This is a genomic window from Methanolobus sp. WCC1, from assembly GCF_045690315.1.
In the GTDB taxonomy this organism is placed as follows: domain Archaea; phylum Halobacteriota; class Methanosarcinia; order Methanosarcinales; family Methanosarcinaceae; genus Methanolobus; species Methanolobus tindarius.
On sequence record NZ_CP146979.1, the window covers coordinates 457921 to 688606 of the forward strand.

Sequence of the window (230686 nt, forward strand, 5' to 3'; positions counted from 1 at the left end):
ATATACTCTGAGTGAATATTATTTCAAATGAACTGCTGAAGAAATTACTTTCTCTAGACCACACTCAATGTAGAGAACACCAAACAGTGCTTCAATTATAGTTCCTTTTGCATGTTCCATTTTTTCCTTGTTGGGGGATTTTGTATTTTTTGTAGACCCGAGTTTAAAGTCAAACAAATTCCATTTATCGCATAGTTTCGACATATTTTTGTTAGATACGAATTCTGAACGTTTTATTGTCAATTCCTTTGTACTTGAAATATTGGGTTGCCAAAGAATATGAGCCATCGCCAGTCCAATTGCAGAATCTCCTATAAAAGCCAGTACCTTTGCAGCTTCATCCAAATTTAAGTAGGAATCAAAATCAAATTCTTTCTCTTTCGGAAATTGGTGGTTCTTTAGTTGGGTAAAGAGTGTTTTAGTTTCTGGTTGAAAAAATGCTAAAACTATAAGGTTTGGTTCGGTGAATTTGTGATCCAGATTTTCTTCTATCTCAGTGATTTTATTGTTTTTTAGATTCTGGATGGTTTCCTCCATTTCTTTGATTTGGGAAATTAATTTCAGCAACTTTTTTCGCTTGCGTATGTTATTATCTGGTAGAGATTCAAGCTGCCCTTCCAACTCATTTCTAATAACTGAAAAATTGTCGAATAATCCTTGTACGTTCCATCTTAATTTAGAGTAAGATTCATTCATCATTTTACTGGTCATTTTATCATCTCATTAAAAAAATGAGTCATGTGTAACTCCTTTTGAATAATACTATTTCCTAGTAATCCATTCAATTACGTTGTTAATTTCTGAAATGGTTCCACTGTGAGGGTCATATGTCCAATTTTGGTTGAAAATGCCTTCATCAACACGTTGTGTCCCAAAGCTGCCAATAGACAAAGCAAAAAAACGATTATCCTCATGTTTTTGTTTTTGGCATAGAGAAACGATTTCAGGGGATAAACCATTGAGTACAAAATCTGAAATAACCAATAAATCGGCTTTTTTGTAATCCTCTCCCGCCATCATTCTTATTCCTTCGTACAAAGCGGGTGCCACATCGGTACCTCCATGAAAACTCATTTTGAGGAAATCGATAAGATCAAGAATTCCTTTTGGAGGGGTCAGATCAAGGGTATCTATTGAAGTGCTAAAATTGATCAAGTAGCAATTTCTCTTTTGAGAAAATGCTTGAGATGATAAACTAAGTGTTAATGCTTTAGCAATATTCTCTGGTGCTCCTGACATTGATCCACTTGTATCAACGCAGACAACAATTGGTCCCATTTTATCATCGTCGGCAACGGTTACGGTCTTCTCAATATTTTTATCATACATCTCTGATTTGTATCCCTGTTTTGAAAAACACATCAATCTGTTTTCAACATACTTTAAATCAAAAAGCAATGCAACATCGGGATCACTTAAAAGGGATAATTCCTGCGGTATGACATTTTCCAAATCTCTTCCGAGCTCAATACCAATGATCTCTTCATTAGAATGAATATCTGGTTCCGTGACACAATATTGAACAGTTGAATTAATAACATCTGTGCGATGAGATTGTTGCTCTTTCCTTAACCTTCCCATCAATTCGCATAACTCACGGACATTTTCATCACTTTTCAGATATTCTGCCCATTGCTTCAAAAAAGAGATGTCTTGTGCACTTAATTTTCCAGCACTTAAATCCCAAAGAACTCCTGTTTCAATTCCCAGTTCATCAAATACCTCTTTCATTTGATTAATAATTTCGAACCAGTCTTCTAACTCTTTTAGTAATTTATTTCGCAGGATTTGGATTTCCTGAAGTTGCCATTCAAGTAGTTGCTTATCGTACTCTTTCTCCCATGCTTCTTGTTCGTTTCTACGAATGGCATTTAAATCCTCTTCAGTGGTATCTTTTTTATCTGCCCCTTTTTTTTTAGTAGCCTCTAAAGTTTTTCCTTTCCAAAACCTAACATCAACAGATGATTGGAGTAGTTTATAATCTTCTAAATCATTGAAAATTGCTTTTTTAGAACTACCGTGTGCCTTGAAATCCCATTTTGCATGGACTAACTTCGACCTATGCTCTTCAAAGGGGTTTGTACCATTTAAATAAGAAAGAGTTGATTTCTCCCATTCACTAATTTTTCTGCTATATTCATTTTCAAATTCCTCATCATCTAACCCAGGAAAGTTCTCAGAATAAAGAGCATCTGCCAAGTCTTTCGTTTTGGCAATTTCATTTTTTGGAGACTGCATGAGATTGCACCTTTTCCAACAAATGCTCAGCGTTCAATTTGTGATTTTCCAGTTCTTTAAGAAAAGAGTTGAATGCATCCAGTACCAGTTCTCTGTTTTCTGATGGTACAAATGGTGTTTCATTCAGTTTTCTTTGGGCACCCACATAAGATTTGGTATCATTGATGATTTTCTTGATAGAATCCAATGAATCTTCACAGGCTTTGACAAAAGTGACTTTAATCCTTGAATCTACATTCTTTTGGGTCCCTTTCTTAATTTTAATTGAAGGATTTGCATCAAACCATTTGACAAACGAATCGCTGGTATAGCCTGAATACCATCCATAATCAATCATCTTTTTGTCAACTGTTATTTCACATGACTTTGTGCCATTAAAATTACATTTAATACGAGTTTCAATGTTCCCCTCTTCATCCAAAGGACTAAATGATTGTGTTGTATCCAAATATTCTTTTGGTAGATAAAAACGGACACAAATTGTCTCCCCATTGTAAGAGTTTCTATTTTTTTTAATTTGTGGGGAAGTTATAGGGAAACAATGTTTGCCAGCAATTTCTTCGGTATCATAAATATCCTCTGTATAAAAGAACGTATCAGAAACACCATTTTCAATATCTTTATAATTTACTTCCCAGTTATTCAATTTCTCAGTATTAGCACAACCGCACTCTTTAATGCATTTCTCAATAATTTCATGAATTGCCTGTCTATTTTCTTCAAGTGTCCACAAACAGTGCCTTAATATCAGTGTATCTACAGGAATTACTTCTTTACGATCACATAAGAATGCAGATGCCTTCAAAACAAGTGCAATTTTCTGCCACCTACGATCAGAAACATAAACTGAAATATCTGGATTATTTTTGTTGAATTCTTCAAGGGAAACTCTTATTGAATTAACAATGGAAAATACTTCTTTTGAGGTTTTCACTTTCTCGATTTCGCTAGTAAGCTGTTCCCATTCATCATGAGAAAACTGCAAATTATCTGGAATATCAATATCGAATGAGACTGAGCCACCATCAAAAAGTTTTTCAAAATTTTCTCGTTCTTGCATGGGGTTTACTATTATTCGCATTACAAAACGGTCATAAAGGGCTTCCAAGCCTTGATTTGGTGGTGGTGTTTCATTGCTTGCAGCAACCAATGCTTTTAGTGGAACTTTTTCATCTTTTCCGTTGTTACGAAAAATCCTCTCATTAATAATAGTTAAAAGTGTGTTTAGAATAGCAGGGCTGCTTTTCCATATCTCATCAAGAAATGCAAAATCTGCAGTAGGTAAGTAACCTTCTGTTTTTCTAATGTAATTATCCTGTTTTAACTCTTGAATACTTACTGGTCCAAAAACATCTTCAGGCGTGCTAAACCTTTGCATGAGATATTCAAAATGAGTTGCATCCTTAAACACCTTAGATAAACGCCGTGCAATCAAACTTTTGGCAGTTCCTGGCAATCCATACAAAAAAATGGATTGTCCAGAAAGAGTAGATAGAAGGGAGATAGCAACGATTTCCTCTCGTTCATATAATCCGTCAGAACAAATCTCAATTAGATCTGTAACTCTCTTTTTCATAGAAATATTTGCTTGTTGACCAGTCATAAATGATTTCGCCCCTTATGTTTTATTTTGCTTGACAGTTTATTATAATAGCAAAATTACGTTACCAGAATCATTCACAATGCTGGCAACAATTTGTGAACTTTCTTATAATTATATTTATGTACATAAATAAGTTAATAATACTGTAATATAAAAATACATATAAAAGTTAATTGGTAGATTCAAAAATTATTGTTTTTGCTGTAATCTGCATTCTCACATTAAACTGAAATATGCAAGTCAATTTTCTAGCAATTTCTTCTATGAAATTAAAAAGGAGGGATGCATATGCACCCCCTACAAAGTTATTTTCTAGATTTATCAGCTGCAGATTGGGCACGAGATTTAAATCCCTGGTTAGTACCTGTTTTATCTGCATGGATCTCAATATTGAGCAAATCACTTATAATAATATGAATATATTATATATAATAACTATAGAAAATATTTTATTAAAAGGTTAAAAAATGAATATATTTGTTACATCAATGGGTCAAATGGTAGTATTGGAAAACATTTCATATATTTCGGAGAATGGAACAATCAGAAAAGGAAAGCAAATAAAAGTTCACATGAACAATGGTGATGTTCTATCACTCGACAATTCAATTAAAGAGGAAGAAGTAGAAAGTTTTAAAAAATGTATCGAAAAGACATTTAAATTTGTCAATTAATTTTTTTTTAATTTATTATTTTTGGAAGTGCTAATTTCTGTATCGACAATAGTAATGGAATTCCTTTGAAGAACAAAAATTATTTTTGAACCAGTTAAGCAAGCAAGTTGATTCTCAAACCCTACTCATGGTAGAACAGGACCTGGATTTGTAATTGCCAAACATTACATAGAAATCCATTCAGTAAAGATTCAGGTTGAAACCATCTCTTCCACAATTTCCTCCAAATAAGTGAAACTCTGCGAGTTAGTCCCTATATTGTAGATCTCAACAACTACCTGATAGCAGAAGACAATATTAAATCTGTGGAAGGGATTTCGACCTGCAATATAAAGCCACAAATTGATTAATTTTATCGTTTCTCTTTACATCGTGTGGGTGATTAGTCTTCCAGACGACCGCTCTATTTTTCTTTCCCACAATCCCAATTTCTCATACAATTCATGAAAATAGCATGATGCAAAGGATAAATTTACCAGTGTGCAAAATTGAATAAACCTTTAGGTACTTTCCATTGTACAGGTTCGATTACATCCCGAAGAACATGCATGACCTTCGGAATATGAACTATCGAGCAGTTCCACTGCACTAAAGCAATCAAACAGAATAACACAAAGGAAATGATAGTGTCGTATTGCTAATTTGTTGTATGGGCTTGGACATTAAATACTTTGTGTTGACAATCATTCTTGTTAGAATATTCTCTGTAGTAATCTTATCAACTGGTTGATATGAAATACAACATCTCTTTTACATTTTCAATCGTCTCCTATACTGAAGTGCATTTCTCCCAACAAGCAGAAATTGTTTTTTTATTAGTTTCACATCACTTGCCTTTTTGTTATATCTCTTGCTAGAAGAAATATCATTATCTGAAAATAGGATTGTGTGAAATGCCAGGAGTAGATATTATGAATGAAATGATCAAACAAAACATTACTTTCAAACACATAAAGGATAAGGATTCAATCAATGATGGTATATGTTCTGTGGTTAATTGCAATGGATGGGGCACACATGATGCTCTTGTTAAGGTAAATGGGACAAATCTATTCATTTCTTTTTGTAAAAAACATGCAGATGAAGTTGAAAACACACTTGTCACCAGTATGTGTCAGCATCCATATTTTGATGGGGTTTGTGCAGAAGAAAGTTGTGAGAAGCCAATAACCAGAGTAGGTATGATTGAGATAAATAACCTTTTCATATCAATCAATGTCTGTGAAAACCATGCAAAGCATATTGGTAATATAATACTGAATGGGGAAGAAGTAATCAAAATTCCAACATTCAAATGTATTCCAAGAATTGATTTCGAAGGTGGAATGATGTTTTTTTGTCCACACTGCCAGGAATGGCACAAGCATAGTCAGAAGAATGGACATCGTGTTGCCCATTGTAGCAGGGACGAGTCACCACTGAAAAAAACAGGTTATATCATAGAAATGATGCCTTATGATGAATTAATTGAAGTGAAAGAAGCTATTGACCTTTATCTCGAATTCGAAGGTTGAGTTATTTGCAAGAACATTACATTTCAATATTTTCTATCTTTCAAATATATATAGATAAATGCAATAAAAGTAGATGAATACGACAGTTGTCCCTTTTGAGAGGAGGTGATATTAGTATTGTAATGACATATTGATGTATAATGTTCCATGCGGCGACTTCAATTTGCGGGTCTGTATAAATATTTTCTATCAATGTTTTTTGCTCAGTTTGGAAAATACATCAGTATAGGCTGAAACATAACAATCAACAATTGACTCTTGTCCATTCATAATTTCTAAAATATGTATAGAGTTAAAACTCTATGTTTAGTTGTCAAATAGATTCTCTTATGATTCTTAAATTGCATTCCTCAAGTCCATAATTAATCTGTTATATTAATCGGTCCGTATTTTTTCTATATTATATTACATTTACAATGCCTTTGGTTCTGCAAAAAATTATATTACACTACTTGAATAATATGGCAGTTATATATCCGTATATAAACAGTTCGTTAATTGTGTATAAGCACATAGTCAGTCACTCTATATGATGGCATAAATTTACAGCACTATATAAATCATTTATTTTTTTCCAATTTGGAAAATTCGTCAGTATAAGCTGAAACATAACAATCAATAATTGACTCTTGTCCATTTACAATTTCCAAAATTTGAATAGAGTTAGTACTCTATGTTTAGATGTTAAATAGATTTTTTATTGTTTTTGATTTGCATTTTGCAAACCCTATAATAATCTGTTATAATTAATCTGTCCTTATTTTTGACAAATTATATTATTCTCAAAGTACATAAATCCTATATGATTTCATATAACAATATTTTTATAATATGTGTCCTCCTATTTAATTTTTTTTACAAAATATTATATGATAGGAATTGTAGACTTTAGTAAAGTTTATAATGTATGCCAGTACAGCTAAAAATATGTCGCAACGAAGTCATACATCAATGGAATGGTGTCAACAATGATGGCCATATGTCACAACTCAAAGTTAGGGATATCAGAATCTGATTTTTACCTGCTCAACTTTTTAAATGCAGTGTTTCGAGCTGAGTTTAAAGAACCATCTTATGAGATTTATACCAGAATATATTATTTTCCTGATTCTGATCTATATGTCAAACTTTTTACATCTGATCGCAAGTCAGCTATTGAAAAGAAGGATAGGTGGCTAGCCTGGGGTACAGTAGAGATTTTTGCGGATGATAGAAGTGTATATGATTATTTGTTGGAGGTTGGACATCCTGAACTAGCCCCTGCTGTACTTCAGAACATGTTTAAACACTCTGAAAAAGAGGAATGATGATGATAGGGGATCATATTAAATTGGAAAACTGTGAGGAAATATATTCAACTAATGACTGGGGCTTATATCGTACGATATCAGGGCATCATTATGTTCAAGTGTCTATGCGTGATCATACTCCTTTCGTATCTTTTATGCATCGATCAAACCCTAAGCAAATTATCGCTATTCTGAACAGATATGGATTATATGACTGCATCATTGAAGATTTCCAAGATGTTATCAAGGTTCTTTGAAAAATTCCAAATAATCTCTATTTATTAGGATTTTTTTGCTTTGAAAGTGCAACATAATTCAGGAGCAACTCAATGACAATTCATAGTAATCGAAGGCACATGATGCATCAAATTAAAAATAATTTAAAGGCATATGATTATATCTCAGACAAAGCAAATGAAATTCTACAACACTATGTCTGTCCTCCCGAATGCAATGCAATATGTCGCAAAGATGGTATAATTTCCTTTGAGAAAAAAGAATACTTCAAAATTATAGGTGAAATTGATTCAACATCTAAAGCCATTATAGAACAAATGTCAATAAATCCCTCATCCATGCAATCGACTAACATCAAGTTATATGGCAAAGAGATTGCACGACTTATAGAAGACAATTCAAGATATGCAGAACTATTGTCACCGTGTCCACTTTTGAACAATTCAGGGAAGTGCAACATTTATTCGAATCGGCCTGCTGTATGCAAGCGATATCCATTTGAATTTCTTCATTTTGACCTATTAGAAGACACTGATAATATTGAACTAATAATCAAAATGTGTCCCCTTAGTAAAGATGTGCTTTTAGATTATGGATGCTGGCTAATTTTGATACACAAAGATGAAATTGTAAATTTGTTACAATCAATCACATATCTTTATCGCGAAATCAAAGCTGAGAACATTTACAAAATGTTTTCAACTGCGTTAATCATTGATAAGCCCATGCAAACCTTAACTGAATGGGTAAAATATCTCCAAAATCTCTCTCCTGAAGTCAAATCACTCCAACGCGAAATATTGCTCAATTTTATACAAGAAAATGGCGATAAACCAATTAAAGAAACAGAGATTTCAGAAATTGAATTAAAACTAATTCAATGCAATGGAAGTAGCGAATGAGTGGAAGGTAAACATGTATTTCATTGTCGTGAGTGCATACACTTTGCGCTGTCCAAAATAGATAAAGTATGAGCATGCTATCAATTTTACAAATAATCCATATCATGAGGTAATTAATTTATCTAATGATGGCTATGTGATACGAAGTGTGCTTTAATAATTATCATCAAATTTGATTTATATCGTATATCGGCTCTGTAGAAATCCTTATTTTGACAATAAGTATAACCATGACATATCTGTCAAGGTTATGCACTAATAGTTTGAATTTTACTTCTTTCAGTTGATTCCAATACTTTTTTGCCCTTATTTCCTCACCATATTTCCTTTTCAGGACAGAGAACATTGTTTCAACCAGATTTCTGTTATGATACAAATCTTTATCAAATTCCCATACCATTTTTCTGCGGTACCCTCCTTTTATTCTCTTCCTCTTTCTTTGTCTCAAAGGAATCATGGCTATGGATTCAAGTTGTTCTCTTGTTAGTGAATGTATATTTTCAGAATCGTATCCTTTATCCATCACATAGTACTTTGATCTACGAGTTTTATGGCATTGCCGCAGCAATGCCATTGCATGCTTTGCATCATGAACTGGTTTACCTGATATCCTGAATCCAGTAATTATGAACTTTCCAGTATCAACAGAGATACTTGTTTTCAGGAAAGATCTTCGCTTCTTTCCCGTCCTCCAGGAATAATAATAGCTACAATGTCCACTAGTAAATCCGCTTGAATCAATAGCAGTGATCTCTATTTGTTCTCCATGGGAATAGAACAGCTTTAGTGTTTGGTGCAATAGTCCACTGAAGTAGATAGATTTTAGTCTTGTAATGAATTTGTGGAGAGTAGTAAAATGTGGAATCTGTTTTAGTCCAATTCTCTCTTTAACTTTATCCATTAATTCTACAATTTCTACGATATCCCGATAATCTTCATCAAGATACTCTTTCAACAAAACCAATGTCAAGAGCTGATGCTGAGTGTATTTTCTTTTAGAATATTTACAGCTATATATCTGGAGGTGTGAGTTTCCTGATACAGCTAACGCTGTATCAACAAACTTTAAGTACTTATTAGACAAAACACAATCATCCCCTATGTGTTTTCTGTGGTAAGTAATACTCAGGGGATTTATTATTTTTAAATTAGTATGCTAAAATAAAATCCGAAGTAGGTTTTCTACAGAGCCCGTATATCACTTTCAGTGTGCAATTGAAAAACTTGCTATCAATGTCATATTATATACTCCTCAATCCTCGTATAAGCAAACTATCATGTTGCCGCAAACTTACTCGCTCTCCATACAAAAGCCGTGAAATATGGCACAATTGGACCACAAATTGCATTATTTCTCTCATATGATTAAAAAATCGTTATTTAAGCCGAAGTGCTAACATTATCAGATATAATCCATAAATCTGCATAGATTATTAAATGCACATATAGGTGTATGTAATCCTTAAATTATCAGCAATCTGATCCAATTATGATGCCATTCTGACATATTCCAACTATGCCATTCAAAGCATTTCATCTGAATGGCAAAAAACGCTCTTCTGGGTCATATTTTTTTCACAGCCCTTGCTATCATGCTTTGAATGTACATTTTAGTATACTAATATAAATATCATTATACGAATCGAATATTGATAATGACGTCATTTATCATTTGAATACGCAAATAAAGATCGTATAGCGGTCAAAAATAAATGTGATGCCTATGAGAACACTTACAGACATAAATACTATGGAAAAAGTCTTAAAAATAAATTTCTGGCGTAGACACGCTTTTCTTTATGCAAGCAATCAAGCCAGACTTGATGTTATTTGCTCTTTTGAATGCACTAACATACGTCTTGACTTGCTCGATTCTGACATTCAGATTTGTTTCAAAGGTCATGAAAGTTGCTGCGGTGTCCTTACCACTAGCGGTGCTATCAATATGGATTTTGTGGATCGAATTGTACTGGATTTCAATACATGCGGAGTCATAGGGGCTGCTTGTTAGTTTTGAGGCTTACAAGTAAAGAAAGATACATAGAAGATATGGAAAACTTACAGAAGGTATGTAATAATGACATTGGTAAAGGATGCACCAAGAACATCTACAACGATTAAAATACGTTCCGACCCCCAGGCTCGTATCAGCCGTTCAAGAGACCCATTCTATCATCTAATGAGACGGCTTTTCAAGGACGAAACAAATGCTGTAAGAGCACAAAAATTCTTGATTATGATAGAAGAGAGGCAAACGAGTGGAAATCCAATAAGGACAACTGAATGGGAATATCTTCTCGAGGAATTCAATGTTGAACGTGCCTCATTCTATGGTATGCGCAATAAATTACTGGGTGCAGGTCTGATTACGCATAAAAAGGGTGAATATCGTCTTTCAGGACAGTTCAGCAAAGAACTAATGGACTTGAGTAGATGGTGGTGGACTGCAGTTCTCCATAACGATCCAGAAAAATTGCAACCATAGAAAAATAGTGAAAGAATGTAAAAGAAGCCAAGAGTATACAACAACTCTTGGTCAAAGTAAACCAACTGTTACCTACTGAATTATTGTTTTTATGGCTTTGTAAATAACTTACTAAATAGTAATAGAAATCAGAGCTTGGACAAATATACAATTCAAGAATGCTTGGTTTATCTTATTCTGAATTAAAAGGGATTGTAATGAATACACATTCAATAAATGAAGAAACAAAAAGTAAAGCTAAAGACATATATGACAAATATAAAGAAGTAATCGATTCTGATGCAGTGAATGCCACTGGATGGGAAAAAGCAGTAGCTTGCACCATAATTCAGCTTGCAGGATATTGTGTTGATCAAATGTCTACTGTTAATGATGCATAAGAATGATAAATGTTGCATCGAACTTGTATGTGGAACTATAAGATAAATCCATCAAAAATAATAAAACATAACTAATCTTTTTTTTGTTTAACAGAAGACTTCCTTGATGACCTTACGGTCATCAGCTCTCTTTCTTTCACTTACTGGTTGTGGTGGTAAATGCAGCTGAATAAACTTCCATTGCTTATCAGAGAGTTCTCTGAATTCCATTAATATCCTCATAATAAAATATGATTACTTCAGGATTCTGCGGGTAAATTTGCATAGGATTACATTAAATGCTTGTTCAAATTTAGGGATCATATTTTGGATATAAGTTGTATGATGTTACATGACATGGGTTCAAGTATTAACTTGTGTTTAGCATCTAGAAAATTGTTATTTCATAGAGAATTGATGAGATATTATTGTTGAAACTAGCCACAAGTCTGATAAGAGAGCTTTTGAAATGGGCTTTACTATAGACATTCTTCTCATTAAGTGTTAAATTGAAATCTACCCTCATAAATGAAAGTACTTTTTAATGAAAAATGATAACTTATTCACTCTATAATTTGATAGGAATAAACAGTAAAAATGAGATCTTTTATAACATTACTTTTCAGTAATATCTAATAAGTTTTCAATTAATTTGGATACAGACTTTTCAAGCATTCTCAATAAGATGCAAGCATTTCTTATGGGTATAATTTGAAATGTGCATTTAATTCCAACCAACATTCACCAAATAATATTGTAATAAGTTAATTTTATAATAATATATGATTGCTATTTTTGTATGTTGTAAGAAATATCGAGAATTCAAGCATATTAGGGTTTTTGATTCATTTACATATTGTGGTATTAAATGTAATATTTATATGCTATGATATCCTTGTATGTGACACTAAAAAGTTTACAATGTGCCGAAAGGTATATATAATATATTTGGAAACTACATAGAAAATCGCTATTAAGAGCTATATTTTTGTTCACTCAATCGGTCAAGACAGTATTAGAATACGTGACTTCTGACTTGTACCATACGGGTGAAGTAGAAAAAAAATATGAGAAACACATCATTACAAACAACTTTGCAAAGTTGTCGATTTTTGTTGCTAAAATGGAGATTTTGTTCACTCGATTTTGGACATATTTATTTTAGAATCGCTATCTTGCGATGTATCAGCAATATTAAGCAGCAATTTTTTGTCAAAAACTCTTTTTTTATCTTTCCCCGTGTTCATTGAACTCCTTGTTAATTGATCTTTCTGGGGAGGAAACAATCTCTCAAAAAGAATTATTCCAGATTCAAGCAAATGAGTCAATACTTATCATAAAGTTCCAAGAAGTATTCAAATTTTAATGGCAACAAAATTAGTTCGCATGCCTGCAAACAAGCGAGGGGAAAAATCTGAATACAAGAATAAGTCGTTGAGATAAAATCCACCACAAAAATATTTTACTTTTCAAGGAAGTTTGAAATCAAAACTGCCAGAGATCTGAACTTAAATCATAACTCTTTTGTATTGATTTTGCTGCCATATTCACACATACTTGTGAATGAACTCTTATCTCTAAATCATTAGTTCAATGATACACGATCATCATTAGGTCAAAATAAAAGTAGTTTTTCTATAAAGTTCTACAGAATAAAGGGGATTTTGGACTTAAGAAAAACGGCTTAACTTCATACTATTTTTACTTGATGGGAAATTCCATAAATCTTCTTTAATATAACAAAATGACTGAGGTGCTTTAAAGTTCTCAAATTCGTTAAAAGGATTGATTGGAGTTTCAAATATCTGCAAATCTTCAATTGAAATTGCAATCGCTTTATCGTTATTTTTAAAATAATCAAAAAAATCGGCTTTACTAATCCCTGCAAAATCTCGACATTCTTTCCATATTGATTCTGGAGTTCCTGAGATTATATCTCCTATTTTGAACGAGCCAATTATCTTCTTGATAGGGGAAGTTGAATATATGTATATTCGATTTAAACCATCGCGTTTTTTAAATTCAGTTTTCCTAAATTCATACTTTTTTTCTCCACTGATTATCTTGTCAACAAAATTTGGTTTAATCGATAGTAAAACGTTCATCTATCCTGCCTTGCTCTTTTACTATAAGATACTTGTCGTGTGAAATTTTCATTAAGCGTTGAGGGGGTCCTTTCAGTACTTCCCATTCTTTCAATTTGACATAGTTCAATTGATCAGGAAGGTGAAAATGGAATCTGAATAAAATAACTAAAGTCGACTTATGTGAGAGTTTTTCAATTTCGGAATCAGAATATACAGATATTTTCCCTACCAACTGAGCAATTTCATCGGGTGACTGATGCCCTTGGTATATATTTTCAACAACTCCCAAAGATGTAATTGCTTTTTCATCACCTGATCTATAAAAAAGTAATATATCTCCAGCGGTTATTTTTTTTGAGGTTGAATGGCAAATGTAGGATTTTTTGATTGTATTTCCTTCAATAACGAATTGTCCAGCAAATTCGTTCAGGGTTGTCAAACGTCCCTTTTTTGGTTCGTTTCCAACTCTTGTTCGATTATAATCTGTAAATAATTTCTCATGCCATTTTGGCCTAATAGGAATAATAAATTTATTGACATTCTCCCCATCATAAAAAGTAGGATAAAATGTTTTTGAAATTTCAATTGGATTAAGATGACTTATTGATTCATCAGAAACTTCTAGCTTCTTGATGAAGATTGCTTCTCCCGTAGAATTTAATGTAGCTTTCTTCTCGAATCCGAAATTCTTTATTAATTCTACTAAGTAATCGATATTACCGTCAATATGATGAGTAAGATAAAGCTCATTTAAATTATTGCTTCTGGCATAATTGACAGCAAGTTTTATGAAAAGCTCCCCGATTTTATTACCAACATGAGAAACTTTAAAAGTTGATAGCTTAAGCCTCTTTTTTTTAGGCATAACGGGTGTTGAATCCAAAGTTTCATCTTCGATTTTATAAATTAAAAGAGCTCCTATTTTATCTTTTTCTTCATAATGAACGTAGCATTTCCTACCACTCCGTGATATTTTGATAAACCAATCTTCAAACCCACTATATTCTTTTTTCAACGAATCAAAAAAAGGATCAGTGATGTCCAAATTGAAAACCTGCTCATTTTTTAGTGCTGGGAGGATAATTGGATATTCAATCGCCAGTTCTTTTTTAAAAAGCTCATATGCACTCTTTACATCTAAAACATGACTATTGATGCCCAGTTTTTTTGCTTTTTTGTGGATTCCTTTATCGTTTGTTATCAGGAAGTCAACACTATTCTTATAAAGAGCATATAATATCGAGTTATCAATGTCGTCATTTATTTTTGCTGGACTCCCTATAATTTCAATAAAACAAGAATCATTTTTTATTTCAGGAGCAGACTCAAGAAACGGATAGGATTTTATTTTTGACAAGATGATTGACTTTCTTTCTTCATCATTATCTCTTTCTATATCTTCAATCGACCTCGGATGTATCATTAATTCTGCATGTAGCTTATTCAGGATACAAAGCATCTTTTGCAAATCTATTGTCAGTTTTTTATAATCTTCTCTATAGACAAAAATATTAGTGTCAATCAAGATTCGCATACGGTTCCCTATATAAATGTAAATCTATTTTAAACTATTTCTTTAGATAATAAGAAGATAACTATTTATCAGAAAAAATTGTTTATTATGTGTTTGTTTTCATTATTCAATTAAGGCCCCCATCATTTTTGGAGTACCGCTGTGGAAAGTGAAGATCAATTTAGGACTTTGTACTTAAAAGAAGAGTTTGATGAGGTTAAAGACTTACTTATAGAAAATTCTGGATTTATAGGATATTATCCTGATTTTAACAGATGGCTTGAAAAAGCCTTGGAAGATGCCTCGAATGGGGATAGGCTCGTCTATGCATTGTACAAGCCAGTTTATAATGAGAGGCAGTTGAATTCAAAGATGGTTAGTGTGGCGATTGTCAAAATTGCGGGTGAATCTGCAGAGTTGAAATGTTTGTTCATTGATGAAGTAACAAAATCGAATGATTACGGTAGAATCCTTTATCAACAAGTAGAAGAACAACTTGCAAGAAAGGGGATTGGCAAAATTATAACAGATGTCCCTTATGAAAACAAAGAACTCAATTGGTTCTTGATTCAAAATGGTTTTCAAATTAATGGACTTATTGAAAGATATAAGAAAGGAAACTTTGACTATATTTTGTCGAAAGATGTACCAATGTGTTATACAGGGGACCCGTTTGATTGGCACTACCTATCAAAGTGGTTTTTGGAAAACATTTATGGATTTGAGACAAGTTACATTGAAGGAAACGCAGGGGAATCTTTTCAAAAATATCTTTTATCAATTTCAACTCAGAATAGAAATGGCTTGATGCTACCAGACATCAAAGGAAAAGCAATTGTTTATGATGGTAATCTTTCAAATGCTGACTTACAGCAGATGGTAGATGCAGATGATGCTAATAATTCATTTAAAGTTACCATCGCTCATGGTTTTGAAGACTTAAGCGTTGATACACTCTCAGAAAAAAACATATTGTGCTTTGATAAAAAAACAATATTTGAAAAATGTGGATGTGACGAGCCTCTTTTTGAAAAAGAAGATATTAATGGAATTGTTCTTGAAGTTAAAAAAGAGCATTTCGAAAATATACCATCCGATGGTGGCCATTTTACTTATATAAAAGGACCAGGGAGCGGTAGGTTTGCAAGAATAAATAATTATGTTTTATTTCTTGTAGACTCATATCAAGATTCTCCATTTGGAGCAATAATGGGGTATGGGAAAATTAAAAATATATCGTGCGCTGACTCAGAATCACAGTGGAAAGTACATAAAGACTTGAATCCTATTTTCACAGATGAGAACTATGAACAATTTACCAGGCACAAAAAAGAAGTGATAGCTATTGTTGTTGAAGGCTTTCAGGAAATAGAGCCGATTTTGTATAATGATTTCAAAGAACAATTCAATGAATATTTCCAAGAGGATTACATTGGAAATGTATATGTTAACGAGGATTTCACAACGGCTTTTTTACTATATCTGTCTCAAAGACAAAACTCCCAACAAGATATAATTGCAGTTGAAGAAGCTGGTTCAGAGGAAGAGCAATTCGAATTGCTACTTGAAAAAGTAACAAAGATTCATGATGATTTCAAAAAACATGATGCTGATGTCACTTTAATAAAAAAAGATATAGAAGAAATTAGGATTAACCAAAAAACTGGCATAAAAGAAGATGTTGTTATATCGGTTGGCCTTGAAGCTTTTGGAACAGGTGCTCAACATCAAGTAACTATTCCTTTGCAGGATATTCCTTATAAAGATCTAGAGGATGAATTGAATCGGTTTTTTTCCGATAAATCAAGTGGTAAATATCCGAAAAAAGTTGTGGACCGAATTTTTAAATCACTATTAGAGAAAAAGATGTCAAAGGAATAGAAATCGGACTAATATACATTGAGTCAGATGTTATTTATCTAAGAGATTTTTTAGAAATACCTTTAAAAAGATAATTTACTTTTATTGTTGACTCAATGTATGCATTAATTCTAAGGTTTGTATAACATTATAAAGAGCATAAGGAGCCACTCCAATAATGGAAAAGATTACTCTTTCAGAACTTGAACAATATCTATGGGATGCAGCAAACATCCTGCGAGGACCCGTAGATGCGTCTGATTTCAAGGCATACATATTCCCACTTCTGTTCTTCAAGAGAATATCAGATGTCTACGATGAAGAATATAAGCAAGCATTGGATGAATCTGATGGTGACGAGGAATATGCATCTTTTCCAGAACTACACGATTACATAATTCCTGAAGGTGCTCACTGGGATGATGTAAAGGAGAAAACTACCAATGTTGGTCAGGCACTTCAGCATGCTTTCCGTGAAATTGAAAAGGAAAATCAGGACAAGTTATACGAGATATTTGGTGATGTTAACTGGAGTAACAAGGACAGATTATCTGATGAGCTTTTGATAGACCTGATTGACCATTTTTCCAGTAAGAACCTTTCCAAGAAGTATGTTGAACCTGATATGCTGGGGCAGGCTTATGAATACCTTATCAAGAAGTTTGCAGATCTGACCAATAGAAAGGCAGGAGAGTTCTATACTCCAAGGACTGTTGTTCATTTAATGGGTAGTATTCTTAAGCCACAGGAGAAGGAATCCATATATGATCCTGCATGTGGTTCAGGTGGTATGCTGCTGGAAGCTTATCATTATGTCAAGAATAAAGGTGGAGATGAGAGGACACTGAAACTTTATGGTCAGGAGAAGAACCTGACAACCTCATCCATTGCCAGAATTAATCTGTTCTTACATGGTGTCCAGGACTTTGAGATTATCAGAGGCGACACACTGAGAAATCCTTCTTTCCATGAAGGTGATATGCTTTCTCAGTTTGATGCGGTGATAGCAAATCCTCCATTTTCTTTGAAGAACTGGGGACATGAACACTGGGGGCATGATCCCTTTGGAAGGAATAATGCAGGTACACCACCAAAGAGTAATGGAGACTATGCATGGGTTCAGCACATGATATCATCCATGGCACCAATGACAGGCAGGATGGCAATTGTGTTGCCTCATGGTGCATTGTTCAGGGGTGGAGCTGAAGGTAAGATCAGGAAGAAGCTTATCGAGAATGATCTGCTGGAAGCTGTGATTGGTCTTGGACCTAACCTGTTTTATGGTACTGGCATCAGTGCATGTATCCTTGTATACAGAAATCAGAAGGATGCAGCAAATAAGAATAAGGTTCTGTTTATTGATGCTTCTGAGCAGTATCAGAAGGGAAGGAATCAGAATTTCTTTTTAGAGGAACATGCTGAGCAGGTCCTTGAATGGTATGAGAAGTTTGAGGATATTGAAGACATCAGTAAGGTAGTAGATATTGATGAGATCAAGGAGAACGAGTTCAATCTTAATATTTCCAGATATGTCAGGAAGCAACTTGTTGTTGAAGAGATTGACCTTAAAGAGACTTTCAAGGAATTGAATGATGCATATGATGAATTCCTTGAATCCGAGGAGAAGATGAAAGCTTTACTGAAAGAGGTGGGGGTATTATGAGCAAAACAATATCTCAGCAGGAACTTGAGCAGTATCTCTGGGGAGCTGCTGTGCTTCTCAGGGGTGTTATTGATCCAGGAGAGTATAAGAGCATTATATTCCCGTTGATGTTCTTCAAGCGTATATCTGATGTCTATGATGAAGAGTACCAGGAAGCTCTTGAAGAGTCTGATGGAGACAAGGAATACGCAGAGTTTGCAGAGAACCACAGGTTCCAGGTTCCAGAAGGTGCTCACTGGAAAGATGTCAGGGATGTTTCCACAGATGTTGGTAAGGCTATCAAGGATGCTATGAGTGTGATTGAGAAAGCTAATCCTGACAGGCTTGCAGGTATTTTCGGTGATACAAACTGGACAAACAAGAACCGTCTGACCGATAAGATCCTGATAGACCTTGTTGAACATTTCTCAACTATCAACCTTTCACTCAAGAATGTACCACAAGATGAGTTTGGTACAGGCTATGAGTATCTGATCAAGAAGTTTGCTGACGATAGCGGTCATACTGCTGCCGAATTCTATACCAACCGTACAGTTGTACGTCTGATGAGCATGATAGTTGACCCAAAAACAGGTGAGAGTATCTATGACCCTACATGTGGTTCAGGTGGTATGTTACTCAATGCTGCCCTTCTTGCTAAGGAAAACGGTCAGGAGTATAGGAATATCAGCCTGTATGGGCAGGAGATCAATATCATAACCTCAGCAATCGCAAGGATGAACATGTTCCTCCACGGTTTCGAGGATTTCCACATTGTAAGAGGAGACACTCTCTCAAATCCTGCATTTGTTGAAAATGACAAAGTCAAACAGTTCGACATGGTTCTTGCCAATCCACCATATTCCATAAAGAAGTGGAACCAAAAAGCCTGGCAACATGATCCTTGGGGCAGGAACCTCTATGGAACACCTCCACAGGGATGTGCAGACTATGCTTTCTTCCAACACATAATTTCTTCTCTGAAGGAAGATACAGGAAGATGTGCGATACTCTGGCCACATGGAATTTTATTCAGGGATGCTGAATTGGATATGCGTAGCAAGCTCATTGAGGATGATCTGGTGGATTGTGTAATTGGACTTGGGCCAAACTTATTCTACAACTCTCCAATGGATTCCTGTATTGTAGTCTGTAGCAAAAATAAACCAGAGGAAAGAAAAGGAAAAGTCCTTTTTATCAGAGCATATGACAAGATTATAAAGGAAAAAACTCAGAGTTTCCTTTCAGAAGAGCATATTTCCAGTATATACAATTGTTATTCTGATTTTAAGGAAGTGCCGGGAAGGACAAAGATTGCTACATTGGATGAAATAAGAGATAATAAACATGTTATTAATGTTGCATTGTATGCCCGTCCTGAATTTTCAGAAGAGAATCAGCAAGAAGAAAAAACTATTGAAGAGGTTATTTCAGAGTGGCAGAATAGTTCGCAACAGGTAAAAGAATCCTATTGTAATTTATCAGATGTTCTCAAGGAGGTTATAAATTGAACCAGGATATTCCAGAGAACTGGATAAAAATCAAGTTCAAGGAACTTGCAAAACAAAAGTCTGTTAGAGTAGATAATCCAGGTGAGTCTGGGTATGAAAAATATGTAGGATTAGAGCATCTTGATTCAGGAGAACTAGTTGTAAAACGATATGGCAGTACAAGTGATGTCACATCTACGATGAAGCTATTTGAAAAAGATGACATTCTTTTTGCCAGAAGGAACACATATCTAAGAAGGGTATCTGTAGCTCCATTCAATGGTGTCTGCTCTGGCGATATCATTGTTTTAGAGCCAATACTGAAGCATATAGTTAAGGGATTTTTGCCTATCTTCATGCAATTTGAACCCTTCGAGAATAAAATTATAGCACTTTCAGCTGGTGCATTTTCAAAGAGAATAAAATGGAATCAACTTGCAGAAGAGGAAGTTGTAATTCCCTCTATCGAAGAGCAGAAGAAAATTGTTGAGACAATTTGGAGTATCCAAGATAACCTAAATAGAATAGAAAAACTCCTATTTGTATCACAAAAAGTAAAAGAAGAATTTCTAAATAAATTATTAACTAAAGGAATAAATCATAGTTCCTTCAAAAAAACTGATTATGGAGACATACCTGAAACTTGGAATGTTATAAAGTTATCAGAAATAGGGGAAAATAAAGACTCGATTGTTGCAGGCCCTTTTGGATCAAATCTAAAAGTTAAAGACTACAAAGAATCTGGTGTCCCAATTATTCGTTTACAGAACATTGAGAGAAATAACTTCATACTTAAAGATATCAAATATATATCAAAAGAGAAAGCTGACGAATTATCTTATCATTCATATAATGAAGGAGATATTGTGCTTGCCAAGTTAGGTGATCCTATTGGCAAGACATGTGAAGTGCCAGCTTATATGAAAAATGGCATTGTAACTTCTGATGTAGTACGAATTAGGGTTTCATCACAAAAAGCAAATAAAAAGTTTATTGAATATATGCTAAATTCTCCAATTTGCAATTATCAATTTGTTGCAAAAACAGTTGGAAGCACTAGACCGAGAGTTAATTTAGCTGATGTCAGAGATTTAATTATTTTTCTTCCACCACTATCAGAACAAAATGAAATCACAGATATTTTTTTAGAATTAGATAGAAATATTCAAAAGTATCAAGAACATAAGAATAATATTGAAAATCTAAAACTTAAAGTTACAAATAATTTGATTTCAGGAAACCTAAAAATTCCCCTAGAGGCTCTTCAAAATGTTCAATGAGGAAAATTCAGTCGAGAATTTTGTCAGAGACCTTCTGACAAATATGGGATGGAAATTTGTACCAAGAGAGCAGCTTCCAAGGAGTGAAACTGATGTACTGGTTGAGACGCATCTCATCGATTCTCTTATCAGACTGAATCCTTCCATTGCTGAAGAGCCAGGTCGTGCTGACGAGGTTCTTTACAAGCTTCGAGCTATTATCCAGAGTGCAAAGGGAATGGGACTTGTAAGGGCAAATGAGGAGTTTTCCGAGTGGATACGTAATGAGAAGACCATGCCTTTCGGAGAGAACGGAGAACACGTATCTGTCAGGCTCATAGATTATGATGATCTCAAAAACAATGATTTCATTGTAACAACCCAGTACACATTTAAGAGTGGTCAGGAAAGAAGGCCCGATATTGTTCTGCTGGTTAATGGTATTCCACTAGTAATCGGGGAGGCAAAGAGTCCTGTAAGGCCTGCGGTTTCATGGGTAGATGGAGCTGCCCAACTTGAAGAGTACCAGAATTCAGTTACTGAGATCTTTGTACCTAATGTATTCTGTTTTGCTACAGAAGGCAAGGTCTATCGTGTAGGTTCCATAAAGTTACCAATAGAGAAATGGCAACCATGGAGGGAGACTGAGGAAGATGCATTCGATCTGCTGGATGAAGTCAAAAGCTCCGTTAATAGGATGCTCAAACCTGAAGTTGTTCTTGAACTATTGAAAGATTTCACCTTATACAGCACCACAAAAGGTGGTCAGAAGATTAAGATTCTCTGTCGCTATCAGCAGTATGAAGCTGCAAAACAGATTGTACAGAGAGTTATTGAAGGCAGAATCAGAAAAGGTCTGATATGGCATTTCCAGGGTTCAGGTAAATCCTTGCTCATGGTCTACGCAGCTATGCAACTACGACGTAACCCTGAACTCAGGAGTCCTACTGTGCTTGTGGTTGTAGATAGAATAGACCTCAATTCTCAGATAAGTGCAACCTTTAACGCTTCCAACGTTCCGAATGTCGTCATGACGGATTCCAGGGAAGAACTGGAACAACTACTGAAGCAGGACACAAGAAAAATCATAATCACAACCATTCACAAATTCGGAGAAGCTGAAGGAGTCCTCAACGACAGGGAAAACATCATAGTCCTTGTTGATGAAGCCCACAGAACCCAGGAAGGAGATCTTGGTACGAAAATGAGACAAGCTCTTCCAAACGCATTCCTCTTTGGTCTCACGGGTACACCAATCAATACCAGAGACAGAAACACATTCTGGACCTTCGGAGCAGAAGAAGATGAGAATGGATATCTTAGTCGGTACTCTTTCGAACAGTCTATCATAGATAAGGCAACCCTGCCAATCTACTTTGAACCACGTCCCGTTGAATTACACATTAATAAAAAAGCCATTGATGAAGAATTTGACTGGATGGCAAAGGAAAATAACCTTAGCTACGGTGACAAAGCTGAACTTTCTGACCGTGCAGGAAAATATGGAGTCCTGGCAAAAACACCTGACAGAATAAGTAGAGTCTGTAAGGATATTGTCCAGCATTACAAGAAACATGTGGATCCTAATGATTTCAAAGGACAGGTTGTCGTATGGGACAGAGAAGCCTGTCACCTGTACAAACAGGAAATCGACAAACACATGCCACCTGAAGAATCTGCTGTTGTTATGACACTGCGACAGAAGGACCCCGACGACTGGAAGCAAAGTTATTCTCTGACAGATGATGAACAGGAAAAACTATTGGACAGGTTCAGAGATCCCAATGACCCACTGAAACTTCTTATTGTAACTTCAAAACTGCTTACTGGATTTGATGCACCAATTAACCAGGCAATGTACCTTGACAAACCAATGAAGGAACATAACCTTCTGCAGGCAATCTGTCGTGTAAACAGACCTTATCCAGACAAAGATCATGGATTGATTATAGACTACCTTGGAATATTCGATAATGTAGCATCAGCTTTGGATTTCGATGTAGAGGAAATGAAAACAGTAATCTCCAACATTGAAATGCTAAAAGCAGAGTTCCCACGCGCTTTGGAAACTTGCCTTTCACACTTTGAAGGTGTTGACAGAGCCCTTGATGGATATGAAGGTCTGCTTGCAGCGCAGGATTGTCTGAGAACAGATGAAAGCAGAGATTTCTTTGCAGCAGATTATTCGTATTTATCCCGTCACTGGGAAGCCATATCCCCTGATTCATTTTTGGATCAATATGAGAAGGATTACAAATGGCTTACACAAGTGTATGAATCCATAAGACCGCCAAGTGGAAATGGAAAACTTATCTGGCATGCCCTTGGTGCCAAAACATTGAAACTCATCCATGAGAACGTCACCGTACAAACAATCAAGGATGACCTTGAAACCCTGATAATGGATGCTAATATTCTCGATCATCTCACGGATAAAGATGCTGATGTAAAAGGAAAGAAACTTGCCTTGAAGATCGAGTGGAGATTACACGTTCATGTAGATGATCCACGATTCCAGGAGCTCGGTGAAAGGCTGGAGAAAGTAAAGGAAATGCACTACAGAAATGCAATAAGCAGTATTGATTTCCTCAAGAAACTCCTGGAGATAGCCCGTGACACTGTCAAACTGGAAAGAGAAACTGAAGCAGAGCCAGTTGATGATACTAAACAAGCATTAACAAAATTATTCCTTGAATGCAAGATTGAAACGACACCAGCAATCGTAGAAAGAATTGTTAATGATATTGATGAGGTTGTTAAATATACCCGATTTGACGGCTGGCAATGGACATCAGCAGGTGAGAGGGATGTTCAGAAGGCATTGCGTAAAACTTTGTTGCGGTATAAGTTGCATAAGGAGAATGAGTTGTTCGATAAGGCTTATGAGTATATCAGAGAGCATTATTGAGACACTGAATACGATTCAAAGTCCTCAAAACCCTTTTGCTTTAGAACTTCTTCAACCTCTTTGTCATTCTCATATTCTATATTTTTGTTTTTACGAATTTTGTCCATTAATTTGAACGTTCTGGAATGTGCTTGCCGCAATACTAAACTAAAGGAACGGGGATGAACAGTTACCTGACCCATACCCATTGGGTTAATAATTGGATCTACTTTTGTTCCTAATACATAGCATACTATCTTAGTATCAAGTTCAATTTTCCCTGATCTTATGAGTTCTGTAGCATAGTTATTCGCTTGATAGACATTTTCATTTGTAATTATAGAACCACCTCTTTTGAGTTCTATTATTAAAACTTTAGATGTACCACATACTTCGACATTTTCACCCTTTGTCTCATATCTATCACTACTGTAAATCCCAAAAGAACAATCAGGAAGAACAACAAAGTCAGGTCTTTGTCTTGGGTTTTGAAGGTATTTTATCCCATTATTATCAAAATGTGTTTTCAAAACAGTTGCTAATGACTTATTTGATGAAAACTCAACGCTTTCATACTCGGGACCAAATATCCATAAACCATATTCAAATAAAGGTTGTAACTCATGTAACTCATCTGTTTTTGGATCGTCAACTATCTTTTCTAGCTGTTCGATCAAATCTAATCTTTTCTTAAGTTCATCCAAAACTAATTTTGCATCCATGATGTCCCATTCATCCAGAATACACGATAAAGAGTCCATATCATCTGGGTTCAAACTAGAAAGCTGCTTTAATAACTTATATGCAGACTTGCTTTTCTCCATGTTTGCCAAAACTTCGACAACATTCTCTAAGTGACTTGTTTTTATGGTAGGGCACTTTTGCTGAACCTGTGTTATAAAGCTCCCAATTGCATTTCTTGAAGGAGTACTTAATTCTCCCAGTGTTTTGCGTTGGGATTTCAGGATCTCTATCTTTTCTTCCCTACGCACATCCTGCATTAAATCTCCAATTGTTTCAAGAATAAAGGCGTTAATACTTTCTTGTACTATTTTAACCCTTTCTGTTTCATTAAAGCCTGTCCAATCCTCTTTAACCTCATCAGATAGAATATCAGCTTTTACAATAATTGTATACCTTCTTGCTTCACTAGATCTACCATCAAGAAAACTACCTTTGAAATCTTTCCAAGATGGATCACCTACTAATCTACCATTTACCCACCATACAACACCATGTTGTTTAGCAGTTCTCCCAACAACTTTGCTATCAATAAGATAAATTAAAATGGTCTCATCGTCGGACAGTTCATATTTGTATTCTTTTGCATGTTCAAGGATATCAGAGTGTCTAATTAACTCATCATTGAGGTATATCTTAAAGTGAGTGGGATCAACTATGAATTTTGTACCTAGCAGCTCTTTTACTTCGTCTACTTCCAACCATTTTTTATCTTCTAACTTAGAACTAAATTTGCTTGATATTTTAGTGCCCTGTTCAATATGTTCACTTTGTTCTGTCAACTCTATTTGATATGGAGCATCGCCTGAAGACATTATTACAGTAAAAACTGATTTTGTTCCATTTTTCCAGGTTTCAACTTTGTACTTTTTTGAGAAGCAAAATAGACTATGTCTTCCTTTCCCATTTCTACCAAAAACCTCTCTTTCAATATTAGCAGAACCTACGATTTTGACTGTTGAACCCTGTGCATTTACACGATTATAATTAAATTCACTCCACCTTTTTACAAATTCTTCTTTTGTCATCCCGCTTCCATTGTCAGATATTTCGAAATGGGTATCTGGACGAACTGGCCAAATGATTCTAACTTCAGTTGCTCCTGAATCCCATGCATTAGCTACCAACTCTATTATTGCTACTTTTGGATCAGTTATCATTTTCCCTGCATAGTTTTCGAAAAAACGGGTACTAAATCTAGGATTGAATAAGTTTGATTGGGATTCACTTTCCAACATAATGGTATCCAACATTTAATTTTAAAATTAGTACTATCTACAATAAGTAAGAATTGTTAGTATATAAAAAATTCTTTTTGAGTTTGATTGACAAAAACAATAGGTTGAGGTTTATATTTTCATAAAATACCATAATAAAATATAATAGAAACAATATATACATCATATAGGGAGTTATTCGGGAGGAGAATATATTGAGATCACTTCTTGATAATTTATGGGTAATATTAACAGTTGCAATACCAGGTATTGTATTTTATTCTATATTTCGCCTACTGACAAGCATAATGGAAATTAATATCCCTTTTATGGCTAATATTGATGAATCTGAAACTCTTTTCATTGGAGTTATAATTACCCTAGGATTCGTAATACAATTCTTCGGTATCACTGCAGAAGAATACGCTTTTCGTCACAATATTTACAAATGTACAGATGGTGACTGTTATGATGACTGCTGTGATGACTGTGACGTTAACTGCAAAGCTGCCCATAAAGCTGCCTATAAAGCTGCCTTTAAAAAGAGAGATGAAATTATTGCTAAATTACCTCCTGGAAATGATTACCATATTGAGCGCATCTTGGCTCAATTTTTTATGTCGCATAATATAGCAATAGTAATGTTAATAATGTCCCTATTTTCATTCTTCTATATGCTGTATGCCAAAAGGTTTGATTCCACTATACTTGCTGTAGTATTGGGTCTATTCTTTATCACTCCATTTTCATTTTATGTGCCATATACTCGATACAAATATTCTTGTAAAGTTTTGTATGCTATCTCCAAATCTAAAAGATTGCTATAAATGAATGACTATCGTCCGAGGTAACTACATCAAAAGTTAATATAAGAATACAATTGATGGATTTTTTTTCAAAAACAAAAATTATCTATAGAGTTTACTTTTCCATCAATAAACGATAATACACAATATGAATAGGGAGTTTCGACATCTCCCTTGCAGATAAGAAGTTTGACCCTATAATATCCAAAAATATCCAAAAAAAGTGGGGTGAGTATTACCCCCACACAAAGATTTTCTTGCAACATACAATTCACATTAGGGTCAATTGAAATAAGATTTGTAATTTCAATATTCAACTCCTTTCGAATTTTCTCAAGATCCATTGTTGCCTTCAAATCCAAAGACCGTCCGCAGTGGCTGCACAGATTCGATTCAGGGCTATTCTTTGTGTCGCAATGGTAACATTGCTTAAATGTCAGCAAGGATTTTGTTTTCTTTTCTGTCAATCCATGTATGCCAGCATTGCCTGTTCAATATCCTTTGCATTTAAGTGAACATAGGCACGGGGCATATTCGAATTTGGTACCCATCCAAAATGAGCATTCATTCCTGCATCGGTGAAATGTTTGGAAAGTTCTATGCTTCTTGTTTGGCGGAATAGGTGGGGATGTACGTTCTTTGAAATGCCTGCGTTTTTGGCAGTTCGTTTGATCATCATGTAAAATGAACCATAGTTCATTTCTTGTCCATGGTTTTTTGTACCCGTATTGACCCACAGGGGAGCATTTTTGTTATGTTTCTGTGGATGAATTTCCATCCATTGGGACAAAGCAGAAACACTGTCGAGTAATCTAATCTCTCTTATGCCTCTGTTCCCATGTACTGAAATGGTTGCAGTATATTCATCAAAACAAACGTTCTTGATACAAAGGCTTCCAATTTCTCCGATTCTTGCCCCTGACTCCACAAGAACTGATATAATTGCTTTATCTCTGATACTGGTAGCTGCATCAAGCATAGCAATAATTTCATCATGTGTAAGCAAATCATCTCTCTGAACAGATGAAGTCCTTGCAGGTTGTGTCATAAGCCATTCTACAATGGCTGGTTTGTCTTCATTGTAATACCATTTGTAAAATGATTTGATGCACTGCTTGTAATCATTCTTGGTAGATACAGCATACCCTTTCCTTTCAATTTTGCATATAAGGCTTATTACATCCTTTTTCGTTGCAGCATTGAAACTCACATCCCAGTCAGACGCAATGAGATTAAGTAAACCGAGAAGTTTTACAACACGGTAAATACCTACTCCCCTAGCAAAGAGGTGGTCTTCATATTCCATGAGGATATCCTTGTCCTCTTCAGAGTAGGATGCATTTCTGATTCGATTCTCAATTGATGTTAATTGTTTTTCAATTCTGTACATATTGTTCCCTTTATATTTTACAGTATTATATTTCAAAAAACAAGTAGGTGGGGCTATTATTACCCCACACAAAGATTCTCCTGCAATATACAATTCACATTAGGATCAATTGAAATCAGATTTGTAATTTCAATACTCAACTCTTTTCGAATTTCCTCAAGATCCATTGTTGCCTTCAAATCCAACGGTGCTCCACAGTGGCTGCATAGATTCGATGATGGACTGTTTCTGGTATTGCACTTATAGCACAATTTGTCTATCAGGAATGGCTTATCCTTCTTTTTCTTATACCCGCCAATATCCAGTAGAGTTTCCCCGACATCCTTTGAGGTCAGATGGACATATCTTTGAGGCATATCTGATCCAGGTTTCCACCCCAAATGGGCTTTGAGCTGGGAGTCCGAAAGGTGGTTTGAAAGATCTGTACTTCTTGAATGACGGAATAGGTGAGGATGTACGTTCTTGGAAATGCCCGCTTTTTTGGCAGTTCGTTTGATCATCATGTAAAATGAACCGTAGTTCATTTCCAGTCCATGGTTTCTTGTACCCGTATTGACCCACAGGGGAGCATTTTTGTTATGTTTATGTGGATGAATCTCCATCCACTGGGACAGAGCAGGAACGCTGTAGAGCAATCTGATATCTCTTTTATCAGTTTTCCCATTGACTGAAATGGTTGCAGTTTCATCAAAACAAACGTTATTTATATGAAGTCCTGCAATTTCTCCAATTCTTGCCCCTGAGTCTGCAAGCACTGCTATAATTGCCTGATTCCTGATATTGGTAGCCACATCCATCATAGCAATAATTTCATCATGTGTAAGCAAATCTTCTCTCTGAACAGATGAAGTCCTTACTGGTTTTATCTCAATCCATTCAACAATGGATGGCTTTTCCTCATCGTAATGCCATTTGTAAAATGACTTGATGCACTTCTTGTAATCATTTTTGGTAGATTTAGCATACCCTTTCCTTTCAATTCTGCTGATAAGTTTTGTTACATCCTTTTTCGTTGCAGTATTGAAACTCACATCCCACTCAGAAGCAATGATATTAAGTAAACCAAGAAGTTTCACAACACGGTAAATACCTACTCCTTTAGCAAAGAGGTAGTCTTCATATTCCATGAGGATTTCCTTGTCATCTTCAGAGTAAGATGCATTTTTGATTCTGTTCTCAATTGATGTTAATTGTTTCTCAATTCTGTACATATTGTCTCCTTTATATTTGAGAGATTTATATTACAAGAAAAAAGTAAGTAGAGAAGCTTTTATACTTTTCCCAGTGGATAACTTTTCAAATCCACTATTTGATTTGAACCTCCTTTTTTGGACAAATTTAGCCTTACTGAATAATGATTTTAATAAAAAAAATGAATGGAATGGAAGAGTAAACGCTAAAATTGGCTTAAAATAATTTAAAAGATTATTCCTATTTGCGTTGCGCCTTACCTATCAAGTCCTCAAGGAAAGATTTAAACTCTGGATTATCCTTCATCCTTTCAATCAGTTCAATTGTCGATTCCTCGGATTCTTCATCCAATTTCATCGCATCTTTAATATTGAACGCAAGTCCACACTTTTTGCAGATTTTATTGGTAGCCTCATTGGTTGTACCACATCGTGGACAACGCTTAAAAGATATTTGAGGTTTTGATTCTTCAACTTCCAATCCGTACAGCTTTAATATCGCCCCATCAAGGTCTCTACCTGAAAGATGAACATATACCCCCGACATATCTGACCCAGGTACCCAGCCTACATATTTTTCCAGTTGAGCTTCAGTTAGGTTCTGGGCAAGGATTGTACATCTCGAATGTCTGAATAGGTGTGGATACATTCTTTTATTAATTCCTGCTTTTTGAGCAGTCCTCTTTAAAAGAACGTTATAACCATGGTAATTCATGGGTTTTCCATAGTTACGTGTCCCGATATTTATCCAAACATAACTTTCGGGGTCATTGCGATATGGGTGAATTGAAAGCCAGGATGCAAGATAAGGTGCACAAATAATAGTACGTACTCTTCTCATCCCAGTTTTACCAGTCAAAGTTAACTGTACGCCAAGTTCATCAAAATGGACATGCTTTATTTTGAGGTTGGCCATTTCCCCAATTCTTGCTGCAGATTCATAAAGTGTCGCAATTAAAGTCTTATCACGAAGATGGTTGGATGCCTCGATCATTTTAAAAATATCATCTTCAGTAAGTAGATCTTCAGGAACTTTTGAGTTACGGATCTTTTCTTTTATTGTCAGCCATCCCAAAATAGAAGGATACTCCTCTGGGGTCAACCACTGATAGAATTTCCGTATACATATTTTATAGTCTTTCTTTGTTGATGCAGCAAGTTTTTCATCTCTTTGGATTTTCCCAACAAGATTCTTGAGATCTCTTTCGGTTGCATCTTCAAAATCAACATTCATCATAGATCGGAGTCTGTTTAATTGACCCAAATACTTTGATATGCGTGAAAGACTCAGATCCTCTGTAAAAAGTTCGTCCTCGTAGCTAAAGAGTACTTCTTTATCTCTTTCAGAATAAGACGCATTTTTTATACGCTTTTCAGCACCTTTAAGCCGTTCATCATAGTCATGTAATGACATTTCCTCTTACCTTCCTTGAACCTTTCAAGGCAGGTGAGAGCTTTAAACAAGAAGTAGAAAGCCTCAGGCGTGATTTGAACACGCGACCTAGTGATTACAAATCACTCGCTCTGCCGGGCTGAGCCACTGAGGCAACATGATGCGCATTCCACATCTTTTTATGGAAAGCATTCCCTTACATATCATAATAGCAGATAAATTTTATGGTAGCGGACTACCGGAGATATACTCATGTGGCATGAAATTTCGAGGATTGGAAAAAAACTTGTGGCAAACGGGCTGGTAGAATCACACTTTGGAAACATCAGTGTGAGAATTGGAAACCGGATGCTCATCACACGCAGTGGTTGCGCACTGGATGAGATTACAGAAGACAACGTAGTAGAGGTGCGCATTGACAGTTCATCTCCGCTCGATATGATTGCCTCATCTGAAGCCGTAGTTCACCGTGCTATTTACAGCAAAACTCCTGCACTTGCAATTGTTCATGCACATTGCCCTTTTGCAGTGACACTCTCCCTGCTGGAGGAAGGTGACAGCATTACACCCGCTGACAGCGAAGGCCAATACTTCCTGGGAGAAGTTCCAATAGTTAAAGGTGGAATCGGTTCCGATGAGCTTGCAGAAAACCTTGCCTCATCCCTTGCGCATAATAAAACCGCAATTATTTACAGTCACGGCACCTTTGCCATAGGAAAAGTACTGGATGAAGCATACGTACTAACCACGCAGGTTGAACACTCATGCAAAATAAAATACTGGTACGACCTTGCAAAAAACACAAGAGCATGAAATTTTGCCTGACTTTGCTTATAGCTCGCCTGGAATTATACTAAAATATTATAATTTCAGGAAAACGTTAAATCATAAAAATACTCATTTGGTACAATATCCATGACATTCAATGCTCTAAGACCTGTGGCATCAAAGATACTGGAGCCAATGGCTGTTGCAATCGCAAAGCTGGGTATCTCCCCAAATGCGATTTCGATGATCTCACTCCTCTTTGCAGTGCTTTCAGGCATATTATACTACAGATCAGCCTTTGATCCTCTTCTTGTCCTGATAGCAGGTTTGCTGGTGGCATTGAACTCATTTTTAGATGCAATGGATGGTCTTGTGGCACGCTACCTGAAAGCTTCAAGCGCACGCGGTGACTTCCTGGACCATGTAATTGACCGCTATTCAGATGTCTTCATTATTTGCGGTATCTTCTTTGGCGGCTACGTAGACTGGCAGATAGGTGTCATAACCATTGTCGGTGTCCTTCTCACAAGTTACCTTGGTACACAGGCACAAGCGCTGAATCTCGGACGATACTACGGTGGCATAATAGGAAGGGCAGACCGACTTGTCCTAATAATGCTATCCTCAGTAATCTACTACTTCTATCAGGCCGAAGTCCTCGGATTCTCATCTCTTGGATGGATGATTCTTATAATCGGCGTTGGCAGTCACATAACAGCTTTCCAGCGCATAGCTCACATCTGGAAACAACTGGAATGATCCGTCTATAACTATCAGTAAAATCCCAAAAACAAGGGGCTAATTTAATTATCTCAAGGTCAATTAAGGTTCATGTCATCTGAGATGGATATTGACTATGAGTATCTGGAACACACTGCCGATGTAAGGTTTCGGGCTTACGGTAAAAGTCTTGAGCAGGCATTTGAGAATGCAGCCCTTGCCATGCTTAACGTAATGGTGGAAACCTCTTCTGTTAACAACAGCCTGTCAGTAAATATCGAACTTACATCTTTTGACCTTGACAGTCTGCTCTTTGAATGGCTTTCAGAGATACTCTTTGTATTCGAAGTAGATGAATTGGTTTTTGGCCGGATAGAAGTCAACAAGATAACCGTAGATGAAGATAATGAACAATGCTCCCTCGAAGCAACACTCTACGGAGAAAGCATTGATCTTTCAGTCCATGTCTTTGATACTGAGGTAAAAGCTGCAACCTATAACGACATGAGGATTGAGAACTCAGATGCTGGCTGGATGATTCAGGCAACAGTAGATACGTGAAAAATCAGTTTATCCATGGCCAATGATTGGGTCATTATATTTTCAATTAATTTCTTATAATCAATATATTCATACGATTAGAGCGCATAGTCTTCATTATAGACGCTTGAAGGAAGAAAAACAAGAGGAAATAACATGTCAGATGAAAATGCAACATCAATTTTCGATATTCTCACTAAAGTAAATGATAATACGTGGGAGGTATCCGGTAATTACAAACCAGGGATGAATGTTCCGGGAAGGATATTCGTATCAAAACCTCTCCTTGATATTCTGGAGCCTGAAACCATCGATCAGGTTGCAAACGTAGCTTCCCTGCCGGGAATCCAGAAATACTCCATGGCGATGCCGGATGCACATCTTGGTTATGGATTCTCCATTGGTGGGGTTGCAGCTTTCGATAAGAATGAAGGTGTGATTAGTCCGGGAGGTGTAGGTTTTGACATCAACTGCGGAGTTCGTCTTATCCGTTCCAATCTTATGGAAGATGATGTCCGTCCAAGGCTGGCTGAGCTTCTCGATTCATTATTCGAAGCAATTCCTTCAGGTGTTGGTTCCAAGAGCCGCATGAGACTTACTGATGAGGAATTGGATGAGGTATTTATCAATGGTGTAAACTGGGCTGTTAAGAATGGATATGGTATGAAAGGCGATCTAAGTCATTGTGAAAGCAATGGTCAGATGTCTGGTGCTGATCCTTCAAAGGTCAGTATAAAAGCCCGTAAAAGAGGTCGTCCACAGATAGGAACTCTTGGAAGTGGTAATCATTTCCTTGAAGTACAGTATGTGGATAAGATCTATGACGAGGAAGCTGCAAAGGCTTTCGGTCTTAAGGAAGGACAGATAACTTTCATGATTCACTGCGGTTCACGTGGTGCAGGTCATCAGATATGTACCGACCATCTCCAGAAGCTCACACAGGCTTCCAAAAAGTATAAGATTCCTCTCCCTGACAAACAGCTTGCCTGCGCTCCTGCAAGCTCGGAGGAAGCACAGGATTATTTCAAGGCCATGACATGTGCAGCAAACTATGCATGGGTGAACCGCCAGATGATAATGCACTGGGCACGTGAGGTTTTTGATGAGTTCTTCAAGGCTCAGCACGGCGATCTGGGACTTGACCTTGTGTATGATGTTGCTCACAATGTTGCAAAGCTTGAGAAACACATGATCGATGGCAAGGAAAAGGAAGTCTACGTACACAGGAAAGGTGCAACAAGAGCATTCCCTGCAGGTCATCCTGAGATTCCGGAAGACTACAAGGATATAGGACAACCGGTCATCATTCCCGGAAGTATGGGCACTGCATCTTATGTGCTTAAAGGCTGCCCTGCTGCAATGGAGCTTACCTTCGGCAGTGCCTGTCATGGTGCAGGAAGAGTTATGAGCCGAAGCAGTGCAAAGAAAGAACTGCGTGGTGAAGAGATTCAGAATGAACTGAAGTCACAGGGAATTATTGTAAGAGCAACGCAGCCATCACTCATAGCCGAGGAAGCGCCTGAGGTATACAAATCCAGTAGTGATGTTGTGGACGTTGTACACAATCTTGGCATTGCCACAAAAGTTGCACGTGTACTTCCAATGGGAGTTGTCAAAGGTTAAACTGACCTTTGGCTTAATTTTTTATTTTTTAATCGCAAAATAAATTCAGTTTTGTTTCTGATTCTTAAATAGAAATTTGTATTTTTAACTACATTCTTGAAACAAAAAATCAGAGTTTACACTGTTCAGTTAAACAACATAAAAGAAGTCTTGCTCTGTTATTGAGCAACGAGGAAACGGGGACATGTTTGAGGGGATGAATGGTTTTGCTTGGTTACAGTTACTATACCTTTGAATACAGTTACAAGCAGTAGTTCCCGTTTCCTCAACTTATAATTGGTCATTATTATATATAAATCTGTTTGACATTATTTATATAGCAAATAGTGTTCACTTCCTTAAATAAGAGATAATCTCATATCAATTTAACCGCTATCATTTTAAAACTTATACTTTATTTAGCAACTATGAGCAATGCAGATAAAAACCTCATTAGAGTCAGGACAATGGCCGACATTCAGTTCGGTAAGGGTTGTGGAGAAATCCTTTTTCCTGATGGTGTTACATTCCTGCTTTCAAGGACAAAACGCGTAAGACAGGTCCAGTTCAACGGAAAGCACATGGCAACAGTTCGTGCAAGGGACGGAATGCTCACTCTCAGTATAGACGGAGCTGCTGCACTTCATCAGGGACTTGAAAAGCCTGCATCAAGAGTTATAATTTGTGAGGATGCAGTTCCATTTGTCTCAAAAGGAAAGACTGCTTTTGCAAAACATGTACTTGCAGTTGATCCAGATCTCAGGGCAGGAGATGAGGTTATCATAGTTGATGAAAAGGACGAAATACTGGCAACAGGGCAGCTATTATTGTCACCGGCTGAGGCACTTCGCATGGACAGGGGTCCTGCAGTTGATGTAAGGCGTGGGATAGCACAATCTTAGAATAACTATTTATAAATCTATCTCTATTAAATACGATGAAAATAAAGTCATAGTAGTGCCTTTGATACAGTATATCCGAGACCGGAGAGTGAAAGCATAGAAGAGGAGATATTTAAGACATTTGTAATTCCAGACAATACAAGGATGGAAGAACGTACAATAGTCATAGATGGGGATGTTATTGCAGGCAATCACTCTGAAATAAAGTACGGTATCATTGCACATTCAGCAATACTTGGTGAAAGGGTCAACGTTACAGGTGATCTCGTCACCACTGGAGATACAAGGATTGATATCTGGTCCGAGATTGGCGGCAATGTCAAAACAGATGAGAATGCCTATATCGGGGAATTCGTTACCATCGATGGTAAACTGGTGGTAAAGGGCGATCTGGATATTGGTAACGATGTGAAGATCAACGGTGGTTTTGAAGCCAAGGGCTGGATTGTTGTAAGAAATCCTGTACCGGTCATAGTTTATCTTTTCCTTTATATCAGCGAGCTTCTGAGGCTTGGAAAGGATGAGGAAGTTGAAAAGGCATTAGAGGATCTGTTTGAGGATGACGAGGAGTCTATAGGGCTCAATTCAATGATAATTCCAAACGGTTCCAAGATATCCATGGATTCCATAAGGGTTCCTTCAAATGCTATTGTCGGAAGCAAGTGCAGACTTGTAGGGAATATACGTGCAACATCCCTCGATATGGCAAATGAGACCACACTCTATGGAAGCATACGTACTATTCAGGATGTAAAACTCGGAACAGATAATGTGATTCACGGAAATATTATTTCCAGGGGTAATGTTTACGTTGCTGCCGGAACACATATTCTGGGAGAGATCAATTCACAGTCAATAAAGATACATGAGAGTGCCCGTGTAGATGGTGTGATGCGTGCGCCGGGCGGTATCATCTTTGAGCGTGAGGAAGATGATGCTTTGAGTGATAATGAACTGATGCAACTGGATGTCTGAGTGACTTTTGTTATAGGGTTACACAAAAATATGAGGGGATGGCTATGAGTCTAAGTTCAACGTTCCATTTTCTGGATCTTGCAATACGTCTTTGTATAGTGATTCTGGCGCTACTGACATCATATCTGCTGATACGGATAGATCCCGATGTCATACGCTCGCGAATTTATGTATCGTTTAACAATCTGAAAAAATATTTTGTCTTTCTGACAGTAGGTTTTGTAGTATATCTTTTTGAGGTACTTGTAACGATAAATTCAGTGCCTGGAAGCACACGCTATGATAACGTTAAAAGTTTGATGCTGCTTGTTTTCCAGATATCAATGCTGGTTTTCCTTTATCACCTGTATGTGGCGATAAAAGTACCAGACAGACGCATTCTTTGAGATGTGATAGCCGTCTGGCTTCAGGCTGGTCATGATCACATTTATTTTTTTAGTTGTTTTTTCCCTTTGTAGCGATAGTCAGATTTAAAAACGGTTCTAGTAATTATAGTGAAAAGGTGTTAATTTGCAACAGGATTATACTTCATCATCATCTGAGTCTAAATCCATATTCGATAAAGACTCAAAATATGTAATGCAGACATACGGCCGCCAGCCAGTGGTTCTTGAAAGCGGAAAAGGTTCTCTTGTTTATGATATTGAAGGCAGGGAATATGTGGACTGTGTTGCTGGAATTGCAGTGAACAATATAGGTCACTGTCACCCACACTTAACCGAGGCAATAAAAAAGCAAGCTGAGAAACTAATTCATGTTTCCAATCTTTATTACACAGAGCCGCAGGCAGAACTTGCCGAGCAACTGGTCAATGTAACCGGAATGGACCGTGTCTTCTTCTGTAACTCCGGAACTGAAGCAGTTGAAGCTGCAATGAAACTTGCAAGGGCAACAACCAAAAAGACGGATTTCATAGCAGTGGAACACTCTTTCCACGGTCGTACAATGGGTGCGTTGAGCCTGACATACAAGGATATTTATCGTGCTCCATTCAAACCTCTTGTACAAGAAGAAAAGTTTGTCCCATTCAATGACGCACAGGCAATAGCTGACTCCATCACCCCAAACACAGCTGCTGTTATAGTTGAGCCGATACAGGGTGAAGGCGGTATAAATGTACCTTCACAGGATTATCTTAAGGAAGTCCGCAAGATTTGTGACGAGAATGAAGTGCTCCTTATCTTTGACGAGGTCCAGACAGGTTTTGGAAGAACCGGAACATGGTTCTGCAAAGAGCATTTTGGTGTTGAGCCTGACATTATGACAATGGCAAAGGCAATTGGCGGAGGTTTCCCGATGGGTGCTATAGCTGCCCGAGAAGGTGTTGCTTTCAACCGTGGAGAACACGCAGCAACATTCGGAGGCAGTCCGCTTGCATGTGCTGCTGCACTTGCATCAATTGATGTAATCCGTGAGGAGAATCTCATCCAGCGCTCAAAGGAAATGGGTGAATATTTCCGCGGTGAACTGAGTAAGCTTACTACAGACGGTTTCGTTGAGGTTCGTGGTAAAGGACTAATGATAGGTGTCCAGTTTGACCGCAAATGTGCCGACCTTGTGGAACACGGCCGTGGGAATGGTGTTCTTCTTAACTGCACTTCAGAAACAGTACTGCGTATCGCTCCTCCGCTGGTAATCACAAAAGAGCAGATCAACAGGGTGGTGTCCGTACTTGAGCAGGCCTGAGCTAATCAAAGATGTTGTCAACTCAATTGCAGAATATGTTCCGGGAAAGTCAATAGAGGAAATTGCAAAGAAATACGGCATCGACCCAATAGATATCATAAAACTGGGCTCCAATGAGAATGTACTTGGTCCTTCTCAAAAAGCAGTTGAAGCTCTCATATCTTATGCATCAAAAGTTAACATATATCCTTCAGCTGATGCTTCCGAACTCGTGGAGGCTCTTTCAGTTTACACAGGTCTTCCCGTAGAGAACATATGTGCTTCCGGTCCGGGCATGGATGGTTTGCTTGATAACCTCATGCGTGTGCTCATCGAACCCGGGGATGAAGTTGTAATACCAACTCCCACATTCTCTTACTATGAGATTGCCGCAAGAGCAAACGGGGCAACTGCGATTCATGTGGCTCCCGGTGAAGGGCTGAAATTTGATATAACTGCTATTAAGGAAGCTATTACTGAAAGGACAAAGGTTGTATTCCTATGTTCTCCTAACAACCCAACAGGACTGCTGACTTCAGAAGACGATGTCCATTCACTTCTTGAATCTACAAATGGACTTGTGTTTGTAGATGAGGCATATGTTGAGTTCTCAGATAAAAGTCTTTCAAAGCTGGTTCTTGAATATGATAACCTTGTAATAGGTAGAACCTTCTCTAAGGCATTCGGACTTGCAGGTCTAAGAATTGGATATGGTTTGATGCCTGAGTGGCTTAAAGTCCAGTATATGAAGATTGCAACTCCATTCAATGTAAGTCTACCTGCTGTAATGGCAGGAGTGGCAGCACTTTCAGATTCCGAATATCTGGAGAAAAGTATCTCAATGACTGTGGAAGGTCGCAAGTTCCTGACAGAGAACATTCCTTTTAAGGTATATGATTCCCGGGCAAATTTCATTCTTGTGGATGTCTCACCTCTAGTCGCAAAAGATGTTTCAGAATCGTTAATGAAAAAAGGTATTATTGTCAGGGATTGCAGGTCATTCAGGAATGCCGGCGAATCGCTGATTCGTGTAACAGTAGGCACAAGGGGACAGAATGAAAAAGTAGTATCAGCCTTTGAAGAAGCAAAGGCCGTTTCTAATTGAATCCAGTTAGTAATAATTAATAGATCTTTTCTATTTTCATAAGAGGATAGTCGAGTTCTGTGTCAAAAGCCAGACTGACATCCACTTTTGCATTTTTGAACACTGCTGTGATATGAACATCCAGCATGCGGCCTTCAAGTTCACAATAACCATACTTGCCGTTAAGTTTAGAGTTAATCATCTCTCGGTTGATGGAAACTCTGATTTTTTCAACGCAGGGCTGGACTGAAATACTTTCCTGTATCCCTTTTTCCAAGCTTTCAACTGTATCCAGATTAACAGGTGAACCTGTGAACTGGTGGTAAAGTGCACCAAGCTTGATACCGGCTTCAAAAAGTACGTTATCCCTGTCAGTTATTAGTTCGTTTTCCTGCATAGTGTACCTCTTTGTTTTTCTTGATAATGGGTGATATTATGTAAATTGCCATTATTCCTGAAAGAATTGATGCTAAAATGTGTGTGTATTCAATATTTACAAAGTATGAAACAATGATTGCAGCAAATATCAGAGTAAGTGGCATTAGTAGTTTTTTGTTCCTTGCTTTCATATATGTCATGTCACCTACCATGAGAAGTCCAATCACAAGGAACAACAGTGCCATTCCATAAGCATGGAACAAGTTTTCTCCCATTAGTAAGTATGATGAAATAGTTATTCCTCCGGCAGTAATTGGTAAACCGCTGAATGAATTCATTCCCAGATGCATTGTGTTAAACCTTGCAAGTCTCAAAATTCCACATATGAAATAGAACAGCATTGCAGGGAGCAGAATATACTGTGACTGTGTTCCTGTAACAAATGAATATGTAATTATAACCGGTGCAACACCAAATGAAATAACATCTGCAAGTGAGTCCAGGTTTCCTCCGATCTCACTGGAAGAGAATTTACGGGCAATATGGCCATCAGCACCGTCTGCAACTGCGGCAATAAGTATGAGCAGTGGTGCCAGATAAGTAAACCCATCAAGCACAATTATAATGGCAATGACTCCACACAATGCATTCAGTAAAGTGACAAAATCAGGTAGTTTTAATGTATGAAGTATCTGGTTCACTTCCTTTATTTAATTCTGGCAATTACCGTTTCGCCGGCAAATACACGATCTCCTTTCTTTATTAGTATTTCAAAGTTTTCAGGAATCGTAACATCAACCCTTGAACCAAAACGTATCATTCCAAAACGCTGACCTTGTTTCATGTAATCTCCTTCCTGAACATAGGAGACTATTCTACGTGTAACTGTTCCCGCTATCTGTATTACTTCTACAAGGCCATGTTCTGTTTCTATTAGTGTATGGCTCCTTTCGTTGCGGTGTGAATCTTTGCAGAAAGCGGGAATATATCCACCTTTTTTATGCTCGATGGTGTGTATCTTTCCGGTAATTGGCAACCTGTTTACATGAACATTCTGGAAGTTCATGAAAATGCAGATTTTTCTATCTCTAATATCCACAATTCTGCCATCGGCAGGTGAAAGCATATGGCTGTCGTGTTCCTTTATTTCTCTTTCAGGATCCCTGAAAAAGAATAAGAAAAATATTGTTACTGATGTTCCAAGTACAATAATCATTTCGGAATATGGTATTTTGTATAGCAGGTATGCAAAGAAGCTTACCACACTTACAGTGATGGATGTTAATATCCAGGGAAAAGAACCTTTTGCAAGCATTTACTGGTTTCCTACTACTTTATAGAATAGCTTCTGAACAAATCCGGTAACCAAAAACCAGACTCCTTCTATCAGGTCTACCAGTTCGGGCAGTATGCGCATGACAAAGTAAGCGACCACAAATAAGGCTATTCCAGATCCTATTTTTGCAATAGTATTATGGGCGATCTCAAAACTTTCAGGGCCGAACCACTGGTAACCATAGGCTACGATTACAAAAGCATCTCTTATTATATTCAATATGTATATTACGGGTACTGAAACTGCGAATGCAGCTGCCAATCTTTTAACAGGTGCGTTCACTGACGCTATCAGGCCTATGAAAAGTGCTATGCTCTCAATTGCAGTACAGGCAAGTATAATCTCTACTGTGTATCCATTTAGTGAGATTTTGTTCCATGCTACAAGTTCTGCCGGGACATTAATATATTGCAGTGTCAGAAAAACAGTATTAGTGACCTGTGATATTATCCCAATATTGAGTACTTCCATTTGTGCAAAAGGGAAATAGAATAAACAACCAAGGGCTGTTGCACTTGTAGCCATTGTTGTCACGTCCGTTAAAGGTATTTTGTTTTCCTTGTATTCTTTGAACATGGTGTATGCTATGATCAGGCAGACTATCCCTACGGCTATTACCAGGGCTACGTTGAAGTAATCTTTTATTTCCATATAATGAATTGGCTGGTAGAACCAGTGTATGGAAAAGAATACCCATCCTGCCGCAGACAACATTCTGCGGGCCTTTACCGTTTTAGGAATTATTGATCCAAGCAGCATGAAAGCCACTGCAATCCATAGAACATTCTCAATCATCTAAGCACACCTTTTATAGGTATGGCTCCTATATATTTGATGTAGCCTATTAACTTTTTGTTCCGTATCCCTGTTTAAAACCCAACCTGCTGAGTTTCAATTGTTTCTTTTTCTCTTATGCAAGGGCATTTTCTTCTCCGGAATCAAGAGCAAACAGACATGAAGAACCTGTATCTTCAACAGTTTTTCGAACGAAATCAAAGTCAACATCCGGTTCCATGCTAAAAACATTGATTGAAGCCTGAGGTGCGTTGCCTGTGCTGGATTCAATGTCTCCAAGCAATATCTTTGTACTGACATTAGGTATTCTTGCCAGCTCCGAAAGGTTCTCCAGATATTGTTCTGCTTTATAATTATTATACTGCTCCTTTACACAACTGATCATTTTAAGGGAAGCTTTCCAGTTTTTCTTAAGCTTGTAAGCGATCAGGATGGCAAGATCCTGATTTCCCAGATCCATGCTGATATCCCAGTCAGGACTACGATCGTTAATCCAGAGGTTTATTGAGTTCTGCCTTCCGTAAACTGTTTCCGGGTGCACTGCAAGCAACAGTACTCCGATGTTACGTTTTGAAGCCTTCTGGATTACATCGCGAAGTTTGGTTTCACGCCCTTCAAAACTGTTCATGTGGATAAAAAGAACTCTTGGTCTGAAAAATGATCCTGTGAGTGCTTCCATTCCGGCTATAAGGCTTTTATCAAATTCTTTAGTATCAATAAGTGTCCATGAAGAAAAAACTCCTCTTTTGCGGAAAGAATTTGTCAGATCAATAAGACGGGAGTTCAGATCACTTTCTTCCACTTCTCCGAGAAGCCCGAGTAGTTTGACAGAACCTTTCGGATATGTAATGTCTTTTATAATGTTAAAAGCACCAGTTAATATGTTAGGGTTTCTTACAGGTATCAACAGGTTTGCTTTCCAGGTTCTTTCATTGGAAGGTGCTATCCTGTTACTTTGTTTTGCAGCCCATTCGGCAACCGCTACAAAAAGGCCACTACGTACATCTCCAAAAGGCGCTTTAAGGTGTTTTTTAAGAAGATATGCATGGATTACCAAAACCACCATAAAAGCCAGGATTGTGAATGTAGGATTTACAATAACCATCACAAAGACACATCCTATGGCACCTATTATGGATACCAGCATTGGTATTTTGAAAAGAGGTCTGAAACTTATAAGTTTCAGGTTCTGCTCAATGAGTACAACAATATTGATCATTGCATAGGTTATTAAGAAAAACATTGTTATTAGAGGCGCAATAGCATTGAGATCACGTAACAATAGTGCAAGAAAAACAATTGCACCGGTAAATATCATTGCATTTCTGGGTTCCCCTGATCCTGAACTTTTCCCAAACCAGTCACTTGCTGGGAGTATCTGGTGCTTAGCAAGTGCCTGGAGGATTCGCGGGGCGCCAACAATGGAAGACAGAGCTGAGGAAAAAGTGGCTCCCAGAAGGCCCGCCACAATCAGTTGTGCCCATGCTGCCTTTTCTGCCATAATTGTATAATTGTTCAGGAGTTCATCGGTGCTTGCAGATCTTGCAAGCCAGTATGCAATTAAAAGATATATCACAAGACTCAATACTATCGCAGCAAGAGTTCCCACAGGTATACTCTTACGGGGGTTTTTAAGTTCCCCTGACATATTCGCTCCTGCCATTATGCCTGTAGCTGCCGGGAAAAATACAGCAAAAACTCCCCAGAATCCTATTCCTGCAAATCCAGATTCCGGTGATCCGGAGAATGACCCCCACCATGTAATTGGTTCCTGCATGGAACCTGATGAGGCAGCCCACAGTATGGATACAAGTGATGAGATTATAATTGCAAGGATAACATATTGTATTCTGAATGCCAGTGAAGCACTTATGTAGGCAATAATGAAGAGAAGTGCAAAAACAGCAAAGTCAACTACTATGGGTGAATGATCGGGGAACATCCAGAGCCAGCCGGCACGGAATCCAAATATATACATCGCAACGGCAAGGCTTTGTGAAATATACAGGGGTATTCCAATACTTCCTCCAACCTCCAGACCAAGGGATTGCGATATTATTGAAAAGGCTCCTCCTGCTCCGATTCTGATATTGGTTGTAATAGATGATAATGAAAGTGCTGTGGAAAGGGTAATCCCAAAGGCTATCAGTATTATCAGCCAGGCACCAAGGAGCCCTGCATTACCAATGACCCAGCCTTCTCTGAGGTACATTATAACTCCCAGAATCGTCAAGAGGGTTGGAATGAATACTCCTTCAACAGTACCAAATAATTTTTTACCAGGAACCTGACCTTTTTGTTCTTCAACTTTTTCCTGCAGGTTTTTTTCCTTCGGTTCATCAGTATTTTCAGACATCATCCACACTACTCCCACTTATTCTTTGTTTTAGAGTATTTATAATATATTGCAGGTTCCAGATAAATCTAAAATATTTGGAATTTGTTCTATATCCAAGCGCGTCTTTAATATGGATGTTTTTCATAATTTTACTAAAACAATGAATTTTGCTCCTTATGCCACCCAATACGCCAAAACTTACAGTTGATGCGGTAATCATCTTCAACGGAAAAATAGTTCTTATTCAGCGAAAAAATTCTCCCTATAAAGAAAAATTTGCACTTCCGGGAGGGTTTGTGGAAATTGGTGAGACCACAGAAGAAGCTGTTGTGCGTGAGGTTCTTGAAGAAACAGGCCTTACAATAGAAATAGTTAAGTTACTTGGGGTATATTCTGAACCTTCGCGCGATCCCCGAGGGCACACGGTAAGCGTAGTTTACCTGACCCGGGGAGAAGGTGAACCCAGAGCAGATTCAGATGCAAAGGCGGTACAACTGTTTGATTTATCGGACATACCGCAAATAGCTTTTGACCATAACTTAATAATAGATAATGCGAGAAGTGATATTTATGGAATTTTGTCCCGAATGTAAAAGTATGATGTTCCCTTCAGGTGATTCATTCAAGTGCAGAAAATGTGGTTTTGTAAAGGGAAAACAGCAAGGTTCTGAGGTACTTGTGTCAAAAGAATCCAGGGAAAAGAGGGATGTCACTGTGCTTGAAGGAAATGTAGACCAGGGTCTTCCTACAACCTCTGTAAGGTGCGAAGAATGTGGGCACAACGTTGCATATTGGTGGTTGCGCCAGCTTAGATCGGCTGATGAATCCGAGACGCGTTTCTTCAAATGCACAAAGTGTGGCTGTACCTGGCGTGAATACGACTAATGATATCTGATACTTTAGCTTTGTTTCAGATACTTAAAAGAAAACTTATATTACTTGTTAGATATAATGTCCTAAAAATTCAATTTATTGGTGGCGAATCCATATGTTCAAGGCAACTATTGATGCAGATATTTTAAAGACTGCAATTGAAACTCTTTCGGTTCTTGTTGATGAAGCACGTTTCAGGATATCTCCTGAAGGCATAGTAGTCAGGGCTGTAGATCCTGCAAATGTAGCTATGGTAAGTTTTGATCTAAGCTCAAGTGCTTTTGATGAATTCAATGCTGATGATTCCGAGATAGGCATGGACCTGTCAAAGATCAATGATATTTTCAGTGTTGCAGGCAGGGATGAAAAAGTTGTCATGGAACTTGATGAGATGTCCCAGAAAATGTCATTACATCTTGGTGGTCTCTCTTACACTCTGGCCCTGCTTGACCCTTCAACCATCAGAGCGGAACCAAGGATCCCACAGCTAGAGTTGCCTGCTGAGGTTGTTCTTAACGGAAAAGACCTCCAAAGGGCTGTAAAAGCTGCTGAGAAAATTAGTGACCATATGCTCCTTGGAATTGATGAGGATGTCTTTTACATGGAAGCTGAAGGTGACACAGACCGTGTCCGTCTTGACATGACCCGTGATAGTCTGATTGACCTGAAATCAGGTGAGGCACGTTCACTTTTCTCACTGGACTATCTTTCCGATATTGTAAAACCTGCCTCACGTTCCAATGAAGTGACCGTTGAGCTTGGAAAAGATTTCCCTGTGAAGATTGGCTTTACCATTGCAAACGGTGCAGGAAAGATCGGTTATCTTCTGGCCCCAAGGATCGAATCTGACTGATCTATGGATGAAAAAGATTTTGCACTATATCCTTATCTTTCCGGGGCATCTGCGCACGTAAAGAGCCTCGGAATATCCCTTGACCGCCTGGTCACTTCCAGAGCCATGGAATCCGCACGGATTCGTGGAAAGGAACGTGTCATGCAGGCGATTGAAGGTGAGTTGTTCAAGCCTTCTCTTTCTGCGTCAGATGAGCAGAAAATATTGCTGGAACTACTTTCCTATCCATTTTCAAGAATTCTTGTTTCATGTATCGATGATTCTTTCCTTATTCGCAGGTATTGTCTTGCAGAAGCGGTTGCTTCATATAAACTCTTAAAAACAATGGATCTTGATTTTCTAGAGAAGTTTGCATCTGATTTTTCCGTATACCCGGATAATAGTGATTCTGGCTTTAAGCTTCATTTTACCTCATATATCAGAATGGCAAGTTCTCTTAAGGCTATTGAATGGAAACTGGTTAACAGAAAGCTCCACCATGGAAGTGTGAACGTTTCAAAAGAAGAGTTCTCACGTTTGTTACAGGAACTAATAAAAGAGCGTGTTGAGCATAATCTGCCTATGCCTGTAAATGAAGAGCTTGTGCACTCCTGTGAGCCGTATCTTGCGGACATAAGAGAACTGCTTGAAGAAAGAAAGAGTACTTTCGGTGATTCTGAGTTTGAATCGGTTGAGACTGATCTGTTCCCTCCATGCATTACACAAGCCATAGCTAATACCCAGGCAGGCGTGAACCTTGCCCATTCAATGAGATTTGCCATGACTGCATTCCTGCTGACCATAGGTATGACCGTGGATGATATAATGAATCTCTTTACCGCGTCACCGGATTTTGACATCGAAAAAGCCCGCTATCAGATAGAGCATATTGCCGGTTCTTCAGGTACTCACTACAAGCCACCATCCTGTTCAACCATGCAGACCTACGGTAACTGTTATGCACCTGATGATATGTGCAAGAAAATAAGCCATCCTCTCAATTATTACAGCCGCAAGGTCTGGTTCAGGAAAAGGGATGCCCAAAAAGCTGCCGAAAATGTTGGTCCTGATATTAAATCTGCAGAGAAAAAGTAAATAACTTTTTTAAAAAGAATATTTGGGACATTATTTGTCCCTTTTACTATTATTAAATTAGTCCTTCCTGCGCTGCATGAAGAATGCAAGTCCTATTATTGCTGCCACAGGGAGTGCAATTGTTGGGAATTCCGGGATAGAGTTTTCACATTCGTTAATGGTTACTGTGAAATCACCTACAAGTGGGATTTGGCCGTCAAGTGTGCCTGTTGCGTATGTTGATGCATAGTTCTGTCCGTCACCTGTCAGATACATTGTACCATTGAAAGTGTGTCCCATTGCACATGTTCCATTAGCACTTATCTCAATAAATTCCTGGTAAAGGCTGATAAATCCAAGTTCGTCAATAGTAACTCCTGGGTTACTACTAAGGATCGTAACGTCTATGTCTTCTCCATTTTTACAAACCTGGGCATCTACCTGAATTTCATAGCCATTAGGTGCCAGCTGCACACTTGCGGGTGCAGGAACTCCATAAGAACCTTCAAGTTTCACACAATAACATCCGTCAGCAAACTCTGTAGGAGCTACTACCATGGCACTTGCTGTCTGTGCCATTGTGAGCAGCAATGCTGCACATATTAATATACTTAATTTTCTCATATTGTACCACCAAAATTATTTTGTAGTTTATATTTATTGCACTGAATACATTTGCAATAATCTTTAACTGTGTTACAATACTTATTATATATAAGTTTTTTCAAATCGCCACACACTTGCCAATTTGTATCGGTATGTGTGTAATATGAATCAAAATAAAAAAGGTGCAGGAACTCCTGCACTTGATTTCAGACCTAGTTCTTTCTGCGCTGCATGAAGAATGTAAGTCCAATAATTGCTGCTACAGGTAGTGCAATTGTTGGGAACTCCGGGACTTCAGTTTGCCCACATTTACCAATGTCCAATGAAAAATCTCCGGTGAGATCATATTGTTTGTATCCGCCTGTTGTAAGTGGAATCCTTACGTATCCTGAACTTGACAGTATGCTGAAGTCACATGCTTTAATCAGCATCTCTCCATAGAACGGGTATCCCATACTGCATGTTCCTGTTGCAGTTACTGTTATTATTCCTGTATCCTCATTCAGCATCGCTACTACATTCAGACTTCCCTCATCAATTTCCGGGTAGCTTCCTGTGGTATCTACATTTGTAATTCTTATTATTCCACTATTGAAGTCTGCCTGTATGTCTGCTTTTAATTTGAACACTCCCTGTACATCCTGTGAATAATAGGTTCCTTCTAAGGTTCCGCAGTAGGTGCCGTCAGGTAGTTCCTTGCAGCATTCTCCGATGTCCAGTGCAAAATCTCCGGTTAGATCATATTGTTTGTATCCGCCTGTTGTAAGTGGAATCCTTACGTATCCTGAACTTGACAGTATGCTGAAGTCACATGCTTTAATCAGCATCTCTCCATAGAACGGGTATCCCATACCACATGTTCCTGTTGCAGTTACTGTTATTATTCCTGTATCCTCATTCAGTATCGCAACTACATTCAGACTTTCCTCATCAATTTCCGGAGTGCTTCCTGTGGTATCTACATTTGTTATTCTTATTATTCCACTATTGAAGTCTGCCTGTATGTCTGCTTTTAATTTGAACACTCCCTGTACATCCTGTGAATAATAGGTTCCTTCTAAGGTTCCGCAGTAGGTGCCATCAGGTAGTTCCTCACAGCATTCTTCTACGTCCAGTGTGAAATCTCCTTTGAGGTCATATTTTGTTGTCTCCCCATTTAATTCTGGTACAATTACATATCCAGAATTTGATTTGATGCCAAAGTCACATGGGTCTACAATCATTTCTCCATAGAATGGATAACCCATTCCACATTTTCCTGTAGCAACTACCTTAATGAATCCATTATTCTCAAAAGTCGCAATAACATTCAAGGTATTTTCGTCAATTGCGGGATTACTGCCACTTGTATTTATATTCGTGATAGTTATCATCTTACTTTCAAGGTCAGCCTTAAAGTCAGCTTCCAGGGTAAATGTTGCCCCATATAATGGATTATCTTTTTTTACATCAGGTGTGTATGTCCCACTTAACGTCCCACAGTATGTCCCATCGTCAGGGTAACAGTGTTTAGCACTTGCATTAGCACTTGCATTAGCACTTGATATCAATAGTATCAATGCGAGTACAGTTATTACATTTAATTTCTTCACGCGTACCACCATTGGTTATTATATAGTATCTTATTATTTATAGTCTGTAATACTTTTATTATATTTTTGAAATGATCTTATTTTAATAACTATTGTATAAATATTTATCGAAAACACACATTATATTATTCAATTTATACTTATACTCGGGTGATATTTCACGCATGTAGTTCAAAAAAGTATAATAAAAATTCAATCGCGTGCTTCAATGAATTAATTTGAATACTGGGAAATTCTATTATCCAAAAATAAAAAGTGGAGGGTTAACCATAAATTATCTTTTGCTATATTCCCTGCACTTCTCAACAAAACTCTTCACAGGGAATGTCGCAGGATGTGCATGAGTATAGCTTGCAAGTGAATTGTATTCAGTGAGACCGTCCTTACCATCGACAATTCCTTTTCCTCTTTTCATCTCATAAGCAAGCTTGGCATCATTGTCACAGTAAGTTGCAGAGTAGTGGAATTCATGTCCTCGAATAGTTCCTTTGATGAAGTCGCCGTTTGCAACTCCCTCAGTGTAGCCAAGTGCCTGAAGCTTTTTAGTCTGGACGGTTTCAGCAGGTAACACATCAGCCATCCTGTATACTGTTCCATCTATCTCATATGATGTGGACATATATTGTAAGCCGCCACACTCTCCGTACATTGGCATACCTTCTGCTGAAAGGTCTTTGAGTGCTTTTGTTGTCTTTGACTTCTCAAGTTCTGAAATGTAAAGCTCAGGATAGCCTCCGCCAAAGTAGAATCCATCCACATCAGGAAGTTCTCCTTTCATGGGGCTGAAAAACTCAATTTCTGCGCCTGCATTTTTAAAAGCCTCAAACATGTCCTGATAGTAGAAACAGAAAGCACTATCATACGCAATTCCGATTTTCAGGTCTGCTTCGAGTTCTTCTTCCCTTTCAGGTGCTTCATAATCAGGTGCTGTTTTAGAAAGCTCTATTATGGCATCAAGGTCAATATTCTCTTCAATAAATGCAGCCAGGCTTTCCGTATCAAAATCCAGTTCATCTGCCATGTATAATCCAAGGTGGCGGGAAGGTACAGTAACGTCCTTGTTGCGGGGCAGTGTTCCAACAACAGGTATGTCAGGAATTGAATCTATTATCATCTGTGAATGTCTTGGACTTCCAACCTTGTTCAGGATAACTCCGGCAATTTTCACATCCGGATCAAACTGGGAAAATCCCTTGACAATAGCTGCGGCACTTCTTGACATCCCGTGTACATTCACAATAAGTATCACTGGTAGCCCAAGTGATTTAGCAACATGTGCGGAACTTGCTATCTCAGTAGTATCCATTCCGTCAAAGAGTCCCATGACACCTTCAACAATGTTGATGTCAGTACTCTTAGAATACTTTGAAAAGGTGTTTTTTACGCCATCAACCTGCATCATAAATGTATCAAGGTTTCTTGATGGCTTGCCGCAGATAGCTGTATGGTATGTTGGATCTATGTAGTCAGGTCCCACCTTGAACGGCTGAACTTCCATCTCTCTTCTTTTCAGGGCAGCCATAATGCCCATGGAAACCGTAGTTTTTCCAACGCCACTGTTGGTGCCTGCAAGCAACACTGCATTTGTCATGGGGAATATTGTGTATAGTTCGAATATATGTATTATTCCCTCAGGAGACGATTCAAAACGATTAAATAAAGAACGTATATCTAAGTACTATGTCTCTCCCGGAAGCGACAGAACTTCTCACTGATTCTTACGGACGTACAGTCAGAAGTCTGAGGATGTCTATAACTGATCGCTGTAATCTCAATTGCATCTACTGTCATAATGAAGGCCACATAGGTCACAGCAAAGAGATGTCAGTGGACACTATTGTTGATATCGTGAAAGTAGGATCTCGTTTTGGAATTAACAGGCTGAAGATTTCCGGTGGTGAACCACTTCTTAGAAAAGACCTTGAGGAAGCTCTTGTACGGCTTCCTGATATGAGGGATGTTTCCATGACAACCAATGCCGTTCTGCTAAAGGACAGGGCATCATCTCTTAAAGATGCAGGTCTTGACAGGGTTAACATCAGTCTTGACTCACTTGATCCGGGTAAGTATCACACTATTACTAATTGCGGAAAGGGAATTTTTGATAAAGTGCTTGATGGAATACATGAGGCAGTAGATGTTGGTCTCACCCCGGTTAAACTCAACATGGTCCTGTTAAAAGATCTTAATGACAATGAGATCAAAGATATGCTGGACTTCACGCGCGGATATGGCGGAGATGTAATCTTACAGTTGATAGAACTCATGGATTTCAGGGATCTTCCTCAGTACAGGATAGATGCTAACGAAGTAGAACGTTCATTAATGTCAGTTTCTTCTGATGTTAAGGTGCGTGAGCTACATAAAAGGAAAAAATATATTATCAATGGTGCAGAAGTCGAATTTGTCAGACCTGTTGACAATACTGAATTCTGTGCAAACTGCAATCGTTTAAGGGTCACAGCAGATGGAAAACTAAAACCCTGCCTTCTGGTAAGTGACAATATGGTTGATGTATCAGAAGCCAGCATTGAAGAGTTGCCTGATCTTTTCAGGCTTGCTGTCAGCAGGAGAATACCATTCTGTAAAAGTTGAAGGAGTAGTAAAAATGGAAGTCGTACTTACAGTAGATGGCAAGGATATTGAGATCAATCATTTCGTGCAGTCCATACTTGGCAGCACTGTAATTGGAGCTGTTACAACACTACATGGTGTTGAAGATAACTGCAAGGAAGTTATCATAAAAGTAAAACAGTAGTTCCTGAAACTTATGTCAGGAACACTTTTGTTGTTTTTATTCTGATATTTTTGAATATTACTCTTTTTGCCTCAGAGAAGGTGCTCTATTTCTGAAAAATCAATAGGGGATGTTGCATCAAGTGATATAGGAGTCACAGAGACATTTCCATTGTTCATGATTGCATGGACATCGGTCCCTTCTTCTTCGTCAACTATCAGCTCACCTGCAATCCAGTAATATGGTCTGCCTCTGGGATCATGTCTTTCCTCAACATCGGTCTTGAAGAATTTCCTGGCAAGGCGTGTGATCTCTATGTCTGGATTATCTTCTGCATGGTGTGGGATGTTCACGTTAAGCAGATCTACATTTTCTGGTAGTCCATGTTCAAGCACTTTCTTTGCTATTTTGTTGACAACTTTTATAGCAACATCATAGTCATGCTGGAAATTCCTGTTATCATCAAATTTGTCTCCCTCTTCCATGACCTGAATGGAAGCGGCAATTGCAGGTATTCCATAACTCGCACCTTCCAGTGCCGCACCGATTGTGCCTGATGTTGTAATCGTGTCAGTGCTGATATTTTCTCCTATATTAAACCCTGAAAGGATAAGGTCTGGCATTTCCTTCATAACTGCAAAAATTCCCAGTATTACGGAATCTGTAGGGGTTCCTGCAACTGCATTAACATCGATTCCATTAATCGTTGTCTGTGTAATCCTGAGTGGTTCAAAAATGGAGATTGATCTTCCAACACCACTTTGCTGTGTCATGGGTGCGGATACAGTCACATCCCCAAGGTCAGAAACACTTTTCCAGGCGGCATGTATTCCAGTGGAATATACGCCATCATCATTGGTAACCAGTATCTTTTTTGACATGTCTGTATCAATTGCCTGACACTGCCTTAAAACTAATGCCCTGATGCAATCCTGCATGCAATTTAACTCCGTTTAATGTTGAAACTCTTCAATTCGGAATGTCTCTCTGTAAAAAGGTGTATTAAAAAATATAAAAAAGGTAAAACTGGAGGTGATATGAACTTATGTGAATTTACACGTTTGCGTAAATTCTATCTTTTCTTTGTGATGTAGCGGCAAATCCTTCCTGCTCAGACATGTCGGCAAGTGCCTTCACTTCTTCTAGGACTTCAATTTTATCGCTCATCTCATCGAGGGTGAAGATCATTTCTTCAATGGCCTTGTTCTCTTCAGTATTCAGACAGGGACTGTCCTTTACGATTTCCAGTAATATTGAAGCGTCATCGATTACCTGGGCCAGGATTGTCCGGTCCATGTAAGATTTAGCGGCTTCTGAGTCACCGCCTGACAGGGTTGAGTTGAATTCATTGAGCTGTTCCTCAAACAATCCAATATCGTAATGTGCGCTTCTGAATATTTTTTTAACATAATCTTCTCTGTAGACTTGTTTTGAGTTTTTCAAAACTTTCAGAAGTTTTTTGTAATTCATGTTTTTCACCCTGGGGCTGCATACAGGTACCTTTTCCCTCATCCCGTGCAAATTTTGTCACGTAAGGTACACTGCTACTTATAATTGCAAGTTAATTTACTGGATTGTTGCCTCATTCCCAAGATTGTGTCTGATTGTCTCAACAGGCATTACTCTGTTAAAGCTTGCATCTGAGAACTGTCCGCCATTCACGTCATATTCCCGTTCGATATCAATTCCATAATCGTTGTCCATTTCCTCGATTATAGGATCGCACAGGTATACTTGCAGGCTGCCACTTGCATCCATAAACACGGATGGTCTGACACCTGTATTATTATATTCTTCTACAAGCCCTCTGAATACTAATGACATATAACGCATTGATTCCATCGGTCATCACCAAATACACATTTTTATGGTCATGCATTTAAACGTAATGTGTACTTTTTTTACAATATGTACAAAGTATCCTGTATTTATGTTCACAAATCGCAAAATTTAGTATTCGGGATTTGTCGATAAAGCGAATCAATAGGAATTATCCGGCATGTATATTTATATAATCATTTATATACTGCGAACCGTAGCACACAGGTTAGTAATCCTTGATAAGAAACGTTTTTAATCATTGGTGCGATAGTTGGAGAATAAATCTGACTATATTACTTAACTAAAACAATCATCCAGTTGGAATATTTATGCTTGAAGACGAATATCAGCTTGATTATTTTTCAGAGAATGGATTCGTTCGCAAACAGTGCTCTAAATGTGGAAAACATTTCTGGACCCGTGATCTTGAAAGGGTCACGTGTGGCGATGCACCATGCGATCCATACTCATTTATCGGTAATCCTGTGTTTAAGAAACAGTTCGACCTCGCGGAAATGCGTGAGTATTATCTGAATTTCTTTGAAGAAAGGGGTCACACAAGGCTTGAGAGATATCCTGTCATCGCAAGGTGGAGAGATGACATTTATTTGACCATTGCATCTATTGCGGATTTCCAGCCATTTGTGACTTCCGGGCAGGTGCCACCACCAGCGAACCCATTGACAATTTCCCAGCCATGCATCCGTCTTTCAGACCTTGATGCGGTTGGCAGGAGTGGCCGTCACCTGACAACATTTGAAATGATGGCTCACCACGCCTTCAATAAAAAAGATGAGGAAATATACTGGAAAGACCACACCGTAGAACTATGTGATGAACTTTTCAATTCTCTTGGTGTTGATCCTCTGGCAGTAACCTACAAAGAGGAACCATGGGCAGGCGGAGGAAATGCGGGTCCCTGCGTAGAGGCGCTTATTGGTGGTCTTGAAGTTGCAACTCTTGTGTTCATGGACCTCAAGCAGTCAAAAGACGGTGACATTTCCATCAAAGGTGAGAACTACAGGAAGATGGACAACTACATTGTAGACACCGGTTATGGCCTCGAGAGGTTTGTGTGGGCATCCAAAGGTTCACCTACTATATATGACGCAGTTTTCCCAAACATTGTCAATGAGCTCATGGATCTTGCCGGAATTAACCATGAACTTGATAACTCCGAGTATGCTAACATCCTTGCCCAGAATGCCCGCCTTGCGGGTCTTATGGACGTAAGCGAGAAAGCCAATCTCTTTGAACTGAGAAAACAGGTTGCTTCCAGCATTGGCACGACAGTGGACAAACTTTCATCCATTATGGAGCCAGTCGAAACTGTATACGCAATCACTGATCACACACGCTGCTTAACATTCATGCTTGCAGACGGTGTAATTCCTTCCAATGTAAAGGCAGGATATCTTGCAAGACTTGTACTGCGCAGGACACTCAGGATGATGAAGGACATGGGCATAACCGTACCACTGTCTGACATTGTGAGGATGCACATTAACAACCTGCCGGAATATCCTGAGTTTGAGGAGAAGTTCGATGTTATCAAGGATATCCTTGAACATGAAGAGCGCAAGTTCGGTGAGACGCTTGAACGTGGAAAGCGCATGATACAGAAATCCGCTAAACACTACAAGGAATCCGGGGAGAATATGCCTCTTGAAAGTATAATCGAGATGTATGACAGTCACGGAATTCCCCCTGAGATCTCAAAAGAAGCAGCATCTGAGGTTGGTGTGGCTGTAGATCTGCCTGATAACTTCTATTCACTTGTTGCCGAAGGGCACAGCAAAGCCGAGGCAAAAGAGGAAAAAGTCTTCCCTTATGCAGAAAGAGTGTCCAGGCTTCCAAAGACCAAGAAGCTGTTCTATGACGAACCTACAAGGATGAACTTTGAAGCAGTCGTTCTGGATGTATTTGACAATCATATAGTACTTGACAGCACACTGTTCTATCCTGAAGGCGGTGGACAGCCTGCAGACCACGGTACCATGTTCATAGAAGATGTATTACACAACGTAATTGACGTTCAGGGTGTCGATGGTGTTGTCGTGCACATAATCGAAGATTCTGATAATGAATTCCATATTAAGAAGGGCGATATGGTTCAGGGACACGTGGATGAGGAACGTCGTATGGCTCATGCATGCCATCACACTGCAACCCACATCGTCAATGATGCCGCACGTAAGGTGCTTGGGGACCATGTATGGCAGGCCGGTGCCCAGAAATTTGTGGACCGCGCACGTCTTGACATCTCACACTACAAACGCATCTCACAGGACGAGCTCAACCAGATAGAGCTGATAGCCAATCGTACCGTCATGGAGAACCAGCGTGTTATTGCAGAATGGATGGACAGGATCGATGCTGAGAAGAAATATGGTTTCGGACTGTATCAGGGAGGTGTCCCTCCAGGAAACACAATTCGTGTGCTGAAGGTTGCCGATGATATAGAAGCATGTGCAGGTACTCACTGTACCAGTACCGGACTTGTTGGTCCTATTAAGATACTTAAGACAGAACGTGTTCAGGACGGCGTGGAGCGTATTGAGTACGCAGCAGGTCTTGCTGCAGTCAGGTCAATGCAGGAAATGGAGTCTTATCTCAGTCAGGCAGCAGATGCACTCCGTGTCAGGCCTGAACATCTTCCATCTACAATTGATCGTTTCTTCAATGAATGGAAAGAGTTTAAGAAGGAGAACCAGAGGCTCAAGGAAGATCTTGCGCATGTCCATGTGCTCCAGATGGCCAACGAGGCTGTCAATGTTGCAGGTATGCGCCTTGTGGCAGCATGCATCTCTAACGCAGACATTGATGAGCTTGTTAAGATTGCCGGTGAGCTGACCACCAACAAAGACATGGTTGTACTTCTGGCAAGTGAATCCGGTGGTGTCAAGATTGTTGGTGCCGCAGGCGAAGATGCACTTAAAGCAGGAGCAGATGCTGGAAAGATTGTCAGGGCTATGTCCCAGACAGTTGGTGGTGGCGGTGGCGGAAAGCCAGCGATGGCCCGTGGAGGCGGTGTTGATGCCAGCAAGATTGACGAAGCACTTGCTGCAGGACAGAGTCTTCTCGAAGAGCAATTAAATAATTAGATATGTATATATATCTATAAATTGTAAATCACCAGTATGATACCTGGTGAAGTCAAAGAGTTCTTTTCATCCCAGTATGGGAAGTCCCTTCTAGTAAAGGGGCAGCCCGGTACTGGGAAAACCACTTTTGTTTTTGGAATACTTGATGAAATATGCCCCGAAGGCAATTGTGTTTATATTTCACCACGTATTGACAAATCCTCTGATTATGGAAATTATCCCTGGATTGAAGGTGATTTCAACAATAACGAAGATTTCCTGCGTATGCTGGCATCCCGTATTAAATTGATATGGGACTCCTGTGATACAAAGCCAATTATTGTTGTTGATTCAATAGATTCCCTGAGCATTGCAACAACGCGTTCTTCTGATTGGGAAAGCAATAAGTTCGAGCTGGAACGTTTGCTTTTTGATTTTTCCAGAAAGGTCAATGCAGATATTATAATGATAACTGAACAGGCTGATGTCACATCCTTAGATTATCTTGTGGATGGAGTAGTGTCCCTTGAGATAGCAGAAATATCCGGGCGTGATGTGAGAAAAATAAACCTCCTTAAAATACGTGGTGTTGAACTCTCACAATCAAGATATCCATTTACACTCGATGGCGGCCATTTCAGGAGCTTTGAGCCATTCACTGTTTCTTATCCTGAACAAACACAGGTTCCACATCCTCTTAATGATCCGGAAGAGAACAGGATATCAACCGGCATACATGACTTTGACGAGATACTTGCCGGAGGATACCAGAAAGGAAGCTTCAACCTATTTGAAATAACAAGTGGTGTAGGTGACTCTTTCTACAGTTTGCTGCTCCCGACATTTATAAATCATCTAAAACTTGGCCGTGGTCTTCTGAGCATGCCTACAGAAGGTACAAGTGTTGAAACCGAAAAGCGTATGATCTCTCCATTCACAGGCGATGATCACTTTCATGGTCAGTTTGTGGGATTTGAAATTCGCGACCTCAAAGGCAGAATCCCTGCCTATATTGAACCATTCTCAGGCAACGTCTATAAAGATATGGATATTTTTCACAAAGCCAAGAATGAGATTCTACGCCAGTACGGCTCACCTATTTTAGATTATATTGGCCTTGACAGTATGGAGTACAATTACGGATGGGAAAATATCGGTTCTATCATAGGGCAGATGGCATCCATTACAAAAACAACTGATAATGTTGTACTTGCTGTTACTAAATTTGGCCAGAGGATTACCGAATCAGTTGCACACATGGCCACAACTCACTGGAAGTTTGAAAACGTTGACAAGACCCTTGTTATGTATGGTGTGGTACCAAAAACTGGTATTTTTGCAGTACAGATGGAGTTTGTGTCTGGTTATCCGCAGGTTAGCCTCATTCCTATGAAATGAGTAATTTGGACGCCGTAAGTACATTTTCTTCCCAAACATTAATAAGAAAATAAATCTAATATTATTTACTAAACAAAATTAAAAGGTACTTGGCAATGAATGCTCAAACGCAGGAAATCCTTTCAACCCTCAGAACAGAGCTGTCCCGGAAAAATACATTATTCCTTGCTCCGGTGGATAGTTTTATTGAGAGGCTTGTCTATTTTTTTGTATCGGATATACTGAAAGAAGAGTCAGAAAGGAGCATAGTCTGGCTATGCTTAAATTCTTCCAGGGATAAAATATTGTCAAGATTCGAAGATTTTGGATTTGACATCAATTATGAAGGAAAGCTGTTCTTCATTGATATTGATGCACCGGGTAAGGAGCACCATGATGATACTTTCTACTGCAGTTCAGTTGCAGATTATACAAAGATGGCATCCCATATCTCAAATATCTTCCAGAATCACCAGAACTCAGTTCTGATCATAGACAACATGAATGTGCTTTCAAGCGACACAATGCAGGTTGTGGAAAATTTTGTCCAGTTTATAGAGAAGAAAGTAGCAGAGAATGATGGCAGCATCGTCTCCATGCTTTCGCGTAACATCCTGCCTTCTGAGACAGAGGTTCTTATCACTTCTTTCTTTGATGTTGTCATCGATATTACCAACGTAGGTGAAATCCATGCTGAAATCGGAATGAAGGATTTTGATTTCAGATATTCTGTGGAAGAAGGTTCTATTGAATTCGAACCCATGCAGAAAAAGATCAAGCGTGAGCGCCTGAAGATTCTTATTGTTGATGATGAACCGGATATTCCTGAACTTCTTAAGCTTTCTCTTATAAGCGAGCCATACGACTTCATAGTAGCCCACAATGGCCAGGATGCGATTGATCTAACACTTAAAGAGCTTCCTGATCTTATTCTATTAGACATCATGATGCCTGATATGGATGGTTATGAAGTGGTTGAAAATCTTAAAAAGAGCAAGGCAGCAAGCGATATCCCTGTAATTATGATCTCAGCTAAGACCGCTATTGAAGACAAGGTCAAAGGCATGGAACTTGGAATTGATGACTATATTTCAAAACCTTTTGACAAGAGAGAGGTCAAAGCAAGGATAAAGATGGTAATGCGCCGTCTTGGATGGGTTGAAGAGGAATAATTATATATCTCAAATGAATATTTGATTGATATATAATTATAATAAAAACGTTTTAGGAGATGTCTCAGTAATGTGTCCAAAAATCATGGTCGTGGATGATGAACCCGATACCATTGACCTTGTAAAGTTGATCCTGGAATCTGAAGATATAGAAGTTATCGGAGCAAAAAGTGGATTTGACTGTCTTGAATCAATTGAAGAGGAACACCCTGATGCGATTCTTCTTGATATCATGATGCCTGATATGAATGGATGGGAAACTTTCCATAAGATAAAAGAAAAGGAGCCCACTTTGCCTGTAGCTATGCTTACGGTAAAGAGTCAGGAATTTGACAAAATGCTCGGTCTGCATGTTCTCAAGGCAGACGACTATATCACAAAACCTTTCAGCAGAAAGGAACTTATTCAGAGAACAAAAGAATTGCTGGAAATGAAAATTCAGTAATCCAGCACTTCATTTAATATTGCTTTCTCATCTTTTACGAAAAGGTGTGCCTTTCTTTCACCATTGAGTCCGTTTTCCAGCTCATTGCGAACATTCCAGTATTTTTCAGGATCAATGGCTGCCCTGACAATTACTTTGCCGAATGAGTTTTTCCTAAGATATGAATTAACCTGTGAATAGTTGGTATCGGTAACAAGCAATCTTTTATATCTGTTTTTAAAAAGGCTGTTTTGGATTTCAGATTTTGAACAGAGGAGTGTTCTTTTGCCATCAATGTCAAAGATTGAAATATCATCTGATTCTTTTTTAAGCTCTGCAACAAGCTGTTCAAGCAGACCTGCTTTAATCACACATTCTTCAGGTTCATATGCGTAAAGAGCAGATTCTTCAACTTTCCTGACAGGTTCGATGTTTCCGGTTTTCCTGATGATATTGCTTCCTGGAAGTGCAACAGCAGAAACATCAGCTTTTTTCAGTTCTCCGAAATAGAGGTTAAGCCGGTTGAGCTTTCCTTCCAGGGACATGTATTCTCTTTCGCAGTCAAAAGGTATTTTTTCAGGAGACAACTGAGGAGGTGCTTCAAAAGCAAAATTAGATGAAATATCAGCATAAGCTTTCATCACTTCAGGGATAGATGGACTAAGATTGTCAATGCTTCTTTCCTTTTCTGTAGGAGGTCTTGCAGGATCTGAAAAGACAACATCCAATTTGGGTAGTTTTCCAATGACTTCGGAAGACAGTGCATCTCCTGCAATAAATTCTATGTTATCAACACCCATTACTTTAGCATTCTTTTTTGCAAAAGCTATTTTCTTGGGGTCAATCTCAATAGCATAGACAAAATCACAGTATCTGGCAAAAAAGAGTGCCTGTCCGCCGATTCCACAACTGATGTCGGCTATTGTCTTGCATTGCAGCCTCTTTGCCCTGTACTCAGCAACAGGTTCAGGAGTTGCAAATCTTATACCATCCTTGTCGGATATCATTTCTGTTTTGAATTGCTTTTTACGTGCCATGGACTCCTCCTACAAGTCAGGTAAATGATTTAAAATCATCTGAATTCACAATAAGCTTAACGGATGTTTTATTCATAATTTATATATATTATTAAGGGTATATTGTCCAACGTATAGATATATCTCTCATAAATTAAATAAAACCAGTGGAATTATGGCCGGATTTAGTGATAAGATCAAAAAAGTGACTTCTGTTCTTTCCAAAAAGGGCAAGAATAAAGGAGGCGACTCTCCGTTTGGTAGTGGTGATGCACCTCCTTTCATGCAGGGTGGGCCGGATCTTGGTTCAGTTCCTGATCTTGCTGCCGGTATGCCACCTGCGCCCGGTGGTCCTCCGGGCATGGCTCCAGGTGCACCTGGCGATTCTGCGTTTCCTCCTGGTATGGCTCCTCCTGCTCCCGGAGAAGCACCCGGTGGCCCCCCTGGAATGCCAGGGCAAGCTGCTCCCCAGGCTGCTCCAGTAGATAATGAGATGCTGGAGGAGAACCGTAAAAAGATCAAGGAAGTTGAGTCCAAAGTTTCAAAGGCAGATGTAACTCTTAACATGGTCCAGAGGGACAATGAGGAAATTAGAAAAACTGTGGACAAGATAGACCAGAGTGTCCTTGAACTGTTATCCCTTTACGAAATTGTATCAAACCAGGTGAATCCTTTTGTGGGTGATGGCGCTGGTTCCAGGGATACGATAGAGAGATTTGAAAAAACAGAGACCCGTCTTACTGAGATGGGTGACATGATGGTTCTTCTGAAAAATGAGTTAGATGCCACTGCCCAGAAAATGAGTATGCCAAAAGGTATCTCTGAAGAAGCAGCCTCCAGGATGCAGGATTTTGAATCCAAGATGGAGGCATTCGCAGATGCTATGGTGATGATGCATGAAAGCATTGAGCAGTTAAACTCAAAAACAGATGAATTATTCACACGTACAGATTCTATTAATCAGAATTTGCTTGATCTTGCAGAAACAACTTCCACTATAACTACCAGGCTTGAAGACCTTGAAAACCGTCCGGTTCCTGCTTCGGGCAGTTCAAAAGTTGTTGCTTCTAAGAGTGAAGAAAAAGTTCAGGCTAAAAACAGTATACAGGAACCTGAAGAAGCAGAGGAAACAGGAGTCGAAGCAGAAAATGCTCCGGCCGAAAAGAAAGCTTCGCTGCCTCTTGTAAGGCTTGAATTCATAAAAGCAGATCCTACTAGTGTTGTTGTCCTTCTTAACTGGATAGAGTTCCTCATGGAAAGAGTGGGAAGAAATAACCTGATGGATGCACTTGATTATTATGTTGATATCGGATGGATAAGCGAAGATGTCATGTCAGAGATTATGGCATATGCCCGTGGAATCGATTATTATGTTGAAAAGCCCACATGGCGTCTTTTGCCGGAAGACCACACAAAATCCCTGCTCTTCATTGAAAGGCTATCCGGCCGCAAGATTGACAGGAACATGCTCAGTTCCATTGACAGGGAAATGGCAAAGGTAAAACACGGTCTGGAGGAATTGTATGGGATTTGAACTTTCTGTTGTTGCAGTCATGTTTTTCATTACTGCTCTTGTAGTTGGTTCTTTCTCATATTCTATGCTTAACACTTCAAATGAAGTTGTCAATGATGCTTCAGAAGAACAGTACCAGATGCAGAACTCAAAACTTAAAACCAATATAGAGGTGGAGAGTGCTGTCCCTGGAAACTATTCAGGCACCTATAACCTGACAGTGACACTTTCAAACACAGGCAGTGAGACTGTTCTCTTTGATGAGCTCAATGTTCTTGTTGATGGTAATCTGGAATCCTATGTTTATAGTGATGTTGCAGCAACCTGGACGCCTGCTGAGACGCGTAATATGACAGTTACTGACCTTTCCGGCACAGGATCCCATCGTGTAAAAGTTGTTACTCGCAACGGCGTTTCTGCTTATAGTTCATATGTAGTCTGAACTAAATAATAATCTTATATACTATTAATTATATATTACTACTCTAATTCTATTTGCATCAAGCTGGCCGAAAAACATGAGAAGCATGCTAAGAACAGAGAGAAACACCTTACTGAAAGATACAGGTGCAGAAACCGCAGTAACGCACATGATATTCTTCATAGCCGCAATGGTTCTGGCTATCAGTGTAGTTGTTCTTATCTCCGGCAATGTCCAGTCCATGATTGCTTCATCCAGTGCAAGCAGCAAAATATTGTCCGAACAGATGCGGACTGACATAACCATTGTGAACGATCCTGAGATAATTCCATATGACGGCGGTTCCGGCAAATACACATTTTACGCAAAGAATACCGGTAAGACTGAACTGGCTCCCGAATATGTGACTGTACTTGTAGATGGTATATTTATAGAGCCTGTGGATGTCAATGCTGCGCTTACAGATGGGGATATTGTATGGAGGCCAGGAGAAATACTCACTTTGAACGTAACAACCACTCCTTCTCCTCTGGAAGCAGGTGACCACAGAGTGCTGGTTGCAGCTGACAATGGAAAATCCGGTGCAATGAATTTTAAAACGTAATAAGAGGCAAATAATGGCAAAGATCAATGCATTTGCAATCCCCAGGGATGATCTGAATGATAAATTAGGAGGAGGTTTTCCTGCCGGTTCACTTGTTGTAATTGAAGGTGGCAGTGGTGGCGGAAAAAGTACAATTTCCCAACGTCTTTCATTCGGGTTAAACGAAAACGATGTCAGTGTTACGTTTGTCTCCACACAAATGACAACAAAGGGCTTTATTAACCAGATGTATTCAATGGATTACCCCATAGCCCCATTTCTTTTGAATGGTTTGCTTTTATACATACCTGTTATTCCGCTTGTTCAGGCAGCAAAATCCCGTTTTGATTTTATTGAAAGATTGATGGCTGCAGAGGAACTCTTTGAAAAGGATGTAATCATAATTGATACTCTTTCCTCACTTATCAAATACAGTGCCAATACAGAGAAAACTCTTGATCTGATTTCTTTTTTCAAAAAACTGAATGGTATGGGCAAGGTTATAATTCTGACAATAGAGCCAAACCAGCTAACAGAAGATCTTGCTTCAATGTTCCGTTCTTCATGTGACGTTTACATTACTCTGAAATCTAAACCACTGGGAAGTGAAGTCAAGAGGACTATTGTCGTTAACAAGTTCACGGGTGCCAAAGGCCCTGTAGGGCAGATGATTGGTTTCAGAATAGAACCGAAGGTAGGTCTTGTAGTAGAGATCGCTTCAGTATCATAATCTTGAAGGTAGTGGTAATATGGATGCAGAATTTCAGAAAGCAGTACAAAGGAACCCTCATCTGGGTGAATATGTAAAGAAATTCATGCGTGAGACTGGTGAAGACGAACCAACTTTCATGGTAAGTCTTGGAAAAGATATTGACAGGGATAAAGTTAATATCATTCTCCCGGTTGGCGATCCTGTATTCATACACCTTTATGGTGGTGAAGAACAGGGAGAGATCAACTATTATGGAGTAGAGCCTGAACTTAATGATCTGGAAAAAAAGAAGTATAAAGCGACTCTGGACATTATTCTGGAAAAATCATCCAATGAACCTGTTCCAAATACTGAGGCAGAACTTAAGGATCTTATTACAAAACTGTTCAATGAATCTATAGACATAGGTTCAGGTGGCAGTATGGACGATGAAGAGGGAGGAGGCAAATTTGATATTCTCCAGAAACTCATGCCGGTTCAGAAAAAAGTCCCCATGACTCAGGGTGAATACAATAAAATTCTCTATCATCTTGAGAGGGATATCATAGGTTCCGGTCCGATTGAACCGATTATCAGGGACCCGTATCTTGAAGATATCAGCAGTATCGGTGTAGACAATGTATTTATTGTCCACAAGATCTTTGACACAATTAAAACCGACCTTACATTTGGTGATGAAGAAGGTCTTGACAACTGGCTGCGTAGTATGAGTGAACGTATCGGTCGTCCTGTAAGTGATGCAAGGCCGATTGCAGATGGTGCTCTCCCTGATGGTTCACGTATCAATATTATTTACAGTATAGATGTCAGTAAGCGTGGAAGTAGTTTTACCATGCGTAAATTCAGTGAGGTTCCTGTAAGTATAATCCAGCTTATAGGATGGGGCGCACTGGATGCTGAAATGGCTGCTTACATGTGGATGTGCCTTGAGAATGGTATGAGTATTTTCTTTAGTGGTGAAACCGCAAGTGGAAAAACTACAATGCTCAATGCATGCCTTGCTTTTGTTAACCCGAAAGCCAAGATTTTCTCTGCAGAGGATACAGCCGAAGTTCAGCCTCCACAGCCTGTATGGCAGCAATTGATTACCCGTGAAGAAGGTCCTCCCGAATCAAGGGTAGATACTTTTGCCCTTCTAAAAGCGGCTCTGCGGTCAAGGCCAAACTATATCATCGTAGGTGAGATTCGAGGAGCCGAAGGTAACGTTGCTTTCCAGGGTATGCAGACCGGTCACCCGGTGCTGGCAACTTTCCACGCATCTGCGGTATCCAAGATGATACAGCGTCTTACAGCTGATCCTATTAATGTTCCTGTAACTTTCATAGATAACCTGAACATTGCAATGATTCTCTCGGCTGTTTACCGAAAAGGTAAGTTCCTAAGGCGTGCCCTTGCAATTGAGGAAATAGAAGGCTACTACGAGGAAATAGGCGGTGTGGCAACAAGAGCTGTTTTCCAATGGGAACCTGATTCTGACACTCACAAGTTCCGTGGTTTGAACAACAGTTACATCCTTGAGGACAAGATAGCTACTAAACTTGGTTATGAAGATAAGAGGGCTATCTATCAGGATCTTTTCCTTCGGGCCAAAATACTGGACGAAATGAAATCAAGGGGCATTGAAGATTATTATGACGTGCTTGAAATCATAGTTAATTTCTATAAGCATGGTATAGACGGTCTTCCATTTTCAGTATGAGGTGTTTTTGTGAGCTATGAGAAAGCATTCAAGAATCTTGGAATGGAGCCAAAGGTTTATTTCAAGAAGTTTGCTTTGCCTATCGTACTTTTCGGATTTTTGTTCTCAATCCTTCTTCTTGCATTGCTCCCTACAATATTTGTGGGTTCTGCCAGGTATATACCCTATCTGCTACCGGTTGTATGTATTGTATTTGCATTCTCTTATCCTCTTTCTATTCTGGCTGCCAAAGCTTCCAGAATTGACAATAATATGCACTATTACATCACCCAGATGGGTTCAATTGCAACAGCAGAAACCCCGAGGATAGATATTGTACGTATTGTTTCTGAAAATGAGGATTATCAGGAACTTGCAGAAGAAACAAGGAAAATATACAATCTTGTAACAGTATGGCACCTGAGTCTTGCGGATGCATGCCGTTTTATTTCCAAAAGGACTCCTTCTATAATATTTGAAGATTTTCTTGACAGATTTGCACATGCTCTCCAGTCAGGAGAAGATGTAAAGACTTTCCTGTTTGCAGAGCAGAACGTTGTGATGAACGAGTACGAGGCAATGTACAATGGTGCACTCTATGTTGTTGAAATTATCAAGGAACTCTTCGTTTCCCTTGTAATGTCTTTGATTTTCATGGCTTCTTTTGCTGTAATCATGCCTGTGATTACCGGAATGAATGCGGAACTACTCATGGGTATTGTGGTTGTCATTTTCCTTGTGACTGATGTTGTAATGGTAATGTTCACAAAGAGCAAGATACCAAAAGACCCGGCATGGAGTCAGTCAACAAACATGACTGAAAACAAGTTGACATTATATCGTTCAATACCTGTATCAATTGCAGGTTGCATTGTTGTCCTTATTGCTGTGGTTCTCTATGGTAAAATCGAAACAAGTATTGCAGTAGCCATGGTGCTGACTCCTCTGGTCTACACAGGTCATGTTTCCAGAAAAATAGAGAAAAGTATCAGAAGAAAAGATGAGAACTTCCCGGCATTTATCCGTTCCCTTGGAAGTTCAGCAGGTGCAAGGGGTGGTGTCATTGATGATGCTCTTAAGGCTTTGAGGGCACACGACTTCGGACCTCTGACAACCGATGTGAATAATCTTTACAAAATGCTTGTTACAAGAATAAACAAGTTCAGTTCCTGGGAATATTTCGCCTCAAATACCGGGAGTAACCTTATCCAGCGTTTTTCAGGTATGTTTGTACAGGCAACCAATCTTGGTGGTCAGCCTGAGGTCATAGGTGACATTATTGCTACTAATTTCCACAAGATAGTCACTCTCAGAAAGAAAAGATCCCAGTCTGCCGGAAGTCTTGTGGGTGTATTGTATGGCCTGACCGGTGGTATCGGTTTTACCATGTATATTTCTCTTGGTGTTGTCGGGCTTATGCAGGATATGTTCTCATCTGTGGAAATGCCGGCAGGTATGTCCATGGGAATGGTTCTCTATACCAATGTAGGAAATATTGATACGCTATCAAATATGGTCATGGCCATTATGGTGGGTCACTCATTAATGTCCGCTATCCTGATTAGAATTGTAGACGGTGGTCACATGCTCAGTGCTACAATTGATTTTGTCATAATGGTATGGATATCCGGTGCAAGTGCTGTGGTTACAATGGCAGCAGTGTCATCACTGCTGGGTATTGCGTGACAAAAGAATTATCCTATACGAAAATAAAAATATAGTAAGTATAGTGAATGTGGAAAGTATGCTGAATATAATAAATTAGGCCAGAAAATAAGTCAGGGTCTAAGTCTGTTTTACTCTTGTTTTGATGTAATTTGCTAAGAACTCACCAACTTCGGATGTACTGCTTTTCCCTCCAAGATCCGGAGTGCAGATTCCATGATTCAGGGAAGTATCAATAGCTTCTTCCAGAATTCCCGCTTCGGCCATATCTCCATGCCATTCAAGCAACATTTTAAGACTGAGTACTGTGGCAAGAGGATTTGCGATGTTTCTTCCTGCAATATCCGGTGCGCTTCCGTGAACTGGTTCAAAGAAAGCATATTTCTCGCCGATATTGGCACTTGGCAGAAGACCAAGCCCGCCTACAAGAGCTCCTGACATATCACTAAGAATATCTCCAAACAGGTTAGTGGTAACGATTACGTCATAGTTCCAGGGATTTCTTATCAGGTTGTATGCAAAAGAATCCACCAGTTCGTCACTGGGAGTAACTCCTGCATCTGTTGCAGACTGGCGGCAAACATCAAGGAATAATTTGTCAGATTTCATTACATTGGACTTGTGAACTATTGTCAGTTTGTTAGTCCTGCTTCCTGCGAGTTTGCTTGCATAATCTGCAATTCTCTTTGATCCTTTTCTTGTAATCACTCTTTTAGTGGTGGATACATCTTCGCCAATCTCTTCAATTCCTGAATAAAGTCCTTCTGTATTTTCCCGAACTATAATGTAATTGAAATCTGTCCTGTCATGAATTCCTTTTATTGAAGGAAGGGGGCGTATTGGACGGACATTTGCGTACATATCAAGTTCCTTGCGGATTGTCAGCAGAACGCTTTTGTAATTAGGATCAGGAGGTGTTGTCACCGCACCAAAAAGTACGCAATCACATTCCTTCAGTAAGTCTATATCTTCATCTGTAATGGCAGCACCAGTTCTTTCCCACCTGCCATATCCGAGTTCCAGAGGAACTTTTTCCACGTCAAGTCCAAATGCATCAAGAACCTTCAGTGCAACAGGTATAACCTCTTTCCCTACTCCGTCACCTTCTATAACTGCAAGTTTCATATCAATTCCCCGATTATTTCCATAATATCTACAATTATAAATTGTCTTTCTTAACTGAAAGCTTTAGCTCCTGGACAAGGTTTCTTATTGCCATGGTCACGTCAAATTCCGAAGCTCCCCAGTGAACAACTGCTCCTCTTATACCTGCAATTGTGACAATTCCGGAATTTTCAGCACGGCAGCACCTTGTAATGAATACTTTTGTGGGCTTGAATATGTCAGATTTAAAAGGGCAGATATTCACAAATGAGTACTCAATTCCCGGGAATCTGGACTCAAAAAGACTCTTTGAAATCTCACAACCTACAAGAAGTGCACCGTCTTCTTCAATAACATCACAATCCAGGCATTTACCTTTAAGCCCGGAAGAAGAACAGGGAAATACTGTATTGTCTCCTTCAAATTGCCTCAGGTCTGTAAGGTTCTCTGAGAATCTTATAGAGAGATCTCCCCACACGCCGCTTTGTTCGACTCTGCGAACAACACTTGCAAGCCACGAAGGCTCAGGAGGAAAAATGTCAACAATCTCAATTTCAATAATTTCAGAAGGGTCGGGTTTGTGTACGAAAGTCAGGTGCTTGTCTATGCCAGTGAATATGACAGTGTTGACTTTTTCTTTGCTATTACAGACTTCAGTTGCCGTGTCTATGAGAAGTGCTCTGTCTTTGATATTAAGTTCTTTTTCATAGCGAACAATCTCTTCATCTGAAGCCAGTTCCTTAAGACTGGTAGCATCTCTGAGAAGTCCTTCTCCATGATGTTCCACTTCAAAAAGAGAATAGCTTCCGGTTTCACAATTTTCTACTATCATGTATCTGGTCAGGAAGTAGATACGCCTGTCTTCACCGTCAGGCATCTCTTTGCTATGCCCTACGTGTTTGTATTCATCCGGAAATATCATTTGATGCCTGTTACTATTTATTTTTCTGTGCTATTCTGTGTGCTACAAGGCCACCTTCAGTAAGCATTTCAAGCAGGAAATCAGGAAGTTTGTTTCCCTGAAACACGTTATCATTTACGGTTACTGTTCCCTGAAGCAGATCTATTTCAACTTCATCGCCTTCGTTGCACTTAACATCTGCTTCCATTAGTGGCAATCCCACATTGATTGCATTTCTGAAAAAAATCCTTCCAAATGATTTTGCAATTACGCAACCTACACCAGCATATTTGAGTGCCAGTGCAGCCTGTTCTCTGGATGAGCCGCAACCAAAGTTGTCAGCAGCGACAATGATATCGCCTGTCTGCACTTTTTTTGAAAACTCAGGATCAATTCCTTCCATAGCATGATCTGCAAAAACCTGCATATCTTTTGTGCGCAGGTATTTTCCGGGAATTATTACATCTGTATCGATATCGCTACCGTATATCCATGCTTTTCCCTTGATTATATTGTCCAATATATCACCTTATGGCTAGCTTCTGCATGATATTATTTGTAAGTGTCGGGAATGGAGCTAAAATAGTAAAAAGAGTAAAAATAAGAATGGGAAAAATCAAACTTCTATTGTATTCCCATTCAAAACATCTGTTTCGCTGACACTAACCTGCTGTGTAGTATTTCCATAGCTAATCACATAAGCTCCGGTTGGCATTGTATCGAACTGTGTTTCTCCTTCAATAGGTCCTGTTGTTGAATAAGGGACTGTGAATGAGTAGGTTCCGTCTGATTCTGCAGTTGTGGTTTGTGTGTATGTGAATGTCCTCATCTGGCTGGTTAGTATGGTGTTGCTGATGGTTACAGTCTCACTTGCTGAAGCTTTGCCTGTAACTGTAGCACCCTTGACATATTCAAAGATTTTAACATAACCACTGTTTTCTTCTGCCACATTTCCTCCAAAGAGTACATTGTAGACGTTCTTATAGCCTGTCTCCTGTGTGCTTGCTATTGGGGATTCATGTACCATACGGTATTGTTTCAGTCCGTTACCGTCAAATATGTGGAGTCTTGCTTCCATTGAATTATAGTATCTTTGTCCGGGAACTGTCATATACCCTGTATCAGCTTGCACCTGTACATAATAATCATCCGTATCCAGTGTCCAGGCACTCATGGCATAGAATTTTCCAGTTGCCATTTCAACATCTGAAACTATGTACCGTGCACCAGCTTTGTCAGGGTCAGGGTGGACTGCTTCCAGAACTTCTGTAGCTTCTTCCTCTGATGATGCAGTGAAGAATGTGGATGCTCCTGGTTGGTTTTCTTCTTCGATACTATTCCTTCGACCACCAATTCCCTGCTGGAAAGGGTTGGCATTCGGTATGCGGTGTCCAATCACCTCTATCCAATGTCCATAGTCCCACCACGACATCACTCCATATGCAGTATCTGGATACTCATAGCTTTCTCCAGTTTCTGGTCTTTCATAGCTTTCGTAGTAGTCAAGTCCCGGGTCAGGGGTATTGTATCTTAACCACTGAGTTGCTTCTATCCAGTAACCATTAGGTCCGCCTGTTCCCTGATTTTGTTGCATTGCAATGCTGTAACTTGGATATACCATTAACAATAATATTAGTATGACTGATAGTATGTGCATCGCTTTAATGTTTTTAATATTGAATGTTTTTGACCTGATACTGTCCACCAGACTCTGCCATCCAGCAAGATCTAAAATGCTAATGCCGATCCATGCACTAAGAATGGCTGCGTTTACTGAGTAATAATATGCAAAACGATTCTGCTGGAGCATAGCCCAGATAATCATAACTGTCCAGACTATCAGGAATGTTTTATCGGGTGTATTTTCTTTTGTAAATGCTTTGTAGATCAATATTGCAAGTGCAATGAATGATATGTAACCAAGTGTGCCAAAGTTGTACCATAGTGGCTGGAGTGTGAACACTCCTCCTGATGATAGAAGTGGGGATGCTTCAGCAACTGTAAGAGCACCTCCTGTACGCATAAAATAACTGAATACACTTGTTATTAGGGCGTAGGCAGATTGTGAGAATAGCTTTGCTGCAAAAATACCTATAATGGAGAGTGTAGCAATCAAAACGGGGAAATAATAATTTTTCAATCCTTTTTGATTTGAAGCAATTGATATTCCAGTTAGTATTGGAAATGCCATGATTCCTGCAATAAGTCCTTTTATGTACAGGGATTTTGTTCCTCCCAAATAGGGTGTCATAAGAACCATTAACAATGCAATAAAGAAGATTATCATTCCACTTATTGCAAGGTAATCAGTACTTTTCCCGTGCATATGATTAATAACATGCTGAATAGTAATGTAAACTCCAATTATAAATGAGAAGAATAATGCTCCTTTCCATGCAAGTGCGTAGGCTCCCAAAGCAATACCTGTTAGAATAAGATAGGGAATTGCAGGTTTAATTGCGTCAAAATTCATTTCTTTTAAATTAGAAAAGGTAATTTTATTTTGATCTGCTTTTTTGATTGCAATTATAAGAAACATTGCTACTACAGTGCTAAGCAAGGTTTCTGCTATATGGTGGTCGTTGAATCCTATTATTGATCTTGAGAGAAACTGGCCACAGGAGAGTGCAATTAAAATGGATGCAAAAAGTCCTGTCTTTTTGTTGAAAAGCCGTTTTCCAACAAAGTATACAGGAACTACTACAAGTGCACCCAATATTGAAGGATAATAAGCACTAACAGTATATATGAGATTTTGATCTGGATTTCCTGCACCAAGTATCCATATTATTGTGGAAAGAACGAGATCAAAGAGTGGTGCAAATACCTGATTAGTGCCATTTGGGAACTGTGTGTATGCATCAAACCATAGCACATGTGGGAAATTGTGGATAATTGATTCTACGTTTCTAAGGTGATACCAAGGGTCATTACCACCAAATCTCACGAAGGTATCGGAGATGAACACACTTGCTTTTGGTACCGTTCTGATATAGAATGCTACTATGAAAGATATACAAAGTCCAAAAAAATAAGGTATACTTGATTTTAATTTATCTCGTTCATTCATTATTCCAACTCTTAAGAAAATCACATTTATTTTTAGGCTTGATTATATATGAAAAAAGCAATTAAGATATATAAGATGTTGGCAGTTTAACTTTTCAATGAATATTAATTTGCTCTTTTAGTAGTACCACTTAGGCAAATCCTATAACAATTTGAAATAATACCCTGGAGTAATAACTTGAAGATTTTAATGATTGCTAACATGTATCCCAGCAAAGGTAATTGCTCTGGAAACTTCATAAGAGATCAGGTAAAAAGCCTAGAAAAAAATGGGATATATGTTAATAAAGTTGTCAAAAAAAGTCAAAATATATTATATTATATTCCTTTTCTACTTTCAAGTGTTTTAAATATATGTTTTACTGATTATGATTTAGTGCATGCTCATTTTGTGCCTCATTCAGCTTTAGTTCCTGCTATTTTAAAATTTAAACCCCTTGTAGTTCAATTTCATGGTTCAGATGCACGCATAATTCCATGGAAAAATAAAGTCAACTATTACCTCACTAAATTTGTAACAATCAGGGCCGATAGGATAATCGTAGTAAGTGAAGAGCTTAAAAATATTCTGGTTTCACGTATTGGTGTTCCTGATTATAAAGTGGATGTAATTAGCGTTGGAGTTGATACGGAACTCTTTCATCCAATGGACAAAAATAAATTAAGAAGAGATCTTGGTCTTGGTATTGAGGCAAAAATTGTTCTTTTTGTTGGCAGAATCACACAATTAAAAGGTATTGACTTAATTTATCAGTGTGCAAGCAATACCCCGGATATTCAATACATTTTCATTGGAAGAAAAAGTGATGAAAAGGGAAAAGATTTGGATAACTGCATTTTTGTTGGAGAAGTTCCTCATTCGGAAATTCCTTATTGGATGAATGCAGCAGATATTTTGATTCTCCCTAGTTATAGTGAAGGACTTCCTACTGTTGTGGCAGAAGCTCTTTCATGCGGTATTCCTGTGGTTGTATCTGATGTAGGGGGGTGTCCTGAGGTTGTACTGGATGAAGAAACTGGTTTTGTTATTAGAACTGGTGATGCAGATCAGCTGAAGAGCAGGATATTGTACCTTTTTTCAGATAAAGAAATCATTCGAAAAATGGGGTGTGCGGGTAGGTCCGATGTAGTTGAGCGCTATGATCATAAGCGTTTGATTGAAAAACTTATTGGTGTGTATTTTCTCTATTCTGATGATGTTTGATTCCAATATAGTAATAATTTGAAAAATGGATAAAATTAATTTTCTGAGGTCCGTTAGAATATACTCATAAGTATATATATATACTAGTAATGTAATTCATTATTCAATTATAGTTTTTCGGGATACAATGGCTTTTTATGTATGATTTATAGTGTTTATATTGAATACATTTATTTATGATACAATCTATTGATGTACTCGCAACGTAGGAGATGAATATGGGAATAACGGACACCAATGAATTGGAAAATATTGCTCAATCAATTCGAAAACAAATTATTTTAATGACCTCAAATGCAGGGAGTGGTCACTATAGTAGTTCTCTTTCTACAGTAGACATTCTTGTCTCTCTTTACTACAATATCTTGAACCATGATCCTCAAAATCCCCAAGACGCTCTTAGGGATCGTTTTGTATTAAGTAAAGGTCATGCTGCACCAGCTCTATATGTGACTTTATGTGAACTTGGATATTTTCCAAAAGATGAACTGAAAACCTTCCGGCAAATCAACTCTAGGTTGGAAGGGCATCCTAAGAGCCATTTACTACCAGGCGTTGATGCTTCATCAGGTTCATTATCTCAAGGTTTTTCAACAGCTGCAGGTATGGCACTAGCCAGTAAGTTGGATAATGCGGCTTATAATGTCTTTGTTCTTTTGGGAGATGGTGAATGTCAGGAAGGTCAGATATGGGAAACAGCCATGTTCTCTTCTCACTACAAACTCAATAATCTCATTGCTATTATTGATTGTAATGGTCTTCAATCGGATGGTTCAGTAGAGGAAGTAATGTCATTAAGCAATCTTGGGGAGAAGTGGTCTTCATTTGGTTGGGATGTCATTAATGTAGATGGTCATGATATCTCTGCTTTAACAGATGTTTTTAAATCATCTCTTGTGCCAAAGGGCAGGCCTACAGTAGTTTTAGCAAATACTGTAAAAGGAAAAGGTATCCCATTCATCGAGAACAAACTAAAATACCATAGTCTACCATTGAACGAGCAGGAATTAATATCTGCCCTTGAATGTTTTGGTGATCTTTAATGTCTGAAAGTTATAACTTGAACAAATGGCTGCATACGAGGGAAGCATACGGTTTAATGCTTGTAGAATTGGGAGTAGAGAATGAGGATATAGTCGTTCTTGATTCTGATCTCTCTAAATCTACAAAAACATCACTTTTTGCTGATGCTTTCCCTGAAAGATTTATAAACGTAGGTATAGCTGAACAGAATTTAATGAATGTGGCTTCAGGTCTTTCTAGATGCAATAAAGTTCCCTTTGTCAGTACATATGCTATGTTTGGTTGTGGTCGAGGATGGGAGCAGATCCGTAATGGGATTGCTATTGATGACCTCAATGTAAAAATAGTTCTGACACATGGCGGTTTAAGTTTGGGAGGAGATGGCTCATCACATCAGATGTTCGAGGACGTTGCTTTGATGCGTGTTATCCCTAATATGAATGTTATTATTCCTGCAGATTTCAATGAAACCAAGCAGGTTATAAAGCATGCCGCCCAGACAAATGGGCCATATTATATCCGCCTTTCAAGACGTGCTTCTCCAATCGTTTTTGGTGACGAATATGTATATGATCCAAATGATTATCCTGTAGTTGTTGATGGCGATGATGTAACAATATTTTCAATGGGAAGCATGATCTGTAATACTCTCAAAGCATGTGAGATGCTCCAGAAAGATGGTATAAATCCCAGAGTTGTCAATGTACATACAATAAAACCCATTGCCAAAGATTGTATATTGAAGCATGCAAAGGAAACAGGGTTAGTAGTCTCTGTTGAAGACCATAATGTACTTGCAGGTATGGGAAGTGCAATAGCAGAAGTTCTCATAGAAAATCATCCGGTACCTATGAAAATGATAGGAATTAATGATCAATTTGGTGGCTCTGGTAAAATGGACGAGTTATATTCTAAATATGGTCTTTCTCCAGATAGTATTTATAAATCCATAAAAGAATTTGTTGAGCAAAGGGGTCTTTAAATGGATATCTTTCTTGATACTGCAAATATCGATGACATTAAACGCTTTTCTCCAATATTGGATGGTGTAACTACAAATCCTTCTCTTGTAGCAAAGGAAAATCTAGACTTTAGAGAGCTTGTAGGGATAATTTCAAAACAGGTTCCTGGGCCAATAAGTGTGGAGGTTATAAGTCTTGATGTTAATGGAATGGTTGAAGAAGCGAAAAAGTTCGCCTCCATTTCTCCAAATATTGTAATTAAAATACCCATGACCTTTGATGGATTAAAAGCAACAAAGATACTTTCCGAAATGGGTATTAAGACCAATGTTACACTTATATTCTCTGTAAATCAGGCGCTTCTCGCTGCAAAAGCCGGTGCAACCTATGCAAGTATCTTTGTAGGCAGATTAGATGATCTTGGGCAGGACGGAATTGAAGTAGTGAGAACAACGGCAAAAATATACAACCAATTCGATTCGCTTCACACAAAAGTATTGGCTGCTAGTATACGGCACCCTATGCATGTAATTAATGCTGCTGAGGCAGGTTCACATGCTGCAACCATTCCCCCAAAAGTGCTAGAACAGATGATGACTCATAATTTAACACATATGGGCCTTGAACAATTCCTAAATGATTGGAACTGTTCACCTAATACAGTCTGAGTTGGTAATATGAATGATATTAAAGAACAGTTGGAATCTCATATCTCTTTGATGAATAATATTCAGGATGATGATTCTTTCCTCAGTATTGTAAATGAAGCAATGAATGCAATAATCGATTGCTATAGGGCAAACAAAAAGGTCGTGCTTTTTGGTTGTGGTGGGTCTGCAGCTGATTCACAGCACATTGCTGCAGAGTTCGTCAACAGATTCTATTTTAATCGTCCTTGTTTGCCAGCAGTAGCCCTTACCACAGATACTTCGATTATCACAGCTATTGCAAACGATTTTGATTTTAATGATGTATATAGCAGGCAGGTGGAGGGTATTGTAGCTGAAAATGATGTTGTCATCGGGATCAGCACAAGCGGAATGTCTGACTGTGTACTTAATGGATTAAGTGCAGCAAAGGCTAAAAATGCCACTACTATTGGTTTCACTGGTGGTTCAGGAGGTAAAATGGCTTCAGTTTGTGACATACTGATTAATGTCCCTTCCAGTTCAACTCCTAGAATACAAGAAGCCCATATAACCATTGCACATATCATATGTGCAGGTGTGGAGAGTGAGATATTCAATGAGCGGGTTTAACAGTCTTGCCAACATAAACATCGAGCTAACAAATAAATGTAACAAGAACTGTTGGATGTGTGGCAGAAGAAAAGTAGAAAGGGATTATCCTGAACTGGTTTTAGAATACGATGATATGGAGTTCTCCCTGCTCTCCAAAATAGCATCCCAGGTTCCTGAAAGGGTTGTAGTGCAACTCCACAATAATGGTGAACCTCTTATGTATCCACGTTTCGGTGATGCAGTTAAGTTGTTCAAGAACAATATCACTAATATTGTGACCAACGGTAAACTTTTACTCGAAAAAGCAGATGAGATCATAGATAATCTGGATACATTATCTATCTCGATATTTGAAGATGATACTGAAGCTGAGGAACAATATGAGATTATAAAAGAGTTCTTCAAAATAAAAGGGGATAGAAAACCCTTCACTACTTTAAGGCTTATTGGTAATGTTGATAGGTCAAAGTATGAGGTGTTTGATTCTTTGATAATCACGAGGACTTTACATAAACCAATGGGTAGTTTCGGTTATAGGAGGGAACCTACAATTCCTGAGATCGGTATATGCTGGGACTTTTTGAATCATCTAGCTATTAATACTAAAGGTGAAGTATCCATTTGTGTACGTTTTGATCCGGAAAGAGAAGGTGTTATCGGTAATCTTAACAGTGAAACTCTTGAAGACATTTGGAATGGATCGAAACGCTTGAAATGGCTGGAACTACATAAAAGTGGAAAAAGAGATGAGATTCCCCTGTGTTCAAAATGTCACTTCTGGGGAGTACCTACTGGAGTCTGATTATTATTCATTTGTCATAAAGGAAGGAGAGATAAATATGAATCCGTTTGTAATTGCTGAAATTGGAATTAATCACAATGGTGATATTAATATTGCTAAACAGTTGATCGATATTGCAAAAGCTGCAGGTTGTGATGCAGTAAAGTTTCAAAAGAGAACACTTGATGTAGTATATACTCAGGATTATCTGGCTTCTCCAAGAGAAAGTCCATGGGGTACTACACAGAGGGAGCAAAAGGAAGGTCTGGAATTCGGACAAAAGGAATATGATGAGATCGATGCTTACTGTAAAGATGTAGGTATTCATTGGCTTGCTTCAGCCTGGGATGTAGAAAGCCAGCATTTCCTGAGTCAATACGATCTGCAATACAACAAAGTTGCATCAGCAATGTTAACTCATTTGCCTTTACTTGAAGAGATCGCTAAAGAAGGTAAACATACTTACATTTCTACTGGAATGAGCTCTTTTGAACAGATCGATGAAGCAGTTGCTATCTTCAAAAAACATGGATGCTCTTACACTCTTCTGCATTGTGTTTCTACATATCCATGTAATGATGATGATTGTAACCTGAATGTTATTTTAAGCTTGAAGGAGCGTTATTCATGTCCTGTAGGATATAGTGGGCATGAAGCAGGAATTTTGCCTTCAGTACTGGCTGTTGCACTTGGTGCAGACACTCTTGAAAGACATATCACTCTGGATAAAACTATGTATGGCAGTGACCAGTCTGCTTCTTTGGAGAAAGACCAATTGGAAAAACTTGTGACTGATGCTCGCCGTGTTCAGCCTATTTTAGGTGACGGTATGAAAAGAATTATAGAAGGCGAGCTTAAAACCGAAAAAAGTCTGAGATACTTCAAGTAAGAATCAAATGGAGATAATATTTTGGTAATCGCCATAATACCTGCCAGGGGTGGTTCTAAGGGTGTCCCAAAGAAGAATCTGAGGGACCTTGAAGGCTATCCCTTAATTGCATATTCTATTGCAGCCTGCACTTTATCAGAAAAGATTGATCGTGTCATAGTGTCCACAGACTCTCAGGAAATAGCTGACGTTTCTAGGAGTTTTGGTGCGGAAGTACCATTCATGCGTCCTGCAGAGATATCAGGTGATAAATCTACTGATATAGAATTTATGCTTCATGCTATTTCCTGGTTTAAGGAAAATGAAGGATTTGTTCCAGAACATATTGCACATGTAAGGCCAACAACTCCTTTGAGGGATCCTGCTCTGATAGATGCTGCCATAGATAAGATTCTTTCAAGCAAAGATGCTACTTCTCTAAGATCGGTGCATGAACTAAGAGAATCTCCCTACAAATTATTTGGTATCAATGGCGATTTTCTCGAGGGTCTTTATCCAGACGATCCTCGTCCGGAATATTATAATTTACCACGGCAGACTTTCCCACCAGTCTATCAGCCAAATGGATACATAGATGTAGTAAAATCCAAAACAATATTGGAAATGAACAAACTACATGGCCATCAAATGCTTTCATTCATTACTCCTGATGTTGGAGAAGTAGATAATTTGGAAGACTTTGATTATATTGAATATATTTTGCAAACCAAAGAATATGAAATTCTTGATTTTTTGAAAAAGAACTATTGAGGAAGTTTTATGTCTGCATATAATTTATCCATGGAACCTGTTTCTGTTCCTTCAGTAAAAACCAAATATAGAAATATTGTGACAGAAATTCCCAACCCTGTCTCTTTGTCAGTATTTGAAGATCTCGAAAAATATGAGTGCAGATCCATGCACGGTCAACTTCCGGTTGTGTGGGATAAAGCAACAGGTTTTCAGGTATTCGATGCATCAGGAAACTGCTGGATCGATTTTACTTCAACTATTTTTGTAGCCAATGCAGGTCATTCACATCCTCATATCATTGAAGAACTTCAAAAATTATTAGATACAAAATTACTTCATACTTACACATTTGCTAATGAAAGCCGTTCTGGTTTTCTTAAGACATTGATCGATTTTTGCCCGGATTACCTTGAGAAAGCATTTTTGATGTCTTCTGGTACAGAAGCAACAGAATGTGCGATGAAACTTATGAGAATGAATGGTCTTAAAAGAAGTAGCACAAAAAAGATATTGATATCTTTTAAGGGTTCGATGCATGGAAGGACCATGGGTGCTGAGATGTTAAAAGGAGACCAAAAAAGTGCCTACTGGATAACGAACTTTGATCCTGATATTCATCATCTTCCATTCCCTTATCCATGGTCAGGAGAAGAGGATAATTCTAATTATGATTGGGCAGATCATTTTGAAAAGGATATTAGTTCTCTTTTATCCGAAAATGATTTGGATGCAAAAGATATTGCTGGTTTTATCATAGAATCCTATCAGGGATGGGGTGCTATATTTTATCCAAAAGAGTATATTCAGTCTCTTGTTAAGTTTGCAAAACAAAATGATGCATTAGTAGTTTTCGATGAGATACAGTCTGGAATCGGAAGAACCGGTAAGAGATTTGCATATGAATATTATGGCGTAGAGCCTGATCTTGTTTGCCTTGGAAAAGGTCTGAGTTCAAGTCTTCCTCTATCGGCTGTTGTTGGTACAAGCGAAATAATGGATCTACCCGACATTGGTTCAATGAGCAGTACTCATTCCGGTAATCCTTTATGTTGTGCAGCAGGAAAGGCAAATTTGGAGGTAATTACTTCTGAGGATCTTATTTCAGAATCTGAAAGAAAAGGTTACATACTACATGAAAAGCTCAATGAGCTTCAGAAAAAGTATCCTGATCGCGTATCGTATATCTTTGGTAATGGTCTGGTTGCAGGCATTCTTTTGGCAGATCCGGTGTCAGGTGCGCCAGATGGTGATACTGCTACAAAGATTGCAGAAAAATGTATGCAAAAAGGTCTTCTGGTAGTTCATACCGGAAGAGAATCCATAAAACTAGGTCCACCTCTTATGATTCCGGATGATGCCCTTTTGGAAGGTCTGGATGTTCTTTTTGAAGCATTCTCTGAGGTAGTTGACAAATGAAAGAAATTCGTCACACTGGAATTGTAGTAAGTGATATGGAACGATCACTGGAGTTCTATCGTGATCTTCTTGGACTTAAAGTTAGTGTGGATTTTTGTGAAAAGGGAAATTACATCGATAATGTTGTAGGTCTGCAGGATACAGAGTTAAGAATGGTAAAATTGACTACTGATGATGGCTCTATGATTGAGTTGATGCAATTCTTGTCACATCCTGTGGACTCTCCTTTGAAGAATAAAATCTATGATCTTGGTTGTTCACACGTCGCTTTTACTGTTGATGATTTGGATAAGGAGTATCAGAAATTGATGGACAATGGTATTTCTTTTAATTGTCCACCTATCATATCTCCGGATGGTTATGCAAAAGTGACTTATTGTCATGATCCTGATGGAATTAGTATTGAACTTGTAGAAGTCCTTTAATGCATTTTATGTGCGATGCGTATTGAGTTGATTTGATGAGATGTATTTTGTGTGGTAATGATAGCTCTAATGTCATAACTAAAAAAATCAGAAGTGGCGAAGAAAGAAACGTTTTTTATTGTGAGAATTGCGATCTGGGAATTCTTGATGATAGAAGATCTGAGCAGGAACTAAAGGATTTTTATGCAGAATGTTATAGAAAAGAACATACTCCTACCATTAATACAGAATCTAATCCACAGGAGCTCTTTGATCTTTACAGTAAATTTCAGGATTCTCGTTTATCCCTGATCAAAGACAAACTCGGACCTGATAAAAGTTTACTGGAAATTGGATGCTCTGCCGGTATGTTCCTTTATAACGTAAAACCTTATGTTGGAGAAGTAAATGGAATAGATTATGATGTAAACTCTGTTCAGTTTGCCGGCGAGAAATGTTCTTGTAATGTATTCAATGTTGCCATTGAAAATACGGATCTTCCTGAAAAATCATTTGATATTATCTGCATGTTCCAGATGCTTGAGCATGTTAAAGATCCAGTGGACTTCTTGCGTTCGGTTTCTAAGTACTTAAAAGATGATGGTGTTTTGTACATAGAAGTTCCTAATTTGAGGGATGCTTTGATCTATGCATATGATCTTCCACATCATTACCAATTCTATTTCCATGCATCTCACCTATTCTATTATTCCGAAAAGAGCCTAAAGAAACTGCTGGGTATGATAGGTTTTGAGGGAGAGGTGTTTTACACTCAGGATTATAATTTCTTGAACCATATGCACTGGATGATGCTTGATGCACCACAGGGAAGTTGCGATGCTGGATTATCATCTCCTGCTCTTAAATTGAGAAACTCATTGGAACCTGGTAAAAGTGATGCACTAAATGCATTTATCAAGGATGTTGACAAGCAATACAAAGAATTACTTGCGGATATTGGTCTGACATCTAATATCTCTTTTATAGGCGCAAAGAGAAAATAAAATTCAATTTCAATTATCCTAATAGTTCATGCGGTTAACATTATGGTTAATGAAAACTTGTTAAATATCATATTAATTGAAAATGAAGCTCAAGTTGTAGATTGCTTAAAATGGAGGGATAATCTTGAGGGCACAAGCAAATTTGTTGCTCTATCTCCATTTGCAATTAATGAGTTAGACAAAAAAAATGTAGAGTATACTATTATTGATGATTATTATGATTCTACAGAACTATATGAGCTGGGTAGTAATAACCATAAAAGGATTGAAGAGCTTTGCAAAATCATAGATCGAAGCATTGAAATTAATTATGGACATAATTTGATGCGCATAACTCCTGCGTTTTTTAGCCTTGCAAACCTAAAAATGCTTCATGATACATTGTTAGTAAGAGTCTTTCAAATTTGTTATTTGATTAAGCGTTTAAATCCTGATAGGATTTATGTTTATGCTGATGATCCAACATTCTTAGAAATAGTACCACAAAATATTCTCTTTAGAAATGAAGAACTAATTTATGGTTACATACTTTCGCTTCTTGAATGGGAAATTGATGTGATAGTTGTGCCGAATCCTGCAAAAAAGGTCAATTTGAAATCAGATAATCATTCTTTGCAAACATCATATAAGAGAATCAATAAACGTTTTTCTGCTATTATTGCTAAAAATCCCAAAATTTATGACTTTGCTCTTGCAAGTAAGAGAAATAGTTTATCACACATTCCTAAACTCATATCTCTTTACTTAAAGGGTGATAGAAAATCATTACCTGTCCTCCTATTGGGAAGCAGTGGTTATAATTGGGATGATTGTATCAAAGAATTAAAAGAAGCTGGAATTTCTCCTCTTCTGAGGATTGAAAATGATTTTTCTTTTTGGATAAATGCAGCAAAGTTTAATAATTTAGATACTGCTCTTTTGCTCAAAGTTTGTGATGAACTTGAGGCAAATAATGAGTTTAGGAAATATTTCATTTTTGAACATATAGATTTTTACCCTGTTATCAAAAGTAGAATTAACTATTTGATAGTTAATTGGTCAATAGCCTGCATACAAGCATATCATGATGCATGTAGTTTGATGGCAGATAATAATGTAACTGCATTGATAACTTCTACAATCTCTTCTTGTACAAGTCAATCAATAGCTCTTGCAGCCAGAGAATACAGAATTCCAGTAGTTACATGGCAACATGGTGCATTTGGATACTTCGATTGGCCTTTGGCCAAATACACTGATGCAATTCCTTCTGATTATTTTTTTGTTTTTGGTAAAGGTATTGTCGAAAAGTATGCTCATAGCTTTGGTGAATTCAATACGAAAATGTTTTCTGCAGGTTCAACATCTTTGTCTTCTCAAACATATAGAAAAAACTCCAAAAAAGTCAGGAAGGTTTTGGGCATTGAATCTAATAAAAAAATTGTTGTTTATGCAATGGCAAATTTTAATCAAAATCGTCTTTATATAAGCTGGTTTCCTCCGTTTTCTGATAATAAGCTATGGGATACGCAAAAGTCTATAGTAGATATATTCTGCAAAAACAGTGATTACATATACCTTATAAAACTACATCCTAGTTATGAGTATAGGGATTCACCTGTGGTGCAAGAAATAAAAGATAAAGGACTTAACAATTTTTACTTTATTAAAAACGAGATTAGCTTTGCAGACCTTTTATCTATAGCTAATATGGTTGTCATAGATGTTCCTTCTACAGTTTTATTACAATCTTTAACAACCAAACTACCTATATTTTGTTCTTTGGATCATATTCATATTGATGCCAAGCACTCAAATTTATTGAAAAAAAGAGTATATTGCTATGATAGTTCTTATGAATTCAATTTAGCTTTGAAGAATTATCTTTCTACTGAACATTTCAAGTCGTCTGTAGATTTAGAAGATACTGGTTTCTTAAATTTGTTTGGTACATTGGTTGGTTCTAATGATGTGGGAAAGAATGCTGCTAGTAAATTAGTGGAAATAATTCATGACTGGCAAAAATATACAAATGTATTTAAACAAAATTGAATGTAAAGGGTAGCAGTATCATATGTTTGACAATTTTTATTCTCGTATTATGGATATAAGTCCTGTTCAAAGGCAGAGCCTTATTACCGTTATCTGGCAAATAACATTTACAGCGATTGGATTTTTGAGCACTATGTATTTTGCACATGCTGTAGGTGCTTCAATAATGGGTGCATATTTTCTTTTTGTTGCTTATAATGGAGTATTTGGAACTGTTGCAGATGGGGGATTTGGAAATGCTGCTGTGAAACGAATTAGTGAAGGTGAAGAACCAAATGAGTATTTCAGCGCATATTCTGTAATTAGATTGTTATTTACAGCTATTGTTCTACTATTTTTAATTATGTTTAAACCATACTTTGTGGATTTAAATAATTCAGGCATGTTCACATGGTTATTAATTGTATTTGCTGTATCATTAATTGTTGGAATTATTTCAAGTGGTACCGCAGGCACTGGTAAGATGGGAGTTCGCACCTCATGCGTAGGAGTGGGTAATATATCTAAACTGGTGGTTCAAGTAATTGCAATATACTTAGGTTATGAGGCAGCTGGTCTTGCAGCCGGAGCGGTTGTAGGTCTTATAATTGCTGCTTTAATTGAGATACGTTTTTTAGATCTTCATTTTAAACGTTTTACTATAGAACACATTAAGAAATTGTCTACCTTTTCATTTTGGATTTTTTTGACATCAGGGGGCATGCTTGTATTTACACAAGCAGATACAATATTAATAGGATATTTCATGAGTAATTCTGATGTTGGAATTTATCGAATAGTGTTTCAGTTTACCAGCATTGCTACACTCACAACTTATGCTTTACGAAATACACTTTGGCCTCGAATAAGCCGTTGGGGGAAGCTAGAAAATACATGTTTGATAGAAGCATCGTTATCTCGTGCGATAAGTTACTCTCTAGTGCTTGCAATTCCTGTGTTTACAGGGGGTATTTTGCTAGGTGATAAACTATTATTTTTCTTTTATGGAGAAGAATTCATTGCAGGGTATGCTGCACTTGTAGTTCTCCTAGCTGTTCAAATTGTTAATGTATTCCAGTATTTTTTCACGATGTATTTAGATGCACTTGATCGGCCTAAACAATCTTTCAAAGTAACAGTGGTTGGCGTAATCGCAAATATCATTCTTAACATTTTATTAATACCACTAATAGGGATATTTGGTGCTGCAGTTGCAACTTTAGTTACTATGGTACTAAACGCATTTCTTGCACGAAATGAATTGTCAAGCCTTATGACAATCAGACTTGAAAAACACACAATTTTAGCAATATTGCAGGCATCAATATTTATGGGTGCATTTGTCGCAGGATATAGGTTATTAATTTCTTTTGAGAATATAATAGATGTATTAATTCCGGTTATCATTGGTGTAGCAATATATGGAATAATGCTGTTAAAGGTCGATAATACAATACACAAGGAAATTATGGGTATCGTTCTCAAAATAGGTCTACCCTGGCCAAGATGGCTGTAGTAACAATATTTTATTAAATTTAGTAAATTTAAATATAATCGGATACAGTCTCTCTCTAATTAACAGATGTTGCACCATCCTTATTTTATTACATTCATAACTATTATATGCTTACAAAACAAACTAGTTGCACAAAAATAGCAAATTTTGATAATGACTGTATTCACTGTATACATGTTTTGGATAATAACGAATCTCGAGTAAGTGACCAATATGTCAGTTAAAGTAAATGCAAATTTTCATACAATTGGTGGAAAAACTGTTCTAGATAATGACGATCCTATATTTTTGGAATATAGGCAGAAATGGGTGGAATGGCCTGAAAACTTCTATACAGGAAATTTTCCTCTTCATCTTGATATTGAAGTGTCCAGTGTTTGTAATCTTAGATGTGAGTTCTGTGATGCCACAATTAATAAAATAGGTACAAAATCTGGGTATATGGATTTTGATACTTTCACTAAAATAATTGATGAAGGAGCAGATGCTGGACTATATGCAATAAAATTAAATTCTGGTGCACGTGGAGAACCATTGCTTAACAAGAATATTGTTAAAATGATTGAGTACGCAAAAAAAAAAGGGATAATCGATGTATATTTGAATACCAATGCTGTGCTTCTTACTAAAGACCTTTCGTTACAACTCATTAATTCAGGTCTTGACAGGATTTCTATATCTTTTGAAGGAATGGATCCAGCTGTCTATGAGAAATATCGGGTCGGTGCAAAATTTGAGAAAGTAAAGCAAAATGTATTGGATCTGGTACATATTAAAAAATCTATGAGCTCAACTACTCCTAAAATAAGGATCCAGACTGTAGGTGTTCCTGAAATCTTAAAAAATATTAATGAATATACTGATTACTGGGGAAATATAGTTGATGAGGTTGCTTTAATCGATTCTAAGAACTACAAAGATCTTAATAAGGAACTCGTATCTGACTGGGCATGTCCATATATTTGGCAAAGAATGATGGTAACGTGGGATGGAGTTATTTCTGTTTGTGGTTTTGATTATTCCAATAATCATAAACTTGGAAATGTTAAATCTAGTTCTATACAGTCTGCATGGATAAGTAGTGAAATGGAAAGAATAAGGCAATTACATAAGGATGGTATGGCTCATGAAATTGCAATTTGCAATGGCTGTGCTTATCGAACAACTGAAATACTAAAAAAAGAGGATAATGTATGATAGCAGCACTATTGATTGGAAGGGAAGGAAGCACCGGGTTCCCTGGTAAAAATACATACTCAGTACTAGGCAAGTCATTGATGGAGTATCCTTTACTTGCTGCAATGGGCGCTGAGTTGGTAGACAAAGTCTTCATTTCTACAGATTCACAAAAGATTAAAGATATTGGATTAAAACACGGTGCAGAAATTATTGACAGGCCTCCGGAATTGTGTACATCAACTGCACTTGGGGAGGATGCCTATGTACATGGATACGAAGTCATAAGGGATTCTGTGGATGAAGATATAGAAATAATGGTTCTTCTGCATTGTAATTCTGCAACTATATTGTCTAAAACAATTGATGAGGGAATAAAGGTGCTAAAGGAGAATCCTGATTATGATTCTGCAGTTACTGTTTCAAAATATAACATGTGGAGTCCTCTTAGGGCAAGAAAAGAGGATGATAATGGACTTCTCCAACCTTTTGTACCTTTTGAGGTATTTGGCGATCCAAATACATTAAATTGTGATCGTGATTCTCAAGGGGATGTTCTATTTGCTGATATGAGTGTATCAATCGTAAGACCCAGATGTCTTGAACATATTGAAGATGGCCTTCTCCCTCAAAAATGGATGGGGCAAAAGATATATCCTCTAAAACAATGGGGTGGATGCGATGTGGATTATGAATGGCAGATCCCTCAGGTAGAATATTGGCTTAAAAAGCATGGGTTTGGGAGTGGAGAATAATCAATGAATCTGTCTGTCTCCAACATAGCATGGGAGCCATCGGAATTACCTGAGCATTTGACTTTACTAAAAGAACTGGGATGCAATGGTGTCGAGATATCTCCCAGTTCTATCTGGGATGAACCTGTACAAGCATTTCTTTCTGAGAGAAAGCAACTGTTAAAACTCATAGACGATAATGGGCTTGAGGTTTCCAGTTTGCATTCTCTTACCTATAATCATCCTGAACTAAAGATGTTCGGCCCCGATGAAAAAATTGATGAATTAAAAGACTATCTTTTCCGCCTAATAGACCTTGCACATGATTTGAAAAGTCCGGTCATGGTATATGGTTCTCCTCAAAGCAGAAGGGTCAGTGATGGGAATTATGATGAATGCTTTGACATTGCAGTCGACTTCTTTCAGGACATAGGGAAGAAAGCCTCTTCAAAGGATGTTTATTTCTGTATCGAACCTTTGGGTCCTTCAGATGGTTGTGATTTTATTACCAATGCTGATGAGGCTTATAAGCTTATAGAGATTGTTGATTCGACTCATTTTTGCCTCCATCTTGATGCAAAGGCAATGATGGATGTTAAAGAAGATTATCAAAAAGTATTCACTGATTATGGAAGCATTTTGAAACATTTTCATGTAGGTGACCCAGGTCTGAGGCCACCAGGGACTACTACCGGGGAACATCTGAAAATTGCTGAAGCCATAAAGAACAGTGTGTACGATGGTTTTGTTTCAGTAGAAATGAAAAGAGGATTTGGCCCTTCCAGGGATACCATTAAAACGGCCGTCGATTACGTGAGAAAAACCTACCTTTGAGAAGGGATTTTTATGATTTCTAAGTATTTTGAATCCTTAAAAGGAAAAAATATTCTGATAACAGGGTCAAGCAGTGATATTGGTATTATTCTGATAAAAGAACTTCTTCAGTTCGATATGAAAATAGGAGCTCACTATTTTACAAATGCTTCGATTCTTGAGCAATTCAAAGAAGACATCATACCACTTCAGGGCAATCTCTCTTCGAGAGAACAATGTAATGATGTTGTGGATTCTTTCATCGATCAGGCAGGATCAATAGATTTTTTTGTTCATCTTGCTGGAAATATAAAAAAGCCAGTTCATTGGGAACAGGTAAGTTCTGAAGACTGGTATTCGGACATAGATACAAATCTTTCCTCGGCATTTTTCTTATCCCAGAAGGTATCTGCAAGTTTGAAATCCAAAGGCGGTAAAATGATATTCATAAGTACCGCTTCTGCCTCGCATGGAGGAGGATCTATGACCCTGCCTTATGGTATTGCAAAAGCAGGAATTGAATGCATGACAAAGGGATTGGGCCGTGATCTTGCAGTCCACAATGTATTGGTAAATTGCATCTCTCCTGGTTTCATTGATACAAAGTTTCATGTGAAGGCAGGAAAATCAGAAGATGACATTAAAAGAAGGGTGGAACTTATCCCATTGAAAAGGGCCGGAACTCCTGAAGATGTAGTAGGAGCAATTATGTATCTATTGTCAGATTCAGGTAATTATATAACAGGAGAAATACTTACTATTAGTGGAGGAGACTGGTTATAATGTTTGATTTTTATTTTGGTTCTGAGGACGAGATTGAAAGGAATGAATCTGAGTTCATACTTTTCATAAAAAGAATGATGCCAAGATGGTGCAATTCTATTCCAGACAGTGAATGCATCGCACTATTGGATCTGTTGAACACGTTACCTGAAAAAGAGAGGCCGGTCCTTGTTGAGACCGGGACCGGAGCAAGCACTATTCCACTGTTGTATTATGCTGTGAAGAATAATGGAGTTTTATATACATGGGATACTAATCAGAACAAATTGGCTTTTATTAGAAACCTATGTAATGATACGATATTCAATCATTTCAGGAAAAGTATTTTTGATAATTGGAAGTATATTGGTTACGAGAGCACATCCCAATATCTGGGTATTCCCATCTTAAAAGAATTGAACGAACATGTGGATTTTTGTTTTTTCGACAGCGAACATACATCCCGGAACCTTTTAGGGGAGCTCTCCGCTGTGAACTCCGTATTGGACGACGGAGCAATAGTTGCAATTGATGATGCTAATTATAATTACATCGATACAAATTTTGCTTACATAAATATATTCAGGAAAAAACTGGGATTGCCTATAATAGATTCTCCACAAGAGAACATCGGAAAGTATTTTTATGAATCCGTGTATGATTATCTGAAACAGCACTGGAATAAAGTAGAGCATTTGAAAGATACATATAAAAGTAATTACACTGATGATATCTTTTGGTCATATTATTCTTCAGATAGAAAAGCTATTGCATCAGTAGGTATGGAAAAAACAGATGAATTAGATCATCGGTTTGATTCATGGAAGGTGTCTGAAAGACTTCAGTAGTGAGGACCTGGACTGCAATAGGAATATATGCCTGAAATCTGTATCATTTCAGTTTATCGCCATCTACCATATAACTTCCATTGCAGTTCACTAATATGTCAAATTAACAAAAAGCAAGTTAAGGGTCTGATAAATTGTGCATTATGTATTTAGACGGTCATGGTCTCTACATGAACCGTTTTTTTATTCCTTGTAACGATTATTAACATTTTTCCAGAAATCTGTCAACATTCATACCAATCTCATAACATTGTCTATTATGCCGTATTTAATATGACCAGAATTACACTTATTCATCCTAAATGCAATCCCGATAAGATTAAGTCAAAAATCCGGGGTCATCCTTCCTATTGGTTATGTTTTGGAGAAAACATTGACAAAATAGTTCATTGGGAAAAAATTTTCCGTAATCATTCAAAAAGATTGAACGTATCACGGTCAATGGAAGACATCTATAATATTGTATGTAAAAGATATTCCGGGAAAATGGCTGATCTGGGCATAAAGTACAAGAAAAAGTATCCTGAATGGTGGTTATCTCCTATTTCAGAAAAGAATGGATGGCCACCAAAGAGTGTGGTAAACGAATGCATTCTGGAATACCTAAAAAGACTTGTATCTGAATGTGATGAGGAAATAATATGCATTACTTCCAGTACTTTCAACCTTATTGAAACAAAAAAGCTATCCTCAAGGGAGAATATAAGTTGTTCTATATACGGTTATAGATATTATTTGTCTGAATTTGTCAAATTGTATTTTCATTATTCACTGGAGTTCCTGTATCTTGGCTTCAAGTTCATTAAGAACAAAATGGCATTGTATAGATATTATAATAATGAACATCATAACGCTGCAAATTCTTCTATTGTTTTATTAAGGACTTATTGTAATGAATCTTCATTTCAGGACAATGGAAAGTTTAAAGACAGGGTTTTTGGGGATTTGAAGAAAAAGCTTGAAGAACAAGGTCTTGAGGTGATTTATCATCCCAACCTATCAATGATCCAGAACAAAGAAAAGGTGTACAAATGGCTTAGTGCATCCCATGAGGATGATTTCTGGATACTTGAAAATTATTTGACATACAAAGATCTTTTCATGGCATATATGAATGTGGTAAAACAGTTTGCATTAATGCACAGATTGGGTCATTCTGTATATTTGAATCTGGAGTCTTCGCTGGTTATAACTACAGGAGAGAACTACCTGAAATCACTGGTGCCACAAAAACTTGCTCAGCAGGGAATTAAACCTCTTTATATATTGTTCGATTGGGAAAATAAAGCATATGAGAAGTATATGTGTGTCTTGTCTAAAAGCTATCTTCCCGAGTCCATAATGGTTGGGTACATAAGTGGAATACCTTTTCCTACCGGACCCCGGACCAATCTATCAAAAAAAGAAGCAATGATAGTACCTTTGCCGGATAAGATAGTCTGCTGTAGTCAATATGTCTATGATTGGATGACAGATGTGGGATTCACGGAAACAAAGTTGGTAGTGGGACCAAGTATTCGTCAGAACCATGTGTTTGATGACCACATCATGTCCAGTGACGAGTTTATTATGGTCGCCTTGCCCCTGAACTATAACCTGTCTTTTGAATTGGTGTCTGAAATGATACTCTTTGCCCGTCACAATACCAATTATGATATTCTGTTGAAGCCCCATCCATTCTTAAAAATAGAATCAATAATAGAAGCAAATGAACCTCTTCCAGCGAATGTCTTTATTTCGAATGAAGATATGAGCGCTCTTCTTCAAAAGTGCAGGTATTTCGTGTACGTGGGTCCAACAACAACTGCATGTGAAGCATTTGTACTTGGAAAATATGTATGCAGATATGTAAGTAACAGCAATTTTTCACTGGATTGTTTGCATTTCAAATTCAATGATATGATATTCAGTTTTACAGAATCTATTGAACTGGAAGAGTATATTTCCAATACAAGTAAAGCAGATAATGGTGAACCGTATAAAGGTTATATTTTCAATCAGGTAGAGGAAGGATGTGAAGAAGCATTTCTCAATTAAGACTAGGTGAGTCGAATGATTTGTTGTTTTTAATTCAAGCTTCATGATTTGGGAAGCTCGAAAACATCTACTGAAATCACGATTTTCTGAGATAATTTATTAAATGATTAAATTTGAATAAGCAATATAAAATTGAATTGACAGGTAAGGCAGCATGGACACATTACACCCAGTTCAAAAATACATACAAACAAAAGGCAGATAATATGAAAGTGCTTATATCTACGAGTTCTTTTGCAAGATATGATCAAACCCCTTTGAAGATACTAGATACTAACATCATAGATTATACTTTGAATCCGTACGGTCGGACATTAAAGTATGAAGAGATACTGGAACTTGCAAAAGATCATGATGCTATTATAGCAGGCACAGAACAGCTTACCAGGGATGTCCTGGAACAATTACCAGAATTAAAAATGATCAGCAGATGTGGAGTTGGAATGGACAACGTTGACATGGTAGCATGTATTGACCATGGAATCCAGTTAAAAAATACTCCTGATGCGGTTACTCCTGCAGTTGCTGAACTTACTCTGGGGCTCATGCTAAATATAAGCCGACATATTTGCCTGATGAATAATAACATGAAGGCTGGTGAATGGAATAAGAAAATGGGAAAACTCATCAGTGGAAAAAAAATAGGTATTATTGGACTCGGTCGTATCGGCAAGAAGCTTGCTCAACTTTTGAGACCGTTCGATGTTGATATACTTGCATACGATATATATCAGGATACTAAATGGGCAATGGAAAACGATGTCATGTATGCAGATATGGGAAGCCTTTTGGAACAAAGTGATATAATATCATTGCATGTTCCTTACTCAAAGGAGAATTATCATTTGCTTGATGCAGATAAGTTAGCAATGATGAAAAAAGGTGCTTATATAATCAACGTTGCAAGGGGAGGCTTAATTGATGAAGATGCCTTATTCTGCAAGATGAAGGATGGTTATTTTAGTGGGGCAGCACTTGACGTTTTTGAAAAAGAACCCTATAATGGGAAATTGACCGAGCTGGAGAATGTGATTTTGACACCCCATGTTGGGTCATATGCAATGGAAGCAAGGATTCAGATGGAAATTGAAGCCACAAACAATCTAATAGATATGATCGGGGAAAATATATGAAAAATGCTGTAGTGTTTGGTGGATCTGGTTTTTTAGGCAGCCATGTTGCAGATGCTCTTACAAGAAGTGGTTACGATGTTACGATATTCGATATCTATCCTTCTAAATATATCATGCCCGGACAAACCATGGTGGAGGGCAGTATTCTTGATATCGATGCGGTTAATTCTGTTGTAAAAGATGCAGATGTGGTCTATAATTTTGCAGGAATTGCAGATATTTACGATGCAAATAAAAGTCCTCTGGAAACAATAAGAATAAATGTTCTTGGCAATACGACGATTCTGGAAGCATGCCGAAGTCATAACATCAAAAGGTTTGTTTTTGCGAGTTCAGTTTATATTTATAGTGATTCTGGTTCTTTCTACAGAAGCAGTAAACAAGCATGTGAGCTCATTATTGAGAACTATCATGAACAATATGGGATACCTTATACCATTCTCCGATACGGATCGCTTTACGGGCCACGTTCAGATGACAGGAACTGGATCCATAGTGTTCTCAAACAAGCAATAACTGAAGGTAAGATAAGCCGTCATGGTGATGGAGAGGAATTAAGGGAATATATCCACGTGGAAGATGCGGCAAGATGTAGTGTGGATATATTGTCTGATGAATTTGAGAATGAATACGTTATACTTACAGGTTACCAGCAGTTAAAAGTAAAAGAAGTAATGCTAATGATAAAGGAAATTCTCAAGAACAGGATCGATCTTGAGTTCCTTCCAAGTAGATCTAATTTGAACTACAGAATAACACCATATTCGTTCAGTCCTAAGATAGCAAAGAAGATGGTCAGTAATTATTATCTTGACATGGGGCAGGGATTATTACAATGTTTGCAGGAAATGTACAATGAAGAGCATCACTGTGAATCTTTAAACGGAATATTGGTCGAAGGTGACAAATAGACCTCTGATCCAAAATAAGATGCATATTAATGTTTTCCGGGTGTTTTCACTGAATTACGGGAATATGAACCTCTGTTGATCTTGGATGAAGTGATAAGTTAGCATAAATTTGGATAAAGTGGTAAAGTGTACAAGGTAATTGTTTTCGATTTTGATGGTGTGATCCTGGAATCACTTGACATAAAAACAAAGGCATTTTTAAAGGTATATGATAACTATCCTGAATATGCGGACGAAATTTCAACCTATCATTTGCAGAATGGTGGAGTGTCACGATATAATAAATTCATCCACATAAACAATAATATATTGAATGTTCCTATAACAGATGAAAACATCAAAACTATGGCTTCTATTTTTTCAAAATCTGTAATGGAAGAAATGCTGCAGTGTCCTTTTGTAAAAGGTGCTTTTGATTTCATAAGGAAATATTCTTTAACAGCAAATCTTTACATTGCATCGGGAACTCCTGAAGAGGAGCTACGTGTGATTGTCGGAAAAAGGAGCATTGGTCAATATTTTAAAGGTGTTTATGGTACTCCTAAAACAAAAGCAGAAATTATACAGGGTATTATCTCAAGTGAAAATATTAGTAAGGATGATATCTGCTTTGTAGGTGATGCGCTTACTGATTACGAAGAATCTCAAAAAGTTGGTGTCCCTTTCATTGCACGTATAAATAACGACACCCCGGATAATCCTTTTCTTAAAATGGATCTAAATTCAGTGAATGACCTTAATGATCTTGATAAATTTCTGAAACAGGAGTTTTAAGATGAGCTATATACTTCTTTCACATCAGATTGATGAAAATACTCCTTTGTACGGGAGCACACCACATATAAAAATATCAGCACACAGTCAAATTAAAAATGGAGATTCCAGTAATTCTTCAATAATTGAGATTCACTGTCATTCCGGAACACATGTAGATGCGCCAAAACATTTTGTGGATGATGGGAAGACCATTTCTGAATTTTTGTTAGATCAACTTATTTTCAAAAAACCAGTAATTGTAGATTGTCCAATAGACAAAACGCTATTGGTTAAACAGGAAGATCTTATTAATTATGAAAATTTGCTTAGCAAAGCTGATTGTTTATTGCTGCGTACAGGATTTGAAAAATTCCGCAGCGAAGAGAAGTATCGTCTTTCCAATCCTGGAATTGGAAGTGATACTATTATGTGGATAAGAAAGTTATATCCAAATATAAGATGTATAGGACTTGATTCTATATCTATATCTTCATATCAACATAGGGAAGAAGGAAGAAAAGCACATCGTGCAGCGTTTAAATATATGGAAGAATCTGCTCCATTGTTATTAATAGAGGATATGCATCTGAGCACAATTGATTCTTCAAAGCTTGAAATGATATTTGTTCTTCCATGGCAGATTAAAGGTGTCGATAGTACGCCATGTACTGTATTGGCTAAAATGAATGAGATGGGTCTTTATTGAAATATAATGGATAGGTAGATTAAATGGATGAAAGAACAATTACATACTTCGGAGGCTTTTGGTCTACGAATGTTGGAAATAGTTTCTATGACCTTGCAATCATAAACCTGCTAAAAAAAGCAGCTCCAGATTATAATGTGATTTTTTGTGATGACCAGCCAGGCAACTATTGGCGGGAAACTGGCACAAATCCAAAAAACTCTCTGAAATATATTGGGAATGTTAACTCTGAATATGTAGCTATCTCCGGTCCTCTCTTAAATAAAAACTTTCCTTTGATCTGGGAGAAAGCTTTTGAGAAATATTCTGAAAAAGGTATAAAGATTTTGTTAATCAGCGCCGGTTGTAGTGCTTATACAGATGAAGAGGTTGAAATGTGTAGGGCCTTCCTTTCAAAATATCCACCTCACATGTTACTTTCAAGGGATGAGTTTACATATAATAATTTTAGTGATCTGGCACTTCATGCTTACAATGGTATTTGCTGCGCTTTTTTTATAGCTGACTTTTTCCCTTCTTACAATACAAGCTTAGATGCTTATATTACCTTTAATTTTGATGCTTCAAAGTTGCCCCCATTTCTATTATATGTAATCAATCTTTTAGGAATGTCCAATGAGCCCAATCTTTATTTTGATCCACAGTATGAGAAAAAAGGTTTACATTTTGAGTTCATGGGTAAAAAGTGGACAATTGATTATAGCAATAAGTCCTATAATATTTTAAATATCCTTAAAAAGACTAAATACAAGTACCCATCAAATGTCGAAGAATATATGTTGGTAAGAACTATTCATAAGGTGGTCTCGGTTTCTAAAAGGCAAGCTTTTATTAAACCGAACACTTTCTTGTCAGATATTCCTTACACTTACCTGAACATTTATGCAAATTCATCTGCAACCTTCAGTGACAGGGTTCATGCATGTGTGGCAACTTTGTCTTATGGCAATCCTGCAATGCTCTTTTCAAATACGAAAAGAGCTAGACTTTTTGAGCGTTTTACAGATCTTAATGATATTTATGAAAAACCTGTATCTATCAATAAAGCCACATTGGAAACTGAAAAGGAGATGCAACTGGAGTTCTTATCTTTTGTCTTAAGTAAGGGGGAAAAACCCTCTTTACAATAATTGCCTTATATATGTAAAACACAACGAAAAAAGATATTGGTTTATTTGTAAATTTAGATTTTTCACACATTCTTACTATATAAGTTCAGTAATATCTTGAATCAACGATAAAGTTAAATTGTTTCATCTCAATTTTATACAAAACATGGCTGAAGAACACAATATTTTTCGAAATTGTTATCGCAACAAAAATGTATTGGTTACAGGCAATACAGGTTTCAAGGGTTCCTGGCTATGTGCATGGCTTTCACTACTTGGTGTAAAAATAAGCGGAATCTCCAATGGAATTCCTACTTCTCCTTCTCATTTTTCAATTATGGAGCCCAAATTAAATATAGAATGGTATGAAGAGGATGTTCGTGACCTAAACAGTGTCAGGCAAATAATTGAGAGCTCCAATCCCGATTTTATTTTCCATCTGGCAGCGCAACCACTTGTCCGTGAATCATACGAAGATCCGGTAACCACTATCGAAACAAATGTAATAGGGACAATGAATGTCTTGGAATCCCTGCGTCAGATTAACCATAAATGCACCGCTATCATGATAACCAGCGACAAGTGTTATGATAATGTAGAATGGCTATGGGGTTACAGGGAAACTGATCATCTGGGTGGGAAGGATCCCTACAGTGCTTCCAAAGGTGCAGCTGAAATGGTCATTAAGACATATGCGGATTCTTTCTTTAAAGCAGCTGAAAGTAATGTGAAGATAGCTTCAGTTCGAGCTGGCAATGTAATAGGTGGTGGTGACTGGGCAAAGGACAGGATAGTCCCGGATTGTATACGTTCCTGGTCGGAAAATAAGCCTGTAGAAATAAGAAGTCCCAATGCTACAAGACCCTGGCAGCATGTATTGGAACCACTAAGTGGTTATCTGCTCTTAGGACAAATGCTTTCAGAAGACTCTGGTTTGAATGGTGAACCTTTCAATTTTGGTCCAAATGCTAATCAAAACTATACTGTCAAGGAGCTCGTTGACAGAATGCAGTATTATTGGCCAGGCACAAAGACGGACTATGGAGTTAATTCATCCTCTAAGAAAGAGTCCGGATTGCTAAAACTATGTTGTGATAAAGCACTTCATTTGTTAGGGTGGCAACCAACTCTTACATTTGATGAAACTGCACAGTTTACTGTGGAGTGGTATCGCGACTTCTATTCTGGGGAAAAAGACGTGTATGAGATGACATGCAAGCAGATAGCCGAATACGTTAAAAAAGCCTCAGAAAGGAAGCAGGAATGGGTGAAATGAGATGCTTGAAGGCTTAATACTTACTCCTTTGAAGGTAATTCCCGGAGAAAATGGAAATGTGCTGCATGCTATGAAATGTACGGATCCAGAATTTACAGGATTTGGTGAGGCATATTTTTCTACAGTGAATGAAGGCTCTGTGAAAGCCTGGAAACGTCACAAACAAATGACACTCAATCTTGTAGTTCCATGTGGCAGGATCAAATTTGTTCTGTGGGATGGACGTCAGGATTCTCCGACTTATTCTCATTTTTATGAGATCGAACTATCACTTGATAATTATCAAAGACTAACAGTGCCTCCTATGATATGGATGGGTTTTCAGGGTATGGGTGAAGGGTTAAACATGCTCATGAACCTGGCAGATATACCACATGATCCTGATGAGGCAGAGAGACTTGAAATCAATAATAACAAAATAAATTACAAATGGGATGATCTGTAACAATGAAAGTAGTAATTCTTGCAGGAGGATTTGGCACCAGACTTGCGGAATACACCGGTGTTATTCCAAAACCAATGGTTGAAGTTGGTGGACGGCCTATATTGTGGCATATTATGAACATCTATGCAAGCTATGGTTATAATGAGTTTATAGTGGCTCTTGGCTATAAAGGAGAAGCTATCAAAGAGTATTTCCTAAACTACTACTCTTTAAATTCCGATTTTACAGTTGATCTTAAGAACGGTGATATAGAGCACCTTCACAAAAAACCGGTAGATTGGAAAGTTTCACTTGTTGACACTGGACTTAGTACCATGACAGGTGGCAGACTGAAAAGGTTACAGGAATACATTGGTGATGAGACTTTCATGCTTACATACGGGGATGGAGTTGCCGATATAAATATCGGAGAACTTGTAAAGTATCATCGTGATCATGGTAAAATGGCAACAGTAACCGCTGTTCATCCAGCTGCAAGATTTGGTGAACTTGAAGTTTCAGATGATCAGCACGTCATGTCATTCAAGGAAAAACCACAAACCACCCAGGGATGGATTAACGGTGGTTTCTTTGTACTCGAACCTGAATTTCTTGATCTGATCTATTCTGATTCTACAGTTCTTGAAGAAACTCCTCTTGAAAAGGTTGCTGCAATGGGTGAATTGAAATGTTACTATCATGACTCTTTCTGGCAATGTATGGATACTGTAAGGGACAGGAACCTGCTTGAGGATATGTGGAAAAAGGGAAATGCACCATGGAAGGTCTGGTAAGATTGCAGAGAAAGAATATCAGACTTTCGAAGTCTGTCATTGGCGAGGAAGAAAAAAAAGCCGTTATGGATGTTCTGGATAGGGAATATCTGGGGATGGGTCAGGATGTCCAGTTATTTGAAAAGAATCTTTCATCCTTCTTTCAAAGGGAAGCAGTATGTGTCAACACTGGGACGGCAGCTCTGCACTTGGCACTGCAGTCACTGGGAGTAGGGCCCGGTGACGAGGTGCTTGTCCAGTCGCTGACATATGTTGCTTCTTTTCAGGCCATCTCTGCCACGGGGGCAAAGCCTGTACCATGTGAGATTGATCCAGCTACATTAACTCTTGATGTGGACGATGCAAAGGCCAGACTCACTGAAAATACTCGTGTTGTAATGCCTGTTCATTATGCCAGCGGGATGGGTTCTCTTGATGAGATCTATGAGTTTGCAAGAGAACATGATTTGCGTGTGGTTGAAGATGCTGCTCATGCATTTGGCTGCTATTATAAAGGTAGAAAGGTCGGAAGTTTTGGAGATATATCATGTTTCAGCTTTGATGGTATAAAGAACATAACCTCTGGTGAAGGTGGTGCTATTGTCACTAGTGATTTAGAGGTCCTCCAACGTGTAAGGGACGCTCGTCTTCTTGGAGTTGAAAAAGATACTGAAAAACGATACAGTGGCGAAAGGAGCTGGGATTTTGATGTATCAGGGCAGGGATGGCGTTATCATATGAGCAATATCATGGCAGCTATAGGTAATGAACAACTAAGCAAGTTTGATGTGTTTGCAGAAAAAAGAAAGATGCTTTTTAGGCATTATCAAAATAACTTGGATAATATAGATTCAATGGAACTGATAGATTATGGGCAGGCTTCTATAGTGCCCCACATTTTTGTGATTAAGCTTAAAGGTTCTTACAGGTCAGAATTAAGGAAAATGCTTGAAGAAGCTGGTATACAGACTGGTATTCACTACAAGCCAAACCACCATCTTAGTTTCTATTCGGATGCATCCTTGCCGGTAACGGACGATATATCATCGAAGTTGTTAACACTTCCATTGCATACTGATTTGGCATTATATGATATTGATTACATTTGTGACCAATTGAAGTGTTGTCTGGCTACTTTGCACAAAGATTGATATATGCTAATGGTATACAAAAGGTAATTTTTATGAATGTTTCTAATGACCATTGTTCTCCTACAGTCAGTGTGATTATGAACTGTTATAATTGTTCTAAATATTTGAGAGAAGCCATTGATAGTGTCTATGCTCAAACATATACTAATTGGGAGATCATTTTTTGGGACAATGTATCTATCGATGAAAGTGCTACTATAGCGCAAAGCTATGATTCAAAGTTGCGCTATTTTTGTGGTGATGAAAATGTTCCCCTAGGCAATGCAAGAAATCTTGCACTTACCAAAGCAAGGGGTGATTATATCGCTTTTCTTGATTGTGATGATATATGGTTGCCATCTAAACTGGAAAAACAGATATCTCTTTTTGAGTCCCATCCTGATGTGAAACTCGTATTTTGTGATTGCAATATTGTTAATTCGCAACATGATATCCTGTATCGAGCATTTTCGGTGCAACCTCCTTCAAGAGGATTCGTGTTCAACGATTTGTTGTTATCAAATAATTTTATTCCGCTTGTCACTGTTGTTGTTAAAAGCTCTTTATTTAATGATATGGGGGCTTTCAACAATGAATATAAAATAGCTGAGGAATATGAACTTTTTCTGCGTATAGCTTACAGATATCAGCTGGATTATGTTAATGAAGTTCTGACTGAATATAGGATTCATGAAAACAACTGGAGTCATAGACAGGATATTGGTATCAAGGAGCAACTAAATCTCATTGATTTCTGGCTCTCAAAAGATATTTCTGTGAAAAATAAGTTAAGGAAAAAAAAGCTTAAACGAAAAATGGCATTATATTTTTATTATATGGTAAAGTACATGAAATTTCCTAAAAAATGGTCTGCTTTCTATAAGACAAGATGATTGATTATGAGCACTTTACATTTTATTACGCTGGTTATTTCATTTATTCCAGTTATTGTTTATACTATCTATGTATTTGCAGTTATCTCTTCCAAATCACCTTTCTCTCAATCACTGGAATCATTCCCTTCCGTAAGCATCATCATTCCTGCCTATAATGAAGAGAAAGTGATCGAAAGCCGCCTCAAAAACCTTGCTTCATCCTATCCTCTAGAACTGATGGAAGTCATTGTTTCAAATGACGGTTCCACAGATAGTACTGAAAGGATAGCTTTGGAAGCTATAAGGAAGTCTTCTCTTCATGGAAAAGTCATCACGCATGAAAGGAGCGGTGTTAACAAAGCCATAAACCGGGGAATAGAACTATCAACCAATGATATAGTGGTTATAACCGGTGCAGACGGTCTTTTTGACAAGAATACCATTCCTGATTTAATGAGTGTGCTCACAAGTAGTGACGAGATAGGTGCTGTTTCAGGTGACATGATAACATATGCAGAAGGGGATACTTTATTCTCTAAATCAGAAAGTGCTTATCGTTCTATCTATGGGAAAATCTGTACATGGGAAAGCAATGTTCATTCCACTTACTGTTTCAATGGAGCAGTGGTAGCTTTCAAGAAAAAGGCCGCTTCCTCACTCAATGCTCGCAGAGGTGCAGATGATGCCAGTATGGCTCTCTCTGTCATACGCAATGGTTACAAATGCAAGTACGTACCATCCGCAAAATTCTATGAACTTGTTCCTCATGAGTTCAGCGAACAACGAAAACAAAAGATACGAAGGGCCACCAGGCTTCTTGAAGCAACTATCTGTAATCGTGATGTTTTTTCTCCTAAATATGGGAAATTCGGCATGATCATCTATCCATTGAGGTTATTGATGTTTGCTGTTGTCCCCGCAACATTCTTTATTTCCCTCGTCTTGTGGACTGTAGTTATTAGCTCAATAGAGTTTATTTATGGACTTGCTTTTGTAAGTTTGATAGTTCTTCTTGTACTTTTAGGGAATATCCGTGCAAATGTATTATCATCGTTCATAATCTATCAGGGATATCTCTTAATCGGGCTTTTCAACATGTTAAGGGATGTACATATCTGGGAACCGAATAAAAGAACAAAGATCTAATGTCAATCATCTTTGTTTTTTCTCTCAAAATAGAATTGATCTATTCGTATCTCAATTCTTAAGTACTATAAACCTAATCATACCCTCACATTTACCCATAATTTTCTATTCAAATTTCTAAAATGTGATCACATGTCATACCAGATTGTAGAGAAAAAAGAGATTGCATCATCAGTGCATATGATGAAGATCAAAGCACCAGATGTTGCCAAAGCCGCAAAGGCAGGCCAGTTCATCATTTTACGTATTGATGAGACCAGCGAAAGAGTTCCGTTGACAATTGCTGATTTTGATTCAAATGAAGGCACAGTTACTATAATTTACCAGGAAATGGGCAAGACAACAAAGCAACTTGCAAAGATGTCAGCTTCAGAAGAGCTTCAGGATTTTGTCGGACCTCTGGGCACTCCGGCAGATGTCAGGAAACTTGGAACTGTGATCCTTGTAGGTGGAGGAGTAGGAATTGCTCCGGTATATCCACAGGTAAAAGCATACCGTGAAGCAGGAAACAAAGTAATTTCCGTAATCGGTTCAAGGAACGAAAGCCTTCTCATTCTTGAGGATGAGATGAGAGAAGCAAGTGACGAACTTCATGTTGCAACAGACGATGGTTCAAAAGGTCATCACGGTTTTGTCACGGATGTTGTAAAGAACATTCTAGACAGCGGTGAAAAGGTTGCAAGAATTGTAGTTATCGGTCCACCTATCCTTATGAAGGTGGCAGCAGGTATGACCGAGCCATATGGCGTTGAAACCATTGTAAGTCTCAATCCAATAATGATCGATGGAACCGGCATGTGTGGCGGATGCAGGGTGTCCGTTGGCGGCGAAACAAAATTCGCATGTGTTGATGGTCCGGAATTCGATGCTCACAAGGTTGACTTCAATTTGCTAATGAGCCGTCTGGCACTTTACAGAAGTGAAGAATCAAAGTGTCAGGAAAATCATGATCACAAATGTACCTGCAGAGGTGAGCACTAATGGCAGACAGACAGGCAATGCCATTGCAGGATCCTAAAGAAAGGGCACAGAACTTCGATGAGGTTGCACTTGGTTATACTGATGAAATGGCTCTTGCAGAAGCTTCCAGATGCCTTGAGTGTAAGAGTCCAAAATGTGTTGACGGATGTCCTGTAAATATTGACATTCCAGGTTTCATAGCCCGCATAAAGTCTGAGGACTTTGATGGGGCTATTGGGACTATCAAACTTACAAATGCACTTCCGGCTGTGTGTGGACGCGTATGCCCGCAGGAAGTACAGTGCGAGGAATTGTGTGTACTGGCAAAGAAGGGAGAGCCGGTTGCAATTGGCAGACTCGAGCGTTTTTGTGCTGATTACGAAAGAAGGAAAGGTGTAACTCCTCCAGTACAGCCCGAATCAACTGGTAAGAAAGTTGCCATCATTGGTGCAGGTCCGGCAGGACTTACAGCAGCAGCAGATCTGGCAAAAAAAGGCCATGAAGTTACCATATTTGAATCACTTCACGACACCGGTGGTGTACTGACCTATGGAATTCCTGAATTCAGGCTTCCAAAAGCAATCGTAAAGGAAGAGGTTGAGTATATCAAACAGCTTGGTGTTGATGTCAAGGTGGATTATGTTATTGGCAAGATAAAGACCCTTGATGAGCTCAGAAATGAGTACGATGCTGTATTCCTTGGAACAGGTGCAGGTCTTCCAAAGTTCATGGGTATAGAGGGCGAGAACCTCAACGGTGTTTACTCTGCAAACGAGTTCCTTACAAGAGTGAACCTGATGAAAGCATACCAATTCCCTAACTATGACACTCCTATTAAGAGAGGTAAGAATGTCATTGTAGTGGGTGGCGGTAATGTTGCAATGGATGCTGCAAGAAGTGCACTCCGTCTTGGTGCAGATGAAGTAAGTATTGTCTATCGCCGTGGCGAGGATGAGCTTCCTGCAAGAAAAGAAGAAATTGAGAATGCAAAGGAAGAGGGCATTGTCTTCAGGCTTCTCACCAACCCAACAAGAATTCTTGAGGGTGAAAACATGACCGTCAATGGTGTGGAATGCATCAAGATGGAACTTGGCGAGCCTGATGAGTCCGGCCGCAGAAGCCCGGTTGCTGTAGAAGGTTCAGAGCATGTCATAAATGCTGACATTGTCATTATTGCAATTGGAACTTCTCCAAACCCAATGATATTCTCCGGTTCAGAGGGACTTGAAACCAATTCAAGAGGTACTATTGTTGTTGATGATTCTGGCAAGACCTCACTTGATAATGTCTATGCTGGCGGTGATGCTGTAACAGGTGCTGCAACAGTTATCAGTGCAATGGGTGCCGGAAAGGTTGCTGCAAAGGCAATCAATGAGTACCTCAGTAATTGAGTGAACTGAGAATCTGATTTTATAATTTTAGTTATCCGGTTTAACCGGATATCTTTTTCATTTTCAGACGTTTTTATTGATTTCAGTCATATTCCTGTAGTTTTCTTCATTTTTCAGCTTCTTTCCCGGACAGTTTTTTAAGCTGGTGTGCGCTACATGGTATCAATGAAAAAATGCAAATCCTCTTCCAGTGATTCTGGAAAAGCCAGCAGGCAAAATAGTTCTTCCGGTAAATATCATGTGAGAAGTTCAGGTTCAATGTCATCTGGATACATGAAGTCTTCCAGTCATTCACAAAAAAAGGATAGAGGAGAAAGTCGCAGTAAACCAGTTCAGAAGTATGCCAGTAATGAGAAAGATTACATCTTCTGGTGTCAGAGATGTAATGTACCACTGATTGAAAAGGAATGTGGAATTTGCGGTGTTGAAGGGGCAAAGATAGATCTGTCACAACCGGCGGATGTAAGGTTCTGTTCCCCGTACGAAAGAGAAGTTCTACATGATTTTCTTATTGCTGAATTCGGGACTGATCCTTTAGGTGACAGGATAATCCTGATGAACAAGATACCTGGGGATGACAAGACTGATGAGGTCATAGTCGATTCTTTTGTATTTGGCATTCTTCGTTTCGATATGCAAAAAATGGATTATTCATTTGAGCCTTCTGTACCGGGTGCCCACATACTTATCGGTAACACAGAAAAGAAAACTGTAGTTTTGAAAAAGAATTTCAGGCATCTTAATGGTAAAAAGGTTCGTTACGACATGGTGGATTCCATGTCTGATGATATCAGGGTAAATGATACTGTCCTGATAAAATCGGGTAATATCACAGGATTTGGTGTAGCTTTATGCGATGCAAAAGAAGCACCTGCGTTTGATGGTCCTGTACTTAGGGTCAGGAAAGTTGACTCTCAACAATTCTCATTGAATAAAAAAGTGCCAGGCATGGATGATGTGGTGGCTGCAAATGTATCTCACATACGCAAGCTTGGCAGAAATGCAATGAACACCATTAAGGGAATTGCAAATCAGAAAGAATATAAAAATCTCCCTGTAAATGTCTCATTCAGTGGAGGCAAAGACAGCCTTGTAGTACTTGATCTTACTGTGAGTGCATTGAAAAATAAAAATAATAGGGAAATCCGTGCATTTTTCCTCAATACCGGTATAGAGTTTCCTGAAACGGTAGAATTTGCTCACAACTATTGCAGGGTTAATGGAATAGAGCTACTGGAAAAAAATGCAGCTTCAGATTTCTGGGACAACGTAGAGGCATTTGGTCCCCCTGCAAAGGACTTTCGCTGGTGCTGTAAGATATGCAAACTTGCACCTGCAAACGAAGCAATAGATGAATGTCTTAAAAAATCTCCTACCTGTATAACCATTGACGGAAAACGCAGGTATGAGTCATTCTCAAGAGCACGCATTTCAACAAGTGAAAACAATCCATTTGTGCCGGGGCAACTCAATATTTTTCCAATCAAAGATTGGAAGGCAATTGAAGTCTGGCTGTATATATATTGGAGAAAGCTTGACTACAACCCTCTTTATGATTTAGGTTTTGAAAGAGTCGGATGTTATCTTTGTCCGGCAGCACTCTCAGCAGAATATCTGCGTTTGCGGGATTTGCATCCGGAATTACATGAAAAATGGAACACATTTCTCATGGGGTGGGCAAAGAAAAATGGTCTTTCAGAGTTCTTTATAGAACACGGCCTCTGGAGATGGAAAGAACTCCCTCCTAAAATGATTAAACTCTGTGAGGACATGGGAATTTCCTCATCTGCAACGGCAGAAGAATCTGAGTTCAGTGTAAGCATTACATCAGGTATATCCCCTTGCAAGGCAGGCGGCTATACCATCGAAGCTTCTGTTCACGGCTTTTCCATGAACAAAACAAGAGATGTAATGAACATACTGGGAAAAACTGTATTTTCAGAGGAACTCGGTCTTCTCATGGTTCGGGATAAAACATCTACAATTAAGATATTCTCATCAGGTAATCTTGTTGTCAATTCCGATGACAAATCTTTAGCAGACTCGGAATTTGCAGAAACTTCGCGCCAGTTATTGAAAGCTCACAGGTGTACAGGCTGTGGAATATGTATCAAAGCCTGTCCTGTGAATGCAATTTCAATAAAAGATGGTCATGTCTGCATAGATGAAAAGTGTATACATTGTGGCAAATGTACTGATTCCTGTGTGGTTTTGAGGTATGAAGACAGGCTTCGATGAAAATGTGTAAGATTTTTGATTCATGTATCTATAATTCTCTGTGAAACTATAGGATGGATAGGGATGAATGGGGATGAATTATTAATAGCTTAAATATTATATAAAAGACAAAGAAGTTAGAGGTATAAATGGTTCATAGTGAAAAGGATGGAATTTCTCGCATTATTTCAGCAAAATGGAAAATAGTTTCTTTCACAGTAGTTTCGCTTCTTTTCCTCCTCTTTTGCTACATACTTTTCCCTCTTGCAGATGGTATCGTGCTTGGGCTTGTATTTGCCTATATAGCCCGCCCCATCTTTATGAAACTCAGGCGCTTGAAAAGAATCGGGGCACTCATAGCAACATTATGTATCGTAATTCCTGTGGTATTTATTATTGGTTCAGGTATAGTAGAGATACTCCGCCAGATTGTATGGGTATTTGAGAATCAGTCTTATGTGATGAATACAAGTCTTGACCTCTTAAGATCCATCGACATACCAGCCGGATATAGTGATGATGTGCAGCAGTTGGTATGGGATATCTCAACATCTATCCTGCCGTTGCTTGGAAGGATAGGAATAATCGCTTATGCCCGCAATCTGGTAATGTTTGGAATTAACCTTTTCCTGGCTATATTCCTCTGTTATTTCCTGCTGGCTGATGGCGATAGTCTCTACAGGGCAGTATTAAAAGTGGTTCCTGTCAGTCACAAAAAGGAGTTTGAACGTTTCGTGCTGCATCTAGATGTAATATTGCAGGGAATTTTTGTGGGCAATGCATCTGCAGCTCTTATTGTAAGTGTTTTGTCCCTGATAGTTTTCTATGCATTCGGTTTCAGTCATGTTCTGGCACTTGCAGCACTTATATTTGTGGCATCTGTGATTCCGATGTTTGCCGGTTACATGGTTTTGCTCGTTCTTTCAGTTTATCGTTATCTTGATCAGGGGCTTGAAAGTGCAGCTGTGTTCTTTATAGTCTCATCCATTGTGATTTATGCACCACCGGAACTGGTACTGCGTCCTTATCTTGCAAGCATAAAATCCCAGATCCATCCATTCCTGATTCTTGTTGCATTCCTGGGTGGTGGTTTTGTAGGCGGTGTTGCAGGTTTCTTCCTGGCTCCTATAGTTCTTGGTGCTATTGTTGCAGCATACAGGGTGCACATTAATGATAATACTGCTATCTGCTCGCAGATGGACCTATCACTCTGTAATGACGATGCTGAACTCAAAAACGTAACAGAATAGGATTTACTTCCTTAGTATCTGTTTTTTTGTAATTTGAAAAAGGTTAATAAGGATTGGCCTAATTAGGTAGCAGAATCTTAAAGGTGAATTTATGCAGTTATTACTTATCCATTCTGATTATATCGAATATGAAGTGAAAAAAAGCACTCCTGTGGCTGAAAAGATTGAAGATTCCTTTAAACAGGGAAGACTTGAGGAGGCTCTTACAGCTTTTATTGCAGTTGAAAAGGTTGATGAGGCAAATGTTGAAGGTGCTATTTCCAAAGCTGTAGAAGAGATTAAGAGTGTAGCTACACAGGTGAAGGCTGAGAATATCATGGTTTATCCGTATGCCCACCTTAGTTCTGATCTCTCTTCCCCAAAAGCAGGTGTTGCGGTCTTAAAAGGTATAGAAGATGCCCTTTCAGGAGAGTTCATTGTAAAGAGAGCGCCATTTGGGTGGTACAAGGCATTCAAGATAAGCTGTAAAGGACACCCACTTTCCGAGCTGTCACGTTCAATTATCCCGGATGAATCAACTGGTGCAGAGTCTTCAACCTGCGGTGAAGTTGTGAAAGAGGAAGTTGTCTCCGAAGCACTCAAAGCAGAGAGTACTGCCAAATCTTACTGGCATGTCCTGACGCCAGACGGTGAGCTTCATGATGCTACTACTTTTGATTTCACAGGTCATGAGAATCTTGGAAAATTTGTGGATTATGAGATTTCCAAGAAGAGAGCTGTTGAAAAAGCACCACCACATGTAGAGCTTATGCGCAGGCTGGAACTTGCGGATTATGAACCCGGGTCAGATTCCGGTAACATGCGTTATTATCCAAAGGGTCGTCTTATGAAGTCACTCCTTGAAACATATGTGCTGGAGGAAACCTCAAAGGTTGATGCAATGGAGGTCGAAACACCTCTGATGTATGATATGAACCACCCAACCCTTAAGAAGTATCTTGACAGGTTCCCTGCACGTCAGTACTCCATTGAATCTGACAAGAGGCAGATGTTTTTGAGATTTGCCGCATGTTTCGGTCAGTTCCTCATGAACCACGACATGACTATTTCCTACAAGAACCTGCCACTCAAGATGGTCGAGATGACCAGGTACAGTTTCAGGAAGGAGCAGCGTGGTGAACTTGTGGGCTTAAGGAGACTTAGGGCTTTCACAATGCCGGATATGCACAGTCTCTGTGCTGACATGGAAGGTGCAATTGATCAGTTCGGCAAGCAGTACAACATGTGTATCGCTGTCCTTGACAAGATTGGCATCAAGGTGGATGACTTTGAGGTTGCTATCAGGTTTACAAGGGATTTCTATAACGAGAACAAGGACTTCATCACACAGCTTGCAAAGACTGTGGACAAACCGGTACTTGTTGAGATGTGGGATACCCGTTTCTTCTACTTCGTCCTTAAATTCGAGTTCAACTTCGTTGATGCTCTTGCAAAGGCAAGCGCACTATCAACCGTACAGATCGATGTTGAGAATGCTGAAAGGTATGACATTAATTATATAGATTCAGATGGAAGTGCCAACAGGCCGGTAATTCTCCACTGCTCACCAAGTGGTGCAATAGAGCGCTGTATATATGGTCTTCTTGAGAAAGAGGCTATGAAGGCAGAAGAAGGTGGAGTTCCAATGCTTCCGCTCTGGCTCTCTCCGACTCAGGTAAGAGTTCTTCCAATAGCTGACAAACACATGGATTATGCCATGCAGGTTGCTGACAAACTTAACTGTCGTGTTGATATAGATGACAGGGAAGATACAGTTGGTAAGAAAATACGTGAGGCAGGTCGTGAATGGATTCCATACGTTGTTGTTGTAGGTGACAGTGAAATGGAAAGTGGAACTATCAATGTGACTATCCGTGCAGAATCTGAACCAAAGAAACCTGTAAAGGTTGAAATGACTCCTGAAGATCTTAATGCAAGAATTGCTTCAGAAACCGAAGGCATGCCATACAAGGGACTTTGTCTTGCAAAGATGCTTTCACAGAGGCCAAAATTCTTATAAGCCTGTTCTGTAAACTTAATAGTATGCAGGATAAATTATCCAATGCAGAGGATATTTCCTCTGCAACAATACTTGTAACAGGAAGGGTTCAGGGAGTTTATTTCCGCAGGTTTACTGTGGATAATGCGCAAAAACTCGGTCTTGTCGGTTTTGCCAGAAACCTGCAGGATGGCAGGGTTGAGGTATTTGCAGAAGGTAAAGCTACCTCTATCCAGAGGCTCATTGATTTCCTGCATATAGGTCCGGCTCATGCAAACGTTGAGGATGTGAGTGTTGAGTGGTCAGAACCTGCAGGTGAATATACTGATTTTTCAATAAAGCGCTAGATTCCTCCTTCTTTTCTTCATTTCATCTTTTTTTCTCAAATTTTTAGATTTTCAATATTCCAAAAAATTATATTTCTAGTATGCGTATGTACCTGCATGTCAGATGAGAATCCAAACCCTGATAAGCTCTCCGCTGCAACAATACTGGTAACTCTAAGGAGCTCAAAAGGTGATTTCCATGAGTATGCATCTAAAATTGCCAGACAACGCTCTTTAAATGGTTATTATCAGGAACTTCCGGATGGCCTGTACAAAATACATGTAGAAGGGGATAAATCATCTATACAGGCGTTGATTGGGTACATGGAAATGAACAAGACATTTGATAAAGTGGATACAGTAGCAATTGATCAGGTTATGGTTTCATGGTCATCATATTCTTCAACTTATTCTGATTTCAGCATCAAAGAATAATGAAGTCCCTTTTTCATTCAATTTTTTTAAAGTTACTCTCTCCGATTACCTTTAATAGTCTAAAGTTGATTGCTAATTAATGGAAAACGTTATCATTGTAAGATATGGCGAACTTGCATTAAAGAGCACAGGCGTTCGTAACTGGTACGAGAAAATCCTTGTAAAGAACATATCTGCCATGCTGGATCATCGTGGTGTCCCTTATTCCAGTATTACTCGTGAGTGGGGCAGGATTTTCATTAAAAGTGATGATGTCAGAGCTGCAAAAGCAGCAGCCGATGTTTTTGGTGTGGTTTCCACATCCTTTGCGCAGGTCACTAGTGCAAGCATTGAAGCAGCAGGGTCTTTATGCGCAGAACTTGCGGATGGTTACATATCAGAAGGCCAGTCCTTTGCAATCCGGGCAAGGCGCACAGGCAATCATTCATTTTCATCACGCGATATTGGAATGAAATGTGGCGATGCTGTCTGGAAGATGCTTGAATCAAAAGGTTTCTCACCTTCAGTTGATCTTACAAACCCTGACAGGGAAATATTTGTTGAAATGCGTCAGAGCAAGTCCTATGTGTTTACTGAAACCGTAGAAGGCGTAGGAGGTTTGCCACTTGGAACTCAGGGCAAGATGATTTCACTGGTGTCCGGTGGAATAGATTCACCTGTTGCCACTTGGCTTATGATGAAACGTGGAATTGAGGTAATTCCTGTTTACTGTAACAATACTCCATTTAATGATGACCGTGCGCACAGGCGTACGATGGATTGTCTCAAAGCACTTCAGGACTGGTGTCCGGGGTATCCATTTAAGTTTTATGAAGTTCCACATGGTAATAATCTTCAGTCTTTTGTTGACAATTGCTCTAAGAACAAGACATGTCTTTTGTGTAAACGTACAATGTACAGGATTGCCCTGAAGATTATGAAAAAGGAAGGTGCATCAGGAATTATTACCGGTTCTTCTATTGGCCAGGTTGCCTCTCAGACAACTTTTAATATGTATGCGGAACTTTACGGCCTTTGTGTTCCACTTTATCATCCACTGATAGCTTTTGATAAGAATGAGATCATTGATATAGCCAGAAAGATCGGAACATATGATATTTCTATTCGTGAAACTGGTGGATGCGGAGCCGTACCTGTGCATCCTGAAGTGAAAGCAGCAATAGATTCAATGATTACAGAGGAAGCTAAGATTGATATAGAGGATCTGGTGGAAGCTTCTGTAGAAAATGCAAGTATCTCCAGAATTAATAACGAGTAATTATTTTTCATAAATTCTCTTCACTTCTTTTATTTTAATGTGAGCATTTTGCACAATTATATTTTCTCAAATACTATATTTTATTTTTATATTTTTCATTATTATTGATTTAATGCATAGTGATTTCATCATATACTCATAATTATGTGCATTTTTGGGAGTAATGCAAAATACTTATATACTATTATTAACAATGCACATTTAGGCGCACAAACTCACAGCAAAGTGAATTTTTAGCACAAATTTCATCCTTTATCTCTCGTCCATTCCCTCAATTATTCCCGTGCGCCTAAACTCTTTTTAATATTGATTATCCTGTAATTTCTTTTGGTATTTTTATTATCATTTATGATGGTTTGGATTCACCTGAATTTTCCTTTTGCAGTCAAGAGCAACTCTTATATAAATATCTTGCATATAATAATCTCGTAATTATAATAATATCAATACTTTTGATCAGTGGTTTTTATGAGTGAACTTCCATGGGAGAATAAAAAGGTAGCAGAGGTAATGTCTTCAGTAGAAGATGAACAATCTCCTGCAAATGCATCAGGCGAGAAAAAAGGTTCTACACCACCGATTCCCGACATATTGGCAAATGCTTTTGCCGACATACCAATGGAAGAGGCAAAAATAGAAATTCCTGAAGAAGCTCCTGTAGGGGATAATTCAGAACCGTCTCAGCCATCTTTTCCTTCGTTTGGTGACCTTCCTGATCTTTCAGCACTAGGTGGAACCCCGCCACGTGAGTCTCCTGAAGAGAAAAAAGAAATTCCTATGGAAATGCCGCCATTTATGATGCCTTCGTCAGATGAAGGGGGTTCCGGCGTAGTAGAATCCCCTTCCCCTTTTATGCAATCCAGTGATGCAGGAGTTATTCCTCCCCAGGATCAACCTCCTGTTCAATCTCCTTCTAATATGGAAACGCCTGCAAAGAAAAGGTCTCCCCTTCCACTGTTTGAACCATTTATCAATTCAGATGAAGCCCCGGATATTCCTTCTCCAGAAGGTCTTGAGCCACCAATGCCATTTGCTTCTGAACCATCTCAGTTCCCACCAATTGCTGAACAGTTAGAAACACCACAAACTCCCGGTGCTCTTTCATTTTCGGTTCCAAATGAGTCAGAAGTATCCAATACTTTTGAATCTTCTCCGGATGCTGTACCCAAAATAGATCCTTTTACAGCACCTGCCGGAGATATAACTCCATCTGATCCTTTTGCCTCTACTGTTAGTTCTGTGGAATCTAATCCTTTTGAACCACCTTCCGAAGCTATTCCTCCCACTGATCCCTTTGCTTCTACCGTTGATTCTGTGGAATCTAATCCTTTTAAACCACCTTCCGAAGCTATTCCCCCCACAGATCCCTTTGCTTCTACTGTTGATTCTGTCGACTCTAATCCTTTCGAGTCCCCTTCCGGTACTGTCCCCCCCACAGATCCTTTTGCTTCTACCGTTGATTCTGTCAATTCCAATCCTTTTGAGCCTCCTTCCAGCGCTGTTCCTCCCACTGACCCCTTTGCTTCTACCGTTGATTCTAATCCTTTTGCAGCTTCTCCGGGTGCTGGCCAGTCTGGTAATCCATTTGGAGATCCAGTTCCCCAGGAAACCGGTTCTTTTGAAAAGAACAAACCGGCACAAAAGCTTCAAGGTAAATTACCAATCGACATAGGTTCATTTAAGAAAAATCTGGAAGGAATTTCTGGTATCACAAAAGGTTTCTTTAAAAATCTGGCAAAAGGAAAAAGCCTTATTGAACGGATGGAAGACATGCGGGAAGAAGTTGATGTTGCCGGTTCTGTAAAGGAAAATGCTGTATCAGGATCAAAAACCACTTCGAATGCTTCTCCATTTGATTCCAGTCCCTTTGAATCTCAGGAGAATAAAGTTGATTCTAATCCGTTTTCTCCTCCTTTTGATGAGAATAGCCAGGCGATTGAGGAAAATACCGGCGAGTCTGTTAATCCTTTCATGGAATATGAGGATGATGGGTCTGCTGGTGACATACGTCAGGTTACGCCAATTGAGAATCCAATAATGGAAATGAAAGAAGAATACCTTCTTGATAATGATGATTTCGTAAGTGAGAATACAAATGCTGCTGCATTCCCTGATATAGAGGAGCTAACCTCTGCTATATCTGTTCCTTCAGCAGATGTAGAAGATTCAGATTCCGTGGTTAATGATGTTGTAACTGATATAGTTGCAATGACTCCATCTTCAGACATCATGCCGGGTTCAGATAAACTATTTATTCCGGGACAGGTTCAGGACTCATTGTCTGATATCAATGGACATGAAGTTGAAGATGTGATTACACATGATCTCTCAGCCGTAGAAAGTATGGACTTAAAGGAAAAGACATCTTCAACTTCAGGTATGGAGCTGTCAAAGAAAGTAATCTCTAAAGAGATTAAAGATATAAAATTCACTACTGATAAAAAATTTGAAAATATGGAAGATGATCTCGGAGGATTGAAAGATAGTCTGAAAGATATGAATCTCCAGTTCTCTTCTATGCATTCTGAAGTTGAAGAATTTTCAAACAGGCTATCAGAAATAACTGAATCTGTAGCTTCTGCTGTAAGCTCAAGTGAAAATGTTCTCTCTCAGACAAATTCCCGTTTTGATCTTGTTGACGGTAAGGTTTCACAGGTTGAAATGAAAGTTTCTGAGTTTGACTCTTCTCTGGGTATCATTCAATCTGATAATGTTTCAATAAAGGCCAATCTGTCACAAGTAGAGGGAAGTATCTCTGAACTTGTTAATTCTTATACTGCTCTTCTTGCTCAGTTGCATGAATCATTGCAGGAAAATGAAGCCAAATTTGCAATCCTGGCTGATTTGTCATCTAAAATCGATGCTTTTACTCCAAGAGTTGAGCTTATTGAAAAGATGCAGGAAGAATCAAAAGCCACTTCAAAGGAATTCTCTCGTTCAATGTCATCTATGCTTGATAATCTTGGTAAGGTATCTTCAGATTTCCAGGAATTCAGGCAGGAATCTGAAGAGAAAAATACTGCTGTTCTGGAAAAGATCGATTCTCTAACTGAATATATGGAAAGTGAATTGAAAAAACTTGGCGCAAGAAGCTACAAGGGATTTGGACAAAATGTCCATCTTTCCAATATTGTGAAAAATTCCAGCAATATGAAACTTTGTATGGAGTGGCTTGAGTTTTTAATGGAGCTTGTAGGTCGCAACAACCTTCCGGATATATTGTCCTATTATGAAGAGCTTGGATGGCTCACAGAAAAGGTCAGGATGGAGCTTCTTAATTATGCTGAAGGTATAGATTTCTATATGGAAAAACCAGACTGGAAACTTACTCCCGATGACCATGTAAAATCTATCTGGTTTATCGAAAGCCTTGCAGGTATGAAGGTTGATAAGAACAGACTTTCTGTGATAGAAAGGGATATTGAGAAGGTCAAAAAAGGTTCTGAGATTTACGGAATCTAATGTAAAACCTTAAAATAAAATAAAATAAAATAAAATGCTTGATGCCAAATCTGTCATCAAACACTTTCATAATTAATTATTCTACGCAATTTAGAACTTCTGTTCAAGCTGGTCTGCATAGTCTGCAATAACAGGAAGCCTGTACATTTCTCCCTTGTATGCTTTAAACATAAGGAACAGCCACAGCACAAATGAAAGTAATGCTATCAACATAGATATAAGTGCAAATATTAAACCAATATAGTCTATAGCTGTAAGGAATCCAAGAATAAAGTTCAGAATAAATAATCCAAGATATAAGACTACAGACTGTGCTGCATGGAAACGCACGAATTTGTTTTCTTTTTCGATAACCAATAAAATTATGCCTGATATCCAGCCAAGAATGTAAGCCAGTAATCCGGCAATATTTTCGCTAACTCCTAATTTAGTTTCGCTCATAATACCTCTCCATAAATGTTTATTTTTCTATTGAGTGGTTCATTTATGATTACAACCAATAAGGAGTTCCCCTCTTTAACTCGTAATCGATATGTACCACGTTCATAAATATCAACAAAAGTAATCTGATCTATAATTTATATAAAACTATCTATTTGATTAGTTTTTGAAAAAAGAAAAAGGTTGACGCAAAATGCGTCATTATGTTTGTGTTTAGAACCTGACGTCCATATCGCCAATAAGCTGCTGGCTTGAGACATCAATCAACTTGAGGTTTGCTGTTTCACCTGATGCTACAACACTTGATACGTTGCCATGTGTTGTGTTCTTGTAATTGTCTAAATAGTATACAGAATTATCCCCATCAAGACTTACATACATTATTTCTCCAGCATCAAATGACTGATTTGCCTCGCCAAGGGCAAGTATTACTTCATCGCCATCGAGTGTAACTTTTGTTCTGGCATCTGTTAATACAATCGCATCTCCACCTTGGTGTTCAAGCTTAATGCCTGTTGCGCCAGTTTCAATTGTGTCAGCACTTGCTCTAAGGCTTGCCTGTGGTGCCTGTTCTGGTGGTCCCATGCCGAATACAAACGCTGCGATAACTGCAGCAAGGATGACAGTGATTGCGACCATCAGGATTACGCCGATGACCGGAGATACTGCATCCTCATTTAAGAATTGGTTTGCTTTGCTCATAATTTGTTCCTCTCTTGTTCAGAAATCTATACTTTTCTCTGCTTTTTTTTCTGGACTACTTTTTCAAGTTTCTTTGTCCACATTTTATCGTCGAGGTCAGTATACTCACACTCGAGATAATGTTGCACAGCCATACTCAGGGCTTCTTTTGTTGACGACTCATTACATTTCTTCTTTAAAGCCGCCAGTTCATCTTCCGTGAGTACCGTTTGTGCATGTACAATTTTAACCATTGTATCTCCTGATTGTTTGAATCATCTGATGAACTTAGCCGTTCAAACCATCATCATTATAATCATAATGAAAATTGTATATAAACTTTGTTACCTGCTCAAAAGCGTTTTTAGGGTTAATCCGACTTTTACAGAACATATTATATATTTGTGAAAATATATTCCATTTATGAACTTAATATGACTGCATCACTCAAAATTTTCCATTATTAGCGTAATTAACTAACTTTTGATTGCACAAAGCTGGCAAAGCGCTCAGAATGATTTTGCTTTTTATATTCCTTTAAGAGGATTTAACCACTGGCAAATATACTTTTTCATTGAAACATTATTATAATCTCTTTCCAGCAATGTTCTTTCATCGGCAAAGTCAAAATAGCATCTCATCTATTATGCTACTTTATAGTTACTTAATCGCTTTCAACATCATTCACAAAACAATATATAGAAGGAATATTCATGTCATCCAGTCGTTTTATTATTACTGTTATAGGTATCGATAAAGTTGGTATCGTTGCGGGTATCACGCAGACAATGGCGCAGTATAATGTTAATATAGTTGACATCAGCCAGACAATCATGGACGATCTGTTCACCATGATTATGTTAGCGCAAATCGCAGAAGATAACTTCGATCTGTCAGCTTTCCAGCAGGCAATGTCTGAAAAAGGTACTGCGCTTGGTGTGGAAGTAAAAGTACAGAACGAAGATGCTTTCCACTTCATGCACCGGATTTGAGGTTTTACTATGCTGATTCATCCTGAAGAGATCCTTGAAACAATAAAAATGGTGAGCAATGAGAACCTCGATATAAGGACGGTCACCATGGGCATCAGTCTGCGGGGCTGCAGTCATCCGGATATAGATACTTTCAATGAAAATGTCTACAACCGGATAATGCATTATGCAAAGGACTTGGTAAAAACAACTAATGACATCCAGAATCTTTACGGCATTCCTATCATTAACAAGCGTATTTCCGTAACCCCAATAGCTATTGTCGCAGAGAGCTGTGATGCAACAAATTATTCATCAGTTGCTCAGACTCTTGACAGGGCGGCTGAAGATGCAGGCGTTGACTTCATTGGTGGTTTCAGTGCACTTGTCCAGAAAGGCATGACTCCAGGAGACCTTTCTCTTATAAATTCAATTCCTGATGCTCTAGCTACTACGAATAAAGTATGTTCCTCTGTGAATGTAGCAACAACTAAAGCAGGTATTAACATGGATGCTGTTGCCCTGATGGGTAAAGTAATCAAAGAAACTGCTGAACTGACAAAGGACAATGCAGGAATTGGTTGCGCCAAACTAGTAGTCTTTGCCAATGCACCGGAAGATAATCCATTCATGGCAGGTGCTTTCCATGGCGTTGGTGAGCCGGATTGTGTTATCAATGTAGGTGTAAGTGGTCCTGGAGTAGTGAACTCTGCGGTGCGTTCTCTTAAGGATCCTACATTAGGTGACATTTCAGAATGTATCAAAAAGACTGCTTTCAAGATAACCAGAATGGGTGAAATGGTGGGTCGTGAAGCTGCACGCAGGCTCAATGCCCAGTTTGGTGTACTTGACCTTTCTCTTGCCCCAACCCCTGCAATAGGTGACAGTGTTGCTGCAATCCTTGAAGCCATGGGCTTGGAAAGTTGCGGTACTCACGGTACAACCGCTGCACTGGCACTTCTGAACGATGCTGTTAAAAAAGGCGGAGCTATGGCTTCTTCATCAGTTGGAGGTCTCAGTGGTGCTTTTATTCCGGTCAGTGAGGATGAGGGTATGATAAGAGCTGTTCAGCGTGGCTCTCTTTCACTGGATAAACTGGAAGCTATGACAAGTGTGTGTTCTGTCGGTCTTGATATGATAGCAGTTCCTGGAGACACTTCATCATCTACCATTTCAGCTATCATTGCCGATGAAATGGCCATAGGTATGATTAACAAAAAGACAACTGCTGTCAGGGTAATTCCAGCTCCCGGTACAAAAGTTGGCGACATGATTGAATTCGGTGGCCTGCTGGGAAGTGCCCCTGTAATGCCGGTTCACAATTTCAGTTCTGAACAGTTCATTTCCAGAGGGGGACGTATTCCGGCACCGATACAGTCACTTACTAACTGATACTACGGTACTAATAAACTATTTATCCGGTTCAAGAAAGGATATGTGATGATACTATGATTATAACACTCATCGGCATGCCAGGTGCAGGCAAAAGTTCTGCAGGAATCAAACTTGCTTCTGTACTTGGCTATGAGTTCATAGATACTGATAAATTAGTTATCGATGACTCAGGAAAAGGCTTGCAGGATATAGTTAATGATCTTGGTGACATAGCGCTGCTGAAAGCCGAGGAGCAGAGTATCGTCAGTATGGAATTGAAGGACAATTGTATAATTGCCACCGGTGGAAGTGTTGTCTATTCGGAAAAAGCGATGAATTTCCTTAAAAATAATTCGGTTATTGTTTATTTGGAGGTTCCGTTTGGAACAATTGTTTCCCGCCTTTCAAATCTTACAACCCGTGGTGTTGTGGGACTTAAGGAAAAAGGTCTGCATGGTCTTTATGAAGAGAGAACCGGACTTTATAGTTCCTTTGCCGATTACAAAATTGAAATTGGCAGAAAAGATAAAGTGATGGATGTTGTAAAAAAGATAAGAGAAGAGGTAACGCTATAACCCCTTTTATGGATTTCATGTATAAAGATCAATATCACTTTTTTAACTCTTCTTTTGTTTTTGTATTCTGTTTTTTAAAGTATTCTATTTGCTCAAACAGGAATCACTACCGAAACATTCCAAAAGTTCTGTATTGTCTGTAAATCCTGATTCGAATGCCGAAAAGTTATATTACTATATTTCTTACTTTTTTACCTGTAATGATAAGTAAATATTAAAATTTTATAGTTTTTTAATACAATATCATATGGATATATTTTTATTACATAACGATGTTTGTCCCATCATTACAGTAACACAAAAAATAAGGAAAATCATATTTATTGCAACAATATTAATATAAACTGCACGCTGGTTTATTTTAGATTATTACATAAGGAGCCAGCTTTGAAATTAAAATGAATGTTGCATTGTTTGGTTTTCTTGTCAGGAGACGTATTATATGAAAAAAATGACAGGGATCTTAGTTGCATTGGCTATAATATCTTTATTAATTGTGCCTGCAACTGCATCAGATGTAACATACAAATTTAAAAGTACTGTATATGATAACACAGATTCTTCACTGAATACCGGTGATTTTTACTGGGATGCCGATAGTTTCTCAGGATTCTGGTATCAAATGAAACCGGGACTTTCAAGTGAGTTACTATATTTCAATAATAGTGTGAATTCTTCATCCACTTTCCAGCTTGGGGACACCCTTGCAGAAGGTGATCTGTATTATGTAAGCAAACCACAGGTGAAGAAAACAAAAATCGGCGGTTCTGACGATGGAAGCACATTTATTGTCGACGATGTGGATCTTAAAAAGTACTATCTTTTAGGTTTCTTCGGTTCCAGCTATGTTGCTATGCCTGAAGATCCTTCTGATCTGTCTGCCGGATGTAAGCCGGATAAGATTGCAAAGATCCTTGTGCAATATGGAAGCGATGACAAGAAGCAGATGTTCTCAGGTGAAGAGTGGGAACTTGCTGATGGCTGGTCTCTTGTGGCACAACAGGTTGATGTAGAGGGTGAAAAGGTATGGATCCAGCTGATGCGTGATGGTGAGGAAGTGGATTCCGATGTTATTTCCGGTAATGTAGATCTGACAAAACCTGAGAGAACTTATCTTTACAAAGACAGTGATGATAATCCTGTGTTTTACTGCTATGTTGATTCCATTTTCAGCGGTACTGATTCAAATTTTGTTGTATTCAAGTATGCTTATCTTATCAGTGATATTACTACTATTGAATCAGGGGATACTTACGGAGCCTTTGATGTGGATGGATTTAAAGTGCCTGCTGTGCTGAATGGTACGGATTATGCAGGAAGTAATTCAAATACTGTTCTGAATACCGGTGATGATGCTATTGTCATGTCCAGTAATGATGATATTAGTCTTGATCCGGATGAGGTTATTGACCTTTATGGTGGTATGTACCTTAAAACAGAAGACACCAGTGGCAGCACCCTGAAAATGACATTCTGGAAGACATGTACAGTCAGTCCTGATGAAGGTGCAACAGAAGTAAAATACAAAATAAGAAGCAATCTCTATGACAATACTGATTCTTCACTGAATACCGGTGATTTCTATTGGGATGCTAATAGTTTCTCTGGTTTCTGGTACCAGATAAAACCTGGCCTTTCAAGTGAGTTACTATATTTCAATAATAGTGTAAATTCCTCATCCACTTTCAAGCTTGGTGACACTATAGAAGAAGGTGATCTTTATTATGTGAGCAAGCCACAGATGAAGAAAACCAAGATTGGTGGTTCCGATGACGGAAGTACTTATATTGTCGATGATGTTGATCTTAAAAAGTACTATCTTTTAGGCTTCTTCGGCTCAAGTTATATTGCAATGCCTGAAGATCCTTCCTCTCTTTCTACAGGATGCAACCCTGATAAAATTGCAAAAATACTGGTTGAATATAAGAGTGATAACAAAAAGCAGATGTTCTCAGGTGAAGAGTGGGAACTTGCTGATGGCTGGTCTCTGCTTGTCCAGCAGGTTGATGTCGAAGGTGATAAGGTATGGGTGCAGCTTAATCGTGACGGTGAGGAAGTAGATTCCGATGTAATTTCCGGTAATGTGAACCTTACAAGACCTGAAAGGACTTATCTTTACAAAGACAGCGATGACAATCCTGTATTCTACTGTTATGTAGACTCCATATTCCGTGGAGCAGACAGTGATTTTGTTGTTTTCAAATATGCTTTCCTTCGTGGCGATATTACTACAATTGAAACCGGAAGTACATACGGTGCCTTTGAAGTAGATGGATTTGAAGTTCCCCCGGAAATGGATGGTACTGATTATGCAGGAAGTGGCTCGGGAACAGTTCTGCACACCGGAGACGATGCAATTGTAATGTCAAATACTGATGATATCGCTCTTAAGGCAGATCAGATTATTGATCTTTATAGTGACATTTACATTAAGACAGAGGACACCAGTGGAAGCACTCTTAAAATGTCATTGTGGAAAACATGTGCTATGGCTGTTTCAGATGTAGCTGCTGTTGATACTGAATCTTCCGGAGATGAAGAAGTGGTAGTTGTGGATATGGGCGAATCCGGTGAAGAAGCAGAATCTGAATCCTCTGTTGCCGATGAAGATGATGCTTCAGCAAAATCTGATGAGGATGAACCGGGTGTGGAAAGTTCTGTAGGTGCACCAGGATTTGAGCTGGTATTAGGAATTTTAGGACTTATATGCGCTGTTTATGTAAGCAGGGATTGAATTCAAATGGTTGAATATAGCAGGGCATTTCCAAAATGTCCTGTTTTTTTCTTTTCCGTTTTTACATTTATTCATATGCGTTAATTATTCGATGCAGTATGTGTATGCTTTCTAGTAATGATTGCAGGCATTATAAGAAACCCTAAATACCATTGTATCTCTTACTAGCAAGACCAAAAAGGTCAAGGAATTATACAGGAGATTAAAAATATGCTATGGGGATTTTCAGTACTCAAAGACGAGCAGATGAAAGCAATTTCAGAACTTGAAGAGAAAACAGGTGTGACTCTTCTTGCATTTTCAGGAATCAATATTAGTAACGCTGAGCTAACAAAGGAAGATCTTGAGGAAATCCAGAAACTGGAAAAGGAGCTTGGACTTTCCCTTGTTGCTGTGAATGTAGAATAAGTAAACTTTTAGTAAACTTTTTCTTTTTTCTCTTTTTTAATTAAAGTGCACAACATTAATTTTGTTTTCTACCTGATATTTGTTTTTGATTGAATGTTTTTTTAGCGGATATAGTAGAAGCAGCACCATTTTTATATGCTCATCTATATTTTATTTGCTAAATAGTATTATTTATATTTTATTGCATGGATTTATATATTATTCTTACTTATTTTTAGAAGAGTGCGTGCACTCACAGTTGTATAATTTATAATTTATAGTCAAGGAGGTAATGGACTTGATGGTACAGCAGAGTTTACACTATGCTTCGTGTTTTCGACATGAAACATGCTTATGCGGATTAAATATTTTCGTCTGTTTTTCTCGGGTGTCATATAGATATCTCCGCATAATTTTCGACCGGATGTTCCTTCCTTTTCTTAAATTAAATTATATGTTATTCATCAGGATAATCACGCGCATGCTATGTTTTACATTGAAGCAAGAGATGCAATGTCAATCTTTGGGTAAAACTTTGAAAAATATATTTCTCTCAAAGGGTGGTTAGGTGGATTTAAATAAAATACGTATCAGTCACAAGATAATGGCAGTAGCATTACTTTTAACAATACTGCCGGTAACGATCGTTGGTTTCTATGCCTATGAACAAACAGCAGCAGGAACTCTGAATCAACTGGAAGGCAGTTTAGAAAGCCAGATGCTAATTGAAAAAGATTATGTTGACTCTACTTTCTCGCTCGCACAGGACAAGATAAATAGTGATCTTGGAGTTGCAAGGTCTGTTTTCTATTCAAATGGAGATCCTTCAATTGTTGACGGACAATTAGTGCTAGGGGAAGATTACGTTGTCAATGGCAATTATGAGATCGTTGATAATATTAAGAATATGGTAGGCGGAACATCCACTGTGTTTCAGGTTCAGAACGGGGAAGCTGTACGAGTTTCTACGAATGTTGTCAACAATGAGGGTGAAAGGGCAGTAGGCACTACGGTCTCACAACCGGTTTATGATGCAGTAGTCAACAAAGGTGAGACTTTTTACGGAAGAGCATGGGTGGTCAACGCCTGGTATCTCACGGCATATGAGCCTATCAAAAGTAGTGACGGGGATATTATTGGAATCCTGTACGTTGGTGTGCTGGAAGATCCTTTTATTGATTCCATAAGGGAGCATATGAGCCATATCGTTGTGGGAGAGACAGGTTATATGTACATAATGGACTCTGAAGGAAATCTGTTGTTGCATCCCGGTTTAGAAGGCGAGAATATTTATGATTATGATTTTACAAAAGAAATTATCGCCACTAAAGAAGGAACTATCGAATACGACTGGGAAGGCCGGGAAAAGATAGCCAGCTTTACTTATTATGAGCCAAATGACTGGTACATAGTATCAAGTAGTTATCTTGAAGAATTCCAGGGTCCTTTGATGGCTATAAAAAACAGTCTGATAGTTGCGGTTCTTATATTCATTATTCTTGGTGCCCTGGCTGCTTTCCTTTTGAGCAGTTCGATATCAGGCTGTATCAGGAAGATAGTTACTGACTTTGAGGATATGGCTAATGCCACAATGATGGGTCAGCTTGACAGAAGAGCAAGCACTGATGTAGGTGTTGATTTTGTGTCAATTCCAAAGGGATTCAATCAGGTACTTGATGCTGTTATCAGTCCACTTAATGTGGCTGCCGAGTATGTTGATCGTATCTCTAAAGGTGACATTCCTCCTCATATAACTGATGAATATCATGGTGATTTTAACGAGATAAAAATCAATATGAATCAGTGTATTGATTCCATTAATGCGCTTGTTTGCGATGCTAATTTGCTTTCTGCAGCTGCGGTTGAAGGTAAGCTTGATGTTCGTGCCGATGCTTCAAAACATAATGGTGACTATCGCGCAATCATTAATGGTGTTAATGATACCCTCGATGCTGTAATCAGTCCGCTTAATGTGGCAGCCGAGTACGTTGACCGCATTGCGCATGGTGATGTTCCTCCAAGGATAACCGAGACTTATTATGGTGACTTCAATGAGATAAAGAAAAACCTGAATGGTTGTATTGATGCTATAAACGCACTCATTGAGGATTCAAATATGCTTTCAGGAGCAGCTGTAAAAGGCAAGCTTGATGTCCGTGCTGATGCTTCCAGGCATGACGGTGATTATCGTGCTATTATCAATGGTGTAAATGACACTCTTGATGCTGTCATCGGTCCTCTTAATGTTGCTGCTGAGTATGTTGACCGCATTGCGCATGGTGACGTTCCGCCACAAATCACAGATGAATATTATGGAGACTTCAATGAGATCAAGAATAACCTGAATGGTTGTATTGATGCTATTAATGCTCTGATTTCAGATTCTAATCTGCTTTCTGCAGCTGCAGTTGAAGGTAAGCTTGATGTTCGTGCCGATGCTTCAAAACATAACGGTGACTACCGTGCAATAATTGATGGTGTGAATAATACTCTTGATGCTGTCATCAGTCCACTTAATGTGGCAGCAGAATATGTTGACCGTATTTCTCGTGGTGACATTCCTCCACATATAACTGATGAGTACAGAGGTGATTTTAATGAAATCAAGAATAATCTTAATGGCTGTATTGACGCTATAAATGAGCTTGTTTCTGATGCTAACCTGCTTTCAGTAGCAGCCGTTGAAGGCAAGCTCGATGTTCGTGCCGATGCTTCAAAACATCATGGTGATTATCGTGCTATTATTGATGGTGTAAACGACACACTTGATTCAGTTATCAGTCCTCTTAATGTTGCTGCTGAGTATGTTGATCGTATAGCTCATGGAGATATTCCTCCTCATATTACTGATGACTACAGCGGTGATTTCAATGAGATCAAGAATAATCTTAATGGCTGTATTGATGCCATAAATGAGCTTGTTTCTGATGCTAATCTGCTTTCAGTTGCAGCAGTTGAAGGTAAGCTTGATGTCCGTGCCGATGCCTCAAAACATGATGGGAACTATCGTGCTATTATTGATGGTGTGAATGCAACTCTTGATTCGGTAATCAATCCGCTTAATGTTGCTGCTGAGTATGTTGATAGAATTGCTCATGGTGATGTTCCGCCACATATCACTGAAGATTATCGTGGTGATTTCAATGAGATCAAGGACAACCTGAATGGTTGTATTGATGCTATCAATGCACTTGTTTCTGATTCAAATATGCTTTCAGCTGCAGCTGTTGATGGTAAACTTGATGTTCGTGCTGATGCTTCAAAACATCACGGTGATTATCGTGCTATCATTGAAGGTGTAAACGGTACTCTTGATGCTGTTATCGACCCGTTATATATAGCAGCGGATTATGTTGAACATATTGCTCATGGCGATATTCCGCCACAAATCACTGAAGATTATCATGGTGATTTCAATAAAATAAAGAATAATCTGAACATGTGTATCATTGCAATCAGTGGTCTTGTTAGCGATGTCAATATGCTTTCCTCAGCTGCAATTGAAGGCCGGCTTGATGTTCGTGCTGACATTTCCAGACAGCAGGGTGATTACAGGGCAATTGTAGAAGGTGTGAATAATACTCTTGATGCTGTAATCTGTCCTCTGAATATCACAGCGGAATACTTTGACAGGATATCAAAGGGTGATATTCCTCCGGTGATTACTGATGTTTATTGTGGTGATTTCAATACAATTAAGAATAACCTGAACACCTGTATTGATGCTATCAATAATCTTGTTGCAGATGCCGATATGCTTGCAAGTGCAGGAGTTAACGGCCAGCTTGATGTTCGTGCTGATACATCAAAGCATCAGGGCGATTACCTGAAAATAGTGGAAGGATTCAACAACTGCCTTGATGCTGTTGTTGACCCGGTGAATGAGGCTTCCAGAGTAATTACTGCTTATTCACAGGGTAATCTTGATACCAGAATCGAAATTGATACCAAAGGCGATTTCAGGGTTCTTAGTGATACTCTTGATGGTTTAGGTGACACTCTGCAGGGAATTATTGAAGATTCCTGTGAGGTTCTGGAGTCGATTGCTTCCAATGATCTGACAAGGGAAGTCCATGTGTATGGTGTCGGTGATTTCATGGAACTTACCAGGGGTGTTGAGGACTGCAGGCATTCCTTGAATGATATTGTGTCGCTTGTGACTGAGAATGCAGAATCTATCGCTTACACTGCGCAGGAAATGTCTGCTGTTACTGAGGAACTTTCGTCCAGTGCTGACCAGATAACTGATACTGTTAATGAAATTTCAATGGGTACACAGCTTCAGGCTAATAAGGCTGAGGAAGTTTCCAATGCGATGGTCGATATGAATCGTATGGTTCAGGATGTTGCGATTAATTCAGAGATGGCTTCTAAGAATGCGGTTGACTCGAATACTCTTATACAGGGTCTTGGTGAAATGTCGGAGGATCTGATGCATATGATGGAGGGTATCAAATCTGCGGTGGGCGATTCCTCTTCCGTTATCACTGATCTTGATGCCAAGTCCAACAGGATAGGTGAGATTGTGAATCTCATTACAAACATTGCTGACCAGACCAACCTGCTTGCTCTGAATGCTGCTATTGAGGCTGCAAGGGCTGGGGAACACGGAAAAGGATTTGCTGTTGTGGCTGATGAGGTGCGTAAGCTTGCTGAGGATTCAGGTAATGCTGCAAAGCAAATATCAGAACTTATTGTCCAGATGCAGAGCGGAACTAAAAATGCTGTAAATTCCATGCAGAGAGGTTCTGAAGAGGTGCATAAGGGAGCGGAGTCCCTTGGTAATTCTGTGAAAGCAATTGGTGATGTTGTTGAGGCCGGAAATACTATTGTGAAGATGGTTCAGGAAATTGCTGAAGCCACTGAAAAACAATCTGCTTCTATTGAGGAAGTTAATTCTTCTGTTAATGAGGTTTCTACAATTTCCGAACAGTCTGCAGCAGGTGCACAACAGGCTTCTGCTTCAGTTCAGGAGCAAACCGCATCCATGCAGGAACTGTCACAATCAGCTCAGGAGCTTGCAGATGTAGCTTCAAGAATGCAACTGGTTGTGTCCAAGTTCAAACTAGATTCCAGCATTTCTGTTGCTAATGATGAACCTGTGGGTGATGTTGATGAGTCTATCTCTTCCCCATCATCAGTAGAATTGCATCCTGACATTTCAAATGATGCACTGATTTAGTTCGGTGGAATTTGAGAACTGGTTGGAAAATCGCAGCCCTGTGACAGGGGCTGCATTACTTTTCATGTCTTTTTTGCAAAATATTCTTTTATTTTTCAGTGCAATACTAAATTATTTAAATCATCATCTTCAATTCAAGAATATATAATTTAAAGTAATATTTTCAATAATTATTGAATAAATACTTTAAAATATATTATTTCGCACTCAGGGGAAGTGTTATGGGATGATCAACAATATAACCGGAGACCGGATAGTCTCACTTTTAAGGTCAATTCCAGTTTTTATTTTGTTGATTCTTCTTTTGACTTCAATAGCTTCTTCTTCAGAAAATGAAGGTTTGACTATAAGGGTAGGTGTTTATGATAATCCTCCTAAAGTCTATTTAGATGAGAATGGAGAATACAAAGGTTTTTTTCCGGAAATAATAGAACTGGTTGCCCGGAATGAAAGCTGGAATGTAGAGTATGTTTTCGGGGACTGGAACACATGCCTTAAACGGCTGGAATCCGGCGATATTGATGTCATGGTGGATGTCGCTTATTCCGAAAACAGGGCAAATTTATACGATTTCAATAATGAAACGGTGTTCAATAACTGGGGTATTGTTTATACTACTCATGATAGTACAATTGCCAGTCTTACTGACCTTGAAGGTAAAAAAGTAGCTGTAATGAATGGCAGTATTCACACCGAAGGTGAACGGGGAATCAAAGCTCTTACAGAAAGCTTTGAGATTAATTGTACTTTTGTGGAGGTTACTTCATATAGAGATGTGTTTATTTCCCTTGATTCCAAATCAGTTGATGCCGGTGTTGTGAACAGGCTTTTTGCAGAGAGTGAAAAAAACAAATTTGATGTTGAGCGGACATATATCATTTTTAATCCAATTGAACTAAGATTTGCATTCCATAAAAATGCTACAATTAATCCTATTCTTATAGAAGGTATTGACAGAACCCTCCATGAAATGAAGGAGGATAAAAACTCGCAGTATTATGCTTTAATTGACTACTATCTTTTAGCAGAAAATGATCAGCAGGAAGTTATTCCAGAGTGGGTGCTTCCTGCATTTGGTATTGGTATATTTCTCATTGCAGCTCTTTTTCTTTTAAGTGTTACATTCAGGTGGCAGGTAAATAAGAAAACAGAGGACTTGAGGGTAGCTAACCTGCATCTTGAATCTGAGATTGAAAAGCAGAAGGAAACCGAGGGAAAACTGAGGGAAAGTGAAAGCCGATTCAAGATCGTTGCTTCAAATACTCCTGATTATATTGTGATGCAGGATAAACAACTAAAGTATTTATTTGCGGTAAATTCTCCACTAGGTCTGCCAGAAGAAGAAATGCTTGGAAAAACAGATTATTCTTTTTTGCCTGAAGATGAAGCAGACAAACTTGCCATAATCAAAAAAGAAGTGATGGAAACAGGCAAATTGCAGCATTTTGAATCCTCTTTAACTACAAAAGAAGGGAACACAGAGTTTTTTGAGGGAACCTATGTTCCAAGATATGATAATGGCAATAAGATTGACGGGGTTATCGGATATTTTAGAAATGTCACAAAACGCAAACATGCTGAAGAAGAGTTACTGAATTACAGGAACCATCTTGAAAAAATAGTGGAGGAACGTACAGCAGATCTTCAGTCCAGTCAGCAGGAACTGGTTAGCATTGTACAGGATCTAAATAAAACTTCAGAGGAACTTAAAAAGGCAAATATTCGTTTGCAAGAGCTGGATAGGCTAAAATCGATGTTTATCGCCAGTACTTCCCATGAACTGCGTACGCCTCTTAATTCTATTATCGGATTTTCAAGTGTTCTCCTTGAAGGATGGTCCGGGGAATTAAATTCTGAGCAAAAGGAACAACTTCAGATTGTTCTTTCGTCTGGAAAACATCTGCTATCTCTCATAAATGATGTAATTGATATTTCAAAAATAGAGGCCGGAAAACTTGAAGTCTACACTGAAGAGTTCAATCTTGGGGATGTAATAGATGAGGCTGCCTCCCTCATCAGAAATGATGCAGAAGAGAAAGACCTTGAGCTAAAAATTGAGGTTCCTGATATTGTTGTCTATTCTGACCGTAGGCGTCTGCTTCAGTGTATCATAAACCTGCTTTCAAATGCGGTGAAATATTCTGAAAAAGGCACTGTTGAGCTTGAGGTTAAACCTGATGATAATTTTGTTGATATTTCTATTAACGATACGGGTATCGGAATAAAAGAAGAAGACCTTCAGAAACTCTTTAAAGCTTTCACCAGACTTGAATCGCATCTTACAGATTCAACATCAGGCACTGGTCTTGGTTTGTACCTCACAGATAAACTTGTACGTGAAGTTCTTAAAGGTACTCTGTATGTCAGCAGCAAATACGGGGAAGGCAGCACATTCACTTTACATATTCCTATTAGGCAGGAGGAGCAGGTATGAACAAAGTTCTTGTTGTAGAAGATAATCCAAACAACATGAAACTGATAAACATGGTGTTAAAAAGGCACGGTTACGAAACAATTGGTGCTGTGACAGGTGAGGAAGGAGTTGAAAAAGCCGGTACTGAAAAGCCGGATATGATTTTGATGGATATTATGCTTCCTGATATAGACGGACTTGAAACTACCAGGCGTATACGCAGAATTGAATCACTGGAAAAAATTCCCATCATTGCTATTACGTCGTATGCCATGGCAGGTGATCGTGAAAAGATACTACAGGCAGGATGCAATGGTTATTTTGAGAAACCAATCAACCCACTGACGATAATGAATGATATTGAAAAAATAATAGAAAGGATGCAATCATGAAAGTGCTTGTAGTGGATGATAATATTAATTCCAGGAAGTTGCTTGTCAAAATTCTGGTATCGAATGATTATGAAGCAGTTGAAGTAACCAATGGTAAGGAGGCACTGGATTTTTTAAAGAAATCAAAACCAGGTCTTATCATATCTGATATTATGATGCCAAAAATGGATGGCTTTACACTAATCAAGGAAGTGAAGAATAATCCTGAAACGAAAGATATCCCATTTGTGTTTTATACTGCTCATTATGTTAGCGAAAATGACCACCTGCTTGCAAAATCTCTTGGTGCATCACGTTTTATTGTTAAGCCTGCAGAACCTAATGAATTGTTACAGGAAATACAAAATGTTCTGGATGAATATGAAGCTGGTTTGATCAAACCCAAAGAAAAAATAATTGTCACTGATGAAGAATATTATAAACAATACAGTGAACGTGTTTTCAGAAAGCTTGAGGATAAATACAGTGAACTTGAAAAGACCACAAGTTTCCTGAATACTGTCCTGGAAAATATGTGTGATTGTGTAGTTGTTGTTGATCCAGAGCTTTACGTAACTTTCCGTAATCGTAAGATTTCAAAGGTTATTGATTGTGGGATAAAACCTGGGGAAAAATTACCGGATTCCATGAGTTTTGATGTGACCAATATTAAGTCTGATTCCCACAATGTTTTTGAGACCCGAGTCGCTAAAAATGAAGATGATTTTATTTATTTGGAGGGTACTGTTTCTCCTAATATTAATGAGAGTGGGGAAACTATGGGGTATACTCTGGTTTTCAGGGATGTTACGGAACGTAAACAAGCTGAAAAACAATTGTTGAATTCTAAATTAGAAGCAGAATCCCTTAGCAGGGCAAAGTCAGAATTCCTTGATAATATGAGTCATGAATTACGTACTCCTCTTACTGCTATTATTGGATTTTCTGATGTTTTGTGTGCCGGAATAGCCGGAGATCTTAATAGTAACCAGCTTGGATACGTAAACCACATTGCAAAAAGTGGAAAACATCTTCTTGAGATTATAAATGATATTCTCAATGTATCTAAACTGGAAACGTGCAGGATGGAACTTGAATGTGAGAAGTTTTCTGTTATGGAGGTGCTGGATGAGGTTTTTGCAGTGAGTTCTTCTATGGCGTTTGAAAAAAACATTGATCTTAGATTTGATTGTGATATCAAGGTTGATGAAATGTATGCCGACAGGCTGAAATTTAAACTAATTATGTCCAATCTCCTGAGTAACGCAATAAAATTTACTTCCGATTATGGGAAAGTCATTGTTGCTGCTGAGAAAAAAGATTCTTCACTTCGTGTTTCTGTATCCGATACAGGAATTGGAATTCCTGAAAATAAGCTAAAACACATATTTGACCCTTTCATCCAGGCAGATACGTCAAATACAAGGAGATATAGCGGCACCGGCCTTGGACTCACTCTTGTAAAATGGTTTGTTGAAATGCACAATGGATCTGTCCGAGTAGAAAGCGAAGAAGGAAAAGGAAGCACTTTTACATTTACAATTGAAGATCAGGGTATTTGTTGATAGGTGAAGCAATATGTGGGAGAAGTGGATGAGGAGTCGGCTGGGTGTTGACGCAACATTCAGCGATGTTGATTTGACTGGGTGATTGTAGGATTTAAAGCCTGTTGGATTACCAAATATACTCTGGTTTTTTATCTTCATGATGTTCTGTCATTTCAATAGTGGTTATATTTTTCCATGAAGTTACTTTTGTAGAATTACTATCAGACAGTTCGATGAGTTTGCTATCAAATATATTTTTTATATTTCCTTTAATCTCTTCTGATTCCTTTTTAATAATTACATATGGATATTCATTTATACGGAAGTTAATAATTCGCGTGTTGATGTTATCTAATAATTTTTTCATTTTGTTTTGTATTATCATGCATATTAAGAAACTTATCAAAACTCCTATAATTATTATTGTGTCAGAATCGCCTCTATAAAATGCTATGAGATAACCTATTTTTTCATATAATAATGTTGATGTGATGCTTTCAAATCCTAAATCAATGAGAATCAAGTAATAGATTAATAAATTTATTATTATGTTGCATCCAATAATAAGGCCAAATAAAGTGCTTCCTATAAAGTGAAATATAAGTACTTCATACGATATTGTTTGTGTTCCGTCTCTTAAATAGTGTTTTATTTTATATTTACAAACAAATAAAGCAACTATAAATAAGGGTGTAATTGCTAATAATAGATACAATGATACAATCCAGAATTTATCTACTGAAGTAATATCTCTCGTACAATACAGCAGTAAATCATTCATTAATGGAATTGAATCAAAATATTTTATTATGGCTAATATGGTGTCAGTTGCATATACTAATAGTTTAAAATAAGAAAGACTTAAGAGAAGTCCTAAGTAAATATATACAAACTGTACAAATCTTGTAGCGCTTATTTTAGATAAGCTGAAATATGTTTCTCTTATATGGTCGTTAGTTTTTAAAAAATGGATGTATGTATTTTTTTCTTTGTTATGTATCTTGGTGTCATAAAATATTTTAAATCTATATCCAAGGTATGAAAGTATGATGGGTATTACTAATTCAAACCCAAATTTCTCTATGAAATCGTCGTTTATAATCACTATCTTGCCTTTATGGTCTTATAGTAAATATTTTTGATATTTGGGTTTTAGTTTGGGGGTATACAAGATAAAACTATGTTTCATCCTTTTAAAGACTTTATTACCAGAAAAATGAGAATTAGTATATCAAAAAAATTTTTGGTGCTCCGATGGGGATTCGAACCCCAGTCGCAGGAGTGAGAGTCCTGCATGATTGGCCGTGCTACACTATCGGAGCAATCTGCTTTGCTTGTCAGCACCCTTGAAAGTCACTCAAAGCATATTAATCTTTCGTTTGATGAAAAAGGGTGTATGCTTGCGATTTATGCAAACATACTGTATGGGGAAGTTTGTTCTTCTTCCTCGGAAACGACTTTCTCATAAGCGTCAAGGAGATCCTGCATTTTGATGCTGTCTCCGCGTCTTCTGAGAACGAACATTCCGGCTTCCTTTGTGATAATCTTAATATCTGCACCACTGAGGCCGTTTGTCATCTTTGCGAGTTTCTCAAAGTCCACATCCTCGGCCATGTTCATCTTGCGGGTGTGAATCTTGAAAATCTCAAAGCGTCCCTTCTCATCAGGGAGTGGAACCTCAATAACACGGTCAAATCTTCCTGGACGAAGCAGTGCAGGGTCAAGAAGATCTATCCTGTTGGTTGCGGCAATGACCTTAACATTCCTGGTTGCATCAAAACCATCCATCTCAGCAAGGAGCTGAAGCATGGTACGATTCACTTCCGCAGAACCTGTGGTACCGTCGTGTGTACGCATGCCACCCACAGCATCAATCTCATCAATGAAAAGGATGGATGGGGACTTGTCGCGAGCCATCTGGAACACATCTTTTACAAGGCGTGCGCCCTCTCCGACAAACTTCTGCACAAGGTCTGAACCTGACATCCTGATAAATGTAGCATTTGCTCTTGAAGCAACAGCCTTTGCGATAAGGGTCTTACCTGTTCCCGGAGCGCCGTACATCAGCACACCTGTTGGAGGCTCAATTCCTATCTTCTCGAACAACTCCGGCTCAACAAGTGGAAGTTCCACAGATTCGATAACCTCTTTCAGGACATCATCAAGGCCGCCTATCATGTCATAGTCGATTCCCGGAGAGTTGATAAGCTCCATAACCTGGGCACGCACGTCCGCAGCTCTGGAGATGATAGATATAATAGAGAATGCGGCATTCACGCAAACTCTCATACCTGCCTCAACATTAATATTGGCTGGTATCTTGGTCACAACTTCCTGGTTGTTCCCATGCTGTCTGATAAGTGCCGTTCCGTTGTCAACTTCCATGACTGTGGCGATGAAAAGTGGTGGGGTTGTGAGCTGCTCTATCTGTCTCTTGAGCTTGCTTGTCTCTTCAAGATAATTGTTTGCCAGCATGCTTGCTTCAAGCAACTTTGCCCGCATGTTTTCGTTATTGACTTTAAGTAATTCAATTTCATGGAGTAAGGTCTCCACATCTTTTTCGTCAAGAGAATTGGACTCTATCTGAGTCTTTATCTTTGAACTAATATTGTCAATTGGTGATTCAGCACTACTATTTGACATAGGGGCTTACTATGGGTATCATTGGATATAAAGGCGACTGCACCAATGCATCATGCTTTTGTTCGCAGCATCTTTATTTTTGTACTACCTCTCATATTGCTAAAATGGCCTGAAATGTCTTTTTTAAGCTTATCACAAAAAACAGTTTTGTATTCTTTTTGTGCTTCCTTTGACTTTTATTTTGATAAAAAATACTTAATAACCATTTAATTGGCTTTAATAAAGCTTAAAATCTGTTTCTGTTTTTTCAACACACATAATTACTGTTAAATTCGACAAAAAACGAAATATTTATCTATTATTATTGCAGTTGTTGTATTGTAGACGAATTGTGTGATTTGTCTTCAATGTGTATTGAATGTTTAAATTTTTAAATAAAGCTCTATTATTGCTTTGATTTACTTTAAAACATGTTGATACATATTATTAGAGCAAATATTTATATAATATTAAACCCATGTATGTATTGTGAAGCACAGAGAAACAGTGTGTTCCTGATGTATTCACAAGATAACGGATCAAGATTAATGAGCAACACCATGAGTCTGAGGGGATAAATGGTTTTGTGAATCCATCACTACATCTGAGGGGATGAATGGATCCGCAAAGAGGCAAAAAGGATGAAGGTTCGGCTTGAGATCATCAACGACGATGGCACTAAAAAAGCAAGCGCCGAGTTCGGGATTGCTGACAGGCACAGTCAGTTGGCATTCCTGAACATATATGCAGACGAGACTAGAACTATTTCCGAACCTTCGTCCAATTCACCTAACATGATGCAAAATGCATTAGCTCCTTCTAATACTACTAATTCTCAGGAAAATATTGCCGGACAGAATGTATACCAACCACAATTTGTTCAGCAGCCTCCTGTTATTTCTCAACAGCCAGCGCAGCAGGTGAATCAATCACAGCAGTACCAGCAACAGTATTCACAGATGCCGGTACAGCAAACACAGATTCCTGCACAGCCTGTGCCGCCACAAACTCAACAGTTCAGGCAGGCTTATGCACCACAACCGGGACAGAATTCAGTTCCGAATACAATTAATGATTATCAATTGCCGCCGCAATATATACAACCCAACACTCTACCTCCTGTGGGGGTTCAGCAATATGGGTATGGACAGCCGACACCACCACTGTCATCTACGGTCCGCCAAACAATGAATCCTAACCAACAGATGATGTCGGCTGTACCTAATATTGAAGCTCCGTTACAGGTTCAGCGACAGGCAGCACCACAACGCAAGGTTCCTTCACTTCATGACAGGATGAATGACAATTCACTGACAATCAATGAACGTCTGGAACTCTTCCTGAAGTACGAATACCCGAGAATCTGGTTCTCATCACAGGATATTCAGAAGCAGTACGAGCGTATTTACGGTGAAATAAAACAGAGTACAGTGTCTACATATCTCTCTCGTATGTTCCGCAAGAACATTCTTGCACGCAGGGGAAACAGGACACAGCGTGAGTACCGCTACATTGCAGACGAGCTTGAACCCGAATCCGATATGGGCATTGACCAGATGGCATCAATGCCTCAGGATTATAGGTTCCAGTACTAACTTTTCTTTTTAGGGATATTTATTTTTTAAAAACAATATCCTTTTACTGTTACTTATTTAACAGACCTTTAACATACTGATTCTCATGCGTTCGCCACAGGAGCTTTCACAACTGGGTTCACTACTCATATTCCTTGGATTTTTCCTTGTTTTTGCCGGTGTAATACTTTCTTCTTTCAGTGGCAGTGGCGATTTTGGTGGCCTTGTCATGATAGGTCCGGTACCAATTGCATTTGGATCATCTCCGGAAATTACGTCATCCATGCTCTGGGCAGGTGTCCTGATAGCTGTGATCTATCTGTTAGCAAGGAGGAGACTGTGATGCTTGGTGGTAGCTTGATATTATTAGGGATGCTGTTGATCATTGCAGGTTTTATTTTAATCTTCATTTCAGGTGTGTCTAACTCTCAGAATGCTGAAAAAAAGGATGAATACTCTTTAAATTCAAATTCAGCTTATTATGCCCCTTCTAATCCAGGTGATGATTATGGGCCAGTTTCTGATAAAACAGAGGTAAGAGGAAGCGGTCTTATTATGATAGGGCCAATTCCGATTATAATCGGTTCGGACAATAAGAGTGCCCAGACACTGATGATACTGGCAATTGTGCTGATGCTGTTGTATTTCCTGATATTCTCCCGGTGAACTTGGGGATTATTTCATGACATGCCTGTGAATCGTGTTGTGAGGCAGTGATATTGTTTACCGGTGAAATCCTGTTTTTAGAAATGAAATACGCATGCACTTCGCCTGTGAATACGTTTATAGGCTTTCGGCTCAATACACATATTGATGCGTCCTTTCAAACTAGTTTCTGAATACAGTCCGAAGGGTGATCAGCCCAAGGCAATTTCCCAGCTTACAGAAGGTATGCTCGCAGGAAAGAAACACCAGACATTGCTCGGTGTGACAGGTTCAGGAAAGACCTTCACAGTAGCCAATGTCATACAGAATGTGCAAAAACCAACTCTTGTGATAGCACACAACAAAACCCTTGCTGCACAGCTATTTTCTGAGTTCCGGGAATTCTTCCCGGATAATGCCGTTGAGTATTTTGTCAGTTATTACGATTATTACCAGCCTGAGGCTTACCTGCCTACAACTGATACTTATATCGAAAAGGATGCGTCAATCAACGAAGAAATAGACAGGCTGAGACTTTCGGCAACCAAAGCTCTGCTGGAGCGCAAAGATGTTATTGTGGTTTCCAGTGTTTCCTGCATCTACAACCTCGGTTCTCCTGATGAGTGGAGAGCTATGTCTGCGATGCTCACTCCCGGAATGGAGATTGACAGACCTGCTTTCCTTGAATCACTTATCAATATTCAGTATGAAAGGAATGATATTGATTTTACACAGGGTACTTTCCGTTTGCGTGGGGATACGATTGAAATATTTCCGGCACAGGAGAAGGAAGGGATAAGAGTCGAGCTTTTTGGTGATGAGATTGACAGGATTGCTTATTTTGATACTCTGGCTGGAAAAGTGCTGGAAGAAGTGCTTCAGGGTGAGACAATCGGTATCTATCCTGCCAAACACTTCGTTATGCCAGAGGAATATATTGACAAGGCTCTGGGCACAATTGAAGCTGAACTTCATGACAGGCTGGCTGTGCTGAAGTCGGAGAATCGTTTGCTTGAAGCTCAGAGACTGGAACAGAGGACCAAGTTTGACATGGAGATGATCCGTGAGCTTGGTTATTGCAGTGGTATTGAGAATTACTCCCGGCACTTTGACGGCCGCCGCCCCGGCGAGCCTCCATCTTCCCTGCTTAATTTCTTCCCTGATGATTATCTTCTGGTTATTGATGAATCACATGTAACCATCCCGCAGGTACGCGGAATGCACAACGGTGACAGGGCAAGGAAGCAGTCACTGGTAGAGTACGGTTTCAGGTTGCCTTCGGCTCTTGATAACAGGCCGCTGCGTTATGATGAGTTTGAGAGGCAGCTTGACAATGTTATTTATGTTTCTGCAACTCCTGCGGAGTATGAGGTTGAGAAAAGCAAGGCTGTGGTTGAGCAGATTATTCGTCCTACAGGCCTTGTTGATCCTGAAATTACTGTCCGGCCGGTTGAGAATCAGGTGGATGACCTTATCGGTGAGATTCGCAAGGTAACTGCGAAAGGATTCAGGACTCTTGTGACGACTCTGACTAAAAGGATGTCCGAGGATTTGACAGAATATCTTCTGGAGCTGGGCATCAGGGTGCGATATATGCACTCGGATATCGATACTCTTCAACGTGCGGAGATTGTCAGGGATTTGAGAAAAGGTGAGTTCGATGTGCTTATCGGAATTAACCTGCTGCGAGAGGGTCTTGATATTCCTGAGGTTTCTTTTGTTGCGATACTGGATGCTGATAAGGAGGGTTTCCTGCGCTCGGAGCGTTCACTTATCCAGACTATCGGACGTGCTTCAAGGAACTCGGAAGGTCGTGTCATCCTGTATGCTGATAATATGACTGGTTCTATGGAGCGTGCTATCAGTGAAACCGAGAGGCGTCGCAAGCTTCAGATGGAGTTTAACGAGAAGCATGGTATTACGCCAACTACAATTCGCAAGGCTCTGCAGAAGGAACTTGTGAAGGGTGAGAAATACCAGCCTGCTTCCGGTGTGATGGCAATTGCAGAGGATTCTTCGGCGCGTGAGATTAAAGATATTATCATTGACCTTGAGGCTGATATGCACCTTGCTGCCAAGAATCTTGAATTTGAGAGGGCGGCAGAACTTCGAGACAGGATAAAGGAACTCAGGGAAGAGTATTCCCTGTGATTGCTTCCTCTTTTAAATACAATTCCGGATTATATTCATTATCAGGCGAAAAGATTATATTGGAAAAAGCACTGTATTGGGTGTCCAAACTGCGCTGGTGGTTTAGTGGCTATGACTGAGGCCTTCCAAGCCTTAAACCCGGGTTCGAATCCCGGTCGGCGCACTCAATTTTTTTTCTTAAAATTAAGATTGTTACTAGACTTTGTTTTATTTTGTTTTTAGAGCAGGAATGCAGGAAGTTTACATCAAATGGCTTAGAGGAGATTCATTAAAGAAAAAGACCTGGGCAAATAATTACCTGGAATTTGATCCGGAACTTGTGAGGAAAGAGTACCTCTCTTGTGTTCCTGAATTGATTTCAGATAATTAACATAACCAGTAGTATGATTTATACAAATACCCAATTACACTATATATCAGCATCTTGGAAGTATTCATAATCAATCATATCCATTGTGACATTTTCAATCCCGCTATCTATTAAAAATTTATACACAGAATCAAAAGCCTCACTTAAAAACCATTCATAATTATCTTTAAATTCGCTGGGATCATAATATTGTTCTTGACTTTCATATACTGTAATTGAACAGTACCAAGTCATCTCAAACCCATCATTATAATAGAGGGTTATTCCACTAATTTCGACATGAAACATGTATTGAGATAAATCAAAATGAACGGAATCTAGTTCAGAATGTTGATACACAAAAGTCAAATCTGAAACATCAAATCTAAATTTCAACAATATTTTAGTTATGAGCTCATTTAAAAAAGTTATATTGCCATCATCTAAATAAGGGAACTCTTCTTCTATATATACCATCGACTTGAGATTAACCGAGAGAGGTTCAACTATAATAGAAGTTATTGTTACAACATTATCTATTATGGTATGAGATACAATAACGGATTCTAGCTTTACAGGAATTGGTATGTTTGATTTATCCAATATCAGATTTAAAAATGATTTAAATTCAGTGTTGTTTACATTTGGATTGGTACTTTTAAAATCAATTATTTCAATATCATTACCTGTGTATTCTTTAAATTCCAAAAGAGTTGATTCTGATTTAAAATCTTTTTCATTATTAGTCAAAAAGAAAACGTGATTAGTATTATTAGTACACTCATTTTTAACATAGTCAATAATTGAGTACCATATAACAGTATCTTTGAATCCATTATCACCCACATATCGATTCTTTTTTTGGTCAAAAAATGGTTTAAATGGTAAATGTTTATGAACCGATTTTTCAATGATTGTAGGTAAATAATTATTATTGCAATAAGGAACAACTACAATTTTCCGCCATGACAAAAAATATGACCCTTTAGATTCAAGTTTAGAATGAATGTGTTCATATGTGTATTCTAATAAACCAGATAATTTTCTTTCATCAAGATGTTCAATAGTTCTCTGAAATTTACTAATCTCAGATTGAATTAAATGTGTTTTAATAGCATATATTTCATCAAGAACTAATTTGGGAATGAGAATCTCTATTTTCCGATATCCTCCAAAGATATTATTAAAATTATCCCGAATAGATAACAAATCATTTAACAATCTTATGTTGAAAATACTATATGTGATTTTTTTACTGTAAAACAAATTAGTATCCAAAAACAAATAGAAACATTCGTTAGTTTCAACTGGTGGATCTTGTTTATTAGTATATGCGGAATTACCTTTCATTTATACAGATTTTAAAATTATAACAATATATGTTTTTTGATAAGTAGCATCATATAATTACTCCCTTTTTAAAATCAAGTCAAAAATCAATTTGTAACTTGATTCCATACGTCGAACAATCCTTCGGTATAAGGAGCATATGTCTAGGATACAGTAGGAAGAGCGTCCTACTCATCAAAAATCATCAAATGTAACTAATTTAGAACGTTTTGATACATTTTTTAAATTGGTTGTATTTTGAGTTAATTTATGCGATATTTCGTTATAGATACTAATCATATCTAAGTTACTTAACTTATTTTGGGTTGAAATCCTGCCTTCTGAATTAAGAATTAGCTGAACAGTTTTTTCCATATATTCATAATCAATATTCATAGAAGTAATTGATGAATATTCATCATCAGCTATTTCAGTAGTAACATCTCTTCCAAATCTTGCTATTTTGGTAATAGCACCATCTGATGTTTCCCAAAAACCCCATGCACTAATAAGTTTTTCCAGATGTAATATAGATGAAAAGTTAAAAGGTATGTCACTACAAGACAGTTTTTTTTCTTTATTTGCTAATTTAGTAAAGCTACTAGCAACTTTTTTTGGTGCAAATATGTAAACATGCTTATAATCAGAATCAATCAACAATTGAAAAGAATCAACTTTAGAATATCCTCTGTCATAATATTCAAAAAAGTTTTCAATTTTTTCAATGACATAAATTGGTTCCATTATCAACCGTGAAGCTGAACTAACGTTATAATGTATAAATCCATATTTTTTACCATTGTATTTGACACTTGTTTTGGGAATAGAACCCTTATCTTCACTCCAATCGCTTAACTCTTTCTGATTATCGAATGCAAAATCAAGTAAATTTTTGAATTCAGAACAAATATTCTCAATTCTATGTACTGTTAGACTGTTCGACACAAAATTACTTATGAAAACATTACTTAAAAACGTAATGTTTTTTTTATCAGATTTATGCCTATTTAAAAGATTTTACAACACTTAACACATCATTTTTTTGTACTGAAGTGATTTTTAGATAATCGCGCTTAAGAATTATTTTACTTGTAGAAGGAGCATGGATCATAGATAATTCATAAGAATTCACATCAACATTTTTAGGGGCATGAAATTTGAAATAGGCATTTTCAAAAGAAAAATACAAGTAGAATGTATAACTGTTGACATTGATTCGCCAGCCATTTAATGAAATATCTCTTTGAAAATTATCTAAATACTCAATTATACTATTAACATCACTATCTTTTGTTTTCATTGTAGATTTTCTCTTACTCATTTGTATAGTAAAAGTGTCTTCAGATGCAGTATCTACAGTGACATGAAACGAATCATTTACAATGACATCTAATTGGTATTCAGTATCTTTATATGTTCGGAATTTACAATCTGTATTTGACAGGCTATTTAATACAATATCTTTCAAATCATTAAACGGTATATCTGAATTATAAGATACAATAGGTTTCAAAGATAACTCTGATCTGTAATGTTTCAATCTTATGATTTTCTCCGATATATTCCATTTGTATTCTATATAAAGAGAAAGAATGAAAGATGTTAAAGCAGTAGCTACGATAGCATAAATTGTTTCTAATAGCATGCTTCCAGCACCATTAACTATATTCGTTGTGTTCACTCTTAGCACTCTTTGTTCAATTATGATTTGTTCTTACGCTTTTTATTCCAATAAGGTGATTTACACTTTGGACAGATTGTAGGCAATATTCTATTTTTAACACGTGGGATCCACTCATGACCACATCTTTCACATTTGCAACCATCAACCACAATTTTTATTTTTGCCATTAGTTTATACAATCAAGTAGAATATTTAAAATTAATTAACTTTAACGTTTATCATGAGTAATGTTTAGAGCAATCTTTTTCTTCTCTAATATTCAAAAAAGTCATTGACATATCACAGTCGTTTAAACTGTAGTATTGGTATTTGATTCTCTCTTCTTTCGTGTCGCTCTTTCCTTCGGAATAGGAGCATAGGGGAGCCGGCTAAAGCCGGCTCCCTTCCATGAGCTCAAAACTATTATTTCCAACAGGTTAGTAAAGTGAATATTAATTAACTCTCTTTTTCCTAGAAAACACTCTAATGATGCCTTTTAAGATATCCATATTATACCGGCGTATTAACGAATGAAAATCATATCTGTATAACCCATATTCTTCTTCTATCTTGTAAATGCAATCAGCATTAATATTTTGAATTGAATCATTAGTATGTAATGATATGAACTCTCCTTTGTTCAAAAGGAAACCTTCTATTATGGCGTTATTTTTAGTAGTAATTTTAACTTTTTTATATGATTTATCATAATTACCATTTTTACGTGCAATTGAAGTTAATAGTAAAAACGATATGTAAACTGTTAAAAACAAATGATAATAGTCACTATTATTGTCAATAATAGTACCTTCTAATGAAAATGTATAGCAAATAGCTGAAGCGGCAATATATATTACTATCATTGAATAAAAGACCAGTAGAATGTCGATATTGCTTTTTTGATCTGCAACATCACTTGTAATATAGCTATTATAATCATAAGCAAACTTCTTATTGAACCCTCTTTTATAAACGGCATCACATATTACAATAATAATTAACAAATGAATTGATATATGAGAAACTGTAGCTAATTTGTTTACAAATAGTTCTTCTTGATAATTAGAAGAATATGTCACAGAAAACAATGCAGAGGGAATAATAACATTCCGTAAAAAGAACATACCACCATCTTTGTATATTTTTTCTTTCTTTGCATCTGAAGACTTTGAATTATACGCCATCCCAAACCAGTAAATTGTAATAGTTAAAATAGTCAAAAAAAGAGAAAAATAAATCAAAACATCCATACATGAGTATGGAAACCTTAAACATATTAACTTTTTTATTTATGGACTAATGTATCCTTTAACCTTCCCAATTACCCAGGGAATAGCACTCTCAAACAACCAGGGAGTTACATAGTTCTTATTTGATTCGTAGAACAGGGAAGCAGTCAGACCCATAAAGAGACCTATGAGAAAGGCCGCCAGGATGTTTTGAAGGATCCACATGGTTAAGGTGTGAGAAGTGTACAGGGTGGAACCCTGGATTATAAAGTCATTAGTTGTTACGTTTATCATCGTTGGAATCAAGTAGGCCAACCTCCTGCAGGTAATCAATTACTTCTGATGTGTCCAGTTCTGATGAATGGGTGTTGTCAAAGAATAGAAGATCTTCTTCGGTCAGGGGTTCTGGATCCGGACGTTTCAGGGATGGAAGTTTAGATCTTAATTTGGAGAAGTGAGTTACCGGGAAAGTACAGAGTTCCTGGTATCCTAAGAAACAGGTTGTAAAATAGTAGTATAATATGAATGGCGTCGAATATATCCACCCGACGCCGTACCCAGGTCCCACGCTATCCAGCCCATTGAGTACATAATAATGTCTATTATGGCTACATATAAACATTTCTGAAAACAAATGATGAACGCCATAATGATGCACGATGGGAATGGGTATTATTGACTAAAATAAGACGGGTTTGTGTGGGAGTGGGTGTGTCAATAATACCAGGTTACAGGTAGTTTCCATTAATTAAGTGAGGTATTAATTAATGGCAATATTTTGTACTCAACCGGCAACATTCCCAAATTTATTAAAGGAATCTTGGTATAAATGTATGGTGGTCTGAAAGTTCTGTATATTTCAAGCGTGGGGATTATGACTGGCGAATTCACAAAGAAGATTTAACTATGTTTTTATATTATACATTATAAAATCTAATATATGTCCGCAAAAATAAGATTAAAAGATACAATCATATATCAAATTGCCACAAATATTCTCTCTCACTATGAATGTCCATCTGATTGTCCTGCACATTGTTGTAAGGCAAAAACAATTGAGATGGATGCAATTGACTTGAAAGAATTAAGTAATGTATCAAAAGCAAAAACAGAAGATCTTGATTTTAGAGTCACCAACAGCACCACGTATTACTCTCTAAAGAATCCTTGTCCATTTTTATCAGAATCAGGGAAGTGTGGTGCATATGGATACAGGCCAACTATTTGTCGAATATATCCATTTAATACGAGTCCGGAGCCAGGAATGTTTACAATTGATCCCTGCAAAATGGGTATAATTATTTTGTGTGATCTTTACAAACACATGATGGAAATTGAGAAAGAATCAGTTCCTGAGCATGTTTACATAGCTCTCAAAGAATGTTCTGATATCTTTGAAAGAAACAAAGGAATAGCTTACAATGTCACAGGTTTTGGATTTTCTATAGAATATTTGAAAATATTTAGCGATTATCTGAATTCTAAATAACCATGTCTTTCAGATAGCTGATATAGCCCAGTATGAACAATCTGTCTCAGTCAATAAAAAGGATGTCTCTGGTATCAATGTTGGATGGATACCTCTTTATTTTTCATATTTTCAATCTTTCACTAAACAGCATGAAAACGAGTTGTCATTTAATTTGAAATACACAAGACAAGACGGATAACTTTTGTTTATCTTTTTAACAAATTCAGAGTCACCTGTGTAAAAGTTAATGGGAACAATATCACGGAGATTCGTCATGAGTTCAAAAAAGATTCTTTCATCATTTGGGTCTTTGAAGTACGTACCAATAGTTGCTTCTTTCACAGCTTTCAGATGATTGTGGTTTAACAATATTATTTTACCATCATTTGAGTGCATATCATCCAGTTTCTTGTATAGTGACTGAGAATAGTTTATAGCAAGCTGAAATAAAAAAGCAGGAAGCATATGACTATCGTTGTCTTTTAGAAATTTAAGTATCTCATTATAGACCAGATCCAAAAAATTAGATATTCCGGGATTGGATGATTTTATTTTCTTAAAAGAGATTATCAATTGTTCCTGATATTCCATTTGGGACATTTTCTTATTTTGGAAATTAGGCAAAAACTGAATAATCTCAACAATAATCTGGTTTATACGATTCCTGAAAAGATTTTGAGATTCGGATAAGACAGTTGAACATAAAATAATATAGTCATTTCTGCCATTTTTCATTATTGATATTGCTCTTTTGTGAAGCCTGTCTTTAGGGTTTATCAAAGCAATTAAAATATTGGAATCAATGGAATAATTCATGTTAAACCACTAAAGCTTCAAAAATGGCGTCATTATCCTTTACATTCTTGCTTTCTTTATAATTGTATAAACTCAGGCTGGACAAAAAATTCTGAAAATCCAGATATGAAACTTTTTTTCTGTGAAATGCTTCTATATAAAGTAACGAAAATATTATTTCATTCCAGATATTTGAATCAGCTAACTTGCTATGTGGGATATCCAAAGCTTCTTTAATCATTTCCTGAATTAAATAAAATACCTGATCAAGCAGCAATAATTGCGTAATGTCTTCACCATCATCCCACATTCGTGAATTTATTTCATCTCTGATTGAAACTATCCTGCCATTGAGTTTTCTAAGAGACAAATTCAAAATATGATGTATCTGTTTTTGCTCAATATTCAATCTTCTGTGGTTTAGTTCCTTGAAGATATCTCTAATCTCGTCTAATTCGGACACTTTTCTTTCCAATTCATCAATGAACTCTTCATCAAATATCCTGCCAGCAACGATATCCGTGAAAAAATCAATTATTTTTTCCCGGGTTTCAAAATCAAAATTCGAGATTTTGTTAATCTCTTTTTTGAATAAATAAGATTGATGCATAGACCTCAAATAATCAATACCGCCAACTACAGGCCTCATGATAAATGTAATTCCATCAAACATGTCTGTTGAAAAACTGTTTAATATGGAATCGATTGGTGCAAATTCATCAATTCTATAATTATCCATAACAATTCACATTTAAGATTTCATTGATTAATAACTTTGCTACGATCCTCTGTCACACAAATTTATCAACTTATTTTCTACATGAGGAACAAAGTTTCAAATAACCCGCGATTTCCAATAAAATCTCCAAATTGCACTCTTCAAAACCTGAAGAGCACAATCAGGATACTAAAAACTATTATTGCACTTCAATAGATTCAAGAATGGTATTCATGGTTTCGACATCATTTTTGTTTTCCAGATAGCTGATATAGCCCAGTATGAATAATCTGTCTCCTTCAACGAAAAGGATGTCTCTGGTATCAATGTCGGATGGGTCGCTTGCAATTGCCTCATACGCTTCATATCCGTTGAAGGTAGTATATTTGCCGCCGGGAGCGCCATATGAGTCGACAACCTCTTCAAGTGAAGTCGCACCCAGTGAAGACATACTTAAAACAGCTATATTGGCAAAAGCATTTGTTTCGTTATTCTTGAACGTCACTCTGCTTGTAGTTTCCATTTTTTCCCAGGTAGCCGGGTATTTTACAGTAAATCCATTTTCTGAATCTGAATATGTAGCATAATTTTCAATATCACTGTTACTGTTGGTATCATCCGTGCAGCCGCTGGTCATCACAACAGCACATGCCAATACACAAAGTACACAAAAAGTAGTCACTGATTTCTTTGTTTTCATGATTTTTTTCACCGTCAACATACGTGTCTTTGATGTAACCACCCCATGAGATCAAAGATACTTCCAAAGGTACTTCGTTTCAATATTTAAATTCTTGTTTTGTGGCTCTGTAGAATTCCTGGCAAAACCGGTCTATTTACCTTCAAATTTGAATGACAGGATTTCTACAGAGCTGTTTTTGCTAAAGGATTACAATGGCTCCTGATTAATCTCATCCCATGAATCATCAATTATGGCTTTTATGATTGCACGCTGTCTTAGAGAAACCCAGATTGTGTGATTTGTGAGTTCTTCGGCTAGATCTTCATTTGAGCGGTCACCATAACCTTCATGACTGCTGGTAAATGTGTATATCAACAGATGCGTGGAAGGCAACGTATCTTCCCTACTATGTTCTTCTAATGTCAGGTTAGAGCCATCAAAACTGTAAGTAGGCATGGAAGTGATCCAGGGTTCAACAATTGCCTGTGCTTCTTCAAAAGAAGGCTCTAGTGCAAGTTGTTTTTGGGAATCCATGTAACTTTCAATCTCATATAAATCTTCAATCTGGTATTTCGGAGAATCTGAATCAATAGTTAAAGTGTGAATTTCACCATCCTGCAACACAGTAACTTCCAGAGTACCGGAATCTGAATCATCCGGTCGGATTTTTTGTGCCTGCGAAGAAGAACTAATCTCAAGGAAAGGCTTTCCTGTAAGCATATAAGGTGGTTGTTTCCATTGATACTCAATCATAGGTCTGGTGTAATGCGCTTTGAGTTCATTGTCAGGATTGTAAATACTAATGTCCATAGTACTTGAATTAATCATCAATTCCTGTTTTTCCATATTGGTTGCAGAAGTGGTCACATATTTCATGGAAATAATAGTAGCATTCTCTGATATTGTAAATTCTTCCTGTTCTGTACATCCAGAACTCATCAGAATTAAAAAAATGAACATAATAGTTATTTTTGCATTATTCATAAATAAATGAATAATCTCTCTGGTATAAAGGACTTTGTAAATTCCAAAGTAATTTTGATTATAATCATATTGTGCCGGTATTGCCAATAAGAATCTCTTTCAGAGATTTCCCAGGAATTCTCCACCAACTCCGCCAAACATAATAATCGATGAGGTAATCAAACATATCAGGCAGGTCAGGAGATTTGCCAGCCTGAACTCATAAGAGCTAATGATCCTGTAGAACATGGATTCGCTTATCAGGTTGAGCCAGAACATCATCAGAACCGGCAGGGAAACAAAATACAGGATTCCTGACAGGGATAATTTGAATGGTTTTCGCAGGTCAGTGTGCAAACTGTCCATTAGCTCTTCCATACTCTTTTTGCAACATAGCAATGTATTGTATGATGAATTTACTCTTCTGGCGTTTGCAGTTCCGTATTTCATTGCAGGAAGAATTCTGGTAATCAACTGTGGGTTTGTTATAACCGGTTTAATAAGAGGAATTTTAGAATTAACTTCAAAATATCTAAGGGTTTGTTGAATCTCGGAGGCTTTATTTGTCAGCCACAAGTACAACAGGGAATCAAAGTTTGTGGAATAAGTTTCCGCGAATTCACAGTATATTGATGAGTACCTGTTTAGAAAATCTAATTTCCGGCGTACAATAGCTATCAAAATTAATCTTTTAACAAATCCGGCTGTCACAAAAAGCAGAAATATCACAATCAGCAGAATCGTAGCATCCATTTTTACAGTACTCATTATATTTGTGGGATATAATTATACTAATGAACTATATACTATGTATTTAAGTTTATTTACCGGAATCTATGTAGAACTATTTTGGCTATGGCTAATAATACCTATGCTAATAAAATTGATAAAGTTTGTAGCATTAATAGTAATAATAGCAATAGTAATTATAATAACAATATTAAGTACCTTGATTGTATCCGTTACTCATTTTTAATCTCAGACGTCCAACGTCTTGCCGTGTTTGCTCTGGAGTATATCCATTATCTTCTTTTTGGCACATTCTTTCTTTCTGGTCTCAATTTTCTTGAAATTTTCAGATTTATATTCAAAACATGACCAGTTAAACAGGACAGACACATCTCCTATTAACTTTCTGTGGACTAGATTTAACCCGGCATTTGTCAGCTCCTTAGTTTCCCAGTCAAGCAGCTTATTTTCCACAAGTATCTCACAATGTTGTGCAAAGCATGCAAAAGAAATTTGAAGGAAATTCAGGACTTCTGTCTCTGTTACAAAACCAAGGTAAAAACAGAACAAAATACGGATCTGCACATCTTCCTTAAGATTCAGGCATCCGTAGATAGCCAGAATCACTGAATAATCACGTGATTTCAGGACAACAAAAGCATCATTAACAGTATGGATCATCAGATCCATAAAACAGGTATTTTCAGGAATCTCAACCTCTATTGCTTCAATAGATGCAGGACAGATGAATTTATCAATATCAGCTGTAGCTACATTACCGCATAATTTTGAATTTCCAAATTTCCATATAATTCTGTTAGCTTCATCATCACATGGTCCCATATTGCAATCCAGGCAATTCCAGACCGTAGACAGGTTATCGAAATCCTCCTGAATATTAGATCCGAGCTTCTTCTTTTCAACACCCTTTACCCTGTCTACAAGATCAAGTCCAAGGGGTGTCAGAGTAGCATACTTATCAACGAGTCCTTTGGTTTTCAAAGACGCAAAAGTCCTGTTGACCAATTCATCATCACCTTCGAAAATAGGGACAAGCATATCAAGACTATTAATTCCCGATGCCAGGAGGCACAAAAGTCGTATATCTTCCGGTTTCATAGTTCCAATAACTGGGTCAGCCTTCATTCCTAAAAGGCTCATCATCATATATTTCAGGTTAGAAATATCGGATTTCTTTCCGGAAAGTATCATGGAAGAAACTACTTCGCCTATACCGATTGTCGCATCTTTTTTATAATCAATAACAATTACCGAACCATGTTTACTGGAATTCTGGAGTTTACAGAGAATAGCATGCGGCAAGGGCCTGTCAACGATAAGGATGTTTTCCAGATTGATGTGTATCGATCTGTCAGTGGTCTGGATTGTCATTTCTTTATCGCTGAGAATAACCTTCCAGGGTGTCCACAGCGTGTTATCGATACTGAAAATGGTATTGATACGTGGAATATCTGCAATTCCTATAAACTCGATCTCACCATAAATCACTCAATCCCTCTTTAATTGTAAAAAGATGTTTTCATGGTTCCCACACCAAAGAAATAATCTCAATCATCCCATGCCAAATATATATTATTAGTATCTATAAGTATTTTGCCGTATATATAATATTAAATAACAGTTCTCTATTTTATTTTCCACAGTTATGGACAATGGCTACATCAATTCTGAGATGTTCGTTTTTATCATCGCAATCAGTCCCCTGTTATAGCTACAAACGAGTTTGAAGCTTAGACAATTGATTAATATGTTCAAGTCTTTCTATTAATCGTAACAATCGGTTATAATTACCGGTTGCAAGGCACTAGAGGAGGATATAACATGTCATCTGACAATAAAAACGATAAATCATATTTCGCCATCATTGCGCTATCAGTAGTGCTGGTGGTGATGTCACTAACTATATATGCCATCTCACAGGATGGAACTGAACAAACTACAGCAGACACAATTACCATGAGCGGATACGCCGAACAGAATGTCGTCCCTGACACCGCATCATTAAGTATAGGCGCTGTCATCCAGGCCGAAACAGCACAGGAAGCATCTGACGAGAATGCTGCCATAATGAGCGCTGTCATATCAGAACTCAAAGCCCTCGGCCTTGAAGACAAGGAAATACAGACATCCTATGTTTCCGTGTATCCGGTCTATAATTATGACGGGGAACGAACCATCACAGGTTATTCCGCATCCAACAGCGTACAGGTCACAACCACAAAACTCGATTACCTGAGCGATATCATCGACAAATCAACTGCATCAGGTGCTAACCAGATAGGAAGTATTTCCTTTTCAGTCTCTGATGACATGCAGGATGAACTTCGTGAAGAGCTTGTAAGTGAAGCTGTAGGCAATGCAAGAGCAAAGGCCAACGAACTTGCTGACACCCTTGATCTAAAAATCACAGGTGTGCAGACTGCATCCATAAACAGCAACAGTAATTCTAAAATCTACTATGCAATGGATGTAGAAGAAGCAGCAATGGATGCAGGCGGAGTTTCCACACCAATAGAACCAGGAGAGTCCACAGTTTCAATGTCAGTACAGGTAACATACTACATTGAATGATATGGACTAATCCATTCAAAAAGCGATTATAAAAACGACCAACCAACCAACCACTCCACTCAGGAGTTGCATGAAAACAAAGATTTTTTTGCAACTCCTCCCTATCCTTTTCCTTCTTTTTACAGATCTGAAAGAGCTTTTATAGATTCAATTACTGATAAAACAAGATGAGTAATTGGGAGTTTATAGTACCTTATCTTGAACATCTTTCATATGTGGGTATTTTCATAACTCTCGGTTTTCTGGGATATTTCATTCCGCTGCCGGAAGAAGTTCTTCTACTCATCGTAGGTTACATTGTCAGTCTTGGTTTCGGAAATCTCTGGATAGTAATCGTTGTCAGTCTGATTGCAGGTGCTTCCGGGGATATATTGCTCTACTGGCTCAGTAAAAACGGAAGCAAATTACTATCACGTTTCGATAGTAATAAAGATAAGAAAAAGATTGCCCGTTATGAGCATTTAATGGAGAACCACGGTGGCAAAACCATTTTCACATTCCGGCTTATAGTAGGCCTTCGCTTTTTCGGCCCTGTAGTTGCCGGGTCTGCAAACGTGCCCTGGCGCAAATTCGTATTCTATGACCTGTTAGCCCTTTTGTCATTTTACCCAGTTCTCATAACAGCAGGATACATATTCCATAGCAATCTCCAGAACCTGATAACTGATGTCAGTGTTCTGAGTCATGTAATCTTCTTTGCCGTTATGGGCTTAATCGCAATAGTCCTTAGTATCTATTACAAGAAGAACTTCTCACGCTGAATTCAAAAAGTACACTTTGCTCATCTTATTGAAACTTATTGAGCCTGATTAATTTCCAATTTCTTCAACTAACAACCTTACGGCCTTCGGTCCGTTCAATTCCACTGCCATCTCACGCATTTCTGCAAGCTTGTTTCTGTACTTTTCATCACTAATAAGCAGCCTGACGTTTTCAAGTATATCTTCGGGAGATGCAGAGTAGTCCATCATTTTTCCAAGGCCATCTTCCTCAATAACAAAAGCATTGTTCTGCTGTTCACTATGCTTCTGATCAGGAACGCTTATCATCGGAACTCCAAAGCTCAGGGCTTCCATCATGGTACTGTGACCTCCAGGAGCGATAACAAGGTCTGAAGCCTTCATATATGGGAACTGGTCATCGATGAATTTCAGAATTGTAACATTCTCCGGTAATTCTCCAAGACTTGCAGGGTCAACGCTTGGGCCTGAAAGCAAAGTATAATTGATGGAACTATCCAGACCTGCAGCTTCAATTACTTTTCTAAAAATAGGTTCACGGTAGCCAAATCCACCAACTGTACAGAGTACGTGCGGACGCTGTAGTTCTCCGGTTTTTGTTTCCCCAAAGGTCTTTCCTATAAGCGGACCACTGAAAAACACTTTTTCCCATGTCTTTTTCCTGAACTCCAGATTCTTCCTGCATACTGTGTGTGGCAACGGAAAATCAGGAATTATTACTTTATCAGCCATCCTGAACATTCCGGTGTAAGATTTTTTCACAAGCTCGGCTACTATTTTACTTGACACGCCTTTACCCTTGAAGAACTCCTCCATATTTGACTGGTTCACAATCAAATAGCATGGAATACCGCGGGATTTAGCACTTAGCATTCCCATGAAATAACTGTCTGATATTACAACATCAGGCTTTGTTCTCTTGAGAAGCTTGCGTATCTTTATTATGCCCAGAAACTGTCCTCTCTTGAAAGTTGCAAGAATAGACTTTTTCAGATTCAGGGAACCTGCTTTACCGACAAGAGTTATTTCCGAGGGGACCTTGTGGGTCTTAAGTCCCTTACGTTCAATAAGTTCCTTAGAATACCCGTAAGCTCCAACATGTACATCATGCCCGGCAGAAGCAAGCTCTCTTCCAATGGATATACATCGGCTGGTGTGTCCAAGACCTTCGCCGCAGACAAATATCATTACTTTCATCTTAACACCAAAAAATAGTCAGAACAAAAACCTGACTGGTGCATTTACGTTTTTATCTCTTAAAAATACTTTCATTATCAATCTATTATCTGTGTATTTTGTTTTTCAAAAAAGTAATGTGCGATTACACATTTTACAAATGTTTAATTGTTAACAACGCGTCCGATTCTGGAAACCTGTGGCTGCTTTGATATCCTGTACAACAGGAAAGGTAAACCTGAACCAAAGAACTGCTGTGCAAGGTGCATTGTCATATTACAGATGTACGGGTGTTTATCCCTGTTGTCACCGCACACGAGGCTGACAGCCCTATCTACTACCTCCACTCCAGTAGAGTAGTCACCCTCGTGTGGCATGCGTTTTTCCATATTAAAGATAAGCTCTATCCATGCATTTATTTCATGGCTGATGTGTTTCCAGATTGGTTCATCAATCATCATGTAAGACCTGCCCTTCTCAATGTTTCTGAAATACTCTCTGAAAGTATCTCCTTCTGCCACAGTATAGACTCTCCCCATCCTGCCTGTGTGGCTGTCAGTGGTCACAGCCATTCCTTTCCTGAAACGCTGTGCCAGGACCATTGAGAAAAAGTTCTTCTGCTTCAGGTCCTGCATGTTGTATTCGATCACCGGGAAATGTTTTGCAAGCTCAGGCACAGCCATGATATTCGGTTTTTCTCCTGGTTTAAACCAGAACGGGTGATTGTACATGTGCAGGATGTCATTATCATTAAAGTAGTCAAGAAGCATATATACATCCTGCTTTTTCTGTACAATTGTCTCCATCTCGGCATATTGCCCCTTATCAAATTCAAAAGCATTGATGTGGATAGTGTGCCCTACATTTTCCATGTCAGTTATGGACAATTCCACTCCAGAGGTAAGATTATCCCTTTTCCATCCCATTCTGTCATATGCTTTCACAGTATCATGATCTGTAAATGTCACAAAATTGAGTCCATCTGATAATCCTTTTTTAAAAAGATTTTCAGGTTTAGTTAAATAGCTTGCAGGCACGTCATAGGAGCAGGAAGTGTGTACATGCAGGTCTGCCTTACAAAAGCCATTTTCAAGAAGTTCTATCGCTCTGTCGGATGCAATTATTTTTTGCATTGTGCTGTCCTGTTTGTGGAACACCCTATCCCTCCTGTTTTATTGAAATCCCGTTTATATTCGGTTTTTCTTCTATGTGTGCATATGTCTCTTACTAGAAATAAATAGTTAATCTACATCATCTATAGTTATCTCTATTTTCTATATAATAAACAAATAAATACATATCAGACACTTTTATACATATGTCCGAGTACAAGACAAGTCCCGATAAACGTATGATTTTTCTGATATTCGTGTGTGGCGAAGGACTTGGTCACACAGGAAGATGCATTTCTCTTGCATCTGAAATTCTGAGCGCAGGTCACACCGTTTTCATTGGAGCCTACGGCTATTCACAGAAATTAATAGAGGAGTCCGGACACATTGTTGAGGAGATACCTCAGGAACTGCGGCTCTGCGGCAAAAAAGGTTCACTTGATCTGAAAAGTTCAATACTTTCAACTGCAAAAGGAATTTCCCTGGGTAATATCAATTCAGTCACAAAACTGATAGAAAAAACAAAGCCGGATTTTGTGATATCAGATGGTTACTACAACGGGATAATAGCTGCAAAACGCAAAAAGGTTCCTGTATGCATGATAGTGAACCAGTCAAATATGCAGGACTTTTTCAGGAACAAGGGCTTTGTAATAGGGACTGTAGGGTATACAGTTAAGAAATTCTATACATGGATTTACAGGAATGTGGATATGATATTCGTTCCTGATTTTGTTCCACCTTTTACTATATGTGGTTCCAATCTTTCATTCCCTGATGAAGTAAAGGATAAAATTAGATTCAGTGGTCCTGTGCTCAGAAAAAAACATGAGAAAGTTATTCCGATAAAAGACTTAAATCATCCGCATGTACTTTGCAGTATAGGAGGTTTCGGCTACCGTATCCAGATATTCAAAACACTGTTGGAGACTGCAAAAATGGACGACAGCATAAACTATACTCTGATAGGCGGTCCGGATCTGGATTATGATCTCCTTGAAGATGTCCCTGAAAATGTAGATATTAAGCGTCTTATTCCTGATCCTTTTCCATATTATCGGTCAGTGGACCTTGTAATTTGTGCAGGAGGGCATGGAACAATTACGGAATCTCTCAGTTACGGGCTTCCGGTAATTTCATTCCCTGACAAATCACACAATGAACAGGAAAATAATGCACAGTTCATCGAAGATAATGGGTATGGCAGAAGATTCTCTTACTCCGTAACACCTGAAGAACTGTTGCAGGCAATACGCTCTCTGGCAGATGATGAAAAATACAGGTCAAATGTATCTATATTAAAAGGGCAGGCCATGAACTGTCACGGACCTACTTTCATAAGGGAAAAGCTGGAGGAATATTTATCCTCAGTTCCCAGGGTGCATTCTCATCAGCAACTCTATTAACCTGAATAATTCTTCGTGGTCATGCAGGACTATGTCAGCGTGTTCGAGTTCTTTCCTGGTTAGATAAGTAGGTATGCCGATGGTGAATACTCCTGCATTTTTGGCAGATTCAACTCCAAGAATTGCATTTTCAACCACGATGCAATTTTCTTTGCTGACTTTTAGCATTTCAACGGCTTTATTGTATGGGTCTGGTGCCGGCTTTCCTTTTTCCGTATCATCGCCGCTGACAATAACATCAAAGATTCCCGGGAAATATTTAGCCATCATCATTTCCACAATTTTCCTGTCAGATCCCGAAACAACTGCAAGTCTGAATTTACCATTGATTTGCCTGAGGATATCGTCAACACCATCAAACAGGATGACATTATCCCTGTCAAAAAGCTGATGTTTTCTTTCAGGTAATGTTGTGAGTATTGCTTCCATGTCTATGGACTCATTTACATTCATCCCAAGGACTCTTTTCACAATTCCTGAATCATTTTCGCCTTCAAGGGCGAATATGTCTCTTTCATCTATGGAGATTCCAGCTTCCATAAATGCATTTTTCCACGCCATTGCATGCAGGTGCATAGAATCTAGGAGCACACCGTCCATATCAAATATCAGAGCTTCCATAACAACTGAAAATTTGTACGTGGATATATCTAATTAATCTAAGGTTCAACCATAGATTATGAAATCTATATATTTCTACTAAAAGGAACCACAATCCTCTTTACACTTTCAGGACAATTTATTGTATATGGATAAGGGCGGGGCAATTTTTGCTTTATTGACGGTGTCTACTGTCATGCTTGGTTCATGGTTTTTTGCAGGATTGCATGTTTCAATGACAACTGAAGAGCTTGCATACAGGACACTTTATGAATTAGAGGGCAATATTGAGTTAAGGGAGTACGGGGAAATTACATTTGTTTCCACGTCATCAAATGATATTGATGATGCTTTTTCGATACTTTCGTCTTATATTTCCCGTAAAAATATGGAAAAGAAGAACATTGATATGATATTTCCTGTTATCATAGTTGGGGATGACACTATAGTAAATATGTCGTTTATACTACCGGCTGAATATAGTGCTGATACTGCACCCTCCCCGATAAATCCGGAAATCACAATTCATAACGTTTCTTCAAGGAAAGTGGCTGCAATCAGATTCTCGGGGTATGCAAAAAGCGATATTATCGAAGAAAAACGTTCAGTTCTAATATCAAAACTTGATGAAAATGATCTTGTAACTAAAGGAGATTTTTTCCTGATGTGCTACAATCCTCCATGGATTCCCCCTGCTCTGATGCGAAATGAAATTGCTGTTGAGGTGGAATAATTGGCAAAAAAATACAAATTATCTTTATTTATATTCAGGCGTGACCTCAGGATTGAAGATAATACTGCTTTGAATCTTGCAATAAAAAACTCTGATAAGGTCATTGCATGTTTCATTTTTGATCCAAGGCTTGCTGATGAAAATCGAAAACATTTCAATCCAAATTCATTCCAGTTCCTGCTGGAATGTCTTGAAGATCTGGGTGAGCAGTTAAAGTCCATAAACGGAAGTTTGATATTATTATCCGGTCTTCCTGAAGATATCATTAAGGATTTGAAAGGTAAACATGAAATTGATGCTGTCTTTTTCAACAAGGATTACACGCCTTTTAGCAGGAAACGTGATTCTGCGATTATAAAATCCTGTGAGGATTCTGGTATTGATATTGTAAGCTGCCATGATGCTTTACTGCACGAACCTGGTACGGTGCTTACAAACGAAGGCAAAACATATTCTGTGTTCTCCCAGTTCTTCAAAAAAGCTTCACAAAAAGGGATTCCGTTTCCAAAAACAGCTGAAGGGGGTCAAATTTATTCTGGAATCCTGGATGGAGATCAGGTTGAAATTTCTGATTTTTCAATTGAGAGAAATACTTCTCTATTTACAAAAGGAGGCAGAAGCCATGCTCTTTCAGTCCTTCAGGATATAAGCGGTTTCAGTAACTATGACAATGAACGTGACTATCCGTCAATAGCAGGAACTACGGGACTTTCGGCTCATAATAAACTGGGAACTATATCTGTACGTGAATTTTATCACTACGTTGAAAATGAACTGGGAAAGGCCCACACCCTCATAAATGAACTTCACTGGCGCGATTTTTTCACCCATATTGCTGTTGCACATCCTTATGTTTTTACAGGTGCTTTTAAGAAGAAATTTGACTCACTTTCATGGTCAAATGATGATAAGTTATTTGATGCATGGTGCCGGGGACAAACCGGTTTTCCAATTGTTGATGCTGGAATGAGAGAACTCAACACGACAGGATACATGCATAATCGTGTTAGGATGATTGTTTCATCTTTCCTCGTGAAGGATCTGCATATTGACTGGAAATGGGGTGAACGATATTTTGCCAGCAGGCTTGTGGATTATGACTCATGCGTGAATAATGGCAATTGGCAGTGGGCTGCATCAACCGGTGCGGATTCACAGCCATATTTCAGGATATTCAATCCATGGCTTCAGCAGAAAAAGTTTGATCCAGATTGCCTGTATATTAAAAAATGGGTTCCTGAACTTGAAGCTCCTTCACCTAAAACTATTCATTCAATGGAAAAGGGGCAGCAACTATTAGGAGTTGATTATCCGCAGCCGCTTGTGGTTCATTCGGAGGAAAGGAATGTTGCACTTACAGCTTTCAAGTCAGTTGGTTGATAGGCGATTACTTATTTTATCTGTTTTTATTTTTTGAATTTTTCTCACTGATAATTCACAAAATACTTATTTGTTGAAAATCCTAAGAATGTAAAGACTGTGAGGTTTTACATGAGCAAGGATCTTGTCAGGAAAATATTTGATAAGCATTTGGAGCACGATTGTTTTTTTGATAAAAAGATGCTAAATGTTGCTGTAGAGTCTTCTTCTTTGACATTCAATACTCTCCCTAACAAGACTATAAGGTTAATTCACTTTAAAAAAGAGATAAATCCTTCCCGCCTGGGTATAATTCTGGGAGTTGGAAAAAGTACCATTACTTCAACGATTGATACTCTTGAGAAAAATGGTCTGGTAGTAAGGAATAATGACCCGAATGATATGAGAAAACAACTTATATCTTTAACTGATGCCGGGGAAGACTATCATTCCGAACTTATGGATATGATCACTGAACGTGTTTCTTCTATTTCTGATTCGTATGGTATGAGTGAATCTGATCTCGTTGAATATTACGATCACCTGTCTCAAATGGTATCAATTTTAAACAAATATATTTTTGAAACCTAATTTCTTTTCATCGGATTCCCTGATTCCTTTGTCATATTTTTTTTCTTGTTCTGATGTATAGATCACATTTTGTCACTAGATTTATTTTACGTTTAATGATTACAATTAAGTGTAATTACTTTTTGCAAATATCTATATTCCTGAGTGTTGTATGTACTTTTGGTACAGATATAAGTCGATTAGCTTAAATATTAGTTCATATATGAACTATATTGCAATTTTAATTGTTTTAAATCAACTAATATTGAGTAGTGGTGGAATGAATACAAATAATATGTCAAAAAGAGTATTTTCCTTATCCTTGCTGATGCTTGTGATGCTCATCTTAACAGCATCTTCTGCTTCAGCAACTGATTCAGGAGTCAGTGATGTTGTCAGGACTCTTCCTGATTCTGTCACGCCGGAAACTGAATTTACAGTTGTATTGGAAATCGAAGGAGATTCTCCATTAGTTGTTGGTATTGTAGAGAACATCCCTTCAGGTCTGTCTTTCCCGGCAGATGATGGAGATATCAGTTCATCATGTGATTTTACGGTGGATCGTGATAACATGACAATTGCATTTTCCGCAATAGACGTTAACACGATAAGCTACACGCTGGTCTCTTCCTCAACTGGATTTTATGATTTTTCAGGTGAATGGGTAGATCTTCTTTATCAGGATGTAGAGATTGATGTTCTTGCAAATCGTCTGGAACCAATAAGTGGAGATAGTGTTTTTGAAGTAGCAGAAAGCTCCGGGACAGGTACTGGTTCAGGTAGCAATTCCGGTAGTGGTTCTTCAGGAAGCAGCACTGGTTGCAGCTTACAAACAATTCCTGCAAATGAGACTGAATCGCCAGAAGTTGTTACAATTGATCTGAAAGCAGCATCTGAGGGTGAAGAAGATGTTCTTAAGAGCACAGATGATTCAGATAGCTCTGGAGGTGTTGATGGTACTGAAAGCTCTGCTGATGCCGCTGCAGAAAGCAATGAAGGGGTAGAAAGCTCTGCTAATTCCACTCCTGGTTTTAGTAGTACATTAAGCTGCTTTGCATTTGTTCTGTCTCTGGCAGTCGTTGGTACCAGGAGAAGAAGGTGATAATTATGTCTGCAAATAATGTTTTTGTAAGATCGGCTCAGATCCTTATGATTATTTCATCCGTTTTTGCTATAATGTGTCTGCCGGCAGCGGCAGTTTATGAAAATGAAATTCCGTGTGATGCTAATGGCAATGAGATCCTGGCTGAAGAGGAACTATCTGCTGCAATTTGCGATCTTATGCTTGGTTCCGGTGAGCTTTCTCTTGATGATGTAGGTGATGCAGCTTATGTTTATACTTACTGGGACGGTGAACCTTTGACTATTACTGATCACTATAACAGTAGAGAAGTGACTCTTTACCGACCTGTAGAAAGGATAGCACTGGCTTCTACACCTTCTGTGAGGATAATTGCTTCACTTGGTGCCGCTGACAGAGTTGTCGGTGTTTATCAGAACATAATAGATGACGATGGTTTGCTGGTAACCAGAGCTTATCCTGAACTTCGTGATCTTCCCTCTATTGGATCAGGTTCTACTCCTAATGCCGAAGCTATAGTGGATATTGAGCCTGATGTTGTATTCTATTCTGCGGCAAGTACGGCTGCAGATTTGCAGGATAGTACGGGTATTCCGGTTGTTGCTTTAAGCGCTACTTTTGGTCTGGATTTTGATGAAGAGGCAGGTGCTTATGATGTATGGAGGCTTGCAGGCAAAATCATTGGTGAAGAAGACAGGGCTGAAGAACTTGTGAGTTATGCTGAAGATCATGTAGATTCAATATCCTCTATGTCCTCTTCCATTGCAACAGAAGACAAGCTCAATGCTTACATCGCAACCGGTGGAAGTAATGAGATTATCAAGTGTGCACCAACTTATTATGCACTGGAAATTGCAGGTGGTAATAATGTAGCAACAGGCCAGCCTTCAAGCTGGGGTTCAGCCACGGTTACAAAAGAGCAGATAATCGCATGGGATCCGGAAGTTATTTTCATAAGGTATTATCAGGTAGACCAGTCTCTGGATAAGGATACTGTCCTTGATGATGATACTCTTGTTGATGTATCAGCTGTTGATCAGTCTAAAGTATACTACATACGAGGTTCTTCTAATGGAATGGATCCAGCAATTGCAATGGCTGATGCTTATCGCATGGTTAAGCTGATGTACCCTGATGAGTCTGAAAATATTGATGTGGAAGCTGAGGGTAATGCAATATATAAGGAATTCTACGGTGAAGATGACCTGTATACAGAAATGCTCGATGATTTCGGGGTATTTGAGCGCTGGAATGCTGTGGTATATTAAAATATGGACTTCGAATTAATTTGTGAAGGTCGGGTAATCTGATATCGAAGCTGTGTTTGTCATAAGTTCAAGTGATGACTGATATATGTGGTAAACACAGCAAATTTTTTAACGAGTGAATATATATGGCATCTTCTCAGGAAAATGTAAGTTCTGTTCATGCTATTAAAAATGATTATCAAAAAACAAGAAAAAGAAAAGTCATCATTATTGGTTTTTTATTTTTTCTGTTGATTGCTATTGTGGGATTTGCCTCTACTATAGGGGTTATAAATTTCTCAATTACTGAGGTCTATCATACAATATTTGATCACTTTTTTCCAGGATATTTTCAGGTAAGTGGAAAAGCAGAGAGGGTTGTCTGGAATATTAGGCTTCCAAGGGTCTGTCTTGGAATTCTTTCAGGTATTGGTCTTGGGCTTGCAGGTGCGGTAATGCAGGGGATTCTAAGAAATCCATTGGCTTCTCCATATACGCTGGGAATCTCCTCTGCTTCTGGTTTTGGTGCTGCGGTGGCAATTACACTCGGTTCCGGTTTACTGGATGGTGAATATCTTATCATCGGAAATGCGTTTGCAGGTGCACTCATCTCTTCCATTGTGGTTCTCGCACTTTCCGGGAAAAAGGGTACCAGTCCTGAAACAATGCTACTTGCAGGTATTGCAATGATGTTCCTTTTTTCATCAAGTGTTGCATTGCTCCAGTATTTTGCAAGTGATGAAGCAGCAAAAGAAGTTACTTTCTGGCTTATTGGCAGCCTGTCCTATGCTGATTGGGACAAAGTAAAAGTAATATTTATTGTACTGGTCCTTACGGTTCCTTTGCTTATGTGGAAAGCACGGGATCTCAATATAATCATTGCAGGTGATGATACTGCAAAAAGCCTGGGTCTGAATGTTCCAAAGATCAGAGTTATGTTAATGGTGCTTGCTTCTTTACTAACTGCCAGCATTGTTTGTTTCACAGGTACGATAGGATTCATTGGTCTTGTGGCACCACACATAACCCGTATGATAATCGGAGGTGATAATCGCTTTGTATTTCCTGTATCTGCTTTGGTCGGGGGAGTTTTACTCTCTGTTGCAGATATCGTTGCAATAACTGTGATGTCTCCGATTATATTGCCCATCGGAATAGTCACTTCGTATATGGGTGTTCCACTGTTTATGTATTTGATAGTCAGGAAAAGAAAGGATTACTGGTGAATATGGTTTTGGAGTTGAAACTAATATGAGAATGATCTTGCAGGGTGTCAGTTTTGATTATTCCAGTTCTTCTGTGTTAAAGGATGTTAATATGGAATTGCATCCGGGTGAGATTCTGGGAATCATCGGGCCCAATGGTGCCGGGAAGTCAACACTTATCAAATGCATTGACAGAATTCTGGATCCGCAAGGATCTGTGATGCTTAATGGTTCTGATATGGGTAAAATGGATCGTATGGATGTTGCAAAATGTATTGCTTATGTCCCACAGTCTCCTGATATCTCATTCCCGACTACCGTGCTGGATACTGTTCTTATGGGCAGGAGACCACATTCTTCATGGAATTTTTCCCAAAATGACATTGATAAGGCGTTGAATGCTCTTGATATGTTGAATATTTCTGATCTTGCAATGAGGGATTTTGCCGAGATCAGTGGAGGCCAGCAGCAAAGAGTATTTATTGCCCGTGCAATTGCCCAGGAAACTGGTATTATGCTGTTGGATGAGCCTACAAGCAGTCTTGACATCAAGTATCAGATGTCCCTGATGGAGATTCTGAAAAAGCTGGTGGAAGAGCTTGATATTTCAGTGGTCATGGCTATTCATGATTTGAATATGGCAGTCCGCTATTCTAACCGCCTTCTTCTGATGTCAGATGGAAGGATTGTAGCTGCCGGAGAACCTCTGGATGTTCTGAATGAGAATAACATGAGGGTACACTATGGTGTTGAAGCTGTGGCTAAAAGTGAGAATGGTGTTCCTTACATTGTCCCTCTGAAACTGGTTTAGAATTGTTTTCTTAATTATAATTTGAGAAAAAAGTGTACAAAAACATGTTTTTATACGCAACATTAATATGTTAGTGTGTTATCTGTTAGTTGCTTCTTTTGCGGGGGTTGCCCAGCCTGGCCAAAGGCGCAGGGCTTAGGACCATATTCATAGGGCTTCATAGCATTTCTATGAAAAATAGATGTCTTTTTGCGTAATATTAATATGTGAGCAATATATTTAATGACTATTCTTTTGTGCGGGGGTTGCCCAGCTTGGCCAAAGGCGATGGGCTTAGGACCCATTCTCGTAGGAGTTCGTGCGTTCGAATCGCACCTCCCGCATCATTTACTATGTTATGATGGTTTTGATTTTGAATGTGAGGATTCTGTCCTGCATTTTATCTAGGTAACCTATTTCAATCCTTGTTATAATGGATCTTGATTTAGAATTGCATATTACAAAGTTCGGCATAAGTTGGGATTTCGGTTTCAATCCTTGTTTTAGTGGATCTTGATTTTGAATGTTCTTAATTTTGTACTATCATCTAGTTCTAATCTAGTTTCAATCCTTGTTTTAGTGGATCTTGATTTTGAATCCCCTCGCTATAGCTTGTTATAGGCACAGAGATTGAGTTTCAATCCTTGTTTTAGTGGATCTTGATTTTGAATACGTACTGGATTCAACCCTGATCAGCTCTTACAATGGTTTCAATCCTTGTTTTAGTGGATCTTGATTTTGAATAGGCAACAATGAAGACCTCGTTATAAAGTATTATTTGTTTCAATCCTTGTTTTAGTGGATCTTGATTTTGAATGCGGCAAGTAGTAATTTTGGTGACGTTGAAATATGTTTCAATCCTTGTTTTAGTGGATCTTGATTTTGAATACAGAATCTATTTTCTGTTGCTTTCTTTTTTCTCTGTTTCAATCCTTGTTTTAGTGGATCTTGATTTTGAATCCCATAAGTTCAGTGAGAGAAACTCCACCCTTCACGTTTCAATCCTTGTTTTAGTGGATCTTGATTTTGAATCGTTAGAAATAATTCAAGTGCTAAAGGAGAAGTATGTTTCAATCCTTGTTTTAGTGGATCTTGATTTTGAATCATTACAAAGACATTCCTAAGAATGGTAAGTGCGTAAGTTTCAATCCTTGTTTTAGTGGATCTTGATTTTGAATAGGCTGAATTTGCCCGTTCTTGTACCATTTGTAGGTTTCAATCCTTGTTTTAGTGGATCTTGATTTTGAATAACCGACTACAACGCCCGACAAATCTCTTTTAGAAGTTTCAATCCTTGTTTTAGTGGATCTTGATTTTGAATTTGGCAGTCTGTGTCTTCGTAGCAGTCTATTACAGTTTCAATCCTTGTTTTAGTGGATCTTGATTTTGAATTCCTATATACCGCTCTTTATCCGTTTCAAGACGTCGTTTCAATCCTTGTTTTAGTGGATCTTGATTTTGAATTCATACCTCTATTTCCTCTATATCCTCTATGTAATTGTTTCAATCCTTGTTTTAGTGGATCTTGATTTTGAATTCATACCTCTATTTCCTCTATATCCTCTATGTAATTGTTTCAATCCTTGTTTTAGTGGATCTTGATTTTGAATCTTGTATAAGATCAAGATTGGCTGATCAGGTATCGTATAGTTTCAATCCTTGTTTTAGTGGATCTTGATTTTGAATGCAGGGATATTTGGCTTATGTGTATGGGTAGCTATGTTTCAATCCTTGTTTTAGTGGATCTTGATTTTGAATCGTCAGTATGCAATTTTGCATGATCCTATTACTCTGTTTCAATCCTTGTTTTAGTGGATCTTGATTTTGAATAGGATTGATTCTTAATACTCCTGCAAAAACAAAAGCGTTTCAATCCTTGTTTTAGTGGATCTTGATTTTGAATAGCAATAGCCAGTGGAAGCGAGACTGGATATGAGCGTTTCAATCCTTGTTTTAGTGGATCTTGATTTTGAATCCATGTAAGCACCTCTAAAAAATATGTATAACACCGCTGTTTCAATCCTTGTTTTAGTGGATCTTGATTTTGAATACTAAGACGCATAGTTGTGTCCCTGGCTACATCTAGTTTCAATCCTTGTTTTAGTGGATCTTGATTTTGAATCTACATGATCCTACTGGACCACTTGAAACACAATGTTTCAATCCTTGTTTTAGTGGATCTTGATTTTGAATAAACATCGCAATATCCTCGTACATTAGCCATTTTAAGTTTCAATCCTTGTTTTAGTGGATCTTGATTTTGAATAAACCCTGTAGCCAAAACTTTAGGGTAACCTGTTTTTGGTTTCAATCCTTGTTTTAGTGGATCTTGATTTTGAATTTAGCTTTCTTCAAATCGTAACTCATCCTATCACCCAGTTTCAATCCTTGTTTTAGTGGATCTTGATTTTGAATGCAATATAGTAACGGATGCTCTCGGAGGGCAGCAGTTTCAATCCTTGTTTTAGTGGATCTTGATTTTGAATTCCCCATTCACATTTCCATAGAGCGAGACTTCAGAGTTTCAATCCTTGTTTTAGTGGATCTTGATTTTGAATCGTATCAATAGCGGCAGGAGAGGTAAGCTTTAACATCAGTTTCAATCCTTGTTTTAGTGGATCTTGATTTTGAATAATTGCAAAATGTGAGAAGAGACAAGGGCTATATGAGTTTCAATCCTTGTTTTAGTGGATCTTGATTTTGAATAGATCCCACATTCAATTCTGCCACAGACCCTGCAAGTTTCAATCCTTGTTTTAGTGGATCTTGATTTTGAATCCGCATCGTTCGCATACGAATGGAATACACCACCTCTGTTTCAATCCTTGTTTTAGTGGATCTTGATTTTGAATAAAAAAGGCGACTCAGTAAAAGTATTACTGTTAGAGTTTCAATCCTTGTTTTAGTGGATCTTGATTTTGAATGTGGTTTCTCTTGTTGGTCTTTCAAAAACTAACTTGTTTCAATCCTTGTTTTAGTGGATCTTGATTTTGAATGACATAACATGCCAGGAAGAACTTTATTCTAATGGGTTTCAATCCTTGTTTTAGTGGATCTTGATTTTGAATGTGTGATTTTTGACCTGTCAAGATTAAGAAGAGGAAGTTTCAATCCTTGTTTTAGTGGATCTTGATTTTGAATCTGGTGTATATCGTGTTGGTGGACATTTTATTGTCAAGTTTCAATCCTTGTTTTAGTGGATCTTGATTTTGAATTGTCATTACTCTTAAACAGTCGTCAAGCGATTGAACCGGTTTCAATCCTTGTTTTAGTGGATCTTGATTTTGAATCTTTCTTCGCCTTCGAACTGATAGATACCAGATGCGAGTTTCAATCCTTGTTTTAGTGGATCTTGATTTTGAATCATCAGTAAGCAAATGGGACTTAGGACCCTGAAATACAGTTTCAATCCTTGTTTTAGTGGATCTTGATTTTGAATTTTTCCTCTATTTCCTCTATGTCAGGGAAATAATAGTTTCAATCCTTGTTTTAGTGGATCTTGATTTTGAATGGAGCTACTAATGTCCGTCATGGAAATGACGGTGAGTTTCAATCCTTGTTTTAGTGGATCTTGATTTTGAATTACAGGCAGTAGATACTCTTTGTAAGTTCCTTATGGAGTTTCAATCCTTGTTTTAGTGGATCTTGATTTTGAATTCGGCCTTACAATAATAACTGTGGCCGGGGGTGCAGCATTGTTTCAATCCTTGTTTTAGTGGATCTTGATTTTGAATTTGAATCCAACGGAGCAATTGACCTAAATACGCAGTTTCAATCCTTGTTTTAGTGGATCTTGATTTTGAATATGAGCATTGGAACAGCAACAGCAAAAGAATATACTTTGTTTCAATCCTTGTTTTAGTGGATCTTGATTTTGAATAGTACATGGTGATAAGATGGCAGATATCACAATTGATAAGTTTCAATCCTTGTTTTAGTGGATCTTGATTTTGAATTTGTTCACTTTGTCCCCGGGGATTACTACAGAATGACGTTTCAATCCTTGTTTTAGTGGATCTTGATTTTGAATACATTAACAATACAATTCTTACAGGAAAAGGACACTGTTTCAATCCTTGTTTTAGTGGATCTTGATTTTGAATTTGGTGACAAAGCAGTTGAGGAACTTGACAAAATGTTTCAATCCTTGTTTTAGTGGATCTTGATTTTGAATCCTTGTCAGGAAGCTTTTTATTTTTGACATAGTTGGTTTCAATCCTTGTTTTAGTGGATCTTGATTTTGAATGGTAATATTCGCTACACAGCGCCCTCAGAGCGTGGAGTTTCAATCCTTGTTTTAGTGGATCTTGATTTTGAATCGTTTTATAATGTACATGATTGTACATTTTGCTACTATTTTTAGTTTCAATCCTTGTTTTAGTGGATCTTGATTTTGAATTACATTTGTGAAAGCTCCTGGAGTGGTCGCTGAAAGAGTTTCAATCCTTGTTTTAGTGGATCTTGATTTTGAATATTCATTAATCAAGTGTTGGGGTTCTAATATGAAACGTTTCAATCCTTGTTTTAGTGGATCTTGATTTTGAATAAAATAAGCTCTGTATCTCTATTCATGTCTATATCAAGTTTCAATCCTTGTTTTAGTGGATCTTGATTTTGAATGAAACAACTGGACAAGTAGGAAAGTACATGCTTTCTGGTTTCAATCCTTGTTTTAGTGGATCTTGATTTTGAATGGTGTTTTGAGGAAAGGAAGTGTTAAAAAAATGACAGAGTTTCAATCCTTGTTTTAGTGGATCTTGATTTTGAATGGGATAATGCAACGCAAAGATTTTACAGTAAGAAAGTTTCAATCCTTGTTTTAGTGGATCTTGATTTTGAATAACGCTTGTTCCAAGGTCAAAGATAAACCATGACAGTTTCAATCCTTGTTTTAGTGGATCTTGATTTTGAATAGGAGAGTTTAAAAATGCCAAAAAATCCAAATATAAAGTTTCAATCCTTGTTTTAGTGGATCTTGATTTTGAATATTCACCTTACACTACTATACACGAACATCTAATAGTTTCAATCCTTGTTTTAGTGGATCTTGATTTTGAATTCCTTAGACCAAAGCACAACACCTTCGTACAGCCGAGTTTCAATCCTTGTTTTAGTGGATCTTGATTTTGAATTTGCATTGTTAGATGTTGTGATGTTGGCATATACAGTTTCAATCCTTGTTTTAGTGGATCTTGATTTTGAATTTGCATTGTTAGATGTTGTGATGTTGGCATATACAGTTTCAATCCTTGTTTTAGTGGATCTTGATTTTGAATATCCTGAGATAGTTTTTTCCCGTCTGTCGTAAAATCGTTTCAATCCTTGTTTTAGTGGATCTTGATTTTGAATGCGACTTTTCCTGCAAGCAGTGATAGATAATCTTCTTGTTTCAATCCTTGTTTTAGTGGATCTTGATTTTGAATATGTAATTCATATACTCTTGGTATGTACCTTCACAAAGTTTCAATCCTTGTTTTAGTGGATCTTGATTTTGAATAATATGATAATAAAAAATCTATGAAAAAAACTATATATTGTTTCAATCCTTGTTTTAGTGGATCTTGATTTTGAATTCATCAACTTGAAAGGTACAATATACTCTAATAATTGTTTCAATCCTTGTTTTAGTGGATCTTGATTTTGAATCTGGATGGAGATCATGATTCAAATAATGATACTTTCGTTTCAATCCTTGTTTTAGTGGATCTTGATTTTGAATAATCTCATTAGAGCTTTAGACACACAACAAATTAACGTTTCAATCCTTGTTTTAGTGGATCTTGATTTTGAATCACATTCATTGTGCAAGATGTAATCGGAAGTTCACAGGTTTCAATCCTTGTTTTAGTGGATCTTGATTTTGAATAAGAACATTTTCAGGGAAACATTGATATTGAAAATAGTTTCAATCCTTGTTTTAGTGGATCTTGATTTTGAATAATATATACACTGTTGTCAGCACCAACCTTGGCGTTGTTTCAATCCTTGTTTTAGTGGATCTTGATTTTGAATGAAACCATCATTGAAAACGCAGAGGGAGACGATGCGGTTTCAATCCTTGTTTTAGTGGATCTTGATTTTGAATGTTAATGCCATATATGTTAATATGGTTTAATGTTATTGTTTCAATCCTTGTTTTAGTGGATCTTGATTTTGAATAAATCATCCAATCTTTATTATCCAGAGTCCATGTGTTTCAATCCTTGTTTTAGTGGATCTTGATTTTGAATTGAAACAAAAAACAAATTTCCACAATGCCCAGCTTGTTTCAATCCTTGTTTTAGTGGATCTTGATTTTGAATCTGTCTTTCATCACAAGTAGAACCCCAAGCACTATGTTTCAATCCTTGTTTTAGTGGATCTTGATTTTGAATATTCACCATTTGCAGAAGTCATAAAAAGAGTTGAGTAGTTTCAATCCTTGTTTTAGTGGATCTTGATTTTGAATGCACTGGAATATTATTGTTATAATGCAGATAATCTAAAGTTTCAATCCTTGTTTTAGTGGATCTTGATTTTGAATTCTCCAAATATCAATTGTATATCTGATAATGAGTGGTTTCAATCCTTGTTTTAGTGGATCTTGATTTTGAATATTATCTGCATTATAACAATAATATTCCAGTGCAGGTTTCAATCCTTGTTTTAGTGGATCTTGATTTTGAATCACGGCAAAGAAGATGTAGGACATGCTTGGTACTCCGGTTTCAATCCTTGTTTTAGTGGATCTTGATTTTGAATGCACCAGACCAATCATAGTTAGTCCCATCAGCAAGTTTCAATCCTTGTTTTAGTGGATCTTGATTTTGAATTCATCAACTTGAAAGGTACAATATACTCTAATAATTGTTTCAATCCTTGTTTTAGTGGATCTTGATTTTGAATTGTGATATCTTAGTGACATATCCAAGAGTTTTCTGAAGTTTCAATCCTTGTTTTAGTGGATCTTGATTTTGAATAATATTATTGGAAGTGGTTTTAATTGAAATTGGAATAGTTTCAATCCTTGTTTTAGTGGATCTTGATTTTGAATAGCGCAAATATTTCCTGTTATTAGCAAAATAAACCTTTAAATTGCTTCTTTCAGAACACGCTAATTCTTGTTGCAAAATTATTGAACTCCTTATAAGTATAAGATAACTATGTCATGCACATATATTTCTGTAGCAACAATCAATACATTTGTTCTTTGATTTTGTTGCTTGTGGGTATTTTCCTTTGTCAACTATCTGTATAATGTCTTTGATGATGTCATTAGCCTTTTTGAAATCTGATAACTTAAAAGCTAATTCCTTAATCATACTGTTACTACGAGTATAGCAGATATATCCTTTTTGAACTTCTATGTTGTAATTCTCTTTTATCAACAATGCCTGTAGAACAAGTTGATATTTGTAAGTTGAGAATACCTTATCTTTATATTCTGCAAACTTATATTCCAAAGGAGCAGCAGTATTATCTTCTAAAAAAAGTACTTCATCCACTATTCCTTTTATGTGGTGGGCTTTGGAAACGACATAGACTTCGGATTCTTTGCTAATACAGTTTAGTTTCTTCCTCACATATTCTCTGTTTGTCATTTGCCGCTTTTTATGAACATCTCTTCCTTTGATGACCTTGAATCTGTTTTCTTCATGTTGAGGTATATCCAGGCAGTACATAAAATAGATAAATCTGGGGCAGAATAGATATTCCAGCACGTCTGAAATAGTAATTATTGTAGAACTTTCACTTTCTAGCTCTTCCATGATATCCTCAGAAGAAAGTTGTTAATACTTCATCACTAACAAGCTCTTTATCAAAAGCCTGTCCTATCAGTTTGACCTTTCTGAATGATTCATCATCCATTGGGAAAATATAAACTGAATCTACTTCTGGGTCTATTAGATCTTCACATTCAATTGCAAGAGAATCCCTTTGGTTTGCATTGAGATCGCCCAGAAAGACACTTTTTTGAACCCTGTAAAGGCCATAGTTCTTGCATTTATCACTGACTTTTTTTCTGATTGGATCATCAGCAATGTCATATATTACCCACACTAACATTTCTTCACCTTTTCATTTGATAAGTGAATTAGCTATTTTATGACAATCACTTTGTATTGTATTTCTGATTTTGATATTCCTGCCATGATAGCTGATACTCTGGTCTAAAACCTCGTTAAGCGCTTGGATAAGCACAGCTTTACCATCTTTGTTAAGGCTCAGGCCATTGGGGATGCTGTTAAAATAATCCTCTTTGATCTTTCTTTTTGAGAATAGGTTGACCACGGTCCTGTCAACATGGATTCGATACATCTCTATAAGGTCAAATACAAGTGATTTCTTGTTGTAGTTATCAGTATGTATGAATCCCACATAAGGGTCAAGTCCTGAGAGGATACAGGCTTTTTCTACCATTGAATAAAGGACACCATATCCATAATTAAGCAAACAGTTAAATTCATCGACTGCAGGATTTCTGCTTCTTCCTTCAAATTTCCATTTTTCAGGCGTAATATAGCTAAGTGCATTAAAATAATGTCTTGAAGACATACCTTCTATTCCCAAGATGCTTCCTCTTGCTTCATCGAGAAGCCCGTCAAGTTCAAGGAGCTTATCCTTCATTGCTTCTATATTTGTAATATACTCGTCAAGTTCATTCCTTTTTTCAGGTCGGTTCTTTTTGAGGTCCTTTAAGAATTCGATCTGATTGTTGATTTTTACCTCTATCCAACCTTTTGCAAGGTCAAAGCCTTTCTCTTTGTCTGCGATTTCAAGTTGTTTTCTACGAATAAGTACGGTACTTCCTAATTTGGAATGCCATACTCTTCCATATGGGTCACCAAAATGGTCTAGAAACACTATGTCAATGTTATTTTCAACAGCAAACTTGATGGCATCAGTTGTAATAGTTGCTGATGTGGTTATAAGGATGCTTTCAACTTTGTTGGCAGAGACTTCGAACACTTTGTCTTCGTTCTTGACAAGAAAACAGTTCTGTTGTTTTTTGAGATATGATCCACGTGAATTGATTACAAGTTGCATTTTTTCACCGTCCCAAAACCACGTGATACTGATTTGCCTAATCCCAGATAGTCTGGGATCTGGAAGTTTGTGAAAAAGGAGCCTTTGAATGCAAGTATCTCGTTTCCTTTCAGACTTGAACGACGCGCTTTGAGTTCTGTATGACATTTGATTCTTTCAGGAACTTGGTAATTCAGAGATTTTGACATGGAAAGCATGTTACCTGTTAGATTCCTGTTGAGTAGTTCTGCTTGTTGTTCTTTATCAGAAGAAAGGTATTTTCTGTGATTATGTTGGTTAAGTGCGAACCAGGGCGTTACAAAATCGTATTTGATCAGTTTTTCTGAAATTCCAAAATCTTCTTTTTTGTAGTTTATTCCACGCTCTACAATTTCATATTCATTGCCATTAAGGTTGATTTTGTCATATTCGTCATATATTTCTTTGAGCACTTCTGCACCATCGTTTATTCCAATAACAGTGGGTGTTTGACCTATCATTTTGTATTGGACCATTGGGTACTGGTAGATGAATTTATCAGTGTTATGTTGGTGTAATAGGTTGTATTCGTTGAACTTGGTGGCAAAGAAGCCTCTAAGCTGTGCACCGGATCCTTTGATGGGGTGGGTGGAGGTGAGGGTTAATCTAAAAATCTTCAATTCTATCAAAAAATCAATGCTCCTTCTTCTTTTGCTATAAATCCGGTTTCTTTATTGTACCATTCATTCAGCATTTCAAGTGAAACATAACTAATTTCGGTATTAGAATCAACTAAAGATGGTGCTTTATCTTTTGGAACAGAAATTACATACTCATAGAATTGCTTTTTAAAATTCAAGAATATATTTTTCCGTTCAAGTGAGTTCTTGATTTCACGAAGTGCTTTGAATTGCTGCCAAATATCATGGGCATTATCATCAATTTCAATGAATACATCTGCTTTTTCATAATCATTTTCAATCAGATGGAAATTTTCCTTGATGTAATCAAAACGCATATTATGTAAGGCATCAAGTATTTCTTTTGCTTCATCTGCACTTTGAGTTTCTTTTATCTTTTTGAAATACTCATTGTTTAGTTCCAAAAACTCCTTTTCTTCGATGATACCAGTTCCATCTAAAGTTTCTTTGGTTTTATCAATCAGAAAGGTGGAATAGATATATTTGTAGTATTCCTTTCTTTCATCTTTGAGAATGAATACTTTTACTTCTCCCTTCTTTTTGGTATCGAAGTTTCTGTTGCATCTTCCTGCAACTTGGTTAATGGAGTCCAAAGTACTCATGTCTCTATAAACCACATCAACATCAATGTCAACACCCGCTTCTATTAATTGAGTGCTTACTATTACTCTCCGCTTTTTAGTGTTCTTTATTTGTTTAATTTTTTCAAGGCGTTCTTTTGGAGTTATATGTGTTGAGAGATAAAAGTAGTCAATGGATTCTTTTTTCGGAGATGTGAGGTGCTCATATACTTTTTTACTTGCATTGATGGTGTTTAAAACGATTAAAAAATCATTATTTTCCATCGTTTCAATGTCTAATCTGACCTTTTCCTTGAAATCATCTAACCTCATAGGTTCAGGTAAGTACTGAAGGCTAATTCGATCAAATTTGGAAAAATACTCATTCTTATTCTTTGCAAGTTCAACAATTTCACCTTCATTTTCATTAAAAATAAGAGGTTGTGTTGCAGTGACAAAGACAAAATATGTGTTTAGATGCTTGGATAATGATATAATAAGTTCTTTAAAAAGTAGCCAATACTTATGTGGAATAGATTGAACTTCATCGAGAATAACAATGGAATTAGCAATGCTGTGGAATTTTCTTAATGACCTATTTCTATTCGAAATCAGTGTATGGAAAAACTGTACGAATGTGGTGACAACTATTTCTGAATTCCAACCTTCAATTAATAAAAGTGCTTTATCTTCTTTAAACTCATCATCTTGAAATGTGTACTGAATATCTGACAAGTGGTGATGTTTCAATAGTGTAGATGTATCTGGTTCATCTCCATAAATTGTTTTAAAAACATCTTCGAATACCGAATAATTCTGATCAATTATACTCAAAAAAGGCAAACAGTATATTACTTTTGGAGAATAATTGAGTTCACTCTCTATCTTTTCTCTTAATTTTAATGACAATGAGAATGAAGTAAGTGTTTTTCCTGTGCCAGTTGGAACATTCAAAGAATAGATTCTATGATCAAGATTTATGTTCTTAATTTCATCTGTAACATCAAAATAGATTAGATTTCGAATGTTGTTCATTCCTTCCTCTGTATTATCCCATTTTTTAAATTTGCGATATTCATCTACTAATAATGGGCTAATCTTTGGTCGAGTAGACATGTTGAGACTTGCAGCATCTGTTTTATCTGAGTTCAAAAGAACTGAATACAAAAGTTGAAAGAGGATATAACTATATGTTGAACCTACAATTTTCAAGTGTTTTGCTAATTGCCTTTTGCTTTTTTTTATTTCTATGGACAATGCTTCTATTTGCTTCAAGAAATCATTGATATTTATGTCAGGTAAAAGTGATTGATAAACCTCATTAATTTGCTTTGAATCAATAGCTTCAGCTTGTTTTTTTAAATATTCAATATTTTCATCATCTAAAGCAAGCAATTCTAGAATAGGGTTATTCAAATTACCATGATGCCTTTTTACAGCTAAATATCCAAATAATGGTATGAAAAAAAGCTCCTCATTTTTTTCTTGAAGATGTTGTTTTAGTACATAGTAAGTAAAAACAGCAGAAATCAGTCCATGCCGAGTAAGAGGATTGTTCTTAAATTTTAATTTACGTTGTTCATCTGTTTCTCGTATATAATCTTGAAAATAATGTGTGGCTTTACCAAGGTCGTGGCAGGCACCAATGATATATGATATCTCTTCAAGAATATTTACATCTAAATTTTCAAAATTTAAATTCTTTGAATTAATAGTAATTCTACTAATATCTGCAACATTTTTAAGATGAATGTAGAGTGTTTTCTCGGGGTGAGAGAGTAGTTCATAAGAAGACAATTCTCTCACCATTATCAAGTTCCCAATACGTGTCAAATTTTGCAATGATGGGTTGACCATTGCGCTCAAAAGCTACTTTAGAGTATTCCAGTACAGTTCTATCCTCTGCCATTTCAATAGGTAAGGTTTCATGGAAATACTCGCCACCATTTTCATCAAACCTGATTTTTAAATTTGAATTTTGTTTGACTGGAATTGCAGAATCTATTCTTACAAAATCTTCGGTTCCATTTTTCAATTCTGAGCTGAATTCACCAACAAAAGCAAAATTTGCAATATGTTCACTAAGTCCAAGACAGGGGGTATAAAATGACTGATGTTGTGTAAGGTATGAATGCAGTTTTTCATATAATTCAGCTTCTTTATGGCTAAAATATATTCTAAACCTTGCATCTTTTAGAAGTTCAAAGCGTATTTGTGTACGGTTCTTTATTTTACTCATCACTAGTGCAGTTTTGGTGTCAATTAGATTTTCAGAAAGTCTAACCTTTTTTACTGGAGACAACAGTTTCACAGCAATATCAGCTTTATCTTTAGAGAAATAACTAAGATATTCTGTTTTATCAATACCAATAATTGCTGCAATTAAGCCACATATTGCAGTTCGTGGTGGTATGGAAAAAGTGAGTGGTGATGTGGTGGTATAATACTTCCTGAAATGAGCATATTCTCCCCACACATCGAATGCAAGTACTTTATCCACTTTAACACCTAAAACTTCAGTTCTTTGATTGATAATTTATTATTATTTAGACATTCACTGAGAGTTGTTTCTTTTCCATCAAATAACAACTTCACTCTGTCGTCTATACAGTATTCCACGTTATCAATAGTCTCAATGTTTTTAGAGAAGGCACTGATAAGTTGTGAAATATCTAAATTTATCTGTGAAACATCACGTATTTCATCATCTGGTATGTTTGAATCAAGTTTTAGCATATTATTCAGATCACCGATGTGATAGTTTTCTTTTTTGTAATTGATTTTTAGAATCAATCTTGGAACTTGACCTACTTTTGATCTAGATATTAGGCTTTTTGTTCCATTCCACATTCCATCTAAAAGCAATTTTATGTCATCTTCCGTCAATCGTGTTTCTTTTGCAACATTTTCATTTATGATACCATAGAAACAAATAAGCGAATAAGGTAAAAAATCTTCTTCTCTGAAGGTTTTTTGTGATGCACCTTTTTTAGATGCAAATGCTCCAGTTCCTTTGAAATGTTTTGTAAAAACTTTATGCAATGAACGTCCTATTTTAAATTGTACGGGACCTGTGTGGGTAATTGAAGAACTTTTGTTTGTCTCTTTTTCAATTGGAAGTGTGACACCAAACAATCTGACATCAATACAATCTTTGAGAACATTTTCATCAATGATTTTTTTCATCTCTGCCAGACTAATATCTTTTTTATCTACAACCTTGCCATTTTCCTGCAAAAAGTCTTCAGCTCTGAGTTTTGCATCTTGGATATGACCCTCATCATCTTCAATTTCGCGAACGAATATCTCTTGTTCCTTATATCTATATAGGTAATCTCGAATTGTTCTTTTTAGTCTTACATCTGTAACAAGATTAATTCCAGTTTCTTCATCTATCCTAGGTTTATTCTCATCAAGAGGGTCACCATTGGGGTTCGAATCTTTTGCGTCATACAAAAATAATAATTCTGAACGATTTGAAATTACGTCACTCATCTGCATTCTCTCCTTGGTTCTTAAATAGATATGAAAGGTTCATTCCAAGAACATAATAGAAATTGATTTCATCTTTGGATATATTCCAGTTACTACCTGCTTGTAGCATATATTTTGAAATTAAAGTTTCAAGGTCTCGATAGTAATTCTTCCCATAGTCTTCAAGTTTATTTTGAATTTCAGGGAAGAGTTTCTTTACAAGCTTCTCATCTAGTTTTAAGCCATGTAACTTTGTTCTGAAAGGTGATGCTCCTCTGTCATGCCATTGAATATTCAAAAGATACTGTGTAAGAGTACCTTGTAAAAAAACAGCTCTTTTTGCAGGTTGGTTAAAAAAATCAGGAAACTCACTAAAAAGTAGATTTGCTTTTTCATCAATAGATGTATTACATTTATTTAAGATATTATCAAAATCTGTTCTCACTTTATTCTCTCCATTGAAATTGTCTAGCAGGTCTAGATAATTTAAATAATCTAGTAGTTGAAGGCCTCTGAGGGTAGAATCAATTGTACTTCTATCATTCACAAAGTCTCTCCTCACTTTGTCCACTATTTTTTTCACCAAAAAAGTATAACTAAGTGTCTTATTTGAAAAAATATTATTCACAATTTCCAAAAAATATTTAGTACCGTCTTGTTCTTGGTTACTAAATAAATACCATATATTACCAAATGTAAAGGAGAGTGAATGATTCTTTTTGTAAAGATTATTGAAAGTACTTTTCTTATCCACTATTTTTTTTATTTCAAACAATTTTCTTAATCTGGAAGGAAGAACATCTTCGACATAAAGTAGAATCCTAAAAGCAGCATTTGTTTTCTCAAAAAATAGAATATTGTTACTTATTGTGTTACTTTGATTTGAAAGAAGTTCAAATATCTCTTCTTCAGTTTCAGATAACAGTCTTCCATATTCTTTTTTGATGGTTAAATTTCCATCAAGTATATTTGCTCTATAATCCTCAAATACTTCATATATCTCATTGCTTCCATTTTGTTGGAGAAGTTTTGGGATTATATAATAATTTATACCATATGATTTGTACTTAAAGTATTCTTCTAAATACTGTTTTCCAGCCTCAAGAGCAAGAGAACATTTAAGGCATACTGGATAGTTTTTCCAAGATTCACTTCTATCAAATCCTCCACTGACAAATCCGGGCTTATCTACATTATAAAATTTATATGTAGTAACTAGTCCATATACTTCATCACTTTCATGATTGCATACTGAGCAAACTTGATTATGTCCTATGGAGTCAATTTTGTATGTAGCTGAGTGAGATAAGTTTTGAGAATAGTATTGTTCCACTATTTTTTTAAAAACATTGATGTCTCCTATATATTGAGGAGAGAGATTTGTAGTATTTATGATCAAAGTAATGATGGCATTTTCATTTTTTGCAAAATCACTACTTTTTTCAGTTAAATCATTTAAAATAATATCTTTGTTAATCTCCAAGCAGTCATATATGCTCCCAAGAAACTTTGATTCAACTTCTTCTATATCTAAATTCGTGTCATTGAGAACTTTTCTAAACCATGCAATTGTTTTGTTGTTCCATGTTTTATCTAACGTAGTAATTTTAGAAGTAGGGGACAAATCTGTCCCTCTAGAAGATCCGCCTTTATATAGGTACTTTTCCTTCTTTTCTTTACTATATTCTTCAAGCTGAATACCACCGTACGTGAATTCAGTTTCAGTTTCATTCAGAATTATTGCTAAAATATGCTTGTAAGTTGGAGATGATGCAGGGTCTTCAATTATAATTTCGATAGGATTCTCTGGATTTTTTTCATCTTTTTTTAGTGCATACTCTCCAATCTCTTTGATTGCTTCAATCACAACATTTCACCAATCCCTACAATGTCATTACGTTGAAAATTATTAATAAACGTTTCTATTTGTCTTTGAGTGTATGTTTATTATTGCTGTTGATAATAATATGAGGTTGGAATGTATATTCTACTTTAAATTCAGTAACATTTTTAGTAAAAATAGAATCAGCTGCCATTCAATTTCTCCAAACACCCATAAAAGGAGTAAAGTAACAAATATCCTTAGGATAGGGCACATAGGCGTTTTCCGTCCTCGCTGCCCTTGTGCTACTGCGGGCGGTGCACCGCCTTACATTGGTATTAGACGCACTGTCGTCCTCTGCTCCGGTAGGTGCTCGGACCACAGTGCTTCAAGATGGCTGGTACACCGATGCTCTCAGGTCCGCATCCGTGCAAAAGAAGTAATTCAAAAAACACGATACTTGTTTTTTAATTAGTTTTCACGATTTTTCTTAGATGATATGTTTCTGATAGTTGAAAAAGAAATCCTAAGATTTGTTATTTTTCTTTTTTAGTGAATTGTACAATCCAGCAGATATTGCCAAACTCACCCAAAAAGCATGTGGTCCAGTCATATTAAAGACACTGTGCATAATTGAGTACGCAATAATTAAAAAAAGAAAAAAACGTACATAGTCTCCGGCAGTATGTTCTGACATTAGATATTCTCCTGTTGGTATCGTTCAATAATATGCTGTATAGTTGAACTTAACTTTAGCATCTGAATTTAATGATTCAAAAACAATGTAATAAGTATCATAATTCGGAGCTTCGAATTTTATTTGTGTTTTTATTGAATTTCCCCTAAACTGATAATATTCAAATGTTCCATTAGATTCAAGCTGATTGAAGTTATTCGAATCTAAAAGATAAACGTCAATAGGCGTCCCTTCTGTTTCGACAAGCACATCTAATAAATCAGATTCTTCTAACTGAAAATAATAAGGTTGATAATACCCCTTCTCAATTACAAATTCATCTTCAAAAGAAAGTTCTTTATCTTTCTCAGAAGGATAACCAACAGAATATACACCAATTAATAGTACAGCTATAAGCAATATCGTTTTAAAATTCAACATACCACCCTGATAAATATGCTATTTCTGTAATTCATATTGTACACCATTTTCTTAATTACGTGCTGCATTCATCTACATGTATTACGTATGCATAAATATGCATACAATATATTAAAAGTTATGCAATATGAATAAAGCTGTTTATATTGATGTCAGTCTTATGAAAACCATGAAAGAAAGATCAAGTATATCCTTGGATACAACGCTTCTTGAATGGCTTGATTCAATGATTGAAGACAAAAAGATTTTTGCAAGTCGAAGCCATGGGATTGAATTTTCTCTCAAATTGCTTTCAACTCTTTCACCTGAAAACATAATGTTGTTGAGCTTGAAAGGTGACACGAAACCAATATTTTTGAGTCCAACTGTTTTACAGAAACTTGACTCAATAAAAGAATCTAAAGGTCTTGATTCCAGAGAAGATGCTATAAAATTTGTTTTAGCTACTTCTGATGTCTAGTTTTTATGGTTCATTTAGACAAAGAGCTTTTTCACTTTTTGGCAAGTTTTGTTTTTACCAAGGAATCAATTATATGAAAGTTTACTTATTTTTTCGAGTGCATATTTCTGGGTAATTTTTTCTTGCTCTAGACGATTATTAGTTTCTAAACCGCACAGATGATTGAATAATAAATGTTCTTCTGGAGTTAGATGTTCAAGTTCTGTTACGTCTGTGCATGCTCCTGTAACTACCAAATCCTCAAACTCTCTGAAAGTATCGAGATCCATCATACATGATTGTGTTTGGGGGAAATATCCTCTTATTTGAGACAAAATCTGGAAACCATGAGGATCAATATCTCCCCAATAAATGATTTGTTTCTCAGTCAGCCATTCTGCGCCTTTCAGGGTTCCTACTCCAAATCCTTTACCAAATATGGCTATAGAATCTTTCATTGACGGAAGGGTCAGGAAATTAAGGACATTGGTCTTATTTTCAAGAATAAATACTCTTTTACAAGGGATATCCAATTGATTAAATTGGCCTTGTGGAATACTAAGGTCATCAATACCACTAAAAAGGCTTTGAGCCGTCTCTGGATCGAGTATTCTGAGTCTTATCAAAGGTTCATCATACTTTAAGTTATAGCGTTTATTGAAATAGGATTCATCTTTGTTTACAAAATCTTCTATAAGGATATCAAGTAGAGGTTTGATAATGGCTGTGTTATCTTCAATGAATTTAGTGGATATATCCAGTGGAATCTCACGGATATAGATATTAGGTTGAGGATTTGCAAGGAAGTACTTACATACTTTAATTATGTCATCCCATTTACCAATATTATCAAGGATCTTCATAGGATGGGATTTTATCCATGGTAATAATTGAGGAAGGTCATCGGTTAGTTTTTGCACAACCCGTAAGAATCGCTTGTATTCGTTTTCTTTCCTGAAGAACTTGAGATAATCATCAAGGGTTTCAAAGAATATCTTATCAGGGAAGGATTGTGTACCTATTTTCTGGTCATTTCGCTGGATGAATTCTACTGTATAACCATATCCTTTATTTTCTTTCGATTCATCTATCAGAACTTCAATTTGATCCCGAATCAATGGAAAGTTATCAAGAGTATCTTTTGCTTTGACTTTACCAAATAGTATGAATACGGGAAATTCTGGTGTGCCACAAACTGAAGAGGCAAGAATTACCTTATATAATCGTAAAGCCTTTGTCCGAATCGTCTCAGGCTGGATTATCACATCATCACTTCCATTTGTATCCTTTCTTTATTTTCCTTATATTCTTGTATGGTCGTATTGAGGATCTTAGAATCATCAAAATGATCTGTATTTGATATGAGGTGGATAAAATTGACATAATCTGCAATGACATCAACGCTTTTTGATGGAGTCACGACTAATACTTGAAGATTCAATTCTTTAAATAGTTCAAAACCATATCGTATGGTTTCATCTGATGCTCTTGGGAAAGCTTCATCGAGTATGACGAAACGGAATGAATTGGATTCTGGATTGTTCCCTCCGGGTCCAAATCTATAAGCAAGGGCAGATGCTAAAATAGTACATGCTAGTTTTCCTTTCTGTCCACCAGATGAACCATCGGAATCACTATAACCACGGACAAAATGGTCATCTTCACATGAACGTTCTTCGCCTGCATAGGTTAACCAGTTCCTGACGTCTGTTACTATATTTGTCCAGTTATTAGTAGGAGTGTCTGTTGTTTTGAACTTGTCTAACAAGGCTTTGACTTTCTGAAACTTTTCTTCAGTATTATCATTCTGGGCAGCAAAGCTTCCTTCCAAACAACTTTTGAGTTCGTTCTGGAAATCTCTTATTTGCAGACTAGTTGTTTTTTCTGTTGTTAATTTGAAGTATGTATTGGGATTGTAATATAATCCACGAAGGTACTTGTTGATGACTTCTATGTCCTTTTTAATCCGATCTGCTCTGTAATAGAGTTCTTTGTGGAAGTTGGCGATTGAAGTATTCGTATCTTTTCGTAGTTTCTCTTCAAAGTCTTTTTCATGCTTTGGCAGGTTATCTTTCTTCAATTTAGCATAGATCTTACTATAAGCAGGAATGTCTAGCATATCTGTGCCTAGTTCAAATGTTTCTTCAGAATACGTTGTTTTGTAGGTAGCCATGTAAGACGCTATGTTGCCCTTTAACTCTCCTATCTTCCTTTCTTTTTTTGATATATCAGTGATTAGTTTTTCTTTTGTAGTTCGATGTATTTCATCTATTGACGGGAGAGATATGTCATGTCTTTTCAGATAAATTGAGACATCAGGTTTGTCTTCCTGTTCTTGGTATGGAGAATCCTCTAGTTCTTTTTTGCATTCTTCAAGTTCTATTTTTCTTACCCTAATGCTCTCTTCTTTAAGTGTGCCTTCACTCTCAAGTCGTTTTTTATCGTCTTCTAGGAGAGTAATGTCTTTAACTAATCCAGATAATCTTTCTCTTAGGGTTTTCAAGTGGTCTGAACTCTTTTCGAGTTCTATTATTTCTTTCTGGTATTGATCAATCATTTTAACTATTGATTGCCAGTCAATACTCTCAAAACGTTGAATATACAAGATACGATTGAGGATTTTTTCTGTTTCTTCTAGTTTTGTCTGTTCTGCTTTGGATTTGCTCTGCTCTTTGATACATTCTTGTATTTGTTGGAACAGATCTTCTTTTTGATTTTCAATTATTCTTATCTTTTCCTTATTATCCCAACCGAGAACGTAGTATTTTCTTTCTAAAATGCCACGTCGATCATCTTTTTCATGTCTTCCACCACTACCTTTTATTTGTCCTTTCATAGTGATTGCTTTTGTTTCCTTCTGGAAATCTTCCATAGTGTCACAGCAAATAAGGTCAAATTTCGTGATAAGTTCACTGTATATCCATCCATAGAACCTTGAATCAGTCTTGAGTTCTATTTTATCAATAACAAGATTTTCTTTGGTATCATTTCTTGTAAAAAGGTTGAACTTATCTGGAACTCTGAAATAGACAAGACGGCCTTTCAAATCTTTTTGATTGACGTATTCACTAATTGTCTTGTAATGTTCTTCTGGGACAAGGAGACTTAATCCAAAGTTATGGAGAAGTCTTTCGAGGGCTCCTTCCCATTTATTCTCGTCGGATTTGACTTTTATAAGTTCTCCTACAAAAGGCAGGGCTTCTACTCCTTCTATGGAACAATTCTTGAGAATATCAGCACGAACAGCTAGGTTTTTAGCTGGTATCTGGGTAGTCCTTGATTTCAACGACTTAAGTTCTTCTTCCAGTTTACCGAATTCTTTATCCATTTCCTTTTTATTGGAAAGGAGGTCACTTATTTCATCGGTGTGTTCATCCCGTTTTTCTTTTGTTAGTATTAATCGTTGTTCTACGGCATTGATTGTGTTTTTGAAAGCAGTTTCATTATAAGGAGGGGTTATTCCAACAGAAATACAGTCTTTGGCATAATCTTCTTGTTTATCTTTCTTTTCATTTTTCTCTGCTTCTAGTTCTTCAATATTAGCTTGTAATTGTTTTATTCTTTGACCGGCTTCATCATGCCCAATGGCAATTTTTATTTCTATTTCTTGGTCTCTTAACTGCTTCAATTCACTTTCTTTTTTCTTGATACTGATTGCAAGTTCAGCGAGAGCAGCTTCTGTGAATTCTATGAATTGAGTTAGAAAATCGTATTTTCTTTCTGCGAAGTAATAGGATAAGTATTTTTGACAAGCATATAATTGTTCTATTTCCAAAGTAACTGTTTCGTACTTTTTTATAGTTCCCATCATTGGTTCAAGCAATGCTATTTGTTTTTTATCTTTTTGGATGGATTCATATATATTTGTCAGATGCTTGTAACCATTCAACATCTCTTTAATCATATCTTTGAAATCAGTTTCTTCAAGCATATGATTCCGCATAAATGGAGTTAAATTATCGATATTTTTCATTGAAACGGTTTGGAAAAAGAGATCAAGTACCTTTTCAGACTTTATACCAAAGAATTGTTGATATGATAAACCATATTCTCGATATGAATCAAAAACAGAAGTATTGGGTAAATTATTGATGCGTTTTTTTAGGGCAAATATATCTATTTCATCATCTTTGAGGGCGAAGTGTTCTTGTATAGATAGTTCTTCTTTGGATGTGACAAAGAATTTTTTGACATTGCCGCTATCTACTGAAAATACCTGTGCTAATGTCATGCCTTTATTGAGACCTTTGTTATAGAAGTAGCACAACAAGACAGAGTAATTGCCTTCATCACGTAGGTTGACAGGTTTTGAATTATTATAATTGTCTTTTTCATTTGTGTAGCTTCCCAAGATGTAGGACTTGAGGGATCTTTCACCTTTCTTTGCGTCACCTGCTTGATTATATATTATTTTCTGAGGGGGAACAAGTAATGTGATTATTGCATCAACAAGTGTTGATTTTCCTGAACCATTGGTGCCGGTTATTAGTGAATTAAAGCCGTTGGGATTAATTGTCCAGAGTTTCTGGTTAAAAGTACCCCAATTGAATATTTCAAGTTGGTTCAGTCTGAAACCTTTCAGGTTATTATCATCCAGGTAATCAACTAATAGATTTTGAGTATTGGCATGTTCAGTCATCTGCATCATTTTCATTCTCCATGTCTTGTGCATGTTCTTGCAGTTTTTTCTGAATTTCATGTACAATTTCATTATCTATTAAAGCAAAAAGTATGGTTCTGATTTCGAATACATCTTTATCTGTACTTAATTCTCTTAAAAAACCATAATCTTTGGCCTTATTAATGAGGGTATTAATATCTTTTTCAATTTTAGCTTCATTAGAAGACGTTGGCATGTATGATTTCATCATGGTAACAATGGTCTTTCTGTCTATGGAACAAAAAGCAGAGTCATTGCCAGTTGTTCTCTGATCTTCATATAATCTCTCGACAAGGAGGACACAAAGCAGGGTCATGTGATAAGAAAGTGGCCTTTTACTGATTAAAGAAGGAAGAGGAGGTTCTGTTTGTTCGTCATATTTTTTTTGTCTGAGGAAGGCATATCCATCATCTTCGTGAACAAACAATTCAATACCTATACTTGAAAAGTAGTTTTTAAGGGCCGGTTTATACTGAATAAGATTATCCCATACAATTGCATCATTTTTGAATACATTTCCTTTGAGCAATTTTATTATTGATATGGCATAGGGTAGGTAATTATTGGTTTCAGTCATATTTAACTCCGGCAGAATATTATTTGAGGTATTTGGATTCGATATTGTTTTTGGGTTATCATGTTAGATATTATCATTATCTCCAAGAGGTCTTCATTGATGACGGTTTTTTCATTATTAGAAGCAATTTCTATATAGGCTAATAGTTCTTCCATGCCTCTTTTTATTGGAAATGTTTCTATGATGGCTTTTAGTGGAATCTGGGAAGTGTTTCCAAGGGAATCTTGTATTCTCTTTTCAATTTCTTTTTTATCAATATTGAATTGAGTATATAGTTCAGAAGCATTGGCATCATTAGGCAAACCAATTATTATTTCTTCTTTCCTTAGTTTTGTCGTTGTTTTTGGGATCCATAGTGGCCTGTTCATTATCATTTCGATTTCAGCTTTACTAGTAATCTCAAGGAAGTTTGTTTCAGTAGGCGGAGTATCTTTTATTTCAAATGCGATTGATTTGATATTATTGAGTAAATCCATTATCCTTTTGTTTTCCAGGTATGCTCTATTATCAAGGAACCTGCTTAGTTGTTCAGCGAGAGAATGATTTACTTTCTGTACTTTAGCTCCTGCTCTGCTGAGTTTAATTACCATATCTTCAAGAATAGAGTCCTGTTGTTTAATGTCCTCTATTTGCTGGATATCAAGAGTCATGTCTATTAGTTTTTCAAGCTCCTCTAATTGTTCTTGAGATTGAAGTAGGTTCCAGAAAGTTTCAAGGCTTTTTCCTTGATCGGAATTGCGGATATTGTCTTCAGATGAGAATACATCGTCTAATATCTCACCTTTTTGGACATTTTCCTGAATTAACTTTTTTCTGGTTTCCATGTCTAGAGAACGGAAATTGTACTCAATTTCCTTAAAATCTGTTAACATATCGTTTATGGTTTGACATGTATCAAAATAACGTTCTCTTATTTGTGTACCCGTTAATGTATTTGCGATACCGGCTTCAACTTTCTCTATTTCAAATTCTATCTCTTGTTTTTGTTTTTTGAGGTCTTTTAATCTTTCAGTTGAATCTTCGCTACTTTCGTAGGCCAGTTCTCTAAGAGTACTGATTATCTTAAGGAGACGGGATTCAGTTCCGACAAAATTTCTGGTTTCTATCAGGCTTTTTACCCAATCAAGTGCTTTTTCTGTGTAGTGTGTAAGTTCAAGGATAATCATATCGTCTGATGAATAATGAGAACCCAAAAATCCGGAATTTGTCCACTCATTAATATATTCTGCCGGTGTTCTGTGATATAAATCTATATCTTCTTGTTGATTTAAAAAATAGATATAATTCGAAAGATTTGATTCAAGGTTATCTTTTGATATTTCAAGAATATTATTCTCTTTAAATTGCTGATATAGAAAACTAATAATCAATGGACTATTATTGGCATTTAATAACCTGAAAGATGGATGATTATCTTTTAGGTTTTTTATTTTATAATGATCCATTTGTTTATCTCCTGTGTAAACTGGTTTTCAGGGAGTTTATTGTAAGTTATATTTTGTGAAACTATTTTATCAGTTTTGTAGAGTATTACAGTAAATTACATTAATTTCTAAAATTATCTACTACTATGCAGAAATTACATCATTAAATTAATGGTAATCTTTTAGGTGTCATAAAGTCCAAAGCCAGATGTGATACATATCCGATTACCAGAAATCCAACCATAAACATTTTTGCGGAATCAGCACTGTTCAACAAATAGTAACTAAGAAGAATAGTTAGTATTAATACCAAGATAGAATGAAAAAAAGCCCTATGATTTGGGTTTCTAGCAGGCTCTATTATATCTGGCAATATAGATCCTATAGCCGAAAGTGCTATTGCCACAAAGATTGATAATGGACCTGACACAAAATCATTTTGACCATGTAGTATGCTAAGAGTTATTATTCCAACTATGATACCAACTGTGAAATGAACATAAAAATTGGGCATTAAATCACCTTCTTCTCTTTTTAGGCATTTCTATGTGAAAGGTAGTTCCTTTTCTTTGAGCTGCGCTTCTTCGAAATGTGGATTGTTGTTGTTTATCAGTATATAGGGAGCTTTCAGTTTCCACTTCAATCAATTTTCGTCTGTTACCTTTTGTGGCCTCGATATCTGGTATCCTTTTATCTTTTCCAATTGGAGTTGGCTTCTTAAATCCTAGTATATCTGCTTTAACAGAATAACCGCTTTTTTTCAGTTTGTTTGCATGTTCTCGGACACATTTGTCATGTTCTGACTGATTTGTTCTTTTTCTCTGAGCCATAATTTACCTCACATACTTAAAAGAGCTAATTATACTTAAATTTAATGTTTAATTGATTATGTGTATGTTAATACAAAATGTTATATTGAATTAAATATAATGTTCAATCATGGAAAAAGCAAAGATGTTCACGCATCTAGTACCTGTTGGTTTCTCACCTGAAAAATTGATAGAAAGCATCAAACAATTCCCAGTTCATAAGATTATCATCCTGACTCACAAAGGTGATAAAGAACATAAAATGGTACAACCTGCAGTAGAAAGCATCAAGAAAGCTTTTGAAGGCTTTGAAGTAGATGACATAATAATAGAAAGAGAGAACATTTTGGAAGCTTCCCTTGAGATGCTGGATATAATCGAAACTGAGGTAAAGGAAGGAAGTACAGTTAAGATTAATATATCGGGTGGCCTTAGAAACGTCGGAATATCAGCATACATTGTTTCACTTGTAAGTAACATCCAAATCTATAGTGATATTCCTGAATACACTGGTAAAGGGACATATCGTCTGAAAGGTATACTTGATATCCCTCTATTCCCTATCAAAGACCTTGCCAAAGAACAGATGAGCATACTTGAGAAACTAGAAGATGGCGTCGAGTCAGTTGATGACTTGATTTCCAGATTAAAACCTGAACTTGAAAAAGGAACAATTGATTTTGGCAATGAGAGATCACGCCTTAGTCACCATATTAAGAAATTAACTAATGCAGGTTTCATTGAGACTGAAAAGATTAGTAAGAACCTTGAAATCAGGAAAAGTAAGTTAGGTGAGATTTATCTGAAAGGAAGGGAGATTAAGGAATTATCGAAAAATATGGTTAGTGATAGGTAGGAATAATTTAAATAATATCCTTAAATAGCTCCGGTTTTTCAGTGTGTATAGGAATCAATATGTCTGGATTGATTTTCTTTATCATTTCTTTTAATTCCTCACTACTGGCATGACCTGATGCATGAACGGTTTCATGATGTATATCAAAGTGTTCAAGCCAGTTCATCTTTCTTTTTTCATCAAGTTCCATTTCATCACAAAACGGATCACATGATGATTTTATCCATAAGCCATTAGTGGGTTTAATGTCTGCTAGTTGGTTGATTTCCCACTGGCTCATTGAAAGAACGTAATCTTTCTGTGACTCTCTAATTTTATCAAGAGTAATGGAATTTGTCTGGTTTATAAAATTACGCTCCCATTTATCATAGTCTTGAGCAACCTGAGCTTTTTCTATTCCAATTTTACTTATCAATCCCCAGGTCTTTTTCGGATTGAGGATCTTCACATCATCTAAGCAGAATGGACAATAGGAGTCAAGTGATTCCACAAGGTAGGCAAGCTTCAAAGGTATCACGAAGTCCCTTTCATTTTCCTGAGCAGCTTTGAAAATACTATTTACCCTGTCTATATCTCTAACGGGATGTTCTACGAAAACTGGTCCTTCACAGTTATATATGAGTTCACTCATCTTCTTCTGAACTTCCGCCTCACTATCTTTCATTTCACTGTCTACACGTGTCCCTTCACACAACATCCATTTTGGAGAAGACTCCCGGGCTTTCTCTACAAATTCCCTACTTAAGTGTCCATGAGATCCATGGAATCGAATATCACCAGTGTATACAATGTTCCCCTCATCAGTATAAATTATAAATCCACACGCTCCGGGTAGTGAATGATCTACCGGGAACATCTCTACTTCAATATTGCCAATTGAGACCCTTTCATTTATTTCCATTACCTGAAAGTTTCTTTTATGGATATACTCTTTATGAATTCGTTTTACTCTTGTCAGGCCACCATCCTTTTTAAGAGTGAATTTGAATGATTCACAGGCATCAATAAAATCTGAAAATGTGTTACTTCCTGTTTCTTGAATACATCCTAGTATTATTTTCGTGGCTTGGGTGCAATAAATAGGAATATCCCATCTAAGGAAGTGTATATATTGTGCGTGATCTGCATGTGCATGCGATAGAAAAACAGCATCTATAGATCTTTCTTCCATAGACCTATCCATATGTGCGAGGTAATCTTCCCTATAAATTCCTTGTAAATCAGGTAATAAGCCAAATTCAAAGAAATCACCTAGTCCTGAACACTTCCGTGGGTTCAGGAATTCAGAGAAGAAAAGACCATTCTGCTTAAAGCTCATCCCAAAATCTAGGAATATCCTTGTTCCCTTATGCTCAATCAGTATTTTGTTGCCACCAATTTCTCCATCTCCGCCAAGAACCTCAATAGAAACCATTGACCCACCTTTTTTCCAAACTTCAAATTTGATTTTTACCTATAGCATTAACATTAAAAATATCCTTTATACTATTTAGAATATAGTTTGCTTTAATGTCAGCCCTAACAACCTATTCACGCAACATAACGCTGGACATTTGCCGAGATGACTTACTGTTAATAAATATAAAATACTGATAACCGTGTTTTCTAGAATATTAGAAAACATTTAGAACTGAACTGACATGTACCTTTTTTGATTTGAGTATTTCTAAATGGCTTAACAATCAGTACATTATTGCTTAATTGAGTTCTATTAAATTCCGCATCATTCTTATTAAACTCAATACTTTGCCCCATAATTCTGCAAAAATAATCATCGTTCGAGACAACATGTAATATTTTATTGACTCACATCTTTGCTTCGATATAGGGGGATTTTATAGATTCCAAATTGTCATTTTCTAAAAGTTGTAAATTCAGTTTACAATCATTAAACTTAAAATCAAAACTAGAATACAAAGTTACAATTAGAAAGTGATATATGCAAAGATAATTAATTTTTAATGTCAATATGAACAAGGATTCAAACCATGGATGAAAATGAAAACTTCCTCAAAGAACTCGATAGTAAACTATGGACATCTGCAGATAAATTACGTTCTAATCTGGATGCTGCAGTCTACAAGCATGTAGTTTTAGGCCTTGTTTTTCTTAAGTATGTCTCTGATGCGTTTGAAGAAAGAAAAAAAGAGCTTCAGGAACAATTCAGAGATTCTGAGCATGAATATTATCTGGGTGGAGATGAGGAGTTAGAAGCTGAAGAGCTGGAGATCAGGGATTACTATACAGAGAAGAATGTCTTCTGGGTTCCTGCTCTGGCACGCTGGGATACGTTGCAAAGCTGTGCCAAGCTCCCTTCCGGTACAGAGGTTCCTATCAAGAATGGGAAAACTGAGATTTATAAGATGGTAAGTGTGGGTAGGCTTCTTGATGATGCAATGGATGCTATCGAGAAAGACAATCCGAAGCTTAAAGGTGTGTTGACTAAGGATTATGCCCGTCTTCAAATTGACTCCTCCAAACTTGGAGAATTAATTGATCTTATTGCTACTATTCCTTTTATTCATGAAACTCTAAAGGCAAAAGATATTCTTGGTCACGTTTACGAGTATTTCCTCGGTCAGTTTGCAAGTGCTGAAGGTAAGAAGGGTGGACAGTATTACACTCCAAAGTCAATAGTCACTCTTATTGTTGAAATGCTAGAACCCTTCCAGGGTAGGGTCTATGACCCTGCTTGTGGTTCAGGTGGTTTCTTTGTTCAGTCTGAGCGTTTTGTAGAGGAACATGGTGGACGCATTGGACAATTATCCATATATGGGCAGGAATCAAACCCTACAACCTGGCGACTTGCATGTATGAATATGGTCATCCGGGGTATGGATTTTGATTTTGGGAAGGAACCAGCTGATACATTCTCACGTGACCAGCATCCGGATCTTCGTGCAAATTACATAATGACTAATCCTCCTTTTAATATGAAGGAATGGGGTGGTGACCAGCTGAAGGAAGATCCTCGCTGGAAATATGGTATTCCTCCGGCCAGTAATGCGAATTTTGCATGGATGCAGCATATGATCTATCATCTTGCACCAAATGGCAGTATGGCATTGCTGCTTGCCAATGGTTCTATGAGTTCCAATACCAATAATGAGGGTGAGATTCGCAAATCTATTATTGAGGCTGATCTGGTGGAGTGCATGGTAGCACTTCCCGGACAGCTTTTCACTAACACCCAGATTCCTGCATGTATCTGGTTCCTGACCCGTAACAAGGAGGCTTATAATGGAAGCCGGGAACGTAAGGAAGAAGTACTGTTCATTGATGCACGTGATCTTGGATATATGAAGGACCGCGTACTACGTGATTTCGACTATGATAAGGATATTCTTCGTATAGCTAACACTTTCCATGCCTGGAAAAAGAGAGAAGGTTATGAGGATGAACCGGGATTCTGCAAGTCTGCTACGCTGGATGATATCCTTAAGCATGGCTATGTACTCACTCCGGGTCGTTATGTTGGTGCTGCTGTACAGGAAGATGATGGTGAGCCTTTCAATGAGAAAATGGAAAGGCTGACAAAGGAACTAGAATTGCAGTTTGAAGAGAGTGCAAAGCTTGAGGAAGAGATCCGTAAGAACCTGAAGGGACTTGGCTATGGCAGTTGATATGATACCTGCGGATTATGAGTTTCTTCTGGAAGATTTGAAGAAACGAATAAGAGATTCACGTGTGCATGCTGCACTTAGTGTTAATCGTGAGCTGATAATACTCTACTGGCATATTGGGAGAACGATTCTTGAACGTCAGGATCAGGAAGGATGGGGTTCGAAGATTATAGATCGCCTGGCAGATGACCTGAGAAAAGAGTTTCCTGATATGAAAGGCCTGTCCAGAGCCAACCTGTTCTATATGCGGGCTTTTGCAGATGCTTATCCTGATATGCCAATTGTCCAACAGCTTGTTGGACAATTACCATGGGGGCATAATGTGGCCCTTATCACGAAGGTAAAGGATCCTGCTTTACGTGAATGGTATGCTGGTGCCTGTATTGAGAATGGCTGGAGCCGTGCGGTATTGATTGCCCAGATCGAGTCTTCTCTTCACTTGAGACAGGGTGCTGCACAGAGCAATTTTACACACACACTGCCTGCAACACAATCCGAGCTTGCACAACAGATGCTCAAAGATCCATATAATTTCGATTTTCTCACACTGCATGATAAGGCTCTGGAACGTGACCTGCAGAAAGGCTTGCTGGAGCATCTGAAGGAATTCATGCTGGAACTTGGCGTAGGTTTTGCCTTTGTTGGAAACGAATACCACCTTGAGGTCGCAAGAGAGGATTTCTACCTCGATCTGCTCTTCTATCATCTAAAATTGCGTTGCTTCGTGGTTGTTGAGCTGAAGATGACCGAATTTAAACCGGAACATGCCGGGAAGATCAATTTTTACCTATCTGCTGTGGATGATATACTTCGCCATCCACAAGACAATCCCACCATCGGTATTCTGCTCTGCAAAAGCAAGAACCGTGTGATTGTAGAGTATTCTCTACGTGATGTGCACAAACCACTTGGTGTGGCTGAGTATACACTTGCCCAGTCTCTGCCTGATGATCTGAAAGGTAATCTGCCGACGATTGAGGAGCTGGAGAAGGAACTGGGCGAGTTGGAGGAGGTGAGTAGGGATGAGTAAGTGGCCAATGATGTCCTTAAGTGAAGCAGGAATACAACTTTTTGATTGTGATCATAAAACCCCCGCTCCAGCCGAAATGGGATTCCCTTATATTGCAATTCCACAAATCAAAGAAGGACGTATTGATCTTACAAATGTTCGTTATATCTCTCAGGAAGACTTTGTTAAATGGACTAAAAAAACATGTCCACAACCATGGGATGTAATACTTAGTAGACGGTGTAATCCTGGAGAAACTGCATATGTGCCTCATGAGCTCAAATGTGCTTTAGGTCAAAATCTAGTTATTTTAAGATCAAATGGTAGTAAAGTAGTTCCTGAATTCCTTCGCTGGTTAGTTCGTGGTCCTTACTGGAACGAACAAGTTCAGACTTACCTTAATGTAGGGGCAGTTTTTGACAGTCTTAAATGTCGAGATATTCCTAATTTCAGATTGCCAATTCCGCCACTTCCAGAACAGCGTGCCATCGCCCGCGTCCTCGGCACTCTGGATGATAAAATTGAACTCAATCACCGGATGAATGAAACGCTGGAAGCCATGGCACGGGCTATCTTCAAGTCGTTGTTTGTGGATTTTGAGCCAGTGCATGCAAAGGCTGAAGGTAGGGATACGGGGCTGCCGGAGGAGATTGCTGAGCTATTCCCAGATAGTTTTGAGGAGACTGAGTTAGGTGAGGTGCCGAAGGGGTGGAATGTATGCTGCATTGGAGATCTTGCAGAAGTAGTAGGCGGTAGTACTCCAAGTACAAAAGAACCTACCTATTGGAATGGTGGAATTTACTATTGGACTACACCTAAAGATCTTTCGTCACTTAGTATTCCAGTTCTACTTAATACTGAGAGATTAATAACGGATGCTGGTCTATCAAAAATTAGTTCAGGATTATTGCCAAAGGGTACGGTTCTTCTTTCGTCACGTGCACCGATTGGTTATCTTGCAGTTACTGAAGTTCCGGTTGCTATTAATCAAGGATTTATAGCAATGAAACCTAAGAAAGGTGTTTCAAATCTGTTTATTCTTTTATGGGCTAGTTCTGCTCATGAAGATATTCTGAGTAGGGCAAACGGCTCTACTTTTCTCGAAATCAGTAAATCTAATTTTCGTCCAATACCAGTAATCACGCCGAAAGCTGATGTTATGGCCACTTTTGATAAGTTTGTTCGTCCTCTTTATGACAAAATCGTCAAATGCGAAAGAGAATCACAAAATCTCACTGAACTTCGTGACACATTACTGCCCAAGTTTATTACTGGTGAAGTACAAGTTAATGTCAAATGTAAAGGAGAAAAATATGTCTGACTATCCCCGTGGTTCTGAATGGAGAAAATGGGATCTCCATGTTCACACTCCTGCATCGCTTTTTCATAATTACCCAGGAACTGATCCTTGGGATGACTTTTTAACGGATCTTGAAAATTTACCTCCAGAGTTTAAGGTTATTGGTATTAATGATTATTTATTTATAGATGGATACGAGCGAGTGCTAGAAGAGAAAGCAAAAGGACGCTTAGCAAACATTGATTTGATTTTACCAGTAATTGAGTTACGACTTGACAAATTTGGTGGTAGTTCTAGTCATCTCAGCAGGGTCAATTATCATATTATCTTTTCAGATGAAGTTTCTCCAGAAAAAATAAAAAATCATTTTCTTAATGCTTTAAGCAGTAAGTATGATTTACTACCACAACACACTAACATTAAAAAAAATGCAAGGTGGGCAGCAACACTCAATAGAGAGAGTCTTGAAGAATTAGGACAAATGATCATTGATTCTGTTCCTGATTCAGAACGTGTTAATTTTAGCACTCCTCTAAATGAAGGCTTTAATAATCTGTGTTTTAGTTTGGATTCTATAAAAGCAATTCTTGATTCTCACATATTTGAAGGCAAATACCTAACTGCAGTGGGCAAAACAGAATGGGCTGACATAAAGTGGAATGATCATTCAATAGCAGATAAAAAGAACATAATAAATGGAGCTAACTTAGTATTCATTTCTGCCGAAAATCCCGATGCATGGAACCAAGCTAAAGAGTCATTGGTAAACGGGGGTGTGAATTCTTGTCTTCTTGACTGCAGTGATGCTCATACTCTTAGTACAGAAGACATCAAAGACAAAATCGGCAAATGTTTTACCTGGATAAAAGCAGATCCTACATTTAAAGGTCTTCAGCAACTCCTGAATGAACCAGATGGTCGTATTTTTGTAGGTGATAAACCACCAGCGATTTCACATATCGAACAAAATTCAAGCAAGTACATAAGTGAAATGAAATTCCAAAGGACCGATAAAGCTAAAAAAGAGGAAGTCTGGTTTTCTACAGATGTTGTTCTGAATCCTGGTCTCGTTGCAATAATAGGGAATAAAGGTAGTGGGAAGAGTGCATTGGCAGATGTTCTTGCTCTCCTTGGAAATACGCATGCAAATTCCTCTTTTTCGTTCCTAAATAAAAGTAGGTTCTTAGCTCCAAAAAGTATGCTAGGACACATGTTTATTTCTTCGATTACTTGGCTATCAGGTAATGAACATTCATTACCGTTAAGCAGTCGTGTTTCTGAAACTTCCGTAGAACTTGTAAAATACATTCCACAAAATTATCTTGAAATAATCTGTTCAGATCTTAAAGATACAAAAGAAACCCAATTCTATAGTGAGTTGATGGAAGTAATCTATTCTCATGTGAGTAATGAAGAGCGCCTTGGAAAAGAAACGTTACCAGAACTAATTGACTACCTAACAGATGAAAAAAGAGACTTAATTTCTCAGCTTGAAGATGAACTTGGCGCTATAAATTCTAGTATTGTTTCCTATGAAAATCAATGTACTGAGGAATACAAGAAAAACCTTGAGTCTCAACTAAAACAACGTATTACAGATTTAGATGCTCATGATAAAGCAAAACCATTGGAAATTAAAGGACCGGAAGCTGATCCTCAAACACAAGAAGCAATGAGAACTCTTACCAATGACCTTGCAAAGTTACAAGAACAGTTTAAGTTGGTAGAAAGTCAAATTTCTTTAAAGCACGAAGTACAGCGAAAAGCAGCAATGAAGATTGCTGCTGCTGACAAATTACTTTCTCGAATAGAAAACCTTGACAGGCAAGTGAAAAACTTTTGCAAAGACAGTTCTGAAGATGGCAGTGTCCTTGGACTAAATCTAAAAGATATTATTCATTATAAGGTTTCCAGCCAGAAAGTGTTAGATGTAAGGGAAAAGTCGGAAGAAGAGATATCACAAGTAAAAGCTTCATTAGATTCTAATAAAGCGGGTTCATTAGAGTATCAATTGAAATCAATTAAAGAAGATATAACAACTAAACATAAACAATTAGATGAACCAAACAGAATATTTCAAACTTATCTCACGCAGTTATCAGAGTGGAATAAAAATCGAGAAATAATGCTAGGTTCTCCTGATATTCCAACTTCAATCAAAGGTTTAGAAGCAAAATTAAGCTCATTGTCAGATTTACCTACACATATTCAAGAACTTAAAATGGATAGAACTAAACTGGTTGCTGAAATTTTTACTGCAAAGAATGACCTTCTTGAAGAATACAGCAAGCTTTATTCACCAGTACAAGATTTCATCAATCAGCATCCAATCTCTAAAAAGCATGGAGCTCTTCAATTTTCCGCATCTATAATGGTCGATGGATTTGTGGATAAATTATTAAGTATGATTCACAAGGGGAAAAAGGGAAGCTTTATGGGAGATAAAGAAGGTAGGGAAATCCTCAAAGAATTAGTCTCTAGTAATGATTTTACTACAGAAGAAGGTGTTCAAGCTTTTCTTATGAGTATTCAAGAGCATCTTGACTATGATAAACGAGATCATAAAAAAGAACCTGTGAATTTACGTGAACAACTTCTAAATATTTCTGCAAATGACTTTTATAGTTACTTATATGGCCTTAGCTACCTTGTACCAAGGTTTGAACTTATGTGGCACGGCAAACCTCTTGATCAACTATCACCTGGTGAAAGAGGTAACTTACTACTTCTTTTCTATTTACTAATAGACAAAAGGAATATTCCTCTTATTATTGATCAGCCAGAAGAAAATCTGGATAATCAAACTATAATAAATATGTTAGTTCCTGCAATCAAGGAAGCAAAGGAACGCAGACAAATTATTATTGTTACTCATAATCCTAACCTTGCAGTGGTGTGTGATGCTGACCAAATAATCCATTCTCAATTAGATAAAACAAATGGAAACAAAATAGTCTATACTACAGGCTCGATTGAAAATCCTACAATAACAAAGATGATAGTGGATGTTTTAGAGGGAACAAAACCGGCATTTGATTTGCGTGATGCTAAGTATGATATTTTAGAGAGATGAGAATGAACTCATTTTCAACGATTTCTCATTAAGAAATAAATGTATGCAAGCAGGTGCTGCAAAATGAGCGAAAATAAACTTGAACAAATAACCATAACATGGTTCCAGGACTCCGGCTGGGAATATCAGTACGGTCCAGACATCGCTCATGATGGCCCTATGCCGGAGCGTCAGGATTACCGGCAGGTCTTGCTTGCGGGGCGTGTGAAGGATACATTACATCGCCTAAATCCAGGTGTTCCGGCTTCAATACTAGAAGAGGTACTGCACACCCTCAGCAAACCACAGCATCCTTCTCTTGTGCAGAATAACCGTGCATTTCATGAGATGCTGCTGGAAGGAGTGCCAGTGGAGTATGAGATAGATGGAGAGATGCGTGGGGACAGGGTAAGGCTCATTGACTTTGAGCATAAGGAAATGAATAGGTACCTTGTTGTCAATCAGTTTACAGTTCAAGGAGTGAAACAACCGCGCAGGCCGGATATCGTTGTGTTTATTAATGGATTGCCTATTGCTGTAATTGAGTTAAAGAATCCGATTTCCGAGCAGGCTGACATATGGTCTGCATATGAGCAATTGCAGACATATAAAGAAGAAATAGCTGATCTTTTTGTATTCAATGAAGCCCTTGTGATCTCTGACGGGTTCAATGCACGTGTCGGATCTCTGACAGCAACAAATGAATGGTTCCTTCCATGGCGTACAATTCGCAATGAAGATGATAAACCATTATTGGAATACGAAATGGAAAAAGTAGTTCGTGGGTTCTTTAATCCTGAAATGCTGCTTGATTATCTCAGACATTTCATTCTTTTCGAGCCTGCAGGAGATACGCAGATCAAGAAGATCGCAGGATATCATCAGTTTCATGCAGTAAGAGAAGCAGTGCATGCCACTGTGATAGCTGCCGGATTGCCTGCAGTCAATAAAGCAAATGAACCACGTGCAAACTACGCCGAGAAAGTAGAGCCAGGTTCAAAGAAAGGAGGCATAATCTGGCACACACAGGGTTCAGGAAAGAGCATATCTATGGCCTGTTTTGCTGGTAAACTGATGCAACAGCCTCAGATGCAGAATCCTACGCTTGTTGTAGTCACTGATCGTAACGACCTTGATGGCCAGTTGTACCGGACCTTCATCAATGCAAAGATGCTGCTTAAAGAAACACCTGTACAGGCTGAAAGCCGCGAGGAATTGCGTGAACTCCTTGCAAATCGTCCTTCAGGTGGTATTATCTTCACCACAATCCAGAAGTTCATGCTCAAAAAGAGTGAAACAGCATTTCCAAAACTCACAAACCGCGATAATGTTGTAGTAATAGCCGACGAAGCTCACCGCAGCCAGTATGGGTTACGTGCCATACTGGATACAAGTACAGGTCTCTTCAAATACGGATACGCTCATCATATGCGTTCGGCTCTCCCTTCAGCTACATTTGTCGGTTTTACCGGGACACCAATCGAAAGCGATGACAAGGATACACGCAGGATCTTTGGTGAATATGTCAGCATCTACGATATTCAGGATGCTGTCATGGACGGCGCAACCGTTCCTATCTATTACGAAAGCCGCCTGGCAAAACTGGACATTAACCAGGCTGAAATAGAGAAACTTAACTCAGAAGTCGAAGATGTCCTGGAAGACGAGGAAGACATAGCCTTGCGTGAAAGATCAAAGTCCCGCTGGGCAGCTCTTGAACAACTTGTAGGAGCAGATAAGAGGATAAAAGAAGTAGCCAATGATCTTGTCGCCCATTTTGAAAACCGGAACTCTTCAATTGAAGGTAAAGGCATGATTGTCGGCATGAGTCGTGATATTTGTGTTCACATGTACAATGCCATAATCGAATTAAGGCCTGAATGGCACAATGAAGATCCTCAAAAGGGCGAAATCAAAATAATCATGACAGGCTCTGCTTCAGATAAAAAGCACCTTCAGCCGCATATATACAACTCCCAGACAAAGAAGATGCTGGAGAATCGTTTCAAGGACCCGGACGACCCATTGAAACTTGTTATTGTACGAGACATGTGGCTCACCGGATTTGATGTTCCATGCCTGCATACAATGTATGTTGACAAACCAATGCGTGCTCATAACCTGATGCAGGCCATCGCACGTGTAAATCGTGTATTCCATGAAAAACAAGGTGGTCTTGTGGTAGACTACATCGGTATTGCCGCAGAAATCCGATTAGCCCTGAAGACCTATGTCGATAATCGTGGAAAAGGAGCACCTACTATTGATACTATCGAACCCCTGGTTATACTTAAAGAGGAAATGGAAAAGGCCCGTGGAATCTTCCATGGATTCGACTACACGAATTACAGGACAAGATCCCTGGAATTACTCCTTCCTGCAGCAAATCATATTCTCGGTCTTGAAGAAGGAAAAAAACGCTATTTTGATATTGTACTTGCGATTTCCAAAGCCTATTCACTCTGTGGAACTAGAGATGAGGCAATGGATCTCCGTGAGGAAATTGCTTTTTTCCAGGCAGTAAAAGTAGTCATTTCCAAAGCATCAACCAGTGAGACAAAGCTTGCAGAGGAAAAGAAGAATCAGATTATCAAACAAATCCTAGATAATGCACTTCTTGCTGAAGGAGTAGAGGATATCTTCGAACTTGCAGGATTAGATAAACCAGATCTCAGCATTCTCTCTGATGCATTCCTCGAAGAAATGCGACATTTACCACATAAGGATCTTGCAGTGGAGCTATTGCAGAAACTTCTCAGGGATCAGATACGTTCACGAACACGCACCAATGTAATTCAGGAACGTAAATTCAGTGAACGATTAACAGCTTCACTTAACAAATACTATAGTCGTTCGATTAAAAGTGCTGAGGTAATTGAGGAACTGATTTCAATGGCCAAGGAATTCCGTGAAGCTGCCAAACGTGGTGAGAAATTAGGACTCAATGATTCAGAGCTTGCGTTTTATGATGCACTTGCAGATAATGAAAGTGCTGTTCGCGAATTAGGTGATGTTACTCTAAAACTAATTGCCCAAGAACTAACAGAAAAGCTACGTAAAAGCACAACTGTGGATTGGCAGAAGCGTGATAGTGTCCGTGCAAAATTACGCAATCTTGTTAGGATTACTCTCCGGCGCTATAAATATCCTCCAGATAAGCAGGAGGAAGCGATAAAATTGGTGTTGGATCAAGCAGATAGATTGTCTGATGATTGGAGCAAAAATATAGAATGTGCACTTTATTAAACATACTTTGTTGTGAGAAGTAATTTATTATATATAACATCAATTAGGATTTGTATTCCCATTAATTAAAGAGCCTGAAGATAAGTGATTCTTTAAATTAATTAACTGCCTATAAGTCGACAGAAAAAGTCTTTCTTTCCCATTTACTGTTAACATGAAAGAACGAGGAAAATTTTTAATGTATATTATCCAGAGGATACCGTTTTCCTCAAGGTGGTACTTCTCCAACATCGAGATTTTAGATTCAAAAAAGCTCTCATTTTCATTTGAGTCTACAATTTGATAGAACCATACACCTAAATTACCTTCGTATTTACGCGGCATTTTTATTTTACTATAAGGAACAGATCGAAGTTTACTAACTTCTTCTTTTGATGGTAAAATGACATCATGCTCGCAGTTAAAAAATGCACCACTTACTTTTTGCCTATCAAATAACGCTATTGTTTCACTGAAAACGTCTAAGATATCTTCTATAGATGGCAAATCACTGATGATATCTAATCCTATTTGTCGTGTTGAATTTAAATCTACTAATTGAATTAAAGACAAATATTGTTTTAACTCATCACTTTTACTAGGAAACCTAGGGGAACTAGCTAAAAAATGCTTTAGAGATGCATAATCATTTCTGATTTCAGTTTCTGGAAATAGTTCACTATTCACTAAATCAGTAGCACGTTGTTTCTCTTTCTCATAGATTTCATATCTTTCCGAATCATCAACTGGTCCCCCATAATCATCGTGTTCTACAGGTGGATGAGAATTAGCGAAATCATTAAAGCTTATTTTGGGACGTGCCCATGTTTCATAATCATAATATTTATATTCACCAAAGAGAAAAGAATTCAATAACTGTTGATGAATTTCAGGCCAGGTTTCTATGAAACAAATTAACTTCAATAAAATAAGATTATTTAGCCCTCTAGTGTTTGAATTTTCTATAGTTACATAAAGATTAGTTATTTTTTTCATTTTTCGAGGATTACCACCGGTACAAATACGAAGTAAATCACATGCTTTATTGAACTCTTGTGTGTTATCAAAGAATGGACCGAGCTTATCTTTCAAATAAATGCTGACTTGATATTCATTAAATGTTGATAAGTCATAAGTTATTTGAAATATTTTGTTTAAATATGCTTCTGCATCAAAATTTTGATTAACATATTTCAGTTTGGTACTTTCTATTAAGTACTTATAATCACATCCAACAATAAAAACACAATTTTTGCATACCAAGAAATTTTTTATTGACTCGATAATATCTATTATTTTTAGTGGATGGATTCGATCTAAATCATCAACAAAAATAAAACATATACCATCTTTGCCAACCCTTTTTTCAATCAAAGATTCAAATTTATCTTTAAACTTTTTTATTGATGTTGATTTATCCTTTAATATCATCTGTTCTGTAGATTGCCTAGATTTCCCGATATTTATAAAACTCTTTAAAAGACCGGGGGCATCAGTAATCAAACTAGCTCCGCCTGTACATTTTGCAGTAATGGCTGTTTTTCCAATATTCAAAGCGGAATTAATTAATAACTCCACATCATAACTATTTGTAGTCGTCAGGCAAAGTTCCTCTAAAACAGAAATCATTAACAATTTCCATATCTCATCTTCATCATTATATTGCCATGTATCAAACCAACTTGTTCTTAAATGCGACTTATTCATAGCATCAATATTGTTTTTCATGAGATTCATCAAACTTGTTTTACCAGTGCCCCATGCCCCATTGATTCTCAATGTTAATGGAGGTTTACTGTCTATAAGTAAAGATGTTAAAATATCTGCAACATTTTGATATTGAAGTAAGTCATCTTCTTCCGTATTAATTGGTTCATCTGAAATCCAATAATTAAGTCCCATATACTTCCCCTAATTCAATTTAAACTCTGTTTAAATTTATAAAAGAGACCTGCTATATATACGTTATGAAATAATTTAATAATACTATGTGCAATCTTCAAATTGCTATCTACAGAGTGATTTTGATAGCACTATAAACGTTAGAAAACCGTTCTCTTCTCACAAAGTTAGCCGAGTTGAAAATAATTTAACCTGCTGTTTTGTGGTACAATTGCAAATTCCTTATCTCTGCAGAATAAACCACCCTATTATTTTGTACTATAATCACAGGTACTCTATTTCTGCAGAAGAAATCACTCAAATCTTATAATTGCAGGTTTTTGAATAACTTTTATTTCTTAGTATAGTGTTCCAGATCTGCACTTGAAGTCAATGACCTCTCCCTCCGGATCACTGAGGATGGCCATCCTACATATCTACTGAATCTACTTCGTGATACTCGATGCAGGGATATAGGTTCTCAAAGAGAGAGACGATTGTGGAGGATATTAGGGGAATGCAGGCGAGAAGGAGATACGTTCTTTTGAAGCATATACACATGTAAACGATTGCGCATTATTTCCGTTGAAAATATTATCATTAGCAATGCCTAATTATGTAAAATATTAAATAACAGTTCTTTGCAGAGTGGGTAAAGTGGAACTATAAAAACCTCAGTTATTTGACGTTCTTTTCCAAGTTAAATATATGACTTTGAGGATAGTATTTATTAAATTTTCCTTCTTTTTCATAAAAGATAATATTATCACTCTGAAGCTCACTAACATGCCAATGAATAGTGCTTTTATCCAATCCAAGTTTAAAAGATAATTCTTGACCAGTGACTCCAGGATTATTGATAATTGTACTAATTATTGTTTTTCTTGTGTTGTTTATTAAATGTAACCTAGCCACATTTTGTTGTGTGCATCCATGGCAAGATTTATGAAATAATCCTGTATACTTGCCTTTCCGAATAGTAAAAATCAAGTTATTTGATTTCATTTTATCAAGATAATATCGTAAAGTTCCTCGTTTAATACCAAGTTTACTTGATATATCTGATTCTGTGCACCCAGGATTTTCTACTATAAAGGAAATAATGTTCTCTGATTGATTGTTATCCTTTTTAGGAGCTATTCTTCCAAGAAGAAAAGGAATTATTTTAAAAATGTTTAAAAAAGGTAGAAGCAATCCAGAGATTACTGTAAATTGTATCCACAATGGAAGGGACCAAAAGGTAATAGTATGCTCTGCTTCGCCATCATCAACAACAGCACCTTCTGGATATTCTCCAGTATGAGGAGTTATTATGTATCCTCCATTATCAGCAGATACTATTCCTCCACACCAAAAAATAGTAAGCAAGAATAATCCAGCTATATACCATTTATTCAGTTCCATAACTAAATGGTATAAGATTGTGTTCCTGATACATCATAACCATATACACAATATTGCCATGTACCTTTTGCAATACCATTTGAATTTGTAATATCAATGTTTATTCTTCCATTAATTGACCCATCGTCATCATCATAAAAAGGACCAAGTACATTGTTATCTGGGGTATATATGATAAGTCTGAGTGAATCACTAGAATCTCCCCAGTTTAGATTTACAGTTAATGTTGTAATATCAGAGCTGACTGTTTTTGTGTGCCAATTAGTTTCCCCTTGAGTAATAGTATCAGAGACACGCAATACTGGAAAACTGATATAATTATTTTTAGCTGAAGTTACAATATAATCAGAAGATAAAACCTCATTTGAAATACTATTCGTATCTGCAACAGCACAGTTGACTGAAAGCAAAATTATTAACATTGCCATACAAGTTTTATACATATTATATTCCTCGCGAATAATACAGTAAAATGTGTAACAGTCTTTTATTTATTTTTTATGGACACGATATCCAACTGAATAATATATAAAATAATATTTATTTAAATATGATTTATTATATTGTGATTTTAGTCATGAAATAAGCCAAAATATGAGGTATTCAGCAGAAATAAATGAAAAATTGATATGAATGAGTATCATATTCAGTTGGATGTTAGGCTCACAAAACATTAATAAAATCAAGTAAAATTGTTGAATGCACATTATTAAAATGTGGAGTGGGGTTCAAACTAATATCTCAAAGTCAACTTGAACCCCAAATTACCCGAAGGCATAGTTATGTTTATTTTAACAATGTATAAAGTTTGCGTAACTTTTGCCTCTGGAGTATTGAAAAGAGGTAAGAGCAAATGAAGATATATAAAGAAGGAACTAAAATAGTTTCGATATTGATGACCATGTTCATAGTAACAATGTTTGCAGTGGCTCCTGCACTTGCATGTGAACCAGGTACTCCATGTAGCGAGACATCTAAAGTTTCAGAACCTGTTGAATTATTAGGAACTGAGAAACAGAAAGTTATTGATCAAGCTCTTGAAAATGAGATGTACATTAAACTCAATCAAGATTTGATCAATGAAGGATACAAACAAAAAAGCATAGATACATATAGTGTTACTATCGAAGAAGATTCTACTGTTGTTAAAATCGCAACATTTGAATTTGAATCTGCAGACGGAAATACTGATGGATTGACCTACGCATATAACGAACAAACCGGGGAAAGCATAGTAGTTCGTGGTGGTAATGGCTGTCCAACATGTCTTGCATTAATAGTAGCCGGAGGGTTTGGCTGCACGGCTGTTTGCGTAACAGGTGGTGTATTAACAATGGGTGCTGCTTGTGTTGTATGCCTAGCTGCAGTAGCAACGTATTCACTATGCGATTGTTATGTATGTGGTTGTTCAATGGGATACGAAACCAGTTGTGACATGGCTGATCAATATAATTGTTGAGGAGATTGTCAAAATGATTGAAATTGGGAAATATTTCCCCCTCATCATTTCTTTTTTAATAATGCTGATTGGATTTTATAATTATTTTACCTATGGATCTAGTTATTTGTTGTTAGTTAGTTTTGCAGCAGTATTTTCATCCATTGGAATGCTTTTTAATAGGTATCTTCGATTATCAAAATATGTATCTGTTATTTGTATCCTTGGTGCGGCATTGTCTTTCTATAATTCAACAAATAATATCTATATTGCAATGCTCGGCATTCTGTTATTAATACTTATTATAGTAGATGATATTAGAAAATGAAATTTAACTAGGGGATTGAATGTGAAATCTGAATTATATATTGCACTAATAGCCTTGGCTTTACTATCAGGGGGATGTATTGAAAAATCGTATTCAAATACACAAGATGCATATGATTTGCAATATGATCTAAATAATGGAGATGTTTTTTTCTATAATGTACTAGCTACTATCGAAAAGCCAAGTACAGAAGTCTCTGAAGAGACAAGCATTCATGTAGCTGAAATCAAAAACGACAATATCAATTTGAAAGTATCAGTTGATTCTACGGTTGGGAATGCATTATCCAAAGAAGACTATTCTTTAAATATGACATCACGTGGTACAATAAATGATGTCAATTCCAACAACTTAATTATACCAGAAATCCAGCCAGAACTAGTGTCAATACTAGAATTTCCTGATAAGCAAATAACCGAAGGAGATGTGTGGTATTCATATTTTAACAAGAATGCAAGTCAAGTTGTAGATGGAAATTTATTTGAGTATTCGATTATCGGGAATACAACATATAAGTGTATAGGATTCGAGAATATATTAGTGACCGCTGGTAAATTTGATTGTGCTACCATTGAAACAAATACGACTTATATTTTGGATATTAGTTCAGTGTCTAATAATAAAACAGTCTCTTTAAAAACAGTTGGTAACACCTTTGGTGAAAAATGGATTGATTTGAATAAAGGAGTTTTAATCAAATCTGAATATTACGTTGATAAAAACGTTCAATCAAATTATTCAGATGTATACAAAGATATAGGAATTAAAAATGCATATCGTGAAATTCCTATGAAATCATATATAGTTACTGAACTTTTAAGTGTCAATGGAGATTGATGAAATATGTCAAGACCAGGCATATTTTTTTTTCTTTTAATGTTATTATGTATTTCAATAGTAGATGCTCAAAATGTTTCGATTGAGTATTTCCATCAAACAGGATGTTATGACTGCAAAATAACTGATCCTATAATAGATCAAATCGAAAAAGAATATGAGTTTGTAGAAATTATAAGAATTGATGTAAATACAATAGATGGTTTTAATAAATGGAAAAAATATGAATTTTTAGAGGTTCCGGCCATTGTTATCAATAACGAAACGAAAATTCCAAAAGAAGAAATTACAGAAGAAAATCTAAAGTTGTTAATCACTAATTATTATGAAGATGATGTGCCAGAATTTAAATATATAAATAATACATTAAGTCTACCATTTGCTTATTCACTAGGATTATTTGCAGGGATGTCACCTTGTTTAATGGCCATACTTGGATTTCTTTTTAGTTTTACAACCGGCACAAGTGAATCTGTTCGAAGTGGAATTGTAAAAGCGACTATATTTGGTCTTGGACTAATGACTTCTTATTTGACAATTGGTCTTGGATTAATTTTGTTCAAGAGGTCAATTCCGAACACTGAAATATTTTCAATGATTACCGGCATCATAGTCATTACGATAGGCTTATACTTAATAGAAGTTTTCAAGTTACCAATATTTATGGATAACTATTTTCGAGATACAGCTAAAAAACATGCAGGTACAATCGGAGGATTATTCTTTCTTGGAGTATTATTTTCTTTCATAAAAGTTCCATGTACTATTCCTATGCTTCTGGTATTACTTAACAAAACAATGAGTTATGGAACTATACAAGATGTATCATTATTGTTTGCTTTTAGCTTAGGTGTATTGACGCCTTTTATTGGAGTTGGGCTAATTGGGGGATATACATTATCAAAACACATTCGTAAATATCGCCACGGTATCAAAATAATCAGTGGCGTATTTCTTGTGTTACTAGGGTTATGGATATTATTTTAGAAATCATAGTACAGGTTTAATTGTTTGGTCATATAAGCATGTTCTCCATATGGTCTCACTTTAATTATTCGGTAATGATTTCTTTTACATTTGTACTATACTGTAATGGAAGGTGCAGTTTGTCCACACGATGCATTCTGCAGATTTAATCACTGGATAGCCGTCCTGAATCTCTACTGAATTTATTTCATGAGATTCGATGTAGGAATGTCGGCTTTCAAAAAGGGAGGCTGTTGTGGAGGAGATCTGCATGATGTAGGTGAGGAGGAGAGCTGTAAGTTACAACATGTGAATTGTAATTATCATAGTGCATATTCCTCGTGTGAATGATTATTGCAGGAAATGATATTTTATAGCAGGGGAACTATAACCTGTTACATATACAACCTCAACTTGTATTCCTGCTCCGGTTACCTGCTGATCTTGGAGGGTCGAGGCAACCAGAGCACAAACTAATATGGTTTTTAGTTTTTGAGAGTGACCTGTCATTTTAGCCTATAACAACAAGTTTTCCTGCAGAATCCTTGTAGATCTCCCAGGGAAAAGACATCAAAAAACAGTAAAATCTTGCTGTTATAATAAAAGTGCATGATAAAAGCTGAGCCTATCATGGTCAACGATGAAAGGGTCCTTGGACCTTATGAAATGGATCTACTCAGAGAAGTTATTCCTAAAACCTATCTTAAAACTATATTTGATGTTTGTTTCTGGTCTGGAATGAGGTATGTTGAGGTTCAAAGGTTACATGTTCATCTGGAATGGAGGTAGAAAGATGGAGAATGTCCTGGATTATTTCTTCGGCAATAAAAAGCCACCTTCAAGATCTGCCTGGAATGAGAACCTTTTGAGATGGGCTGAGAGGTCTGAATTGAATCCATTAGGTCTGAGTAGTAAGACTACCAGAAAAAGTATAGAATCCTGGTTGATCACTGCAGATATCCCCCTTAATGTAATCTGTCTTCGCCAATGGTATGATAGTTTAATTTCTCTGTTGCATTATCAAGGTTTGCCTTTTAATGATTGAGAAAAGGTGGAAATAAGAAGAATGTTGGCAGGGTGGAATTAATATATGGAAAATCATAGATGCAATGATTTTTCAATTGTTTTCTTACATTTTTTAATAGCATCACGATTAACATGAGATAATTTAGATATCTCATCGTAGGATAAAGAATCAGATTCATAAAGAATATCATATGCAATATATTCGTTTGAGAAGGAAAATTGAGTTCTGACTAAGTGCATATTTTCTGCATTCTCGTCTTTTTATTTACAGAGCTTTCCCACCAGTATAGAATGTTTACTTTTTCTCTTCGTTATCTTTAATCTGCTTCATAATCTTGTTCAAAAGAGGTGTATATCAATGCTTTAATTAAACTGCTCTGTGTATCTTGGATCTGGTAAATTCTTTGTCTTCTCCTTTTAGTTATTCAGTAAGCTCCCTATATTGGCATGCAGACATTGGGTTTGCGTTGTCCATATTATCGAGTTTCTCATTCTCTTTCTTTAGATCATTGAATTCCGGAGAAGTTGAAGTGTCTGCTTATTCTCTTTCATGAAAAATAATAGTTGTCATCTGAAATGAAAATTAGGATTTTGAACAAGTTCGGGAAGTGACTAATGTGAATATTCAGATGACATACATCATCTAATTGACATGTTTACTCTTTAGCTAAGAAATATTTTCATTTAATAATGATTTATATAAGAGTAATTTGTTATTAAATTAAAGGGATGTAGTGTAAAACATCATCAAAATGAAGGATATTTCACTTGGGATTCATGGTGGAGTAACGTGGATTTTGGGTATTTTATTTGTCAATATTATTTTTTAAATTGTCATAAGTGTCAATGCATCCTAGTGGGTACTTTATTCAAGGGATGTGGCATGGATGCAAATGAAATCTAGTATTGTATTATGTTTTGGATTGTTGTTAGTTTTTTCAATATTGAACGTAGGAATAGGCTCAGCAGATAACATTATTCGGGACGTCGTTGCCAATCTAGGCGGTGGAATTAATTGATTCTGGAGTAAACAGATGGGTGTTACGTGAATGAGAAACAATCTATTAAGAATTTCTGGTTTTGTTATTGTCTTTGCAATTTTAATACTAAGTTTGGTTAGCACTGTAAGTGCAGACGAGGTGAACATCACGTTTGAAGGACACTTCGGCGGTAGCACAGATGCAGTATTTGTTTCTGGAAACCATGCATATATCACCCAAGGACAAGATTTTGTTATAATAGACATATCCGACTCAGAATCACCTTCCGAACTCAGTAGATTAATCACAAACGATGATATATGTGATATTTATATTTCAGACAGTTATGCATACGTTGCTAGTGGTATCAGTGGTATTGGTATTTTTAATGTCAGTGATTCAGAAACACCCACATTTGCAGGCGGTTATAGTACAGCTGGCTGGACAAATGGCGTTACAGTTTCAGATAGTTACGCATATGTTGCTCATGATATTGGTCTTACAATTGTTGATGTCAGCTCACCAGCACCTACACTTGCAGGTAGTTATGATACGGAAGTATTTGAGTGGGATGTTACAGTTTCAGACGGCTATGCATACGTTGTTTATGACAATGGTCTTGTAATTGTTGATGTCAGTAATCCAGAAGTGCCCATATTTGCAGGCAGTTATGATACGGCAGGATATGCAAGGGATGTTGCAGTTTCAGATGGCTACGCATACGTTGTTTATAGTGGTGGTCTTGTAATTGTTGACGTCAGTAATCCGGAAGCACCCACATTTGCAGGCAGTTATGATTCTATTGGTAGGGTAAATGGCATTACAGTTTCAGGCAGTTACGCATACGTTGCTTCTGGTACCAATGGTCTTGTAATTGTTGATGTCAGTAATCCAGAGGCACCTACATTTGCAGGCAGTTATGATACGGAGGGATATGCATGGGGTGTTGCAGTTTCAGATAATTATGCATACGTTGCCGATGGAAGCAATGGTCTTATAATCCTGCATACAGATATCCAAAATACAGCGGCTGTGACACTAACTGTTGATGACGATGGAACTGCAGATTATTCCTCAATACAGGCTGCAATAAATGCTGCCAATTCAGGAGATACCATTCTGGTGAAGCCAGGCACATATAATGAGAACGTGGATGTCTATAAACAACTGACAATCACGTCAACAGGTGGTGCATCTATTACGACGGTAAATGCTGTGTCTGGAAACGATCAGGTTTTCGATGTGACCGCCGATTGGGTAAATATATCAGGTATCAATGCATGTGGCGCAACTGCTTCTGGAAAAGCGGGAATATATGTTGGGGATGGAATATCACATGCCTCTGTATCTAATTGTGTTGCATCCAACAACTACTACGGCATCTATCTGAATCATTCAAATAGCAACATACTAAAAGAGAATACGCCTTCAAAAAACAGTATGCATGGAATCCGTCTGGCCTATTCGAACAATAACACTCTTTTAAACAACACCGCATCAAGTGACAACGCTTGTGCAACTCTGTTATATGCTTCTTCTGATAACACGATAATGAATAATGATTTTTCAAATAGTTTCCATGGCCTTTTCATGTACGTATCCAGTAACAGTAACCTTGTCAGTGATAATACCGGATCAAGCAATGACCAAGGTGGCATATATTTGGAAGGCAACAACAATACTATTACAGGCAATACGATATCAAACAATGGTGATTTTGAGATACGTTTAATAAATTCCAGTGGTAATCTGCTTTATCACAACAACTTCGATGGTAATAACAACAATGCACATGATGATGGAAACAACCAATGGGACTCCGGCATCGAAGGCAACTACTACTCAGACTACACCGGCACTGACTCAGATAATAATGGTATAGGTGATACTTCATACCCAATTCCGGGAGGGAGCAATGAAGACAGATATCCACTGATGGAACCTTATTCTTCAACACAGACACCATCTATTCAGGACAGGTCTCTCCTTCAAGTACAAGATCATCTTGAGGTCTACTGGTTCCAGAACAACAAACTTTACTGGATAACTGACTGGAATATGATTGACCAGATGGCATCCGTGCAGGGTTGGGAGAGCGTGAACACACTGCCATCAAGTGTGTTCAATCCCACAGATTATGAGGAAGGGCCACGTTTTATTACCACTGGTTCAGAATCGGATGGCTTGCTTATCAGGGAGACAGATGATTACAAAGTTTATTTGATTGAAAATGGGATTAGACGTCATATAACGTATCCAGACGTCATGGATCTGAAAGTCTATTCTATGGATGATGTCATAGAAGTTTCACCTGAGATTGCAGACATGTTCTTGCTTGGAGACCCTATTGGAATTGAAGTCGATTTATCTTTCACTAAAATCAATGAATCAGGGGAATTCATGAATGCTGATAGATTCGAGACCGGTGATACACTAAGAATGTCAACGGAAACAGAAGTTACCGAAGCTTATACGGTTGAAACCTATGTCAGAGTTACCTTCCCCGATGGGACAAGAAAATATGCTTGTTATGAAAGTGTAGATTTCCAAATAGCAGATTCACTTAAGTTTTCAGATGTCAAAACGCAATTATATCCGGGCACATGGCATGCTGAGACAAAAATATGGGATTGGAATGAATATACTTTCTCTGAGATGGATGAAGAGGGGCTTTATACATGGGAGTTCTGGTATGAAATTGAATCCACCGATGAGATTCTGGGCTGGGATTGTCAGGGATATTATTTTACGGATAATCCGATAGGTGGAGAAGATACTACACCGCCTTATATAGTGATACATTCTCCATTTTTAGATTCAACTCCTATTTACAACTCTCCTGTTTTAGTTTCAGTACTAGCTTTTGATAACAGTGGTGTGGAAAGTGTGTTTATTAATGGCCATGATGTGACTAATCCTTTTCTGGGTTATCATTTCTTGCATTATACTGATTTAAATGAAGGGTTAAATGAAATAACCATTACAGCCACTGATAATTCAGACAACCACAATTCAATAACTGAGACAATTTATGTTAATTACTATCCTTTCGATGTAAAGATCACTTCTCCAAATGATCAGAATCGATTTACACCGGATGAATATATTCGTTTTACTGGAGAAATTAGTGGAGGGGAACCTCTCTTTACATGCAACTGGATCATTGACGGTGTTAAACACTCGGGAGCTCCTGATGACGAAGTGTATACTATGTACGAAAGTTTACCTTCTGGAGTACATGATGTTAAATTGGAAGTAGTAGATTCGAATGGCTATTCAATTGAAACAGATGAAATCTCTATTGATGTATCTCCTTTAGAGGTGGATTCAACATTTAGGCCGATTCCGGATGGTTACCAATTTGGAAATTATGGAGAACCACTTTTGTCAGAGGACCTTTTCCGCAATACATTTGGTGTTGACTTAGATGATGATAATACGGGTGCACAAAGCTTTTATGATGAAGACTATAGCACATCTGCAAGCCCAGGTGTATGTTTTGGTATGTCTGCAACTAGCTTATTATTATTCCAAACTGAGTTCCAAGCTTGGGACCTTGCTGGTCCTCGAGCTTCTGGTATGTTTAAAAATCCGGGAGATAGGCGTTCTTTAGATTTGGCCGATTTTTATGTAGACATTATTTGGAATGGTCAATATGATATGGGTGAACCACTGAATTTAGACTACAATCAAAACGACGTATATGATAGTAAGCCAAGAGATTGGGGAATATTCCCATCATTTAGTAATACTGTCAGAGATTGGATATTATATTATCATGGACTTGTAACCAGCGCTCCAGTCCAAGACGATATAAATTATTATAATGGAGTCCGTTTACAATCCAATATACCAATTTATGACGAATTAAAAAATCGCATTTCTAATCAATGGGATGTCGATCCGATGGTCCTTGGAATAAGAGATTTAAATAATGCTAAAGGACATATGGTAGCCCCATACGAAATTACCGAAACAGAAGACCACCGAACTGGTGAGATTCATATTTATGATCCATCACAACCGGGAGATGGAGATAGTAGTATTTTTGTCGATTTGGTTGATGGAACTGCAACTTATAATTATGGAAATGGACATGAAGGAGTAAATCTTTGCTTGGTAAGATTATCTTCAATTTTAGCAACTCCTGAAATACCTGAAGAGTATGAAGCAATGAATGGTTTTGGACACCTGCTTTATACAGACTCAGTAGGAAGGCAATTGGGTTATGTCAATGGTTCGTTTGTAAATGAAATACCTGGTGCACGGCCCTACTATACATTTGGGGATAGTTCTGAAATAAACAATGTGGAATCATACTATATATCAAACCTTTCTTTGAAAAGGGAAGTATATGGAAATGATAGTGGTAATGCATGTTTGCATATCCATAAACCGGGTAGTTTTTTGGTTGTTAACCTGAGCACAACTCCAGATTCAGTCGATGAAATATTGGTATCAGAGGATGGTTCAAGTGTTAAATTCATATCTGGAAATGGAACTTCTTCATTGAATCTAATGATTGAAAAGGAAACAAACGAGTCTGCACAAATAGTGTGTGTAAACGTTTCTGAAATAGAAGCCTCAGGTTCCATAAACGTTTCTAGTGTTGAAAGCACTATTAAAATAAAGAATCAGGGGACTTCCAAGGAATTCAATTTGTATCTTGAACAAATCGGAGCCAGTCCAAATTCAGACGACAGCATTAGAAATATCGCCATTGAAGAAAACTCTACTTTATCCATTACTGTTTCAAACTGGAGCAATATCTCCAATTCAGAGGTCATTTTTGAGCATGACTTTGGAAATGACGGTACAGTAGATTATACGGACACAGTTCAGTTGACCGACATATCAGCTCCTTCAACTATCATTAATCTCCAATCGACCGCAGGTTGTAGCTGGATAAACTGGAGCTGGACGAATCCATATAACACCGATTTCAGCCATGCTATAGTCTACATTGACGGAGAATTCGGAACAAATACTTCGGATGCGTCATATAATCTAACAGATATAGAGCTTGAGTCAGAGCATACGATAAGTATACGCACCATCGATGTAAATGGGAATATGAATTTCAATTGGGTTAATGATACTTCAATAGCTAGAAGAGTAACTGTACTTGAAAATATTAACTTCACTATTAACAAGACACAGATATTCTCTGGTGACACGGTTGAATTTAATGCTTCTTCGATCTATGACCCGGAAGGAATAGTTCTCAATTACTTCTGGCATTTTGGAGACAACACAACAAATTCAACTGCAATTGGTATGTGTGTAAATCATACATATGCAGAAGCGGGACTCTACAATGTAACGTTTTTAGTTATTGATGAAAACTGGGAAGAAAAACAAATAATTACAACACAACTTCTTGTTGAAGAACTGGATACTATTCCTCCTCTATCAATCACCAACCTAACCTCCGCATCCGCTCCTACATGGATAAACTTCACCTGGAACAATCCCGCAGACACCGACTTCAACTACACAGAAATCTACCTCGATGGTATTTTCCAGACCATAATCTCGGAAGAGCACTTCAATGCCACCGGACTGCAACCTGACACAGATTACACCATCAGTACACGCACAGTGGACATTTACGGGAATGTAAATCAGACTTGGGTGAATCTGACAGCTAAAACGAAATCTTTAGATGATGGGACATTAAAAGTTGATTTCACAGCGAACACTACATGTGGAGAAGCACCACTTACTGTCTTATTCAGTGGTAATTCTTCTAATGCTTTAAAATGGTCATGGGATATTGATGGAGATGGCAACGAGGATGGTAATACAAAGAATTTGATTTATACCTATAATAATTCTGGAATCTACAATGTTTCTCTTACGGTAACAAATGCAGGTAAAATAGCTACAGAAACAAAATACGATTACATCGCTGTTAATGATTCATCAGATGTAATACTTTCAATTACAGATTACACTGAAAAAGTACTATTAGACAGCGAACTCACCTATGAGATTGCAATGGAAAATACGAAGAATGTTGAATTAACAAATGTACAGCTTGTTGATGTTCTCCCCTCGGAATTAATTTTTGTATCTTCAAGTGGAGCTACATTTGATGAAAGTACGAATACCGTGATTTTTGACATTGATAATTTAATGCCAGAAGAGTCTATCATTTTCAAAATAACTGTTAAGACTGCGGCATATGGTCAAATAGAAAACTCGGTTACTATGTATTGTGATCAATTAGAACCTATCAGTTCCAAAGACCTGACAACTGTTGTAACCCAGAAAGAGATTCCAGAGTTTCCAACGATTATGATACCAGTTTTATCTGTTATAGGATTTGCATTCTTACTCATGAGAAGGAGAGAATAATCTCTTCTTCTGTGCTTTCTTTTTTGAGTGAAATTTAATCAATTTTATGAAATGCCTCTGAAAACTATCAGTTGTTGATAGAAATCTTGCTTTTTCTTCTTTTTAGCTTTTATCCAGAGGAATCACCATAAAGTTCCATGTAAGCCTTTGCCATCGCTTGTTCGATGGGGCTGCCATGCTTCGCCAGATTTTCCAGAATATCCTTGTGATCCCTGACGAATTCCATGGGTGTATTATTTCTACATATTGAGTTACTTGGTTCAGATTCAGTCATCAATTAATCCTCGCTAATTTGGTAATAACATAAACATCTTGATTGCTTATTGCGATTATTTTAACAAAGGGTCCCCATGGTCTGAATATTGGTGAAATACATAGGTATACAACCCCACTGGGTATATGATACAATACTTTAAAATCAATCAATTCATTACTTAAACTATGGTACGAAGTAGGGGGAATGCAAATCCTGTAGGTGAAACTAAAAAGGAAATCTTGCTATTTTTATTGGATCACGATGGAAAAGCAAAAAAAGCAGATATTCGGGAATATTTAAGAGTTGAACATCAAATCAGAGAGAATAAGGGTGTTTCAAATCATCTGGAGCAGTTAGTTAAAATTGGATTAATTTACAAAGATCCTGACTTCAAAAACGGTACAGACTTATATTTTTTCATAACAGATGATTTCATTAGTTTTGTAAAAATTTACTGTGAAAATTTCCATGATTTTGATCAACTTATTACTTCGAACCATTTCAGAGCAAATGCTCCTCAACTCATAGACACTTTTGGCAACTCAATACCTAAAATAGAAACGCTCGATTATTTGCCAGCAGAGAATGCTTCCACTCCTGATAAAGACGATTTGGATTATCTGCGTGACACCTGCAATCTTAAAACTGCAAAGATAGACGACCAATTTACTCCAGAAGACAAAAAGCAACTTGCAAACATTATTTGCAATAATGTACTTGCATTTAAGTTCGTGCTAAACTTTATCAATAGCGATAAAGGTGCAAGACTAGCTATTCTGGTAAATATTATAGAAGACGTGAACGATCCTATGTTCAATCCTTATCCGGCATGGATTGAGGGCTACATGTCTGGCATTGAAGATGTTGAATTACATCATGATGTTCCCGAAGAGATCCTAGGAAGTATATTTGCCAAAAGAATGGAAGCGACTGAGCAGGATGCACAGCATTACTGGCTTCCTTTCTTTTATATTCTTGAAAGAATGAACAAGAACTATCCATATCTTTTTGATTAATCCTTATAAAACAATGTAATCAATTTTGGATCCAAACTAGACCGAAATATAATGAAGATTCACAGCGCACATTTCGCATGTTTATTTTCATCCTATCTAGTGTAATATTAATTATTGATTGTTCAGTATGTTGTGCTACATTGTATACTAAAACAAGCTGTGATTTGTTTCAAACAGCTACATTCGAATGCTCATCTTAAGACCAATGCGCATTTCATCATTTGCAAGTTGAGAGAACAGAGAAAATAAAAAAGGTTAATCTTCCATTTGATCTGCCATCATCTGGACAACTTTGGCTATAAACTCTGGATCTTGCATCTGCTTGGCGAAAGCATCTGCAGCTCGTGCACTGTCCTCTTTTAAGCTCATGGCTGTTTTAGCATCCAGCACAAGGGAACAATGGCTGCAATATTTTGCATCATGTGGGTTAAGGCTTTTACATCGAGGGCATTCGATTGGCTTTAGTTCAAGCTTCTCCTTTTTTGTTTCATCTTCTATTATTCCATAAGATGCCAAGACCTTCTTTTCAACATCTTCTCCTGATAGGTGGATGTATGTGGCAGGCATTTTTGAGTCTGCTTCCCAACCAGCAATAATCCTTAGTTCAGTTTCTTTGAAACCACGTTTGACAAGGTCAGTGAGCTTTCCATGTCTGAATGCGTGTGGATGCACATTCTTCTTTACACCTGCGTCATTTGCTACTGTCTTTAGCATGTTTTGAACTGTTCGTATGTCAAGCTTTTTTGGTTCTCTTCCGTTATTTCTAAATGTGACAAATAAGGGTGCATTGGGGTCATCTTTGTTAGGGTGCTGATTTATCCATGCTTGAAGATCTGGGACCGCTTCAATTAGTCTTATTCTTCTCATTCCTGTCTTGCCTTCAACAACTATCACAGCTCCGTATTTGTCTATCTCCACATGTCCAAGGTTCAGGTTAAGTATTTCTGTAGCCCTTGCAGCACTATCCCAGAAGGACATGATAATAGCTCTATCACGTTGTGTTTTGCAGGCAGGTACTAGTTTTTTGATATCCGCAGGAACAATTATCTCTTTGGTTGGCAAGTGGTTTTTTGGTGATCGTGACTTGATGTCGTCAAAGAAGTCATTTTCCGGATTTAGCCACTTGAAGAAAAGTCTTAGGTCCACGATGTCATTATGAACTGTTTTTGGTTTGTTGTTCTTTCTTCGGTAGATTATATAGTTCTCAATGTCCTTTTTAGTGATGTCATTGACATTTTTGTTATCGTAATATTTCAAAAAGGTGTAAACTTTCCATAGCTTAGTATTGATTGTTGTTTCCTTGAAGTTATTGAGATCTAGACTCCTGGCATAGTCTTCTATTATCTCCTTGTTTTCTCCCTCAATCTCGGGTGCATATTTCATACTTCCTTATATGTCTTATATATTTAAATATATTACGTGACCCTGTAAGCAGGGCTTAGGACCCTGTCTTGTAGGAGTTCGTGCGTTCGAATCGCACCTCCCGCACCAGTTTCTAAATCATTCAGATATTTATTTTTCTTAGTATTTTTATATCTACTACTAATATTCAACCCAAACACACATCAATACAAATATTATCAATCCCTTTCATTTCATCATCAAAAAGACTAATTACAACTCTATAACTACCATCATCCACAGAATATAGTTGGTTGGAGTAATTAACTCCTTTAGAGATTGTATTGTGGGCTGCTAAATCAAAACTTGTCTTATAATCAAAAACATCAATTGATTCTCCAGTTTCCACATTGATGAGCTGGCATGTTACTGTATATTTGCTTTCTTCTGATGTGGGATTCGCCACTGTGAAATAGACCGACATGCTGTCGGATTCTGCAGGTTTCCTGGTGCTGTTCAGATTGGTGTTGTCAACAATGCAGTATCCGTTATCGTAAGTGCCGTCGAATCTCAAAAGTCCTGTGTCATTATCTTCATATCTGCTGGTGAATGTGAGGCAACTGAATCCTTTATCGCTGCGGTCCGTCATGTAGATGGAACCTTCAGTTGCGTTTTCAGGTGCTTCGCTTATGACTTCAATGGTGTATGCCATGTTTGAGGGTGCGATATTGTTGACAAGTTTTTTATTGAAATCTTCCCAGCTCACCGGTACTGCAATGTATCCGTTATCACTTCCAAATACTCCTTTTGTGATTGCACCACTGGAGTCTGTTAGATAGATGAACTGCTCATCGTATCCTACTGCAAGGATAGCATGGCCTTCCTTTACTCCGTCTGAATTCATGTACTGGAATGCCATGAGGACTGGCTGTCCGTTGTTGATGTTGCTTTTGATTAGATCATTGAATGTCTCGTTATCAAAATCAGTGATTGTGAGTCCCCATATTGTTTTCTTGATGTTCAGTGAGCATATCTGTTCAGCATATTCCTCGAGGGTTGTATCTGTAGAACTGTATTGCTCAGAAAAGGTATCGTAATAACCTGAATCAAAATAATCTGCCATTTCCCATATTTCCAGGTTCTGATCATTGTAATTGAACATCATGGTAAGACAATAGTAAAGGCACCAGTTAGTGTTTCCCTGATTATAATATGGAACGTCCAGTATTGTGTCTGTGGTTAATGAGTAGTCAATACCCTGTGACATACCTGTTTCTTCTGTGGAAGCGACATTGCATGTACACAGTATCAAAATACAAAGCAACGTTGCCACGGCTTTGCTCGCATATGCATAGCTAACGCTATTTGTGTTATATGGATCCCCCGATCCGCTCATACTCCGGTAGACTCCTGGTCTCGTTTTTCAGGGCATATGTTAAGATCCGTCAAAAGGACGTTCTATGAACATCATGCTACAATGCACAAGTTATCTTTGCATACCTGATATGATTTTTTTAATCCTGTGTATTGGTATATATACGTTATTGATACCGAAAATATGCTGATTGTGATTATGATGAGGTATGAAATCAATTTGATTTTATATGTTCTATTTTTAAATTTAGTTTCAAATGTATGTAAAAATCAAAATTTATATGGAAAATATTATCTATGAAGCTGTTTTTGTAAAATAATGTGTCAGGAGATAATGAAATTCGGGTAAGTTTAAGCAGAGACTTAACACTTTTTGATATAACGATGATAGGAATTGCCGGCATGATAGGTGCGGGCATATTTGCTCTTACAGGTATTGCCACTGGAATTGCCGGACCTGCTGTCCTTCTTGCCTTCCTTCTAAATGGTATCGTTGCAACTTTTACAGGACTTGCATATGCAGAGCTCGGTTCTGCAATTCCTGAAGCCGGCGGAAGTTATCTCTGGGTAAAGGAGGGTATAGGAAATCACTTTGGGTTCCTTGCCGGTTGGGTTGACTGGGCAGCCCACACAATAGCATGTTCTCTCTATGCAGTCACATTCGGTGCCTTCTTTTCAGAATTTGTAATTCACTTTTTAAACTATGAAGGAATCTCTCAGGCTACTTTAATGACTGTCTCTGCATTTGGTATTGTCACTCTGATGGCTTATCTTAATTATCTCGGTGCAAAGGAAAGTGGACGAATTGGTGGCCTCGTCACACTGTTTAAAGTTGCAATCCTTGTAGTTTTTGCTGGCTTTGGTATCTACAGAACATTCCTGACACCTGACTGGTCAGTTGCATTCCTTTCAAATCCATCATTTTTACCAAATGGAGTTGGAGGTCTTCTCGTTGCAATGGGGCTTACTTTCATAGCATTTGAAGGGTATGAGATAATTGCCCAGAGTGGTGAGGAGGTTAAAAACCCTGAAAAGAATATACCACGAGCTGTATTGCTTTCATTATGGGTTGCTGTTATTGTCTATATAATGGTGGCTTTTGCTCTTATAGGTGCCATCAAAGTGGACGGCCCAAGCTGGATCTATCTGGGAGAACTTGGTGAATTCAGTATGATACGGGTTGCTGATCAGATAATGGCATTTGGTTCCATCCTTATTATAGCAGGTGGTTTTGTTTCCACTATAAGTGCCATGAATGCTACTGTTTATTCATCTTCCAGAGTTGCGTTTGCACTTGGGAGAATGGGGTATCTTCCGGAAGCTCTTTCCAGGATAAATGAAAAGAGAAGGACACCTCACTATGCTATTCTTTTCAGCTATTTTATTATTGCAACAATGACCTTTGCACCAATTGAAACAGTCGCTTCTGCAGCGAACATAATGTTCCTAATACTTTTCATCCTGGTAAATTCTGTCCTGATTATACTAAGGTTCAGACGCCCTGACCTTAAAAGGGCTTTTAAGATGCCATTTGCTCCTTATCTTCCTGTGATTGCAATAATTGTTCAACTTGTTATTGGTTATTATCTGATAACATCTATCAAAGACACAACTTTCATTGCGGGAATTACCATATTCTGGGTGCTTGCAGGTTCTTTCTTCTATTTCTCTTATTCAGAGAAGGAAATCAAGAGGCGCTCAAAGCAGCTTATTAAGAAAGTATATGAAGAAAAACCGTTTGCTGAAAAAGGGTACAAGATTCTTGTTCCGATAAAGAACATTGATAATGCAGGTGATCTTTCAGATCTTGCTAATATTATTGCAAAAGAAAAAAATGGTCACATTGTTTTCCTTAAAGTTCTGACTTTCCCTGAGCAGACTCCTTTGTCAGCATCAGATGATATTGTTGAGGAAAGAAGGTCCATGATGAGGAAGCTGATTTCTTCTGTTGACGTGCCTGCTGGAGGCATTATTAAGGTTGGAAGAAATGCTTCAGATTCTATTCTTGATACTATCGAAGAGGAAAAACCGGATATGCTTGTCATGGGTTGGAGGGGTAGAACTTTCCGTCGTGATTTTGTTCTTGGAAGTACTCTTGATCCCCTGCTTCTCAAGGCACCCTGTGATGTAGTGGTTGCCAGATTTGATCCGGAGAAGAAACTCCGGCACATCAAGAGCATCTTATTACCTACTGCAGGAGGTCCGCATGCATCTCTTGCCGCAGAACTGGCCAGGGATCTGGCAGTTGCAGAGGATGCAAATGTTACTATGTTCAATGTAGGTACGTCTGATGGGGATGAAACTAAGGCAAAGTTAGCGTTCAGGAACCTTGAACCATTCTTTGAAGATATCCAGTACTCGGAGAAGTTTGTGGTATCTGATAATATTGAAAAAGGACTTTCTGATGAGGCTAAGCAAAGTGATGTGGTATTCATTGGTTCCACCACGCGTCCGTTCCTCAAAAATTTCCTTATGGGTGTGTTCCCTGAAAAGATTATCAGTAATACGAATACTACAGTCATAATGACAAGAAAATGGGTAAAACTTATGGATGTCATCAAAAAATGATGGCATTTCTCTTCTTTTTCTTTTAAATCCTTGATTATTGTCGGTTTTTCCAGCAAATATTTTCTTTAATAGTGCTTACTTTTTCAGTATGTGATTGTGTTTTTTGTCACGTGTCCGCAACGCTTATATAGTAAGCCTGTTATGTAAGGGTGCTCGTGAGGAGCCCGGTGATGCGGCCAACGCATCACGAAAATGAGCTTATCTCAGAGCAAAAGATGAAGTAACAAATTTCATTTCATCAGGCAGGTGTGTTCAAAGGTCCATCCTTTGGCTTCGAACCTGGTGTTCGAAAGCCTTATATACGATGGTGACCTTTGAAGGAGTCCGCGCAAATCGCGCGAAAACACTTACAATCACCGCCTTACAAGTGGAGACAGAAGTTTTTTCTGTCTGACGTTGGATTTGGCAGTTCGGTTAATTCTGACCGGTAGTGTATAACTACAAACAATTAAGGAATTAACCAAACTATGTGCAAATAGGAAATTTTCTCTCAAAGAGAGTTCTTTCCGACTGATTCCTAAATGACTTCCAAAATAACAAATCTTTGTGTGTGATCAACATTAATTCTGGTTGATCCTGCCAGAGGTCACTGCTATCAGTATTCGACTAAGCCATGCGAGTCAAATGTTTTTCGTAAACATGGCGTACTGCTCAGTAACACGTGGATAATCTGCCCTAAGGTCAGGTATAACTCCGGGAAACTGGTGATAATCCCTGATATGTCATAGAAACTGGAATGTTCTGTGATTAAAAGCTCCGGCGCCTTAGGATGAATCTGCGGTCTATCAGGTTGTAGTGGGTGTAGAGTACCTACTAGCCTACGACGGATACGGGTTGTGAGAGCAAGAGCCCGGAGATGGATTCTGAGACATGAATCCAGGCCCTACGGGGCGCAGCAGGCGCGAAAACTTTACAATGCGGGAAACCGCGATAAGGGGATACTGAGTGCCAGCATATTATGTTGGCTGTCCACCTGTATAAACAGCAGGTGTTAGCAAGGGCCGGGCAAGACCGGTGCCAGCCGCCGCGGTAACACCGGCGGCCCGAGTGGTGGCCACTATTATTGGGTCTAAAGGGTCCGTAGCCGGTTTGATCAGTCTTCCGGGAAATCTGACAGCTCAACTGTTAGGCTTCTGGGGGATACTGTCAGACTTGGGACCGGGAGAGGTAAGAGGTACTACAGGGGTAGGAGTGAAATCTTGTAATCCTTGTGGGACCACCAGTGGCGAAGGCGTCTTACCAGAACGGGTCCGACGGTGAGGGACGAAAGCTGGGGGCACGAACCGGATTAGATACCCGGGTAGTCCCAGCCGTAAACGATGCTCGCTAGGTGTCTGGGACGGTGCGACCGTTTCAGGTGCCGCAGGGAAGCCGTGAAGCGAGCCACCTGGGAAGTACGGCCGCAAGGCTGAAACTTAAAGGAATTGGCGGGGGAGCACTACAACGGGTGGAGCCTGCGGTTTAATTGGACTCAACGCCGGAAAACTCACCTGGGGCGACAGCAATATGTAGGTCAGGCTGAAGGTCTTACCTGAATCGCTGAGAGGAGGTGCATGGCCGTCGTCAGTTCGTACTGTGAAGCATCCTGTTAAGTCAGGCAACGAGCGAGACCCGTGCCCACTGTTGCCAGCATATCCTTAGGGATGATGGGTACTCTGTGGGGACCGCCGGTGCTAAACCGGAGGAAGGTGCGGGCTACGGTAGGTCAGTATGCCCCGAATCTCCAGGGCTACACGCGGGCTACAATGGCCGGGACAATGGGTCCCTACCCTGAAAAGGGTTGGTAATCTCATAAACCCGTCCGTAGTTCGAATTGAGGGCTGTAACTCGCCCTCATGAAGCTGGAATCCGTAGTAATCGCGTTTCAATATAGCGCGGTGAATACGTCCCTGCTCCTTGCACACACCGCCCGTCAAACCACCCGAGTGAGGTATGGGTGAGGGCATGGACTAGTGCCGTGTTCGAACCTAAATTTCGCAAGGGGGGTTAAGTCGTAACAAGGTAGCCGTAGGGGAATCTGCGGCTGGATCACCTCCTAAGCATGATAGGCAAAAAGCCTATCACCACTTACCGGTCAGAAATCGAAAAACTGTCAGATTCAAGAAAAAAGGCAAGATTCAATAAGTGAATCTTCTATGGGCTTGTAGATCAGTTGGAAGATCGTCGCCTTTGCAAGGCGAAGGCCCAGGGTTCGAATCCCTGCAAGTCCATTATTAGTGCACTCACAGAGTAACGTCTGTGGGGAAGGATGAAGCGGCTGAAGCAACAACAGCTGCTATGAAATCGTGTATATGCATGCATATATCAGACGCTCACTGGACAAAGTGAGATGGACTCTGGTAAATATGCCTTCAGGTGGATGGCTCGGCTCAAGAGCTGATGAGGGACGTGCCAAGCTGCGATAAGCCCAGGGTAGGTGCATGGAGCCTATGAACCTGGGATTTCCTAATGGGTCTTCCTAACACATTTTGTGTGTTGATCAACAATGATCGGGAACGCCCCGAATTGAAGCATCTTAGTAGGGGCAGGAAAAGAAATCGAAGAGATGCCGTTAGTAATGGCGAATGAACACGGTAAAGTTCAAACTGAATCCCACTGGAAACAGATGGGAGATGTGGTGTTGTAGGTTTTCTCTAAAGATCCCATCTGGTTGAAGTTTAACTTTTCTGGAACGTTAGACCATAGAGTGTGATAGTCACGTAAGCAACAACCAAAGGATCTGGATTACAACCTGAGTAGCGTGGGTCGGAATTCCCGCGTGAATTTGGGAGGCACCAACTTCCAAAACTAAATACTCCTTGAGACCGATAGCGAACTAGTAGGGTGACCGAAAACTGAAAAGTACCCCAAGAAGGGAGGTTAAAAGTGCCTGAAACCTGGAGGCGATAGAGCGATATGGCGTTAAAGGATCTTTATTATGAAGGAAACGGTCGCGAGGCCGCAGTACGGGTAATATTGCCAATGTCATATCTTACGTTTTGAAGAACGGGCCAGGGAGTATATTCAAATGGCGATGGCTAACTTGCAAATAGGAAGCCGAAGCGAAAGCAACATGCTCGCAACCGTAAGGTGAGGAGCGACGTATACAAGTGCGTGGAGTCATTAGGATATGACCCGAAGCCGGGTGATCTAGGCGTGGGCAGGTTGAAGCGTGGCGAAAGCTACGTGGAGGACCGCAAGCGGTATTGATCTGCAAATCATTCGTGTGACCTGCGTCTCGGAGTGAAAGGCTAATCTAACCCGGCATCAGCTGGTTCCTTCCGAAACATGTCGTAGCATGACCTAACTGGAGATAGTCGGTGAAGTAGAGCACTGATTGGTGGTCCCGGGGAAGAAATTCCTCAGCTGCTTGTCAAACTCCAAACTCACCGTCGTCGAAGAAAGTTGGAGTCCGGACTACTGGGGTAAGCCTGTAGTCCGTAAGGGAGACAACCCAGCCCGTGGTTAAGGTCCCTAAGTGTCGACTAAGTGTTAATACTAAAGGGCGTCCTAAGCCCTAGACAGCTGGAAGGTTAGCTTAGAAGCAGCTATCCTTTAAAGAGTGCGTAACAGCCCACCAGTCGAGGTTTGGGGCCCCGAAAATGGACGGGGCTCAAGTCGACCACCGATACCACGGAGTACCGAAAGGTAATCTTGTAGGAAGGCGTTGCGTTCGGGCAGAAGCAGGGCTGTGAAGTCCTGTGGACCGTGCGGAAACGAAAATCCTGGTAATAGTAACAGCACAGTTAGGTGAGAATCCTAACCGCCGAAGGGGCTAGGTTTCCTCGGCAATGATCGTCAGCCGAGGGTTAGTCGGTCCTAAGACGTACCGTAATTCGAGTACGCCGAAAGGGAAACAGGTTAATATTCCTGTACCTCATGACAATAAAACCAACGTTTTTGGGCAGGCCAAGCGGCGCCGTCGCGCCGTCTAAGCAGCGAATCCTGTGGAGAGCCGTAATGGCGAGAAGCAGGCGAATCTGTAATGGCGAAAGTTGGCTGCACCCGGGAACCCGTGAAAAGGAAGTCATGGGTCCGTACCGAGAACTGACACAGGTGCCCCTAGCTGAAAAGGCTAAGGCGTGTCGGAATAATTTGGCTAAGGGAATTCGGCAAATTAGCTCCGTAACTTCGGGAGAAGGAGTGCCTGCTATGAAGATAGCAGGTCGCAGTGACAAGAGAGCTCTAACTGTCTAATATCAACATAGGAGATCGCAAACCCGTAAGGGCTAGTACGATCTCTGAATCCTGCTCAGTGCAGGTACCTGAAAACCCGGTTCAACGGGACGAAGGGCCTGTAAACAGCGGGGGTAACTATGACCCTCTTAAGGTAGCGTAGTACCTTGTCGCTTAATTGGCGACTTGCATGAATGGATCAATGAGAGCTCTACTGTCCCTAGCCAGAGTCCGGTGAAGCTTACTTTCTAGTGCACAGTCTAGAGACCTCTAGGGGGAAGTGAAGACCCCGTGGAGCTTTACTGCAGCCTGTCGCTGGGTTGTGATTTTGGATGTACAGTGTAGGTAGGAGACGTCGAAGTCGGTGCGCCAGCATCGATGGAGTCGCCATTGGGACACTACCCTTCCAGAATTACGACCCTCACTCCGAGAGGAGGACCCCGATAGGTGGGCAGTTTGCCTGGGGCGGGACGCCCTTGAAAAGATATCAAGGGCGCACAAAGGTTGACTCAAGTGGGTCGGAAACCCACTGAAGAGTGCAAGAGCATAAGTCAGCCTGACGTTATTCAGCACAGTAGTGGATGACGAGACGAAAGTCGGTTCTAGCGAACTTTTGAGCTCGCTTGGTGCGAGCCAAAAATGACAGAAAAGTTACCCCGGGGATAATTGAGTTGTTGCCGGCAAGAGCACATATCGACCCGGCAGCTTGCTACTTCGATGTCGGTTCTTTCCATCCTGGCCGTGCAGCAGCGGCCAAGGGTGAGGTTGTTCGCCTATTAAAGGAGATCGTGAGCTGGGTTTAGACCGTCGTGAGACAGGTCGGTTACTATCTACTAGAGGTGTCTGTAGTCTGAGGGTAAGCTACTTTTAGTACGAGAGGAACAGAGTAGCGGCGCCACTGGTGTATCAGTTGTCCGACAGGGCATTGCTGAGCAGCTACGCGCTAAGGAATAAGAGCTGAATGCATCTAAGCTCGAAATCTGACTTGAAAAGAGACTACATTAAGGATCCCGGTAAAAGACCGGTTTGATAGGGTCGGGATGTACGCACCAAGGCAACGAGGTGTTCAGTCCGCGGCTACTAAAAATCCGTGCCTGTCTGTCTTGCTTTGTCCAGGCGAAATCTGATATGTGTATGAGAGTATTCACGATTCATTGATAAAGTATTTATACAATGGTTTCATCCATGTATCGCTCATTGCCAAGATGGCGGAGCGGCTACGCAATCGCCTGCAGAGCGATTCCATTCCGGTTCGAATCCGGATCTTGGCTTAAACTTTATCGTTCATCGTGAGTGAGTTTGGCGGCCATAGCGGCGGGGCAATTCCTGTACCCATCCCGAACACAGAAGATAAGCCCGCCTGCGTTCTATACTGTACTAAAGTATGAGAGTCTTTGGGAAATATGGAACGCTGCCATCTCACTCACACATGATTTCTAAATTCTATTTTCTACAATTCCTTTCTATTGCAACCAACTCAACTTACAGTTTTGGATGTTTATTTTGGTAATCTAAAATGATTTGTCTTTCTCATTCAATTTTTCATCATAATCAATGTACGTACGGCGCAAAGCGCCGTACAGAGTCATAATAAAAAAGATAACTTATTCTCCAGGTGAAATTACAATTACGTCCTCATCATGGACTCTTCTCTGTGCTTCCTGATTGGCTACTTCAATGAATTCTTCATTAGCTGTTTTCTTACCTGTAACCCATTTGTCCATAATTACACAGGTCACAAGGTCTCCAGTAACATTAACAGCAGTACGGCTCATGTCAAGTATTCTGTCAACTCCTATTATGAGTGCAATACCAGAAGTTGGTATCCCAACACTGTTCAGTATCATTGCAAGGATAACAATGCCTACGCCCGGTGTTGAAGGGGTACCAATTGATGCTCCTACCACAGTCACCATAATCAATAACAGCTGTCCAAATCCAAGTTCAATTCCAAATGCCTGTGCAAGGAACACAGCTGCTATACTCTGGTAAAGAGCCGTACCATTCATATTAATAGTAGCTCCCAATGGAATCACAAATTGGGAAATAGAAGGCCTTACTCCAATATTTTCTTCCGCGGTCTTAATTGAAAGTGGCATAACAGCAGCAGAGCTTGATGTTGAAAATGCAAGTAATAATACATCACGTATAGATCTTAGAAACTTCAGTGGATTTCTTCTGGTCACAACAATAATGACAAGCATGTACACTATCAGCATCAACAACAGACCAAGTAAAACAGTTCCAACGTAAACCAGCATTCCCATTAAAGCATCTATTCCCAGGTTCAGAGTAAATTTACTGATAAGTCCAAACACGGCAATAGGTGCTAAAAGCATACTCCATCGTACAACTGTCATGCTGACTTCCTGAAGAGAACCCAGCAGCTCAAGAAGTGGTTTCGATTGCACCGGTTGCATGGAAACAAGAGCCACTCCTATTATTATGGAAAAGATAACAACCTGTAGCATCTGTCCGGTAGCAAGTGATCCCAGGGGATTTGTCGGGACGATTGTAGTTATCATTCCTGGGAGTTCAGCCACGTCGAAGGATCCAAATTCACTGGTATCGGTTTGTGTTGCATTTGATGTCATTGTCCCCTGAACAAGTTCGCTACTAATATATGTTCCAGGATTTATTGTCAGTGCAAGTGTCAGTCCTATAAGTATTGCAAGGGCAGTGGTTACAAGGAAATAAGCTACGGTTCTAAGACCTATTTTCTTTAATTGCTCCATATCCTCTCCGGCTGCAATTCCTCGAATTATCGATGCAAAAACGAGAGGTACAACGATCATCTGTAGCATCGCCAGGAAAAGATATCCTGGAAGCGCCAACCATTCACCGATAGTATAGGACATTTCCTGACTTAGTATTCCAGTCGAAGGTCCTAGTACCAGTCCTGTAACAATACCCAGCATCATTCCTATTAATATTTTTAACCAGAGTCTTCCTTTTACAAGCTCTTGAAGGTGGTAGTTCAGATTCTTAAGTGAACGCGGATGGATAAGTGTAAGAGGATCTGGTAAATTGTACCTGCCTGACATGACATTAAATTTATTTTCATCTTTAATTGCATTTATGGTGTTTTTGCAAAAGATAGGCATTTATGCAAGTTTGCACTTTATATGTTTATTTGTGAGTCATCAGGAGGAATAATATGGGACTATTCAGCAGAATGGAAACAGTAGTTAAATCAAAAATGAATAAACTTATGGATCGTATGGAAGACCCACGTGAAACACTGGATTACTCTTATGAAAAACAGCTTGAAATGCTTCAGGATGTAAAGCGCGGTGTAGCAGAAGTTGCAACTTCAAAAAAGAGACTTCAACTTCAGAGATCAAAGCTCCAGCAGAATTTGGAAAAGCTTGACAGTCAGGCAAGAGAAGCTATCAAAGCAGATCGTGAAGATCTTGCACGTCTTGCACTTGAGAGAAAGACGACTCTTAATACTCAGATTCAGGGCTTAGGCCAGCAAATTGCAGATCTTGAAAAAGAACAGGAAAAACTTGTAGCTGCCGAGAAACGCCTTTCAACCAAGGTTGAAGTATTCAGGACCAAAAAGGAAACTATCAAAGCCCAGTATTCTGCAGCCGAGGCACAGGTTAAGATCAATGAATCCGTATCAGGAATTAGTGAAGAAATGGCTGATGTAGGTCTTGCAATAGAAAGAGCTGAGAACAAAACTGAAAATATGAAAGCCCGTGCATCTGCAC

The 230686-nt window shown here is 37.8% G+C and carries 188 protein-coding genes, 6 tRNA genes, 3 rRNA genes and 1 CRISPR repeat array (1 of these 198 cut by a window edge); of the genes, 126 read left to right on the top strand and 71 right to left on the bottom strand.

What is annotated here, in order from left to right:
• Window positions 1-18: 18 nt before the first annotated feature.
• Genes V7O61_RS02425 through V7O61_RS02435 form a run of 3 tightly spaced genes read right to left on the bottom strand, consistent with a single transcriptional unit; the run spans window position 19 to window position 3841 of the window.
• A complete protein-coding gene (locus tag V7O61_RS02425; RefSeq protein ID WP_407282861.1) occupies window positions 19-711 on the bottom strand; it encodes a ribonuclease III domain-containing protein in 693 nt (230 codons plus the stop codon).
• Between the two features lie 51 nt (window positions 712-762).
• Complete coding sequence (locus V7O61_RS02430; protein WP_407282860.1) at window positions 763-2238, bottom strand: VWA domain-containing protein; 1476 nt, start codon at window positions 2236-2238, stop codon at window positions 763-765.
• Window positions 2219-3841, bottom strand: a complete 1623-nt coding sequence (locus V7O61_RS02435; RefSeq protein ID WP_407282859.1) for an AAA family ATPase — start codon at window positions 3839-3841, stop codon at window positions 2219-2221. Before V7O61_RS02435 ends, V7O61_RS02430 begins: the two co-directional genes overlap by 20 nt.
• Before the next feature lie 497 nt (window positions 3842-4338).
• On the opposite strand from V7O61_RS02435, the gene V7O61_RS02440 reads away from it, so the two are divergent.
• The 4 genes from V7O61_RS02440 (at window position 4339) to V7O61_RS02455 (ending at window position 8457) form a co-directional block, all read left to right on the top strand.
• Window positions 4339-4515 carry a hypothetical protein gene (locus tag V7O61_RS02440; RefSeq protein WP_407282858.1) on the top strand — a complete coding sequence of 59 codons (177 nt, stop codon included), beginning with the start codon at window positions 4339-4341 and terminating at the stop codon, window positions 4513-4515.
• Between the two features lie 911 nt (window positions 4516-5426).
• The gene (locus V7O61_RS02445; RefSeq protein ID WP_407282857.1) at window positions 5427-6029 is read left to right on the top strand and encodes a hypothetical protein; all 603 of its coding nucleotides are present in this window, start codon (window positions 5427-5429) and stop codon (window positions 6027-6029) included.
• A 968-nt stretch (window positions 6030-6997) separates the two neighbouring features.
• Window positions 6998-7336 carry a hypothetical protein gene (locus tag V7O61_RS02450; protein ID WP_407282856.1) on the top strand — a complete coding sequence of 113 codons (339 nt, stop codon included), beginning with the start codon at window positions 6998-7000 and terminating at the stop codon, window positions 7334-7336.
• 311 nt (window positions 7337-7647) lie between these two features.
• Entirely contained in the window at window positions 7648-8457 is an 810-nt protein-coding gene (locus V7O61_RS02455; protein WP_407282855.1) for a YkgJ family cysteine cluster protein, read from the top strand.
• Between the two features lie 166 nt (window positions 8458-8623).
• Here the strand turns inward: V7O61_RS02455 and V7O61_RS02460 are convergent, their stop codons facing one another.
• Window positions 8624-9541, bottom strand: coding sequence for an IS5 family transposase (locus tag V7O61_RS02460; RefSeq protein ID WP_407282854.1), 918 nt, complete (start codon window positions 9539-9541; stop codon window positions 8624-8626).
• A 639-nt stretch (window positions 9542-10180) separates the two neighbouring features.
• Here V7O61_RS02460 and V7O61_RS02465 point away from each other — a divergent pair.
• From V7O61_RS02465 to V7O61_RS02475, 3 genes are all read left to right on the top strand, one after another.
• Window positions 10181-10468, top strand: a complete 288-nt coding sequence (locus V7O61_RS02465) for a hypothetical protein (RefSeq protein WP_407282853.1) — start codon at window positions 10181-10183, stop codon at window positions 10466-10468.
• Between the two features lie 66 nt (window positions 10469-10534).
• Window positions 10535-10942 (top strand): hypothetical protein, encoded by a 408-nt coding sequence (locus V7O61_RS02470; RefSeq protein ID WP_407282852.1) that lies wholly within the window; start codon window positions 10535-10537, stop codon window positions 10940-10942.
• Window positions 10943-11100: 158 nt separating this feature from the next.
• On the top strand, window positions 11101-11322 hold the full coding sequence (locus V7O61_RS02475) for a hypothetical protein (protein WP_407282851.1): 222 nt from the start codon (window positions 11101-11103) through the stop codon (window positions 11320-11322).
• Window positions 11323-11409: 87 nt separating this feature from the next.
• Here the strand turns inward: V7O61_RS02475 and V7O61_RS02480 are convergent, their stop codons facing one another.
• The 3 genes from V7O61_RS02480 to V7O61_RS02490 all read right to left on the bottom strand — a co-directional run bounded on the left by V7O61_RS02480 (window position 11410) and on the right by V7O61_RS02490 (window position 14913).
• Window positions 11410-11532 (bottom strand): transposase, encoded by a 123-nt coding sequence (locus tag V7O61_RS02480; protein WP_407282850.1) that lies wholly within the window; start codon window positions 11530-11532, stop codon window positions 11410-11412.
• Between the two features lie 1439 nt (window positions 11533-12971).
• Window positions 12972-13406: a hypothetical protein gene (locus V7O61_RS02485; protein ID WP_407282849.1), complete on the bottom strand. Its 435-nt coding sequence runs from the start codon at window positions 13404-13406 to the stop codon at window positions 12972-12974.
• A complete protein-coding gene (locus V7O61_RS02490) occupies window positions 13384-14913 on the bottom strand; it encodes a PIN domain-containing protein (RefSeq protein ID WP_407282848.1) in 1530 nt (509 codons plus the stop codon). Before V7O61_RS02490 ends, V7O61_RS02485 begins: the two co-directional genes overlap by 23 nt.
• Before the next feature lie 150 nt (window positions 14914-15063).
• Here V7O61_RS02490 and V7O61_RS02495 point away from each other — a divergent pair, with 150 nt between their 5' ends.
• The 5 genes from V7O61_RS02495 to V7O61_RS02515 all read left to right on the top strand — a co-directional run bounded on the left by V7O61_RS02495 (window position 15064) and on the right by V7O61_RS02515 (window position 24060).
• Window positions 15064-16782: a hypothetical protein gene (locus tag V7O61_RS02495; RefSeq protein WP_407282847.1), complete on the top strand. Its 1719-nt coding sequence runs from the start codon at window positions 15064-15066 to the stop codon at window positions 16780-16782.
• A gap of 157 nt (window positions 16783-16939) precedes the next feature.
• Window positions 16940-18424 (top strand): type I restriction-modification system subunit M, encoded by a 1485-nt coding sequence (locus tag V7O61_RS02500; RefSeq protein ID WP_407282846.1) that lies wholly within the window; start codon window positions 16940-16942, stop codon window positions 18422-18424.
• Window positions 18421-19914, top strand: coding sequence for an N-6 DNA methylase (locus V7O61_RS02505; protein WP_407282845.1), 1494 nt, complete (start codon window positions 18421-18423; stop codon window positions 19912-19914). Before V7O61_RS02500 ends, V7O61_RS02505 begins: the two co-directional genes overlap by 4 nt.
• Window positions 19911-21173, top strand: coding sequence for a restriction endonuclease subunit S (locus tag V7O61_RS02510; protein WP_407282844.1), 1263 nt, complete (start codon window positions 19911-19913; stop codon window positions 21171-21173). Before V7O61_RS02505 ends, V7O61_RS02510 begins: the two co-directional genes overlap by 4 nt.
• Window positions 21163-24060, top strand: a complete 2898-nt coding sequence (locus V7O61_RS02515; RefSeq protein ID WP_407282843.1) for a type I restriction endonuclease subunit R — start codon at window positions 21163-21165, stop codon at window positions 24058-24060. Before V7O61_RS02510 ends, V7O61_RS02515 begins: the two co-directional genes overlap by 11 nt.
• On the opposite strand, the gene V7O61_RS02520 is transcribed toward V7O61_RS02515, so the two are convergent.
• Window positions 24054-25940 carry an ATP-binding protein gene (locus V7O61_RS02520; protein ID WP_407282842.1) on the bottom strand — a complete coding sequence of 629 codons (1887 nt, stop codon included), beginning with the start codon at window positions 25938-25940 and terminating at the stop codon, window positions 24054-24056. The two genes, V7O61_RS02515 and V7O61_RS02520, sit on opposite strands and share 7 nt — an antisense overlap.
• A gap of 272 nt (window positions 25941-26212) precedes the next feature.
• Between V7O61_RS02520 and V7O61_RS02525 the strand changes: the two genes are divergently transcribed.
• Window positions 26213-26824 (top strand): hypothetical protein, encoded by a 612-nt coding sequence (locus V7O61_RS02525; protein WP_407282841.1) that lies wholly within the window; start codon window positions 26213-26215, stop codon window positions 26822-26824.
• Between the two features lie 442 nt (window positions 26825-27266).
• On the opposite strand, the gene V7O61_RS02530 is transcribed toward V7O61_RS02525, so the two are convergent.
• The 4 genes from V7O61_RS02530 to V7O61_RS02545 all read right to left on the bottom strand — a co-directional run bounded on the left by V7O61_RS02530 (window position 27267) and on the right by V7O61_RS02545 (window position 30930).
• Complete coding sequence (locus tag V7O61_RS02530) at window positions 27267-28193, bottom strand: tyrosine-type recombinase/integrase (RefSeq protein WP_407282840.1); 927 nt, start codon at window positions 28191-28193, stop codon at window positions 27267-27269.
• Between the two features lie 59 nt (window positions 28194-28252).
• Window positions 28253-29404 carry a tyrosine-type recombinase/integrase gene (locus V7O61_RS02535; protein WP_407282839.1) on the bottom strand — a complete coding sequence of 384 codons (1152 nt, stop codon included), beginning with the start codon at window positions 29402-29404 and terminating at the stop codon, window positions 28253-28255.
• Between the two features lie 220 nt (window positions 29405-29624).
• Window positions 29625-30797 carry a tyrosine-type recombinase/integrase gene (locus V7O61_RS02540; protein ID WP_407282838.1) on the bottom strand — a complete coding sequence of 391 codons (1173 nt, stop codon included), beginning with the start codon at window positions 30795-30797 and terminating at the stop codon, window positions 29625-29627.
• A gap of 59 nt (window positions 30798-30856) precedes the next feature.
• Window positions 30857-30930, bottom strand: a tRNA-Thr gene (locus V7O61_RS02545).
• Window positions 30931-31028: 98 nt separating this feature from the next.
• On the opposite strand from V7O61_RS02545, the gene V7O61_RS02550 reads away from it, so the two are divergent.
• The 9 genes from V7O61_RS02550 to hisC all read left to right on the top strand — a co-directional run bounded on the left by V7O61_RS02550 (window position 31029) and on the right by hisC (window position 39053).
• On the top strand, window positions 31029-31589 hold the full coding sequence (locus V7O61_RS02550) for an aldolase (protein ID WP_407282837.1): 561 nt from the start codon (window positions 31029-31031) through the stop codon (window positions 31587-31589).
• Between the two features lie 102 nt (window positions 31590-31691).
• Complete coding sequence (gene pgsA, locus V7O61_RS02555; RefSeq protein WP_407282836.1) at window positions 31692-32303, top strand: archaetidylinositol phosphate synthase; 612 nt, start codon at window positions 31692-31694, stop codon at window positions 32301-32303.
• Between the two features lie 72 nt (window positions 32304-32375).
• Complete coding sequence (locus tag V7O61_RS02560) at window positions 32376-32825, top strand: archease (protein WP_023844641.1); 450 nt, start codon at window positions 32376-32378, stop codon at window positions 32823-32825.
• A gap of 135 nt (window positions 32826-32960) precedes the next feature.
• Complete coding sequence (locus V7O61_RS02565; RefSeq protein WP_407282835.1) at window positions 32961-34427, top strand: RtcB family protein; 1467 nt, start codon at window positions 32961-32963, stop codon at window positions 34425-34427.
• A 407-nt stretch (window positions 34428-34834) separates the two neighbouring features.
• A complete protein-coding gene (locus V7O61_RS02570) occupies window positions 34835-35308 on the top strand; it encodes a PUA domain-containing protein (RefSeq protein WP_023844639.1) in 474 nt (157 codons plus the stop codon).
• Window positions 35309-35452: 144 nt separating this feature from the next.
• Entirely contained in the window at window positions 35453-36283 is an 831-nt protein-coding gene (locus tag V7O61_RS02575; protein ID WP_407282834.1) for an acyltransferase, read from the top strand.
• A 44-nt stretch (window positions 36284-36327) separates the two neighbouring features.
• Complete coding sequence (locus V7O61_RS02580) at window positions 36328-36669, top strand: hypothetical protein (protein WP_407282833.1); 342 nt, start codon at window positions 36328-36330, stop codon at window positions 36667-36669.
• A 193-nt stretch (window positions 36670-36862) separates the two neighbouring features.
• Complete coding sequence (locus V7O61_RS02585; RefSeq protein ID WP_407283377.1) at window positions 36863-37969, top strand: acetylornithine transaminase; 1107 nt, start codon at window positions 36863-36865, stop codon at window positions 37967-37969.
• Window positions 37956-39053, top strand: coding sequence for a histidinol-phosphate transaminase (gene hisC / locus V7O61_RS02590; protein ID WP_407282832.1), 1098 nt, complete (start codon window positions 37956-37958; stop codon window positions 39051-39053). Before V7O61_RS02585 ends, hisC begins: the two co-directional genes overlap by 14 nt.
• Window positions 39054-39069: 16 nt before the next feature.
• On the opposite strand, the gene V7O61_RS02595 is transcribed toward hisC, so the two are convergent.
• The 5 genes from V7O61_RS02595 to V7O61_RS02615 all read right to left on the bottom strand — a co-directional run bounded on the left by V7O61_RS02595 (window position 39070) and on the right by V7O61_RS02615 (window position 43900).
• Entirely contained in the window at window positions 39070-39429 is a 360-nt protein-coding gene (locus tag V7O61_RS02595; RefSeq protein ID WP_023844634.1) for a dihydroneopterin aldolase family protein, read from the bottom strand.
• The gene (locus tag V7O61_RS02600) at window positions 39404-40111 is read right to left on the bottom strand and encodes an archaetidylserine synthase (RefSeq protein ID WP_023844633.1); all 708 of its coding nucleotides are present in this window, start codon (window positions 40109-40111) and stop codon (window positions 39404-39406) included. The genes V7O61_RS02595 and V7O61_RS02600 overlap by 26 nt, the downstream gene beginning before the upstream one ends.
• Before the next feature lie 5 nt (window positions 40112-40116).
• Window positions 40117-40725: a phosphatidylserine decarboxylase gene (locus tag V7O61_RS02605; protein ID WP_407282831.1), complete on the bottom strand. Its 609-nt coding sequence runs from the start codon at window positions 40723-40725 to the stop codon at window positions 40117-40119.
• Window positions 40726-41541, bottom strand: coding sequence for an archaeosortase A (gene artA, locus V7O61_RS02610; RefSeq protein ID WP_288070407.1), 816 nt, complete (start codon window positions 41539-41541; stop codon window positions 40726-40728).
• Window positions 41542-41656: 115 nt separating this feature from the next.
• Window positions 41657-43900: an amino acid permease gene (locus tag V7O61_RS02615; RefSeq protein WP_407282830.1), complete on the bottom strand. Its 2244-nt coding sequence runs from the start codon at window positions 43898-43900 to the stop codon at window positions 41657-41659.
• 155 nt (window positions 43901-44055) lie between these two features.
• Between V7O61_RS02615 and V7O61_RS02620 the strand changes: the two genes are divergently transcribed.
• From V7O61_RS02620 to priL, 4 genes are all read left to right on the top strand, one after another.
• Window positions 44056-44472 (top strand): NUDIX domain-containing protein, encoded by a 417-nt coding sequence (locus tag V7O61_RS02620; protein ID WP_407282829.1) that lies wholly within the window; start codon window positions 44056-44058, stop codon window positions 44470-44472.
• On the top strand, window positions 44450-44764 hold the full coding sequence (locus V7O61_RS02625; RefSeq protein ID WP_023844628.1) for a transcription factor S: 315 nt from the start codon (window positions 44450-44452) through the stop codon (window positions 44762-44764). Before V7O61_RS02620 ends, V7O61_RS02625 begins: the two co-directional genes overlap by 23 nt.
• A gap of 103 nt (window positions 44765-44867) precedes the next feature.
• Window positions 44868-45605 (top strand): DNA polymerase sliding clamp, encoded by a 738-nt coding sequence (locus tag V7O61_RS02630; RefSeq protein ID WP_023844627.1) that lies wholly within the window; start codon window positions 44868-44870, stop codon window positions 45603-45605.
• Window positions 45606-45608: 3 nt separating this feature from the next.
• On the top strand, window positions 45609-46679 hold the full coding sequence (priL, locus tag V7O61_RS02635) for a DNA primase regulatory subunit PriL (protein ID WP_407282828.1): 1071 nt from the start codon (window positions 45609-45611) through the stop codon (window positions 46677-46679).
• Between the two features lie 57 nt (window positions 46680-46736).
• On the opposite strand, the gene V7O61_RS02640 is transcribed toward priL, so the two are convergent.
• From V7O61_RS02640 to V7O61_RS02650, 3 genes are all read right to left on the bottom strand, one after another.
• Complete coding sequence (locus V7O61_RS02640; protein WP_407282827.1) at window positions 46737-47282, bottom strand: PEF-CTERM sorting domain-containing protein; 546 nt, start codon at window positions 47280-47282, stop codon at window positions 46737-46739.
• 194 nt (window positions 47283-47476) lie between these two features.
• On the bottom strand, window positions 47477-48856 hold the full coding sequence (locus V7O61_RS02645; protein ID WP_407282826.1) for a PEF-CTERM sorting domain-containing protein: 1380 nt from the start codon (window positions 48854-48856) through the stop codon (window positions 47477-47479).
• Window positions 48857-49130: 274 nt separating this feature from the next.
• Window positions 49131-50447, bottom strand: coding sequence for a cobyrinate a,c-diamide synthase (locus V7O61_RS02650; protein ID WP_407282825.1), 1317 nt, complete (start codon window positions 50445-50447; stop codon window positions 49131-49133).
• An 89-nt stretch (window positions 50448-50536) separates the two neighbouring features.
• On the opposite strand from V7O61_RS02650, the gene moaA reads away from it, so the two are divergent.
• A complete protein-coding gene (moaA, locus tag V7O61_RS02655; RefSeq protein ID WP_407282824.1) occupies window positions 50537-51451 on the top strand; it encodes a GTP 3',8-cyclase MoaA in 915 nt (304 codons plus the stop codon).
• A 13-nt stretch (window positions 51452-51464) separates the two neighbouring features.
• Entirely contained in the window at window positions 51465-51614 is a 150-nt protein-coding gene (locus V7O61_RS02660) for a hypothetical protein (protein WP_407282823.1), read from the top strand.
• Between the two features lie 71 nt (window positions 51615-51685).
• Here V7O61_RS02660 and surE read toward each other — a convergent pair whose 3' ends face one another.
• From surE to V7O61_RS02675, 3 genes are all read right to left on the bottom strand, one after another.
• Complete coding sequence (gene surE, locus V7O61_RS02665) at window positions 51686-52474, bottom strand: 5'/3'-nucleotidase SurE (protein ID WP_048135810.1); 789 nt, start codon at window positions 52472-52474, stop codon at window positions 51686-51688.
• 172 nt (window positions 52475-52646) lie between these two features.
• Entirely contained in the window at window positions 52647-53063 is a 417-nt protein-coding gene (locus tag V7O61_RS02670) for a hypothetical protein (protein ID WP_023844619.1), read from the bottom strand.
• 96 nt (window positions 53064-53159) lie between these two features.
• Complete coding sequence (locus V7O61_RS02675) at window positions 53160-53435, bottom strand: hypothetical protein (protein ID WP_023844618.1); 276 nt, start codon at window positions 53433-53435, stop codon at window positions 53160-53162.
• Window positions 53436-53743: 308 nt separating this feature from the next.
• On the opposite strand from V7O61_RS02675, the gene alaS reads away from it, so the two are divergent.
• From alaS to V7O61_RS02695, 4 genes are all read left to right on the top strand, one after another.
• Window positions 53744-56518, top strand: a complete 2775-nt coding sequence (gene alaS / locus V7O61_RS02680; protein ID WP_407282822.1) for an alanine--tRNA ligase — start codon at window positions 53744-53746, stop codon at window positions 56516-56518.
• 36 nt (window positions 56519-56554) lie between these two features.
• A complete protein-coding gene (gene gvpD, locus V7O61_RS02685) occupies window positions 56555-57895 on the top strand; it encodes a gas vesicle protein GvpD P-loop domain-containing protein (RefSeq protein ID WP_407282821.1) in 1341 nt (446 codons plus the stop codon).
• 95 nt (window positions 57896-57990) lie between these two features.
• Window positions 57991-59046: a response regulator gene (locus V7O61_RS02690; RefSeq protein WP_023844615.1), complete on the top strand. Its 1056-nt coding sequence runs from the start codon at window positions 57991-57993 to the stop codon at window positions 59044-59046.
• A gap of 70 nt (window positions 59047-59116) precedes the next feature.
• Window positions 59117-59491 carry a response regulator transcription factor gene (locus V7O61_RS02695; protein ID WP_407282820.1) on the top strand — a complete coding sequence of 125 codons (375 nt, stop codon included), beginning with the start codon at window positions 59117-59119 and terminating at the stop codon, window positions 59489-59491.
• Here V7O61_RS02695 and V7O61_RS02700 read toward each other — a convergent pair.
• Window positions 59485-60507, bottom strand: a complete 1023-nt coding sequence (locus tag V7O61_RS02700; RefSeq protein ID WP_407282819.1) for a methyltransferase domain-containing protein — start codon at window positions 60505-60507, stop codon at window positions 59485-59487. The two genes, V7O61_RS02695 and V7O61_RS02700, sit on opposite strands and share 7 nt — an antisense overlap.
• A gap of 154 nt (window positions 60508-60661) precedes the next feature.
• Here V7O61_RS02700 and V7O61_RS02705 point away from each other — a divergent pair, with 154 nt between their 5' ends.
• From V7O61_RS02705 to flaJ, 6 genes are all read left to right on the top strand, one after another.
• Entirely contained in the window at window positions 60662-62020 is a 1359-nt protein-coding gene (locus tag V7O61_RS02705; RefSeq protein WP_407282818.1) for a FlaD/FlaE family flagellar protein, read from the top strand.
• Window positions 62010-62441, top strand: coding sequence for a hypothetical protein (locus V7O61_RS02710; protein ID WP_407282817.1), 432 nt, complete (start codon window positions 62010-62012; stop codon window positions 62439-62441). Before V7O61_RS02705 ends, V7O61_RS02710 begins: the two co-directional genes overlap by 11 nt.
• 76 nt (window positions 62442-62517) lie before the next feature.
• On the top strand, window positions 62518-63024 hold the full coding sequence (locus V7O61_RS02715; protein ID WP_023844610.1) for a flagellar protein G: 507 nt from the start codon (window positions 62518-62520) through the stop codon (window positions 63022-63024).
• Window positions 63025-63037: 13 nt separating this feature from the next.
• Window positions 63038-63733, top strand: a complete 696-nt coding sequence (locus V7O61_RS02720; protein ID WP_023844609.1) for an ATPase domain-containing protein — start codon at window positions 63038-63040, stop codon at window positions 63731-63733.
• Between the two features lie 19 nt (window positions 63734-63752).
• The gene (locus V7O61_RS02725; protein ID WP_023844608.1) at window positions 63753-65414 is read left to right on the top strand and encodes a type II/IV secretion system ATPase subunit; all 1662 of its coding nucleotides are present in this window, start codon (window positions 63753-63755) and stop codon (window positions 65412-65414) included.
• Between the two features lie 9 nt (window positions 65415-65423).
• Window positions 65424-67079 (top strand): archaellar assembly protein FlaJ, encoded by a 1656-nt coding sequence (gene flaJ, locus V7O61_RS02730; protein WP_407282816.1) that lies wholly within the window; start codon window positions 65424-65426, stop codon window positions 67077-67079.
• 99 nt (window positions 67080-67178) lie between these two features.
• Here the strand turns inward: flaJ and V7O61_RS02735 are convergent, their stop codons facing one another.
• From V7O61_RS02735 to V7O61_RS02750, 4 genes are all read right to left on the bottom strand, one after another.
• Window positions 67179-68183 (bottom strand): isocitrate/isopropylmalate dehydrogenase family protein, encoded by a 1005-nt coding sequence (locus V7O61_RS02735; protein WP_407282815.1) that lies wholly within the window; start codon window positions 68181-68183, stop codon window positions 67179-67181.
• Window positions 68184-68217: 34 nt separating this feature from the next.
• The gene (locus V7O61_RS02740; RefSeq protein ID WP_407282814.1) at window positions 68218-69084 is read right to left on the bottom strand and encodes a hypothetical protein; all 867 of its coding nucleotides are present in this window, start codon (window positions 69082-69084) and stop codon (window positions 68218-68220) included.
• 13 nt (window positions 69085-69097) lie between these two features.
• Window positions 69098-69586, bottom strand: coding sequence for a 3-isopropylmalate dehydratase small subunit (locus V7O61_RS02745; RefSeq protein ID WP_407283376.1), 489 nt, complete (start codon window positions 69584-69586; stop codon window positions 69098-69100).
• A 93-nt stretch (window positions 69587-69679) separates the two neighbouring features.
• Entirely contained in the window at window positions 69680-72133 is a 2454-nt protein-coding gene (locus V7O61_RS02750) for an oligosaccharyl transferase, archaeosortase A system-associated (RefSeq protein WP_407282813.1), read from the bottom strand.
• Between the two features lie 177 nt (window positions 72134-72310).
• Here V7O61_RS02750 and V7O61_RS02755 point away from each other — a divergent pair, with 177 nt between their 5' ends.
• The 39 genes from V7O61_RS02755 to V7O61_RS02945 all read left to right on the top strand — a co-directional run bounded on the left by V7O61_RS02755 (window position 72311) and on the right by V7O61_RS02945 (window position 115200).
• Entirely contained in the window at window positions 72311-73336 is a 1026-nt protein-coding gene (locus V7O61_RS02755) for a glycosyltransferase family 4 protein (RefSeq protein ID WP_407282812.1), read from the top strand.
• A gap of 218 nt (window positions 73337-73554) precedes the next feature.
• Window positions 73555-74379, top strand: coding sequence for a transketolase (locus tag V7O61_RS02760; protein ID WP_407282811.1), 825 nt, complete (start codon window positions 73555-73557; stop codon window positions 74377-74379).
• Window positions 74379-75341 (top strand): transketolase family protein, encoded by a 963-nt coding sequence (locus tag V7O61_RS02765; protein WP_407282810.1) that lies wholly within the window; start codon window positions 74379-74381, stop codon window positions 75339-75341. The genes V7O61_RS02760 and V7O61_RS02765 overlap by 1 nt, the downstream gene beginning before the upstream one ends.
• Window positions 75342-75989 (top strand): fructose-6-phosphate aldolase, encoded by a 648-nt coding sequence (gene fsa, locus V7O61_RS02770; protein ID WP_407282809.1) that lies wholly within the window; start codon window positions 75342-75344, stop codon window positions 75987-75989.
• A 9-nt stretch (window positions 75990-75998) separates the two neighbouring features.
• Window positions 75999-76580: an SIS domain-containing protein gene (locus tag V7O61_RS02775; RefSeq protein ID WP_407282808.1), complete on the top strand. Its 582-nt coding sequence runs from the start codon at window positions 75999-76001 to the stop codon at window positions 76578-76580.
• Window positions 76567-77364 (top strand): SPASM domain-containing protein, encoded by a 798-nt coding sequence (locus tag V7O61_RS02780; protein ID WP_407282807.1) that lies wholly within the window; start codon window positions 76567-76569, stop codon window positions 77362-77364. Before V7O61_RS02775 ends, V7O61_RS02780 begins: the two co-directional genes overlap by 14 nt.
• A gap of 37 nt (window positions 77365-77401) precedes the next feature.
• Window positions 77402-78232 (top strand): N-acetylneuraminate synthase family protein, encoded by an 831-nt coding sequence (locus V7O61_RS02785; RefSeq protein ID WP_407282806.1) that lies wholly within the window; start codon window positions 77402-77404, stop codon window positions 78230-78232.
• Window positions 78233-78253: 21 nt separating this feature from the next.
• Window positions 78254-78982, top strand: coding sequence for a cytidylyltransferase domain-containing protein (locus V7O61_RS02790; protein WP_407282805.1), 729 nt, complete (start codon window positions 78254-78256; stop codon window positions 78980-78982).
• A 9-nt stretch (window positions 78983-78991) separates the two neighbouring features.
• Window positions 78992-80380 (top strand): aspartate aminotransferase family protein, encoded by a 1389-nt coding sequence (locus tag V7O61_RS02795; RefSeq protein ID WP_407282804.1) that lies wholly within the window; start codon window positions 78992-78994, stop codon window positions 80378-80380.
• Window positions 80377-80805 carry a VOC family protein gene (locus V7O61_RS02800; RefSeq protein WP_407282803.1) on the top strand — a complete coding sequence of 143 codons (429 nt, stop codon included), beginning with the start codon at window positions 80377-80379 and terminating at the stop codon, window positions 80803-80805. The genes V7O61_RS02795 and V7O61_RS02800 overlap by 4 nt, the downstream gene beginning before the upstream one ends.
• A gap of 35 nt (window positions 80806-80840) precedes the next feature.
• Window positions 80841-81788, top strand: a complete 948-nt coding sequence (locus V7O61_RS02805) for a class I SAM-dependent methyltransferase (RefSeq protein WP_407282802.1) — start codon at window positions 80841-80843, stop codon at window positions 81786-81788.
• 42 nt (window positions 81789-81830) lie between these two features.
• Window positions 81831-83819 carry a hypothetical protein gene (locus V7O61_RS02810; RefSeq protein ID WP_407282801.1) on the top strand — a complete coding sequence of 663 codons (1989 nt, stop codon included), beginning with the start codon at window positions 81831-81833 and terminating at the stop codon, window positions 83817-83819.
• Window positions 83820-83868: 49 nt separating this feature from the next.
• Window positions 83869-85314: a polysaccharide biosynthesis C-terminal domain-containing protein gene (locus tag V7O61_RS02815; RefSeq protein ID WP_407282800.1), complete on the top strand. Its 1446-nt coding sequence runs from the start codon at window positions 83869-83871 to the stop codon at window positions 85312-85314.
• A 213-nt stretch (window positions 85315-85527) separates the two neighbouring features.
• Window positions 85528-86511 carry a radical SAM/SPASM domain-containing protein gene (locus tag V7O61_RS02820; RefSeq protein WP_407282799.1) on the top strand — a complete coding sequence of 328 codons (984 nt, stop codon included), beginning with the start codon at window positions 85528-85530 and terminating at the stop codon, window positions 86509-86511.
• On the top strand, window positions 86508-87245 hold the full coding sequence (locus V7O61_RS02825) for a cytidylyltransferase domain-containing protein (RefSeq protein ID WP_407282798.1): 738 nt from the start codon (window positions 86508-86510) through the stop codon (window positions 87243-87245). The genes V7O61_RS02820 and V7O61_RS02825 overlap by 4 nt, the downstream gene beginning before the upstream one ends.
• Window positions 87246-87248: 3 nt before the next feature.
• Window positions 87249-88058 carry a sugar phosphate isomerase/epimerase family protein gene (locus V7O61_RS02830; protein WP_407282797.1) on the top strand — a complete coding sequence of 270 codons (810 nt, stop codon included), beginning with the start codon at window positions 87249-87251 and terminating at the stop codon, window positions 88056-88058.
• A gap of 12 nt (window positions 88059-88070) precedes the next feature.
• Window positions 88071-88820 (top strand): SDR family NAD(P)-dependent oxidoreductase, encoded by a 750-nt coding sequence (locus V7O61_RS02835; protein ID WP_407282796.1) that lies wholly within the window; start codon window positions 88071-88073, stop codon window positions 88818-88820.
• The gene (locus V7O61_RS02840; RefSeq protein ID WP_407282795.1) at window positions 88820-89647 is read left to right on the top strand and encodes a class I SAM-dependent methyltransferase; all 828 of its coding nucleotides are present in this window, start codon (window positions 88820-88822) and stop codon (window positions 89645-89647) included. The genes V7O61_RS02835 and V7O61_RS02840 overlap by 1 nt, the downstream gene beginning before the upstream one ends.
• Window positions 89648-90088: 441 nt before the next feature.
• Window positions 90089-91684: a hypothetical protein gene (locus tag V7O61_RS02845; RefSeq protein WP_407282794.1), complete on the top strand. Its 1596-nt coding sequence runs from the start codon at window positions 90089-90091 to the stop codon at window positions 91682-91684.
• Window positions 91685-91890: 206 nt separating this feature from the next.
• A complete protein-coding gene (locus V7O61_RS02850) occupies window positions 91891-92817 on the top strand; it encodes a phosphoglycerate dehydrogenase (RefSeq protein WP_407347436.1) in 927 nt (308 codons plus the stop codon).
• A complete protein-coding gene (locus V7O61_RS02855; protein ID WP_407282792.1) occupies window positions 92814-93728 on the top strand; it encodes an NAD-dependent epimerase/dehydratase family protein in 915 nt (304 codons plus the stop codon). The genes V7O61_RS02850 and V7O61_RS02855 overlap by 4 nt, the downstream gene beginning before the upstream one ends.
• A 126-nt stretch (window positions 93729-93854) precedes the next feature.
• Window positions 93855-94502: an HAD family hydrolase gene (locus tag V7O61_RS02860; protein WP_407282791.1), complete on the top strand. Its 648-nt coding sequence runs from the start codon at window positions 93855-93857 to the stop codon at window positions 94500-94502.
• A 1-nt stretch (window position 94503) separates the two neighbouring features.
• A complete protein-coding gene (locus V7O61_RS02865) occupies window positions 94504-95190 on the top strand; it encodes a cyclase family protein (protein ID WP_407282790.1) in 687 nt (228 codons plus the stop codon).
• A 23-nt stretch (window positions 95191-95213) separates the two neighbouring features.
• Entirely contained in the window at window positions 95214-96320 is a 1107-nt protein-coding gene (locus tag V7O61_RS02870; RefSeq protein ID WP_407282789.1) for a polysaccharide pyruvyl transferase family protein, read from the top strand.
• 145 nt (window positions 96321-96465) lie between these two features.
• Window positions 96466-97575 carry a CDP-glucose 4,6-dehydratase gene (rfbG, locus tag V7O61_RS02875; protein ID WP_407282788.1) on the top strand — a complete coding sequence of 370 codons (1110 nt, stop codon included), beginning with the start codon at window positions 96466-96468 and terminating at the stop codon, window positions 97573-97575.
• A 1-nt stretch (window position 97576) separates the two neighbouring features.
• Window positions 97577-98020, top strand: a complete 444-nt coding sequence (locus V7O61_RS02880) for a dTDP-4-dehydrorhamnose 3,5-epimerase family protein (RefSeq protein ID WP_407282787.1) — start codon at window positions 97577-97579, stop codon at window positions 98018-98020.
• A 2-nt stretch (window positions 98021-98022) separates the two neighbouring features.
• Complete coding sequence (rfbF, locus tag V7O61_RS02885; protein ID WP_407282786.1) at window positions 98023-98793, top strand: glucose-1-phosphate cytidylyltransferase; 771 nt, start codon at window positions 98023-98025, stop codon at window positions 98791-98793.
• On the top strand, window positions 98757-99923 hold the full coding sequence (locus tag V7O61_RS02890; RefSeq protein WP_407282785.1) for a DegT/DnrJ/EryC1/StrS family aminotransferase: 1167 nt from the start codon (window positions 98757-98759) through the stop codon (window positions 99921-99923). Before rfbF ends, V7O61_RS02890 begins: the two co-directional genes overlap by 37 nt.
• 104 nt (window positions 99924-100027) lie before the next feature.
• A complete protein-coding gene (locus V7O61_RS02895; RefSeq protein WP_407282784.1) occupies window positions 100028-100795 on the top strand; it encodes a glycosyltransferase in 768 nt (255 codons plus the stop codon).
• A gap of 6 nt (window positions 100796-100801) precedes the next feature.
• On the top strand, window positions 100802-101923 hold the full coding sequence (locus V7O61_RS02900) for a glycosyltransferase (protein WP_407282783.1): 1122 nt from the start codon (window positions 100802-100804) through the stop codon (window positions 101921-101923).
• A 132-nt stretch (window positions 101924-102055) separates the two neighbouring features.
• The gene (locus V7O61_RS02905; RefSeq protein WP_407282782.1) at window positions 102056-102904 is read left to right on the top strand and encodes a sulfide/dihydroorotate dehydrogenase-like FAD/NAD-binding protein; all 849 of its coding nucleotides are present in this window, start codon (window positions 102056-102058) and stop codon (window positions 102902-102904) included.
• Entirely contained in the window at window positions 102904-104274 is a 1371-nt protein-coding gene (gene gltA, locus V7O61_RS02910) for an NADPH-dependent glutamate synthase (RefSeq protein WP_023844569.1), read from the top strand. Before V7O61_RS02905 ends, gltA begins: the two co-directional genes overlap by 1 nt.
• A 156-nt stretch (window positions 104275-104430) precedes the next feature.
• The gene (locus V7O61_RS02915) at window positions 104431-106512 is read left to right on the top strand and encodes a phosphoadenosine phosphosulfate reductase family protein (RefSeq protein WP_407282781.1); all 2082 of its coding nucleotides are present in this window, start codon (window positions 104431-104433) and stop codon (window positions 106510-106512) included.
• Window positions 106513-106640: 128 nt separating this feature from the next.
• Complete coding sequence (locus tag V7O61_RS02920) at window positions 106641-107741, top strand: AI-2E family transporter (RefSeq protein WP_407282780.1); 1101 nt, start codon at window positions 106641-106643, stop codon at window positions 107739-107741.
• A gap of 91 nt (window positions 107742-107832) precedes the next feature.
• On the top strand, window positions 107833-109740 hold the full coding sequence (locus V7O61_RS02925; RefSeq protein ID WP_407282779.1) for a threonine--tRNA ligase: 1908 nt from the start codon (window positions 107833-107835) through the stop codon (window positions 109738-109740).
• Window positions 109741-109763: 23 nt separating this feature from the next.
• Window positions 109764-110066 (top strand): acylphosphatase, encoded by a 303-nt coding sequence (locus V7O61_RS02930; protein ID WP_023844565.1) that lies wholly within the window; start codon window positions 109764-109766, stop codon window positions 110064-110066.
• A gap of 96 nt (window positions 110067-110162) precedes the next feature.
• The gene (locus V7O61_RS02935; protein ID WP_407282778.1) at window positions 110163-110480 is read left to right on the top strand and encodes an acylphosphatase; all 318 of its coding nucleotides are present in this window, start codon (window positions 110163-110165) and stop codon (window positions 110478-110480) included.
• 79 nt (window positions 110481-110559) lie between these two features.
• Window positions 110560-111738 carry a tRNA uracil 4-sulfurtransferase ThiI gene (gene thiI, locus V7O61_RS02940; RefSeq protein ID WP_407282777.1) on the top strand — a complete coding sequence of 393 codons (1179 nt, stop codon included), beginning with the start codon at window positions 110560-110562 and terminating at the stop codon, window positions 111736-111738.
• 468 nt (window positions 111739-112206) lie between these two features.
• A complete protein-coding gene (locus tag V7O61_RS02945; RefSeq protein ID WP_407282776.1) occupies window positions 112207-115200 on the top strand; it encodes a FlaD/FlaE family flagellar protein in 2994 nt (997 codons plus the stop codon).
• A gap of 90 nt (window positions 115201-115290) precedes the next feature.
• On the opposite strand, the gene V7O61_RS02950 is transcribed toward V7O61_RS02945, so the two are convergent.
• From V7O61_RS02950 to V7O61_RS02960, 3 genes are all read right to left on the bottom strand, one after another.
• Window positions 115291-115641, bottom strand: a complete 351-nt coding sequence (locus tag V7O61_RS02950) for a DUF4870 domain-containing protein (protein WP_407282775.1) — start codon at window positions 115639-115641, stop codon at window positions 115291-115293.
• A 213-nt stretch (window positions 115642-115854) separates the two neighbouring features.
• Window positions 115855-116343 (bottom strand): type IV pilin, encoded by a 489-nt coding sequence (locus tag V7O61_RS02955; RefSeq protein WP_407282774.1) that lies wholly within the window; start codon window positions 116341-116343, stop codon window positions 115855-115857.
• Between the two features lie 26 nt (window positions 116344-116369).
• Window positions 116370-116576, bottom strand: a complete 207-nt coding sequence (locus V7O61_RS02960) for a DUF5371 family protein (protein ID WP_023844559.1) — start codon at window positions 116574-116576, stop codon at window positions 116370-116372.
• Between the two features lie 459 nt (window positions 116577-117035).
• Between V7O61_RS02960 and V7O61_RS02965 the strand changes: the two genes are divergently transcribed.
• From V7O61_RS02965 to V7O61_RS03005, 9 genes are all read left to right on the top strand, one after another.
• Entirely contained in the window at window positions 117036-117314 is a 279-nt protein-coding gene (locus V7O61_RS02965) for an ACT domain-containing protein (protein WP_023844558.1), read from the top strand.
• A 9-nt stretch (window positions 117315-117323) separates the two neighbouring features.
• Window positions 117324-118685, top strand: a complete 1362-nt coding sequence (locus V7O61_RS02970; protein ID WP_407282773.1) for a PFL family protein — start codon at window positions 117324-117326, stop codon at window positions 118683-118685.
• A gap of 56 nt (window positions 118686-118741) precedes the next feature.
• Window positions 118742-119242, top strand: coding sequence for a shikimate kinase (locus V7O61_RS02975; RefSeq protein ID WP_288070392.1), 501 nt, complete (start codon window positions 118742-118744; stop codon window positions 119240-119242).
• A 442-nt stretch (window positions 119243-119684) separates the two neighbouring features.
• Window positions 119685-121976, top strand: a complete 2292-nt coding sequence (locus tag V7O61_RS02980; RefSeq protein ID WP_407282772.1) for an S-layer protein domain-containing protein — start codon at window positions 119685-119687, stop codon at window positions 121974-121976.
• A 210-nt stretch (window positions 121977-122186) separates the two neighbouring features.
• Complete coding sequence (locus tag V7O61_RS02985) at window positions 122187-122384, top strand: hypothetical protein (RefSeq protein WP_023844554.1); 198 nt, start codon at window positions 122187-122189, stop codon at window positions 122382-122384.
• Between the two features lie 547 nt (window positions 122385-122931).
• A complete protein-coding gene (locus tag V7O61_RS02990; protein WP_407282771.1) occupies window positions 122932-127545 on the top strand; it encodes a Cache 3/Cache 2 fusion domain-containing protein in 4614 nt (1537 codons plus the stop codon).
• Between the two features lie 226 nt (window positions 127546-127771).
• On the top strand, window positions 127772-129979 hold the full coding sequence (locus V7O61_RS02995) for an ATP-binding protein (RefSeq protein ID WP_407282770.1): 2208 nt from the start codon (window positions 127772-127774) through the stop codon (window positions 129977-129979).
• Window positions 129976-130350: a response regulator gene (locus V7O61_RS03000; RefSeq protein ID WP_407282769.1), complete on the top strand. Its 375-nt coding sequence runs from the start codon at window positions 129976-129978 to the stop codon at window positions 130348-130350. Before V7O61_RS02995 ends, V7O61_RS03000 begins: the two co-directional genes overlap by 4 nt.
• Window positions 130347-131894, top strand: coding sequence for an ATP-binding protein (locus V7O61_RS03005; protein WP_407282768.1), 1548 nt, complete (start codon window positions 130347-130349; stop codon window positions 131892-131894). The genes V7O61_RS03000 and V7O61_RS03005 overlap by 4 nt, the downstream gene beginning before the upstream one ends.
• Window positions 131895-132003: 109 nt before the next feature.
• Here the strand turns inward: V7O61_RS03005 and V7O61_RS03010 are convergent, their stop codons facing one another.
• The 3 genes from V7O61_RS03010 to V7O61_RS03020 all read right to left on the bottom strand — a co-directional run bounded on the left by V7O61_RS03010 (window position 132004) and on the right by V7O61_RS03020 (window position 134519).
• The gene (locus V7O61_RS03010) at window positions 132004-132981 is read right to left on the bottom strand and encodes a hypothetical protein (RefSeq protein ID WP_407282767.1); all 978 of its coding nucleotides are present in this window, start codon (window positions 132979-132981) and stop codon (window positions 132004-132006) included.
• A gap of 139 nt (window positions 132982-133120) precedes the next feature.
• Window positions 133121-133198: transfer RNA gene (locus V7O61_RS03015), tRNA-Glu, on the bottom strand.
• Between the two features lie 85 nt (window positions 133199-133283).
• Complete coding sequence (locus V7O61_RS03020) at window positions 133284-134519, bottom strand: proteasome-activating nucleotidase (RefSeq protein WP_023844516.1); 1236 nt, start codon at window positions 134517-134519, stop codon at window positions 133284-133286.
• 620 nt (window positions 134520-135139) lie between these two features.
• Here V7O61_RS03020 and V7O61_RS03025 point away from each other — a divergent pair.
• From V7O61_RS03025 to V7O61_RS03050, 6 genes are all read left to right on the top strand, one after another.
• Entirely contained in the window at window positions 135140-136093 is a 954-nt protein-coding gene (locus tag V7O61_RS03025) for a hypothetical protein (protein ID WP_023844515.1), read from the top strand.
• Between the two features lie 85 nt (window positions 136094-136178).
• Window positions 136179-136415 (top strand): TIGR00304 family membrane protein, encoded by a 237-nt coding sequence (locus V7O61_RS03030; protein ID WP_407282766.1) that lies wholly within the window; start codon window positions 136179-136181, stop codon window positions 136413-136415.
• Window positions 136415-136738: a TIGR00304 family membrane protein gene (locus V7O61_RS03035; RefSeq protein WP_288069158.1), complete on the top strand. Its 324-nt coding sequence runs from the start codon at window positions 136415-136417 to the stop codon at window positions 136736-136738. The genes V7O61_RS03030 and V7O61_RS03035 overlap by 1 nt, the downstream gene beginning before the upstream one ends.
• Before the next feature lie 147 nt (window positions 136739-136885).
• Complete coding sequence (gene uvrB / locus V7O61_RS03040; protein WP_407282765.1) at window positions 136886-138868, top strand: excinuclease ABC subunit UvrB; 1983 nt, start codon at window positions 136886-136888, stop codon at window positions 138866-138868.
• Between the two features lie 91 nt (window positions 138869-138959).
• Window positions 138960-139031: transfer RNA gene (locus V7O61_RS03045), tRNA-Gly, on the top strand.
• A 66-nt stretch (window positions 139032-139097) separates the two neighbouring features.
• Window positions 139098-139238, top strand: coding sequence for a hypothetical protein (locus tag V7O61_RS03050; RefSeq protein ID WP_407282764.1), 141 nt, complete (start codon window positions 139098-139100; stop codon window positions 139236-139238).
• Between the two features lie 39 nt (window positions 139239-139277).
• Here the strand turns inward: V7O61_RS03050 and V7O61_RS03055 are convergent, their stop codons facing one another.
• The 5 genes from V7O61_RS03055 to V7O61_RS03075 all read right to left on the bottom strand — a co-directional run bounded on the left by V7O61_RS03055 (window position 139278) and on the right by V7O61_RS03075 (window position 144006).
• The gene (locus V7O61_RS03055) at window positions 139278-140567 is read right to left on the bottom strand and encodes a PIN domain-containing protein (protein WP_407282763.1); all 1290 of its coding nucleotides are present in this window, start codon (window positions 140565-140567) and stop codon (window positions 139278-139280) included.
• 174 nt (window positions 140568-140741) lie between these two features.
• A complete protein-coding gene (locus V7O61_RS03060) occupies window positions 140742-141491 on the bottom strand; it encodes a hypothetical protein (protein ID WP_407282762.1) in 750 nt (249 codons plus the stop codon).
• Between the two features lie 58 nt (window positions 141492-141549).
• On the bottom strand, window positions 141550-142227 hold the full coding sequence (locus tag V7O61_RS03065; RefSeq protein ID WP_407282761.1) for a hypothetical protein: 678 nt from the start codon (window positions 142225-142227) through the stop codon (window positions 141550-141552).
• Between the two features lie 434 nt (window positions 142228-142661).
• Complete coding sequence (locus V7O61_RS03070; RefSeq protein ID WP_407282760.1) at window positions 142662-143459, bottom strand: hypothetical protein; 798 nt, start codon at window positions 143457-143459, stop codon at window positions 142662-142664.
• Window positions 143460-143712: 253 nt separating this feature from the next.
• Window positions 143713-144006: a hypothetical protein gene (locus V7O61_RS03075; RefSeq protein ID WP_407282759.1), complete on the bottom strand. Its 294-nt coding sequence runs from the start codon at window positions 144004-144006 to the stop codon at window positions 143713-143715.
• Between the two features lie 372 nt (window positions 144007-144378).
• Here V7O61_RS03075 and V7O61_RS03080 point away from each other — a divergent pair, with 372 nt between their 5' ends.
• Window positions 144379-144927 (top strand): YkgJ family cysteine cluster protein, encoded by a 549-nt coding sequence (locus V7O61_RS03080; RefSeq protein WP_407282758.1) that lies wholly within the window; start codon window positions 144379-144381, stop codon window positions 144925-144927.
• 111 nt (window positions 144928-145038) lie between these two features.
• Here the strand turns inward: V7O61_RS03080 and V7O61_RS03085 are convergent, their stop codons facing one another.
• The 6 genes from V7O61_RS03085 to V7O61_RS03110 all read right to left on the bottom strand — a co-directional run bounded on the left by V7O61_RS03085 (window position 145039) and on the right by V7O61_RS03110 (window position 150305).
• A complete protein-coding gene (locus V7O61_RS03085) occupies window positions 145039-145725 on the bottom strand; it encodes a hypothetical protein (protein ID WP_407282757.1) in 687 nt (228 codons plus the stop codon).
• Between the two features lies 1 nt (window position 145726).
• A complete protein-coding gene (locus V7O61_RS03090) occupies window positions 145727-146443 on the bottom strand; it encodes a hypothetical protein (RefSeq protein WP_023844507.1) in 717 nt (238 codons plus the stop codon).
• Between the two features lie 178 nt (window positions 146444-146621).
• Window positions 146622-147122, bottom strand: a complete 501-nt coding sequence (locus V7O61_RS03095; protein WP_023844506.1) for a PsbP-related protein — start codon at window positions 147120-147122, stop codon at window positions 146622-146624.
• Window positions 147123-147311: 189 nt separating this feature from the next.
• Window positions 147312-148043 (bottom strand): hypothetical protein, encoded by a 732-nt coding sequence (locus tag V7O61_RS03100; protein WP_407282756.1) that lies wholly within the window; start codon window positions 148041-148043, stop codon window positions 147312-147314.
• 144 nt (window positions 148044-148187) lie between these two features.
• Window positions 148188-148835 (bottom strand): hypothetical protein, encoded by a 648-nt coding sequence (locus V7O61_RS03105; RefSeq protein WP_407282755.1) that lies wholly within the window; start codon window positions 148833-148835, stop codon window positions 148188-148190.
• A gap of 210 nt (window positions 148836-149045) precedes the next feature.
• Window positions 149046-150305 (bottom strand): hypothetical protein, encoded by a 1260-nt coding sequence (locus tag V7O61_RS03110; RefSeq protein WP_407282754.1) that lies wholly within the window; start codon window positions 150303-150305, stop codon window positions 149046-149048.
• Window positions 150306-150638: 333 nt separating this feature from the next.
• Here V7O61_RS03110 and V7O61_RS03115 point away from each other — a divergent pair, with 333 nt between their 5' ends.
• Both V7O61_RS03115 and V7O61_RS03120 read left to right on the top strand, forming a co-directional pair.
• On the top strand, window positions 150639-151388 hold the full coding sequence (locus V7O61_RS03115; RefSeq protein WP_023844502.1) for an SIMPL domain-containing protein: 750 nt from the start codon (window positions 150639-150641) through the stop codon (window positions 151386-151388).
• Window positions 151389-151555: 167 nt separating this feature from the next.
• Window positions 151556-152149, top strand: coding sequence for a DedA family protein (locus V7O61_RS03120; protein ID WP_407282753.1), 594 nt, complete (start codon window positions 151556-151558; stop codon window positions 152147-152149).
• Between the two features lie 48 nt (window positions 152150-152197).
• Here the strand turns inward: V7O61_RS03120 and V7O61_RS03125 are convergent, their stop codons facing one another.
• Window positions 152198-153325 carry a UDP-N-acetylglucosamine--N-acetylmuramyl-(pentapeptide) pyrophosphoryl-undecaprenol N-acetylglucosamine transferase gene (locus V7O61_RS03125; protein ID WP_407282752.1) on the bottom strand — a complete coding sequence of 376 codons (1128 nt, stop codon included), beginning with the start codon at window positions 153323-153325 and terminating at the stop codon, window positions 152198-152200.
• Window positions 153326-153468: 143 nt separating this feature from the next.
• The gene (locus V7O61_RS03130; RefSeq protein ID WP_407282751.1) at window positions 153469-154461 is read right to left on the bottom strand and encodes a PHP domain-containing protein; all 993 of its coding nucleotides are present in this window, start codon (window positions 154459-154461) and stop codon (window positions 153469-153471) included.
• Window positions 154462-154622: 161 nt separating this feature from the next.
• Between V7O61_RS03130 and V7O61_RS03135 the strand changes: the two genes are divergently transcribed.
• Window positions 154623-155822 carry a UDP-N-acetylglucosamine--N-acetylmuramyl-(pentapeptide) pyrophosphoryl-undecaprenol N-acetylglucosamine transferase gene (locus V7O61_RS03135; RefSeq protein WP_407282750.1) on the top strand — a complete coding sequence of 400 codons (1200 nt, stop codon included), beginning with the start codon at window positions 154623-154625 and terminating at the stop codon, window positions 155820-155822.
• On the opposite strand, the gene V7O61_RS03140 is transcribed toward V7O61_RS03135, so the two are convergent.
• Window positions 155784-156443 (bottom strand): HAD family hydrolase, encoded by a 660-nt coding sequence (locus tag V7O61_RS03140; protein WP_407282749.1) that lies wholly within the window; start codon window positions 156441-156443, stop codon window positions 155784-155786. The two genes, V7O61_RS03135 and V7O61_RS03140, sit on opposite strands and share 39 nt — an antisense overlap.
• 175 nt (window positions 156444-156618) lie before the next feature.
• Between V7O61_RS03140 and V7O61_RS03145 the strand changes: the two genes are divergently transcribed.
• The 8 genes from V7O61_RS03145 to V7O61_RS03180 all read left to right on the top strand — a co-directional run bounded on the left by V7O61_RS03145 (window position 156619) and on the right by V7O61_RS03180 (window position 163751).
• Entirely contained in the window at window positions 156619-157155 is a 537-nt protein-coding gene (locus tag V7O61_RS03145) for a heme-binding protein (protein ID WP_052324303.1), read from the top strand.
• A complete protein-coding gene (locus V7O61_RS03150) occupies window positions 157156-158535 on the top strand; it encodes a cryptochrome/photolyase family protein (RefSeq protein WP_407282748.1) in 1380 nt (459 codons plus the stop codon). It begins immediately after the preceding gene.
• Window positions 158536-158646: 111 nt separating this feature from the next.
• Window positions 158647-159105, top strand: coding sequence for a MarR family winged helix-turn-helix transcriptional regulator (locus V7O61_RS03155; RefSeq protein ID WP_407282747.1), 459 nt, complete (start codon window positions 158647-158649; stop codon window positions 159103-159105).
• A gap of 259 nt (window positions 159106-159364) precedes the next feature.
• A complete protein-coding gene (locus tag V7O61_RS03160) occupies window positions 159365-160186 on the top strand; it encodes a hypothetical protein (RefSeq protein ID WP_407282746.1) in 822 nt (273 codons plus the stop codon).
• 5 nt (window positions 160187-160191) lie between these two features.
• The gene (locus tag V7O61_RS03165) at window positions 160192-161433 is read left to right on the top strand and encodes an ABC transporter substrate-binding protein (RefSeq protein ID WP_407282745.1); all 1242 of its coding nucleotides are present in this window, start codon (window positions 160192-160194) and stop codon (window positions 161431-161433) included.
• A gap of 125 nt (window positions 161434-161558) precedes the next feature.
• Window positions 161559-162638: a FecCD family ABC transporter permease gene (locus tag V7O61_RS03170; RefSeq protein WP_407282744.1), complete on the top strand. Its 1080-nt coding sequence runs from the start codon at window positions 161559-161561 to the stop codon at window positions 162636-162638.
• Between the two features lie 25 nt (window positions 162639-162663).
• On the top strand, window positions 162664-163428 hold the full coding sequence (locus tag V7O61_RS03175; RefSeq protein ID WP_407282743.1) for an ABC transporter ATP-binding protein: 765 nt from the start codon (window positions 162664-162666) through the stop codon (window positions 163426-163428).
• Between the two features lie 238 nt (window positions 163429-163666).
• Window positions 163667-163751: transfer RNA gene (locus V7O61_RS03180), tRNA-Leu, on the top strand.
• 71 nt (window positions 163752-163822) lie between these two features.
• Window positions 163823-170440: a CRISPR direct-repeat array (repeat unit 37 nt; unit sequence GTTTCAATCCTTGTTTTAGTGGATCTTGATTTTGAAT).
• A 112-nt stretch (window positions 170441-170552) separates the two neighbouring features.
• Here the strand turns inward: V7O61_RS03180 and cas4 are convergent.
• From cas4 to V7O61_RS03225, 9 genes are all read right to left on the bottom strand, one after another.
• Complete coding sequence (gene cas4 / locus V7O61_RS03185) at window positions 170553-171155, bottom strand: CRISPR-associated protein Cas4 (protein WP_023844489.1); 603 nt, start codon at window positions 171153-171155, stop codon at window positions 170553-170555.
• Window positions 171156-171162: 7 nt separating this feature from the next.
• Window positions 171163-171453: a CRISPR-associated endonuclease Cas2 gene (gene cas2, locus V7O61_RS03190; protein WP_023844488.1), complete on the bottom strand. Its 291-nt coding sequence runs from the start codon at window positions 171451-171453 to the stop codon at window positions 171163-171165.
• Window positions 171454-171465: 12 nt separating this feature from the next.
• The gene (cas1, locus tag V7O61_RS03195; RefSeq protein ID WP_407282742.1) at window positions 171466-172434 is read right to left on the bottom strand and encodes a CRISPR-associated endonuclease Cas1; all 969 of its coding nucleotides are present in this window, start codon (window positions 172432-172434) and stop codon (window positions 171466-171468) included.
• Complete coding sequence (locus V7O61_RS03200; RefSeq protein ID WP_407282741.1) at window positions 172422-173081, bottom strand: CRISPR-associated endonuclease Cas6; 660 nt, start codon at window positions 173079-173081, stop codon at window positions 172422-172424. Before V7O61_RS03200 ends, cas1 begins: the two co-directional genes overlap by 13 nt.
• The gene (gene cas3, locus V7O61_RS03205; protein WP_407282740.1) at window positions 173078-175450 is read right to left on the bottom strand and encodes a CRISPR-associated helicase Cas3'; all 2373 of its coding nucleotides are present in this window, start codon (window positions 175448-175450) and stop codon (window positions 173078-173080) included. The genes V7O61_RS03200 and cas3 overlap by 4 nt, the downstream gene beginning before the upstream one ends.
• A complete protein-coding gene (cas5b, locus tag V7O61_RS03210) occupies window positions 175437-176153 on the bottom strand; it encodes a type I-B CRISPR-associated protein Cas5b (RefSeq protein WP_407282739.1) in 717 nt (238 codons plus the stop codon). Before cas5b ends, cas3 begins: the two co-directional genes overlap by 14 nt.
• Window positions 176154-176161: 8 nt before the next feature.
• On the bottom strand, window positions 176162-177148 hold the full coding sequence (gene cas7b, locus V7O61_RS03215) for a type I-B CRISPR-associated protein Cas7/Csh2 (protein ID WP_091711034.1): 987 nt from the start codon (window positions 177146-177148) through the stop codon (window positions 176162-176164).
• Window positions 177141-178994, bottom strand: coding sequence for a TIGR02556 family CRISPR-associated protein (locus tag V7O61_RS03220; protein ID WP_407282738.1), 1854 nt, complete (start codon window positions 178992-178994; stop codon window positions 177141-177143). Before V7O61_RS03220 ends, cas7b begins: the two co-directional genes overlap by 8 nt.
• 676 nt (window positions 178995-179670) lie before the next feature.
• Window positions 179671-180066, bottom strand: a complete 396-nt coding sequence (locus tag V7O61_RS03225; protein WP_407282737.1) for a PPC domain-containing protein — start codon at window positions 180064-180066, stop codon at window positions 179671-179673.
• A gap of 127 nt (window positions 180067-180193) precedes the next feature.
• Between V7O61_RS03225 and V7O61_RS03230 the strand changes: the two genes are divergently transcribed.
• On the top strand, window positions 180194-180526 hold the full coding sequence (locus V7O61_RS03230; RefSeq protein WP_407282736.1) for a hypothetical protein: 333 nt from the start codon (window positions 180194-180196) through the stop codon (window positions 180524-180526).
• Between the two features lie 65 nt (window positions 180527-180591).
• On the opposite strand, the gene V7O61_RS03235 is transcribed toward V7O61_RS03230, so the two are convergent.
• From V7O61_RS03235 to V7O61_RS03260, 6 genes are all read right to left on the bottom strand, one after another.
• Window positions 180592-181770 carry a Wadjet anti-phage system protein JetD domain-containing protein gene (locus V7O61_RS03235; RefSeq protein WP_407282735.1) on the bottom strand — a complete coding sequence of 393 codons (1179 nt, stop codon included), beginning with the start codon at window positions 181768-181770 and terminating at the stop codon, window positions 180592-180594.
• Window positions 181767-185153, bottom strand: coding sequence for an ATP-binding protein (locus V7O61_RS03240; protein ID WP_407282734.1), 3387 nt, complete (start codon window positions 185151-185153; stop codon window positions 181767-181769). The genes V7O61_RS03235 and V7O61_RS03240 overlap by 4 nt, the downstream gene beginning before the upstream one ends.
• The gene (locus tag V7O61_RS03245; protein ID WP_407282733.1) at window positions 185137-185742 is read right to left on the bottom strand and encodes a DUF4194 domain-containing protein; all 606 of its coding nucleotides are present in this window, start codon (window positions 185740-185742) and stop codon (window positions 185137-185139) included. Before V7O61_RS03245 ends, V7O61_RS03240 begins: the two co-directional genes overlap by 17 nt.
• 2 nt (window positions 185743-185744) lie before the next feature.
• Window positions 185745-187187: a DUF3375 domain-containing protein gene (locus V7O61_RS03250; RefSeq protein ID WP_407282732.1), complete on the bottom strand. Its 1443-nt coding sequence runs from the start codon at window positions 187185-187187 to the stop codon at window positions 185745-185747.
• 142 nt (window positions 187188-187329) lie between these two features.
• Window positions 187330-187680, bottom strand: coding sequence for a metal-dependent hydrolase (locus V7O61_RS03255; protein ID WP_407282731.1), 351 nt, complete (start codon window positions 187678-187680; stop codon window positions 187330-187332).
• 4 nt (window positions 187681-187684) lie between these two features.
• Window positions 187685-187996 (bottom strand): hypothetical protein, encoded by a 312-nt coding sequence (locus V7O61_RS03260; RefSeq protein ID WP_407282730.1) that lies wholly within the window; start codon window positions 187994-187996, stop codon window positions 187685-187687.
• Between the two features lie 109 nt (window positions 187997-188105).
• On the opposite strand from V7O61_RS03260, the gene V7O61_RS03265 reads away from it, so the two are divergent.
• Complete coding sequence (locus tag V7O61_RS03265; protein WP_407282729.1) at window positions 188106-188831, top strand: DUF6293 family protein; 726 nt, start codon at window positions 188106-188108, stop codon at window positions 188829-188831.
• Window positions 188832-188838: 7 nt separating this feature from the next.
• Here V7O61_RS03265 and V7O61_RS03270 read toward each other — a convergent pair whose 3' ends face one another.
• A complete protein-coding gene (locus V7O61_RS03270) occupies window positions 188839-190245 on the bottom strand; it encodes an MBL fold metallo-hydrolase RNA specificity domain-containing protein (RefSeq protein WP_407282728.1) in 1407 nt (468 codons plus the stop codon).
• Between the two features lie 574 nt (window positions 190246-190819).
• Here V7O61_RS03270 and V7O61_RS03275 point away from each other — a divergent pair.
• The 5 genes from V7O61_RS03275 (at window position 190820) to V7O61_RS03295 (ending at window position 201061) form a co-directional block, all read left to right on the top strand.
• On the top strand, window positions 190820-192454 hold the full coding sequence (locus tag V7O61_RS03275) for a type I restriction-modification system subunit M (RefSeq protein ID WP_407282727.1): 1635 nt from the start codon (window positions 190820-190822) through the stop codon (window positions 192452-192454).
• Window positions 192444-193484: a YhcG family protein gene (locus V7O61_RS03280; protein WP_407282726.1), complete on the top strand. Its 1041-nt coding sequence runs from the start codon at window positions 192444-192446 to the stop codon at window positions 193482-193484. The genes V7O61_RS03275 and V7O61_RS03280 overlap by 11 nt, the downstream gene beginning before the upstream one ends.
• A complete protein-coding gene (locus tag V7O61_RS03285) occupies window positions 193477-194784 on the top strand; it encodes a restriction endonuclease subunit S (RefSeq protein WP_407282725.1) in 1308 nt (435 codons plus the stop codon). Before V7O61_RS03280 ends, V7O61_RS03285 begins: the two co-directional genes overlap by 8 nt.
• Window positions 194777-197836: a TrlF family AAA-like ATPase gene (locus tag V7O61_RS03290; RefSeq protein WP_407282724.1), complete on the top strand. Its 3060-nt coding sequence runs from the start codon at window positions 194777-194779 to the stop codon at window positions 197834-197836. Before V7O61_RS03285 ends, V7O61_RS03290 begins: the two co-directional genes overlap by 8 nt.
• Window positions 197837-197899: 63 nt before the next feature.
• Window positions 197900-201061, top strand: coding sequence for a type I restriction endonuclease subunit R (locus tag V7O61_RS03295; RefSeq protein WP_407282723.1), 3162 nt, complete (start codon window positions 197900-197902; stop codon window positions 201059-201061).
• A 39-nt stretch (window positions 201062-201100) separates the two neighbouring features.
• Here the strand turns inward: V7O61_RS03295 and V7O61_RS03300 are convergent, their stop codons facing one another.
• The 3 genes from V7O61_RS03300 to V7O61_RS03310 all read right to left on the bottom strand — a co-directional run bounded on the left by V7O61_RS03300 (window position 201101) and on the right by V7O61_RS03310 (window position 204753).
• Window positions 201101-202942, bottom strand: coding sequence for a P-loop NTPase fold protein (locus tag V7O61_RS03300; protein ID WP_407282722.1), 1842 nt, complete (start codon window positions 202940-202942; stop codon window positions 201101-201103).
• Window positions 202943-203599: 657 nt separating this feature from the next.
• Window positions 203600-204325: a winged helix-turn-helix transcriptional regulator gene (locus V7O61_RS03305; protein WP_407282721.1), complete on the bottom strand. Its 726-nt coding sequence runs from the start codon at window positions 204323-204325 to the stop codon at window positions 203600-203602.
• Between the two features lie 2 nt (window positions 204326-204327).
• Entirely contained in the window at window positions 204328-204753 is a 426-nt protein-coding gene (locus V7O61_RS03310; RefSeq protein ID WP_407282720.1) for a peptidase domain-containing protein, read from the bottom strand.
• Window positions 204754-205178: 425 nt separating this feature from the next.
• Here V7O61_RS03310 and V7O61_RS03315 point away from each other — a divergent pair, with 425 nt between their 5' ends.
• The 7 genes from V7O61_RS03315 (at window position 205179) to V7O61_RS03345 (ending at window position 216260) form a co-directional block, all read left to right on the top strand.
• Window positions 205179-205784, top strand: a complete 606-nt coding sequence (locus V7O61_RS03315; protein ID WP_407282719.1) for a hypothetical protein — start codon at window positions 205179-205181, stop codon at window positions 205782-205784.
• A gap of 13 nt (window positions 205785-205797) precedes the next feature.
• Window positions 205798-206091 (top strand): hypothetical protein, encoded by a 294-nt coding sequence (locus tag V7O61_RS03320; RefSeq protein ID WP_407282718.1) that lies wholly within the window; start codon window positions 205798-205800, stop codon window positions 206089-206091.
• Window positions 206092-206112: 21 nt separating this feature from the next.
• A complete protein-coding gene (locus tag V7O61_RS03325) occupies window positions 206113-206928 on the top strand; it encodes a hypothetical protein (protein ID WP_407282717.1) in 816 nt (271 codons plus the stop codon).
• 6 nt (window positions 206929-206934) lie between these two features.
• The gene (locus V7O61_RS03330; protein ID WP_407282716.1) at window positions 206935-207915 is read left to right on the top strand and encodes a cytochrome c biogenesis protein CcdA; all 981 of its coding nucleotides are present in this window, start codon (window positions 206935-206937) and stop codon (window positions 207913-207915) included.
• A 588-nt stretch (window positions 207916-208503) separates the two neighbouring features.
• The gene (locus V7O61_RS03335) at window positions 208504-208683 is read left to right on the top strand and encodes a hypothetical protein (RefSeq protein ID WP_407282715.1); all 180 of its coding nucleotides are present in this window, start codon (window positions 208504-208506) and stop codon (window positions 208681-208683) included.
• Window positions 208684-208687: 4 nt separating this feature from the next.
• A complete protein-coding gene (locus V7O61_RS03340; RefSeq protein ID WP_407347439.1) occupies window positions 208688-208939 on the top strand; it encodes a hypothetical protein in 252 nt (83 codons plus the stop codon).
• 1030 nt (window positions 208940-209969) lie between these two features.
• Entirely contained in the window at window positions 209970-216260 is a 6291-nt protein-coding gene (locus tag V7O61_RS03345; protein WP_407282713.1) for a NosD domain-containing protein, read from the top strand.
• Between the two features lie 109 nt (window positions 216261-216369).
• On the opposite strand, the gene V7O61_RS03350 is transcribed toward V7O61_RS03345, so the two are convergent.
• Window positions 216370-216534, bottom strand: coding sequence for a hypothetical protein (locus tag V7O61_RS03350; RefSeq protein ID WP_407282712.1), 165 nt, complete (start codon window positions 216532-216534; stop codon window positions 216370-216372).
• Between the two features lie 167 nt (window positions 216535-216701).
• Between V7O61_RS03350 and V7O61_RS03355 the strand changes: the two genes are divergently transcribed.
• Window positions 216702-217532, top strand: a complete 831-nt coding sequence (locus V7O61_RS03355) for a hypothetical protein (RefSeq protein ID WP_407282711.1) — start codon at window positions 216702-216704, stop codon at window positions 217530-217532.
• A gap of 255 nt (window positions 217533-217787) precedes the next feature.
• On the opposite strand, the gene V7O61_RS03360 is transcribed toward V7O61_RS03355, so the two are convergent.
• Both V7O61_RS03360 and V7O61_RS03365 read right to left on the bottom strand, forming a co-directional pair.
• Complete coding sequence (locus V7O61_RS03360; RefSeq protein WP_407282710.1) at window positions 217788-218915, bottom strand: tyrosine-type recombinase/integrase; 1128 nt, start codon at window positions 218913-218915, stop codon at window positions 217788-217790.
• 166 nt (window positions 218916-219081) lie between these two features.
• Window positions 219082-220269: a C39 family peptidase gene (locus tag V7O61_RS03365; RefSeq protein WP_407282709.1), complete on the bottom strand. Its 1188-nt coding sequence runs from the start codon at window positions 220267-220269 to the stop codon at window positions 219082-219084.
• Between the two features lie 299 nt (window positions 220270-220568).
• On the opposite strand from V7O61_RS03365, the gene V7O61_RS03370 reads away from it, so the two are divergent.
• The 6 genes from V7O61_RS03370 to rrf all read left to right on the top strand — a co-directional run bounded on the left by V7O61_RS03370 (window position 220569) and on the right by rrf (window position 228390).
• Window positions 220569-222815 (top strand): amino acid permease, encoded by a 2247-nt coding sequence (locus tag V7O61_RS03370; protein WP_407282708.1) that lies wholly within the window; start codon window positions 220569-220571, stop codon window positions 222813-222815.
• Between the two features lie 563 nt (window positions 222816-223378).
• A 16S ribosomal RNA gene (locus V7O61_RS03375) occupies window positions 223379-224852 on the top strand.
• 100 nt (window positions 224853-224952) lie between these two features.
• Window positions 224953-225025: transfer RNA gene (locus tag V7O61_RS03380), tRNA-Ala, on the top strand.
• Window positions 225026-225146: 121 nt separating this feature from the next.
• A 23S ribosomal RNA gene (locus V7O61_RS03385) occupies window positions 225147-228072 on the top strand.
• Between the two features lie 97 nt (window positions 228073-228169).
• Window positions 228170-228241: transfer RNA gene (locus V7O61_RS03390), tRNA-Cys, on the top strand.
• Between the two features lie 27 nt (window positions 228242-228268).
• Window positions 228269-228390, top strand: a 5S ribosomal RNA gene (rrf, locus tag V7O61_RS03395).
• The 16S, 23S and 5S rRNA genes sit together here with 2 tRNA genes alongside, the layout of an rRNA operon.
• Window positions 228391-228574: 184 nt before the next feature.
• On the opposite strand, the gene V7O61_RS03400 is transcribed toward rrf, so the two are convergent.
• A complete protein-coding gene (locus tag V7O61_RS03400) occupies window positions 228575-230014 on the bottom strand; it encodes a dicarboxylate/amino acid:cation symporter (RefSeq protein WP_407283425.1) in 1440 nt (479 codons plus the stop codon).
• Between the two features lie 113 nt (window positions 230015-230127).
• Between V7O61_RS03400 and V7O61_RS03405 the strand changes: the two genes are divergently transcribed.
• Window positions 230128-230686, top strand: partial view of a PspA/IM30 family protein gene (locus tag V7O61_RS03405; RefSeq protein ID WP_407282707.1) — the 5' portion only. It continues 140 nt past the right edge of the window; the window shows 559 of its 699 coding nt (coding positions 1-559); its start codon is at window positions 230128-230130; its stop codon lies beyond the right edge, outside the window.

What these genes read in the sequence shown, in the direction of transcription:
- cas2 (WP_023844488.1), bottom strand. Translation starts at nt 171,453, where the DNA reads ATGTTAGTGTGGGTAATATATGACATTGCTGATGATCCAATCAGAAAA.
- V7O61_RS03000 (WP_407282769.1), top strand. Translation starts at nt 129,976, where the DNA reads ATGAACAAAGTTCTTGTTGTAGAAGATAATCCAAACAACATGAAACTG.
- V7O61_RS02505 (WP_407282845.1), top strand. Translation starts at nt 18,421, where the DNA reads ATGAGCAAAACAATATCTCAGCAGGAACTTGAGCAGTATCTCTGGGGA.
- V7O61_RS03280 (WP_407282726.1), top strand. Translation starts at nt 192,444, where the DNA reads ATGGCAGTTGATATGATACCTGCGGATTATGAGTTTCTTCTGGAAGAT.
- V7O61_RS02700 (WP_407282819.1), bottom strand. Translation starts at nt 60,507, where the DNA reads ATGGCACGTAAAAAGCAATTCAAAACAGAAATGATATCCGACAAGGAT.
- V7O61_RS03265 (WP_407282729.1), top strand. Translation starts at nt 188,106, where the DNA reads ATGGAAAAAGCAAAGATGTTCACGCATCTAGTACCTGTTGGTTTCTCA.
- V7O61_RS02625 (WP_023844628.1), top strand. Translation starts at nt 44,450, where the DNA reads ATGGAATTTTGTCCCGAATGTAAAAGTATGATGTTCCCTTCAGGTGAT.
- V7O61_RS03335 (WP_407282715.1), top strand. Translation starts at nt 208,504, where the DNA reads ATGATAAAAGCTGAGCCTATCATGGTCAACGATGAAAGGGTCCTTGGA.
- artA (WP_288070407.1), bottom strand. Translation starts at nt 41,541, where the DNA reads ATGATTGAGAATGTTCTATGGATTGCAGTGGCTTTCATGCTGCTTGGA.
- V7O61_RS02870 (WP_407282789.1), top strand. Translation starts at nt 95,214, where the DNA reads ATGGATGAAAGAACAATTACATACTTCGGAGGCTTTTGGTCTACGAAT.
- V7O61_RS02535 (WP_407282839.1), bottom strand. Translation starts at nt 29,404, where the DNA reads ATGTACAGAATTGAGAAACAATTAACATCAATTGAGAACAGAATCAAA.
- V7O61_RS02845 (WP_407282794.1), top strand. Translation starts at nt 90,089, where the DNA reads ATGGAAGACATCTATAATATTGTATGTAAAAGATATTCCGGGAAAATG.
- V7O61_RS03160 (WP_407282746.1), top strand. Translation starts at nt 159,365, where the DNA reads ATGAATACAAATAATATGTCAAAAAGAGTATTTTCCTTATCCTTGCTG.
- V7O61_RS02820 (WP_407282799.1), top strand. Translation starts at nt 85,528, where the DNA reads ATGTCAGTTAAAGTAAATGCAAATTTTCATACAATTGGTGGAAAAACT.
- V7O61_RS03310 (WP_407282720.1), bottom strand. Translation starts at nt 204,753, where the DNA reads ATGGCAATGTTAATAATTTTGCTTTCAGTCAACTGTGCTGTTGCAGAT.
- V7O61_RS02605 (WP_407282831.1), bottom strand. Translation starts at nt 40,725, where the DNA reads ATGCTTGCAAAAGGTTCTTTTCCCTGGATATTAACATCCATCACTGTA.
- V7O61_RS03175 (WP_407282743.1), top strand. Translation starts at nt 162,664, where the DNA reads ATGAGAATGATCTTGCAGGGTGTCAGTTTTGATTATTCCAGTTCTTCT.
- surE (WP_048135810.1), bottom strand. Translation starts at nt 52,474, where the DNA reads ATGTCAAAAAAGATACTGGTTACCAATGATGATGGCGTATATTCCACT.
- pgsA (WP_407282836.1), top strand. Translation starts at nt 31,692, where the DNA reads ATGACATTCAATGCTCTAAGACCTGTGGCATCAAAGATACTGGAGCCA.
- V7O61_RS03350 (WP_407282712.1), bottom strand. Translation starts at nt 216,534, where the DNA reads ATGACTGAATCTGAACCAAGTAACTCAATATGTAGAAATAATACACCC.
- V7O61_RS02720 (WP_023844609.1), top strand. Translation starts at nt 63,038, where the DNA reads ATGGCAAAGATCAATGCATTTGCAATCCCCAGGGATGATCTGAATGAT.
- priL (WP_407282828.1), top strand. Translation starts at nt 45,609, where the DNA reads ATGGATGAAAAAGATTTTGCACTATATCCTTATCTTTCCGGGGCATCT.
- V7O61_RS03165 (WP_407282745.1), top strand. Translation starts at nt 160,192, where the DNA reads ATGTCTGCAAATAATGTTTTTGTAAGATCGGCTCAGATCCTTATGATT.
- V7O61_RS03240 (WP_407282734.1), bottom strand. Translation starts at nt 185,153, where the DNA reads ATGATGCAGATGACTGAACATGCCAATACTCAAAATCTATTAGTTGAT.
- V7O61_RS03140 (WP_407282749.1), bottom strand. Translation starts at nt 156,443, where the DNA reads ATGGAAGCTCTGATATTTGATATGGACGGTGTGCTCCTAGATTCTATG.
- V7O61_RS03250 (WP_407282732.1), bottom strand. Translation starts at nt 187,187, where the DNA reads ATGGATCATTATAAAATAAAAAACCTAAAAGATAATCATCCATCTTTC.
- V7O61_RS02830 (WP_407282797.1), top strand. Translation starts at nt 87,249, where the DNA reads ATGAATCTGTCTGTCTCCAACATAGCATGGGAGCCATCGGAATTACCT.
- V7O61_RS03365 (WP_407282709.1), bottom strand. Translation starts at nt 220,269, where the DNA reads ATGAGCGGATCGGGGGATCCATATAACACAAATAGCGTTAGCTATGCA.
- V7O61_RS02795 (WP_407282804.1), top strand. Translation starts at nt 78,992, where the DNA reads ATGTCTGCATATAATTTATCCATGGAACCTGTTTCTGTTCCTTCAGTA.
- V7O61_RS02660 (WP_407282823.1), top strand. Translation starts at nt 51,465, where the DNA reads ATGGAAGTCGTACTTACAGTAGATGGCAAGGATATTGAGATCAATCAT.
- V7O61_RS03020 (WP_023844516.1), bottom strand. Translation starts at nt 134,519, where the DNA reads ATGTCAAATAGTAGTGCTGAATCACCAATTGACAATATTAGTTCAAAG.
- V7O61_RS03095 (WP_023844506.1), bottom strand. Translation starts at nt 147,122, where the DNA reads ATGAAAACAAAGAAATCAGTGACTACTTTTTGTGTACTTTGTGTATTG.
- V7O61_RS03115 (WP_023844502.1), top strand. Translation starts at nt 150,639, where the DNA reads ATGTCATCTGACAATAAAAACGATAAATCATATTTCGCCATCATTGCG.
- V7O61_RS02735 (WP_407282815.1), bottom strand. Translation starts at nt 68,183, where the DNA reads ATGAAACTTGCAGTTATAGAAGGTGACGGAGTAGGGAAAGAGGTTATA.
- V7O61_RS02900 (WP_407282783.1), top strand. Translation starts at nt 100,802, where the DNA reads ATGAGCACTTTACATTTTATTACGCTGGTTATTTCATTTATTCCAGTT.
- V7O61_RS02570 (WP_023844639.1), top strand. Translation starts at nt 34,835, where the DNA reads ATGAGCAATGCAGATAAAAACCTCATTAGAGTCAGGACAATGGCCGAC.
- V7O61_RS02615 (WP_407282830.1), bottom strand. Translation starts at nt 43,900, where the DNA reads ATGATGTCTGAAAATACTGATGAACCGAAGGAAAAAAACCTGCAGGAA.
- V7O61_RS02565 (WP_407282835.1), top strand. Translation starts at nt 32,961, where the DNA reads ATGTCAGATGAAAATGCAACATCAATTTTCGATATTCTCACTAAAGTA.
- V7O61_RS03400 (WP_407283425.1), bottom strand. Translation starts at nt 230,014, where the DNA reads ATGTCAGGCAGGTACAATTTACCAGATCCTCTTACACTTATCCATCCG.
- V7O61_RS03285 (WP_407282725.1), top strand. Translation starts at nt 193,477, where the DNA reads ATGAGTAAGTGGCCAATGATGTCCTTAAGTGAAGCAGGAATACAACTT.
- V7O61_RS02450 (WP_407282856.1), top strand. Translation starts at nt 6,998, where the DNA reads ATGATGGCCATATGTCACAACTCAAAGTTAGGGATATCAGAATCTGAT.
- V7O61_RS02520 (WP_407282842.1), bottom strand. Translation starts at nt 25,940, where the DNA reads ATGATAACTGATCCAAAAGTAGCAATAATAGAGTTGGTAGCTAATGCA.
- V7O61_RS02575 (WP_407282834.1), top strand. Translation starts at nt 35,453, where the DNA reads ATGGAAGAACGTACAATAGTCATAGATGGGGATGTTATTGCAGGCAAT.
- V7O61_RS03105 (WP_407282755.1), bottom strand. Translation starts at nt 148,835, where the DNA reads ATGAGTACTGTAAAAATGGATGCTACGATTCTGCTGATTGTGATATTT.
- fsa (WP_407282809.1), top strand. Translation starts at nt 75,342, where the DNA reads ATGGATATCTTTCTTGATACTGCAAATATCGATGACATTAAACGCTTT.
- V7O61_RS02750 (WP_407282813.1), bottom strand. Translation starts at nt 72,133, where the DNA reads ATGAATGAACGAGATAAATTAAAATCAAGTATACCTTATTTTTTTGGA.
- V7O61_RS02430 (WP_407282860.1), bottom strand. Translation starts at nt 2,238, where the DNA reads ATGCAGTCTCCAAAAAATGAAATTGCCAAAACGAAAGACTTGGCAGAT.
- V7O61_RS02440 (WP_407282858.1), top strand. Translation starts at nt 4,339, where the DNA reads ATGGTAGTATTGGAAAACATTTCATATATTTCGGAGAATGGAACAATC.
- gvpD (WP_407282821.1), top strand. Translation starts at nt 56,555, where the DNA reads ATGATACCTGGTGAAGTCAAAGAGTTCTTTTCATCCCAGTATGGGAAG.
- V7O61_RS03170 (WP_407282744.1), top strand. Translation starts at nt 161,559, where the DNA reads ATGGCATCTTCTCAGGAAAATGTAAGTTCTGTTCATGCTATTAAAAAT.
- V7O61_RS03080 (WP_407282758.1), top strand. Translation starts at nt 144,379, where the DNA reads ATGTCCGCAAAAATAAGATTAAAAGATACAATCATATATCAAATTGCC.
- cas7b (WP_091711034.1), bottom strand. Translation starts at nt 177,148, where the DNA reads ATGAGTGACGTAATTTCAAATCGTTCAGAATTATTATTTTTGTATGAC.
- thiI (WP_407282777.1), top strand. Translation starts at nt 110,560, where the DNA reads ATGGAAAACGTTATCATTGTAAGATATGGCGAACTTGCATTAAAGAGC.
- V7O61_RS02915 (WP_407282781.1), top strand. Translation starts at nt 104,431, where the DNA reads ATGGTATCAATGAAAAAATGCAAATCCTCTTCCAGTGATTCTGGAAAA.
- uvrB (WP_407282765.1), top strand. Translation starts at nt 136,886, where the DNA reads ATGCGTCCTTTCAAACTAGTTTCTGAATACAGTCCGAAGGGTGATCAG.
- V7O61_RS02800 (WP_407282803.1), top strand. Translation starts at nt 80,377, where the DNA reads ATGAAAGAAATTCGTCACACTGGAATTGTAGTAAGTGATATGGAACGA.
- rfbG (WP_407282788.1), top strand. Translation starts at nt 96,466, where the DNA reads ATGGCTGAAGAACACAATATTTTTCGAAATTGTTATCGCAACAAAAAT.
- V7O61_RS02595 (WP_023844634.1), bottom strand. Translation starts at nt 39,429, where the DNA reads ATGCAGGAAAACGAACTAATAACTGACAGGGATAACGTACTTTTTGAA.
- V7O61_RS02630 (WP_023844627.1), top strand. Translation starts at nt 44,868, where the DNA reads ATGTTCAAGGCAACTATTGATGCAGATATTTTAAAGACTGCAATTGAA.
- V7O61_RS02690 (WP_023844615.1), top strand. Translation starts at nt 57,991, where the DNA reads ATGAATGCTCAAACGCAGGAAATCCTTTCAACCCTCAGAACAGAGCTG.
- V7O61_RS02810 (WP_407282801.1), top strand. Translation starts at nt 81,831, where the DNA reads ATGGTTAATGAAAACTTGTTAAATATCATATTAATTGAAAATGAAGCT.
- V7O61_RS03120 (WP_407282753.1), top strand. Translation starts at nt 151,556, where the DNA reads ATGAGTAATTGGGAGTTTATAGTACCTTATCTTGAACATCTTTCATAT.
- V7O61_RS02920 (WP_407282780.1), top strand. Translation starts at nt 106,641, where the DNA reads ATGGTTCATAGTGAAAAGGATGGAATTTCTCGCATTATTTCAGCAAAA.
- V7O61_RS02945 (WP_407282776.1), top strand. Translation starts at nt 112,207, where the DNA reads ATGAGTGAACTTCCATGGGAGAATAAAAAGGTAGCAGAGGTAATGTCT.
- V7O61_RS02480 (WP_407282850.1), bottom strand. Translation starts at nt 11,532, where the DNA reads ATGGAATTCAGAGAACTCTCTGATAAGCAATGGAAGTTTATTCAGCTG.
- cas1 (WP_407282742.1), bottom strand. Translation starts at nt 172,434, where the DNA reads ATGCAACTTGTAATCAATTCACGTGGATCATATCTCAAAAAACAACAG.
- cas4 (WP_023844489.1), bottom strand. Translation starts at nt 171,155, where the DNA reads ATGGAAGAGCTAGAAAGTGAAAGTTCTACAATAATTACTATTTCAGAC.
- V7O61_RS02950 (WP_407282775.1), bottom strand. Translation starts at nt 115,641, where the DNA reads ATGAGCGAAACTAAATTAGGAGTTAGCGAAAATATTGCCGGATTACTG.
- V7O61_RS03035 (WP_288069158.1), top strand. Translation starts at nt 136,415, where the DNA reads ATGCTTGGTGGTAGCTTGATATTATTAGGGATGCTGTTGATCATTGCA.
- V7O61_RS02850 (WP_407347436.1), top strand. Translation starts at nt 91,891, where the DNA reads ATGAAAGTGCTTATATCTACGAGTTCTTTTGCAAGATATGATCAAACC.
- V7O61_RS03305 (WP_407282721.1), bottom strand. Translation starts at nt 204,325, where the DNA reads ATGGAACTGAATAAATGGTATATAGCTGGATTATTCTTGCTTACTATT.
- V7O61_RS03225 (WP_407282737.1), bottom strand. Translation starts at nt 180,066, where the DNA reads ATGTTGAATTTTAAAACGATATTGCTTATAGCTGTACTATTAATTGGT.
- V7O61_RS02515 (WP_407282843.1), top strand. Translation starts at nt 21,163, where the DNA reads ATGTTCAATGAGGAAAATTCAGTCGAGAATTTTGTCAGAGACCTTCTG.
- V7O61_RS02475 (WP_407282851.1), top strand. Translation starts at nt 11,101, where the DNA reads ATGCTTGGTTTATCTTATTCTGAATTAAAAGGGATTGTAATGAATACA.
- V7O61_RS02435 (WP_407282859.1), bottom strand. Translation starts at nt 3,841, where the DNA reads ATGACTGGTCAACAAGCAAATATTTCTATGAAAAAGAGAGTTACAGAT.
- V7O61_RS02865 (WP_407282790.1), top strand. Translation starts at nt 94,504, where the DNA reads ATGAGCTATATACTTCTTTCACATCAGATTGATGAAAATACTCCTTTG.
- V7O61_RS02500 (WP_407282846.1), top strand. Translation starts at nt 16,940, where the DNA reads ATGGAAAAGATTACTCTTTCAGAACTTGAACAATATCTATGGGATGCA.
- V7O61_RS02935 (WP_407282778.1), top strand. Translation starts at nt 110,163, where the DNA reads ATGTCAGATGAGAATCCAAACCCTGATAAGCTCTCCGCTGCAACAATA.
- V7O61_RS02620 (WP_407282829.1), top strand. Translation starts at nt 44,056, where the DNA reads ATGCCACCCAATACGCCAAAACTTACAGTTGATGCGGTAATCATCTTC.
- V7O61_RS02930 (WP_023844565.1), top strand. Translation starts at nt 109,764, where the DNA reads ATGCAGGATAAATTATCCAATGCAGAGGATATTTCCTCTGCAACAATA.
- V7O61_RS02710 (WP_407282817.1), top strand. Translation starts at nt 62,010, where the DNA reads ATGGGATTTGAACTTTCTGTTGTTGCAGTCATGTTTTTCATTACTGCT.
- rfbF (WP_407282786.1), top strand. Translation starts at nt 98,023, where the DNA reads ATGAAAGTAGTAATTCTTGCAGGAGGATTTGGCACCAGACTTGCGGAA.
- V7O61_RS03135 (WP_407282750.1), top strand. Translation starts at nt 154,623, where the DNA reads ATGTCCGAGTACAAGACAAGTCCCGATAAACGTATGATTTTTCTGATA.
- V7O61_RS02965 (WP_023844558.1), top strand. Translation starts at nt 117,036, where the DNA reads ATGTCATCCAGTCGTTTTATTATTACTGTTATAGGTATCGATAAAGTT.
- V7O61_RS02470 (WP_407282852.1), top strand. Translation starts at nt 10,535, where the DNA reads ATGACATTGGTAAAGGATGCACCAAGAACATCTACAACGATTAAAATA.
- V7O61_RS03360 (WP_407282710.1), bottom strand. Translation starts at nt 218,915, where the DNA reads ATGAAATATGCACCCGAGATTGAGGGAGAAAACAAGGAGATAATAGAA.
- V7O61_RS03230 (WP_407282736.1), top strand. Translation starts at nt 180,194, where the DNA reads ATGAATAAAGCTGTTTATATTGATGTCAGTCTTATGAAAACCATGAAA.
- V7O61_RS02760 (WP_407282811.1), top strand. Translation starts at nt 73,555, where the DNA reads ATGGGAATAACGGACACCAATGAATTGGAAAATATTGCTCAATCAATT.
- V7O61_RS03070 (WP_407282760.1), bottom strand. Translation starts at nt 143,459, where the DNA reads ATGGATGTTTTGATTTATTTTTCTCTTTTTTTGACTATTTTAACTATT.
- V7O61_RS03085 (WP_407282757.1), bottom strand. Translation starts at nt 145,725, where the DNA reads ATGAATTATTCCATTGATTCCAATATTTTAATTGCTTTGATAAACCCT.
- V7O61_RS02775 (WP_407282808.1), top strand. Translation starts at nt 75,999, where the DNA reads ATGAATGATATTAAAGAACAGTTGGAATCTCATATCTCTTTGATGAAT.
- V7O61_RS03275 (WP_407282727.1), top strand. Translation starts at nt 190,820, where the DNA reads ATGGATGAAAATGAAAACTTCCTCAAAGAACTCGATAGTAAACTATGG.
- V7O61_RS03315 (WP_407282719.1), top strand. Translation starts at nt 205,179, where the DNA reads ATGAAGATATATAAAGAAGGAACTAAAATAGTTTCGATATTGATGACC.
- V7O61_RS02785 (WP_407282806.1), top strand. Translation starts at nt 77,402, where the DNA reads ATGAATCCGTTTGTAATTGCTGAAATTGGAATTAATCACAATGGTGAT.
- V7O61_RS03055 (WP_407282763.1), bottom strand. Translation starts at nt 140,567, where the DNA reads ATGAAAGGTAATTCCGCATATACTAATAAACAAGATCCACCAGTTGAA.
- V7O61_RS02530 (WP_407282840.1), bottom strand. Translation starts at nt 28,193, where the DNA reads ATGTACAGAATTGAAAAACAATTAACATCAATTGAGAATCGAATCAGA.
- V7O61_RS02485 (WP_407282849.1), bottom strand. Translation starts at nt 13,406, where the DNA reads ATGAACGTTTTACTATCGATTAAACCAAATTTTGTTGACAAGATAATC.
- V7O61_RS03330 (WP_407282716.1), top strand. Translation starts at nt 206,935, where the DNA reads ATGTCAAGACCAGGCATATTTTTTTTTCTTTTAATGTTATTATGTATT.
- V7O61_RS03290 (WP_407282724.1), top strand. Translation starts at nt 194,777, where the DNA reads ATGTCTGACTATCCCCGTGGTTCTGAATGGAGAAAATGGGATCTCCAT.
- V7O61_RS02540 (WP_407282838.1), bottom strand. Translation starts at nt 30,797, where the DNA reads ATGTCATTACATGACTATGATGAACGGCTTAAAGGTGCTGAAAAGCGT.
- gltA (WP_023844569.1), top strand. Translation starts at nt 102,904, where the DNA reads ATGGCAGACAGACAGGCAATGCCATTGCAGGATCCTAAAGAAAGGGCA.
- V7O61_RS02880 (WP_407282787.1), top strand. Translation starts at nt 97,577, where the DNA reads ATGCTTGAAGGCTTAATACTTACTCCTTTGAAGGTAATTCCCGGAGAA.
- V7O61_RS02985 (WP_023844554.1), top strand. Translation starts at nt 122,187, where the DNA reads ATGCTATGGGGATTTTCAGTACTCAAAGACGAGCAGATGAAAGCAATT.
- V7O61_RS02455 (WP_407282855.1), top strand. Translation starts at nt 7,648, where the DNA reads ATGACAATTCATAGTAATCGAAGGCACATGATGCATCAAATTAAAAAT.
- V7O61_RS03255 (WP_407282731.1), bottom strand. Translation starts at nt 187,680, where the DNA reads ATGCCCAATTTTTATGTTCATTTCACAGTTGGTATCATAGTTGGAATA.
- alaS (WP_407282822.1), top strand. Translation starts at nt 53,744, where the DNA reads ATGCTTGAAGACGAATATCAGCTTGATTATTTTTCAGAGAATGGATTC.
- V7O61_RS02765 (WP_407282810.1), top strand. Translation starts at nt 74,379, where the DNA reads ATGTCTGAAAGTTATAACTTGAACAAATGGCTGCATACGAGGGAAGCA.
- V7O61_RS02740 (WP_407282814.1), bottom strand. Translation starts at nt 69,084, where the DNA reads ATGATATTTCCGGATGAATACAAACACGTAGGGCATAGCAAAGAGATG.
- V7O61_RS02725 (WP_023844608.1), top strand. Translation starts at nt 63,753, where the DNA reads ATGGATGCAGAATTTCAGAAAGCAGTACAAAGGAACCCTCATCTGGGT.
- V7O61_RS02585 (WP_407283377.1), top strand. Translation starts at nt 36,863, where the DNA reads ATGCAGACATACGGCCGCCAGCCAGTGGTTCTTGAAAGCGGAAAAGGT.
- V7O61_RS02445 (WP_407282857.1), top strand. Translation starts at nt 5,427, where the DNA reads ATGAATGAAATGATCAAACAAAACATTACTTTCAAACACATAAAGGAT.
- V7O61_RS03030 (WP_407282766.1), top strand. Translation starts at nt 136,179, where the DNA reads ATGCGTTCGCCACAGGAGCTTTCACAACTGGGTTCACTACTCATATTC.
- V7O61_RS02580 (WP_407282833.1), top strand. Translation starts at nt 36,328, where the DNA reads ATGAGTCTAAGTTCAACGTTCCATTTTCTGGATCTTGCAATACGTCTT.
- V7O61_RS02425 (WP_407282861.1), bottom strand. Translation starts at nt 711, where the DNA reads ATGACCAGTAAAATGATGAATGAATCTTACTCTAAATTAAGATGGAAC.
- V7O61_RS03145 (WP_052324303.1), top strand. Translation starts at nt 156,619, where the DNA reads ATGCTTGGTTCATGGTTTTTTGCAGGATTGCATGTTTCAATGACAACT.
- V7O61_RS02675 (WP_023844618.1), bottom strand. Translation starts at nt 53,435, where the DNA reads ATGGAATCAATGCGTTATATGTCATTAGTATTCAGAGGGCTTGTAGAA.
- V7O61_RS03005 (WP_407282768.1), top strand. Translation starts at nt 130,347, where the DNA reads ATGAAAGTGCTTGTAGTGGATGATAATATTAATTCCAGGAAGTTGCTT.
- V7O61_RS02550 (WP_407282837.1), top strand. Translation starts at nt 31,029, where the DNA reads ATGTGGCATGAAATTTCGAGGATTGGAAAAAAACTTGTGGCAAACGGG.
- V7O61_RS03320 (WP_407282718.1), top strand. Translation starts at nt 205,798, where the DNA reads ATGATTGAAATTGGGAAATATTTCCCCCTCATCATTTCTTTTTTAATA.
- V7O61_RS03100 (WP_407282756.1), bottom strand. Translation starts at nt 148,043, where the DNA reads ATGAGTTCTGGATGTACAGAACAGGAAGAATTTACAATATCAGAGAAT.
- V7O61_RS03355 (WP_407282711.1), top strand. Translation starts at nt 216,702, where the DNA reads ATGGTACGAAGTAGGGGGAATGCAAATCCTGTAGGTGAAACTAAAAAG.
- V7O61_RS02855 (WP_407282792.1), top strand. Translation starts at nt 92,814, where the DNA reads ATGAAAAATGCTGTAGTGTTTGGTGGATCTGGTTTTTTAGGCAGCCAT.
- V7O61_RS02780 (WP_407282807.1), top strand. Translation starts at nt 76,567, where the DNA reads ATGAGCGGGTTTAACAGTCTTGCCAACATAAACATCGAGCTAACAAAT.
- V7O61_RS03090 (WP_023844507.1), bottom strand. Translation starts at nt 146,443, where the DNA reads ATGGATAATTATAGAATTGATGAATTTGCACCAATCGATTCCATATTA.
- V7O61_RS02650 (WP_407282825.1), bottom strand. Translation starts at nt 50,447, where the DNA reads ATGACAAATGCAGTGTTGCTTGCAGGCACCAACAGTGGCGTTGGAAAA.
- V7O61_RS03270 (WP_407282728.1), bottom strand. Translation starts at nt 190,245, where the DNA reads ATGGTTTCTATTGAGGTTCTTGGCGGAGATGGAGAAATTGGTGGCAAC.
- moaA (WP_407282824.1), top strand. Translation starts at nt 50,537, where the DNA reads ATGTCTCTCCCGGAAGCGACAGAACTTCTCACTGATTCTTACGGACGT.
- V7O61_RS03300 (WP_407282722.1), bottom strand. Translation starts at nt 202,942, where the DNA reads ATGGGACTTAATTATTGGATTTCAGATGAACCAATTAATACGGAAGAA.
- V7O61_RS02825 (WP_407282798.1), top strand. Translation starts at nt 86,508, where the DNA reads ATGATAGCAGCACTATTGATTGGAAGGGAAGGAAGCACCGGGTTCCCT.
- V7O61_RS02995 (WP_407282770.1), top strand. Translation starts at nt 127,772, where the DNA reads ATGATCAACAATATAACCGGAGACCGGATAGTCTCACTTTTAAGGTCA.
- V7O61_RS03155 (WP_407282747.1), top strand. Translation starts at nt 158,647, where the DNA reads ATGAGCAAGGATCTTGTCAGGAAAATATTTGATAAGCATTTGGAGCAC.
- V7O61_RS02955 (WP_407282774.1), bottom strand. Translation starts at nt 116,343, where the DNA reads ATGAGCAAAGCAAACCAATTCTTAAATGAGGATGCAGTATCTCCGGTC.
- V7O61_RS02695 (WP_407282820.1), top strand. Translation starts at nt 59,117, where the DNA reads ATGTGTCCAAAAATCATGGTCGTGGATGATGAACCCGATACCATTGAC.
- V7O61_RS02805 (WP_407282802.1), top strand. Translation starts at nt 80,841, where the DNA reads ATGAGATGTATTTTGTGTGGTAATGATAGCTCTAATGTCATAACTAAA.
- V7O61_RS02640 (WP_407282827.1), bottom strand. Translation starts at nt 47,282, where the DNA reads ATGAGAAAATTAAGTATATTAATATGTGCAGCATTGCTGCTCACAATG.
- V7O61_RS02975 (WP_288070392.1), top strand. Translation starts at nt 118,742, where the DNA reads ATGATTATAACACTCATCGGCATGCCAGGTGCAGGCAAAAGTTCTGCA.
- V7O61_RS02670 (WP_023844619.1), bottom strand. Translation starts at nt 53,063, where the DNA reads ATGAATTACAAAAAACTTCTGAAAGTTTTGAAAAACTCAAAACAAGTC.
- V7O61_RS02960 (WP_023844559.1), bottom strand. Translation starts at nt 116,576, where the DNA reads ATGGTTAAAATTGTACATGCACAAACGGTACTCACGGAAGATGAACTG.
- V7O61_RS02815 (WP_407282800.1), top strand. Translation starts at nt 83,869, where the DNA reads ATGGATATAAGTCCTGTTCAAAGGCAGAGCCTTATTACCGTTATCTGG.
- V7O61_RS02840 (WP_407282795.1), top strand. Translation starts at nt 88,820, where the DNA reads ATGTTTGATTTTTATTTTGGTTCTGAGGACGAGATTGAAAGGAATGAA.
- V7O61_RS03025 (WP_023844515.1), top strand. Translation starts at nt 135,140, where the DNA reads ATGAAGGTTCGGCTTGAGATCATCAACGACGATGGCACTAAAAAAGCA.
- V7O61_RS02970 (WP_407282773.1), top strand. Translation starts at nt 117,324, where the DNA reads ATGCTGATTCATCCTGAAGAGATCCTTGAAACAATAAAAATGGTGAGC.
- V7O61_RS02560 (WP_023844641.1), top strand. Translation starts at nt 32,376, where the DNA reads ATGTCATCTGAGATGGATATTGACTATGAGTATCTGGAACACACTGCC.
- V7O61_RS02715 (WP_023844610.1), top strand. Translation starts at nt 62,518, where the DNA reads ATGAGAAGCATGCTAAGAACAGAGAGAAACACCTTACTGAAAGATACA.
- V7O61_RS02705 (WP_407282818.1), top strand. Translation starts at nt 60,662, where the DNA reads ATGGCCGGATTTAGTGATAAGATCAAAAAAGTGACTTCTGTTCTTTCC.
- V7O61_RS02835 (WP_407282796.1), top strand. Translation starts at nt 88,071, where the DNA reads ATGATTTCTAAGTATTTTGAATCCTTAAAAGGAAAAAATATTCTGATA.
- V7O61_RS02980 (WP_407282772.1), top strand. Translation starts at nt 119,685, where the DNA reads ATGAAAAAAATGACAGGGATCTTAGTTGCATTGGCTATAATATCTTTA.
- V7O61_RS02925 (WP_407282779.1), top strand. Translation starts at nt 107,833, where the DNA reads ATGCAGTTATTACTTATCCATTCTGATTATATCGAATATGAAGTGAAA.
- V7O61_RS03050 (WP_407282764.1), top strand. Translation starts at nt 139,098, where the DNA reads ATGCAGGAAGTTTACATCAAATGGCTTAGAGGAGATTCATTAAAGAAA.
- V7O61_RS03260 (WP_407282730.1), bottom strand. Translation starts at nt 187,996, where the DNA reads ATGGCTCAGAGAAAAAGAACAAATCAGTCAGAACATGACAAATGTGTC.
- V7O61_RS03345 (WP_407282713.1), top strand. Translation starts at nt 209,970, where the DNA reads ATGAGAAACAATCTATTAAGAATTTCTGGTTTTGTTATTGTCTTTGCA.
- V7O61_RS02905 (WP_407282782.1), top strand. Translation starts at nt 102,056, where the DNA reads ATGTCATACCAGATTGTAGAGAAAAAAGAGATTGCATCATCAGTGCAT.
- V7O61_RS03295 (WP_407282723.1), top strand. Translation starts at nt 197,900, where the DNA reads ATGAGCGAAAATAAACTTGAACAAATAACCATAACATGGTTCCAGGAC.
- V7O61_RS02465 (WP_407282853.1), top strand. Translation starts at nt 10,181, where the DNA reads ATGAGAACACTTACAGACATAAATACTATGGAAAAAGTCTTAAAAATA.
- V7O61_RS03340 (WP_407347439.1), top strand. Translation starts at nt 208,688, where the DNA reads ATGGAGAATGTCCTGGATTATTTCTTCGGCAATAAAAAGCCACCTTCA.
- V7O61_RS03245 (WP_407282733.1), bottom strand. Translation starts at nt 185,742, where the DNA reads ATGACTGAAACCAATAATTACCTACCCTATGCCATATCAATAATAAAA.
- V7O61_RS03125 (WP_407282752.1), bottom strand. Translation starts at nt 153,325, where the DNA reads ATGAAAGTAATGATATTTGTCTGCGGCGAAGGTCTTGGACACACCAGC.